We start from the raw sequence: 227,370 nt of genomic DNA on the forward strand, positions 1-227,370 counted from the left end.
ATAAGAAGAAACTCACCAACATTTAAAAAGTGGATTGGCGTAATTCTCAACGACATTAACAAAAAGAGTATATGGATCCCAAAAGGGTTTGCCCATGGTTTTTTAACAATGTCAGATTTAGCAAAAGTTTGTTATAAAGTTACTGATTTTTACAATCCAAATTCCGAAAGAATTATTATTTGGAATGATACTGATATCAATGTTGCTTGGCCAGAAATGGAACATAAGATAATCTCAGAGAAAGATTTATTAGGCGTTTCTCTGAAATTATCGGAGTTGTATGATGAACAGTAGTGTTGCTATTTTAGTTTGCACATATAATGGTGAAAAATATTTAAAATCACAAATTGATTCTATCCGTGCTCAAACTCACAATGATTGGGTTATATATATTTCTGACGATGGCTCAACGGATAATACTAGAAAAATAATAGAAGATTGCATAAGTGAGATTGGTACTGAAAGATGTAAATTAATTGAAGGACCACGTAAGGGATTTGCTAGGAATTTTATTAATGGGATAAAGTTGATCCCAAAAAAATACCGATATTATGCTTTTTGTGATCAAGATGATATATGGCTAAATAATAAAATAGAGAAAAGTATTGCAAATCTCTCTTGTATCATAGCAAACATACCGGCCGTATATTGCTCTAGCACATTATTAGTGGATGAGAATGAAAACTATATCGGTCCATCCTCAAAAATAACGAAACCTTTATCTTTTAAAAATTCCTTAATTCAATGTGTAGCTGGTGGAAACACTATGCTGTTCAATTTATCGGCTAAGTTAATCATTGATAAAACACCTGAAGATAAAATTATTCCATCCCATGATTGGTGGGTATATATCTTAATTACAGCATGTGATGGAAAAGTTATATATGATCCCGATCCCACATTAAAATACAGGCAGCATTACAATAACTTAGTTGGTGAAAACAAAACATTATCAGCTAAATTTAAGCGAGTTAAAATTTTATTTAATGGCGAATTTAAGAAAAGCGTTGATGCTAACCTTATTTTACTTAATCATATGCATGAAATACTTAGCCAAGAGAATAAAATTACAGCGCAGCGATTTTTTTGCCTTAGGAAGGTAAGTTTTCTTAGCAGAATAAAACAAATTATACAACTTCGATTATACAGGCAAAGTAATATTGAGTCTCTCTTGTTTGCGGTTGCTTTATTTTTGAAGCGTATCTAAATGATTTGATCAGTTATTTATGTTAAGAAAGAAGATTATATTGAATGTGTCCATCGAGGGGAAAATGAGTTTAGCAACAAAGAAATCTAAGAATCCTATAGTGTTTCTGAAGACAGTTAAAAACAATAGAGAACTGATCTATGAATTAATTAAGCGAGATATTGCAAGTAGATATCAAGGTTCAGTTATCGGTTTTATGTGGTCATTTATAAATCCAATAATTATGTTGTCTGTATACACTTTTGTATTTAGTGTTGTGTTTAAGGCTCGTTGGTCTGCAGATAGTACAGGAAGTAAAACTGAATTTGCATTGATATTATTCTCAGGGTTGTTAGTTTATAATTTGTTTTCAGAGTGTCTGAATAAATCTCCTGGGCTTATTCTTTCAAATGTGAATTATGTGAAGAAAGTAATATTTCCATTGGAGATATTACCTTTTGTTGTATTAGGTACTGCTTTTTTTCATATGCTAATTAGCTTTGTCGTTTGGGTTGTTTTTTATTTAATATTCTTTGGTATACCTCACATTACGATATTTTTATTTCCGCTAACTTTGATCCCGCTTATTTTTTTGATAATTGGTCTTTCATTATTCCTGTCAGCGCTTGGTGTATACTTGCGAGATATCGGACAAATAATATTATTATTAACAACAGTACTTATGTTCATGTCACCAATATTTTATCCTATACAAGCCTTGCCTGATAACTTTAAGATTATCATGGAATTTAATCCACTAACATTCATTATAGAACAGGTTCGGGCAGTGATAATATTCGGCAATAGTATTCAATGGCAAAAATGGGGTGTATGGACAATTGTTTCAATGATTGTTACATGCCTTGGATTCGCGTGGTTCCAAAAAACAAGAGGAGGATTCTCTGATGTCCTCTGAAATTTCTATTTCAATTGAAAATGTCTCAAAAGTTTATGAGATGTATGATAATCCTCGCGAAAGATTACTTCAGCTATTTTCTTCTTCAAAGAAATATTACAAAGAATTTTGGGCTCTAAAAAATATAAATTTCCACTTACGCAAGGGAGAAACAGTCGGTATTCTGGGACGAAATGGTAGTGGTAAAAGTACACTACTACAGATAATCGCCGGAACTTTAGAGGCTACTCAGGGTTGCGTCACTACCAGTGGGGTTGTTGCTGCATTATTGGAGTTGGGGTCGGGTTTTAATCCAGATTTTACCGGTCGTGAAAATATTTATCTAAATGGATCTATTTTAGGTTTTTCTCGTGAGCAAATGGATAACCGAATAGATGAGATAATAGCCTTTGCTGATATTGGTCAACACTTAGATCAACCGGTAAAAACTTATTCTAGTGGTATGGCCGTTAGGTTAGCATTTGCAGTACAGGCTTGTATTGAACCTCAAATTTTTATTGTAGATGAAGCACTGGCTGTAGGTGATGAGAAATTTCAGCGTAAATGCTATGACTATATTGAAAAATTAAGGAAAAAAGGTTGTAGTATTTTATTAGTTACGCATTCAACAGGTACAATTGAAAAGTTTTGCCAAAGAGCTGTTCTGTTGCATAAAGGAGAAATGCATGCAATAGGGTCGGCAAAAGATGTGATCGATCAGTACCATGCATTACTATATTCAGATGAACAAGCTTATATTCGTTTTGTCAACTCGCAAAAAGAGAGAGAATCTCAAAGTTCTTTAGAAGATCAAACAGCAGAAACATTTAAAACAGAAACCACTGACATAGTTTATGGTGATAGTGATAGTGATGGTTCGAGTAAAAAGCAGAGTATTACTCGAGGATTGAGTGCGCAAATTGTTAAATGGGGAATATTTGATTCAAATGGGAAACAGTGCGAGCTTTTTAATACAGGTGAATGCATCACTGTCACTATGCAAATTGAATCTTTATCAAACATTAACGAGATTCAGGCTGGACTTTTACTAAGGACGGTTGAGGGGGTAAGCGTTTATGGAACTAGTACCCGCTATCACGACAGTAATTTAATTAGCGTCAAATGTGGTGATGTTTGGAATTGCTCATTTAATATAAAATTAGATTTATGTCCTGGCTCATATTTTATCACTCTTGCAATAGCGGAGGTATTGGAACAATCTGGCATGGCATACTTGGATCGTAAAACTGACGTTATGGTCATAAAAGTTAATCAACGAACTCTTAAAGCTAGCGGCATTGCTTCATTAGAAACTCAAGTTGAGGTATTAAAACAGAAAGGATAAGTATGAATATACTAGTTGTTACTGAAGTCTTTCTTATTGGTGGACTTGAAACTAATATTGCTGGAGAAATTCGCTCCCTTATTAAACAAGGTCATTCAGTTTACTTGGCTGTTGGTAAAGAGTTCGATACAAGTTTAATTCCTTCAGAAGTTACTGGCATTATCTCAAACTTAGACTTGAACCATAATATAGGGTCGGAAGAGTTTTCAAACACTATAAATAGCTTACGCAAGTATATTAGACATAACAATATTGAACTGCTGCATGCTCAACCTTTCTATTCTATAATAATCTCTGCTATTGTTGCCGAGTTAGAGAATAAGGCATTAGTATTGACTTTACATGGTCCTGTGTCGTTTGCTAATTATTTGAGTCCAATTTTTAAATTTTTACTAACAGATATTATTCTTCCAAATGTCAACATTGCATATGTAGTTTCTGCTGAGATGAAAGAATTAAGTTTGGCCTTTTCATCAGAAAGTAACGTGCAGATATTACCGAATGGTATTGAATTAACGCAGCATGATGAACGTTCAATCAAGGATGAACGCTGGGTTTGCGTTAGTCGTTTGGATGAACAAAAGATTGTCGGCGTTCTTGAATTTATAAAGTATGCAAAAGCTATTGGGTTACCTGGTGTTGTCATCATGGGAGATGGACACGCTAAAGGAACATTAGAGCAAGAGATATCTGCGAATAATCTATCAAATTATGTTGAGTTTGCCGGATACGAATCAGATGTCAGAACAGCTATTACTTCATATTCTGGAGTGGCTGGAATGGGGAGAGTTGTTCTTGAAGGTATTGCAGCGAAACGACGTGTTATTTTAGTTGGGTATGATGGTGTTAAAGCCGTATTGAATCCGGAAACTTTTGAAAAAGCTGCATGGTGTAATTTCTCAGGGAGAAATTTCGATACTATTACTACTGAACAGTTAAAATGTGAATTATCATCTATTTCTGATAAAGATTTAGACTCTTGTTATGACATTATCAATGATGGTTATAATGTAGATAATATTTGGTTGCATTTCTCATCTTCTGTAGCCTGTATTTTAAACAATCCTTTTTCAAGTACCGATTCATTTTTGAGAAAAATTTACAGTCTTATTACAACAGGAGATGTTTATTTTCCCAGATATGAGAATTTATATTTTTCAGATGCAATTTATGCACTGATATCTCAAATCATATTTAATATTAATAATGAAAGTGTTCGGCAACATTTTTGTCTCTTAGAACAGAAGAGAAATTGTGAACAATTAAAACAAAATAATATTAGTATAGCTGAAATTCAAAGTATTATTGAGTTAAGCCAAAAAAATATCTCTATTAATGCTGATAGGTTATATGGTGATTTTGATAAGCGGATCAATAAACTTATTACGTATAATGATGAGTTAATTGGAGTTATTGATAAAGCAAATGCTCAGATATCTAATACTAAAACTCTTGTTTTAGGATTAGAGGAAAAAATACTACTCCTTGAGCGTAAGATATCAGAAATGGATCGGAAGAATGATGAACATATGGAAAATTCCAAGGGGTTTTTATATCGACTAACTCATCGTGAAAAATAAATTATTGGTATATCTCAAAAGATAGATAATTTTAAATGCTAATTTTTAGTTAACAGAGGTAAAAATGAATTTGCAGAGTATTTCTTTCTATGCGAAGAAATCTATTAAGTTGATAAGAGATAAAGGGTTTAAGGTATTTATTAAGGTTGCAGTCGCTAAAGTCGATCGAAGGCTGAACGGCTATAATTTGATACAGCAATTTCCTACCATTCACTCCTCTGATAATTATCTGAATGACAGTAATTTCATGGAAGGTGAGCTAATCATTATCTCTGGCGTTCCTTATGATGATATCGGAGGTGGCCAACGTGCTGCTCAGCTTGCTAGGTGTGCTCTGAAAACCGGTAAGAAAGTAGTTTATTTATACATTTATAAAAAATATGATTTTGAAAAAAATATACACGTTGAATCAGATGTTTCTATTCATGGTTTGCAGCATATATATATAGGAAATACTACCCCTAATATTATTTCTAAGATAGTATCCGCCAATGCTACATTAGTCATTGAACATCCCCATCCAGATGCGCTTCCTTATCTGGAGTTTTTTAATAATCGTGGTTTAAAGACTGTGTTTGAGCTTATTGATGATTGGGAAACTAGTCTTGGTGGGGACTGGTTTAATTTGGAAAATTACCAACGTTTTGTTAGAGAATCAACCGTAGTTGTGGGAACTGCGAAATTGCTAGTAAAACGATTAGAAGATTTAGGCAGAGAGGATGCCATCTATCTACCAAATGCTGCAAATGAGTATATTTTCGACAAGTACAGGAAATACTCCAAGCCATTTGATATGCCTTCTGGATATAATCGAATAGCTCTTTATTTTGGTTCATTATACGGTGAGTGGTTTGGATGGGATTATATTACCGCAGCTGCAAAGGCAAATCCAAAAATTGCCTTTGTACTGATAGGTGATAAACCAACTGATAGAAATATTTCAGATAATGTCTTCTTTTTAGGTGCCAAGGATATAACTGAATTACCAGCATACCTGGCTCATTCTGATATAACCTTGTTGCCTTTTGTTCCAGGTAAAATTTCAGACGCAGTATCTCCTATCAAAATATTTGAATATCTTTTCTTGGGTAAACCGGTAATTGCTACCCAAATGCCAGAGATTGTGGATTACCCCGGGGTTTTCATTGCAAATGATCCTGTTGAATTTGCAACATTATGTAAAAAGGTTGAAGTTACAGCTGAATTAATCAGTAAAAATGATATCTTTATATCGGAAAACTCATGGTTTAGTCGTCTGGATAATATTTTGACCAGTAAAACTTATGAGAGATTCCACAAGAAAACTAGTGCTGTTATCTTAATACACAATAATGCAAATATTATTATCCGTAACTTGCAATCATTGATCCATCATTGTGATTATTTCCTCAAGGAAATAATTGTTGTGGATAATATGAGTATTGATGGTGGTGCTGAGTTAGTTGCCTCTCAATTCCCAAACGTTAAGATTATAAAAAATGATGTTAATGGCTGCTCATCAGGCCGTAACTTAGGTGCTAAGTATGCTACGGGCCAATATTTGGCATTTTTTGATTCTGACCAGTGGTTTACATCATTCTCCAGTTTTACTGAAGCTTTAAATCTCTTAGAAAAAAATGCAAATATTGGCATTATTGGATGGGGTGCTGGTTGGTTTGATGTAAATCGTTCTGATTTAGGTGGTATGATTTCTGATTATTGTCCTAATAGAGGGATGAACGCTGAAGCTATACATAAAGGTTACAGAAGTGATATTGGTTATCTTGGTACGTGCGGGGTATTTATGTCGCGTACTATATTTGAAGCATCTAAGGGATTTGATACTTTTTATGATCCCACTTGTTTTGAAGATACAGATTTATGTTTCCAAATTAAAGCTCTTGGCTTTGATGTTTGTTATCGTGATCTAACTGGTATAAGACACCAACCGCATCAAACAACTAAAGCTGATTCTGGCAGTGATTATTACGAAAAGTTATTTAATCGTAATGCTAATTATTTCAAAGAAAAATGGTCTTCCTATCCAGAATTTTATGTAGATTATAAAGGAAACTAAAATATGAAAAAGATTATCTGTGTTGTGGGCACTAGACCTGAAGCCATAAAAATGGCACCTTTAATTCAAGAATTGAAAAAGTCAGAGTTATTTTCTGTGACTGTTTTGGCCACGGCTCAACATCGTGACCTTTTAGATCAAGCTCTGGAGCTATTTGGAATTGCTGCTGATGATGATCTTAATGTAATGACCCCAGGTCAGACATTACAGGAATTAACAGCAAGGTTAATGATTGGAGTTGATAGGATTCTTGAGGAAAGAAAACCAGATATGGTTATTGCTCAAGGTGATACTACAACGGTCTTCGTTACGGCTTTAGCATGTTTCTATAAAAAAATACCATTTGCTCACTTAGAAGCAGGATTAAGGACAAATGACTTGTATTCACCTTTCCCGGAGGAAGCAAATCGTATTTTAGCAGGTCATTTGGCTGCTTTACATTTTTCTCCTACCAGTGTGTCCCGGGATAATTTGCTAAAAGAAAACATTGGTGAAGAGAAAGTATTTGTTACTGGAAATACCGTTATTGATGCTTTATTGGATACAGCCAAGAAAGACTTTGATTTTGGGATCGATATTCCACCAAATCATCGCTTGGTTCTTGTTACATCGCATCGCCGCGAAAATTTTGGTAAGCCTATAGAGAATATTTGCGCCGCATTACTAGAATTGGTAAATAAATATCCTGATATTTACGTGTTGTTCCCTGTTCACCCTAATCCTAACGTTCGCAATGTGACTAATTCTGTATTAAAGGGGCATAATCGTATCGCTTTGGTGGATCCACTAGATTATGGTCCTTTTGTAAGTGCTATCAAAAAATCATATCTGATTTTAACAGACTCAGGCGGAGTGCAGGAAGAGGCTCCAGCGTTAGGAAAACCAGTTTTAGTCTTACGTCGTGATACTGAAAGACCAGAGGCAGTAACTGAGGGGGTTGTCAAATTAGTTGGTACAGAGACAGTTGATATTATACGCGAAGCTTCTATTCTCCTTTCAGATAGTATTGAATATTTCAAAATGGCTAAAGGCGCATCACCTTATGGTGATGGAAAAGCCAGTTCCCGGATATTAAATATCATTAAAGAATACTTCAAAGTTTAACATCATGAAAATGGTCTATCTATCCCCGGTTCCATGGTCAAGCATTACTCAGCGTCCACATTTTTTTGTGGATGCTGCTTTAAGAAATGATGTGGAATCTGTTCTTTGGATAGACCCATACCCAACTCGATTTCCTAACATCGGAGATTTTCATCCGGGGCGGCATGCTCCGGAACCTGTGGGCATGGGGCTACCTAAAGGTCTTAATATATTAAAACCTGATTTTATTTTGCCATGTGAACCCTTGCCTATAGTATTCAAATTGCTTAACTCTGGTGCTATTAATAAAATTTTCCAGAATGTAGGTGATTTCATTGATTCTGATACTTTATTAGTTGTTGGTAAACCGAGTTTGCTCGCGTTAAAGTTAATAGATAGTTTTAAATGGAAAAAAAAATGGTTTGATGCAATGGATGATTTTCCTCAATTTTATGTAGGACTATCAAAATTTAATATGATAAAGACCGAAAATAAAATCATATGTTCTGTTGATGAAATTATTTGCTCAAGCCATGCGTTATTAGAGAAGTTTTCTCTACCTGATAAAACAAAACTTATATTGAATGCTTGCTCGGATACAATTGAGCGCTCCAGTGATTCTAACACGGATAATAAATTTGTATTTGGCTATATCGGTACAATTGCTCAATGGTTTGATTGGACATGGGTTGTTGAATTATCTAAGCTAAATCCTGATTCTTTGATAAGAATTATTGGACCAATAAAGACAAGTGTTCCTACTAATCTTCCCAAAAATATCAAGCTTGAGATGGCAATTGAACATAGTAAGGTAATGAGTACGATTGCAACATTCGATGTTGCAATTATACCTTTCATGCTCAATGAAATCACAAAATGCGTGGATCCTGTAAAATTTTATGAATATTTATTGGCCCGAAAAGATATTGTTTCAACAGCGTTCGGAGAAATGAATTATCATCATCATTCATATGTGAAAAATGATGTTACTATCAATTATAAATTGCCTTCTGGTTCTTTGTTTTTTCCATTTTCTTCAATGAGTCCAGCACCAAGTGTACCTCGTTGGAACGATCGATTCCAGACTCTATTTATCTAATGAATTCTTTTGGAATGTCATTTTTTTTCGAGGCTTCGAAGTATTCTTGCTTCTATTAATTGTTAATAATATTTAGTTTGTTTTTTTAAATTTTATCTAATTTGTTTTATATAACTATGATATATTCATGATGCAAAATTTCCCTGCGTATTAGGAGCACATAATGTCTAAGCAACAAATCGGCGTCGTTGGTATGGCTGTGATGGGGCGCAATCTGGCGCTCAACATCGAAAGCCGTGGTTATACCGTGTCCGTTTTCAACCGCTCGCGTGAAAAAACGGAAGAGGTTATCGCCGAGAATCCGGGGAAAAAACTGGTTCCTTACTATACGGTAAAAGAGTTTGTTGAATCCCTTGAAACACCTCGTCGTATCCTGTTAATGGTGAAAGCAGGCGTTGGCACTGATGCTGCTATCGACTCCCTGAAGCCATATCTGGATAAAGGTGACATCATTATTGATGGCGGTAATACGTTCTTCCAGGACACTATCCGTCGTAACCGTGAGCTCTCAGCTGAAGGATTTAACTTCATCGGTACCGGCGTCTCCGGTGGCGAAGAAGGTGCGCTGAAGGGACCATCTATTATGCCTGGTGGCCAGAAAGAAGCTTACGAGCTGGTTGCCCCAATCCTGACCAAAATCGCCGCTGTTGCAGAAGATGGTGAACCGTGTGTGACGTATATCGGTGCCGACGGTGCTGGTCACTATGTGAAGATGGTACACAACGGTATTGAGTACGGTGATATGCAACTGATTGCTGAAGCCTACTCATTATTGAAAGGTGGTTTGAACCTAAGCAACGAAGAACTGGCTAGCACCTTCACCGAGTGGAATAACGGCGAGCTGAGTAGCTACCTGATCGATATCACCAAAGATATCTTCACTAAAAAAGATGAAGATGGTAAATATTTGGTGGATTTCATCTTGGATGAAGCGGCGAATAAAGGGACGGGTAAATGGACCAGCCAGAGCTCTCTGGATCTCGGTGAACCACTGTCTCTGATTACTGAGTCTGTGTTTGCACGTTACATCTCTTCACTGAAAGATCAGCGTGTTGCTGCCTCTAAAGTCCTGTCCGGTCCTAAAACTCAGCTTGCGGGTGATAAGGCAGAATTTATTGAGAAAGTACGTCGTGCGCTGTACCTCGGTAAGATCGTGTCTTATGCTCAGGGCTTTTCTCAGCTGCGTGCCGCATCTGACGAGCATAATTGGGATCTGAACTACGGCGAGATTGCAAAAATCTTCCGTGCGGGCTGCATCATCCGCGCGCAGTTCCTGCAGAAAATCACCGATGCCTATGCTAAAAACGCTGGTATCGCAAACCTGCTGCTCGACCCGTACTTCAAGAACATTGCCGATGAATACCAACAGGCGCTACGTGATGTTGTTGCGTATGCTGTGCAGAATGGTATCCCGGTACCGACATTCTCTGCTGCTGTCGCTTATTACGACAGCTATCGTGCAGAGGTGCTCCCTGCAAATCTGATTCAGGCCCAGCGTGACTACTTCGGTGCGCATACTTATAAACGTACTGATAAAGAAGGTGTTTTCCATACTGAATGGATGGAATAAGTCTTCTGACGTTCACTGGCCCGGTTTTTTGACCGGGCTTTTTTTTATCCCAAATCTTATTGATTTAAGTTGATTGCTTAATCTTTACTTAATATTTCTTGCGTACACTGATAAAGAAAATCTGAATTGTTTTAACCTTCGTTGACACAATATTCAACAAAACGTTAAAACATTATTCTCTTATCAGGATGTACGACATCATGATTAATTATTAAGATAATACTGAGAGCATGAAATGAAAATCACCATTTCTGGTACCGGATATGTTGGCCTGTCAAATGGTCTTCTTATCGCCCAACATCATCAGGTCATTGCTCTGGACATAGTTCCTTCCCGTGTCGAGATGCTAAATAATCGGATATCTCCGATAGTTGATCAAGAAATTGAACAGTATCTGCAATCAAAAGATATAACATTCAGCGCTACCCTGGATAAGCACAAAGCTTATCAGAACGCAGAATTTGTCATTATTGCTACCCCAACAGATTACGATCCCAAAACTAATTATTTCGATACTAGCAGCGTCGAGTCAGTTATACAGGATGTTATTAAAATAAATCCAGATGCAGTAATGGTAATAAAATCGACTGTTCCTGTCGGTTTTACTCAATCGATGCGTCAAAAGTATAGCTCAGACAATATCATCTTTTCCCCAGAATTCCTGCGAGAGGGTAAAGCGCTATATGACAATTTGTACCCTTCACGCATTGTAATTGGTGAACGATCTTCCCGTGCAGAAACGTTTGCTGCACTGCTACAGGAAGGGGCTCTGAAGAAAGATATTCCGACCCTATTTACCGACTCAACCGAAGCCGAAGCTATCAAGCTCTTTGCAAATACCTATCTGGCGATGCGTGTTGCCTATTTTAACGAACTTGATAGCTATGCAGAAACTCTGGGGCTTAATGCTCGACAGATCATCGAAGGGGTTTGTCTGGACCCGCGTATTGGTAACCATTACAACAATCCCTCATTCGGTTACGGTGGATACTGTCTGCCAAAAGACACTAAGCAATTACTCGCCAACTATAAATCTGTACCAAATAATATTATTTCAGCAATCGTTGATGCTAATCGGACGCGAAAAGACTTTATTGCTGATGCAATTATTTCACGAAAGCCAAAGGTCGTCGGTATTTATCGATTGATTATGAAAAGTGGCTCAGATAATTTCCGGGCATCGTCTATCCAGGGTATTATGAAGCGTATTAAAGCGAAAGGTATCCCGGTCATAATCTATGAGCCTGTATTGCCAGATGATAGTTTTTTCAATTCGCGGGTTGAGCGTGATCTGGCTAAATTTAAAAGCGAGTCCGATGTTATAATCTCTAACCGGATGGCCGAAGAACTGTTGGATGTAGCCGATAAAGTCTATACCAGAGATTTATTCGGAAATGATTAAACGCTCAGTTAAATAAAGATACCGGCATAGTGCCGGTATCTGTCTATTACTGATGTCTTTTGCGTAAATTCTCAATCACCGTCGTCAGATCCAGGTCCTGATCCTGCAGCAGAACCAGCAGGTGATACATCAGATCAGAGACTTCATTGGTCAGCTCGAAACGATCGTTCACGGTTGCGGCCAGCGCGGTCTCTACGCCTTCTTCGCCTACCTTCTGGGCAATACGTTTAGTGCCGCTGGCATACAGCTTTGCAGTGTAGGAGCTTGCCGGGTCAGCGGTTTTACGTTCGGCCAGTAGTTGCTCCAGTTGATACAGGAACAGCCATTGGTGGCTGGCATCGCCAAAGCAGCTTGAGGTGCCTTTATGGCAGGTCGGGCCAATCGGGTTAACCAGTACCAGCAGGGTGTCGTTGTCGCAGTCGGGCGCGATGCTCACCACGTTCAGGAAGTGACCGGAGGTTTCACCCTTGGTCCACAGGCGCTGTTTGGTCCGCGAGAAAAAGGTCACTTTGCCGCTTTCAAGCGTTTTATCCAGTGCTTCCGGGTTCATATAACCCAGCATTAGTACCTCACCGGAAACCGCATGCTGCACGATGACTGGCATCAGTCCGTCGGTTTTTTCCCAGTCCAGCTCGCGGCATTGTTGCTTCGTTAACATATCCTGATCTCCACGCCCTGTGTTGCCAGGTACGCTTTTAATTCGCCAATATTAATAATTTGCTTGTGAAAGACGGAGGCGGCAAGCGTGCCGTCAACGTCGGCGTCCCGGAAGGCTTCAAGGAAGTGTTCCATGGTGCCCGCGCCGCCGGAGGCAATCAGCGGTACGTGGCAAACGTCGCGCACTTTTTTCAGCTGTTCCAGGTCATAACCGTTACGCACGCCGTCCTGGTTCATCATGTTCAGGACGATTTCGCCTGCGCCGCGTTTTTGTACTTCCTGCACCCAGTCCAGCGTTTCCCACTGTGTGACGCGGGTACGGCTTTCATCCCCGGTATATTGATTAACATGATATTTTCCGGTTTCGGCGTCATACCAGGTATCAATGCCTACCACGATACACTGCACGCCGAAGCGGTCCGCCAGGCGGGTGATAAGCTCCGGTTCGGCCAGCGCCGGGGAGTTGATAGAGATTTTATCCGCCCCGAAGGAGAGGATGCGCGCCGCATCGTCGATGGATTTAATACCACCGGCAACGCAGAACGGAATATCGATCACTTCCGCCACGCGAGATACCCAGCTTTTATCCACTACGCGGCCATCGCTGGAGGCGGTGATATCGTAGAACACCAGTTCATCTGCGCCTTCATCGGCATAGCGTTTTGCCAGCGGGACAATGTCGCCAATAATCTCGTGATTGCGAAACTGGACGCCTTTTACCACCTGTCCATCACGAACGTCCAGACAAGGAATTATGCGTTTTGCCAGCATTGAATGGCCTCCTCAACGGTGAACTTACCTTCCAGCAGGGCGCGTCCGACGATCACGCCGCGTACGCCGGTTCCACGCAGGGCTGCTACGTCCTCGATCCCGCCAATGCCGCCAGATGACTGGAATGCTACCTGCGGATATTTGGCGCACACTTCTTCATAAAGCGCGACGTTTGAGCCAGCCAGCGTACCGTCGCGGGAGATATCGGTGCACAGCACGTGTTTCAGGCCGACGGGGAGATAAGTCTCAACCAGTTCTTCCAGAGAAACCCCGGAATCTTCCTGCCAGCCGCTAACCGCTACCTGTTTATTACCGCGCTCGTCAATACGAACGTCCAGCGCCAGCACCAGCGCGTCGGCGCCAAAACGGGCAAACCAGCCCTTGACTACTTCGGGGGATTTTACTGCCGTCGAACCTACCACCACGCGCGCCACGCCTGCGTCAAGCAGCGCCGCAACGTCCGCTTCAGTACGCACGCCACCGCCAACCTGTACCGGAACATTGACACCAGCGACCAGCGTTTTAATCAGCGGGATCTGCCGCTGCGCCGGGTCTTTCGCGCCAGTTAAATCAACCAGGTGCAGTACTTCGGCACCCTGAGCTGCGTAATCCTGTAAACGGGGGAGAGGATCGTTGCCATAATCACGTTGCGTTGCGTAATCGCCCTGATGAAGACGCACCACCGTGCCGTCGATTAAATCTAATGCCGGAATAATCATTACATCTCCAGAAAGTTTTTCAGCAACTGCGCCCCAGCCGCGCCCGAGCGTTCAGGGTGAAACTGCACGCCAAAGAAATTGTCCTTTTGTACTGCCGCGGTAAATGGTTCGCCGTAATGGCACTGGGCGATGGTCCACGGGTTCACCGGCATAGCATAGCTGTGTACAAAGTAGAAATATGCGCCATCTTCAATGCCCTGGAACAGACGATTTCCCGCCTGCGGATAGACGCGATTCCAGCCCATATGCGGCAGCGGCAGACCGAAATCGGTCATCTTCGGAACGTCCTGCTCAATAATGCCCAGCAGAGAGACACCGTTACTCTCTTCGCTGCGGCGGCCAAGTAGTTGCATGCCTAAGCAGATCCCCAGTACCGGTTGCGTACAGGCTTTAATCAGTTCAATCAGTTCACGCTCGTGCAACTGGTCCATAGCCGCCTGGGCGGTACCGACGCCCGGCAGAAACAGTTTATCGGCACGCAGCACCACGTCCGGGTCACGGCTGACAACCGGGTCGTATCCATGGCGCGCGACGGCGGATTTCACCGAGTGCAGATTGGCGCAGCCGGTATCAAGGATCACCACGTTCATTACAGCACTCCTTTTGAGGAGGGCAGCGTATCGCCTTCTACGCGAATAGCCTGGCGCAGCGTACGACCAAAGGCTTTAAACAGGCTCTCCACACGGTGGTGGTCATTTTTCCCTTTGGTTTTCAGGTGCAAGGTGACACCCATGGTGTAAGAGAGTGAACGGAAGAAGTGTTCAATCATCTCTGTGCTCAGATCGCCAACGCGCTGGTAGGTAAACTCCGCGCGGTATTCCAGGTGCGGACGCCCCGAGATATCCAGCGCGCAACGTGCCAGGCACTCGTCCATCGGCAGCACAAAACCAAAACGGTTGATACCGCGTTTATCGCCTAATGCCAGCTTTAAGGCTTCACCCAGCGCCAGACCGGTATCTTCAACGGTGTGGTGATCGTCAATATACAGATCGCCTTTGACGGCAATCTCCATGCGAAAACCGCCGTGGGTGGCGATTTGATCCAGCATGTGGTCAAAGAAGCCAACGCCGGTATTGATTTTGCTACGGCCTTCGCGGTCCAGCCAGACTTTGACGTCAATCTGCGTCTCTTTGGTATTGCGCTCAACGTGCGCGTAGCGGTCTCTTTTGGTCAACTGTTCGCCGATCATCGCCCAGTTCAGGGTGTCACGGTGGTAGCGTAATCCGCTAATGCCCATGTTTTCTGCGAGCTGAATATCGGTCGCCCGATCACCAATGACGTAGCTGTTTGCCACATCCATGGCCTGTTCAACCAGATACTGCTCAACCAGTTTCATTTTTGGCTTACGGCAATCACACGCGTCCGCTGGCAGGTGCGGGCAGATCAGCACCTCATCAAACGCGACGCCCTGAGAGGTGAAAATTTGCATCATCAGGTTATGCGGACCGTCAAAATCGGCCTGCGGGAAGCTCTGCGTACCGAGTCCATCCTGGTTAGTAATCATCACCAGCTTAAAGCCGGCTTTTTGCAGCTTCAGCAAAACGGGAACGACGTCCGGCTCGAAGGCGAGTTTGTCAAAGCGATCGACCTGAAAGTCACTTGGCGGTTCGGAAATCAGGGTTCCATCACGGTCAATAAAAAGATACTTCTGGCTCATACTTGCTCCGCACGTAAGGCGTCAATGACGCGCTGGCTCTCTTCGCGGGTTCCGACAGTAATTCGCAGGCAGCCGCTTAATGAAGGTTGTTTATTCTGATCTCGTAAGATAATGCCCTGATCCCACAAAGATTTAAATACGCTGCTTGATGCGGTGAAGCGCGCCAGAACATAGTTGGTTTCAGAGTCGAAAACCTGCTCTACACAGCGAATGGTTTTCAGGTTCTCCACCAGATACTGACGCTCTTGCAGGATCTGCTCTACGCGTTGGCGCATGGCGGAAATCCCTTGTGGCGTCAGCGCCTGGGCGGCAATATCCGCTACCGGGGTAGAAAGCGGGTAGGGGGCAATCACCTTTAACAGCAGATTGATAACCTCTTCATTCGCCAGTGTAAATCCGCAGCGTAAACCGGCGAGAGCAAACGCTTTAGACAGCGTACGTAATACTGCCAGATGCGGATACTCAGACAGCCAGCCTGCCAGCGTAGCCTGCGGACAAAACTCAATATAGGCCTCATCAGCGACCACGATGGCTTTACCCTGCGTCATTTCGAGCAGTGAACGTAGGTCCTGCGGATTTATCAGCTGGCCGGTTGGGTTATTGGGGCTGCATACGTAGACCACTTTCACGCCATCAAGCTTGTCCGCGATGCCTTGTAAATCCAGCTGCCAGTTATCCAGGGTCGGGACGGTGCGGCATTCAACGCCAATCGTTTCGGCGCTGACGCTGTACATGCCGTAAGTCGGCGGACAGTAGAGAATTGCATCTTTACCGGGTTCGCAAAAAGCGCGCACCAGCAGTTCGATCCCTTCATCTGCACCGCGGCTGACCAGCACCTGCTCTGGTTTGACGCCAGCATACTGCGCGTAATTCTCAATTACGGCTTTCGGCTGACACTCCGGATAGCGGTTCAGCGTCTGCTGGCGTAGCTGGAACTCAACGGCGGTTGGGTACTCATTCGCGTTGAGCCACACGTCACCGTTACCGCCAAGACGACGGGCAGACTGATAGGGCGTTAACTCGCGAACATTCTTACGGGCTAAATCAGTGACGCTGAGAAAGTTGTCAGTGCTCATGCTTGCTCCTTCAGGGCGTTAACGCGCAGGGTGACGGCATTTTTGTGGGCAGTCAGTCGTTCAGCCGCGGCCAGTGTTTCAATGGTGGAGGCCAGGGCAGAGAAACCTTGGGGAGTTAATTCCTGTACCGTCATCCGTTTCTGGAAATCAGCCAGCCCAAGGCTTGAGCAGGTTGCGGTATAGCCGTAGGTCGGAAGAACGTGGTTGGTGCCGGAAGCATAGTCGCCAGCCGACTCAGGAGACCAGTCACCCAGGAATACCGAACCAGCGCTGGTGATATCGTCAACCAGTTCACGCGCGTTACGGGTCTGAATAATCAGGTGCTCTGGGCCGTAGGCGTTAGAGATGGCCACGCATTGCTCAAGATCTCTGGCGACGATCAGTCGACTGGCGGCGAGCGCCTGACGAGCGGTTTCGGCGCGGGAAAGCTCGGCAAGCTGGCGTTCAACGGCTTTAGCCACGCCTTCGGCCAGCGTAGCGTCTGGTGTCAGCAGGATAACCTGCGAGTCGGGGCCGTGTTCGGCCTGAGAGAGCAGGTCGGAAGCAACAAAGTCAGGCGTCGCGCCGCTGTCGGCAATAACCAGCACTTCAGACGGGCCCGCAGGCATGTCGATAGCCGCGCCGTCAAGACGTTGGCTGACCTGACGTTTGGCTTCGGTCACATACGCATTGCCTGGCCCGAAGATTTTATCGACCTTAGGAATAGATTCGGTACCCAGCGCCAGCGCGGCAATGGCCTGCGCGCCGCCCACGTTGAACACCTCTTTTACGCCACACAGTTGCGCGGCGTAGAGGATTTCATCGGCAATCGGCGGCGGTGAGCAGAGCACCACTTTTTTGCAGCCAGCGATACGCGCCGGGGTCGCCAGCATTAATACGGTCGAGAAGAGCGGTGCCGATCCCCCTGGAATATACAGGCCTACGGAGGCGATAGGGCGAGTAACCTGCTGGCAGCGCACGCCAGGCTGAGTTTCAATATCCACCGGCGGCAGAATTTGCGCGGTGTGGAACGCATCAATATTACGCACCGCCGCCTGCATGGCTTGTTTCAGCTCGTCGCTCAGGCGGCTACTGGCTTGCTGAATTTCTTCTTCGGTGACGCGCAGCGCGCCGACCTCGGTTTTGTCAAACTTTGCACTGTATTCACGCAGCGCCCGGTCGCCGTTATTTTTGACGTTCTCAAGAATCTCGGCCACCGTGCGGCTGATGCTTTCAGAGGCGGATATCGCCGGGCGCATCAGCAGTTCGCGCTGCTGCTCGGGGCTACAGCTATTCCAGTCGATCAGGGTATTGAAGCTCATGGCTATCACTCCATCATCTTCTCAATCGGCAGCACCAGAATTGAGCTGGCGCCGAGCGCTTTCAGTTTTTCCATCGTTTCCCAGAACAGGGTTTCGCTGCTGACCATGTGCATGGCTACGCGCTGCTGGTCACCCGCCAGTGGCAGAATGGTAGGGCGCTCAGCGCCTGGCAGCAGGGCGATGACTTCGTCCAGACGTTCGCTCGGTGCGTGCATCATGATGTATTTTGATTCACGTGCCTGAATAACCCCCTGAATACGGGTCAGCAGTTTGTCGATCAGTTGTTGCTTGGCTTCGGCCATTTCGCCGTCGCGCTGAATCAGGCAGGCTTTAGAGCGGTAAATCACTTCTACTTCACGCAGACCGTTGGCTTCAAGCGTGGCTCCGGTTGACACCAGATCGCAAATCGCATCAGCCAGACCTGCGCGGGGAGCGACTTCTACAGAGCCGTTTAACAGACAGGATTTAAACGACACCCCTTTTTGATCAAGATAACGTTTAAGGAGGTGTGGGTAAGAGGTAGCGATACGCTTACCGTTCAGCGCTGCCGGGCCATCCCAGGCTTCATCAACCGGGGTAGCCAGCGAAAGACGGCAGCCGCCGAAGTCCAGACGACGCAGGGTAAAATAGCGCGGATCTTCACCCTGGGCCCGGCGGTTGAGCAGTTCCTCTTCGAGAACGTTTTCCCCGATGATGCCGAGATCTACGACGCCGTCCATCACCAGACCCGGAATATCGTCATCACGCACGCGCAGAATATCGATCGGCATATTCTCAGCCATCGCGATCAGGCGCTGGGTGTGAAGATTAATTTTAATGCCGCAACGGGCCAGCAATTCGCGTGAATCATCGCTTAAACGACCTGATTTCTGCATAGCTATGCGTAAACGGGTGTTATCTAACATTCTTTATTCCTCGTTATCCTGTCTGAATCAGTTTGGGTCACGCACAAAAAAAAGCCCCCGGAAGAAATCTTCCGGGGGCTTTCTCATACGCTCATGCACCGCTGGAAGATTTAAATGTCTCCCAGCACACATCGCCTGAAAGACTAGTCAGGATGATGGTGATGATGGTGTTTGAATTGAGCGCGTGTCATAAATTTTCTCGATGAATGTTTATTCATTTGATGTCTTTTAACCTAAACCACTTTAGCTACGGAAAGCAAGGGCTTTTTTTGATCATTAATTCATTTCATATTGATACTATGAATTGTCAGCCACTGTGGGCTAGCGTAGCCTTGCGTTATAGGCCAAAAGTCAGGAGAGAAGGCATGAAAAAGGTCGCAATTGTCGGTTTAGGTTGGTTAGGCATGCCGTTAGCTATGTCGCTGGCGGCGAGAGGCTGGCAGGTTACCGGCAGCAAAACCACATTGGATGGGGTGGAAGCGGCCCGCATGAGTGGTATAGAGAGCTACTCGCTGCGCCTGGAGCCTGAACTGGTCTGTGAGACAGACGATCTCGACGCACTGATGGACGCCGACGCGCTGGTTATTACGCTACCTGCGCGCCGTAGCGGTCCGGGGGAGACATTTTACCTGCAGGCTATGCAGGAGCTGGTCGACAGTGCGCTGGCGTACCGTATCCCGCGGATTATTTTTACCAGTTCGACGTCGGTCTATGGCGATGCACAAGGCATCGTGAAAGAAGGGACTCCGCGTAACCCGGTCACGGCAAGTGGTCGCGTTTTGAAAGAACTTGAAGACTGGTTGCACAATTTACCCGGCACTTCGGTGGATATTTTGCGCCTGGCCGGACTTGTCGGCCCGGGAAGACATCCCGGTCGTTTTTTCGCTGGCAAGACGGCGCCAGATGGATACCATGGCGTCAATCTGGTGCATCTGGATGATGTGGTTGCCGCCATCTCTTTGCTGCTGCAAGCGCCAAAAGGCGGACACATCTATAATATATGTGCGCCTATGCATCCGGCGCGCAATGTGTTCTATCCACAGATGGCCCGCCAGTTGGGGATGGAGCCGCCGGAATTTCGTGGCAATGAGGATAACGGTAAAGGTAAAGTCATTGATGGCAACCGTATTTGTAACGAGCTTGGGTTTGAGTACCAGTATCCTGACCCGCTGGTGATGCCGATGGAGTGACAGACCAGCAGAGTGCCGCTGATACCGCCAGGGGGCGAGTATGAAACCACTGCTGGACGTTCTTATCATCCTCGATGCGTTGGAAAAAGAGGGCAGTTTCGCAGCGGCGTCGGCAAAATTGTTTAAGACGCCGTCTGCGCTTAGCTACACCGTCCATAAGCTGGAAAGCGATCTTAATATTCAGCTACTCGATCGCAGCGGACATCGGGCTAAGTTTACCCGTACCGGGCAGATGCTGCTGGAAAAGGGGCGGGAGGTGTTGCACACCGTCCGCGAACTCGAAAAGCAGGCGATTAAACTTCACGAAGGCTGGGAGAATGAACTAGTTATTGGCGTAGATGATACGTTTCCCTTTTCGCTGCTGGCCCCACTCATCGAATCTTTCTATCAACACCACAGTGTGACGCGCCTGAAATTTATCAATGGCGTGCTGGGCGGCTCCTGGGATGCCCTCACTCAGGGGCGGGCGGATATTATTGTCGGCGCCACACATGAGCCGCCTGCCGCGAGCGAATTTGGCTTTGCGCAGCTAGGGGTTCTGGAGCAGGTGTTTGTGGTTGCGTCGCATCATCCGCTGGCGCAGGAACAGGAGCCGTTGAATCGTCGCACTATTCGGCGTTTTCGCGCGATTGTGGTGGGCGACAATGCACAGCATGCCAACGTCTCGGGCTCTCAGGTGCTCGACGATCAGGAAGCCATCACCGTTTTTGACTTCAAAACCAAGCTGGAACTGCAAATCAGTGGTCTGGGATGCGGCTATATTCCGCGCTATCTGGCGCAGCGATTTCTGGAGAGCGGCGCTCTGATTGAGAAAAAGGTGGTCGCACAAATTATCTTTGAACCCGTGTGGATAGGTTGGAATGAACAGACTGCCGGGTTGGCCAGCGCCTGGTGGCGGGATGAGATTTTAGCAAATAGTGCTATTGCGGGGGTGTATGTTAAAACGGCTGCTGATAAATCAATCAGTTAAGAAAAAATATTCTTTTGTAGTAGCTTCAATCTCTTGTTATTTCTCTCCAAATTAGTGCAAAATACGCCGCTTGCAAAAAATGACATTAACCGACGTTTTAATACGCGTCGGTTATTTTTTTGCATCAAACCAATCATTCATAAAAGAGGCCGGGCTTCGTACCGGATAGATACTTACTTAAAAATCGACAGTTGTTGTCGCTGAGGATTAACAAAAAATGGGGCAATTTTTTGCTTACGCGACGGTTTTCGCCGTAATGGGGGATAACCATGTCGCATAACGCTACTCCAAACACCTCTCGCGTGGAATTACGTAAAACGCTTACGCTGGTTCCGGTTGTCATGATGGGCCTTGCCTATATGCAGCCGATGACGCTGTTCGATACATTCGGTATCGTATCAGGAATGACCGATGGTCACGTCCCGACAGCTTACGCCTTTGCACTGATCGCCATCCTCTTTACCGCACTGAGCTACGGTAAACTGGTGCGTCGCTATCCGTCTGCAGGCTCTGCCTACACTTATGCCCAGAAATCCATTAGCCCGACCGTTGGCTTTATGGTGGGTTGGTCATCACTGCTGGACTACCTGTTCGCACCGATGATCAACATTCTGTTGGCGAAAATTTATTTTGAAGCTCTGGTGCCGTCGATACCGTCATGGATATTCGTGGTGGCGCTGGTGGCCTTTATGACCGCCTTTAACCTGCGCAGTCTGAAATCTGTTGCGAATTTCAACACCGTCATCGTGTTGTTGCAGGTGGTGCTGATTGCAGTGATCCTCGGCATGGTCGTTTATGGCGTGTTCGAAGGGGAAGGTGCCGGTACGCTGGCGAGCAGCCGTCCGTTCTGGTCAGGTGATGCGCATGTGATCCCGATGATCACGGGAGCGACTATCCTGTGCTTCTCGTTCACCGGTTTTGACGGTATCAGCAACCTGTCTGAAGAGACCAAAGACGCTGAACGTGTGATCCCACGGGCGATTTTCCTGACCGCGCTGATTGGTGGCCTGATCTTTATCGTCTCCACCTATCTGTTGCAGCTGTACTTCCCGGATATCTCACGCTTCAAGGATCCGGACGCTTCGCAGCCGGAAATCATGCTGTATGTCGCTGGTAAGTTCTTCCAGGTCGGCGCGCTGATTTTCTCTACCATTACCGTACTGGCGTCAGGTATGGCGGCGCATGCAGGCGTAGCGCGTCTGATGTATGTGATGGGGCGTGACGGTGTGTTCCCGAAAAGTTTCTTCGGTTATGTCCACCCGAAATGGCGTACTCCGTCCATGAACATCATTCTGGTTGGTGCGATTGCTCTGCTGGCAATTAACTTCGACCTGGTGATGGCGACGGCGCTGATTAACTTCGGTGCGCTGGTGGCGTTTACCTTCGTTAACCTGTCGGTGATCTCCCAGTTCTGGATCCGTGAGAAGCGTAACAAGACGCTGAAAGACCACTTCCAGTATCTGTTCCTGCCAATGTGCGGTGCGCTGACCGTTGGTGCGCTGTGGGTGAACCTGGAAGAGAGTTCAATGGTTCTGGGTCTGATCTGGGCCGCTATTGGTCTGATTTACCTGGCTTGCGTGACCAAAAGCTTCCGTAACCCGGTGCCACAGTACGACGAAGATATCGCGTAATAACTGTATTTAGATAAAAAAAACCGGAGACATGTTCTCCGGTTTTTTTATACGTGGGAGTTATACAATCTCTTGCGCATACTGCCAGAGTGACTTCAGCAGCATCAGTTTCCCTTTGTTATCTGCATATTGCTGGCTCAGCATCTGCAATTCATTGGCGTAATTTTGCAAAAACTCCGGCGTGAATATTTGACGACGATGGTCCAGCCAGCGCTGCTGTTCGGCTTCATCCAGCGTTCCGGGGAAGTTACGTGCGCGGTAGTTAAACAGCAGCTTTTCAATGCGCTTATCGACAAAGGAGATATCCAGCGCCGGTAAATTGCGCGGCTCAGTTTCCAGAACGATTTTCATCGCGGCACGATCGGCATCGCTGAAAAAACCATTGTACAACTGTGCGTCTACGTTATCTGATGGCGTAAAGGGTTCCGCATCGGCGAAGATGGCCACCACTTTGTCGCGAACCTGCGGGTTTTCGCGCAGTATTTTGAGATTATCCAGACAATGCTGGCGGTTAATGCCAAGGCGATCGGCATCTTCCGGGCGCAAGGTATTCGCCTGTGCCAGTACCGGGCATTTGTTGATGTGCACCAGTTTAACCGGCACGGCTGGGTTATCTCCCAGATCAGCTTTAGCAGTGTAGAGCCGCTCACGCAGCGCGTCGCTGTCCAGTTCCAGCAGCGGTGAAATATCACCGGCTAAGTCGACCATAATCACCGCGTTGCGATTCTCAGGATGCCAGGCTAATGGCGCCACCCAACTGGTGTTGCCGCGCCATGCGCCGAACATCCCCGAAACATGGACCAGCGGCTTCATTTGCGGGACATCAATCAGTGCGGCCAGCTTGTGCTTATTGCGATGGCTGTAGAGATAATCAAACAGGCGCGGCTGGCGCGACTTCACTAATTGCGCCATGGCAATTGTGGCGTATACATCGGCCATCGCATCGTGGGCATTGGCATGTTCAATACCGTTGGCTTTGGTCAAATGCTCCAGGCGAAAGCTGGGTAAGCCGTCGTCGTTTTCCGGCCAGTTAATTCCTTCAGGACGCAGGGCATAACAGGCGCGCATCACATCCAGCAGATCCCAGCGTGAATTATCGTGCTGCCAGCTCCAGGCGTAGGGATCGTAGAAATTGCGATACAGGATGTTGCGCGTCACTTCATCATCGAAGCGCACGTTGTTATAGCCCAGGATACAGGTTTTCGGCACGGTGAACAGGGCGTGGATGCGCGCAGCAAAAGCGGCTTCATTTTCTCCTTTTTCACGCGCTTCCTGCGGTGTGATACCGGTTATCAGCACCGCCTCAGGCTGCGGCAGATAGTCGTCTGCGGGTTTGCAATAAAAGACTTCAGGTTCACCGATGATGTTGAAATCGCTATCTGTGCGGATAGCCGCAAATTGCGCGGGTCTGTCCAGCGCCGGATGGGTACCAAAGGTCTCGTAATCGTGAAAGAGAAAACCAGGTTGCTGCTTGCCGTCATTCATTGTTCAGTTATGTCCGGGATCAATTTAGCGCTCGTCCAAGAATACCAAAAAATAGCGAGGTAATCAGCAAAGCGATTATCAATGCTGAATGATGTACGCAATAAAATTGAGATGAACAGGATTTAATAGAATTGATTAATAAATTTTGCACTGTTAAGGGACATTACTGGAATAAATTTTCTGAAATCTATGAGCTGATAAATAATATAAATGAGAACCATTATTGTTATTTAGTGCTGATTTGTTGTGTTCTGGAAATTTTAAAATTCTTTTATAAACAATGGTTTTTTATTTTGGCGGTTAACTGCTCTATATTCTAATGAAATGTGAGTGAGGTTAAAAATTAATAATTTAAACACCATATAATAATTGGATATATCTAATAACAGGAGGTTATATGAGCATTAGTCGGCGTAATTTTTTGCGAGGAGTGGGTATCGGTTGCTCGGCCTGCGCGATAGGCAGTTTTCCGCCTGGCGCACTGGCGCGAAATTCTCCAGAGAGCATTAAGGGGAAAACATCCCTGACGCCAAGCTTGTGCGAAATGTGTTCTTATCGTTGCCCAATACAGGCACAGGTAATTAATAACAAGACGGTTTTTATTCAGGGGAACCCTAATGCGACTCAACAGGGCACGCGTGTCTGCGCACGCGGAGGCAGTGGTGTTAGCCTGGTCAACGACCCGCACCGTATTGTCAAACCCATGAAACGCACAGGGCCTCGCGGCAGCGGAGAATGGCAGGTTATTAGTTGGCAACAGGCTTACAAAGAAATTGCCGAAAAAATGATGGCAATAAAAGCGCAGCATGGTCCTCAGGGGGTCGTATTCTCTTCCAAATCCGGTTCGCTTTCGGGTCATTTATTTCAGCTGGCAACGGCGTTTGGATCGCCAAACACCTTTACGCATGCCTCGACATGCCCTGCCGGAAAATCGATTGCCGCCAAAGTGATGATGGGCGGCGATTTGGCTATGGATATCGCCAATACCCGTTATATGGTCTCTTTTGGCCACAATCTCTATGAAGGTATTGAGGTTGCCGAAACGCATGAACTGATGACCGCGCAGGAAAAGGGCGCAAAAATGGTCAGCTTCGATCCCCGTTTGTCAGTTTTCTCCAGCAAGGCGGATGAATGGCATGCGCTCAAGCCGGGCGGCGACTTGCCGGTGTTAATGGCCATGTGTCACGTCATGATTAATGAACATCTGTATGACGCGGACTTCGTTGCGCGCTACACCACAGGGTTTGACCAACTGGCAGAAGCGGTACAAGAGACCACGCCGGAATGGGCGCAAAATCAAGCTGATGTGCCTGCTGATGTTATTGTTCGGGTCACCCGCGAAATGGCCGCCTGTGCGCCTCATGCTATCGTCAGCCCTGGCCATCGCGCGACGTTTTCGCAAGAAGAAATTGATATGCGGCGTATGATTTTCACCCTCAATGCGCTGCTGGGAAATATTGAGCGTGAAGGCGGCTTGTACCAGAAAAAAGCCGCGGCGACCTACAATAAGCTGGCCGGAGAGAAGGTCGCTCCGGTGCTGGCAAAACCTGATGCCAAATTGCCCAAGCCAACGGCGCAGCGCATTGATTTGGTTGCCCCACAATTCAAGTACATCGCGGCGGGTGGCGGCGTAGTGCAAAGCATCATCGATGCCGTGTTAAACCAGACGCCGTATCCGGTGAAGGGATGGATTATGTCCCGCCACAATCCTTTCCAGACCGTGACCTGCCGACCTGATCTGGTCAAAACCGTTGAACAACTCGATCTGGTGGTCAGTTGCGATGTCTATTTAAGCGAAAGCGCGGCATATGCCGATTATCTGTTACCCGAATGCACCTACCTTGAACGTGATGAAGAAGTCTCTGACATGTCGGGCCTGAATCCGGCCTATGCCCTGCGCCAGCAGGTTGTAGAGCCGATTGGGGATGCGCGTCCGAGCTGGCAAATCTGGAAAGAGCTGGCCGTGCAGTTAGGCCTTGGGCAGTTCTACCCCTGGCAGGATATGCAGACACGGCAGTTGTACCAGCTTAATGGCGATCATGCGCTTTCCGCTGAACTGCGTCAGAAAGGATATCTGGAGTGGGGGATTCCGCTGCTGCTGCGGGAACCTGAAGCAGTGCGTCAGTTTGTGGCGCGTTATCCGGGCGCGGTGGCGGTTGACGGCGACGGTACCTATGGCGAGCAACTGCGCTTTAAATCCCCGTCTGGAAAAATTGAACTCTACTCTGAAGAGCTGGAAGCACTTTTGCCTGGCTACGGTATTCCGCGCGCCCGCAATTTTGCCCTCAAAGGCGACAATGAACTCTATTTTATTCAGGGAAAAGTGGCGGTGCATACCAACGGCGCGACGCAATATGTACCACTGCTGAGTGAGCTGATGTGGGATAACGCGGTGTGGATCCACCCGCAAACGGCCCGTGAAAAAGGCATCAAAAACGGCGATGAGATTTGGCTGGAAAATGCGACCGGTAAGGAAAAAGGCAAAGCGCTGGTTACTGCCGGAATACGACCCGATACGCTGTTCGTTTATATGGGATTTGGCGCCAAGGCGGGAGCTAAAACCGCGGCGACGACGCACGGTATTCACTGCGGTAATTTGCTGCCGCATGTTACCAGTCCGGTTTCCGGTACGGTGGTGCACACCGCTGGCGTCACGCTTCGTCGGGCATGAGAAAGGAGAACATCATGAATCAATCAACAAACCCTTATGTCATGCTGCATGACGAGAAACGCTGTATTGGCTGTCAGGCGTGTACGGTTGCCTGCAAGGTATTGAATGACGTGCCGGAGGGATTTAGTCGCCTACAAGTGCAGATCCGTTCACCCGAACATGAACCCGAGGTGCTGTCCCACTTCCAGTTTGTTCGCGTTTCCTGTCAGCATTGTGAAGATGCGCCGTGCGTCAGCGTCTGTCCTACCGGTGCTTCATTTCGTGACGAAAATGGCATTGTGCAAGTGGATAAGTCTCGCTGTATTGGCTGTGACTACTGCGTTGCCGCTTGCCCGTTCCATGTCCGCTACCTCAACCCACAAACGGGGATTGCCGACAAATGTAACTTCTGCGCCGATACTCGCCTGGAGGTCGGACAATCGCCAGCCTGCGTTTCCGTTTGTCCGACGGATGCGCTGAAATTTGGTCGTCGCGATGACCCGGAAATTCAGCACTGGATTAATCAAAAAGAGGTTTATCGCCAGCAGGATACGCGTAGCGGCCCGGTAAGTGTCTATCGGCGTAAAGAGATCCATCAGGAGGGTAATGTATGAATTCTATCTGGGGAGCAGAGCTTCACTATGCGCCGGACTACTGGCCGCTGTGGCTCATTTATGCAGGCGTTATTATTGTGCTGATGATTGCGGGTCTGGTCACGCACGCGCTGTTACGTCGGATGCTGGCGCCCAAAACGGCAACCGGGGAAGAGCATCGGGACTACCTTTATTCGCTGGCGGTCCGCCGCTGGCACTGGGGTAATGCGCTGCTCTTTATCCTGCTTCTGCTGAGCGGCCTGTTTGGCCACTTTTCTGTCGGACCGGTGGCCTTAATGGTGCAGGTACATACCTGGTGTGGCTTCGCATTGCTGGCCTTCTGGATTGGCTTTGTGTTAATAAACGCAACCAGCGGCAACGGCTGCCATTATCGCGTGAAATTTAGCGGGTTGATATCACGCTGCCTGCTGCAAACACGCTTTTATCTGTATGGCATTATGAAAGGTGAGCCGCACCCGTTTGCCGCAACGGCAGAGGACAAATTTAACCCGCTGCAACAGCTGGCCTACCTGGCCATCATGTACGCACTGGTTCCACTACTGATCATCACCGGGTTGCTATGTCTCTACCCGCAGGTGGTAGGGGCGGGGCCGGTGATGCTGGTGCTGCATATGGCGTTAGCGATTGTGGGCTTACTGTTCATCTGCGCGCATATTTACCTGTGCACGCTGGGTGACACGCCAGGGCAAATTTTTCGCAGTATGATCGATGGTTATCACCGCCATCGCAGTCATCATGCAGAGACCGCGCCGCGTAAAGGGTAGCTCCGGCGAGATTTGTCTCTGAAACCCTTTCCTGATAGCAAGAAAATGTGCCTTATGTCACATTTTCTTGCAATTTATCCATGTTTGTTCGACAGAACTTCCGTAAAAAGAACGGCTATTTCTCCCTTTCCTGAGGACATGCTGTTGAAACGCCGTTTGTTTATTGCCGCTTCACTATTAACGATGAGTTTTTCGCCCGCCTGGGCGAGCGATGCCGTGAGCTTCGCCCCACAACCTCCTGCGATTACTGCCGGGGCATGGGTGTTAATGGATTACACCACGGGCCAAATCCTGACAGCCGGTAATGAACACCAGCAGCGCAATCCTGCCAGCCTGACGAAACTGATGACTGGCTATGTTGTCGATCGCGCAATTGACAGCAAGCGTATTAGTCCGACAGATATTGTGACCGTCGGGCGCGATGCATGGGCAAAAGATAATCCGGTATTTGTCGGTTCATCCTTGATGTTCCTGAAAGAAGGGGATCGCGTTTCGGTACGCGACCTCAGCCGTGGGTTAATTGTTGATTCCGGTAATGATGCCTGCGTGGCACTGGCGGATTACATCGCCGGAGGGCAGCCGCAGTTTGTCGCGATGATGAACAACTATGCGCAAAAACTGAACCTGCAGGACACCCATTTTGAAACGGTACATGGTCTGGATGCGCCGGGTCAGCATAGCTCGGCGTACGACCTGGCCGTGCTGTCTCGCGCTATCATCCACGGGGAACCGGATTTCTACCATATGTACAGTGAGAAAAGCCTTACCTGGAACGGCATCACACAGCAAAACCGTAACGGTTTGTTGTGGGATAAAACCATGAACGTAGATGGCCTGAAGACAGGGCATACGTCCGGTGCCGGGTTTAATCTGATTGCTTCCGCCGTCGATGGTCAGCGCCGCCTGATTGCGGTGGTGATGGGTGCGGAGAGTGCGAAAGGGCGCGAAGATCAGGCGCGTAAACTGCTGCAATGGGGGCAACACAACTTCGATACAGTGCAGGTTTTGCGTAGCGGTAAGCAGGTTGGCACTGAACGGATCTGGTATGGCGATAAAGAAAAAATCAGCCTCGGAACCGAGCAGGATTTCTGGATGGCCCTGCCTAAAGCAGAAGTCCCTAACATCAAAGCAAAATATGTCCTTGATAAGAAAGAGCTGGTTGCTCCCATCGCTGCGCATCAACGTGTGGGGGAAATTGAACTCTACGATCGGGATAAGCTGGTGGCGCATTGGCCTCTGGTTACGCTGGAATCCGTCAGCGAAGGCGGCGTTTTCTCGCGCCTGAGCGACTATTTCCACCACAAGGCGTAGTTTTTCCTGATGCGTCTGACTGGCAAGAGTGCGAATCTGCTCACATAATAATCACTATTTCCTTGTGGCCGACATAACCAGAAATTACACTGTATATAAATACAGTGTAACAGTGGAGGTTGTATGGAGTACGAGATAAAGCAGGTCGATAAACGCATGATTGCCGGTTTCCATATGGTTGGACCGTGGGAACAAACGGTGAAGCAGGGGTTTGAGCAATTAATGAAGTGGGTCGACGGAAAACAGATTGTACCGTTGGAATGGATAGCCGTTTATTACGACAACCCTGATGTTGTTCCTGCGGAAAAACTGCGCTGTGATACCGTGGTTTCTGTGCCTGAAGGTTTTGAAATCCCGGAAAACAGCGAAGGGGTGATCCTCACCGAACTGGCGGGTGGCGACTATGCTGTCGCTGTTGCGCGCGTTGAGAATCACGATTTTGCGACGCCTTGGTATCAGTTCTTCGAGCGCCTGTTGCAGGATACGACTTATACGATAGCCGCTAAACCCTGCTTTGAAGTTTATATGAACAATGGCATGGAGGACGGTTACTGGGACATTGAAATGTACGTGCCAGTGCAGACGAAGTAACTGTTTGGGGTGTAAATCAGGATGATCTTTTCACGCTAAAAACAGGTACAATTCGCTTCTTTGCTATTCCCTGACGGAGTGCATGAGTGCGTGCAGACAAATCGCTGAGTCCTTTTGAAATTCGTTTGTATCGTCATTATCGTGTGGTGCATGGTATTCGCATTGCGCTGGCGTTTCTCCTTACTTTTCTGTTGGTACGCCTGTTAAACATTCCCGAAGGTACATGGCCTCTGATCACGCTGGTGGTTATTATGGGGCCAATATCTTTTTGGGGTAACGTTGTTCCCAGGGCCTTTGAACGTATAGGTGGCACGATCCTGGGCTCGGTCCTGGGACTGGTTGCCCTGCGTCTGGAACTCTTCTCGCTGCCGTTAATGCTGATATGGTGCGCGGTAGCGATGTTTCTCTGCGGCTGGCTGGCGCTGGGTAAAAGGCCGTACCAGGCGCTGCTGATTGGCATAACGCTTGCCGTGGTCGTGGGTGCGCCTGCCGGAGATATGAATACCGCGTTATGGCGCGGTGGTGATGTTATTCTGGGGTCGTTACTGGCGATGCTGTTTACCGGCATCTGGCCGCAGCGGGCATTTATACACTGGCGTATCCAACTGGCGCATTGCGTAACGGGGTACAATCGGGTGTATCAGGCCGCGCTATCCCCCAATCTGCTCGAGCAACCGCGGCTGGAAAAGCATTTACAACAACTGTTGAGCGACGTTGTCAAAATGCGTGGGCTCATCGCTCCTGCCAGCAAGGAAACCCGCATTCAAAAGTCGATCTTTGAGGCTATTCAGACGGTGAATCGCAATCTGGTCTGCATGCTCGAGCTGCAAATTAATGCGCTGTGGGCCAGCCGTACCAGCCACTTTGTCATGTTGAATGCGCATACGCTGCGTGAAACTCAGCTCAGGACCCAGCAGGCACTACTGACAATAACCCACGCCTTGTATGAAGGTAATCCGCAGCCAGTGCTTGCCAATACGGAAAAGCTCAATGACACCGTAGCAGAGCTGCGTCAGCTTATTGCTGAGCATAAAGGCGATAATGTCGCAGAAACGCCCATTCACGGCTACGTTTGGTTGAACATGGAGATGGCTCGACAGCTGGAGTTACTCTCACATTTAATCTGTCGCGCACTGCGCAAATAAAGAGCAGATGAGGTGATTGGTTCTACTGCTGCTTCGATTCAGCAAAGATTAGAGGTATGATACTGAAAAAGGCTAAAACCATTGGTAACTGCAATGGCTTTACCCTCGATAACTCAGGTTTCAACCATGCATTGTCGATGCAGATGCAACTTGAAGTATGGCGGGCATGAAAGTAATGTTGACCCACTTTAGCCGTTGTTTTAACGAATCCGAATCTCACATTATCAGGGGTGTAAAAATGGAAACTACCAAGCCTTCTTTCCAGGACGTGCTGGAATTTGTTCGTCTGTTCCGTCGTAAAAACAAACTGCAACGTGAAATCCAGGACGTTGAGAAAAAGATCCGTGACAACCAGAAACGCGTTCTGCTGTTGGACAACCTGAGTGACTACATCAAGCCTGGTATGAGCGTGGAAGCGATTCAGGGCATCATTGCCAGCATGAAAAGCGATTATGAAGATCGTGTTGATGACTACATCATCAAAAACGCCGAGATCTCTAAAGAACGCCGCGATATCTCTAAAAAGCTGAAAGCCATGGGCGAAGTGAAAAACGGCGAAGCGAAAGCCGAGTAACGATTTTATGCTTGTTCGGGTCGCTGCCGTGCGGCGACCCTTATTGCAGTTCGACCCCGCCCGTTACCATGCGTAACAAATGCTGTTCTGGCCAGTGAATCGTAAGTTTTTTCTGCGTCAGCATCCATTTAATGTAATCCACATCATGACGATTTCTGTCCAGCATCAGTCCGACTACGCTGCCGCTGTGCGCGACGTTGACGCCGTATAAATCACATTCTTCCACCAGTGCTAATAGTGAATCAAAATCCGGCTTTGGTAACAGCAGTTGGCTGGCGATTGCGCTAAGCGTAGCCGCTTCTCCCAACCGGTAAGGATTTTGGCTAATACAGGCTTCCTGTACTTTTTCCCATGCCCGTTGGAGGGCCGCAGCTCCCGCCTGCAAGCCGGAATGACGTGGAATACGGTGATAATCCGCGGTACGCAATGTTTCAGGGCTTTCGAGAACCAGCAGATCGAGTTGAGGCTGAGCTTCACAACCAATTTGCGTGGAAGCGTTGTTATGATCGAAAAGGGTTAGCTTACGAAAAACGGTGCTGTCGGTTGGCTCCAGAGAAACGCAAAGCTGTGCCAGTGTTGGCTCGTCCAGTTGATGGCCCAGATAATGCGCTGCGGCGATGGCCGTGGCGGCAATATCCGCAGTGCTGCTGGCCATTCCTTTCGCGATGGGAATGGTTGACTGAACATCTATCCGGATATCCTGACTGAGATGCGCCGGGTACTGCCAGTGCTGTAATAACCTGTTAACCATTGCCCGAGAAAGTGGACGTTCATCTGTCAGCGGTGAGCCTGAAGTGACCTCAACGGTGCTATACCATTCGACCGGGCAGGAGACCAGTTTCTCACTCCCCAGAATCCAGCCCTGGATAAGTTCTCCGCACGATGCGGGACATTGCGCAACAGCCACGTCTTCACCTTTGTGTTCAGCAATCCTCGGCGCATAGTGTCATGGCGATCGCGCTATTACCATGATTTGCCGCAATTTGCGGTTCGGCAATATCAGGCGGGAATGCCCAATGTCACAGTTTCTGATATCGCTAAACGCATAACGTCCTGGGCTATCATCAGCTCTTCATTGGTATTAATCACCGCCACTTTAACTACCGCATTTTCCGTCTGAATAAAGGTGGCGTTACGCTGATTTTTTTCTTCATCAACGGCCAGACCTAAGAAATTCAGGTTGTGGCAAATCGCGGCGCGAGCACGCGCTGAATTTTCACCAATTCCCCCGGTAAACACCAGCGCATCCAGACCACCCATCTGCATAATATAACTGCCAATAGTGGCGCGAATCCGCTCGGCAAAAAGCGTCAATGCCAGTGCAGCCTGGTGATTGCCCGTATCTGCGGCATGTTCAACATCCCGGTAGTCGGGTGAAACACCAGAAACTCCGAGTAATCCGGACTCATTGTTGAGCAATTGGTTGAGCTGCTGCGGGGTTTTGCCTTCACGCAGGGCAATCCACGGCAGAATGGAAGGATCAATATCGCCACTTCGCGTGCCCATCATTACGCCAGACTGCGGCGTAAATCCCATGGAGGTATTCACCGAGTGTCCGCCTTTGATAGCGCAGATGCTGCTGCCGTTGCCCAGATGACAACAAACAACCCGCAGGGCGCTGAGCGGCACGCCCAGCTTTTCAGCAAGCTGAGCGCTGACATACTTGTGGCTGGTACCATGAAAACCATAACGACGAATACCCAGCTCTGAATAGTAGCGCCAGGGCAGAGGATAGATGAAAGAAGGCTCATCAAGGGTCTGATGAAAAGCCGTGTCAAAAACCGCAACGGCTGGCGTTTTCGGCAGTAGCTGGCGAAATATCGCAATCCCCAAGGCATTAACCGGGTTATGAAGCGGTGCCAGTTCCGCAAGGCGTTCGATTTCCGCCAGTGTTTCATCAGTTACCCGTGCGGAATCTTTGAAGGATTCTCCACCGTGTGCGACGCGATGGCCTACGCCGTCGATCTCTTCCAGACTGCTGATAATATTGTGGCTGAGCAGTTTTTCCAGTAGCAGCGTTACTGCTTCACGGTGATCGGCTACGGGCAAAGTCTCCTGCCATTTTTGCGCTGGTGCTTTTAGGGTGACCTGCGCATCAGACATACCGATACGCTCGATCAGTCCCTGGCAAATCATTTCACCCTGCGGCATCGCCAGGAGCTGAAACTTAAGCGAGGAACTACCTGCATTAATGGCCATTATTTTGTGAGACATGAAGGTTCCTTTGCATTCAGAAAAATGAACATCTCATCGACCCCGGTATTCTCCAGCGCGCTGGTGACAAATACTTGTTGCGCGCCAGCCTGAACTAACCAACTCTCCACGAGAGAAATACGCTGCGGGCTGGCTAAATCGGCTTTGGTGACGAGGCCGATAACGGGTCGGTTCATCGGGCCAGTAAAACCTGGAGAAAAAGGTGACCACGGCGCGTCAGCATTGAGAACCAGCGCGATGATGTCTGCTTCACAGGCGCTGGCCAGCAGCGCGCTGTACAGGCAGCGGTTTTCGAGATATTCACCCGGTGTGTCTATCGTTGTGGGAGACCAGACAATGGCCTGAGTCTTCTGATAATGAAGCGCCTCTCCCCGCATGCACTGTGTGAGTGACGTTTTACCGCACTGGCTGGGGCCAATTAGCATTATGCGTTTCATGAGATTATGTCCGGGTGATGGGACAGGCGGTAAAACGCATCATTTCGCCCAGCGTCCGGGTTACCTGTTTCAGCGCGTACTCAACGGCGGAAACATCGCCCGTCAGTACCACGGCGCCGGTAAAACGGTCGAGAAAACCAATCTCTACCGCCCCGGATTTCGTGGCGATATCACAGGCGATGATTGAGGCTTCGCTGGGGGTAATCGTCAGAATACCGATTGCGGAAACCGACTCTGGTAATCCCAGTTTCTTGAACAAATCTTTACCCGGATTAGCGATAAGATGCGCCAGCGTAACCTGCTTGCCAGGAACATATTCCTGAATCATACGATCCGTGGTGGGTTGTCTTTCCATTACCCCTCCACCATCTGTCGCCACATGCTTTCATGCGGACGAGGGATGACCGTACGGTAAACCAACAGACCTTTTTCACCCGCACTTTCACTGGCAACTGTCACTGCGTTATTCACATCAGACACATCGCCAGCGACAACCATGTAGCACTTGCCGCCAATACCAAATGCCATATGGACGCGTACCAGCGTGACATTGGAGGCTTTAACCGCACGGTCGGCGGCACAGATGCAGGCCGCAACGCTCCATGTTTCAACAATGCCCACGGCCTGACGCTTATCCACGCTGTTAAGTCCACTGATCGCAGGAAGTACGCTGGCGTGAATGTTGGGTAGTACCAGACTATCAACGAGCATATCGCCAGCAAGAGAAGTTCCGGTGGCGATCGCCTGTTGTACTGCGCCTACGTCACCACCGAGCATGAGCAGAAATTTACCCGGGCAGATGGTCTTGCTGACAAGTAAATTCACATTCGCGCTTTTTAACATGGCATCGCCCGCTTCCATTCCTTTGGCAATGCTGGTGAGTTCTAAAATCCCTATAGCCTGAGACATGATTAACCTCTTATTACCGTGATGGATTGCTCAGTAATTTCGCTGACAATACCGTCAATACTGGCGTGGACAGGTGCGCCTAATGCACCGGACGGCACATCGGCAACGCATTGACCGCGAACAACGTGTTCGCTCTGCAGTACACATGGGATGGCGCTGGCACCAATATGCTGGCGTAGCAACAGCGTCGTTTTATCCGTGGGATAATCAGTCTCAGTCAGTGGCGCATCGTGATACCAGTCGCTAAGGCCCAGTTTGGTAATAAGGCGCTTCACCGGAATAAGCCGATACTTCGCCATTTCATCCTCAGGATTTAACGGCCCTTCATAACGATGGTTGAGCGCCCGTAGGTCGCGTTTAAGCATGCGGTTGATTCGCATCGGTGAAATCCCAACCGGACAGGCTACGCTTTCACATACATTGCATTCTGAACAGGTCAGGGCCGTGAGCAGTAACTGCGGTGTGGCCGCCTGCTGATAATTAACCGCGCGAACCAGCAGGTGCGGCGATAATTCATGGCCGATCAAATGTCTTGGGCACAAATCCGTACACAACCGACACTGCTCGCAAACGGTTTTTGCGACGGAAAGCACGGTGCGTTCATCCTGCATCCGCCGCTGAATCAACGCATGAGACTTTGGTAAAACCAGCAGTCCCCCGGTGGTCTTGCTGACTGGGGTATCCAGTGAGGTAATCAGGCCGCCCATCATCGGGCCACCGTTAATAAAACCGGGATCGTCAACGGTAGCACCACCGGCCAGCGCCAGAACCTCACGTAAAGACATTCCGATAGGGACGGTAAGAGTGATTGGTCTGGCGACCGCGCCGTTAACGGTCAGGGTACGACGCGTAACCGGGTATTGCTGCTCAACGGCTCTGGCGATGTTGAGTACAGTCTGGACGTTATTGACCACCACGCCGACGCTGACCGGCAGCGCGGCAGGCGGAACTCTCCGGCCCGTTGCCATCCAGATGGTCAAAACCTCGTCACCAGCCGGGTAGACATCAGGCAAAATATGTAAGCGGATCCCGGCAGGCAGAAGGGGCGTTAACGCATTGATAGCCTTTTGATATTTCTCTTTGAGCGCAATAATACCGGCCCTGGCCCCGGTAGCCGTCATGGCATATTGAACTCCACGGATAAGTCGCTCAGCCTGAACGGCCATCAATTGCTGGTCAACTTTCAGCATCGGTTCACATTCTGCCGCATTGACCAGAAACGTATCGACCTGCGCCTGTAATTTTACGTGAGCAGGAAAGCCTGCGCCTCCGGCCCCGACAACACCCGCTGCGCGAACGCGTTCGCGAATTGTCTGCGCATCATAAAGCGTGGACTCTGCCGTCATGGCTGTCTTCATAATAATTCCTCAAGCAGTTCCTGCATGGCGCTGGCGTCGGCAACACGAGGATTGGTTTGCAGCGTGACATCAGCCAGCGCGGCCTGAACCATCGACGGTATACGTTGTGACCAGGCTTGCTTTCCGTCTTTAAGCGCGTCAGCAAAAGAAGGTAACGCACACTGTTTTTTGAGTAGCTCTATATGACGAATTAGCGCATTCAGTGCCGCCGTATCGTTCGCGTTATCCGGGCATAGGTGGCAGGCTTTAGCGAAACGGGCATAGCGCTTCGCAGCCCGCGGATCGCGGGCATTAAAATGAATGACATGGGTCAGCAGCAGCGCATTGGCAAGTCCGTGGGGCAGATGAAACTGGCCGCCCAACTGATGGGCAATCGCATGATTGATACCCAGACCAGCCTGACTGAATGCCATTCCCGCGAGCGTTGACGCGTTGTGCATTTTTCCTCTGGTTGCCAGGCAGTCGCCTTTGCTGACGGCGACAGGCAGGTACTGGAAGACAATTTGTGCCGCTTTTTCAGCCAGCGCATCGGTGAAGTCGCTGGCTTTCGTGGACACGTAAGCCTCCAGCGCATGCGTTAATACGTCCATGCCGGTATTCGCGGTTATGGCTGGTGGAACGCTGACGACCAGCGTCGGATCAAGGATGGCCATGTCCGGATAAAGCGCATTATTAAATAATGGATACTTAATGCCTTTATCCGGATCGCTAATCACGCAGGCGCTGGTCACCTCCGATCCCGTGCCGCTGGTGGTGGGAATTGCAACGCAGGTTTCAATCTCAATACCGAACTGTCGGCTGAACCAGACGATGGCTTTTGCGGCGTCCAGTGCAGAGCCACCGCCAAAACCAATTACGACGTCCGGTCGTAGGGACTGCATTTGCGCAATCCCTTGTACTACCGTGCTAATGGTGGGATCGGGGGTGATATCGCTGAAAATGCTGATGCGGTTATCCGCTGGCAGCGCGTCGCGCAGCTTTTCAATCAGGGGAGAACGCGCGAGAAAACCATCGCAGATAATCCAGATATGCTTATTCGTGAAGCGCTTAAGCACATCCAGGCTTCCCTGGCCGCTGTACAATCGAGTTTGCAGTGAAAAGCTTTTCATAACGGCCCCATTAGCGAATAGAAAAACCGTTTGTCAGCACGCAACGACGAGAGCGTGCGAAAGTGCGCGCAGATGTCGTTCCTTCACCGGTCGGCGTTGCAATGGTGAAGGTGGTAAAGCCTTCACCACCAACGCCAATCCCAGCATAAGAGGGGCCATTTTTCACAAAAATGGAGGTCTGAAGCGTGCGCGCGGCAAGGTTCAGACGTGACACATTTTGCGAATGCATAATGGCGGTGTGATGCAATCCCTCTTCAACCTTCAGGGCCAACGTTAACGCGCTGTCAAAATCGCTCACCGTTACGATGGGGAGCATTGGCATCAGTTGCTCGCTGGTAACCCATGGGTCGTCAGCCTTGACGATACCTATCAGTAATCGAGGTGCTTTTGCCGGAACCGGTATTCCCGCGGCTTCCAGTAAGGTTGCCGGGCTTTTCCCTACCAGTTGTTTATTGGCTATTCCTTCTGGCAGACAAACTGCGCGCAGTTTGTCTATCTCTTCGCTATTGAGTCGCATCGCGCCAAAAGACTGCATTTGTTGAACCAGTCGTTCGGCAACGGCATCAACAACAATCAGACTCTTCTCAGCAATGCAGGGGAGGTTGTAATCAAAGGATGCGCCATTGATGATATCTTCTGCCGCCTTAACCAGGTCGGCTGTTTCATCAACAATGCAGGGAGGATTGCCTGCGCCTGCGCCAATGACTTTTTTCCCGCTTTTCATGCCCATAGCAACAATGCCTGGACCACCGGTAATCGCCAGAACTGCGATTTTAGGGTGCGCCATCATCTGCTGGGTAGCCTCAAAAGTGGGTTCTGTGACCGTGACGACAAGATTCCGAATCCCGCAGCAGCGAAAAGCAATATCTTCAATCATGGTAATCAGCTTCAGTGAGACCGCTTTTGCACCTGGATGTGGGCTAAAATAAACGCTATTTCCCGCAGCCAGCATACTGATGCTGTTGTTAATAATGGTTTCCGTCGGGTTGGTGCTGGGGGCGACGGAACCAATCACGCCAAAGGGTGAATACTCGAATAACACCATGCCGCCGTCACCGGTAAGCGCCGTAGTGGTGAGATCTTCGATACCCGGGGTATTGTCCAACGCAGCTTTATTTTTAAGGAACTTATCCTCTTTGTTGCCCATTCCCGTTTCGGCAGCGCTTTCAGCAGCCAATGAAGCAAGGTGAGGCGTCAGCTCTTCTCGCAGGGCGTTAATGATGGCGCTGCGGGTTTTCAATGGACATTGCTGATAACGCAGAAAAGCCTGATGAGCGGCATCGATCGCTTCGCTAACGGACGGAAAAATTCCATTACCCTTAACTTCTGCTTTTGCCGGGGCAAGTTGCTCACTCAAAATGTTACGAATAAGGGTTTCAAGTTCTGAAGTGTTCATTGATGTGTTCTCACGTTAATTGCCGCAATGGCCGTTTCTGCAATGTCCATATCCTGCTCAACGCTTCCCCCGCTGATGCCAAGACCCCCAAGGAGTAACCCCTCACGCCATAATGCGTACCCGCCACCGAAGGTGACGACTTTTCCCTGCATATGGCTTTCCAGACCGTAAAGCGCGGCGCCTGGCTGCACTGCCGATGTCAGCTCATGCGTGGCGGTTTTCATTGCCACGGCGGTCCAGGCTTTTTTCGGTGCCAGTTCGCTACTGACGAGTAATGCGTCAGGCATGCGCCAGGTCACCGTTTGGGTCCCATTCGCATCAACAATGCTGATGACGACCGGAACCTGAAGTTCTTCTGCTCTCGTTACCGCAGCGCGAGTGAGTTGGTGGAGTTCCTGAAAAGACAGAGACATAGCTGGCTCCCTGGTGGCTGATGTACGGATGGCTGCGAGATAACGCTCCGCCACTTTCTGAATAATGTTGTTTTGATGGGCGTCATGATCTTCTGCTCGTGCAAGCGCATATAAGCAGTCGGAGAGGCGATTGATATAACGCATCAGCACGTGTCTGACGGAAATCTCGGTGGAGAGTTCGACCAGTCGCCTCTCTGCGCGGCGGGCCAGCGTGCGGGCAAAGTGCAGACGGCTGGCGGCTTCGCTGCGGCCAGGTAAAATAAAGCTGCGTAGGGGGGGCACTCTCCCCATCGCGGTATCAATGGCGGCTTCCAGCGCGGCAATTTCTTCTGAGCTGATGTAGCGCTGCTCTGGCGCTGGCTGTTCGCTTTCGCTTGCCAGCTCGGCGCTGAACCAAAAAAGCTGCAGTTGAATGTTTTCGAGTAACTGGCGGTGCTGCGGGTTTTTCGCTGCGCAAACACACAGGCTAAGCGCCGCATTAAGTTCGTCCAGCGTACCGTAAGCCTCGACGCGCGGGTGCGTTTTGCTCACGCGTTGCCCGGTAAAGAGGGCCGTTGTGCCAGCATCGCCAGTGCGGGTATAAATCGCCATAGTTCCTCCTAACGAGAAAGCGTGTCGACAATGCCGACGATAGCCAGATCGATGGCCTCATTAGGGCCGGAAAAAACGTGTCTGGCGCTGGAGCCACTGCTGAGTAATACCAGTTCTCCAGTTCCAGCGCCGACAGAATCAACCGCGACTTCATCTCCACTCACAGGGGACGCGGGAAGTTCTCCGTCCACACTCACCCGACGTACCAGCAACAGTTTCTTCCCCACCAGTGATGGGGATTTTTGCGTGGAAACCACAACGCCAGTAACCCGTGCCAGATGCATAGCTCACTCCTGCTTAATTAATTGGACATTTCGCGTACCGACGGCGTCCTGAGCCAGAGCCGTCACGACACATCGACGACGTAGCACCAGAACGCCCCCCTTCAGTTGGGCGACGTCGGCATAGCTGAGAAGTTTGTCAGGATGCAAAACGATGATTCGTCCCAGATCGTCACTGAACTCCAGCGGCAGACGCGCGAGTTTTCTAACGGGGATTGCGGGTAACAATCGGTGTTGTAGTGAAATTTTCACGCGGACTCCGCATGCCAGCGCTTCGTGGATCGTTACCACCGACATGTTGTCCGCGCAGCCCTCGGCAATTTGCTCCAGCAATGGCAGGTCCGCCTGCAGGAGGTGGAGCGACGAGTACTGGCAGCACAATGTCCGTGGTTCGATTTCTCGTAACTGCGCGACGCTAAGCGAGAGCGTGCTTTCCTCGCGTTTTTTTAATCGGGAAACAACCTCCTCGATAATGCGTTGCAGCAGTTCGTTGTTCATCGTGGGCTCACCAGTGTGGCAAATGCCTGCGGATTATCTGCGCCCGCAGCATTGGCTTCGTCGGTATCGATATGCATCTCAAGGCGCATATCCGGCGAAACGCGTACGGCGACGTTATCGAAAATCAGTCGACGTTCATCGCCATTAATGGCAACAGAGACTTTATCGCCATGGGAAACGCGCAGGATTAGGGCATCGAGCGGCGACATATGGATATGGCGTTGGGCGACGATTACCCCGGATGCTAAGTCCAGTTCAGCAAATGGACTGATAAGGCGAACGCCTGGCGTGCCCTCGATACTGCCTGACATCCGTAGTGGAGCAGCAATTCCCAACGTACGAGCGTCGGTACGAGAAATTTCGACCTGACTGGTGCTACGCAGTGGGCCGAGTAAGCGCACATTTTTTAACTGACCTTTTGGTCCCACTAACGTGACGGTCTGGTCTGCTGCATATTGTCCGGGCTGCAGCAGCTCTTTTTTCTCACTAATAGGGTGATTGGGAAACAAGCGGTCGTAATCTTCAGCGCATAGATGAATATGACGATTAGAAATCCCTAGCGGAATAGGGCGCTCACGCATTTCATCCAGAACTTTGGTGACCGTTGTCTCAAGTTGCTGTTTATCCATCACGCTTCACCTCGTTTGCCTGAGTGCAGACAAAGAGAGCGCGGCTCGCCCTTTTGACGGGGGCAGGCAGGGTCAAGACACAGATTGCAGCTAATCAACTCTGCATCTTGCGGCACTTCGGGCGCTGCATGGTCCTCAGGCATCTCTTCATGTGGTACGACCGGTGTCGGGGCGGGCGCTGGCTCAGACTCCGGGGTGACGCTATGTGACAGAATGCCATCCCCTGGTCTGGATATGACTTTATGAGCCACCAGTCCATCTCGCTGATCAGCGAAACTGACACCGGTGGAAATGGCCGCCTGGACGGAGGCCACATCCCCGATTATCTTGATCACCATCCAGCCTGAACCGTTGGTTTTTTCGAGGCCCATCAGCGTGATGGAGGCGGCTTTCGCCATGACGTCCGCGCAACTGATGGCTAATGCCAGACCACTAACTTCAAGTAATCCCAGTGATTGCTTCACGCTGTGCTCCTTGGTTGCAACGACTTATGCGGATTTAGGTAAAATGGCTTCAACGTCGCTGTGCGGACGCGGGATAACGTGGCAGGATTTCACCTCGCCAACGGCGCTTGCTGCAGCGCTTCCTGCATCTACGGCAGCTTTCACTGCGCCGACATCGCCGCGAACCATAACGGTGATAAGGCCTGAGCCGATTTTTTCGTAACCAACCAACTGCACGTTTGCGGATTTCACCATGGCATCAGCGGCTTCAATAGCGCCGACGAGCCCTTTTGTTTCAACCAGTCCCAGTGCGTTATTCATACTGCTTTTCTCCTGTGGGTTATGAGTGGCATTCCCGAAATGGAATGCCTTTAACCAGCCGCGCAGCGTTATTACCAATGCTGCGTCGGGCGTGGTTATCTTGTTGATACGTCAGCGTAAATAGTGGCGCTGATGTGGGTAAGTTTTTATAGTGCACGACCAGTTTTTCGCGATTGCAGCCAATGCCAACCATCAGCGGCGATTGGCAAGCCGCCAGCCATGCGTTGTGGATAACGTCAGTTGACGGGCTCTCCTGAATCACAAAGGGGATCCCTTCTTCTTCAATACCCAGCAGCACATCACTCCAGACGTCAGTGCATCCAGCAGTGGCGAAGATAACGATGGCTGGTGTGGTGAGATTACTTTCCATGAGCGAATGCCTTGTACCAGGAGAGAATCAGCCCTGTCGCGACCGCGTTGCGCGGACCTTCGGTGCCTCGAATGTTGCCGCGCCCGGCAACCAGGCGATAGTGTGCCAGCGCATCGGTGACCAGTTGCGGAACTTCAAAGTCCAGGGATGAGCCGCCAACCAGCACCACAAAGGGAATATCCCGAATGTTCCCGGTCGGACTCACCTGACGTAGCGCTCTGAGTGCATTGGTGACGAAAACGCGTTCCTTAGCGCTGCGGCGAATGGCCCGGACTTTCTCCAGCGCCAGTTCGCCTGGCAGTGGCACCAGTTCATCGGGTTTTACTACGCATACGCGGGCAAAAACCGTTGGTGGGAGAGGTGTAGAGAAGAACTGGACGCTGCCATCTTCGTGGCGAAGATGGAACAAGCTCTCGACTTTCGCCAGCGGGTACTTTTTGATCTCTTCAGCGAGATAACGGTCTTCCAGCCCCAGTTCACGGGCAATAATCATCGTGACCATATCGCCCGCACCCGCCAGGTGCGTGGCAATAATTTCGCCTTTCGGGTTGATGATGGAGGCATCGGTCGATCCTGCACCGAGGTCCAGAATAGCCAGTGGCCGCGTCGTGCCGGGGGTGGTTAAGGCCCCCAGAATGGCAGCTTCGGCTTCGGCGCCGCCAACCTGGACGTCAATGTTGAGCTTTTGCGTGATTTCCTGAGCAATCATCGCCATTTGCAGGCGGTCTGATTTCACCATGGAAGCAATGCCGACAGCCTGTTCCAGCGAGAACTCACCGGCTAGTCCGCCGGTCACGCTGACGGGAACCGAGGTATCGACTGCCAGCAGGTCCTGAATAAAAATTTCGTGGCTGGGTTTGTTGGTTAATTCAGCCATTGTCTGGCGCACATGCTCCAGCATGCCGCCAATATTGGTCCCAGCCTCTCCGGTGACGTTATCCAGTTTCGGGCATTCACCAACCGCTTTCATAATCGCTTCAGCGCCAGCTGCAACGTCGACCCGTACGGTACGACCCTGCGACTGTAGCTCCAGATTTCCGGCAGGAATGGCTCGTGCTTTCACATCACCTGATGGCGTTTTAACGACCACGGCAGAACGGTTGCCGATCAGCGCCCGCGCCATCGGGACAATGTTTTTAGTCTCGTCGGCGTTGAGGCCAAAAACGGTCGCAATCCCGTAAGGGTTAGAAAGCGTTTCAATGACTTTTCCTGGAATTGCGACCTCAATGGCAGCCAGCATACCTAACGGGATGCGGTCGATATGAAGGACTTCATCGACGATAGGCAGGGGGTGGGTCAGACGATTACTGACCAACACGCCATCGTCCTGCTGCAAAATAACGCCAGTTAACTGGTATCCGGCGCGGACGGAGGCATTAATCATCGTGGCGACATCGGCGAAATCAAATGCCGATGACACCACCAGAATATAGGGCGTATCCGCCGGACGGCTGAGCAGGTCTTCCGGCGTAATAGTGACGCCAACGCCTAATCCGACGCCGCCCGGCGTTTTAGGGTTATGGCCGATCATGGTGGATTCAGTGATGATGGTTTCGGTTATCGTTTCCATCGCGACGTCACCAATGACCGGGGTGGCTTCGTTAATGCGGATGAGCGAAATATCGCTGACATTGATACCGGCATTTTTTGCTGCCAGCGAAAGTGCCTCCTGAATACCAAACACATTACGTAATGTGCCTTTAATTCCGGTGGTTTCTGCCAGCGCACTGCCGGTGATGCTCAGTGCGCCAGACTCATCGAGGGTAGCCAGAGCGACTTCCGTTGATGAGTTGCCTATGTCAATGCCAGCTATATATCGCATGATCCTGTCCCTGAGTTAGTCGTCGCCTTTGAGTTTTTTACGCTCAACGTACAGCGCTGCCGCTTCACGAACGAAAGCTGCACAGATCTTTGCCTGATAACGATTTTCGAGATCGTCAGCGATAGCCATCAGCTCGTCTTTCGTTGAGCGGTATGGGCGCAGCGCGTTGTAGATCTCAAGAATGCGATCGTCAGGTACAGCGGTTAGCTCAGCGGCACGCTCGAAGTTCATCGCCAGTCTGTCACGTCCGGCATCTTTGGCGATTTCCGCCTGAAGGCGCAGCGTTTCAGGGGTGATGCGCATGTCCTGCGCCGTCACTTTGTTGCTCAGAACATTTTCGAGCGTGAAGTCATCCAGAGTTTTGTTGGTTGCGGTTTTTACCCACTCAGGATGTTTATTCGCGAGAGGGTAATCCGTGACTTTCGCGGTATGTGCTGGTGAACTCGCCGCGGCCGGCGTCACGGGCTCGTCTTGCAGGCTGTTCATCCGGCTCAGCACATCCCGAACCATCGATTCAATTGCGTCGGTATTCATGGAGTTATCCTTTATCAAAGCGCCACGCGCAGTTCCTGCGGGTTTTTGCCCGTCACGACGTATTTGGTCTCTTTAATGTGCAGAATGGCCGATTTCGCCTGGTACTTAGGACGAGCCATCTGGTCATTCAGAGTAGGGACCGGTTGCGGAGATTCACGCTTGGCATAACGCGCGGCGTTTTTACCGATCTGACGATAGGTTTCCAGCGTCAGAAGCGGTGCCTGAGGGAACAGCTCCAGGTTAGAAAGCGGCGGTAACCCCTGCTGGTGGATAACCGTGGTGCCTTTTGACTGGATGCCGATAGAGATCCCGGAACCGCTCAGACGGTTACCTTCCACGGCGACAAATGCCACATCGGAGGATTTAAAGCAGCGGATAACGCGCGCTTTAATGCCTTCTTCTTCAATACCCGCAATCACTTCGCGCAAGATGTTCTTATGCGGGATCCCTACGATATTGACGGTTTGCGACAGTCCAAACGCGGGACCTACGGCAATAATCACTTCGTCCTGCAGCTGGCCTTGTTTGGCTTCGCCAATCTCGGTCAGAAAGCTGTCGCCCTGCGCCGCTGCAGCCTGTGGCGCGCTAGCCGCTGTCGATGCGCGGAATGAGACGGGTTTGTCGCTGGTTTGCATTTCAGCCAGTACGTCTTCAATTATCTGGCGCAGCAGCTTTTCATTGATTTCCATTTTTCACCCCTTAGCCAAGTTCGTTGGGATCAAGTGCGCCAGGGATGTTTTTGATCTCTTCCCAGCGTTCGCCTTGTAGGCGATAACCTGTTGCCGGACCGGCATAGTCATTGACGTCATTTACTGCGGATAGCACCTGTCCGTCGCCAACGATAATGGCGGAGGTATGCAGATAATCCCCGGTTAACTTGGCTTTCTGGATGTTGAGCATGTCCTGAGCGACATCGGTAAACCCGCCCTGAGCAAGGGCTTTCACCACTTCCAGACCGTTACGGTTTTTATTGATGATCTCTTGCGCAAACTTGATATCTTCAACGATGTTTCGCTCCGGCATATCTTTCGAACCGTGGGCGTAAGTCGCCGCTTCCACTTCTTCATCAGTGATTGGCGGTAATCCCATCCCGGCAAAGACGGCCTGCAGTGCACGTGCCGCTTTATTACGAATGGCGATAACGTCTTCTTCACGAACCGGACGCAGACCCCCATCTACCTTGAGGTCTCGCTGGAGAACGTTGTAGTCGTCAAAATCTTCAGCATCCTCGTTCGAACCCGCAAACATGTTGTCGTAGTTCGGTACAGCGGAATAACCGGAAGAGATGAAGTCAGTACCCGGCAGGAACTGCATCAGCAGGCGGGCAGTACGACGCATATCCGAGTGGGTAAAGGTTTGGTCGTTGCTGGAGGCACACTCCAGATCCAGGGAGGAACAGATCAGGTTTTCAGCTAACACCGCACGAATGCCTGACGGCACAGCGGAAGGCACGCCGATGCAGCTTACTGAGCCATTTTGTAAACCCTGTACGCCAGCGGCTTTGGTGATGTAAATACAGCGGGCTTCGAGGTAAAGCATCGATTTACCTTCGGCGTAACCCATCTGAACTTCTGAGCCAGAACCGGAGGTAAAGCGCATTTTCAGACCGCGTGAGGCGTAGGAAGAGGCGAGGAAACCTTTCGACCATGGCGTGTCATCGCCATCGGTAAAGACGGGTTCAGTACCATAAACAGAGATGGTTTCCGCGTAACAGGTGTGGCCTAACATACCGAGTTTAAGTTCGGTCGCCTCTTCCAGCGAGCACTGGGTTAATACGCCAGGGCGCCCAACCTGTGAGCCGACTAACAGCGCAATGGCGTTAAAGGGGGCATAACGCGCAACGGCAACCGTCGTTTCCTGTTCGTCAAATCCGCGCCAGGCGCCTTCAGCCGCATCAGCGGCAATCTGCACCGGATTATCTTTAACGTTAGTGACGTGCGCCTGCTGAGACGGTGTACGACGAGCACGCATTTTCTGCATGGCCATCATCATCTCAACGACGTTCATATGGGACACCACTTCGACAATTTTTGCCGGGGTCATTGCGGTGGTCAGCGGCACAATGTCTTTGCGCTTCACGTTAGGATCGCAAAGCATATTGGCAAGTTTTACTGAGTCCATCGCCATGACTTCTTCAGCGCGCGCCAGGTTAATGCCATAGCGGGCAATGAAATGATCAATTAAGTCAAATTCACTGGCGGATTTTCCGTCCAGTTCTGTGACTGTACCGTTGACGATTTTAATCGACGGTTTAGGGTCGTTCGGGCTTTCCATCGCAATGAAGCCTTCTTCGATCCACTCCTTAACGAAGCCATCCTGATTCACAGGGCGCTTCGCCAGTGCTTCAAATCTTTTCGATCTCATGAATCAGCCTCACTGATATCAGATGTAGGACGGACGATCGTTTTTCGGTTCTGAGCCGAGGGTCCCGAGTACGGTTTTACCGATTTCGCGGGCGGAGATAACGGCCTGACGTACAGCGCCGGAATCGCCTGAAATGACCAGAATCGCTTCGTTACTGAAGCTGGTGCCATGAGCAGGGGAGCTGTAGGCCACAACTTCCACGTTGGCGGATTTCAGCGCAGTATCAGCCATCAGGACACCAACGGATGCCGGGGCGCCGACGATTACGCCACAGGCACGGCCAATCGGTGCACCAAAGGCTTTTTCCAGCGCGTAGCTGGCGCGTGCGGTGTATTGCATTTCGATGTGACCGGCTTCGTTGGCATACACATCGCCAAAGGTGCGATCCAGTTCTTTCAGCGCAACCTCAATTCCGCGTTTCACGTCGGAAACATCGTTGCCGCCGAGAATAATCAGCGAACCGTGACCCGCGCCGCCTTTGGTATCACGTGGCAACTCAATACTGACGACTTCAGTATTGGTGGCTTTTACCGCTTCATCTGCGGCCATGATGTGCGGGCCTGCACCAGTACGCGCGCCAAGGATGCCAATGGAGCGATACCGTTTTTCAAGTTTCATTGCGTCCAGTAGGGCGCTGTCCACGTTGGCGATTACCAGACCGACGGTGTCGCCAATCGCAGTACCGACAAACTCCGTTAAACTGCAGCTTTTCTCTGCCATAGCCGTTTCTCGTGTTGGAGGATTATTTTCAGGGATAGCCTGCTGTTCCGGCGTTGCCACGCGAGCAATCACCTGCGCCATGATCTGATCAACCAGCTCATTGCTGCTCATTAGCTAATTCCCTTCGGTAAGATTTTTTCTACATCGGTGTGAGGGCGTGGGATGACGTGTACGGCTTTCACTTCTCCCACATTACGTGCTGCGGCGGCACCTGCATCTGTTGCTGCTTTGACTGCGCCAACATCGCCGCGGACAATGACTGTTACCAGCCCCGAACCAATTTTTTCGTAGCCGACCAGCATTACATTGGCTGACTTCACCATTGCATCTGCGGCCTCTATGGCTGCAGTCAAGCCTTTGGTTTCTACCATTCCTAACGCTTCTTGTTGCATAAAGACCTCGCCTGGGTTGTCCCGATGTTCATGACTATAAAAAGATGCGAGGAAAAAGAATGGCTGACTTGAAATTGAGAGTGAAAAAATAATAGAGGTAAGGTGATATAAAATTGCTATTAATTATTTTAACTTGTTGTTTTTAATGGCTATATTAAATATCGTTGATATGATTATTTAGTTATGTCAGTTCCACATTTACACTTTTTCTGGTGACATTATAAATATCATTTGCTATGCGAAAAAAATGAAATTGTGATGGTGGTTTGAAAACAGATTTCTGCTAATAGCAATATTTTATTGTTTTGAAAATGTCCGTGTAATACGCGAAATCCCGATTGACTCTAATGTTTTAATAAAGTGTGTAGCAAGAATTTGCTATTGCGCCACGATTTTAAAGGGCAAGCTATCCGCAGAATGCCAACAATTTGCTGATATGGCCTTTTATAGTAAGCCTCGAAGTATTCTACTTGCCAGTAAGGAGTCCGCTGGTAAAGACACGAACTCTGCTTAGAAGGTGTCACAATGAACGATTCACTAAAAGCGCAATGCATTGCTGAGTTTTTGGGTACCGGGCTGTTTTTGTTTTTTGGTATTGGCTGCCTGAGCGCTCTGAAAGTCGCAGGTGCCAGCCTGGGATTGTGGGAGATCTGCATCATTTGGGGGCTGGGGATCTCGCTTGCAGTCTACCTGACGGCCGGGATTTCTGGCGCGCATCTCAACCCTGCTATCACCATCGCACTGTGGCTGTTTGCCTGTTTTCCGGGGCGCAAAGTATTACCTTACACTGTGGCGCAGGTCGCGGGGGCCTTTGGTGGCGCTTTGCTGGCTTATTTGCTCTACGGCAGTCTGTTTACCGAGTATGAGTCGGCCCACCAGATGGTGCGCGGCAGTCTGGAAAGCCTGCACCTTGCCAGTATTTTTAGTACTTATCCTGCGGCGGCGCTCAGCGTCTGGCAGGCAGCGTTGGTCGAAGTGGTGATTACCTCCATTCTTATGGGGATGATCATGGCGCTGACTGACGACGGTAACGGCGTTCCTAAAGGTCCGTTGGCGCCATTGCTGATTGGTATTCTGGTTGCTGTTATCGGCGCATCCACCGGTCCGCTCACCGGATTTGCGATGAATCCGGCGCGTGATTTTGGTCCTAAATTGTTTGCCTGGATGGCCGGGTGGGGAGATGTTGCGATGACCGGTGGGCGTGATATCCCTTATTTCATTGTACCGATTGTGGCCCCTATCATCGGCGCGTGCGCGGGTGCAGCAATTTATCGTTATTTGATTGGCAAAAATTTACCGTGTAATACGTGTAAGCTGGACGAAAATGAGAGCTAGCTTCACAGAAGAAGTTTATTTTTGAAAAGTAAAAACTGTTTTCGTGATCCGGTATCCTGAACTGCCCAAAAAGTCTCCCAAGAATGGGAGACTTTTGTTATGTTCAATTACGACTTTCATCAATGCTCAGGATGGCAGGGTGAAAACGAATGTGAATAATATGTTTTATTTATAACAATAAATTAACTGAGAGGTTTTATCATGATTTCTGCGAGTGCCCTGAACTCAGAACTCATTAATAAAATCGCACAGGATTTTGCGCAGGCCACCAGTCTGGCCGTTGTGGTTGTCAATATTCACGGTGATGAAATTTCTGAGCTTTTTAATTTCACCCCTTTTTGCCAGTTGATGCGCCAGCATCCTCAGCACAGTACCCGTTGTCGTATGAGCGATCGCTGTGGAGGGCTGGAAGCCTCTAAATCCGATCAACCCTGCATCTATCGCTGTCACGCCGGACTTACCGATTTCTCAATTCCGCTGGTCATTGCGGGGCACCTGGTAGGGTTTGTGCTTTGTGGCCAGGTACGCTTAAGTAACGATGTTGGTTTGGTCGATATTCTGAATGTAGATGACCGCTGGCAAGCCGATCCCGAACTGGTCAACGAGTTTCGTAATGTACCGGAAATGGACTATTCGCGAGTCATCGCCTCAGCGGATCTGCTGAAGCTCATCGTAGAAAATTGCCTTAAGAAACAACTTAATTTTGTGGTTATCAAAGATAACCCGCAGCAGTCAGAGCCAGTACGCGCTAACCGCAGCACCAATCCTCATGACAGCAAAATGAAAAAAGCACTGCGCTATATTGATGCGCATTTATCAGACGAATTGCGTCTGGAAGATGTCGCCTCTCATGTTTACCTTAGCCCTTACTATTTCAGCAAATTGTTCAAAAAATATCATGGTATCGGTTTTAACGCATGGGTAAACCAGCAGCGAATGGCCAGTGCAAAAGAGCTGCTTTGCCACAGTGACTGGAGCATAGCCAGCATTGCGCGTAATTTAGGATTTTCGCAAACCAGTTATTTTTGCAAAGTTTTTCGTCAAACGTATCAGGTCACGCCGCAGGCATTTCGCCAGCAAATAAATGTCATTTCACGTGGCGAATCCGCTTAAATGGCAATATTTTGCTATTGCCGATTTTTGATATAGGGCGCTATGCCAGTCATTATAAAATGAAAAGTAGCGACAGCAGTCAATAAATTGTCATAGCGCAACAAAATATTAGTATTAGAGGGATAAACTGCACCAGTTTTTATTTTTGTGATGAGATACAGTGTCTCTGTGAATGACTTTCTTTATTCTTTGTTGGCACTTTCATTCAGAATGCGAGCATATGAATAAGTGGGTTTATGCCAGGTAATTGGTTGAATGAACCCGGCAAGATATTAAATTGAATTATTGTCATGAGGTCGTGAATTTACCTCATAACAGAGAGCTTAATTAATCAGGCTCTTGAACTGACAGGTTTGCCACATTTGTGGTAGGGAAGGGGGTGAGAATCCCCCGCAGCCCCCGCTGCTGTGATGCTGACGACCCCGTATTGACCACTGATCGCAAGATTGGGAAGGACGGGTGAGGATGACGCTAAGCCAGAAGACCTGCCTGTCAGTGACTACCAACAACTTCGGTGGGAAGTGGGTGGTTCAGATGCATACAGTCGAGAGACTGGGTATCTTTACACCCCTACCACCCTGAACAGGATCAGGGTATGGCGGCCAATTTTCACGCTTTTGTTCTTGCAGGTACCGGAAGCGGCTGTGGTAAAACCACGGTGACGCTGGGCTTGTTGAGCTTGTTGAAAAAACGCGGTTTACGCGTCCAGCCTTGCAAAGTAGGCCCCGATTACCTTGATACCGGCTGGCATACCGCGGTATGCGGCACTGCTTCCCGCAATCTTGATAGCTTCATGCTTCCCGTCCCCACCCTGAATGCTTTATTTCGCGAGCACATGCAACATGCGGATATCGCCGTTATTGAAGGCGTTATGGGGTTGTATGACGGATACGGCACCGACCCAAACTACTGCAGCACCGCCGCGATGGCCAAACAGTTAGGCTGTCCGGTTATCCTACTGGTTGATGGCAAAGCCGTTTCCACCTCGATCGCCGCGACGGTAATGGGGTTTCAGCATTTTGATCCAACCCTGAATATTGCCGGCGTTATTGTTAACCGGGTTAACAGCGAAACGCATTACCAGCTCCTGAAAGTGGCGATTGAGCGTTACTGCGCTGTACCCGTCTTAGGCTACGTTCCCCGTATGGAAGGCGTTGCGCTTCCCGAGCGTCATCTGGGTTTGGTTACCGCGCGTGAGTCGGTTATCAACCAGCAGCCGTGGCAGGCGTTTGCCGCGACGCTGGAGCAAACTCTTGATATCGACGCGCTGCTGAGATTAAGCCAGTTAGACACGCTTCCTGCTGGTGAATGGCCAGCGTTGCCCGCCGCAGACGCCGGGGCAGGGCTAACGCTTGCCATCGCCGATGACGAAGCGTTCAACTTCTACTACCCAGACAACATTGTGCTACTGGAGCGCACGGGGCTTAAAATTGTCCGTTTTAGTCCGTTGCACGACACCTGTTTACCCGACTGTCAGATGATCTGGCTGGGGGGTGGCTATCCTGAGTTACATGCTGCGGCGTTGGCCCGTAATATTGCAATGCTTAACCAACTGCGGGCGGCGCACCAGCAGGGTGTCGCGATTTATGCCGAGTGCGGGGGGCTGATGTATCTCGGCAGTTCGCTGGAAGACAGCCAGGGTGATACCTGGCTGATGGCGGATATCATTCCCGGTCACAGCAAAATGGGAAAACGTCTGACCCGATTTGGCTACTGCGAAGCGCAGGCCGCGCAGCAAACGTTGTTAGCTGCAGAAGGCGAAGTGCTGCGCGGACATGAATTCCACTACTCCGATTTTACCCCTGAAACCTCCGCGGTGATGAACTGTCGCAAAGTGCGCGATGGCAAAACGCTGCAAGCCTGGTCCGGCGGCTGGCAGGTGGGAAATACCTTTGCCAGCTATCTACACGTTCATTTTGCTCAACGTCCGCAGATGCTTAACCACTGGCTGGCAGCCGCGAGGAGCGCACTATGACCATCCTCGCGTGGTGTGTTGCCTGGCTGCTTGATTTTATCATCGGCGATCCGCAGAACTGGCCGCATCCGGTGCGCTGGATTGGCAATCTGATTTCTGCGGTGCAACGGGTTGTTCGGCGTTACTGCCATAGCGACCGTGCGCTACGCATCGGTGGCGCGGTGATGTGGATTGTGGTGGTTGGGCTGACCTGGGCTGTGTCCTGGGGAGTACTGGCGCTGGCGCACTCTATTCATCCCTGGCTTGGTTGGGTGGTTGAGGTCTGGATGATCTTTACCGTGCTGGCCGGGCGCTGCCTGGCAAACGCCGCGCAGGACGTCGAGCGTCCGCTACGTGCCGGTAACCTTGCTGCAAGTCGGGAAAAGCTGTCATGGATTGTAGGACGTGATACCTCGCAATTACAGCCACAGCAGATCAATCGCGGCGTAGTGGAAACCGTGGCAGAGAACACCGTTGATGGCATCATCGCGCCGCTGTTCTTCTTGCTCCTCGGCGGTGCGCCTCTGGCGATGGCCTACAAAGCGGTAAACACCCTTGACTCCATGGTGGGCTACAAACATGAAAAATACCGCGCTATCGGTATGGTCAGCGCTCGTCTGGACGATGTCGCAAATTATATTCCCGCGAGACTAAGTTGGCTGCTGCTGGGCGCAGCGGCATTTTTATGTCGCCATGACGGCGCGCGTGCTTTGCAGATTGGCTGGCGCGATCGCTACAACCACAGCAGCCCAAACTGCGCGTGGTCAGAAGCGTCCGTTGCCGGGGCATTAGGAATTCGTCTGGGTGGTCCTAATGACTACTTTGGCGAGCGCGTTGAGAAACCGTGGATCGGTGATGCACAACGCGACATTTCGGTAGACGACATTTCCCATACGATTCGATTGATGTGGGTGGCATCGATGCTGGCACTGGCGCTGTTTATTGCGCTGCGGTGGCTGCTGGTCGGTGTAGCCTGAGGACAACACAATGCAATATATCCAGCAACCCCAGGCGATTGAGGCCAAAAGTTTCGACATTATTGGCGAGATCATCCGTGAAACCCGCCCGGACTATCAGTTTGCCAGCCCGTTACATGAAGCCATTATCAAGCGGGTTATTCACACGACAGCGGATTTCGACTGGCTGGACATTCTGTGGTTTTCCAGTGATGTGCTGGAGCAGTTCTGTGCGGCGCTTAGCCGTTCGAGCGTGATTTATACCGATACCACTATGGCCCTTTCCGGGATTAATAAAACGCTGCTGGCAAAATTCGGTGGCGAATGCCGCTGCTACATCAGCGACCCGCGGGTCGTGCGGACGGCAAAAGTGCAGGGCATTACCCGGTCAATGGCGGCCGTTGACATTGCGGTGAAGGAAGAGGGTGAAAAGCTGTTTGTGTTTGGCAACGCGCCGACAGCGCTGTTCCGCCTGCTTGAGCATGATGTGGCCGTCAGTGGCGTAGTTGGTGTACCGGTTGGGTTCGTCGGTGCAGAAGAGTCGAAAGATGCACTGACCCAAAGCAATCTGCCCGCCATTGCTGCGTTAGGTCGTAAAGGAGGAAGTAACGTCGCCGCCGCGATCGTCAACGCCATGCTTTATCACATGCAGGGGGCGCGATGAGCGAGTCCTTCGATACGCCTGTGTGGCACAACGGTAAAGCGCTGCGTAAAGGATATACCACGGGATCGTGCGCGACGGCGGCGGCAAAAGTGGCGGCGCTGATGGTATTGCGCCAACACCTGATCCATCAGGTTTCTATCGTGACGCCATCAGGTGTGACGCTGTGTCTGAACGTAGAGTCACCGCATATCGAAGGACAGCAGGCGATAGCCGCCATCCGCAAAGACGGTGGCGATGATGTGGATGCCACTCACGGCATGCTGATTTTTGCCCGCGTGACGTTAAACGATAGCAAAGAGATAACCCTTCAGGGCGGGGAAGGCGTTGGCACGGTAACCCGCAAAGGGATCGGCCTGCCAGTGGGCAGTTCGGCGATTAATCGCACACCTCGCCAGACCATTGAGTCTGCGGTTCGTGAGGCGATTGGTCCGAATCGTGGGGCGCAAATTGAAATTTTCGCGCCGGAAGGCGAAGAGCGGGCGCAAAAAACCTACAACTCCCGCCTTGGCATTCTGGGCGGCATTTCGATCATTGGTACGACTGGGATCGTCACGCCGATGTCTGAAGAAAGCTGGAAACGTTCACTGTCGCTGGAGCTGGAAATTAAGCGAGCGGCGGGGCTGGAGCGTGTCGTACTGGTGCCAGGAAACCACGGCGAACGTTTTGTGCGTGAGCAGATGGGGATCGACACCCAGGTTGTGGTCACTATGAGCAATTTTGTCGGCTACATGATTGAAGAAGCCGTACGTCTGGGGTTCCGACAAATTGTGCTGGTGGGACACCCTGGTAAGCTCGTCAAAATTGCGGCGGGGATCTTTCATACCCACAGCCATATTGCCGATGCTCGCATGGAAACGCTGGTGGCCCACCTCGCGTTACTGGGGGCGCCGCTGGAACTGCTCACGCTGGTCAGCGACTGCGATACCACCGAGGCGGCGATGGAACACATAGAAGCATACGGTTTTCAGCACATTTACAACCATCTGGCTAAGCGCATCTGTATGCGCGTCCTGCAAACGTTGCGCTTTACCAAAAATCCCCCGACCTGTGACGCCATCATGTTCTCTTTTGATAATCAGGTGCTTGGAAGTAATCGCCCGGTCGCAGAGATTGCTGAGGAGATGCAATGTTAACCGTTGTAGGGATGGGGCCAGCCGGTTTGCATTTGATGACGCCTGCGGCGCGTGAAGCGGTCGCAACGGCTGATGTTCTGGTCGGTGGAAAGCGACATTTGCAGCAATTCCCGGATTTTACCGGTGAACAGTTTGTTCTCGGCGCCAATATTCTCGAACTTTTGAACTGGATTTGCGCGCACCAGGAGCAACGCGTTGTGGTGCTGGCATCTGGCGATCCGCTGTTTTACGGCATCGGGACGCGCATGGTGGCGCATTTTGGTATTGAAAATGTGCGCATTATTCCCGGTATTAGCGCGGTGCAGTACCTGTGTGCGCAGTCCGGTATTGATATGAACGATATGTGGCTGACCAGTAGCCATGGTCGCAGCGTCTGTTTCGATGAACTGGCGCGACATAACAAGGTGGCGATGGTGACAGATGCGCAGTGCGGCCCGCGTGAAATTGCGCAGCAGCTCATTGCACGAGGCAAGGGACATCGCTGGATGGTGATTGGCGAAAACCTGGCAATGGAAAACGAACGGATCCATTTCCTGCCTGTGAGCGAAGTTAACGCCGACTATGACATGAATGCAGTGGTGATCCTTGATGAAAGATGAGCTGTTTTTACGTGGAGAGAAAGTGCCGATGACCAAAGAAGCGGTACGTGCACTTGCCCTCTCAAAACTTGAATTACACCGCGCCAGTCACCTGATTGATATTGGCGCGGGAACTGGCAGCGTGTCGATAGAAGCCGCGCTGCAATACCCTGGATTGCGCGTGACGGCAATCGAGCGTAATCCGGCGGCGCTCAGGTTGCTGGATGAAAACCGCCAGCATTTTGCCTGTGCAAACATCGACATTTTTCCCGGTGTTGCGCCGATGACCATCGCTGAAAAAGCCGATGCCATTTTCATGGGCGGCAGCGGCGGCCATTTGACTGAACTGATTGACTGGTCAATGCGTCAATTGCATCCCGCAGGGCGGCTGGTGATGACATTCATCCTCCAGGAAAACCTCAACACCGCGCTGGCACATCTGGACCATCTTGGCGTACCGGGAGTGGATTGCCTGCATCTACAGGTTTCCTCGCTTACCACGCTTGGCAGTGGTCACTATTTCAAACCGAATAACCCCGTATTTGTTATCGCCTGTCAGAAGGAAGGAAACCATGTCTGAGATTTTTGATCCCCGTAGCGTGTGGTTTGTTGGCGCAGGTCCTGGCGATCGCGAGCTGATTACCCTCAAAGGTTACCGGTTGCTACAGCAGGCGCAGGTTGTTATCTACGCCGGCTCGCTGATTAACACGGAATTGCTGGAATATTGCCCTGCTGGTGCTGAATGCCACGACAGCGCTGAGCTGCATCTGGAGCAGATCCTTGATCTGATGGAAGCCGGAGTGAAAGCGGGTAAGACCGTGGTGCGTCTGCAAACCGGCGATGTTTCGCTGTACGGTTCCGTGCGCGAGCAGGGCGAGGAACTGACCAAACGCGGGATTGACTGGCAGGTGGTGCCCGGCGTCAGCGCATTCCTTGGCGCGGCGGCGGAGTTGGGCGTTGAATATACCGTGCCTGAGGTCTCACAGAGCCTGATTATTACCCGCCTGGAAGGACGCACGCCGGTGCCGGAGCGCGAACAGCTGGAGTCATTTGCCAGTCACCAGACATCTATGGCGATTTATCTGTCCGTTCAGCGTATTCATCGTGTGGCCGAGCGTTTGATTGAAGGCGGTTATCCGGCGACCACGCCCGTGGCGGTGATCTACAAGGCAACCTGGCCGGAAAGCCAGACCGTGCGCGGTACCCTGGCGGATATTGGCGACAAGGTTCGTGATGCGGGCATCCGTAAAACGGCCCTTATTCTGGTCGGTAATTTCCTGGGCTCGGAGTATCACTACTCCAAACTCTATGCGGCGGACTTTAGCCATGAATACCGTAAAGCCTGAGTCAATTGCGCTTTTTTGCCTGACCCCGGGAGGCGTTACGCTGGCAAAACGTCTGGCGGCCATGCTGCCGGTCACCTGTTTTACCAGTGAAAAGCTGCTGGAGGAGGGATTCATTCCTTTCGAAAACGGCTTTGCGAATACCGCCCGCGAAGCGTTTGCGAATTACTCGGCGCTGATTTTTATCGGTGCGACCGGCATTGCGGTGCGCGTGCTGGCCCCGCTGGTCAACGACAAATTTTGCGATCCGGCGGTGGTGGTCATTGATGAACGCGCCCAGCATGTCATCAGCCTGCTCTCCGGTCACGCGGGTGGTGCCAATGCGCTGGCGCGGTATCTGGCGGGCATGTTGGGCGCCGATCCGGTGATCACCACGGCGACGGATGTCAACGATATGGCGGCACTGGATACGCTGGCATTTCAACTGAATGCCCGGATGAGTGATTTCCGTTCGGCGGTGAAGATCGTTAATCAGATGCTGGTCAGTAATAAGCGGGTTGGGCTGTGGTGGGATGATGAACTGACGCAGGATGTCAGTCATTGCGACCGGCGCGGATTTATCACGGTAACCGATCTCAATCAGCTTCCTGAACTGGATGCGCTGGTGTGTATCACCTTACGCACCAACTTACCCGATCTGCCTGTTCCGCACTGGAAGCTGGTGCCGCAGCGTGTTGTGGCCGGAATTGGTTGTCGTCGTGACACGCCGTTCCCGTTGCTGGCCGCGCTGCTTGCCAGGCAACTCGAAGCCCAGCAGCTCGATCCGCTGGCGCTTAAAGCGATTGGCAGTATCACGCTGAAAAAAGATGAACAGGGACTTATCCAACTGGCTTCGTGCTGTCGCGTTCCTTTCGAAACCTTTACTGCTGACGCGCTGCGTGAGCATGAACACCGTTTTCCGGCCTCATCGTTTGTTCGCAAAACGGTGGGTACAGGAAGCGTTTCCGGTCCTGCAGCCTGGCTGCTGAGCCACGGAAAACTGTTAGGCGAGACCCTGCGAGAACAGGGCGTCACTATCACTTTGGGAGTTTCACACTGATGTTAAGCGTAATTGGAATTGGCCCTGGCTCGCAGGCAATGATGACCATGGAAGCCGTTGAAGCATTGCAGGCAGCGGAAATCATCGTTGGCTATAAAACCTACACCCACCTGGTAAAAGCGTTCACTGGCGACAAGCAGGTGATCAAAACCGGGATGTGCAAAGAGATTGAACGCTGCCAGGCGGCGATCGAACTGGCGCAGGCAGGTCACAATGTGGCGCTGATCAGCAGCGGTGATGCAGGGATTTACGGTATGGCCGGGCTGGTGCTTGAGCTGGTCAGCAAGCAAAAGCTGGACGTTGAGGTCAGGCTGATCCCAGGAATGACGGCCAGCATTGCCGCCGCCTCTTTGCTGGGCGCGCCGTTGATGCACGACTTCTGCCACATCAGCTTAAGCGATCTGTTAACACCGTGGCCAGTTATCGAAAAACGTATAGTGGCTGCCGGCGAAGCAGACTTTGTAATCTGTTTCTACAACCCGCGCAGTCGGGGTCGCGAAGGACATCTGGCGCGCGCATTTGAGCTGCTTTCTGCCAGCAAGAGCGCGCAAACGCCGGTGGGTATTGTGAAGTCAGCCGGACGTAAAAAACAGGAAAAATGGTTGACCACCCTGGGTGAAATGGACTTTGAACCGGTTGATATGACCAGCCTTGTGATCGTTGGCAACAAAACAACCTATGTTCAGGACGGCCTGATGATCACGCCACGAGGTTATGTGCTGTGAATTACGGTGATGTGTTGGTCATGGGCGGTACCAGCGATGCGCGCATGCTGTGCCAGCAACTGGACGCAGCCAATGTGGCCTACACCCTGTCAGTTGCGACTCCAACGGGGAAGCAGCTGGCGGGAGATATCAAAGGTCAGGTGCGCTGCGGGCGTCTGGAGCGCGAACAAATGATTGCCTGGCTACAGGAAAATCGGACGCGCTGGGTGATAGACGCCTCGCATCCGTATGCCGAGGTGGTGAGCCGCAACATCATGAACGCCTGCGAAGCGGCGGGGGTACTGCTGAGCCGCTATCAACGTCCTGAGCAGTTAAGCGGTTTAACCCACCCGCAGCTTTATACCGTACAGAGTATTCAGCAAGCCTGCGAGGTTGCGCGCCGTTTCGGTGACCGCGTGCTGCTGACGACCGGCAGTAAAGATCTGGCTATCTGGCGCGAAGGGTTGCCTGAAAAAACGCTGTTGGCGCGCGTCCTGCCTGTACCCGAGGTTATTCAGCAATGCGCGGACCTGGGATTTGGCGTCGGTGAGATTTTTGCATTGTGCGGGCCGTTTAGCGCCGAGTTCAACGCTGCGTTTTACCGCCAGTGTCAGGCTGATGTGGTGATCACTAAGGCATCCGGTGCGGAAGGTGGTTATCAGGAGAAAGTTCAACCCTGTCTGGATGCTGGTATCCCCTGCATCGTGATTACACGTCCGGCACCGTTGGTGACGGGAGAAGAGTTACTGGAAAGTCAGGCCGCCTTTGGGGCGCGTTTAACGCGCTGGCTGGCCGCTGCTTAAGGAGTTAGAGATGAAAAAGGCGCTTCTGGTGGTCAGCTTTGGCACCAGCTATCACGACACCTGTGAGAAAAATATTGTGGCTTGCGAGAGCGATCTCGCAGCCAGTTGCCCTGACCGCGACCTGTTCCGGGCGTTTACCTCCGGGATGATTATCCGCAAGCTCAAGCAGCGCGACGGCATTGAGATCGACACGCCGCTGCAGGCGCTGCAAAAGCTGGCGGAGCAGGGGTATCAGGACGTGGCTATTCAGTCGTTGCACATTATCAACGGTGATGAATACGAAAAAATTGTCCGCGAAGTGCAAAGCATGCGCCCGCTTTTTTCTCGCCTGACGCTGGGTGTTCCGCTGCTGAGCAGCCATGACGATTACGCCCAGCTGATGCTGGCGCTGCAACAGCAAATGCCGGTGCTTGGCGAAAATGAAAAAGTGGTGTTTATGGGACACGGTGCCAGCCATCATGCCTTTGCCGCCTATGCCTGCCTCGACCATATGATGACGGCACAGCGCTACCCGGCGCGGGTTGGGGCGGTGGAAAGCTACCCGGAAGTCGATGTGCTGATTGAAAGTTTGTCTCAGGAAGGGGTGACGGCGGTGCATCTGATGCCGCTGATGTTAGTTGCTGGCGATCATGCCATCAATGATATGGCCTCTGACGAAGAGGATTCGTGGAAAACATTGTTCAATGCGGCCGGGATACCGGCTACGCCGTGGCTCAGTGGTCTGGGTGAGAATCCGGCGGTTCGCGCTATGTTCGTGGCGCATTTACAACAGGCGCTTAATGTGGCGCTGGAGGAAGCAGCATGAGCGGAAAACTGTACGCATTAAGCACCGGGCCTGGCGCTTCCGATCTTATCACCGTGCGGGCCGCACGCACGCTGGGTACGCTGGATATTCTCTATGCGCCTGCCGGGCGTAAAGGTGGCGACAGTCTGGCGCTGTCGATCGTACGTGAATATATCGGCGAGCAGACCGAAGTTCGCTGCTGCCATTTTCCTATGAGTGCTGACAGCGCCGAAAAAGAGGCGGTATGGGATGACGTTGCGGCCGCGCTAGTTCAGGAAGTCGAAGCGGGTAAGCAGGTGGGCTTTATTACACTCGGCGACGCCATGCTGTTCAGCACCTGGGTTTTTTTACTCCAGCGTATTGGCTGTCCTGACTGGTTAGAAATCGTCCCGGGCGTGACCTCTTTCGCTGCGATTGCCGCGCGGTCAAAAACGCCGCTCGCCATGGAGCAACAGTCACTGGCCGTGGTCTCCTGTACCGCGCCGGAAGCGGAAATCCAGCAGGCGTTAAAGCAGCATGACAGTCTGGTGCTGATGAAGGTATACGGTCGTTTTGCGCGCATCAAAGCGCTGCTGCAACAAGAGGGTTTGTTGGGCTGTGCATTGATGATGTCTGAAGCCACGCTGCCGGGTGAACAGTGCTGGCGTCATCTCGATGAGGTGAGCGACGATCAGCCGCTGCCTTATTTCTCGACCATTCTGGTCAATAAACAGTGGGAGTATGCACAATGAAGCTTGAACAACAGCTAAAACAGCTGTCTTTCAGCGGGTTGGCTGCGGCGCTATTACTGATGGTTGTTCCTGAACAAGCGTTCGCCATGCACATAATGGAAGGTTTCTTGCCGCCGATGTGGGCGCTGGCCTGGTGGCTGCTGTTTTTGCCGTGCCTGTGGTACGGGCTGGTGCGGCTGCGCCAAATCGTGCAGGAAGATAGTCACCAAAAAGTGTTACTGGCTTTGTGCGGCGCGTTTATTTTTGTGCTGTCGGCGCTGAAAATTCCTTCTGTTACCGGAAGTTGTTCGCACCCTACCGGGGTAGGCCTGGCGGTTATCCTGTTTGGACCGGGCGTGGTGGCAATCCTTGGGGCAATCGTCCTGCTGTTCCAGGCGCTGTTACTGGCGCACGGTGGTTTGACAACGCTTGGCGCTAACGGCATGTCGATGGCGGTGATTGGCCCGGTGGTGGGTTACATGGTGTGGAAAATGGCCTGCCGTGCGGGGTTGCGTCGTGATGTTTGCGTCTTCCTGTGCGCGATGCTGGCGGATCTCGTCACCTATTTCGTGACCTCGGTGCAACTGGGCGTGGCGTTCCCGGACCCATCCGCTGGTGCTACGGGTTCAATCATCAAGTTCATGGGGATTTTCTGCCTGACGCAGATCCCAATTGCGATAGCGGAAGGTCTGCTCACCGTAATGATTTATGACCAGTTAACCAAACGGCAGTTGATTACCGCTCAAGGACATTAACGATGAAAAAGACGCTGATTTTGTTAGGGATGGTAGTGGCGCTGGTGATCCTGCCGTTCTTTATCAACCATGGTGGAGAGTACGGCGGCTCAGACGGTGAGGCGGAGAGTCAGATTCAGGCAATTGCCCCACATTATGAGCCGTGGTTCCAGCCGTTGTATGAACCGGCAAGCGGTGAGATTGAAAGCCTGCTGTTTACGCTCCAGGGATCGCTGGGCGCAGCCGTGATTTTCTACATTCTGGGTTACACCAAGGGCAGGCAACGCCGTGATGACCGGGCTTGACAGGCTTAGCTATCAAAGCCGCTGGTTTCATGTCTCACCCGTGCGGAAATTTCTGCTCTGGCTGATGATGATGATTCTGGCGTTTACTCTGCCCCCGTTGGGGCAGGGTATTGAGCTGTTACTGATTGCCGCGCTGAGCTGCTGGCTGCTGCGCATTTCCTTCTGGCGCTGGTGTCGCTGGATGGCATTACCGTTTGGTTTTCTGACGGTCGGCGTCGTGACCATTCTGTTTAGTTTTAGCCGCGATCCGCAGACGCTGCTGGCCAGCATCCCCGTTGGAAGCTATTGGTTAGGCGTTAGCGCGCCAGGGCTTGTCACCGCCAATGAAACCTTCTGGCGCAGCCTGGCTGCGCTGGCTGCGACGTTCTGGCTGGTCCTGAATCTGCCGTTTCCGCAATTAATTATCTTACTCAAACGCGCGCACGTTCCTCGCCTGCTCACTGAGCAGATCCTGCTAACCTGGCGCTTTATTTTTATCCTGTTAGACGAGGCGCTGGCTATTCATCGCGCACAAACGCTACGTTTTGGTTATCGTAGCTTGCCGTTGAGCTATCGCTCGCTGGCGATGCTGGTGGGATTGCTGTTTACCCGCGTGTTGATCCGCTACCAGCAAATGACCACCACACTGGATATCAAACTGTATCAGGGTGATTTTCACCTGTAAGGAAAAGTATGCTTGCCACTTCAGCGCTTTGGTTTCGCTATCAGGATGACCCGATCCTCAAAGGGCTAACGCTGGACTTTTCAACGCATGCCGTCACCGGGCTGGTCGGTGCTAATGGCTGCGGGAAATCCACGCTGTTTATGAACCTGAGTGGTTTACTGCGCCCGCAGGAAGGCGCGGTGATGTGGCAAGGCAAACCGCTGGATTACAGCAAGCGCGGCCTGCTGGCGCTGCGTCAGCAGGTGGCAACCGTATTTCAGGATCCCGATCAGCAAATTTTTTATACCGATATCGACAGTGATATTGCCTTCAGCCTGCGCAACCTTGGGGTGGATGAAGCTGAAATCTCCCGCCGGGTGGATGATGCGCTCACGCTGGTAGATGCCCAGCATTTTCGCCATCAGCCAATTCAGTGTTTAAGTCACGGGCAGAAAAAACGTGTGGCGATTGCCGGGGCGTTGGTGTTGCAGGCGCAGTATTTGCTACTGGATGAACCTACTGCGGGCCTTGACCCATCAGGTCGCACGCAGATGATTGAGATAATCAAACGCATCGTAGCGCAAGGAAACCACGTGGTTATCTCCAGCCATGATATCGATCTTATCTATGAAGTCAGCGATGCAGTGTACGTTTTACGCCGGGGTGAAGTGCTAACGCACGGCTCGCCGGGTGATGTGTTTGCCCGGACGGATCTTATTGAACAAGCGGGATTAACTCAGCCCTGGCTGGTGAAGCTGCATACCGAGCTGGGCTTCCCGCTGTGTAAAACAGAGGCTGAATTTTTTAGCTGTATGCGAGAGAACGCACTGAAGGAGGCGTCATGACGCAGGCAATAATGTTGCAGGGAACGGCATCTGATGTAGGTAAAAGCGTGTTGGTCGCCGGTCTGTGTCGAATTTTTTATCAGGATGGACTGCGTACCGCACCGTTCAAATCGCAGAACATGGCGCTGAACTCTGGCATTACGCCAGAGGGCAAAGAGATGGGCCGCGCGCAAATTTTTCAGGCTGAGGCCGCCGGTATTACGCCAGATGTGCGTATGAATCCGGTGCTGCTTAAGCCGACCAGCGATCGTAAAGCGCAGGTTGTGCTGATGGGCAAAGTGGCAACCGATATGGATGCGGTGAGCTACCACGAGTACAAACCGAAACTACGGGATCAAATCCTGTCTGTTTATAACAGTCTGGCGCAGGAGTTCGATGTGCTGGTACTGGAAGGGGCGGGAAGCCCGGCTGAGATTAACCTGCGCGATCGCGATATCGTCAATATGGGGATGGCAGAAATGGCACAGTGCCCTGTCGTTCTGGTAGCGGATATCGACCGCGGCGGGGTGTTTGCCTCCATTTACGGCACGCTGGCGCTACTGCACGACCATGAACGCGCCAGGGTAAAAGGGGTGATCATCAATAAATTTCGCGGTGATGTGGCGTTGCTGTATTCCGGGATTGAGCAAATTGAAGCGCTGACCGGCGTTCCGGTCCTGGGCGTCATGCCATGGCTGGACGTTGATCTGGAAGATGAAGATGGCGTTGCGCTGCAAAAGGGCAAATATTTGCGCACAGACAAACGCGACATCGATATCGCCGTTGTTCAGATACCACACATTTCTAACTTTACTGATTTCAATGCGCTTGCCGCACAGCCGGATGTGCGCGTGCGCTATGTTCGCCAGCCTGAAGAGTTGGCGGGGGCCGATCTGGTGATTCTGCCCGGCAGCAAAAACACCCTGGGCGATCTGGTGTGGCTGCGTGAAAGCGGGATGGCGCATGGCGTGGTGCAATTACATCGTAATCACGTACCCGTGGTGGGGATTTGCGGTGGCTATCAAATGCTCGGCGAAACCATCATTGATGAAGTTGAGTCAGGACTCGGTACGTTGCCGGGGCTGGGCTTGCTCAATACCGTAACGCATTTTGCCCAGCACAAAACCACGACCCTGGTTGAGGGGCAAATGTCCTCCTCGCTGCCGGACTGGCTGGCGGGTACCGCGGGATTATCCGTTCGCGGTTATGAAATTCATATGGGTGAAACGGCATTAACCGAGGAATGCCGGTCGGTGATGACGCTGCGTAAAGACGGCGGTAACGTGGCTGATGGCGCGGTCACTGCCGATGGCCTGACGTTCGGCACCTATCTTCACGGTCTGTTCGACAGCGATGAATTTACCCGTGCGCTGGTTAATGGCCTGCGAGAACGTAAAGGGTTAGCGCCGCTGGATTCCACCTTCCATTACGCGCAATATAAATCGCAGCAGTTTGATCTGCTGGCGGATGCGATGCGGCAACACATCGATATTGAGAAAATTTATACCATCATGCAGCAACACCGGGAGCCAGTATGATGATTCTGGTGACTGGCGGCGCGCGAAGCGGCAAGAGTCGGCATGCGGAAGCGCTGATCGCAGATTCTCCAAACGTTTTGTATATCGCGACTTCGCAGATTTTTGATGAGGAGATGGCTGCGCGAATTCAGCATCATCGTGACGGACGTCCTGCGCACTGGCGGACAGCCGAACGCTGGCAACATCTCGATGAACTGATTACGGCAGCAAACGATCCACAAGAAGCCATTCTGCTGGAGTGCATCACCACGATGGTGACTAACCTGCTGTTTGCGCTGGGCGGTGACAGCGACCCGGATAGCTGGGATTACGCGGCGATGGAGCAATCTATTGAGGATGAAATTCGTTCGCTGATTGCGGCCTGTCAGCGCTGTCCGGCCAGGGTTGTGCTGGTCACTAACGAAGTCGGAATGGGGATTGTTCCGGAGAACCGTCTGGCACGGCATTTTCGCGATATTGCAGGACGTGTGAACCAGCGACTGGCGGCGGCGGCTGATGAGGTCTGGCTGGTGGTATCAGGAATTGGAGTCAAAATTAAATGAGTAAGTTGTTCTGGGCAATGCTCTCTTTTATTAGTCGCTTGCCCGTTCCTGCTCGCTGGTCGCAAGGACTGGATTTCGAGCACTATTCTCGTGGCATTGTGATGTTCCCGCTAATTGGCGTGGTGCTGGGAGGGCTGACGGGGCTGGTCTTTATGGCGCTGCAGCCCTGGTGTGGTGTGCCGTTGGCGGCCCTGTTTGCAGTCCTCACGCTGGCGTTATTAACCGGGGGATTTCATCTCGACGGTCTGGCGGATACCTGTGACGGTATTTTTTCGGCCCGTCGACGTGAGCGGATGCTGGAAATCATGCGTGACAGCCGCCTGGGGACTCACGGTGGACTGGCGTTAATTTTCGTGTTGCTGGCGAAAGTGCTGGTGGTGAGCGAACTGGCTTTGCGGGGCACGCCGATGCTGGCGGCGCTTGCAGCCGCTTGTGTCGCCGGGCGGGGTACCGCTGTTTTGCTGATGTATCGACATCGCTACGCCCGCGAAGAAGGGCTGGGCAACGTCTTTATCGGTAAAGTCACCGGGCGTCAAACCTGCGTCACGTTGGGATTTGCGGCGATCCTGGCTGCCGTGCTTCTTCCTGGCATGCGCGGCGTGGCGGCGCTGGTTGTTACGATAGTGGCGATTTTTATTCTTGGGCAGTTATTAAAACGCACGTTGGGTGGGCAGACCGGCGATACGCTGGGCGCAGCCATTGAACTTGGCGAGTTGATTTTCCTGCTGGCTCTGCTCTGAGTCAGCCAACATACTGGAACCCTTATGCAGACTTTAACCTCTTTACTCCACGCAATCCCTTCACCTGATAGTGCTGCGATGCTGCGTGCACAGCAGCATGTCGATGGCTTGCTTAAACCGCCAGGAAGTCTTGGTCGACTCGAGTCGCTCGCCGTGCAACTGGCCGGAATGCCGGGTCTGAAGGGCGTACCGCATGTGAATGGCAAAGCGATGCTGGTGATGTGCGCCGATCACGGTGTATGGGATGAAGGGGTTGCTGTTTCGCCTAAAATCGTCACGGCTATTCAGGCTGCTAATATGACGCGTGGGACGACAGGCGTTTGTGTGCTGGCCGCTCAGGCGGGGGCAAAGGTACATGTGATTGATGTCGGCATCGATGCTGAGCTTATCCCTGGCGTGGTGAATATGCGCGTGGCGCGCGGCTGCGGCAATATTGCACAAGGCCCGGCAATGAGTCGTTCGCAGGCCGAGGAGCTGCTGCTGGAGGTTATCCGCTATACCCATGAGCTGGCCAAAGATGGCGTAACGCTGTTTGGCGTCGGTGAACTTGGTATGGCAAATACGACACCAGCGGCGGCAATCGTCAGCGTGCTGACCGGCAGCGATGCCGAGGATGTGGTGGGTATCGGCGCTAACCTGCCGCTTTCAAGAGTAGGCAATAAAGTCGATGTTGTGCGGCGAGCAATCGCCGTCAATCAACCGGATCGCAATGACGGTATTGATGTGCTGGCTAAGGTAGGCGGGTTTGATCTGGTCGGCATGGCGGGTGTGATGTTGGGGGCGGCCTCCTGCGGTCTGCCGGTCGTGCTGGACGGTTTTCTCTCTTATTCCGCTGCGCTGGCGGCCTGCCAGATTGCGCCGCAGATTAAACCTTACCTGATCCCGTCACATTTCTCCGCCGAGAAGGGGGCTCGCACCGCGCTGGCGCATCTTGAACTGGAGCCGTATCTCAATATGGGGATGCGTTTGGGCGAAGGCAGCGGGGCCGCGCTGGCGATGCCGATTGTTGAAGCCGCCTGTGCAATGTACAACAACATGGGGCAGCTTGCCGCCAGTAACATTGTGCTTCCGGATGGTAAGGAAGCATAGTTTTCGGCCACGCTGAACCTCGCCCCATGGTGCAATACCGTTCAGTTAAGCCTGTATGGAAATGTTTTGCTCTGAATCAGTTTCCGTTCACCTTATGTGCGTTGCTTCTCTGATAACGTTATACCTGTGAACGCGCAAGGAAGGCTCACCGCCGCCTCCCTTGCATCCCTGGCTCCCGGCGGGAAAATCGTCGCTGCGCGATTCATTCGTCTTATGCCGTCCGCCTGTCGGGTCGGGGCCGGGCCTGCGTCCCTGCTGGCCGTCCCCTCTGCCCGCATCCCTGCGGGCAGACCCGGTCAGCCGTCAACGCCTCATCGATTTTCAGCCGGACCGGGGTCATCGCTGCAACGCGCTGACTTCCAGTTAACTCTGTTTTGCTATTCAGATAAAAAACGCAGGTGGTCAGGTGTGGGCTGGTCCGGCTGAAAATTGCCGACGTGTTTCCGTAAGGCCGGGAGAACCCGCAGGGATGCGGGTTCAGGGCGCGTTTTGCAGGGACGCTGCCTCGCGTCCGGCCCGGTAGCCTGGAGGAATAAACGGAGGGGACCACGAAGTGGCAATTTTCCCGCCGGGAGCCGGGATTGTAAAGGGCGTGGCGGAGAACGCCCTTTACACGTTCACAGGAATCGGTGTTTCAGAGAAACGATGCACATGAGGTGAACGGAACCCTTACCGTGAGATAGCATATTCATAACTTCTGCCAACACAGGTGATGCTTTCTGATACAGAGGCGTTAACTGAACTGCATTAGCCTCAGGCGGCTTTTTTATGCGGATTTTAGGCGTAACCCACTAAAACTGATAATAAAAGCTATAATTAACGGATATCTGCTGCGGCGAAGGAAAGGAAAAAGATGCGTCGTGTAAAACTGCTTTGTTCACTCATTATGCTGCTCGTGAGTCAGAGCGCGCAGGCGGTGAGTTATCCGCTCCCGCCTGAAGGCAGTCGCCTGGTGGGGAGCCCTTTGACCATTACGGTACCTTCAGGAAACACTCAGCCGTTGGAAGCTTTTGCCGCGCAGTACGGACAGGGGTTGAGCAATATGCTGGAGGCCAATCCCGGCGTGGATGTTTTTCTGCCTAAGTCTGGCTCTACGCTGGTTGTGCCACAGCAACTGATATTACCGGATACTGTACGCGAGGGGATCGTAATCAACGTCGCAGAAATGCGCCTTTACTATTATCCCGCTGGCAGCAATACGGTTGAGGTTTTACCCATTGGCATTGGCCAGGCGGGCAGAGAAACGCCGCGTAACTGGGTGACGGCGGTAGAACGTAAGCAGGAAGCACCAAGCTGGACGCCTACGCCGAATACCCGGCGCGAATACGCAGCACGTGGGGAAAGCCTGCCGGCGTTTGTTCCTGCCGGGCCGGATAACCCGATGGGACTGTATGCGATTTATATCGGCAGGCTTTATGCCATTCATGGCACAAATGCGAATTTCGGTATTGGTCTGCGGGTAAGTCAGGGGTGTATCCGTTTACGTAATGACGACATTAAATATCTGTTTGATACCGTACCGGTAGGGACGCGTGTGCAACTGATAGACCGACCGGTGAAATACAGCGTAGAGCCGGACGGTAGTCGCTGGGTGGAAGTGCATGAACCACTGTCACGAAACCGGTCGGAATACGAGTCTGACAGAAAAGTTCCCTTGCCAGTCACCCCCGCGCTGCGCACCTTCATCAGCGGGAATGACGTGGATGTGAGTCGCGGAAATCAGGCACTGGAAAGACGCTCCGGCATGCCGGTGAATATCAGTCTGATTCAGACCCATTACTAATTTTCAAGGCGCCCCTGTGACCCTTAGCCTGAGTGGGTCGCTTTTTTAATTTGATACTGTCCCATTTTTACCACGCCAATATGGTCTGCCATTAGCTGCGCCTCGTGTTCGCTGTGTGTAACCAGCAGTGCCGTTTGCCCGGCGGCACGCAAAATATCCCGCACCTCGTTGCCAAGACGCTCACGCGTGCGCTTATCAAGGCTGGAGAAAGGCTCATCGAGCAGCAGGATTTCCGGATGCGGCGCCAGCGCGCGCGCAAGAGCGATACGCTGCTGTTGACCGCCGGACAGTTCATGCGGATAACGGCTGGCATGACTGTGCAACTCCACCATTTTTAACAGCTCCGCCACCCGGACCTGCTGCTGCTCACGCGGCATACGTCGTAACCCAAAGGCCACGTTTTGTTGCGCGGTCAGGTGAGGGAATAACGCATATTCCTGAAAGACCATGCCGACATGCCGTTTTTCCGGCGGCAGATGAACACCGGAACCGGCAACGCGGCGCTGCGACACATAGATCTCTCCGCTTCGCAGCCGTTCAAATCCGGCAACTGCGCGTAACACGGTGGTTTTTCCGCAACCTGAAGCGCCCAGTAGACAGGCGATCTCTCCTTTACGTACCGACATTGAAAACCCGCTCAGCACCGATTGCTGGCTGTTGCCGTAGGCAACATGCACATCCTGGAGTCGTAATGCAATTTCTGACATTGTTACTCTCTTAACCACGGCGAGTCATCTGGTGACGCACCAACAAAATAACCGGTAGCGTGCCAGCTAAAACAATCATTAGCGCGGCGATAGCACCTTCTTCATAGGTTCCACGGGCGGCTTCTGCATACAGCAACGTAGCCAGCGTTTCGAAGTTTACCGGGCGCAACAGCAACGTTGTTGGCAGTTCTTTCATGGCATCGGCAAAAACCAGCAGGGCGCTACTCACTAACGCCGGGCGCAGCAATGGGAAATGAACCCGTGCAAATGTGCCGGCACCATTCTCACCCAACAGACGAGAAGCCTGCTCCAGCGAAGGCGGAATGCGGCCCAGGCCGGAATCCAGTGCGCCGATAGCAATCGCCTGGAAACGCATGGCACAACAAATTACCAGCAGGATCCCGGCAGACATCAGCGGCAGGCCGCGAACATCCAGTAAATCTGCCAGCCAGCGGTCGACTGCCATCGCGGGGGTTAAAAAACCAATCGCCAGAATTGTACCGGGAACCGCGTAGCCTAAAGAAGCCAGACGCATCACACCACGGCGAAATCCTGGCATCGCGTTATCTGCGGCGCTATGCCGCGCGCTCCAGGCCACCAACATACTGACGCAAACCACCACCAACGTGGTTCCCGCGGCCAGTGATAACGTATTTTGTAATGCAGCCAGTAACGAGGAGGATATAGGGCTCTCGTCACCTATATGTTTGGCGCTTTCCCAGATTAAAAACAGCACCGGGGCCAGAAAGCCCAGCACAACTGGCAGCGAAATAACGACACCGAGTAGCCAGCCACGCCAGCCTTGCACGCGGGTGGGTTGAATCTCCCGCAGGCTACGGCTGCTGAATCCCTGTTTTCTGCGGCCATAAAATTCCAGCGTCAGAATAAAGAATATAAACATCAGCATCATGCAGGCGATTTGCGCTGCGGCAGATAAATCAGAGCGAGAGATCCACGTGGTGTATACGGTAACTGTTAACGTTTGTACCCCGAGAAATTCCGACGCGCCGATATCGTTAAGCGTCTCCAGCAGCGCCAGACTGATCCCGACGGCCAGTGCCGGGCGAGCCATGGGGAGAGCAACACGAAAAAAGGTCCCGGTTGCGCTGCAACCCAGCGTACGTGCAGCTTCCAACAGATGGGCCGGCTGGCTGATAAACATGGCGCGGGTTGTCAGGTACACGTAAGGATAAAGTACTAATCCGAGCAGGATTATTGCGCCGGAAAGGGAACGTAAATCGGGCAGGCGGAACTGTCGCGGGTTGTCAAAGCCCAGTATAAAACGGATAAAGGTTTGCAACGGGCCAATCGGATGCAGCAGATCGAGCCATGCAAAGGCAACGATGTAGGTCGGCATTGCCAGCGGCAACAGCAGCGCCCAACTGAGAATTTTTCGCCCAGGGAAATCCCATGCCGTTACCGCCCATGCGCTGCCTACGCCAATGACGCCAACCATTATCGCGACACCCGCTAGCAACAGCACGGTGTTTTTGAGCGCTGAAGGCAGTACATATGTCATAAGATTATCCCAGTGGGATAAATCAGCCTGAGTGGCCTGCCAGATCAGCGCAACGATGGGGGTCAGGACGCCAAGCGCGACGCACAACGCGCCAAGATGCAACGGCGTTAATAATGACTGCGGCCCGGAAACCAGGCCGCGTAACGTCGGAAACTGCAGCGATTTATTGATCGAATCCAACTTTATCTACCAGCAGGCTAGCTTGTTTACGATACTTCACGATCTCTGTGAGCGGTGTTTTATCGACGTCGATTTCACCGATTGTGGCGCTAATGACCGGGTCAAGCGTTACGCCTTTCAGTACCGGATATTCGAAGTTCGCTTTCGCATACTGCTGCTGGGCAGGCGCGGAAACCAGATATTCCATCAGCTTAACGGCATCGGCTTTATTTGGCGCATAGCGGGCAACGGCAGCGCCGCTGATGTTGACGTGCGTACCGCCATTTTCAAAGGTTGGTTTAACGACTTTAATGGCATCGCCCCACTGACGAGCATCGCTGCCTTCTTTGGCGTTTTTCATATGGCCGACATAATAGGAGTTTGCCAGGCCGATATCACAAATTCCACCGAGGATATCGCGGGCAACATCGCGATCGCCGCCGGTGGCTTTACGCGCCAGGTTAGCCTTCACGCCGCGCAGCCATTCTTCGGTTTTGGCTTCACCATGATGGGCAATCATCGCGGCGATCAGCGCCGTGTTGTAGGGGTGCTGACCGGAACGAATACAAACTTTACCTTTGTATTCTGGGCTGGCGAGCTGTTCGTAATGCCAGTTATCGATTGGCAGCGACTTCTCGGCATACAGTACGCGGGCGCGCATAGAAAGCGCAAACCACTGATTATCCGCGCCGCGCAGATTCGCCGGAATGGCGGCTTTCAGCGCTTCTGACTCTACCGGCTGGGTGACGCCGGCTTCAACTAAATCGATGAGATTTCCGGCATCGACGGTCATCAGCAGGTCGGCAGGGGAGTTTTTGCCTTCAGCCTTAACACGCTCCAGCATACCGTCTTTGATATAGACCGTACTTACTTTGATACCGCTGGTTTTAGTCCAGCTATCAAGTAAAGGCTGGATCAGGCCCGGTTCACGGGTGGTGTAAAGCGTTAACGTTTCCTGAGCGAAAGCTGGCAGGCTGACAGAGAAGAGGAGGGCAGAGGCAAGCGTGATACGGCGCAATCCGGTGCGAGTCAGAGCATTCATCGTTTTTATCCCAGAGTAATTGGAACATGCAGTGAACCGAGTCGGGGCTCGTTCTTTTGGCTCGCGTACAATAAATGATAATCACTAGCACTTACAATAATTGCAAAGTTTAAACGATTTACATTTACACAACTTTAATCAACGATGTGATGCGGCATGGAATGGGGAGTTATGGCAGACTGAGCGCTTATAGAGGCAGCTTTTACACAGACATGAAAAGCAAAAAGCCCGCTTAAGTTTCCTTAAGCGGGCTTCTTAAATTTGGCTCCTCTGACTGGACTCGAACCAGTGACATACGGATTAACAGTCCGCCGTTCTACCGACTGAACTACAGAGGAATCGTGTGAACGAGGCGCATATTACTGACCTCATCATGAGGTGTCAACAGTAAAATTAGCGCGTCATTTCAATTGGTTAATTAATCTTCAAATTCAGTGTTAATGCGTGTTTGGTGAGCGATAATCGTCGTCTCCCCGGGTATCGCCTAACCGCTCCATGGGGTTCTGGCGATAAAACTGGATGAAACGCTGCCATAAGGCAGGAAAACGCGGAGCAAATAATTCAGGAGCACTGAAAAAATACTCGGATAGCACGGCAAAGCATTCAGCAGGATCGGTCGCTGCGTAGGCATCTATACTGCACGCAGTTTCACCAACCAGATCGATCTCATCCTGAATATTGTTCATTGCAGCATGCAGGTCGTGTTCCCAACCGGCGATATCGCGCAGGGGAATCGCCGGAATACCGCTGGCACGATCGCCATTACGCATATCAAGCTTGTGCGCCACTTCATGGATGATCAGATTAAAGCCGGAGGCATCAAAGGAATCCTGAATATCAAGCCAGTTGAGGATTATCGGGCCTTGTTGCCAACTCTGCCCGGACTGTACCACGCGTTGATTATGCACCAGCCCAATGTCGTCTTCCCATTCATCGTCTACGACAAATGGGGCAGGGTAGATGAGAACTTCATGAAACCCGTCGAGCCACTCAATCCCCATTTCCAGAACAGGTAAACAGAATAGCAGAGCAATGCGCGCACTTTTTAGCGGGTCCAGCTCAAACCCCTGAAGAGCGACTAACCTTTTTTGTTGTAAAAAGCGCTCGGCCAGGGCAATAAGTCTGGCTTGTTCTTGCTCGGTGAGATTCACCAAAAGGGGAATAGCCAGGGCGTCGTCCCATGGCCAATCGTCACTCCGGGTTGCTTCTTGTTCTTTCCAGGGCCACTTAATCATCGTTTTGCTCGCAAACTCGTCACTTGAACGAAATTGACGGAACTGGGTCTGTTAAAATGCCAAATTACCTGGCATCATGGCAACCGCCAAAACGGAGAGATGCCAGAGCGGCTGAATGGACCGGTCTCGAAAACCGGAGTAGGGGCAACTCTACCGGGGGTTCAAATCCCCCTCTCTCCGCCACTATTCAAGCACTTGCACGCCTTGCTTTCAACGACAGTTCTCATGGATGTCTTTTTCTTTGAGTATCCTCACAAGTTTATCGTTGTAATGCCCGTGTGGTAAAAAATACGCTTCGTTGAACAAAAAAGCCCGCAGCGCGGGCTTTTGAGTTTGTGGAGATTAGAACTGGTACACAATACCCATGGCAAACTGATCATCAACTGCGTTGCCAGTAATTGCGCCGTCTTCTTTATCCAGCAGGTTAAATTTATACGCTGTGTAGACGTTCATATTTTTATTGAAGTAGTACCAGGTGCCGAGCTCGACGTAATTCACGCGGTCAGCGTTAACACCGCCGGCCAGGTCTTTACCCTGCGAGTAAACGTAACCCAGAGATGGACGCAGACCAAAGTCGAACTGATATTGAACGACTGCTTCAACGTTTTGCGTTTTGTTTGCAAAAACCGGATCGGTTCCGGTTCCGGTTCCGGTTCTGGTCATATTACGCGTTTCGCCATACATCGCTGCCGCATAAACGCTGTTGGCGTCATATTTTGCTGCCAAAGACCAGACTTCAGCGTTGCTGCCATAGCCATCAATGGATTGTTTGTCCGCACGGTCGGATTTACCATACACCGCGACGACACCAAAGCCATCCACGTTATAGTCCACCGACATGCTGTAGCCGTCGCCATTTGCTTTAGTGCGATCGCGATCGTCATTTTTGCCCTGGTACTGCAGCGCGAAATTAAGACCCTCAACCATGCCGAAGAAGTCTGTGTTGCGGTAGGTCGCCACGCCGTTGGTACGACCGGTCATGAAATTATCCGTCGCAGCCCATGAATCGCCACCCCATTCAACCAGCATATCGGTGTAGGCTGCCGCATCGTAGGCTACGCCATAGTTACGACCATAATCAAATGAGCCGTAATCCGCATATTTCAGGCCCGCGAAGGCCAGACGGGTTTTTTGCTCCTGAACTCCTTCTGCATTGCTGGCGTCGAGGTTGTGTTCAAACTGACCAAAACCTGTCAACTCGTTGCTGATCTGGGTTTCACCTTTCACCCCAAAACGGGCGTAAGAGGTGTCAGCATTTTCACTGTTACTGCTATCCGTATTCGACCAGATGCGTTCGCCTACCATCTTGCCGTAAAAATCAATTTTATTGCCGTTCTTATTATAAATTTCAGCCGCATTTGCTGCGCTTGCAGCGAATAAGGCAGGGAGAAGCAGTGCCAGTACTTTTCTTTTCATTATGTATTCCCTTTATATAATAATTAAAATGAATATGTAGCGCTATCTGAAAGACTACATTTTAATACTATCCATGAAGTTCATTTAATTTTAAATATAACATGTAACAAATGTATTTAAGATATTTCAAAATATTTCATTGCTGCTTTTATATAATTAAAATCGCATGTCGTTTGAATTAATATTATCTATATAAATGTATTTTTATCATATGGTTATGATTTTTGTTGTTCTATCTTGTTAAATGTATATTATTGATATTTGTTATTTATTTTTGTGTGCGTAATTATAATTGATCTGTTTGTTATTGAATAATGGATTTATATATCCGTGATAGTGATAATTATTAAGGGGATAATATGTAGTGATGATAAAAAAGCGTCGACGGTAGTCTGACATGAGAATTGTTGCTAAGGTGGTTTTCTTTCTGCGAAGAGCGAGAGTATGGAACTACAGTACTGGCAGTCGAAATTTGAAGCCTGGTTACGTGACAATCATTCCGGGCACGACGCTGCCCATGACATCTTTCATTTTCGTCGCGTCTGGATGACGTCACAAAAGTTGAGCATGGATGTGACCGTAGACTGGCTGGTGGTGCTGACGGCGTGCTACTTCCACGATCTCGTCAGTTTGCCGAAGAACCATCCCGATCGTCATCGTTCGTCGGTACTGGCAGCCCAGGAAACGCGTCGCGTTTTGAAGCGTGATTTCCCTGATTTCCCACAACAACGATTACCTGCCGTGTGCCATGCTATTGAGGCGCATAGTTTCAGCGCCAAAATCGTACCAGAAACCCTTGAAGCCAAAATCGTGCAGGATGCTGACCGGCTTGAGGCGTTGGGGGCAATTGGTTTAGCACGGGTATTTGCCGTGTCCGGCGCGTTAGGCGTGGCGCTGTTTGATGCGGAAGATCCGTTTGCCCGACAGCGTAGCCTTGATGATAAACAGTACGCACTCGATCACTTCCAGACCAAATTGTTGACGCTGCCGCTGACGATGCAAACTGAACACGGTCGGCATTTGGCGCAACATAATGCTGACTTCTTACTGACGTACATGGCGAAGCTGAGTGCGGAGTTAAAAGGAGAATATGAAATGCTGGATCTTGACGCGATTCAACCCTTTAAGCTGCGTTAGTCGCCAGTACAGCCGCAACGTCAACCGCGCTAATTTATGTTAACCTGTCAGCTATCCATTTCGGCCGGTTAAATGTATGCAGGATAATTTTTCAGTAGCAGGTTCCATGAACCCGATGACAGATGATAACGAGGCCGCCGCACAGGTGATTTTGGCTAAGTTGCTTGAAATATATGACGTGAAAACGCTGGTTGCTCATCTGAATGGTGTTGGCGAGAACCGCTGGAGTCCGGCCATCTTCAAGCGAGTGGTTGCCAATGAAACGTGGCATCGCCTCAGCGACGGTGAGTTGGCTCATCTGAACGACTTGCTGCCGAGGCCGCCTGCGCATCATCCACATTATGCTTTTCGCTTTATCGATCTTTTTGCCGGTATTGGCGGCATTCGTCGCGGCTTTGAGGCGATTGGCGGGCAGTGCGTGTTTACCAGTGAGTGGAACAAGCATGCGGTGCGCACCTACAAAGCGAATCACTACTGTGATCCTCACCAGCACCATTTTAATGAAGATATTCGCGATATCACCCTCAGTCATCATGATGGGGTGAGCGACCTGCAGGCGGCGGAACATATCCGCCAGCATGTTCCGCAGCATGACGTGCTGCTGGCGGGATTTCCTTGTCAGCCATTCTCTCTGGCCGGTGTATCAAAGAAAAACGCGTTAGGGCGGGCTCATGGCTTCGCCTGCGATACGCAAGGCACACTTTTTTTTGACGTGGTGCGCATCATCGATGCGCGTCGGCCGGCAATATTTGTGCTCGAAAACGTCAAAAACCTGAAGAGTCACGATCAGGGGAAAACGTTCCGCATCATTATGCAAACGCTGGATGAGCTGGGTTATGACGTGGCTGATGCACACGATAACGGGCCGGACGATCCGAAAATTATCGATGGGCAACATTTTTTGCCCCAGCATCGCGAACGTATTGTGCTCGTCGGCTTTCGCCGCGATCTGAATCTGAAATCAGACTTCACGCTGCGCGATATTGTCTCCCGCTATCCTCAGCGGCGTACGACGCTGGCGGAGCTACTTGAGCCGACCGTCGACGCAAAATATGTGCTCACGCCGGTGCTGTGGAAATATCTGTATCGTTATGCGAAAAAGCATCAGGCACGGGGCAATGGATTTGGCTATGGCATGGTGTATCCCAGCAATCCCGATTGCGTAACGCGCACATTATCGGCGCGTTACTATAAAGATGGGGCGGAGATCTTGATCGACCGCGGTTGGGATATGGCGCTGGGTGAAAAGGATTTTGATGATCCGCACAATCAGCGATACCGTCCGCGCAGGCTGACGCCCAGAGAGTGCGCGCGCCTGATGGGATTTGAATCACCTCAGGGCTATCAGTTCAGGATCCCGGTGTCGGACACACAGGCTTATCGTCAGTTTGGTAATTCGGTGGTCGTCCCGGCATTTGCGGCAGTAGCCAGACTGCTGGAGCCAAAAATCAAACAGGCGGTTGCTATTCGCGAGAAAGAGAAACTGCATGGCAGACGTTCACGATAAAGCGACGCGCAGTAAAAATATGCGGGCGATAGCAACCCGCGATACCGCAATTGAAAAACGCCTTGCCAGCGTACTGGCAGAGCAGGGGGTAACGTTTCGTGTGCAGGATGCGACGTTACCTGGTCGTCCCGATTTCGTGGTGGATGATTATCGTTGTGTGATTTTTACCCACGGCTGTTTCTGGCATCATCACAACTGCTATCTATTCAAAGTCCCCGCAACACGAACAGCGTTCTGGCTGGAAAAAATAGGCAAAAATGTTCAGCGTGACGCGCGGGATTGCGAAAAATTGCAGGCTCTGGGCTGGCGCGTACTGATTGTCTGGGAGTGCGCCCTGCGTGGGCGCGAAAAGCTGGGGGATGACGCGTTGTCCGAACGCGTCATCGAGTGGATCTGCGGCGGTGGCGCAAGTGCGCAGATCGACACCCTCGGTATCCATTTACTGTAACGTCTTTTCCGACGGGGTTGCAACGGCGTCCGCTTTAATGGGAAATAAGTATTTACCGAGTGTGACCAGTACCACCGCAAATACAATCACGCCAAGCGCCAGCCATTCGATGGGCGCCAGACTTTCACCTCCCAGGCCGGTACCTAACAGTACGGCGACAACCGGATTAACGTAGGCATAGCTGGTGGCTAATGCCGGGCTGACGTTGCGGATCAAGTACATGTACGCGTTGATGGCAATAATAGAACCAAACACGGCCAGATAGGCGACCGCCATAAAGCCTGAAAACGTCGGCATAGTGGTCAACTTTTCCCCGGAAATCAGCGAGGCGCACATCAGCACAATACCGGCGGCTAACATTTCAATGGCTCCGGCCATCATGCCAACGGGTAACGTTATGCGCGAGCCGTACACTGAGCCAAACGCCCAGCTTATCGAACCTATCAGGATTAAAATTGCTCCCCATGGATTACCACTCAAATTACCACCGCTGTTCAGCATGATGATCCCCGCGAGTCCAATTGCGATCCCCATCCATTCAAGTTTGCGCGTTTTGATGCCAAAAAAGTGGCTAAAACACAGCGTAAACAGCGGGACGGTGGCGACCACCACGGCGGCAATACCGGAAGGCACGTTTTGATGTTCTGCGACGGTGACGAGTCCGTTACCGACAGCCAGCAGCAGGATACCAATTAACGCGGCGTTCAGGAGCACGCGCAGAGGCGGCAGCTTATGTCCGCGGATAAGTAAGAATGCTGTTAATAAAATCCCCGCAGAGAGAAAACGAACGCCAGCCATCATCAACGGCGGCCAGCTTTCAACGCCAATGCGAATAACGAAGTACGTGGAACCCCAAATGATGTACAGCGCGAAAAGCGCACTGAAAAGCGGTAGCAATTGCCTGAAACGCATAATCCCTCACGGTGGAAATAAAAAGGTGCAACATAGTAAACGTCAAAACTATCTTGCTGGCGAGATTTATAATTACGTGCTGATGTTAAAAATTTGTTGACCAGAAAGGTCAGTTTCAGCATTGCGTGTTTTACTTCATACTTATGACTGCAAAAAAATAATATTGAGGGTAAAAATTTTGGCAGGAAGTAGCTTATTGACCTTACTCGATGATATCGCCACTTTGCTGGATGATATCTCTGTCATGGGAAAACTGGCCGCGAAAAAAACCGCGGGTGTGCTGGGAGATGATCTGTCGCTTAACGCGCAGCAGGTGTCGGGTGTGCGGGCGAACCGCGAACTCCCGGTGGTCTGGAGCGTCGCGAAAGGATCGTTTGTTAACAAAGTTATCCTTGTGCCGTTGGCGCTATTGATAAGCGCCTTCATTCCCTGGGCGATCACCCCCTTATTAATGGTAGGCGGGGCGTTCCTCTGTTTTGAAGGTGTAGAAAAAGTTCTCCATACCCTGGAAGCGCGTAAGCACAAAGAAACCCCGGAAGAGCGTCAGCAGCGTCTGACATCATTGGCAGCACAGGATCCGCTCACCTTTGAGAAAGATAAAATCAAAGGGGCGATACGTACCGACTTTATTTTATCTGCTGAGATTGTCGCGATTACGCTGGGGATCGTAGCGGATGCGCCATTGTTGAATCAGGTGTTGGTGTTATCTGGCATCGCGTTAGTGGTGACAGTGGGGGTCTACGGCCTGGTCGGGATTATCGTTAAGCTCGATGATATCGGATACTGGTTGGCAGAAAAGCGCAGTACGCTGGCCCAGTCGCTGGGTAAAGGGTTGCTGGTCGTTGCTCCCTGGCTTATGAAAACACTTTCCGTGGTCGGCACGCTGGCGATGTTTTTGGTTGGCGGCGGAATTGTGGTGCACGGAATAACACCGCTGCATCATGCGATTGAACATTTTGCCCAACAGCAAAGTGCATTGATTGCGCTGATGCTTCCGACCCTGCTGAATCTGGTGCTCGGATTTATCATTGGCGCAATAGTGGTGCTGCTGGTGAAAACCGTCGCCAGAGTGCGCGGAGTTTCGCACTAATTGTCGCAGGGTTGATTACGCAAAACCCTTCTTTGTCGTCTAAGGTGTAAAGGTTTCTCTTGATACAGGAGGCAGGTATGGTCTTTTCTGTCAGTGAGGAAGTCACCTCCAAAGAGGGTGGCCCACGCATGATCGTTACCGGGTATGCCAGCGGAATGGTGGAGTGTCGCTGGTACGACGGCTTTGGCGTCAAACGGGAAGCATTCCGTGAAGATGAACTGGTGCCGGGCGAGCGAAGAACGCTCTGCCAGGATGCCTGAACACCTGGGGTGTGCGTAACCGGGTGATCTTTCAATCATTAGTTATATTTATCATTTTAGTGAGAATTATTTACTTGTCAGGCAAAAAAATTGCAGATAAGGTTTGTTTCACATCAGATTTCCTGGTGTAACGAATTTTCAAGTGCTTCTTGCATAAGCAAGCTTGATCCCGACCCGATAAGGGCCGGGATTTTTTTCGCCCTCAGTCAGCGATTGATCTCCGACACGCTAAAATCATGGATATCAAGCTCGAACGCGTCGGCCAGTTCATGCCACGTGTGGTAATCACGTCCGTCGACGCTGACGCGTTCCGGGTCATCCTGACTGCGATGAATTTCACTCTCGCAGATTTCGTTGATTGCCTTCAGTAGCGCGTCCACATCGACGCTGACTTCACGTTTGGCCGTATCGCTGTACTCTTTCGCGGTTTTCATCCTCATACCTCTCAACCGTTAAGGATACCGGGGGAGCGCATCCAAACATCAGATACGCACAACTTAAGTATAGACCGTCGATAAAACCCGCAATCGCGCGAGGCGGGCGCTGCCAGAAAAAGGAAATTGTTCTACACTGGCACAAAGCCACAGGAGGAAAACTATGAAGGTGAATGATCGGGTCACAGTCAAAACGGACGGCGGTCCTCGTCGACCGGGCGTGGTACTGGCTATCGAAGAGTTTAGTGAAGGCACCATGTACCTGGTTTCGCTGGAAGACTACCCGCTCGGTATCTGGTTCTTTAATGAAACAGGTCATCAGGATGGTATCTTCGTGGAAAAAGTAGAATAAGGTGAGTTTTGCTGCATGATCCTGACTGGTGGATTCGCCACCAGTCAGAACGTGTTAGCGCGTATTCACAAAGATACCATTGGTAACGTTATCGGTGAGTCTCACAACGTGATAGATAACTTGCTTATTATGCGTCTTTATCTTTCGTTTTATATTCCCCTTATGGGATGACACGGTCTTGGCCTTGATATTCATTTGGTCGGATATCTGTATTGTTCCCTGACCCTCCATCCACATGCGTAGCATGCTGGACTCGGTACGGCTCAATGATAATGTCGGTAGATTCACATCAATGACAAAATCTACTTCTTTTTTCAGAATATCGCCAAGGAGTTCATCCAGTGAATCTGGTTTAATCGACTTAGAACTAATCAATAAATTTTTTCTGACTAATAGATACTCATCAAAATGCACGTTGGCAATTGCCATAAACACAATAAATAATGTGCCGGGATGCTGATTAATGATTTGCTTTATTTGCTGGCTATTAGCAGGATCGTGGATAAAGCAGTCCTCATTAATAAACACCACAGCGGGCTGTTGAGAGACACAGGCGAGACTGAGCTCCTCAACGTTAGAAATGTTGTTGATTTCCCTTTTCTTCACCCCCCGACTTACCAGATATCCGGTCAACCCTAGCCGGGTGTAACTGCACAAATCCATAATAATCGTTGACATGGCATACCCTCACTCAATGCGTAACGATAATTCCCCTTACCTGATTATTTTCATCACAACTAAACGGAATAATAACGACCCAAGATGACGCTTTCGCTGTTTTTCAGGCGAAATTACTATCCCGTAAAGTTGCGTATAATTTGCCAGGAAACATCTTAAAGTAAAGTAAATGTTGCGTTATGTGAGTGAGTCAATAATAAATAAACCGCGACAGAGATATCCTGGTGGATGTTGTCGCTTTTTAAAATTAGGACAATCCTTAGTAAAACAGGATAAAAATTAAGGGTTATTATTTTCCGGGCATTTCGCTGACAATATCAGCCAACAGATTAAAAATTTCGCTGAATAATCGCTCGCAGAATGGCGCAATTAATGGCATCAGGGCCGCCATTAATGAAATACCCACGGCGAGGGTGAGTGGAAAACCGATGACGAAAATCGACAGCTGCGGCGCCATGCGATTCAACAGACCGAGTGCGAGGTTTAGGGTGAGTAGCAGCGTCATTATCGGCAGGGCCAACATTAGCCCGTTGAGGAAAATCAGGCTACCCGCCCGCGCCAGCGCGAGAAACGCATTGCTGTTCACCGGATTGCCGCCGATTGGCAAGGTATGAAATGTATCCACCAACAGCGAAATAAGCCACAAATGGCCGTTAAAAGTCAGGAATAACAGCATGGCGAGCATGTCGATCAGTCTCGCCAGTACCGGCATATTCAGACGGCTGCCGGGATCAAAGAAGGTTGCGAAGGAGAGACCCATTTGCAGACCAATCAATTCCCCGGCGGTACGTACTGCCGCGAACGCAAACTGCATAGTGAAGCCCAGAGCGATGCCGATCAGGATTTGTTGCATTGCATGCCATAGCGCCACGATAGAAAAGATAGGGACGTCTACCGGGGGAATCGACGGAGCGATAACGACGGTTATCATTAACCCCAGCCCCAGTTTTACCCGTTTGGGGATCGCGCGCTCGCTGAGAATCGGGGCCGTTGAGATGAGCGCCAGGATGCGCAGCAAAGGCCAGAAGTAAAGATTCAGCCAGTGGAGCCACTCAACGCTGGTCACCTGCAGCATAATGTTATCTACCCGATGATATAGGGGATATTGCTGAACAGCGTACGCACGTAGTCGAGCAGCAGGTTAAGCATCCACGGGCCGGCAACAATGATGGCAATAAAAACCGCGACAATTTTGGGAATGAAGGACAGCGTCATTTCGTTTATCTGGGTCGCCGCCTGCAAAATACTGATGATAAGTCCTGTAACGAGGGCGACCAACAGCAAAGGCGCGGCAAGGGCCAGGGCGACTTTCATCGCCTCTGTGCCCATCATCATGACCGATTCAGGTGTCATTTCGCGCCTCTAACTGTAAAAGCTTTGAGCTAGCGAGCCGACAAGCAACTGCCAACCGTCTACCAACACAAACAGCATCAGCTTGAACGGTAGCGCGATCGTGGCCGGGGGGACCATCATCATCCCGAGCGCCATCAGCACGCTGGCGATGACCAGGTCGATAATCAGAAACGGAATAAAAATGGTAAAGCCTATCTGGAATGCCGTTTTCAGCTCGCTGGTGACATAGGCTGGAAGCAAAATCCGCATCGGTACGGCTTCTGGTCCCTGTAGGGGACCGCTGTTTGCTAAGCGCGCGAAGAGTGCCAGATCGGCTTCACGGGTCTGGCGCAACATAAACTCGCGCAGCGGCTGTGCGCCTTTCTCCATGGCTTCCTGCATAGAGATTTTCTCTTCGCTGAACGGCTGATATGCGTCGACGTAGATTTTGTCGATTACCGGCGACATGATGAAAAAGGTCAAAAATAGCGCCAGGCCCAGTAGCACCTGGTTCGGGGGGGCCGAAGGGGTTCCCAGCGCATTTCGTAACAGACCGAAAACGATGATGATGCGGGTGAAGCTGGTCATCATCAATAAAATGGCGGGCAGGAACGTCAGCGAGGTGATAAACACCAGCGTTTGCACGGGCAAAGACCAGCTTTGTCCGCCGCCAGGCAGCGGCTGGCTAACCAGACCCGGGAGCTGGGCGAGGGCTACTGGGCTGAAAAGCCATAAGCCTGCCAGCGTGATGGATAACAAACGGCGCATCAGGATCTCCCGGAACGCTTAAGCAAACTCTTCATCATGGCCTGGAAATCCGCGGGGGAGGCCGGTTTTTCTTCTGTATCAGCAGGCGCCGGGGGCAGGGTGTGCAGCACGTTAATTTGCGAGGCCGTGACGCCCAGTACCAGGCGCGCATCTTCAACCTCAACAATCACCACGCGCTCACGTGGACCCAGTGAGGTACTTGCCGCAACTTTCAGTCCGCGCGTACCGGCGCTTTTGGGGGCAAACCCCATACGCTTAATCACCCAGGCTGCAGCCAGGATCAATACGATGATCCCAAGCAGCGCGCCGCTTACCTGAACCAGCGGTGAGCCGGGTACGGCGGCTGGCTGAGAAACTGTAGCCTGGGTATTCATGATTAACGGCTCAGACGGCGCATGCGTTCAGATGGGGTAATAATGTCGGTGATACGTACTCCGTATTTGTCTGCGACAACCACCACTTCACCCTGGGCAATCAGGTAACCGTTGATCAGGATATCCAGCGGCTCGCCCGCCAGACCATCCAATGCGACGACCGAACCCTGCGTCAGACGCAGCAGCTCTTTGATGGTCATGCGGGTTCGGCCCAATTCGACGGTCAGTTTGACCGGAATGTCCATGATCAGGTCGATGTCCTGCAAGGCACCGCTGACGTCGCCGCCACCTAACTGCTGGAATACCGCATCGGCCGCACTTTTGGTGGGCGTGGTTTTTTGCTCGTTTAACGCGTCAGCCCACAGATCGTCCAATGCACCAGTGTTCTCATCGGACGGATTATTCATATCACTCATTTGGGCTGTTCCTCATTCAGCGAATTCAAAATCGGGTTTATCAGATGTTCTACGCGTAACGCATACTGACCGTTCACCGTGCCATACTGGCTGGTCAGTACAGGCACGCCGTCCACATGAGCAATAATGCGGTCGGGTTTTTCAATCGGCAGTACATCGCCGGGTTTCAGTTTTAAAATCTGGGATAGCCGCAGCGGAATGTCAGCAAAGTTTGCCACCAACTCCAGCTCAGAATGCTGAACCTGACGCACCAGATTATTGCGCCAGTTCTGATCTTCATTACGTGAGTTTTCCAGAGGCGGGTTCACCAGCAGCTCACGCAACGGTTCAATCATGCTGAATGGCAGACAGATGTTAAATTCACCGGTCAGGTTGCCAATTTCAACGTGGAATGGGGTATTGACCACGATGTCGTTAGGAGACGTGGTGATATTGGTAAATTTCACCTGCATCTCGGAACGAACGTATTCCACTTCCAGCGGATTGATGGCCTTCCACGCGTCGCTGTAGCTTTCCAGCGCCAGCTTCAGCATGCGGTTGATAACGCGCTGTTCGGTATGGGTAAATTCACGGCCTTCCACTTTCGTCGGGAAGCGGCCATCACCGCCGAAGAGGTTATCGACGGCGATAAATACCAGACTCGGTGAGAACACCACCAGACCCGTACCGCGCAGCGGCTTCAGGTGGATTAAGTTCAGGTTGGTCGGAACCGGTAAGTTGCGCGCAAACTCGTGGTATGGCTGGATACGGATCGCACCCACGGTAATATCCGGGCTACGGCGCAACAGGTTAAATAACCCCATACGGAACTGGCGCGCGAAGCGTTCGTTAATGATCTCCAGCGCCTGTAAACGCTCACGTACCACGCGGCGCTGGGTGTTGGGATCGTAAGGACGAATATCGCTTTCTTTTGCGATACCGGAAATGGGTTCGTCTTTAGTTTCGCTATCGCCATTAAGCAATGCGTCGATTTCAGCCTGAGAAAGAATACTGTCGCCCATGTCTTTACCGCAGAATAAAAGCTGTATAAAGAACGTCGGTGACAACCTGTTTGGGTTGTCCAACAACGAGCGGAGTCGCAAGCGTCTCTTTGATGGCGGCAATGAGCTGCTGCTTACCTTCTTCGGTGGCGAGCGTAGCCGCGTTCTGACGAGAGAACAGCAGCAGCAAGCGGCTGCGCACTTCCGGCAGATATTCGTTAAGACGTGAACGCGTTGCCTCGTCTTTCATGCGCAGCGTGATACCGATATACAGTACACGGTCCGCATCACCCAGATTGACGGTAAAGGTATCCAGCGCAAAGAATACCGGGGCTGGCGGTGGAGCCGGTTCCGCTTTGACGCTGGCGGACGGCTGCTGCTGCATGCGCCAGTAGCTATAACCCGCAGTTGCGCAGGCGGCGAGGGTAATCAATACCAGCAGAGGGATCCAAATAGCGCGTTTACTTTTTTTGTTAATCGCGGAGTCAGTCATCAGATACGGGCTTCCTGTTTCGGTACAGCTTATGGGCTGATTATCCCGTGTCCTGTCCACGACAAAGCGTGGAAAAGACGCGGATAATCATGCTACCTCTGGCGTTAGGCGAAGATGTCTACTGCTCCATCACCGCGTGCTGCGGCTTGCAGTGAGGCTGGCGCTGCCAGTACGGCGTCATCTTCAGCGGCAAAAATGTCTTGTCCCTGGGCGCGACCCGCCTGCTGTTGCTGCCCGGAAGACTGCTGATTACCGGCAAAGCTTTCACTGCTGATACTGCTTTGCCCAAGCTGGATCCCGCTTTCAGCCAACTGCGTACGCAGCATCGGCAACGCAGCTTCCAGCGCAGCGCGCACGTGACTGTGTGGCGATACCATTTGCAACTGCGCGAGGTTGTCATCCAGCTTGAGGGAAATGTGCACCTGGCCCAGATCCTGTGGATGCAGACGCAGTTCCGCGCTTTGCTGGCCCTGGCGAGTAAACAGAGTGACGTGCTGGCTCAGTGATTGCTGCCATTCCTGGCTACCCAATGGTGCGCTTAGCACTGGTGCGGCGGTCGGTAACGGTTGAGCGTGGGACTGCGGGCCACTTAACGGCGCCGTCGTCATGCCAATGCTGGTCGGCGAAGGGGAGCTTTCAATTTCCGCTCTGGTCGTCGCCGCTGCCGTCAACGGGGTTAATGTCGGATTGTTTGTCTGATCTACGCTGCTGGCAGGCGTTGCAATATCCGCTTTGCCTTTTTTTGCATCACCTGGCAGCAATTCGCCAGCATTATCGGCGATAGCGCTGTGTACCGAACCTCGTGACAACGCCGAAAGTGTCGCATCAACGGGGGCTGGCGCGCTGTCGACGGCAGGCGTGGTCTGCGGTTGTCCTGGCAGCATGGCGAACAACGCGCTCAGGTTGGCGAGATCCTCATCGCTCAGTGCGGTGTTTTTTTCATCCTGCTGAGCGACTTTGCCCAGAGTCGTCAGGGCATTAACTTTCAGTGAGGGCGTGAGGGCAGACAACAGTTGCTGAGCGTCTGTCATGTCGACAAGAGAAGCATCAGTTTGCATCTCTTTTTGCGCTAGTAGTTCGGTCAACTTGAGCGACGGTGCTGAATCGCCATTTTTTTGCAATAACCCTTTTTGCAGTTTGCTACCGGCCGCCTGTAAGTCGGCAAACGACAGCGGGGCGTCTTTACCCTGCGCGTTGTCCGCACCTAATGCACCAGCCAGCAGCGCTAAAAAATCCTCGGGTGAATCAACCGCTTTGCCTGACTGAAGACCTGCGGCTACGTCGGTATCGGTGGTAATCAGTTGGGGTAAAGTAATCATTCGGGTTTCCTCATAGCTGCGCGCTGAGCAAATTCATCCATTTTTTTCTGATCCAGGCGGTTTTCGGCCAGTAACGCCGCCGAGGTTTGTCTGTCCTGCAGAGTCTGCCACGCCTGTAAACGTTGTTTTTTGTCGCGCCAACTGTTCAATGCCTGGTCTACTTTCTGCGTCCACTGATTGAGCTGTTGGCGGTGTTGCTCAATCGCTTTTTCCAGCGTCTGAATAAATTGTTGGTAATTGATCCAGCGATTACTGGTAATACCCTGACCCATGTCACTGTTCAGATTGTTGCGGTACTCATGCTGATAATCGATCAGCATTTTCAACTGCTCTTCCGCCTGCTGACAGCCACGACGCATCTCTCCCAATAAGACAGCGGCGTCATCTACCTCTTTTTCAGCCAGGTCTTTCAGTGTGGCTAATGCACCATGTTGTGCCATGACCTATGCTCTCCTGCTTACTCACACACCAGGGAAAATCAGTTCTAACGCGTGCAGAGAATCTTCCCAGTCCGCTCGTTCAAAAATGCCTTGCTGTAAGAATGCTTCCAGCTGTGGCCATAGGGCGATGGCTTTATCCAGCATGGGATCGCTGCCTTTGGCATACGCCCCCACGCTGACCAGATCGCGGTTGCGCTGGAAGCTGGATAGCAGCTGTTTAAAGTTACGTACCCGCGCATAGTGTTGTTCACTAATAAGCGCGGTCATGGCGCGGCTGATCGAGGCTTCAATATCGATGGCCGGATAGTGACCCGCTTCGGCCAGATGACGGGACAGCACAATGTGACCGTCCAGAATCGCGCGCGCGGAATCCGCAATGGGGTCCTGCTGGTCGTCACCTTCGGTCAGTACCGTGTAAAACGCGGTAACGGAACCGCCGCCGTGAATACCGTTCCCGGCACGTTCGACCAGCGCCGGTAATTTGGCGAATACTGAGGGGGGATAACCTTTCGTTGCCGGCGGCTCTCCGATCGCCAGGGCGATTTCACGTTGCGCCATCGCATAGCGGGTGAGGGAATCCATAATCAGCAATACGTGCTGTCCACGATCGCGAAAATCTTCGGCGATACGCGTGGCATAGGCTGCGCCTTGCATACGTAACAGCGGCGAGACATCTGCGGGAGCGGCAATCACCACCGAGCGTGCACGACCGTCGGTACCGAGAATATTTTCAATAAAATCTTTAACTTCGCGACCACGTTCGCCAATCAGACCTACGACGATAACATCGGCCTGGGTATAGCGCGCCATCATGCCGAGCAGAACGCTTTTACCGACACCGGAGCCCGCGAAAAGTCCCATACGCTGACCGCGACCGACGGTTAACAACGCGTTGATGGGGCGTACGCCGGTATCCAGGACGTGTTCAATCGCGGTGCGTTGTAGCGGGTTAAACGGCGGCGTAATCAGCGCCCCGGTTTCGGTGGTATCCGGGGCGGGCAGACCGTCGAGCGGTTTGCCGCTCCCGTCCAGCACCCGACCCAGCAATGCAGGGCCAAGCGGTAATTGCTTCCCGCTTTGCAGACCTTCTCCGGCAATGTTCTTCGCGTACACGCGCGCGCCGGGCAGAACGCCTTCAACCTCTTCGAGGGGCATCAGAAACAGACGCTGACCGTTAAAGCCCACGACTTCACTTTCGACCTCCTGGGTTTCGTTGCCGTCCTGGCGTTCAATAACGCAGGTGGCGCCCAGCGGCAACTGTAATCCCGTGGCCTCCAGCACCAGCCCAGTGGCGCGGGTCAGGCGACCGTAACGGCGCACCGCAGGCAGCAGCGACATTTTCTCTTCGAAGCTGTCCAGCGTGTTGAGCCAGCGAGTCAGGCGAGTGGTCATTACACGACTCCCGGCGCTGCCAGACGGCAGAGTTCTTGCCAGCGCGTGGCAACGCTGGCATCCAGATCGCCTTCATCGGCAGAGACTTTACAGCCGCCGTGATGCAGCGTCGGATCGCCGCGCAGCCGCCAGCCGTGCAGGCTGAGGGTCGCACCGAGCATTTCTTCTACACGCTGGAGATCGTCCGGATGTACGCGTAGCTGCGGTTTACCGCTAAACAGCGGTTCTTGCTGCAACAGCTGTTGGATTTGTTTAATCAGCGCAGCGTTATCCACAATAGGCGTCTGACCTATAACCTGACGCGCAGCTTCCAGCGCCATTTGCATCAGACGCGAGGCAATGACGCTGTCCAGCGCGTCCAGCGTATTCTGAAACTCGCTCACCAGTTGCTGCATGCGGGCGTGGATCGGCGCATGCTGAGCGCGCGCCTGGTTCTGGCCTTGCTCCAGCCCCTGACTCAGGCCTTCCTGATAACCTTGTTCGTGGCCTTTTTGTCGACCTTCCGCCAGACCCGCGTTATAACCTTGCTCATGGGCCTGCAGTTGCAGCTGTGCGAGCTGCTGTTCAAGCTGTTGCTCTGCGGAAAGCTCTGGTTCTTCTGTTTCTTCTGACAGCGGGGTTTCGCTGTGGTCAGCCAGGACGAACTCCGCCATCGGTGGGGCGAGGTCGTCCGGGGTCCAGACTTTCCACGGCAGTTCGTTAGACATAGGTATCCTCGCCGCTGCCTATCACCATCTCGCCGGTTTCCGCCAGACGACGCACAATAAGCAGAATGGCTTTCTGTTCGTTTTCCACCTGCGACAAACGCACCGGACCGCGGTTGGCGAGGTCGTCGCGCAGAATATCGGCAGCACGTTGCGACATGTTGCGCAGGAACTTCTCGCGCAGCGGCTGTTCGGCACCTTTCAGGGCAATCAGCAACGATTCGGAATCCACTTCCTGCAGCAGGCGCTGGATACTGCGATCGTCGACATCCACCAGGTTCTCGAACAGGAACATCTCGTCGATAATTTTCTGCGCCAGCTCGCCGTCGAATTCGCGTACGGCGGTAATAACCGCTTCTTCCTGCTGGGTTTTCATCAGGTTGATAATTTCTGCCGCCGTTCTCACGCCGCCCATTTTGCTGCGCTTGAGGTTCTGGCCATCGAGTAGGCCGTTGAGTACCTCGGTCAGTTCTGCCAGCGCGGCAGGCTGTACGCCGCCAAAGGTGGCGATACGCAGCATCACGTCGTGACGTAAACGCTCGTCGAACAGCGCCAGTATATCGGCAGCCTGGCCCCGCTTGAGGTGCACCAGAATGGTGGCGATAATCTGCGGATGCTCGTCGCGGATAAGGTCGGCGGCGCTTTGCGGCTCCATAAAGTTAAGCGTTTCAATGCCGCTGGTGGTATCGCGGGTTTCCAGAATATCTTCCAGCAGACTGGAGGCACGTTCCTCGCCCAGCGCTTTCACCAGCACGGAGCGCAGATATTCGTTGGCGTTGATATTCAGCGCGGCAAACTGTTCGGCTTCTTGTTCAAATTCGGCCAGCACTTCCGTCAACTGCTTGTTGGAAATCTGGCGAACGTTGGCCATCGCCGTACTGAGCGCCTGAACTTCGCGCGTGGAAAGGTGCTTAAACACCTCCGCCGCGCGATCTTCGCCAATGGTCATCAGCAGGATGACGCTTTTATCGGTACCGGTAAGATTACTCATGATCGTTACTCATCCACTGGCGAATGACCAGCGCCACGACGCGCGGATCGTTATCTGACATTTCACGAATACGCTGACTCATGACTTCTGCTCCCAGACGCTGATTAGTACGACGCTGCTGGGTTTGTTCGTCTTTGCTGAGGCGAACTTCTACCGCTTCTTCGGTTTCCTGACGGACACGCGTTTGTTCTTGTACGGCTTTCGCTTCTTCACTGCGACGGACCAACTGCGGACGAACGGCTTTCCGCCACAGGATCCACGCCACCAACAGAACCAGCAACCAACGACCTGCGGACATTAACTGATCAATAAAGAACGGCTGTTTCCAGAACGGTAGCTCGCCAATGGAATCGTCGGTCGCCGTGAAGGGAGAGTTCACCACGTTCAGGGTATCGCCACGCTTGTCGGAGAATCCCATCGCTTCGCGGGTTAGATCCTCAATCTGTTTCATCTGCTCGGCGGTTAACGGCAACGGTTTGCCGTCTGGTAACGTTTTGTAGTTGACCACAACAGCCACCGAGAGACGCTGCACATCGCCAACGTTCATTTTGGTATGGCGAATAGTGCGGTCAACTTCATAGTTGCTGGTTTCATTGCGCTGAGTATTGCGCGGGCCGGCATTATTACTGTTATTCGCCGTCTGTGCGTTTTGCGTATTTTGCGCGTTTTGCTGATTAGCGGGTGGGTTGGCGATTGGCGCAGTATTTGCCGGAGCGGGCTGATTTGACAACGCGCCCGGTACGCCGCCTGGTGCTCCGCTACCGACCTGCTCACTGACGTTCAACTGACGAGAACGCAGCACGGCCTGGGACTCATCACCGTTTGGACGGTACTGTTCTTCGGTTTGCTCTTTGTTGGCAAAATCCAGCTGCGCGGTAACCTGCGCATGTACGTTACCGTTGCCGACAATCGGCGACAGAATCGATTCGATACGACGCTGAACGCGGCCTTCGACGTCGCTGGCGTATTTCAGCTGCGCATCGTTAAGATCGCGGCTACTGGTATTTGACTGGGTTAACAGATGTCCCGCCTGGTCGACCAGCGTAACGTTGCCCGGCGGCAAGCCTGCAACAGCGCTGGAAACCAAATGCGTGACCGCACTGATCTGACCTTCATCCAGCGCGCGACCCGGCTCCAGATTGACGGTGACGGAGGCTGAAGGCGCTTTTTGCTCACGCACAAACAGCGACGGCTTCGGCATAGCCAGATGCACGCGGGCGCGTTTTACCGGTCCCAACGTTTCAATCGTACGGGCTAATTCACCTTCCAGCGCGCGCTGGTAGTTGACCTGCTCGCTAAACTGGCTGATACCAAACTTTTCCTGATCCAGCAGTTCAAAACCCACCGCGCCGCCTTTGGGCAGACCTTGCTGCGCCAGACGTAAACGCAGTTCGTGGACTTTATCGGCAGGAACTTCAATGGCGCCGCTTCCCTCAGTAAAACGGTAGGGAACGTTCATCTGCGTCAGTTGGGTGACGATCGCGCCACCATCCTGATCGGAAAGATTGCTGAACAGCGTGCGGTAGTCAGGTGCTTTGGCCCACAGGACCATCGCCACGATGATCGCGACGGCAGCGGCTCCCGCCACAATCAGAGGAATTCTGGGATTCGCGCGCAGGCGGTTTAACCACTCGAGAGGTTTAAGCTGGGTTGCAGTCGATGCTGTCGCACTCATCTCGCACCTCGTGGCTTATCGTGGACGGCGTTTTTTGCAAAGTGGAACAAGACTCACTCCCGGGTCAGCAAACTCGAAAAATTGACGGTCTCATTATTTGCGGTTTCGAATTTTTCTATGCGTTAAAAACCGTGGTTTTTTATCGTTATTTAACGCCTTTATCTTATTGACTAACTGGTAATCTCAACTACGTAAAAAATTATCCAGGGGATCAGAATGTCGGCAATACAGGGGATTGAAGGGGTCATCAGCCAGCTACAGACCACGGCGATGTCAGCAAAAATGCAGGATATGCAGCCACAACCGACCGTGAGCTTTGCTGGTCAACTGCATGCGGCGTTAGACAGGATCAGCGATGTACAAACCGCGTCCCGTGTGCAGGCTGAGAAATTTACCCTCGGTGAACCGGGTATTGCGCTGAACGATGTGATGACCGATATGCAAAAAGCGTCGGTATCGATGCAGATGGGGATCCAGGTGCGCAACAAACTGGTGTCGGCGTATCAGGAAGTGATGTCGATGCAGGTGTAGCAAGCGGAACATTCTCCCGCTGCGTCGGGCAACGGGAGAATCGCATTACTTCTGAATTAAATAACGAATCGTTGGACCATCCTGCTGAATATCCAGCACCGTGTAGCCGTGATTACGCGCATCCAGTGGAATATTGTTGATTGACTGCGGGCAATCGCTCACCACTTCCAGAATCTCACCTTTCTTCAATTGCGGCATCGCTTCCAGTGTGGCGACAGCCGGGTACGGACACGGCTCGCCGACCATATCGAGGCGATAATCAGGCACGATATTTTTCATACAGACTCCTTGGCAGGCGTCAGCCCAGCGCGACGGAAGAAGCGTTTTTCCCAGCCGATGATGAGCATCAGCGCGGTAAATAACAGCAGATAGGTTACCAGCAGGCCACCGAGCGGGCCGAAGGTGTTGAGCAGATTCACTTTGTCCCAACTGGTGGCAAGCGCGGGAGCAAAATCATCCCAGTAGTAGGCCAGAATGGTCGAGCCAATAACGTTGCCCAGTCCCACCCACCAGTAATGCACCTGGCCTTCAACGGCGCGGTACATCCAGCCCGTTTCACACCCGCCCGCCAGAACAATGCCGAAGCCGAACAGCAAGCCGCCGATCACCGCATTCGGACCTGCCCACATGATTTTAGGCTCGACGCCCAGTTGTACGTAGCTAAAGATACCGATGGCGCTGACCGCCATCCCGAAGATGATCGCTTTCGCCATATGGGTGCGACCGGAAATCCACAGATCGCGGAAGGCGGAGGTGAAGCAGATTTGCGCCCGTTCAATCAGCAGCCCGAACCCGACGCCAAACAGCATGGCCAAACCAAGTTTGGGCTTATCCATCGCAGTGAGGAGCGCCCAGCCGATCATGGCGATAAACACCAGCATGCCGAGGCGGAAACGGCGACGGGCCTGATCTGGCTTTTGCGTTAACGGAGAAGCGGCGGAGACTTTCTGCATTTTGACCGGAATACGAAACATCGGCAGCAGGGTAAAGCGTGCGCCAAACCATGAGCCAATAGCCGTTGCCAGGGCGAAAAACCAGGCGTGTAGCGAGAACTGTGGAATACCGGTGAAGAATGCGGCCAGGTTACAGCCCATTGCCAGCCGGGCGCCGAATCCGGCAATCATCCCGCCGACGATCGCCTGCATAATGCGCACCCGACTGCGCGGCATGCGTAATTTGACGTTGTTTGCCCACAATGCGGCAGCAAAACAGCCCCCGAACATACCGAGGATCATCATGCCGTCAATGCGGGTCAGGGGTGAGCCTTCGAGATGGATCAGCTTGTAGTATCCCCATTCTTCGGCGTGAACGCCGAACAGTTGCAGGATTTGACCACCCCAGCGAGTGAATTCGCCGGTAACGGCCCAGAAGGTTCCCGTAATGCCGAAATAGTAGGTAGAGAGAATACCCGCTGCGATGACCGCAGGGGCGGGGGCCCAAAATTTAATTAACCAGGCCTGTTTGAAGTGTTGCCATGACATGCGTTGTGCCTCTGAACTCAGAAGGTATGTAACAAGAAGTGTGGATACTACACCGATCAGAATTTTTGACTATGAGTAATAAGAGGTAACAACGTCTGGATCAATCTTTCTCGACACTGCCGAAAGGCTGGCGACATCAGGCCTTTAATGCCACAATCCCATTTTCTTCGCATGCAGGATGAATGATGAAAAAATTAGCAATCGTTGCTGTATTTCTGGCGCTTACCGGATGCGCCGAAGTAGAAAATTATAACGACGTGGTGAAAACGCCAGCGCCAGCCGGTCTGGAAGGATACTGGCAGTCAAAAGGTCCGCAACGCAGTCTGGTGAGCCCGGAAGCGATTGCCAGCCTGGTGGTAACAAAAGAGGGCGACACGCTGGATTGTCGCCAGTGGCAGCGAGTGATCGCGCTGCCGGGGAAACTGACGATGATCTCTGGCGATCTCACCAACGTGACGGTGAAACGCGAGCTGTATGAGATTGAGCGTGAAGGCAATACGCTGGAATATGACGGTATGACGCTGCAGCGGGTCGACCGCCCGACGCAGGAATGTGCTGACGCGTTAAAGAAAACGCCGCTGGCCACGCCACTGCCATAAGCTATACGCCCCGGTAGCCCACGGCCACCGGGGTTGAGCTTTACAACACGTCCTCAATCACCCACACGCTGACGCTACCGCCGTTACAATAAAACGTCGCTTCACCGTTCTCATCGGTGACCACGCTTTCTTCGCGATTTCCCAGATAGTCACGCCAGGTTTTATTCCCGTAATTCGCACCGAGATTGATGGTCTTTTCCCCGTCATCGCCGTTAGAAAGAACAACCACACAGCCGGGATCCTCGTCCGTTCCGCTGCGGCTAAAAGCGATACAGTTAGGGTGATCGAAAAAGAGCGTCTGTACGCCGTGCGCGAAGCGCTGGCGCGCGAGGATCAGTTCATCAAGCTGTTCAATGATCGGCATGTCGATAGGATAGGTTTCGCCATCGCCGCCGGTGTCTTCGTAATGCGCCCCGTAGAGGTCAGGATAAAACACTGACGGTACGCCGTTTTCGCGCAGCAGGATCAACGCATAGGCCAGCGGCTTAAACCACGGTTCGACAGGGGCTTCCAGCGCCTGCAAGGGCTGAGTGTCGTGATTGGCGACCAGCGTGACGGCATGAAAGGGATCGGCTTCCACCAGGGTGTCGGTGAAAATCTGACTCATGTCGTAATCGCGACCCTGACGAGAGGCTTCGTGGAATTTCATCTGCAAAGGAGCGTCGAATAGCATAGTTTTCCCCTCCACCTGATTAATGTAGGTTTGCAGCTTGTCGACTTCATGCGACCAGTATTCCGCGACGATAAACAGCGGCTTGGGGGCGACTTCCTGCACGTGCTCAATCCACTCTTTATAAAACCATGCCGGAATATGTTTCACGGCATCTAAACGAAAGCCGTCACACTGGGTTTGCTCCATCACCCAGCGCGCCCAGTATTTGATCTCCTCAGTTACGGCGTGATTGCGAAAATCGATGTTTTCGCCCATCAGATAATCAAAATTACCCAACTCATCATCAACCTGAACGTTCCAGCCTTCGCCGGTGTAGTCGTTCACGATTTTAAAAATGCCGTCTTCGGTTGGGTTTTCGATATGGTCAATACCGCTGAAGCATTTAAAGTCCCAAATGAATTGCGAGTACTGGCCCGCGCGGGCAGGGAAGGTGTAGCGCGTCCAGCCTTCGCATTCGACAATCTCATCGTCTATTTGCGTGCGATCCTCGGCGTTAACCCGCTGTACACGAATATTCTCTTTCTCATCTGCACCCATTTTGTGGTTAACCACCACGTCGAGCAGTACGGCAATATCATTGTGTTTTAGCGCGTCTATCGCCGCCAGCAGTTGGTTTTTATCGCCATATTTGGTAGCGATGGTTCCCTTTTGGTCGAATTCGCCCAGATCAAACAGATCGTAGGAGTCGTAACCAACGGAATAGCCGCCGGATGCGCCTTTATAAGCGGGAGGTAACCACACCATATTGATGCCGATGTCATTGAGTCCACCTGCGCGTTCGGCAAGTTCGGGCCAGAGTTGACCGCCCTCGGGGTAATACCAGTGAAAATACTGCAATAACGTGGGATTTTTCATCTTCCGTGCTCCAGAAGTCGTTTGGCCGACCTCTGGAGTATGGAAGATTATTCAGACGAGACGGGAAATTATTGTGGGGCAGTGGGGGCGTCGGGAACTAACAGCATGCCGGAAAGACGGCCATAAGCGTTATTTAGCGTCTTTTGGCGCGTCGACTGACCGATGAGATTGCTGAGTTCATCCAGACGCTGCTGCAACAATGTTTTGAGCAGTTGTTCGTTATCCAGCGTCTGTTTAATGTACCCGGCCACTAAATCCTGAATACTTCGCGTAATGCCTGGTGGAGTTTGCTCTTCCATGACCACTTCAATACTTTGCAGATAGGTAACTTCCTGTTCCAGTAAAAGGTCCCATTCACCGCGCTGCGCCAGTTCCAGCAGTGAGTGACTGAGCAGCGCGATGCGCTGCCAACGGTTGATAAACTCCACGGCTGAGGTCATTAACGAGACTCCTGGGAAGATGCTTTCGGTGAGATCTGTTTCCAGGCATCTGCAATGTTGCCGAGTAACCCTTCGACTTCTTCAATGGCCTGACAATCATTACGCAAGTTAGCTTGCAGTAAACGGCGAATCATATAGTCATACAGAGAAGACAGATTGGTGGCGATTTCGCCGCCAGTCTCTTGATCAAGTCCTGCCTTCAGGCCATTGTCGATAATATTAATGGCTTTACTTAACGCTTCACCTTTGGCGACGATATCACCCTGTTGCATAAACAGGCGAGCGCGCACCAGGGCGCTGTTCGCGCCATCAAACAACATTTCAATCAGCTGATGTGGGCTGGCGCTCATCACGGCGCTTTCCACGCTGACCTGTGCATAGGCTTTGGTACCGCTCGCGGTATACATGCTTACCTCGTGTTATCAGGATTTATTCATCGCTGTAAATTGTTGGCCCAGATAGGTACTGGTGTTATTCAGTTTGCTCATCATGCTATCAAGCTGGGTAAACTGCGCCGTATAACGCGCAACCATGTCGTCAATGCTAGCGCTGACTGACAGATATTGTTTGGTCAGTTTTTTCAGCGTGGCGTTAATGCTGTCTTGCGCATTGTCAATAATGCCGTCATCGGCGAGATAGCTTTTTACTTCAGCAGCAATTTTGGTGGTGATGCCGGTTTCTTTACCGTCGCCAGCCAGCAGTTCGCGCACAGAGGCGGTGTTTTCATCCAGCGCTTTTTTCAGCTTGGTATCATCGATGGACATCTTGCCGGTTTTGCCATCTTGTTTGATGCCGATTTCATTCAGTGTCTTAAAAGCGCCTTCAGCACCGGAGTTAGCAAACTGTGCACGAATGCCTGTCTGAATCGTACGTACTACGCTGTCACCGACCAGCGCGCCGTTGTCTTTGTCCTGACCTTCCGCACCTGCATCTACGGCTTTATATTTGGTCAGCGTATTAAAGGTATCGATCAGTGAGTTATAGGCATCCACCCAACCTTTAATCGCTTCAGTGGCTTTCTCGTTGCTTTTCGTCACCGTTACGCGCGCGTCGGTAACTTTTTTGGTCAGTTCCAGCGTAACACCCTGCGGGGCATCGGTGACTTTGTTGCTTTGACGTTCAATATCGATACCGTTCATCGTGAGCTTGGCGTTCTGGGCCTGAACCAGCTCAGTCATTTTTCCTGTACCGGTAGTGCTGTCGTAAGCCAGCATATCGTTAAGCTTGCTGTCGCCCTCAACAGAGATGGTCATCTTGCTGTCCAGACCTTCTGCTGCGGTCAGCACCAGTTTGAACTCGCCGTCTTTCACCTTCACGATACTGGCGGAGATACCGCTATCGGTATCGTTAATTGCCTTGCTGATATCATCCAGCGTGGTCTTATCTTGGGAGAGTTTAATCTCCAGCGGCTCTTTACGGCCCGGCTGCTCAATTTTAATGGTACGCGTGGCGGAGCCATCACCCAGAGCCTCTTTGTTTGAGGCCACCGATGTGGTGCTCAACGATTGTGCCTGTGCCAGTTGCGTGACGCTGATGGTATAAATACCCGGTGCCGCGCCTGCTTCGGTGGTGACTTTCAGGTCTTCAGTACTGCTCGTCACATTACTGCTTCTGAACAACTCCGGTTTATTTAACGCGGTATTGGCCGTCTGGAACTTTTCCAGCGCACTCTTCAGCGTACCGTAAGCCGTCAGACGGGCAGTATTGTCGGTCTGTTGCTGAGTAATTGGATTTAGACGTTTTTTCTCAGCAATAGTCAGGTTGTTTAGCAACGTGTCCAGTGGTAAGCCTGAGCCTACGCCTAATGATGTAAATGAAGCCATGCCCGATTCCTTGTGATTGCAAACAATTGTTATGCGGGTTATCGGCAATCTGCGCGCAAAGTTTAATGATAGTTTTGTCAAAATAATGCGCGGAATAGTGGTGCATATAGAGGGTATTTCGCGGGCTAAGAAAAAAAACGACAGAAAGTAAAAATTTTCTAAAGTTCGAAATTAAGGTGCCGATACATGGGTTACGGTGAGAAACCGTGGGCAACAGCCCAATAACATCAAGTTGTAATTGATAAGGAAAAGATCATGGCACAAGTCATCAATACAAACAGCCTGTCGCTGTTGACCCAAAACAACCTGAACAAATCTCAGTCCGCTCTGGGCTCCGCTATCGAGCGTCTGTCCTCTGGTCTGCGTATCAACAGCGCGAAAGACGATGCTGCTGGTCAGGCGATTGCAAACCGTTTCACCGCTAACATCAAAGGTCTGACTCAGGCGTCCCGTAACGCCAACGACGGTATCTCCGTTGCACAGACCACTGAAGGCGCGCTGTCTGAAATCAACAACAACCTGCAGCGTGTTCGTGAACTGTCTGTACAGGCAGCGAACGGCTCCAACTCCGAGTCTGACCTGACTTCTATCCAGGACGAAATTAATCAGCGTCTGGCAGAAATCAACCGTGTTTCCGAGCAGACCGACTTCAACGGTAAAAAAGTTCTGAATCAGGACGGTCAGTTGACTATTCAGGTTGGTGCAAAAGACGGTGAAACCATCACTATTGACTTGAAAAAAATCAACAGTGAAACGTTGAAACTGAACGATCTGGATGTTACTAAGATCGCCACCACTGTTTCTAAAGGTACAACTGTCAGTGCTGCGATCACTGCAGATAAAAATGTCATGGAATCATCTGGTGCAGCTATTACTTTCGTTGCTGGCGCAGAACTGCAAAGCGATGGTGCAACCTTCAAAGTTAAAAATGGTACAGATTACTATGATGCTACTGTTGATAATAAAACTGGGAAAATCACGGTTGATCCAGCGAGCGTAACAACCACTGCACCTGGTGGTGGTTTCACCAAAGTTAACACTATTAACAAAGACGTTGCTTATAGTGGAACGGGCTTAGCTGCTGGTGAAAGCCTGATTTCTTATAAAGATACAACTACAAAAGAAACTAAATTTGCTGTTAAACAAGCTGATGGTGTCTTCAAAGATGTTACCTTTAACGGTACTACTGGTGCCGCGACCAAAGGTACTACAACTGTTACTCCTGATATCAGCCTTGACCCGCTGAAGAAAATCGATGATGCGCTGTCTGATGTTGATAAATTCCGTAGCTCCTTAGGTGCGGTACAGAACCGTTTTGAATCTGCAGTGACCAACTTGGGTAACACCGTTAACAACCTGTCTTCTGCCCGTAGCCGTATCGAAGACTCCGACTACGCGACCGAAGTGTCTAACATGTCTCGTGCGCAGATCCTGCAGCAGGCGGGTACTTCTGTCCTGGCGCAGGCTAACCAGACCACGCAAAACGTACTCTCTTTACTGCGTTAATCCACCGATTGGGTTACTCAGTCATTAGAGACAATAAAGGCAGCGATAGCTGCCTTTTTTCTATACTGGAGTCTGAATAATGCAAGAAATTACCGTTACCGAACCGACTTTTGTTACAACATTCCAGTGTATCGGTTCTGAGTGCCGCGATCATTGCTGCAAAAACTGGAATATCAATCTGGATAAGGCAACGGTTAAAAAATATCTTTCCAGTAAAGATTATGGAATAAGAAATATCGCAAGAGAAAAAATTATCGTACTCAAGAAAAGTATTGATAATTGGGGTGTAATAAAACTCAATGAAAATACTAAAAACTGCCCATACCTGACTGAGAATAGTTTATGCCAGGTGCAAAAAAAACTTGGTCACCAAGCATTAAGCGCCACGTGTAAGATTTTTCCGCGAGTGGAACAAGTTTTTAAGCATGATATTAGGAAAGCACTTAACCTGTCATGCCCCGAAGTTGCAAGGATCGTTTTGACGAATCCAGACGCAATGGTGTTGAATGAGTCCACAATGTTAAAGCCGACATCTAATACTGCTCCGTCGCTTTCTCAACGGTACAAACTTCTCAATCTTTATTGCTTGAGTCTTGTCGAGCAAGCGGGACATGGGGTTGATGTTGGGCTTTATGCCTTGATTAAATTGACTTTGTACATTCAAAAACACGATCAGGTTGATAATGTTGAATTAATCGAAATTGAGCGAATTTATCATGCGATAATGGCCCAACTACAGTCGGGTGAGTTAAGTAAAGAGTTATCAAGTTTTTCTTCTGATCTGACGATAAAACGTACGCTAATCCTATTACTTCAGGATTATTTTCGTAGTTTATCCTCTAGCCGCGCAAGCGGAGTATTGGGATATTATATTCAGTGTCTCTTGCAGACATTATCACTGGACGGAAAAGATTCCATTGATGAAGCTATTGCAAAACTAGAGGCAACCTGGCAACAAATGTACAAAGAAAAAACAAAAGTTACCTTTGATTTTAAAAATCTGATTTTGTACAAAATATGGAAAAGTAATTTCCCGAATCAAAAAAATGTAGATCCACTACGTTCCCTGTACATGATCAGTGTTGAGTATTATTTTATCAAAATATTGATCGCCGCGAGCGCTTACGAAAGAACGTACCTGGAGAAGGAAGATGCGATCAATATCGTCTATAGCTTCCATTCACTAAGTCAGCATAATCCTACCGTGCATGAAAACTTCCACAAGCACATCGAGACCGTCAGAACAGGTGATGACCTGTCGATGATTCATCTCTTGACATAATTTTAACGGGGATGCGTGAAAACGCATCCCTCGCAGACTAACTATTTGATTTATTATTGATTATTTCTTATTCGAAATAACGCCATCAGCTACATAAGTGAAATAACCCTTCTTTTATAGCCTTATTCCTCCGATAGAACCCCCTGCAGAAACGGATAATCATGCCGATAACTCATTTAACGCAGGGCTGTTTATCGTGAATTCACTGTATACCGCTGAAGGTGTAATGGATAAACACTCGCTGTGGCAGCGTTATGTACCGTTGGTGCGTCACGAAGCATTGCGCCTTCAGGTGCGTTTGCCGGCGAGCGTAGAACTGGATGACCTGCTACAAGCGGGCGGCATCGGGTTATTGAATGCAGTCGACCGATATGACGCTTTGCAAGGAACGGCATTTACCACTTACGCAGTGCAGCGTATTCGTGGAGCGATGCTGGACGAACTACGTAGCCGGGATTGGGTGCCGCGTAGCGTTCGGCGCAATGCTCGCGAAGTGGCACAGGCGATGGGGCAACTGGAGCAGGAATTAGGGCGTAACGCGACGGAAACCGAAGTGGCGGAGCGTCTGGCTATTCCTGTGCAAGAGTATCGTCAGATGTTGCTTGATACCAATAATAGCCAACTCTTCTCCTACGACGAGTGGCGGGAAGAGCATGGCGATAGTATTGAGCTGGTGACGGAAGAACATCAGCAGGAAAACCCGTTACAGCAGCTACTTGAGGGTAACCTCCGCCAGCGCGTGATGGACGCGATCGAAGCGTTGCCGGAACGCGAAAAGCTGGTGTTAACGCTGTACTACCAGGAAGAGCTGAATCTGAAAGAGATTGGCGCGGTACTGGAAGTGGGGGAGTCACGGGTTAGCCAGTTGCACAGTCAGGCCATCAAACGTCTACGCACCAAGCTGGGTAAGCTATAGGGGTACATTATTACCCCTGAACAATGCCGCATTACGAATTGACTACCAGGAGTTCTCATGACGGTGCAGCAATCAAAAAGACGGCCTCTAAGCCGCTACCTCAAAGATTTCAAACACAGCCAGACGCATTGCGCCCATTGCTTTAAGTTGCTCGACAGGATCACACTGGTTCGCCGCGGGCAAATTGTGAATAAAATCGCCATCGCCCGACTGGACACGTTGCTGAATGAAGCAGAGTGGGAACAGGAGAAAAAAGAGTGGGTGGCGCTGTGTCGCTTTTGTGGTGATTTGCACTGCAAAGAGCAGAGCGACTTTTTTGACATTATCGGCTTCAAGCAATTTTTATTCGAGCAGACCGAAATGAGTCACGGCACGGTACGCGAATACGTTGTGCGCCTGCGTCGCCTCGGGAATCATCTGACCGAACAAAATATCTCTCACGATCTGCTGCAGGAAGGGTTTCTCGACGAAAACCTTGCCCCGTGGCTACCGGAAACCAGCACCAACAATTACCGCATCGCCTTGCGTAAGTATGAGCAGTTTAAAGCCCATACGCATATGGGACATATGCAGAAATCCTCCTGGACAGCCAGTTCTGATATATATTAAAAACGAATAAGGTGTAACAGAGTCGTGTTTGTGGATCACGGCAAACGCTTTACACTGTAGTCATAAATGATAGTCACTAATGACAATATTCGGGGTAACTATGAAATTAGCACTTCTGGGACGTCAGGCTCTGATGGGTGTAATGGCTGTTGCACTTGTCGCCGGAATGAGCGTGAAGACTTATGCAGATGAAGGTCTGTTAAATAAAGTTAAAGAGCGCGGCACGCTGCTGGTGGGCCTGGAAGGGACCTATCCCCCGTTTAGTTTTCAGGGCGATGACGGCAAGCTGACCGGTTTCGAAGTGGAGTTTGCCGAGGAACTGGCCAAGCATCTTGGAGTGAAAGCCACGCTGAAGCCGACCAAATGGGACGGTATGCTGGCTTCTCTTGATTCCAAACGCATTGACGTGGTCATCAACCAGGTGACTATCTCTGATGAACGTAAGAAAAAATACGATTTCTCTACCCCGTATACGGTCTCTGGTATCCAGGCGCTGGTGAAGAAAGGCAATGAAGGCGTTATTAAGACTGCTGCCGATCTGAAAGGTAAAAAAGTCGGCGTGGGTCTGGGAACCAACTATGAAGAGTGGCTGCGCCAGAACGTGCAGGGCGTGGATATTCGTACCTATGATGATGACCCGACCAAATATCAGGATCTGCGCGTAGGTCGTATCGACGCCATCCTGGTTGACCGTCTGGCCGCGCTGGATCTGGTGAAAAAAACCAAGGATACGCTGGCCGTTACCGGTGAAGCATTCTCCCGCCAGGAGTCCGGCGTGGCGCTGCGTAAAGGCAATGAAGATCTGCTGAAAGCGGTGGATGCAGCTATTGCTGAAATGCAGAAAGACGGTTCGCTGAAAGCCCTGTCTGAAAAATGGTTTGGAGCAGATGTGACGAAATAATCGTCATCTGATGAAAAAAGGCGCCTTTAACAGCGCCTTTTTTTATTTCATTGCGCCTGAACGTGCATAATAAAAGAACATCACAACAACGAATACCGGAGGCTGTATGCCGCTGCATAATTTAACGCGCTTTCCACGTCTGGAATTTATTGGCGCGCCAACGCCACTCGAATATCTTCCGCGCCTCTCAGATTATCTCGGGCGCGATATTTTCATTAAACGCGATGACGTCACGCCGATGGCTATGGGCGGCAATAAGCTGCGTAAGCTGGAGTTTCTGGCCGCAGACGCGCTGCGAGAAGGCGCGGATACGCTGATAACCGCTGGTGCGATTCAGTCTAACCATGTTCGCCAGACGGCGGCGGTCGCCGCTAAGCTAGGCCTGCACTGCGTGGCGCTGTTGGAAAATCCGATAGGCACCACTGCCGAAAACTATCTCACCAATGGCAACCGTCTGCTGTTGGACCTGTTTAATACGCAAATTGAAATGTGCGATGCGCTGACCGATCCGAATGCACAGCTGCAGGATCTGGCGACGCGGATTGAAGCGCAAGGGTTCCGCCCGTATGTGATCCCGGTTGGGGGCTCCAATGCACTGGGTGCGCTGGGCTATGTGGAAAGCGCGCTGGAAATTGCCCAACAGTGTGAAGGGGCCGTTTCGCTCTCTTCCGTAGTGGTGGCCTCGGGCAGTGCGGGAACCCATGCCGGACTGGCCGTGGGCCTGGAGCAATTGATGCCTGACGTCGAACTTATCGGCGTGACCGTCTCACGCAGCGTGGCGGATCAAAAGCCCAAAGTTGTTGCACTGCAGCAGGATATTGCTCGGGAGCTGGAACTGACGGCCTCAGCGGAAATCCTGTTATGGGACGATTATTATGCGCCGGGCTACGGTACGCCAAACGAAGAGGGAATGGAGGCGGTAAAACTGCTGGCGCGTCTGGAAGGCATTTTGTTAGATCCGGTGTATACCGGCAAGGCGATGGCGGGTCTGATTGATGGCATTAGCCAGAAGCGCTTCAAAGATGAAGGGCCAATTCTCTTTATTCATACTGGTGGGGCGCCTGCGCTGTTTGCCTACCATCCTCACGTGTAACGACCAGGTAGAAAAACGCTAATGCATGAAAGTATCCAACTGGTGATTGATTCTCTGCCGTATCTGCTCAAGGGCGCAGTTTTTACGCTGCAACTGAGTATCGGTGGGATGTTCTTTGGTCTCGTGCTGGGTTTTATCCTGGCGCTGATGCGTCTGTCGCCGCTGCTGCCTGTGCGCTGGCTGGCGCGCTTTTATATCTCTATCTTTCGCGGAACGCCGTTGATTGCCCAGCTGTTCATGATCTATTACGGTCTGCCGCAGTTTGGTATTGAGCTTGATCCTATTCCGGCGGCGATGATTGGCTTATCGCTTAATACGGCGGCCTACGCTGCGGAAACGCTGCGTGCGGCAATCTCCTCCATCGACAAAGGGCAGTGGGAAGCGGGTGCCAGTATTGGTATGACGCGGTGGCAAACCATGCGCCGGGCAATCCTGCCGCAGGCTGCGCGGGTTGCGCTCCCGCCGCTGAGTAACAGCTTTATCAGCCTGGTGAAGGACACCTCTCTGGCCGCGACTATTCAGGTACCGGAACTGTTCCGTCAGGCGCAGTTGATTACCTCGCGTACGCTGGAGGTATTCACGATGTATCTGGCAGCCTCGTTGATTTATTGGGTGATGGCGACGGTGCTTTCTGCACTGCAAAACTATTTTGAAGAGCAACTGAATCGCCAGGAGAGAGAGCCGAAATGAGTGCTATCGAAGTCAGAAACCTGGTCAAAAAATTCCATGGGCAAACGGTGCTGCATGGGATCGATCTTGACGTCAAACCCGGTGAAGTTGTGGCGATTATCGGGCCGAGCGGTTCGGGCAAAACGACGCTGCTGCGCAGCATTAATTTGCTGGAGCAACCGGAGGCGGGCACCATTAAGGTGGGTGAGATAACCATTGATACCGCGCGTTCATTAACTCAGCAGAAAGGTCTGATTCGTCAGTTGCGCCAGCACGTGGGCTTTGTGTTCCAGAACTTTAATTTGTTCCCGCATCGCACGGTGCTGGAAAACATTATTGAAGGTCCGGTGATTGTTAAAGGCGAACCGAAAGCCGAAGCGACAGCCCGTGCGCGCGAACTGCTGGCGAAAGTTGGGTTAGCTGGTAAAGAAACCAGCTATCCGCGGCGTTTGTCCGGCGGGCAGCAGCAGCGCGTGGCTATTGCCCGGGCATTAGCGATGCGCCCCGAGGTGATTCTGTTTGATGAGCCTACCTCCGCGCTTGATCCTGAACTGGTTGGTGAGGTACTTAATACCATCCGCCAACTGGCGCAGGAAAAACGCACCATGGTGATTGTGACGCATGAAATGAGCTTTGCGCGCGACGTTGCCGATCGGGCGATATTTATGGATCAAGGACGGATAGTGGAGCAGGGGCCAGCTAAATCCTTATTCACGCATCCGCAGCAACCGCGAACCCGTCAGTTTCTTGAAAAGTTTCTGATGCAATAAATAGTGCATGCAGCACTCGTCGAAATTGTTTTTTGGCGAGTGCTGTTCGCATAACTATTTATAATTATTGCTTTATTATTAACTCCCAATACTGTTACTTCCTGCCGTCGTTGAGTAATGCTCAAGTAATTGTTCATTTGTCCGATAATTTGCATATATAAAATACATTTATGTGTTAGCTTGTTTCATATGTTTGGATGATTATCAATCTCAGGGGTATTACCACTTAGTATGCAGGGTCATGATTTCTTCACCTGGCGACGGAGTATGCTGTTACGCTTTCAGGAAATGGCGACGGCAGAGGATGTCTATAATGAATTACAACAACAGACGCAGCATTTAGAGTTCGATTTTTACGCGCTCTGTGTTCGTCATCCCGTACCTTTTACCCGACCTAAAACGTCGCTTCACACGACCTATCCCAAAGCATGGGTGGCGCATTATCAGTCCGAGAATTATTTCGCTATTGATCCGGTGCTGAAGCCTGAAAACTTCAGTCAGGGGCATTTACCCTGGAACGATACCTTATTTCGCGATGCACAGCCCCTGTGGGATGCCGCGCGCAATCACGGTTTACGTAAAGGGATGACGCAATGCTTAATGTTGCCTAATCGGGCGTTGGGTTTTTTATCGGTATCGCGTGCGAGTGTCCGTAATAGTCGCTTTGCAAACGATGAGGTAGAGCTCAGGATGCAACTGCTGGTGCGGGAAAGCTTGTCGGTACTGACGCGGCTGCAAGATGACATGGTCATGGCGCCAGAGATGCGCTTTAGCAAGCGGGAAAAAGAGATATTGAAATGGACGGCAGAGGGGAAAACCTCTTCAGAGATAGCGATAATTCTGTCGATTTCTGAAAATACCGTTAACTTTCACCAGAAAAATATGCAAAAGAAATTTAATGCACCAAACAAAACGCAGATCGCCTGTTATGCCGCGGCAACCGGGCTGATCTGAGTAAATCACCGTTCTGAGTGTCAGACGCAAACCCGGCTGAGAGCATCGCTGTCAGCCGGGTTCTTATTACTGGCGGTAGGCCTGTTTAATTTGCTTAACAGTGCTGGAAAATACCGCAGCCTGTGATTGATCTTCAATCAGCGCGATCTGTTTTTCCATTTTAAGAATCACGCGCCCTGCATCGGCTTGGCCCATTGCCTGCAGCATCAGCGTTAACATGGCTTTCAGGCAGGTGACTTCGTTGGCCAGTTCCTGGTTATTCTCAGCAGTGGAAAAGTCAGGCGTACTCATTTATTTTCCTCGTTATGTTTCAATGAAAAAGTGCGATGTCAAATCTTAAGGCGCCGGAGTATACCATAAGCGAGGCTAAAAATATCAGCGGTTGTTTTCTGCGCAAACATAAGCCGCGGACATTAAAATAAACAACATGTTGCACTGCATATATTTTCTCCATCTGTTGTTTATTTCGAGTATTTTACTCGTTAATTATTGTTACAACTTTAGCTGCCTATTTTGCATTCAACGGACGAATATGAATTTTTTGTCACTATTCTGAAACAGCTATGCAGATATAACCGTGGTAAAAGGTTGCCATAACAGAAAGTTTCCACTCGTCGTACCTTCTAATTTCCAAAAACGAGAGCAAAATCGAAAGACGGCGATTTTTACATTTCAAAGTTGAGATAAAACCCGTTAACATAGGACCGATTAACTATCGGTAGCGTTATCCCTATTCTGGAGATATTCCTTTGATCAACGTTTTTCTTGTTGATGACCACGAACTGGTGCGCGCAGGGATACGACGCATTCTTGAAGATATAAAAGGCATTAAAGTTGTCGGTGAGGCGTGCTGCGGTGAAGATGCGGTAAAATGGTGCCGCTCAAATTCCGTAGACGTTGTGCTGATGGACATGAATATGCCCGGTATTGGTGGCCTTGAGGCAACGCGTAAAATTGCGCGTTCAACGGCTGACATTAAAGTGATCATGCTGACTGTCCATACCGAAAACCCGTTACCTGCAAAAGTCATGCAGGCGGGAGCCGCGGGCTATCTCAGTAAGGGGGCTGCGCCCCAGGAGGTCGTGAGTGCGATTCGTTCGGTTTATTCTGGCCAACGTTATATTGCCTCCGATATCGCTCAGCAGATGGCGCTTAGCCAGATTGAGCCTGAGAAAATGGAAACCCCATTTGCCAGTTTGTCTGAACGTGAGTTGCAGATTATGCTGATGATCACCAAAGGTCAGAAGGTCAATGAGATCTCAGAGCAACTGAATCTTAGTCCTAAAACGGTGAACAGCTATCGCTATCGAATGTTCAGTAAATTAAACATTCACGGCGATGTTGAGCTGACTCACCTGGCAATTCGCCATGGCCTGTGTAATGCGGAGACATTAACAAGCCAGTGACCGATCAGTTTGATGCCAAAGCGTTCCTGAAAACCGTGACCAGTCAGCCCGGCGTTTATCGTATGTATGATGACGCCGGGACGGTCATCTACGTCGGGAAAGCGAAAGACCTGAAAAAAAGGCTTTCCAGTTACTTCCGTAGCAACCTCGCATCGCGTAAGACCGAAGCACTGGTCGCGCAAATACAGCAGATTGATGTCACGGTTACGCACACCGAAACCGAGGCGTTATTGCTTGAGCACAATTACATCAAGCTGTATCAGCCGCGTTATAACGTTTTGCTGCGCGACGATAAATCCTATCCTTTTATTTTCCTCAGCGGCGATACCCATCCTCGCCTGGCAATGCATCGCGGGGCCAAGCATGCCAAAGGCGAGTACTTTGGACCGTTTCCTAACGGCTACGCCGTACGCGAAACGCTGGCGTTGCTGCAGAAAATCTTCCCTATTCGTCAGTGCGAAAATAGTGTTTATCGCAATCGCTCGCGGCCCTGTCTGCAATATCAGATTGGCCGCTGCCTCGGTCCGTGTGTGGCGGGCCTGGTGAGTGAGGAAGAGTATGCGCAGCAGGTTGATTACGTTCGTCTGTTCCTGTCCGGGAAAGACGATCAGGTATTAACGCAGCTGATCGCCCGGATGGAAAAGGCCAGCCAAAATCTCGAGTTTGAAGAGGCTGCCCGCATTCGTGACCAAATTCAGGCCGTACGCCGCGTGACCGAAAAACAGTTTGTCTCTAATACCGGAGACGATCTGGACGTCATCGGCGTGGCGTTTGACGCCGGCATGGCCTGTGTGCACGTGCTGTTTATTCGCCAGGGTAAAGTGTTAGGCAGTCGTAGCTATTTCCCGAAAGTCCCAGGTGGAACAGAACTCGGCGAGGTCGTTGAAACCTTTGTCGGACAGTTTTATCTGCAGGGAAGTCAGATGCGCACCTTACCCGGTGAGATCCTGCTCGATTTTAATCTTAGCGATAAAACCCTGCTGGCAGACTCTTTGTCTGAGCTGGCCGGGCGGAAGATCAATGTTCAGACGAAACCGCGAGGCGATCGCGCGCGGTATCTGAAGTTGGCGCGTACCAACGCGGCGGTGGCGTTAACCACAAAACTTTCCCAGCAGTCGACCATTACCCAACGCCTGACGGCGCTGGCATCAGTACTCAAGTTACCCGCAGTGAAACGCATGGAGTGCTTTGATATCAGCCACACGATGGGCGAGCAGACGGTAGCCTCCTGCGTGGTATTCGATGCCAATGGACCACTGCGCGCCGAGTATCGCCGCTATAACATCACGGGTATTACGCCGGGTGATGATTATGCGGCAATGAATCAGGTTCTCCGCCGGCGCTACGGTAAGGCAATTGAAGAAAGTAAGATTCCGGACGTCATATTGATCGATGGCGGGAAAGGTCAACTGGGGCAGGCGAAAGCCGTGTTTGCTGAGCTGGACGTTCCCTGGGACAAACAGCACCCGCTGTTGTTGGGCGTGGCAAAAGGGGCCGATCGTAAAGCTGGTCTGGAAACGCTGTTCTTTGAGCCGGAAGGTGAGGGCTTTAGCCTACCGCCGGATTCGCCTGCATTGCACGTTATCCAGCATATCCGCGATGAATCTCACGATCATGCGATTAGCGGGCACCGTAAAAAACGGGCGAAGGTGAAAAGTACCAGCACGCTGGAGACTATTGAAGGTGTCGGGCCGAAGCGTCGGCAGATGTTGTTGAAATATATGGGCGGTTTGCAAGGTCTTCGTAACGCGAGTATTGAAGAAATTGCAAAAGTGCCGGGTATTTCGCAAGCTCTGGCAGAAAAGATCTTCTACTCGTTGAAACATTAGGCCCTCTGTAGCAACATAGGGGTAATTTTACTGACAACAGATAGTTATCCGTCATATGCAATTTAATATCCCTACGTTGCTCACGCTGTTTCGCGTCATCCTGATCCCATTCTTTGTATTGGCTTTTTATCTGCCATTCACCTGGGCTCCCTTCGTTTGTGCGCTGATCTTCTGTATTGCGGCGGTCACCGACTGGTTTGACGGCTATCTGGCGCGTCGCTGGAACCAAAGCACGCGTTTTGGCGCCTTCCTCGATCCGGTCGCTGATAAGGTACTGGTGGCTATCGCGATGGTGCTGGTGACCGAGCACTATCACAGCTGGTGGGTAACGCTTCCTGCCGCCACGATGATTGCGCGTGAAATTATTATCTCTGCGCTGCGTGAGTGGATGGCTGAACTGGGTAAACGTAGCAGTGTGGCGGTGTCCTGGATCGGCAAAGTGAAAACCACTTCGCAAATGGCCGCGCTCGCATGGCTGCTGTGGCGTCCAAATATTTGGGTAGAGTACGCCGGGATCGCACTTTTCTTCGTCGCCGCGATACTGACGTTGTGGTCAATGTTCCAGTATTTGAGCGCTGCGTGGGGAGATTTGCTTGAACAGTGATCGTTTCGGCGCAAATTTCAGCAAACGATCGTCAGTGGTGAAAAATATCGTTGACTCATTGCGTCAGGTAAGTAGAATGCAACGCATCGAACGGCAGCACTGATTGCCAGACGATAACAAAATCAAGTGATTAACAAAGTTACTTGGTGATGCGGGAATAGCTCAGTTGGTAGAGCACGACCTTGCCAAGGTCGGGGTCGCGAGTTCGAGTCTCGTTTCCCGCTCCAAATTAAAGACATCGGCAATAGCGGATGTCGGCTGAAAAGCCAGAAGATTTCGGCGCGTTAGCAAAGCGGTTATGTAGCGGATTGCAAATCCGTCTAGTCCGGTTCGACTCCGGAACGCGCCTCCAATTTCTTCCCGAGCCCGGATGGTGGAATCGGTAGACACAAGGGATTTAAAATCCCTCGGCGTTCGCGCTGTGTGGGTTCAAGTCCCACTCCGGGTACCATGGGAAAGAAAAGAATAATCAAAGCAATAAGCAGTGTCGTGAAACCACCTACGGGTGGTTTTTTTGTGCCTGAAATTTCCCGCTTCTCGCTCAGCGAACCTTCAAGATCGGAAATCCCCTGGCTTTCATCCTTTGTGCATCACAGGCATTTGGGGTGTGACGCAAGCATATCACCTTGACGGGCGCAACACAGATACGCCAACGCTATTGCAACTCTTACCGGTCTTGAACTAACAGGTTAGATGAAAACAAGCAGAGTCACTATCAGCGTGCAGCATGAGCTCTTAAGGCCTGTCAGCCAGTCGTTGAGATAGATTTTCTGATACATATGAAACTCTCCCTGTTTTGAAATTCTCTTTTATGATTCCAAGTCAGGAGGGGCGGCTACAGGTCATGAGAGATAAACGTTCGCAGCCGAGGGGCCTCGAAGACCATTTATTCGACAAAACTCAACGCGTAATCCGGGGATGAGTACTTCTGAGTCACGGAGACTTAGGGCTGAAATGTGAAGCTGTACATCTTTGCGACCATCGGAGGGGGAGATAAGGCCTTTACCGCTCTTGCAGTCAAAGGCTTTGACAATTCCTGTCATTTTACGAGACAAAAAAATTCCTTAAAGCTAATAACGTGTTGCACTATACACATACCCATGGATAATGCCAGAAATATTTTTCAGCAATCGTGAGATCTGGATAGCTAAAATAAACATTGATTATTATATACGCCCGTGCGTTAATGGTCGCGTCGGTTTGAAGAACAGACAAAATACAAAGTAGTTTACTAAAGCAGTTCTCATTTCAGGTGTTTTATATTTATCCCTTCTTTGAGTCTCCCCACTAAGCACTAAGTAGTTTCTGTAATAAAACCATGTTCGCCGGAAGGCCAAATTAAGGAATACAAAATGTCAAAAAAGATGAATGGTTTAGTAAAATGGTTTAATGCCGATAAGGGATTCGGTTTTATTTCTCCTGTTGACGGTAGTAAAGATTTATTTGTACATTTTTCTGCTATCCAGAGCGATAATTTCCGCACCTTGTTTGAAGGGCAAAAAGTCTCTTACTCCATTGAGAATGGTACTAAAGGTCCGGTTGCTGGCAATGTAGTTATTACAGAGTAAATCCTTTTTTTGTCTGTATGCGATAACGAAGAAGGCTAAAGCCTGAGTAGACATACTGACAGAAGCAATGGATGTATTGTTGGGTCAGTAGAGATGAAATGTTACTGATCCGGCATTCAGGGCAACGGTCAGCATATTTCATCTCTCTTTTGCATGAGAAAGTATGCTGACCATTGTGAGTACGTGTAGGTTCGCTGCACGAAAAGTCTAACCACTTGCTTTGCACGACAACATACGCAAGAAGATAGCTTTTCCCAGATATCACCATATTTTTTATTTTTAAATATGAAAATACTAAACCCGCAGCCAGCGGGTTTTCTATTATCTGTAGCTTGATAAATCTTAAAATACAGATGTGGTGATTCTGTTCCAGAAATAGGGTCTAAAACGGATTCAGGCTGCTTCTTTTTGGTTTGTCTGGAATACTTTATTGCAATGAGGACAGATTAAAAGAGAACCTTTTTGAACTCTTGAAAAACTGTGTTCAGATTGTTGGGTACAGTTTGGGCAGGTGCATTTGACAAGATAGTTGCGGCGTGATTTAGAGTCTTTACGTTCTGACATAGGCTTTTCCTTGAGTGGATGAACTTCAACCATACCCTAATTTGTCCAAAAAATCTTAACTTTATGATGTTTTGGATATGTAAATATAAAGAAAAGGTATCGCAAAGAGCTTGATGATAAGGGCGGCTTCCCAAATTTATTTCTGTAATCCTCAATCTCCCTGGCTGCGTGGTTCATATGAAAATATGAACAGATTGCTCAGACAGTATTTTCCAAAAGGAGCTGGCTTATCGGTTCGCAGCCAGCAAAGAATTAACATTGTTGCATCCAGCGTTGAACGCACAGCAAAAAGCGGACGTTTTTGAGCTCAGTAAAAAAGGACGCTATATTTTTGCCTGATTGACGCGGGATGAAAGCTCCTGATGGCTCTCTTTTCGTTCGCTGTAGCGATCGGCAAGGTAATCGGTTTGCCCCTTGAGCAGCAGCGTGATTTTAAACAACTCCTCGGCGACATCGACGATACGATCATACCAGGACGAAGGTTTCATTCGCCCGTTCTCATCGAATTCTTGCCAGGCTTTGGCTACTGAGGACTGGTTAGGGATCGTGAACATCCTCATCCAGCGCCCAAGGATACGCATCTGGTTCACGGCGTTAAAAGACTGCGACCCGCCGCAGACCTGCATCACCGCCAGTGTTTTTCCCTGTGAAGGGCGAACGGCCCCTTCGCTTAAGGGGATCCAGTCGATCTGTGCCTTCATCACCGCACTCATTGCCCCATGCCGCTCTGGGGAACTCCACACCATCCCATCACACCATCTGACCAGCTCGCGCAGCTCGGTGACTTTTGGGTGCGTATCTGGGGCATCATCCGGCAGGGGTAAACCTGAGGGATTAAACAGTCTTACTTCCGCCCCCATCGCCGTCAGCAGGCGTCCCGCTTCTTCTGCGGCAAAGCGACTGTAAGAACGCTCTCTTACCGAGCCATACAGGATCAGTATGCGTGGCGGCTCCTGGAGCTGCAGGCGTTCAGCAATCTGCTGATCGAAGCAATCAGCATTCAGTGCAGGAAAGTGTTCCATTTTTTACTCCTCCAGGAGGTTCTGTGATTTCAAATTCAACACATATGATTTATCATATGTGTATTCTAAAGGGAACGGAGTAAAAAATGCTACAGCCTGTTCAGCTTTTTAAAATCCTGTCGGATGAAACCCGTCTCGCCATTGTTATGCTTCTCCGGGAATCCGGCGAACTGTGCGTGTGCGATATATGCGCGGCGACCTCTGAATCACAGCCTAAAATTTCTCGCCACATGGCTATTCTGCGAGAAGCGGAACTGGTGCTTGACCGTCGGGAAGGCAAATGGATTCACTATCGTCTGTCTCCCCACATGCCTGCGTGGGCCGCTGAGACGATCACGACGTCCTGGCAGTGTCTGAGGAAAGATGTGGGTGAATGGCTGAAAAAATCAGCCTGCACATCCTGTTGAGAGAATTTTTCACATACACATAATCATATATAAAGGAATCTAAAATGCTTTTGGCAGGGAGTATTTTTATACTGACGCTGGTCCTGGTCATCTGGCAGCCCAGAGGTCTCAGCATTGGCTGGAGCGCAAGTATCGGAGCCTTACTGGCACTGGGGACGGGGGTCATCCACATTGATGATATTCCCGTAGTCTGGAATATCGTCTGGAACGCAACAGCGGCATTCATCGCGGTGATTATCATCAGCCTGCTGCTCGATGAGTCCGGTTTCTTTGAATGGGCCGCGCTGCATGTCTCCCGCTGGGGTAACGGGCGTGGTCGCCTGCTGTTTACCTGGATAATACTGCTTGGCGCTGCTGTCGCTGCGCTGTTTGCTAACGACGGTGCAGCACTGATACTGACGCCGATTGTGATTGCGATGTTGCTCGCCCTGGGGTTCAGCCAGGCGACGACGCTGGCCTTTGTCATGGCTGCAGGATTTATCGCAGATACTGCCAGCCTGCCGCTGATTGTCTCTAACCTGGTCAATATTGTCTCGGCGGATTTCTTCGGCCTGGGCTTTACACAGTATGCCTCCGTAATGGTCCCTGTGAACCTGGCGGCCATTGCTGCCACGCTGGTCATGCTCCATCTCTTCTTCCGCCGCGACATCCCGGCCAGATATGACGTTTCACTGCTCAAGATGCCCGCCAGTGCGATTAAAGATCCGGCGACGTTCAGTGCGGGCTGGATTGTTCTGCTGTTCCTGCTGGTCGGTTTCTTTGTTCTGGAGCCGCTGGGGATCCCTGTAAGCGCGATAGCAGCAGTTGGGGCTGCGGTGCTGTTCGTGGTAGCCAAGCGTGGCCACGCCATTAATACCGGGAAAGTGCTGCGCGGGGCGCCCTGGCAGATCGTGATATTCTCGCTGGGTATGTATATGGTCGTCTACGGCCTGCGTAATGCAGGACTCACCGAGTATCTTTCTGCTGTACTCAATATGCTGGCAGACAAAGGTTTATGGGCTGCCACGTTCGGTACCGGCTTCCTGACTGCCTTCCTGTCGTCTGTGATGAACAATATGCCGACGGTGCTGATTGGTGCATTGTCCATTGACGGGAGTGCTGCGACCGGCGTCGTCAAAGAGGCGATGATTTATGCCAATGTGATTGGCTGCGATTTAGGGCCTAAAATCACCCCGATAGGCAGTCTGGCAACTCTGCTGTGGCTTCATGTGTTGGCACAGAAAAATATGACCATCACCTGGGGATATTACTTCCGCACCGGCATTATCATGACTCTGCCCGTGCTATTCGTCACTCTGGCCGCGCTGGCGTGGCGGCTCTCTGTCACTTTGTAATGAGATATTGATATGAGCAACATTACCATCTATCACAACCCGGCCTGTGGCACCTCACGTAACACGCTGGAGATGATCCGTAACAGCGGTAACGAACCAACTATTATTTATTATCTCGATACGCCCCCGACTCGTGATGAACTGACCAAACTGATTTCAGATATGGGCATTTCAGTACGCGCATTGCTGCGGAAGAACGTTGAACCTTATGAGCAGCTTGGTCTTGATGAAGATAAGTTTTCTGATGAGCAGTTGATCGATTTTATGATTCAGCATCCGATCCTGATTAATCGGCCGATTGTAGTGACGCCGCTTGGCACGCGTCTTTGTCGTCCCTCAGAAATTGTGCTGGATATTTTACCTGAAGCTCAGAAAGGCTCTTTTACCAAAGAGGATGGCGAAAAGGTCATTGACGAAACGGGGAAACGGGTTAAGTAATCTTTCCGCTTAATATTATCGGGTGCCTGTTGACTTCATACCGGTGCCTGCTCTTTGCTGATAACCCTCGTTCACGACTGGAGAAGCGTATTTGCGGGGGATCAAAACAGGTTCATTAGCCTGCCCACTTGCCTGAAGAGACATTTGTCTCACTCCGAATGCATTTCGTTTATCAATTATTGAAATAAATATATACATAATAGTTTTTGATTAGCAGAACTTACCGATGCAGGTCAGTTGAGGCAATTTCATTTCCCTTAGGGTAAGAGTCAAAAACTATCATGAAACAAGAGCTTGTATTGACAGATGAAGACTTACTTGCACGAGGTAACGATCGTTACGTCTTTCAGCATCCACAGGATAGTAACCTGCTGATCAAAATCGTTATTTCAGATATTGCGAACTATAAAAGCAAGTTACGGGAAGTCTTCCGGGACCTCAAAGAATGCAAGCCTGGTCATCAAACAGACTCTCTTTATATGCAAAAGATCGAAGGCCTTGTTGAAACAAATAAAGGTCTAGGGCAGATCACTGTGAAGGAGTGCGATGAGCATGGCAACCTTGCTCAAACTCTTTATCAGCTTGCTCTCAAAAAAGAACTCGATGACAGCAAATTGCAGAAGCTGAATGCTTTTTTAGCATGGTTTGTCAGCACCAAAGTCATTATTAACTCCTTGCATTGTAAAAACATTGTTTATGCCTGGGATAGCGAGCGTCAGGATTATCGCTTCAAAGTCATTGACGGGTTTGGTGACAAAACGTTTTTTCAACTCAGTAAGCTTTCGCAATCAGTTCGCGATAAGAATAAAATCAAATGTCTCAAGCGGATGCTTAACGATTTGAACGGTCTGCAACAAGCTTAACCACGCAGGTTAAAAATAATCGAATCACCAGTTTTCTGTTGCCGGACTTCCGATCCCGCATACCTGATTAACAAAGGTGTTTACGCAGAAGTAAGTTACATATTAACTTCTTGAAAAATATCCTGAACTGCTCGGCGTTCGTGCTGTGTGGGGGCAAATCCCACACCGGTACCATGGGAAAGAATAGAACAATCAAAGCAATAAGCAGTGTCGCGAAACCACCTACGGGTGGTTTTTTTGTGCCGGCTTTTGACGAACCATAGGTATTTTGCGTCAAGTAAGCCTGCCAGATACGTTAAGCCGCCCGCTACACACTCCCCATTGCCAATCAATCTATCGACGAATCGGTGCATTAAACATAAACCTTCCCCGGGCTGGGTTGTTGATAAAGCCATCCCGGGCGGGGTTATAGTTGTGGTCCTGAAAACCATTCATCATGATGGGATCGCCTATGCCATCCTGAATCGCCAAATGTCTGTGGATTCGGTTACGTGTCCTGAATGTGAAAGCGAAATCATCCGTCCCGCCAATGATGATGACGCCATTTCCTGCAAGAAGTGCCGCGCTTAACTCTTGCTCTCTTGCGGCCTGGTTTTGTAACGCGCTGGCTGCGGCAGACGATGACGCCAGCAGCAATACGAGGACGGCGCATGAAAATACCGGTGGCAGTTTCATGATTAATACCCATTAAAAGTATGGCTATTAAAGTATAGTCTTATGTCGTCATCTCATCTGAATAGAAAATGAACAGTTTAAGCCTGTTGCCTGTACGGAGTCTGAGGGGGGGGAGAGGAGTGCCGCGCAATTAAGAACTATAATAAAAACAGTCGACAGATGATGACTCCAGTTTACAGATAGTACCGATACAGGGGGCGGTTATGCGCGTCTCATTTTCTCCGCGAGTTGCGTTCACCGCATTGCTCATTTTTAGCTTTGCAGTATCCCCGGCGGAAAACGGAGGGCCATTTTCGCCGTACGCCAGGAGCGCGGATCCTGTTGCATTGTCGCAGCAGTCATTCAATCACATGACCTCTTACCAGGTTATGATGCGATCCTCATCTGCGCGGGATGAAAATAAAATCATTCGCTACAGTTATCAAAAACCCGGCTACGTGCGAATGGATTTTACCCAGCCGCATTCTGGCGCGGTGCTTATTTTTAATCCTGTCAGCGGGAAAGTGACGTTATGGCCATTTGGTGTGGGTACGTTGCCCGTTTTGCACCTGTCGCCCACCAATTCATTGATCCAGGATGAGCGAGGTCATCGGGTGGATCGCTCTGATATCGGCGTGTTGTTGGGCAATGTTCGCCATCTGCAACGCGGGGGAACAACTACCGTTGTTGCTAAGGAGCGCCTTGCGGGACGGGAGACGACACACATATCCGTAATGGGGCCAGGAAAACAGACCGTAGATGGCGTTCACCGCTACGACATCTGGCTGGATAATTATCACGGACTCCCTGCCAAAGTGATCAGCTATGCGCCAGATGGGCAGCGATTAGAAACTGTTCTTCTGGATGCTATGGTTATTAACACCCGTTTCCCCGTCAATTTTTTCACGCCTTGAGGGAGCCTGCACTATGGCTGACTATCAGTTTTCCACAGTCTGGCGGGTTGAGGCTTCAATTCAGGAGGTATGGGATGTTTTTTCCCATCCGGACAGGTGGCCTGAATGGTGGGGAAGTCTGGAACGCATCGTTGAGATAAGGAAAGGGGATTTACGGGGTATTGGGGCGTTGCATCGTTATACCTGGAAAGGGGCGCTTCCTTATCGCTTAACCTTTGATATCAATGTGTTGAAAATACGGCCTTGCACACTGCTTGAAGGACAAGCCAGCGGCGCGGTGGAAGGGCGAGGGGTATGGTCTTTTACTGCCAATGGTACAGCGACTATTGTCAGATATGACTGGAATGTGCGTACCACGATCCGCTGGATGAATTATCTTGCCCCGCTGGCAGCACCTGTATTTCGCTGGAATCACAATACGGTCATGCGCGAGGGGGCAAGAGGGTTAGCCCGCAAACTGGCAACGACTGTGTATATAGTCTGAACGTATCTCCGCTACTGTACTTTTTTGGCTGTAAATGGCTTAATAGCGACCTTGCAGTTTCTCACTTCATTCACAGTTAACAGGTCTGTTATTGATGAATAATCTCCATCGACTCGCCTTTTTATGCCAGCCTCTGTCTGCTGTGATGATCGCGTACGGTTTCCCCTTTAGCCGTAGCTCAACTCTTACAACCTGGACAGACAGCAATGCAACGTCGTCAGTTTCTCAAAAATAGCGTTCTCCTTTCCGCCGCCGGATTAGTCGGCCCTGCAGTCATTAGCCAGACGGTACGTGCCGCTGAGCCATCCGTTGCGCCAATAGCTCGTCGACGCTTTGTCTTATCTCAAACGTATAAACTTAATCCTCCTAAGGGATCGAGCGGCGTGGTGAAACTGTGGATCCCGCTACCGGTGGATACCGCGTTTCAACAAATGACGGCGCTTGCCTTTAGCGGAAACTATAAGCAGGCGTACGTCACCACCAATAATACCTATGGCGCGAAAACGCTGTTTGCCACCTGGGCTGACTCGCAGGGTGAATTGTTGGTTAACGTTGATATCGACATTGAAACCGCCGACTGGGAACCGCTGAAGCAGGACGCGCTGAAAAACTGGCAGGCACCTGAGCAGATTATTTATCCGCTGGATGTAAAACCGTATCTGTTGCCGACGGCACATACTCCAGTTGATGGATTGGTCCTGGAAACCGCGCGTAAAATCACCGGTAATGAGCAGGATCCGCTGAAAAAAGCGCGCCTGATTTACGAATGGGTCAGCAGCCATATGGAGCGTGACAACGACGTTATTGGCTGCGGCACGGGGGATGTGGCGGAGATATTAAAAAGCGGTAAGCTCAAAGGAAAATGCACCGACATGAGTTCCGTTTTTGTTGCTCTGGCGCGAGCCAGCGGTATTCCGGCGCGCGAACTGTTTGGCATCCGTCTGGGCAAGGCCAATAAGCTCGAACGTTACTCGAAAAGTGCTTTTGGCACAGCCGACAGTGCAGGCGTTGCCAATGTGAGCGGCGGTCAACACTGCCGTGCTGAGTTCTATCTGGCAGGTTACGGTTGGTTACCGTGCGATCCTGCTGACGTGACCAAAATGCGTCTGGCAGAGAAAAAAACGCATCAGGATGCCGATGTCCAGGCGGTTAACGCTTACCTGTTTGGTAACTGGGAAATGAACTGGGTTGGATTCAACTACGGACGTGATTTCGAGTTGTATCCGGCAACGGAGCAGGGGGCCATGAATAACTTTGGTTATCCTTACGCTGAAGTCGATGGTGACCCGATCAATTTTTATGATCCTAAAGCGTTCTCCTACAGCTATGTCGCCACAGAACAACGCTAAAGGTGCGGGGATTACCCTGTTGACGGCTGCTGCGGCCGCCGTCACCGCTGGCTTATGCTGTGTTGGACCGCTACTTTACCTGCTGTTTGGTATTTCGGCGGCGAGCTTCGCCGTTTTCACCCGGTTTGAGTTTTTGCGAACTCCTCTGGTACTGCTGTCCCTGGGATTATTACTGCGTGTCTTCTGGCGGCTCTATTTTTCCAAACGGTTGTGGTGCTCCGGGTGGTTAACTCTGAAGCAAGCGCGCGTTCTCTACTGGTGCGCGCTGGCATTGATTTTGCCGGTGCTATTTTACCCAACGCTTGTTGCCTGGTTTTATGAGGTATTTGAATGAAGATCTTCGCGTTAGTTGCATGCTTGCTGTTGCCGCTGTGGGCTCAGGCGGCCAATCAAAAAGTGGTGCTGGATATACAAAATATGACCTGCTCGTTATGCGTTATTTCGGTCAATCAGGCGCTACGTGAAACTGACGGCGTGATTAAAGCAAAATCCTCTCTCAAAACCCGGCAGGCAGAAGCCATCGTGCCAGAAGGTTTCCCAACCGATACTCTACTTAACGCAGTAGCGAAAACGGGCTATACCGCAACGCTCAACCGTATTGAACAACAGTAAACCACCTGCGGGTGGTTTTATTGTGTTTTCCCGGTATGATGCCCGGCGGCTTAGTGTTCTCTTTTGTGCGTTAACTACCGGAATTCCCCTCTTTTCCTGTTAACCTGAACAGGCGGCTGCTGTAAGCCGCATATGCCCATTTATATCTGTTATCCCTCCAGCCATGTAGGATGATCACAGGCAAGATTTTTTGACTAAGGAAAAGCGTTATGAAAACGGGACCATTAAACGAGAGCGAACTGGAATGGCTGGATGATGTACTGACTAAGTACAATACGGATAAGGCTATTCTGGATGTGTCAGAACTGGATGGTTTACTGACGGCGGTACTGAGTTCACCGTATGAAATTGAACCGGAGCAGTGGCTGGTCGCTATTTGGGGCGGCGCGCAGTATGTTCCTCGCTGGTCCTCCGAAAAAGAAATGACGCGTTTCATGAACCTGGCGTTTCAACATATGGCGGATACGGCCGATCGCCTGGATGAATATCCTGAGCAGTTTGAGCCGCTGTTTGGTTTGCGTGAAATTGACGAGCATGAACTGACCATCGTTGAAGAGTGGTGTTTTGGTTATATGCGCGGCGTCGCGCTGTCGGACTGGTCCGCGTTACCAGACTCGTTAAAACCAGCGCTCGAGGCTATTGCGCTGCACGGTACGGAAGAAAACTTTGCGGTCGTTGAGAAAATGACGCCAGAAGCGTTCGAAGAGAGCGTGGATGCCATCCGCCTGGCGGCGCTGGATCTGCATGCTTACTGGATGGCGCATCCTCAGGAAACGCCGGTTAAAGTACCGGTCAAAGTGGATGCCAAGGTAGGGCGCAATGACCCTTGTCCGTGCGGTAGCGGTAAAAAATATAAGCAGTGCTGTTTGCATTAAGAAAAAGGGGCGTTAAGCCCCTTTTGTTTTAACCCACTTCCGGTAGTAATCCTGCTGCAATAGAAAACTGTACGGCTATCACCACAATGCCGCACAAAAATACCAGCGCCAGCGCCGGAGCACCCCCTGCCACGCGATATTTAGCCTGTGGATTCTGTTTTCTGCTCTGCCATGCCAGCATCGAGGGAATGAGCAGCGCCAGCACCGCCAGGGCAACGCCCGCATACCCCAGGGCCATGACGAAACCACGCGGATAGAACAGCGCGAATGCCAGCGGCGGCAGGAAGGTCACCACGCCGGTTTGCATTCTTCCTGCTACGGTATTGCGGCGCTGGAAGAGGTCGGCCAGGTAGTCAAATAATCCCAATGCGACGCCGAGGAAAGAGGTTGCCAGCGCAAGGTCGGCAAACAGATGCACCGCCAGTTCGACGTGCGGCGAAGCCACGACTTCACGTAATGCTTGTAATAAACCGTTTAAACCAGCGTGGTTGGCTAACAGCCCCATGAACGTTGAGGAGTTAATACTGCCAAGCGTGGCCAGTTGCCAGAAGATATAGGCGACTAGCGGAATGGCACTACCGGTGATAAACACCCAACGCAGTTTACGGATGTTACCGTTCATATAGCTGACGATACTGGGGACGCTGCCGTGAAAACCGAACGAAGTGAAGATAACCGGGATTGCAGACAGTGCCAGCCCCTGCTGAAGCGGCAACGTAAGCAGGTTTACTTTATGGATATGCGGCATTAACAGGGCCAGCATCACCACCAGGAAGATTATCTTGGCACTGAACAACAGACGGTTGAACAGATCGACCAAAGATGTGCCAACGCAAACCACGCCACCGGCAACAAAGGTGAACAGCAGTACGCCTGTTGTCGGGGAGAGCGTTGTCCCGGTCCAGTCGCTGATGCTGGAAGCCAGCAACTCACCAGCGCCACTGATATACGCTGCCGTCAACGCGTACATTAAAAACATCATGCTAAAGCCCGTTACCCATTGTCCGTAGCGACCAAGATAACGTTTTGCCAGCGTACCCAACCCGGTGTCTGCCGGTACGTGTTGATACACTTCAAGCAGCAACAGCGCGGTGTAGCACATTAGCGCCCAAAGACTCACTAACAATACCAGCGTGACGCTAAACCCCACGCCTGCCGCGGCCAGCGGCATTGCCAACATACCGGCACCAATCGTGGTTCCCGCCACGATAAAAATACTACCCAGGGTTCTGTTTTTCACGCTTTCCTCTGTCCCAGAGATAATCAACGGTTATATCTGCGGCGCAGGTTAAGGCAAAACGCTATTTTCGTCAAATCACCGTTACAATGAATGTACATTAATCTTTACGATTTTTGGAGCGTTAAGATGTATCACAAATGATATTTATCTGCGGGTAAACCTGCGTTAGCGCAAAGCAAGGCCGTGCCGTTCACATTAGGCTACGGACTTTATTGAGGAGGTAGTATGGAATCTATTCACGGTCACGAAGTGCTCAACATGATGATTGAATCTGGCGAGCAGTATTCAAATGCCAGCCTTGAAGCGGCGATTACGGCACGGTTTGGCGAGCAGGCTCGTTTTCACACCTGTTCTGCGGCGGATATGTCGGCAGCCGAGCTGGTGGCGTTTTTAGCGGCGAAGGGAAAATTTATTGCAAAAGAAGACGGCTTCTCTACGCACGAAAGCAAGATCTGCCGTCACTGATTTTAGCGGGTAATGATGGCGGGTTGCCTTCATTACCCCACAACATTAATTCTGTGTATCAAGCGTAGCCAGTTCTTTATCGATGAAATAAAGACCTTCGCCACTTTTCCCTGCCAGCGATAACTTATCAATGACAGATTTAAATAATTTCTCTTCTTCATGCTGCTCGGCAACATACCATTGCAGGAAATTAAACGTCGGATAATCCTGGTGGGTCATTGCCGCGTGTGCCAGCTCATTAATTTTCTGGGTGATCAACTGCTCGTGTTCGTAAGTAACACGGAACAGTTCGTCCAGAGACGCATATTCAGCAAAGGGGGAAGGAACGGTGTTAATACACGGCAAGCTGCCGGTATCGGTCAGGTAGTCAAACAGACGCTGCATATGCGTCATCTCTTCCTGGGCGTGACGGCGCAGGAACGCGGCGGCACCTTCAAAGCTGTGATAGCTGCACCACGCGCTCATCTGTTGGTAGAGCAGAGATGAATATAATTCAAGGTTCATTTGCTCATTCAGTTGGTCGATCATTTCTGTTTTCAGCATGGTTGTGCTCCACAAACGTTATTATATATTAGCGTGGCGTCACTATAATTTGTTATTTAATTATTTGCAAAAGGTAAAATAATAAATTTATTTATTAAAAATGCGAATGGGAATAAAACGCATTAACGCTATTAAGCGGAGAATATAAATAATGAAAAGGCAGAAGACCAGCAATAATGTGCTGGTCGAAAATATTAATAATTGAAGGCAGGCGATTGGGATACCGCAACGCCGTGACACTGCCAGGCGAGCGTGATTTTGGTATTTAAACACAGAGAACCGGCATATACGCTACAGGTTGATACCGGCTGACCAAACGCCATTGCGTTGGCATAACCCAGGCGCTGACACTCTTTGGTGGCTGTGCCTTGGGTCACGTAATCATCGGTACGCGCCGTTTGTAGCATGGCCTGGTTGTAGGTCAGGCGAACGACGCCGGTGATGGCACTGGCTTCGCTGACCTGCGCCTGTTTAGTAATAGTGCATCCTGTCAGCACGAGCGGCAAAAGGGCAAGGATAAAGGTCTTCATGTGATCGCTCTGAAAGTTCGGAGATAGGCTATCATGGCATATGTGGGGCGCATCAATGGCTTGAATAGCCCGAAGATCACCTGCGATTAATCGCAACGACGTCATTTTATTGAGGCTATTCTGAGCTGTCTCAGAAAAAATGTGAGCACCTCATTATTTTATAAAACAAAATTTCATTAAATTTGAAAGTGAGTTTGCAAAATAGTAATGTGGCCTGAATGTTATGACTTTCAGCGGGCCTCCGCAGCGCATTCAGGAGATTACAGAATGAAAATTGCATTGATGATGGAAAACAGCCAGGCAAGCAAAAATGCCATCATTCATAACGAGCTTAAAGCCGTTGCGGATGAGAAAGGTTTTCCAGTGTATAACGTCGGGATGAGCGACGAAAATGACCATCATCTGACCTACATCCATTTAGGGATTATGGCCAGCATCCTGCTCAATTCCAAAGCCGTGGATTTTGTGGTTACGGGGTGCGGTACGGGTCAGGGGGCAATGATGTCACTGAATATTCATCCGGGCGTGGTGTGTGGTTACTGTCTCGATCCGGCAGACGCATTCTTGTTCTCTCAGATCAACAACGGGAATGCGCTTTCTCTGGCATTCGCCAAAGGTTTTGGCTGGGGTGCTGAGCTGAATGTGCGCTATATGTTTGAAAAAGCATTCACTGGTCGTAACGGCGAAGGGTATCCACCAGAGCGTAAAGAGCCGCAGGTGCGTAACGCGGGTATTCTGAACCAGGTGAAAGCGGCGGTGGTAAAAGAAAACTATCTGGACACTCTGCGCGCTATCGATCCTGAACTGGTAAAAACCGCCGTATCTGGTCCGCGCTTCCAGCAGTGCTTCTTTGAAAACTGCCAGGACAAAGCGATCGAAGCGTTTGTACGCGAGATAGTTGGCTAAATCCTGTTGGCCCGGCGGTGTTCGCCTGCCGGGCTATTTGCTCTTGTTAGAAACCGCGCTTCCAGCATCATGGGCAAGCCGCAGCGTATCAACCATACCTACCAGACAAATAATCGCAATAGCGACAAAGGCCAGCCGGAAACTGATCCCCGGAATATTGCCTAATGCCAGCCATTCACTCACCTCATCACCGATACGGATCCCGATAGCGGCCAACGAAATGCCCAAGCCTACCGCTAATTGTGTTGCCGTACTGAACAGCGTATTGGCGTAGCTCATTTGTGGTCCGGGGACGTCCGCAAAGGCAAGCGTGCTGATACCGGTAAACTGAATTGAGCGGAACACGCCGCCCAGATACAACACCAACAAAATAACCCACACCGGGGTCTGCGGCGTAATTAATGCACAGGCCAACAGCGCCAGGACGTTTAGCGCACCGTTGATTAACAGCAGTTTCTTAAAGCCCAGCCAGCGTATCAACGGCGTGGTGGCAGGTTTTATCGTCAGATTGCCCACAAACACCGCCAGAACCAGCGAACCCGCGTGAAAAGCGTTCATGCCAAAACCGACCTGGAACATTAACGGCAGCAGAAATGGTACAGCGCTAATAGAGGCGCGAAATAGCGACCCGCCGTACAGGGTGACGCGAAAAGTAGGGACGCTCATGGCATCAAGACGAATCATCGGCCAGGTAGTGCGACGAAAATGATGCAGGGCAAACAGAAAGGTCACGGTTCCTAGCGCCAGCAGCCCGGCGGTTAGCCAGCCCTGCGGCTGCTGGGTTCCCAGTAACTCCATGGCATACACCAGGCTAACCATCGCAACTGAGGTCGCGATAAAACCCGCTATATCAAATGGACGGCGCTCGTCGTCATGAATATCCGGGATGAAACGTAGCGCCAGCGCGATCGCCAAAACTCCCAGCGGTACGTTAATAAAGAAGATCCAACGCCAGTTAGCATAGCTGGTAATGAATCCTCCAAGCGGTGGCCCGATGATAGGCGCGACTAATGCGGGCCAGGTCAGGGTCGCAATGGCGGTGATCAACTGATGTTTAGGCGTGGTGCGCAGTACCGCGAGACGGCCAACAGGAACCATTAGCGCGCCACCCACACCCTGTAAAATTCGCATTGCTACAAAGCTCTCAAGGCTTTCGGACAAACCGCATAAAACCGAAGCGAGAGTAAAAATCGCCAGCGCCAGGGTAAACACTTTTCGGGCGCCGAAGCGATCCGCAATCCAGCCGCTGGCGGGGATAAGCACCGCGAGGGTGATCAAGTAGGCGCTGATACCAATGTTCAGGTCTACCGCCTGTACGCCAAAGCTTTTGGCCATGTCGGGTAGGGCTGTGGCAATCACCGTGCCGTCAATAAATTCCATAAAGAAAGCCCCGGCAACAAGTAATGCTGCCGGGGAAAGACCGCGTTGGTTCTCAACCGCTAACTGTTCACTCATGTTGTGCTTGCCATCTCAAAAGAAACTGACTGGACCTTTTTTATTTTCAGCGCATTTGTAATGTGTGCGCGGCTATCGTTTCGATCGCTGAATAGGTACTATGACGACCTTTCTATAAGGAGCTCACTATGTCCCAAACATTGAATGCCGATCAGGAACTGCTCTCGGATGTTGTTGCCTGTCAGCTGGTTATCAAGCAAATTCTGGATGTTCTTGATGTTATTGCCCCGGTAGAAGTTCGGGAAAAAATGTCCAGCCAACTGAAAAACATCGATTTTTCCAGCCATCCTGCAGGGGCTGATCCGGTCACTATGCGCGCAATACAAAAAGCGGTTGCCTTGATCGAGTTGAAATTCACGCCGCAGAATGAATCCCACTAAAATAAACCGTTGTTTCAGGTTTTAGAAAGGTTTTTTTGCGCCTCGCAGAATGGGAGGCGCGTGCCAGGGAAAATCAGAGGTTGACCGGATAAGGTGCGCAGCATCGCTATCCGGCATTAACGCGATGAAAACTGAAGATTAGTGATGCTGGTAGTTAACGACGTTGAGCAAGTGCTTATCGGTTTGCGCCATGCACAACCCCGCGCGTTTGGCGCTGCGGACTTCATCAAGAATCGTCTGTAACAGCACGCCATCCTGCTGCTGCTCTTTTTCCAGATCGTGAAGAAAATCAATGGTTGGCGCATCGTTTAATGCTTCAGCTTCATTGGTTAAACGCGAGAGCTTACTCGAACGCTGCTGATATTCATCCAACGTTTTCTGAAACAATTCTTCCAGGGAACTCAGTTCATCACCCGGCACATCCATGGCCTTGACGATGGGATTAGCCCCGGCACTTTTCATAAAATTGAACATACGCATCATTTGAGTCACGTTACCCTGCGCCTGCGTGCGTAGAAACGTGGCTGTACCTGTCAGGCTATGCTCGTAGCACCATTCGCTGAGATGCAGGTAAAGATTTGAGGCGTAAAACTCGAGATTCATTTGTGTATTGAGTTTATGAACAATTCCAACTGCAGCCATATCAATATCCTTATTTCCAGAAAGGGGGATGTACGTTACTCACGCCAGTACAGCGGGCTGCCGCTGCACTTCACCTCTACGTACAATTAAAACTGTTAGCAGAATAAATCCGTTCCGCCGGTCCTTTAGTGATCACGAATTATATTCGCTCCGATCGAGATTCAGCATAACGCTTGCCCTGGTATAAGAAAATCCTTAAATCTGCGTATTTATGTTTTTTTACATATTGTCATAACAGTATTCATGCTTCTGCTGTTTTGGCATATAGATGACATGAATGTAAGGGGTTGAAATTTATGTCATTAAATGATTTTCATGATAATGAAATGGTGTTTCATATCACAAAATTAAATTCCACAATAAGGTATTGTCTGGCATCTGATGATTATCTGCCCAAGTTGAAAGGCAATTTCACGATCGGGATGGATTAGTACAAATTATCTGATGGCTAATTTTTTGCGCCAGATCAGTTTTAATCAAATTGAGAAATTTAACAGTCTGCACTGGTCGTCATTAATTTTTTCGTTTATGTGGATTAAGCAAGGAGTTACATATGAAGAAGGTTGCGGTGCTGCTGGCACCCGGTTTTGAAGAGGCGGAGGCGATTGTTACCCTGGATATTCTGCGTCGCCTGAATATCGAAGTCGAAACCCTGGCCTGCGCAGAGTCACGTGCGGTGGTGAGTTATCATGACGTACCGATGGTGATGGATAGCACGCTGGCCGCGCGCCAGACATATCTCTACGATGCCGTCGTATTGCCAGGCGGGCCGCAGGGCAGCGTTAATCTTGCCGCCAGTGAGGCGGTCATCCAGTTTGTATCCCGTCATGATCAGGCAGGAAAGCTCATTTGCCCGGTATGTTCTGCGGCCGCGCGCGTGTTGGGCGGCAACGGTCTGCTGAAGGGGCGTCGCTATGTTTGCTCAGGAGATCTGTGGCAAAACGTCACGGACGGGGAATATATCGATGCGCCGGTTGTTGAAGATGGCAATCTGATTAGCGGCAAAGGGTTAGGGCATATTTTCGATTTTGCATTGACGCTTGCGGCGCGCCTGCTGGGAGATGACATTCCGGTTCGCGATCACGCTGACCACATTTATTACCGATGGTAATCATGTTCCCGAATGCTTCGGTATTCGGGAACAAGGATTCGTTGGCTGATGTTATGGATTAATCTGCTATCCCTCTTTTTTCCCGTCGACAAAACCGCGTTTTTTTATGTCATTTCCCGCTGAATTTATGTACGCAATTACTGTAATTCTGTGGTGTGATGCCGCTCTCTTATGGAGAATCAATTTCCCGCTAAAACTACTCTCAGCACTGGCATTGATCTTATCACTAAAAGGTAATGCCTTGTTTTACGTCCGAATTACAAAAAATCGTCTGATTTTACCCTACATAAAAGAACGTTAAAGCTGGAGTTAACCATGCACAAATTCACTAAAGCGCTGGCTGCCATCGGTCTGGCTGCCATTATGTCACAATCCGCTATCGCTGAATCCATGAAGCTCGGTTTCCTGGTCAAACAACCGGAAGAACCGTGGTTCCAGACTGAATGGAAATTTGCCGATAAAGCCGGTAAAGACCTCGGCTTTGAGGTGATTAAAATTGCCGTCCCGGATGGTGAGAAGACCCTTAACGCCATCGACAGCCTGGCTGCAAGTGGCGCAAAAGGTTTTGTGATTTGTACGCCGGACCCCAAACTCGGGCCTGCCATTATGGCCAAGGCGCGTGGCTACGATATGAAAGTCATTGCCGTCGACGACCAGTTTGCTAACGCCAAAGGTAAGCCGATGGATACCGTGCCGCTGGTGATGATGGCTGCAACCAAAATTGGTGAGCGCCAGGGCCAGGAGCTGTATAAGGAGATGCAAAAGCGCGGTTGGGATGTGAAATCCACAGCCGTAATGGCCATTACCGCGAATGAACTCGATACCGCGCGTCGCCGTACATCGGGTTCAATGGAAGCGCTTAAAGCCGCAGGCTTCCCGGAAAAACAGATCTACCAGGTCCCCACTAAATCGAATGACATCCCCGGGGCATTCGATGCCGCTAACTCCATGCTGGTTCAGCACCCTGAAGTCAAACACTGGCTGATTGTTGGCATGAACGACAACACCGTGCTGGGCGGCGTACGTGCGACCGAAGGGCAGGGCTTCAAAGCGCCGAATGTGATTGGTATCGGCATCAACGGCGTTGATGCCGTGAGCGAACTTTCCAAAGGCGAAGCGACCGGGTTCTACGGTTCACTCCTGCCAAGCCCGGACGTTCACGGCTACAAATCAAGTGAGATGCTCTACAACTGGGTAACGAAAGGTGCAGAGCCACCAGCGTTTACTGAAGTGACGGATGTGGTGCTGATTACCCGCGATAACTTTAAAGAAGAACTGGCGAAGAAAGGCTTAGGCGGTAAATAACACAAATGCCGGATGCGACGCCAACGCGTCTTATCCGGCCTACGAATTGCGTACTCAGTAGGCCGGATAAGGCAAAGCCGCTATCCGGCATAAAGATCTGACTCACGGAGACGTTATGCAACAGTCTACCCCGTATCTCTCATTTCGCGGCATTGGCAAAACGTTCCCCGGCGTTAAAGCGCTCACGGATATCAGTTTCGACTGCTATGCCGGTCAGGTGCATGCGCTGATGGGCGAAAATGGCGCCGGGAAATCAACACTATTAAAAATTCTCAGCGGCAACTATGCGCCAACGACGGGATCTTTGGCGATCCGTGGACAAGAGGTTTCGTTTGCGGACACCAATGCCGCGCTGAACGCCGGTGTTGCCATTATTTACCAGGAGCTGCATCTCGTCCCGGAAATGACCGTTGCCGAGAATATTTATTTAGGGCAGATGCCGCACAAAGGCGGGATTGTGAACCGCTCGCTGCTGAACTATGAAGCGGGGCTTCAGCTCAAGCATCTGGGCATGGATATCGATCCCGATACGCCGTTGAAATACCTCTCCATTGGTCAATGGCAGATGGTGGAGATTGCGAAAGCGCTGGCGCGCAACGCCAAAATTATCGCGTTTGATGAACCCACCAGCTCCCTTTCAGCGCGCGAGATTGAGAATCTGTTTCGCGTCATCCGTGAGCTACGCAACGAAGGGCGCATCATCCTGTACGTTTCGCACCGTATGGAGGAGATCTTTGCCCTTAGCGATGCCATCACCGTGTTTAAAGATGGTCATTACGTCAAAACGTTCACGGATATGCAGCAGGTCGATCACGACGCGCTGGTGCAGGCGATGGTCGGGCGCGACCTCGGTGATATTTATGGCTGGAAATCCAGACCTTATGGTGCAGAGCGCCTGCGTTTGCATGAAGTCAAAGCCCCAGGCGTGCGTACCCCGATCAGTTTATCAGTGCGCAGTGGTGAAATTGTCGGATTGTTTGGACTGGTGGGCGCCGGACGTAGCGAATTAATGAAAGGTCTGTTTGGCGGCACGCGTATCACGGCAGGCCAGGTGTTTATTGATGAACAGCCTATTGATATCCGTAAACCGAGCCACGCCATTGAAGCGGGGATGATGCTGTGCCCGGAAGATCGCAAGGCTGAAGGGATCATTCCGGTCCATTCGGTGCGTAACAACATCAACATCAGTGCCCGTCGTAAACATGTTCTGGGCGGATGCGTGATCAACAACGGCTGGGAAGAGACCAATGCCGATCACCATATTCGCTCACTCAATATTAAAACGCCGGGCGCGGAGCAACTGATTATGAACCTCTCCGGCGGTAATCAACAGAAGGCTATTCTCGGCCGTTGGTTATCGGAAGAGATGAAAGTGATTTTGCTGGACGAACCTACACGCGGTATTGATGTGGGCGCCAAGCATGAAATTTATAACGTGATTTATGCCCTCGCGGCGCGCGGCGTGGCCGTGCTGTTTGCTTCCAGCGATCTGCCAGAAGTGCTCGGTGTCGCCGACCGTATTGTGGTGATGAGAGAAGGCGAAATTGCCGGTGAGTTACTTCATGAACAGGCGGATGAGCGCCAGGCGTTAAGCCTTGCTATGCCAAAAGTTAGCCAGGCTGTAGCCTGAATAAGGAGAGAATGATGTCTTCCGTTTCAACATCGGGTTCAGGTGCTGCAAAGTCGGCGCTAAATCTTGGTCGCATTTGGGATCAATACGGGATGCTGGTCGTGTTCGCCGCGCTGTTCCTGGTTTGTTCCCTCTTTGTGCCTAACTTTGCCACTTTCATCAACATGAAGGGGCTGGGGCTGGCGGTATCGATGTCGGGTATGGTCGCGTGTGGGATGCTGTTTTGCCTGGCATCCGGTGACTTCGACCTGTCCGTTGCCTCCGTGATTGCCTGCGCCGGGGTTACTACAGCCGTGGTCATTAATATGACCGAAAGCCTGTGGATTGGCGTGGCTGCCGGGCTACTGCTCGGTATTCTATGTGGTCTGGTGAATGGGTTCGTGATTGCGCGGCTGAAAATTAACGCCCTGATCACGACCCTTGCGACGATGCAGATTGTGCGTGGTCTGGCCTACATTATTTCCGACGGTAAGGCGGTAGGGATTGAAGACGAGCGCTTCTTCACTCTCGGCTACGCCAACTGGTTTGGTCTGCCGGCACCTATCTGGATCACGGTCGTCTGTTTCATCGTTTTTGGCTTACTGCTCAATAAAACCACGTTTGGTCGTAACACGCTGGCCATTGGGGGGAATGAAGAGGCGGCACGTCTGGCTGGGGTTCCGGTCGTTCGTACCAAAATTATTATCTTTATTCTGTCCGGGCTGGTATCCGCCATCGCCGGGATTATCCTCGCATCACGTATGACCAGCGGCCAGCCAATGACCTCAATCGGCTATGAGCTGATCGTGATTTCCGCGTGCGTGTTAGGGGGCGTTTCGCTTAAAGGCGGCATCGGAAAAATCTCATATGTGGTAGCCGGGGTGTTGATTCTGGGAACGGTTGAGAATGCAATGAACCTGCTGAACATCTCTCCGTTCGCACAGTATGTCGTACGTGGTCTGATCCTGCTGGCGGCGGTGATCTTCGACCGTTACAAGCAAAAAGCGAAGCGTACTGTTTGATGATTTTAACCCCAACTTTTTAGTCTAGCTTTAGCTCATCGCCAGCCGCTACCCGGCTGGCGATTGTTTTTCCAAATGGCGAGCATGGTCACACTGTCTATACTTATATCCGTCATACATCATATATACGGCGCGATCCGCGCGGCGTACAGACCATGATGAGGAGGATAACCGGGTGACAGCATCACTGATCTTACCCCCTGAACAATCTGCAAGCTGTGCTTATTTTTTTGATCTCGATGGGACACTGGCTGAGATCAAACCTTATCCTGACCAGGTCGTTGTCCCTCAGACAATCCTGCAGTTATTACATCAGTTGGCGACGCATAATGCGGGTGCGCTGGCATTGATTTCAGGGCGCTCGATGGCTGAGCTTGACGCGCTTACCACTCCCTTTCGTTTTCCGCTCGCCGGAGTGCATGGGGCAGAGCGCCGTGACATCAATGGTCAAACTCATATAGTGCGCCTGGCTGCGGCAATAGAGCGCGAAGCAGGAGAGCTATTAAGTACCGCCTTGGCGACGATGCCGGGTACAACGCTTGAAGCAAAAGGGATGGCGTTCGCACTGCACTATCGCCAGGCCCCAGAACATGAAGCGGCGCTAATTAATCTGGCTGAGCGCATCACGCACAGATGGCCGCAGTTGGCTTTACAGCACGGAAAATGCGTTGTGGAGATAAAACCAAAGGGTACGAACAAAGGCGACGCAATTGCCGCATTTATGCAGGAAGCACCTTTTGCCGGACGGATCCCCGTTTTTTTTGGTGACGATCTGACGGACGAAACAGGATTTGGCGTGGTTAATCGCGCAGGGGGCATTTCCGTGAAGGTGGGGAATGGAGCGACGCAGGCGACATGGCGTCTGGATGGCGTGAGTGATGTCTGGCACTGGCTGGAACAAATTAACTCTTCGCAGCAAGAATCGAAAGCAACGAATAACAGAAGAGGTGACTATGAGTCGTTTAGTCGTAGTATCTAATCGTATCGCCTCACCCGATGACAAAGGGAGCGCAGGTGGGCTTGCCGTCGGTGTGCTTGGCGCGTTGAAGGCTGCTGGTGGCCTGTGGTTTGGCTGGAGTGGCGACACGGGTAATGAGGACAAACCATTAAAAAAAGTCACGCGTGGCAACATTACCTGGGCTTCGTTTAATTTGAGTGAACAGGATTACGAAGAGTATTACTGCCAGTTTTCTAATGCGGTTTTATGGCCTGCATTTCATTATCGCCTCGATTTGGTGCAGTTTCAGCGTCCTGCATGGGAGGGCTATCAGCGGGTGAATGCCTTGCTGGTAGATAAACTGCTGCCGCTGCTCAACGATGACGACATAATCTGGGTTCATGATTACCATCTGTTGCCGTTTGCCAGCGAGCTGCGTAAACGCGGCGTGAATAACCGTATCGGTTTTTTCCTGCATATCCCTTTTCCGACGCCGGAAATCTTTAATGCCTTACCCCCACATCAGACGCTACTTGAGCAGATGTGTGACTTTGATTTACTCGGTTTCCAGACCGAAAACGATCGTCAGGCTTTTCTGGATTGTCTGGCAGCCCAGACTCAGGTAACCACTCAGAGCGAGCAACACCACCGTGCATGGGGAAAAGCGTTTCGTACCCAGGTCTATCCCATCGGTATTGAGCCGGATGAGATCGCCCGTCAGGCTTCCGGCCCTTTGCCGCCGAAGCTGGCGCAACTGAAAGCAGAACTTAAAAATGTGCAGAATATCTTCTCCGTTGAGCGTCTGGATTATTCTAAAGGTTTGCCGGAGCGCTTTCAGGCCTATGAGGCTCTGCTGGAACACTATCCGCAGCACCATGGTAAAATTCGCTACACCCAGATAGCGCCAACTTCGCGTGAAGAGGTGCAGGCCTACCAGGATATTCGGCACCAACTGGAGACTGAAGCGGGGAGGATTAACGGTAAATATGGGCAGTTGGGCTGGACGCCGCTCTATTATCTGAACCAGTACTTTGATCGTAAATTGCTGATGAAAATCTTCCGCTACTCTGATGTAGGGCTGGTGACGCCTCTGCGAGATGGTATGAACCTGGTCGCGAAAGAATTCGTGGCCGCGCAGGATCCTGCCAACCCCGGCGTGCTGGTGTTATCGCAATTTGCCGGGGCCGCGAATGAGCTAACTGCCGCGCTTATTGTTAATCCTTATGACCGCGACGAAGTGGCTGGCGCATTAAACCAGGCTCTGACGATGCCGCTTGCTGAGCGTATCTCCCGCCACGCTGAGATGCTCGAAACTATCATTAAAAACGATATCGATAACTGGCAGGCGAGGTTCATTTGCGATCTGGAAAAAGTTATCCAACGTCAGAGTAAACAGCCATTGCCAGACAACGTTTCTCCCTGCACTAAACTGGCGTAACGCTCAGAAAACGCAGGTCAATCTCCAGCCAGTGGAACCAGCAGAACATCCACGTGGCTGGCACCGATCACGCTTTTTGCTGAGCAGGATGCGCGCGAAAAGAAGCTGTGGTTATGGTTGCCATAAATGACCAGATCGACCGCGTGTTTACGGCATACATCCAGAATATGTTCATTCAGTGCCCCATAGGTAATAAAGGTATGCTCAATGGGGTACTGTGCTTCTTTGCTGAGCTTGTCGATAAAATCCTGAGTCTCCTCTTGCATCACTTCACGCAGGTCCTCCAGCATAGGTGCTGCAAACTGATTATACAGTTCAGGGTCTGAGACCAGGGTTATCAGGCTAATACGAGCGTTGACAGGGCGAGCGATTGAAACCGCCTTGGCTAACAACTGCTGGCTTTCAGGGGTGGCGGCAACGGCCACAAGAATGTGTGTATAGCTCATAACTCGCTCCTTTTTTCAAGAATTATGAGAGGGTTTCTCAGCATTGCTCGGCTTACTCCATACTGCAACGTTTCCTTCCCGGATAGTGTGAATGTCATCATGGTTATTCATTAATTATTCTTATAAATAGAATAATTGCGCCATATAACTTGTAAATACGTTCAGCTTACTTAAGTAAAACTCACCGCTAATGAAAACAATGTGTTAATTAAAAATTAACAAAAGTTAACATTTAATGGGTTATCACTACCCGGTATTAATTAATCACCCTTAATATTTAAGTCATTGTTTATAAAGGATTTAATTGAAATGGTGTTTTACATTAAATATGTGATCAAGCTCGCTATTTCACAAGGTGATATTAACGTTTGTGAACAAAATACTATTCGCTTTTATTGCAAGAATATTCGTATGTCAGGAATTGAAATGGCGAACTTGAGATTAAAAAATAAGCAAAGTAAAAGCTGTGCTGATGGATTTATGTTAAGTGTTTAGCTGGTTTATGTGATCTATGTCACATATTCTTCAAATTCGCAGCATAGCTACGTTGTATGTGTAACGGGCGGCGGGTAGAGTTGCGTCGAATTAGGAAAAATCTTAGACATTTGTAAGAATTGATGTGAGCTTGTAAGGGGCGCGGCTTTCTGAAAAGGGAATGTTTAGACAACGCGTAAGTGCCGTCACGCTGCTATGTATTTGACCTTTTGCTTTTTTTTACCGGGCCTTCCCGGCGACATCACGGGGTGCGGTTTCACCGCATGAAAACAATGTTGGTTATTATGGATGCAAATAATGCATACATCCGAGTTGCTGAAACACATCTATGACATCAATTTGTCATATTTATTGCTTGCACAGCGTTTGATCGTTCAGGACAAAGCATCTGCGATGTTTCGCCTTGGTATCAGCGAAGAAATGGCGGACACGTTGGCAACATTAACACTTCCACAAATGGTCAAACTGGCTGAAACAAACCAACTGGTCTGTCATTTCCGTTTCGACGATCACCAGACCGTTACTCGCCTGACGCAAGACTCCCGCGTTGACGATCTTCAGCAAATTCATACCGGTATCATGCTTTCAACGCGACTGTTAAGCGACATCGATGAAGCAGCGCGCAAGAAAAGGGCTTGATGATGAGCGAAAAAAGCATTGTTCAGGAAGCGCGCGATATCCAGCTAGCAATGGAATTAATCACATTGGGCGCCCGTTTGCAAATGCTGGAAAGCGAAACGCAATTAAGCCGTGGCCGACTTATCAAGCTGTATAAAGAATTACGCGGCAGCCCTCCGCCAAAAGGGATGCTGCCTTTCTCCACCGACTGGTTTATGACGTGGGAACAAAACATTCATGCTTCGATGTTTTGCAACGCATGGCAATTCCTGCTCAAAACTGGTTTGTGCAGCGGCGTGGATGCCGTGATCAAAGCGTATCGTTTATATCTTGAGCAGTGCCCGCAGCCAGAAGAAGGGCCACTGCTGGCGTTAACTCGCGCATGGACGTTGGTGCGTTTTGTCGACAGCGGATTGCTGGAGTTGTCCCGATGCAATTGCTGCGGTGGGAATTTTATTACCCACGCTCACCAACCCGCAGGCAGCTTTGCCTGCAGTTTATGCCAACCGCCATCACGCGCCGTAAAAAGACGTAAACTTTCCCAGAATGCTGCCGATATTATTCCACAACTGCTGGATGAACAGATCGAACAGGCTGTTTAACTGATACGGTGTGGACAAACACTCCAGCAGCGGTAAGCGATTACCGCTGCTTTTTTTTGTCCTGACCTCGAGTTAACAGCCCGACTGCGCATCCTGTCATAGTCAATTGCGAAAGGATGATGTCGTGCTTATCTTATTAGGTTACCTGGTTGTTATTGGTACAGTTTTCGGCGGTTACATGATGACCGGCGGACACCTTGGGGCACTCTATCAACCGGCTGAGCTGGTGATTATCGGTGGCGCGGGTATTGGGGCATTCATCGTCGGCAATAACGGGAAAGCCATTAAGGGGACGATGAAAGCCATCCCGATGCTTTTTCGTCGTTCAAAATACACCAAAGCGATGTATATGGATCTGCTGGCGCTGTTGTATCGCCTGATGGCCAAGTCACGTCAGCAGGGCATGTTCTCGCTTGAACGCGATATCGAAAACCCCAAAGAGAGTGAAATTTTCGCCAGCTATCCGCGCATTCTTGCTGATGCCGTGATGCTTGATTTCATTGTCGATTATCTGCGTCTGATCATCAGCGGCAACATGAACACGTTTGAAATTGAAGCGCTGATGGATGAAGAGATTGAGACTCACGAAAGTGAGGCCGAAGTCCCGGCCAACAGTCTGGCGATGGTGGGGGATTCATTACCGGCGTTCGGGATCGTGGCGGCGGTCATGGGGGTTGTCCATGCGCTGGCTTCTGCCGATCGTCCGGCGGCTGAACTGGGTTCGCTGATTGCACATGCCATGGTAGGGACATTCCTCGGTATTTTACTGGCCTATGGATTTATTTCTCCGCTTGCCAGCGTTCTGCGCCAGAAAAGCGCTGAAACCACCAAAATGATGCAGTGTGTGAAGATAACTCTGCTCTCCAATCTGAATGGTTACGCGCCGCCAATTGCCGTCGAATTTGGTCGTAAGACTCTGTATTCCAGCGAACGTCCATCGTTTATCGAACTGGAAGAGCATGTTCGTGCGGTGAGAAATCCAACTGCGCAGCAGACGACCGAGGACGCATGAAAAATCAGGCCCATCCCATTATCGTTGTAAAGCGACGCAAGCATAAAGGTCACGGTGGTGGGGCGCATGGTTCGTGGAAAATCGCCTACGCCGATTTTATGACCGCGATGATGGCCTTCTTTCTGGTGATGTGGCTCATTTCCATCTCTAGCCCTAAAGAATTGATCCAGATTGCCGAATATTTCCGTACGCCGCTGGCTACTGCGGTAACCGGGGGAAATCGTATTTCGAATAGCCAAAGTCCAATTCCAGGCGGCGGGGATGATTACACCCAGCAGCAGGGAGAGGTGAACAAGCAGCCGAATATCGATGATCTGAGAAAACGCATGGAACAAAGCCGCTTGAGCAAACTTCGCGGCGATCTCGATCAGTTGATTGAATCTGACCCCAAACTGCGTGCGCTGCGCCCGCATTTGAAAATTGATTTAGTTCAGGAAGGGCTGCGGATACAGATTATCGACAGTCAGAATCGCCCGATGTTTAAAACCGGTAGCGCTGAGGTGGAACCGTATATGCGCGATATCCTGCGAGCCATAGCGCCAGTGCTTAACGGCATTCCTAATCGAATCAGCCTTTCCGGCCATACGGATGATTACCCTTACGCCAATGGTGAAAAAGGGTATAGCAACTGGGAGTTGTCCGCCGATCGCGCTAACGCGTCGCGTCGCGAACTGGTTAGCGGCGGTCTGGATGATGGAAAAGTATTACGTGTGGTAGGTATGGCCGCCACGATGCGTCTGAGCGATCGCGGTCCTGAAGACGCTATCAACCGCCGTATTAGCCTGCTGGTTCTCAATAAGCAGGCGGAAGAGGCCATTTTGCATGAAAACGCTGAAAGCCAGAATGAGCCGGTAAGTGTCTTACAACAGCCAGCGGAACTCCCGCCGGCAAGCGTTCCCACATCGCCACCAGCCAATCCGAGGTGATAGCGTGAGCATGGATATAAGCGATTTTTATCAAACATTTTTTGATGAAGCTGACGAACTGTTGGCTGACATGGAGCAACACCTGCTTGATTTGGTTCCTGAAGCCCCGGATTCCGAACAGCTGAATGCAATTTTTCGTGCTGCGCACTCGATAAAAGGCGGGGCGGGCACCTTCGGCTTTACCATTTTGCAGGAAACGACCCATCTGATGGAAAACCTGCTGGATGAAGCGCGGCGTGGCGAGATGCAGCTCAATGCCGACATTATCAACCTGTTTTTGGAAACGAAAGATATTATGCAGGAACAGCTCGACGCCTATAAAAACTCAGAGGAGCCGGATGCCGCCAGCTTTGAGTACATTTGTAATGCGTTACGACAGTTAGCGCTCGAAGCGAAAGGTGAAACCGCACCGGCAGTCGTCAACACCGCAAAACTGAGCGTTGTTGACAGCGCTACAATGCAGGAAGAGGCGGTTGCACAGCCTGAGTCCGCAAGCGAAGAGAGCAAGAAACGCATTATTCTCACGCGCCTGAAAGCCAATGAAGTGGATTTACTGGAGGAGGAGCTGGGGAACCTGGCGACCTTAACCGATGTGGTGAAAGGGAGCGACACGTTGTCAGCAACGCTTGATGGCAACCTCGCAGAAGATGACATCATCGCGGTGCTGTGCTTTGTGATTGAAGCTGATCAGATTGAATTCGAAACCGTCAGCGCAGCGCCCGCAGCCGTTGAAGCTGAAGCTGAAGCTGAAGCTGAAGCAGAAACGGTAGCCGTTGTCGCGAAGCCGCAGCCGGTTGCCGTTGCGCCAGCGGCAAAAGCCGCCGCCAGTGAAGCGCCAAACGGACGCGCGGAACGCGACAAACCCGCCCGCGCCAGCGAGTCGACCAGCATCCGCGTAGCGGTTGAGAAGGTCGATCAGCTCATTAACCTGGTCGGTGAGTTGGTCATCACCCAGTCTATGTTGGCACAACGTTCTAACGAACTGGATCCCGTCAATCATGGCGATCTCATCACCAGTATGGGTCAGTTACAACGTAACGCCCGCGACTTGCAAGAGTCGGTGATGTCGATTCGTATGATGCCCATGGAGTACGTGTTCAGCCGTTTTCCGCGTCTGGTGCGCGACCTGGCCGGTAAGCTGGGTAAACAGGTCGAACTGACACAGGTGGGAAGCTCAACCGAACTCGACAAGAGCCTGATTGAACGCATCATCGATCCGTTGACGCACCTGGTGCGTAACAGCCTCGATCACGGTATTGAACTGCCGGAAAAACGCCTTGAAGCCGGGAAAAGCCCAATCGGTAATCTGACGCTTTCCGCGGAGCACCAGGGCGGGAATATCTGTATTGAAGTCACCGATGATGGCGCCGGTCTGAACCGTGAACGAATCCTCGCCAAAGCTATCTCCCAGGGGATGCCGATCCACGAAAACATGAGCGATGACGAAGTCGGTATGCTGATCTTCGCCCCGGGCTTCTCGACCGCTGAACAGGTGACGGATGTCTCTGGCCGCGGCGTGGGTATGGATGTGGTGAAGCGAAATATCCAGGAGATGGGGGGCCATGTTGAGATTCAGTCCAAACAGGGGCAGGGGACGACTATCCGAATTCTGCTGCCGCTGACGCTGGCGATCCTCGACGGCATGTCCGTGCGCGTGGCCGACGAAGTCTTTATTCTGCCGCTGAATGCCGTTATGGAATCACTGCAACCGCGCGAAGAAGATCTCCATCCGCTGGCCGGAGGAGAGCGCGTGCTGGAAGTGCGTGGCGAATATTTACCGCTGGTTGAGCTGTGGAAAGTCTTTGAGGTTGAAGGCGCAAAAACCGAAGCGACTCAAGGCATTGTGGTGATTTTGCAAAGTGCAGGGCGTCGCTACGCGCTGCTGGTCGATCAGTTAATTGGTCAACACCAGGTGGTCGTCAAAAACCTGGAAAGCAACTACCGCAAAGTGCCAGGTATTTCTGCAGCAACGATCCTCGGCGACGGCAGCGTCGCGCTGATTGTCGATGTCTCTGCATTGCAGGGATTAAACCGCGAACAACGTGTGGCGATCACAGCCGCCTGATTGAGTGAGAAGGGAATAATATGACCGGTATGAGTAATGTAACTAAACTGGCCGGCGAACCGTCAGGTCAGGAATTCCTCGTGTTTACGCTGGGGGATGAAGAGTACGGTATCGATATCCTGAAAGTGCAGGAAATCCGTGGGTACGATCAGGTGACGCGTATTGCTAACACGCCTGCGTTTATCAAAGGTGTCACCAATCTGCGCGGTGTGATTGTGCCGATTGTTGACCTGCGCGTGAAGTTTAGCCAGAGCGATGTGGATTACAACGAAAACACCGTGGTGATTGTGCTGAATCTGGGCCAGCGGGTGGTCGGGATTGTGGTCGATGGCGTCTCGGATGTGCTGTCGCTGACAACGGATCAAATCCGTCCGGCACCGGAATTTGCCGTAACGCTGTCGACGGAATACCTGACGGGACTGGGGGCGCTGGGTGACCGGATGCTGATTCTGGTTAACATTGAGAAGCTGCTCAATAGCGAAGAAATGGCGCTGCTGGATATTGCCGCCAGCCACGTCGCGTAACCGCTATACCATATCCGGCCTACAATCATTGCTGTTGTAGGCCGGATACGCGTAGCGCATCCGGCAGATTTCCCTTTACGCTTCCCGCTCAACCAGCTCCGGTTCTTCTTCCAGTAAACCCTCATCTTGTGCCAGCATCGCCGTTGCAATCCCGTTACCTAATACGTTGATTGCTGAACGTCCCATATCCAGGAAGTGGTCAATACCCATTAGTAACAGAATCCCGGCAACCGGAATATTAAAGCTCGGAATGGTTGCTGCCAGCACCACCAGCGCAGAACGCGGCACGCCGGCAATCCCTTTTGACGCCAGCATCAGCGTCAGCATCAGGACGGTGATTTCTGCAAAGGAGAGGTGAATGTTATAGGCCTGCGCGATAAACATTGAGGCAAATGAACAGTAAACCATCGAGCCGACCAGGTTAAATGAATAACCGATAGGTAATACAAATGACACGATGTTGGGCGAGCAACCAAATTTGGTTAATTGCTCCAGCGTTTTCGGATAGGCGGCTTCCGAGCTGCTGGTAGTAAATGCGACCAGAACCGGATCTTTCAGCATGCTTACCAGACGAAAAACCTCTTTTTTCAGCATGACATAACCGACCGCCAGCAGAACCAGGCAGGTCAGCAAAATAGCCACATAGTAGCCGCCGATGAACGACGCATAGTTAAGCAGGATCCCCAAACCCTGGGTGGAGATAACGGAGGAAATGGCGGCGAAAATGGCCAGCGGCGCAACGTACATCACGTAGCCAGTCACCTTAAGCATAATGTGGGAGACCACATCCAGCGCGGCAACCAGCGGGGCATTGAATTTCTCACCAAGGGATGCGCCACCAATACCGAAGAACATCGAGAACACCACAATTTGCAGGATCTCATTGTTGGCCATCGCCTCGGCTATGCTGGTTGGGATGGTGTGAGTCAGAAAACCTTTCAGGCTCATGCCGCTCACGGCCAGGCCGGTATCAGTGGCTTCCAGCGGGATCGCCAGGTTCAGGCCGCTTCCGGGTTGCTCAAGAGAAACCACAAACAGACCGACCAGAATAGACAGTATGGAAGAGCTAATAAACCAGATCATCGCTTTGCCGCCTACGCGCCCGATGGTGGACGTTTCCCCCAGGCGCATAATACCGACGGTCAGGGTGCTGAATACTAAAGGTGCGATCACCATTTTAATCAGGCGCAAAAAGATGTCGGTGAGAAGCGTAATATTATCGGCCCAGGCGGTCACTACGCCGGGGGCGGCATAAGAGTGGATCACCGCCCCTGACAGGATCCCCGCCAACATGAAGATCACGATAAACAACGTGAGTTTGTTTGCATTTGCCACTAAAAAGCCCTCAGTAAGGATTTAACATTTATTGTTCGGTTACTCATTTTTTATATTTATTAATTGGTAACTAAGTATTCATCATATAAATTGAATTAAAGCGCCAGCTGATACAACTTTTTTTAATTTTTTATCCATTTTGTTGTGGTGCAGAGGATATGTATTTGTGATCCTGGTCACGAAATAATGACTATTTCATCCAATATGACCGCGCCCACAGATAAATTTGAATGTTATTCACATGATAATTGTGACGTTTTTATGTGAATGATTTGTGGTTGCCGTACACCCGTCTTCCCCTCCTTCCGCGAGGCTTCACGTCCCTTCAGGATTTCCTTTTCGCAAACGTAAAGTTATCTCAGCGACTGCCGATAACGTTGATAACTCGTTTTCAGGAAGGTGCCTTATGTTTAACCGTATCCGCGTTGTCACAATGCTGATGATGGTGCTGGGGGTTTTCGCACTGCTACAGCTTGTTTCCGGTGGTCTGTTGTTTTCTTCATTGCAGCAGAATCAGCAAAGTTTTGTTATTTCTAACGATCTTCGACAGCAGCAAAGTGAACTCACCTCAACATGGGATCTGATGCTGCAAACACGTATCAATTTAAGCCGTTCTTCTGCACGCATGATGATGGACGCGTCCAACCAGCAAAGCAGCGCGAAAAACGATCTGCTGAAGAATGCGAAAGCATCGTTGGCGCAGGCCGAAACACATTACGCAAAATTTAAAAACATCACACCGTTACCCGAGATGGCAGAAGCCAGCGGCAACGTTGAGGAGAAATATCAGCAGTACCATGCGGCCTTAACCGAACTGGTTCAGTTTCTGGAGAACGGCAATATGGACGCCTATTTCGCGCAACCGACTCAGGGAATGCAAAACGCGCTCGGTGAGGCGCTGGGCAAGTACGCCAGCGTTAGCGAAAAACTTTACGCTCAGGCATTCGATAAAAGTGCGCGGGATTACCACTTCGCCCAATGGCAGCTTGGCGTGCTGGCCGTAGTGCTGGTGCTGATTCTGGTGGTGGTGTGGTACGGCATCCGCCATACCCTGCTTAATCCTCTGTCTCGCGTCATTGCCCATATTCGGGAAATCGCCAGCGGTAACCTGACCGCGACCCTGGCCGTCAGCGGTCGTAATGAAATCGGCGAGCTGGCCAGTACGGTTGATCATATGCAGCGCTCGCTGACGGAAACCGTCACCCTGGTGCGTGAAGGTTCTGATGCGATTTATTCCGGGACCAGCGAAATTGCCAGCGGGAACACCGACCTTTCATCTCGTACTGAACAGCAGGCCTCTGCGCTGGAAGAGACCGCAGCCAGCATGGAACAGTTGACCGCAACCGTGAAGCAAAATGCGGACAACGCGCGTCAGGCCTCGCAACTGGCGAAAAGCGCCTCCGATACCGCACAGCATGGCGGCAAAGTGGTTGATAGCGTGGTGAACACCATGCACGAAATCGCCGATAGCTCGAAGAAAATCGCCGACATCATCAGCGTTATTGATGGTATTGCTTTTCAGACCAACATTCTCGCACTGAACGCGGCGGTTGAAGCGGCGCGTGCCGGTGAACAAGGCCGTGGCTTTGCTGTGGTTGCGGGCGAAGTGCGTAATCTGGCAAGTCGCAGTGCGCAGGCAGCGAAAGAGATCAAAGCGTTGATTGAGGATTCGGTTTCCCGAGTGGATACCGGGTCCGTATTGGTAGAAAGCGCAGGCGAAACGATGAACGACATCGTAAATGCCGTAACGCGGGTGACCGACATTATGGGCGAGATTGCCTCGGCCTCCGACGAGCAAAGCCGGGGGATTGATCAGGTGGCGCTCGCGGTATCCGAGATGGATCGCGTTACGCAGCAGAACGCCTCGTTGGTACAGGAATCGGCTGCCGCTGCCGCTGCTCTTGAAGAACAGGCCAGCCGCCTGACGCAGTCGGTGTCGACTTTCCGCCTTGCGTCACGTCCGGCGTCGGCTAAGCCACGCGATACACGATTACCTGCAACGGCGGCCGCATCCTATCCGCGCCAGAACAATGAACAAGATACGAATTGGGAAACATTTTGACTGATAGTTAAACCGCGGCCAGTGCCGCCCAATGGGAGCGTTGATGTTTAATCGTATTCGAATTTCGACCACGCTGTTTTTGATTTTAATCCTCTGCGGTGTTTTGCAGATTGGCAGTAATGGCTTGTCCTTCTGGGCATTTCGGGACGGTTTTCAGAACCTGAATCAGGTCGAACGAAGTAATCAGCAACGCGCTGCGCTGGCCCAAACCCGCGCTGTGTTATTACAGGCCAGTACGGCCCTTAATAAGGCAGGGACGCTGACCGCCCTGAGCTATCCGCCAGAGGATATCAACACGCTGATGACCCTCGCACGTGATAGCCTGGCGCAGTCTGAATTGATGTTTAAACGCTTTATGGCGACATCGGATACGACGGCACAAGGAAAGGCGCTGTTTGGCGCAACGGAGAAAAGTTTCAGCCAGTGGCACAGCGCTCTTGCGCATCAGGCCACCTGGCTTGAAAACAATCAGTTGTCAGATTTTCTGACCGCGCCGGTGCAGGCTGCTCAGGATGCTTTTGATGCAAATGTGAATGCGTGGCAGAGCAACATCGATCGCGTGTTGCAAACGGCAGGAGAGCAGAGCCAGCGAAATTACCATATGTCGGGGGTGATTTTCGCCACCATGGTGGTACTGGCGGCACTGCTCACCAGCGGTGCGCTGTACTGGTCGCGCAAGATGATTGTCCAGCCGCTGGCTATCGTGGGCAGTCATTTCGACAGCATTGCCGCGGGTAATCTGGCCCGGCCGGTAGCGGTTTATGGGCGCAATGAGATCTCAGCCATTTTTGCCAGTCTGAAGAAGATGCAGCAGGCACTGCGTGAAACGGTAAGCGAAGTACGCCAGGGCAGCTCAGCCATGCATAGCGGTATTTCAGAAATCGCGATGGGCAATAACGATTTGTCTTCGCGCACTGAACAGCAGGCGGCCGCGCTGGCGCAAACGGCAGCCAGCATGGAACAACTGACCGCAACCGTAGGACAGAATGCGGATAACGCGCGCCAGGCGTCAGGAATTGCCAAAAGTGCGGCAGATACAGCGCATAAAGGCGGCGAACAGACGTCCCGGGTCGCCAGCACCATGCATGAGATTTCCGCGAGCTCGCAGAAAATTGGCGACATCATCGGCGTGATTGACAGCATTGCCTTTCAGACCAACATCCTCGCGCTGAATGCTGCGGTTGAGGCCGCTCGCGCGGGTGAGCAGGGGCGTGGTTTTGCCGTGGTTGCTGGCGAAGTACGCAATCTGGCAAGCCGTAGCGCACAGGCGGCGAAAGAAATTAAGGGGCTCATTGAGGAGTCTGTCACCCGGGTGCATCAGGGCTCGCAGTTGGTTGATATGGCAGCGCGCACCATGACGGAAATTGTCAGCTCGGTTACCCGGGTTAACGACATCATGGGCGAGATTGCCTCTGCGTCTGATGAACAGCGCAAAGGCATCGAGCAGGTGGCGCAGGCCGTCAGCCAGATGGACTCCGTGACGCAGCAAAACGCCGGGCTGGTGGAAGAAGCCGCATCCGCCACCGGACAACTTGCCATGCAGGCCGATAATCTTTCTGCCTGTGTCGCATTTTTTAAGCTTGAAGAGCAAACCGTAGCAAAACAAGAATTGGCGCAGCCGCAGGTTGTGCCCGTTGTATCCTGAATGTGATTGAGAAGGCGCTATGACATCATCTCTGCCCCCTGGGCAAACGTCATTATTGTTACAGATGACACAGCGCCTCGCGCTGTCTGACGCGCATTTTCGTCGGATATGTCAATTAATCTACCAGCGTGCGGGGATCGTACTGGCCGACCATAAGCGGGACATGGTTTATAACCGCCTGGTCCGCCGTCTGCGAACCCTGGGACTGGATGACTTTGGTCGCTATCTCAGCATGCTGGAAGCTAACCAGAACAGTGCTGAGTGGCAGGCTTTTATTAACTCCCTGACTACCAATCTGACCGCGTTTTTTCGCGAAGGGCATCATTTTCCAGTGCTGTCAGATCATGCTCGTCGGCGCAGCGGTGAATACCGTGTCTGGAGCGCGGCGGCGTCAACCGGAGAAGAGCCGTACAGCATTGCGATTACGCTCGCCGATACCTTAGGTATGGCTCCGGGCCGCTGGCGTGTTTTTGCCAGCGACATTGATACCGAAGTGCTGGAAAAAGCCAGAAGCGGCATCTACCGCCTTGATGAGCTAAAGACGCTGTCACCGCAGCAGCTACAGCGTTATTTCATGCGTGGCACCGGACCGCATGAAGGACTGGTACGCGTTCGGCAGGAACTGGCGGGGCATGTTGAATTTTCCAGCGTGAATTTACTGGATAAGCAGTACAACGTGCCAGGCCCCTTCGATGCCATATTTTGCCGTAACGTGATGATCTATTTTGATAAAACGACGCAGCAGGACATTTTGCACCGTTTTGTTCCACTTCTTAAACCAGATGGGCTGCTGTTTGCAGGTCATTCAGAAAACTTTAGCAACCTCGTGCGCGAGTTTAGCTTGCGTGGACAGACGGTGTATGCGCATGCGCCAGGTAAGGATAAAGCATGAGTAAAATCAGGGTTTTATCGGTTGATGATTCTGCACTGATGCGTCAAATCATGACCGAAATTATTAACAGCCACAGTGATATGGAAATGGTGGCGACGGCGCCGGATCCGTTGGTTGCACGGGATTTAATCAAAAAATTCAATCCCGACGTCCTGACGCTGGATGTGGAAATGCCGCGCATGGACGGCCTCGACTTTCTTGAGAAACTGATGCGTCTGCGTCCGATGCCAGTGGTTATGGTCTCTTCGCTGACCGGTAAAGGTTCTGAGGTCACGCTGCGGGCGCTGGAGTTGGGAGCGATTGATTTTGTCACCAAACCACAGTTGGGGATCCGTGAAGGGATGTTGGCCTACAGCGAAATGATCGCTGAGAAGATCCGCACCGCGTCGCGTGCAAAACTGGCGGCCCACAAACCCATGACGGCACAGGTGACCTTGAAAGCGGGGCCGTTACTCAGTTCTGAAAAACTGCTGGCGATTGGCGCCTCAACCGGAGGAACAGAGGCAATTCGCCATGTACTCCAGCCATTGCCGCTTTCAAGTCCCGGTATTCTTATTACCCAGCATATGCCACCAGGATTTACCCGCTCATTCGCCGAGCGTCTGAACAAACTGTGTCAGATCACCGTGAAAGAGGCTGAGGACGGGGAGCGCGTGCTTCCAGGGCATGCGTATATCGCCCCTGGTGACAAGCATATGGAACTGGCGCGCAGCGGGGCGAACTACCAGATCAAAATTCATGATGGTCCACCGGTTAACCGGCATCGGCCTTCAGTGGATGTGCTGTTCCATTCGGTGGCAAAACATGCGGGGCGTAATGCCGTGGGAGTGATCCTGACGGGTATGGGCAACGATGGCGCCGCCGGAATGTTAGCGATGAACCAGGCGGGTGCCTGGACCATTGCGCAAAACGAAGCAAGTTGTGTGGTGTTCGGCATGCCGCGCGAGGCCATCAATATGGGTGGCGTAAGCGAAGTGGTCGATCTTAGCCAGGTAAGCCAGCAAATGCTGGCGAAAATCAGTGCCGGACAGGCAATACGTATTTGAATCAGGAGTTTATTTTTTATGGCGGATAAAGAGCTTAAGTTTTTGGTTGTGGATGACTTTTCCACCATGCGTCGCATCGTGCGTAACCTGCTCAAAGAACTGGGTTTCAACAATGTTGAAGAGGCCGAAGACGGCGTGGACGCGCTGAATAAGCTGCAGGCTGGGGGATTTGGTTTTGTCATTTCCGACTGGAATATGCCGAACATGGATGGCCTGGAACTGCTGAAAACCATTCGTGCTGATGGCGGAATGTCCGCCCTGCCGGTGCTGATGGTTACGGCAGAAGCGAAGAAAGAGAATATCATTGCGGCGGCACAGGCTGGCGCCAGTGGCTATGTCGTGAAACCGTTCACGGCGGCGACGCTAGAAGAGAAACTCAATAAAATCTTTGAGAAACTGGGCATGTGAGGGTGTGATAATGATGATGCAACCACAAATTAAACCTGCTGACGAACATTCAGCCGGGGACATCATCGCGCGCATCGGCAGTTTGACCCGAATGCTGCGCGACAGCCTGCGTGAACTGGGGCTGGATCAGGCTATTGCCGAAGCGGCAGAAGCGATTCCCGATGCCCGCGATCGTCTCGATTACGTTGTGCAGATGACCGCACAGGCGGCAGAGCGCGCGCTGAACAGTGTGGAAGCTTCGCAGCCGCACCAGGACGCGATGGAAAAAGGGGCCAAAGACCTGACCAAACGCTGGGATGAATGGTTCGAAAATCCGATCGAGCTGTCTGACGCCCGTGAACTGGTCACCGATACCCGCCAGTTCCTGGGTGATGTGCCAGGGCATACCAGCTTTACTAACGCTCAACTGCTGGACATCATGATGGCGCAGGATTTCCAGGACCTCACCGGTCAGGTCATCAAGCGCATGATGGATGTTATCCAGGAGATTGAACGTCAGCTGCTGATGGTTCTGCTGGAAAACATTCCAGAGCAGGGCGCTCGTCCAAAACGTGAAAACGAAAGCTTGCTTAACGGCCCGCAGGTTGACACCTCAAAAGCCGGCGTGGTGGCAAGTCAGGATCAGGTTGACGACCTGCTGGATAGCCTCGGGTTCTGATCCGTAGCGTTTTTATTTGCTGGCCCGGCAGGCGCTCGCCGCCGGGCATTCTAACCGATAACGGCTTGCGCGTTATCCGGCCTACAGATACCTATCGTTCTCTTTATTTACTATCCATTTTTTCGGTGACGTTGCCAGAACGGGTTCGCTCGCTGCATACCGAGCGCGGCGCTTTTGTGGATCCCGCAGGGTTATTGGGCCGCCAGTCGGGACAATGTGCCCTGCACTATGATTCGTACCCGGTTGAATGCCAGGATGAAGTGGGTTCATCTGCACGGCGTATATCCTCTTTTTTATGCCATAACTTGGCGGTTATTTACCGAAATGATGCTGAGGTCACAGCAGGTTACGCCTGAGTGACAGTGCGATATATAGACTTGTCATAATAATTGCAGTTAAATGGTTATCAGTGCAAGGCAATATATTATGTCAGTAGGTTATTTATCGATATTCCGAGTGTTTTTACTCGAATAGCGGCGGGGGAGATATGCGAATTTTACGTGAGAATGATTTTTTTCATTCAGAGCAACATGCGTTTTGTCTTTTTTCGATGAATAACCAATTAATGGAAGGTGTGCACGGGCATGATTTTGATGAACTGGTGATTGTCCGTAGCGGTAGCGGGTTTCATATTATTAATGACTTGGTTCGTTTTATCTGCCAGGGTGACTTTTTTTTAGTGACCGCTAACGATACCCATAGTTATGTTTCAACTAATAATCTGTCGGTTATTAATATATTAATTCGTCGCCCGCGCAGTTTTCATTTTTTACAGCACATTGATAATTTGCTCGATTGTATAAAAGAAAAACTTCTACAGCCTACCGCGCTGGCGCTAACTCAGGGAGCGCTGGCGCGTATTGAGGTATTGAGCCAGGAGATAATCTCACGTAACGAGAGTAACTATGACGTGCTCTATTTTTCATTGTGTGAAGTCGCTTTGCTGAACATCATCAACACGCTTTGCCAGTGCGACCGCCAGACCGAGGCGCTTAGCCCTGATGAGCGAGGGCGAGCCAACCTGATCCGTATGCTCAAGACCAGTAGCTTGCGTCATTTGGACTGGAATGTGTTGAGTGATGATAACGGTGTCGCCAGGCGCACGATGTATCGCTTAATTAAGCGAGTGACCGGTTATACTCCGGTTAAATTCCAGATGTTGTATCGTGTATTAAAAGCTCAAGAATTACTGCGCACTACGGATAAAACCATCAGTGAAATTGCGGCACGTTGTGGTTTTATGAATGCGATCAGGTTGACTGAATCGTATCGACGGTATTTTCATTATCCTCCAAGCCATGAACGTGAACTTCATTCACGAGTTTTAATAGCGATTTAATTGTTAGGTTAATAACAATAAAAAATTATTACTACCATCCATCGTGACGGGGGTAGGCCATACGCTTATTTCTCGCCTTACTATCTGTAAATTTAAGGGAATCGTTATGTCAAAAAATAAAACACCTAACCCCTGGTATATTGGGGTGGTGTCTGGAATGGCATCATATATTGATTCGGCGGCTATTGTTTCCAGTGGTACAGCCTTAGTCATTTATCAAAAAACAATGGGTATTACTGCACTACAAATTGGCATTTTATCTGGATTATTAACGCTGAGTATTGCCGCTGGGGCTTTTGGTGGCGGTCGTCTTGGAGACCGTATTGGTCGTCGTAATGTTTTTATTATTACGATGGCGATGATTTTTATCGGCACGCTGGCGCTGGCCTTTGGTTTGAACTTCCCGTTCCTGGTGCTGGGCACACTCTTAGTGGGGCTGGCGACAGGGGCTGATTTACCCGTCTCTCTGGCGACTATCTCCGAAGCGGCGAACGATGAAAACCGCGGCAAGATTATCGGCTTGTCCAATTTACTCTGGCTGGTGGGAATTGGTGCCACGATGGGGATCTCCGCTATCGTCGGCGACTGGGGGCTGATTGGCGCGCAAATCATGTATATGCACGTTGGGCTGGTGGCGGTTGTGCTGATGATCCTGCGTTGGTCTATCCCTGAGTCGCCGCTGTGGTTGGCGGCAAAGGATGAACTGCGTCGTGGCATCGCCACCGTGCGGGCGCAGAAAACCGGCTGGCGCGATCTGCTTGAAGGCAAATACCTGTGGCCGTTTATCTCGCTGTGTATCTTTTATACCTTCACCAATCTGGCGGCCAATACCGGCGGGCAGTTTGGGGCTTATGTAGCGGTAAATGTGGTGGGCATTTCGGTCAGCACGCACTCTCTGTGGGGGCTGTTGATTCTGCCAGTGAGCGTGGCGTCTGGGTTGATGTTTATGCGCGTCGTTGATACCTCAAAACGGGTTCCATTCTTTATTTTTGGCGCGGTGATGATGTCCGGTGGTTATTTCGTGCCGGTATTGTTTAATTTCTCGCCACTCTCCTGGTTCTGCTGCCTGCTGTTTACCAATATCGGCACAGGATTTGCCTTCGAAGGCATCATGAAAGTGTGGGCGCAAGAGTCATTCCCCACCATGCTCCGCGCCACCGCGCAAGGGGTGATTGTCGGTGTCGCCCGTCTGACCTGCGGCTTGTTGGCGTTCGTCACTCCTGTGCTGTTGAGCGCGGGGCCGGTGGTTCTTTATTGCCTGCTGACGGCGATTGTGGCGATAGGCATGGTTATCGGCTGGCTGTGCTTCCACGGCAAGCAACGTAATGAATTTAATGCAGAAACAGAAATGGTGGCGACGCCTGATAACGGACAGGCGTCGCACGATACTTTGCGGGCCAAAGCCTGAATATGAGCCACTGAGGGAAAAATTATGTTGGTAGTAGAAAAGATTACGCTCAACTATGAAACCACGCTGACGGGCTGCGAAACGTTGCCGGTTTTCGGCTGGATAATCACCAGCACCTTGCGCGATGTACAGCAGCGTAGCTGGCGTTTGCAGCTGTCGGCGCAAGAAGATTTTGCCCAATGCCTGTTTGACAGCGGCGAAATGCACGATGACCGCTCCAGTAATATCGAATTGCCCGACGTCGCCTGCCAGCACTCGACGCGCTATTTTGTGCGGGTGCATATTACCGACAACCACGGTGAAGAGAGCGGCTGGAGCCCGGCGGCAACGTTTATTACCGGCCTGCCAGCGCGAGCGTGGCAAGGGGTGTTTATCTCGGCTGAAACGCCGCAGGATAAAGACAACTCAAAAGGCACATTGTTGCGCCATGCGTTCAGTTTGCCCGACGGTGATGACATTGTTTCGGCGGTGGTACATGCCAGCGCGCTGGGGCTGTATCAACTGTGGATCAACGGCGAAAAAGTCGGGCGTGATGAGTTATCGCCCGGCTGGACGAGCTACCACCACCATCTGTTGTATCAAACCAGGGATGTGACCGAGCACCTGCGAGAAGGCGAAAACGTGATTGGCGCGATGGTGGGGGCGGGTTGGTATAAAGGGGATATGAGCTTCAACCGCTATCGCAACTATTACGGCCAGCAGACGGGGTTTATTTGCCATATGGTGGTGACGCTCCGCGATGGTAGCCAGCGGATAATCGCCACGGATGCACACTGGCAGGGCAGCGATGACGCCATTTTGTTTGCTGAAATTTATGATGGCGAAGTGTATGACGCACGTCGGGAGCAGCGTGGCTGGAGCGAGCCTGCGTTTAGCGCCGGGCATTGGCGCGCGGTGACGACGCTTGCGGCAGAGACTTCGGTGCTGCAACCGCAAACGGCCTGCCCGGTACAAGAAATAGAACGGCTTGCGCCGTGCTCAATCATCACGACGCCAAAAGGTGAGACGGTGCTTGATTTTGGCCAGAACCTCAGCGGCTGGGTGGAGTTTCGGGTGCGCGGTGCGGCAGGTGAGCGCGTGGTGCTGCGCCATTTTGAAGTGCTGGATGCCGAAGGCAATGTTTATCTGGCGAACCTGCGCACCGCCAAACAGTGCATTGATTACACCTTACGCGGCGAGGGTGAAGAATGTTTTCACCCGCATTTTACCTTTCAGGGTTTCCGTTATGTGCTGATTGAACGTTGGCCTGGCACGCCGACGCGGGATGACTTTGTCGCGGTCGTGCTGCATTCCGCGATGACGCCGACGGGTCACATTGAAACCTCAAACGCGGATCTCAACCAACTGCATCACAACATCATGTGGGGGCTTAAGGGCAATTTCGTCGATATCCCAACTGACTGCCCGCAGCGCGATGAACGTCTGGGATGGACGGGCGATGCGCAAATTTTCTGCCGCACCGCGAGTTATCTGATGCAGACGCGCACTTTTTTTGCCAAATGGCTGACCGATCTTCAGCACGACCAAACGCCGGAGGGCGGTGTGCCGCACGTCATTCCCGATATCCTCACCGGCAAATGCGACAACGACCGCTTTTTATCCCACGGGCGCACCCATTCCGCCGCCGCCTGGGCCGATGCGGCGGTGATTAACCCGTGGACGCTGTACCTGATGTACGGCGATAAACAGACGCTGGCCCGCCAGTACGACAGCATGAAAGCCTGGGTGGAGTTTATGCATGACAACGCTGTTGAGAACCAGTGGTCGTGGAAACTGCAGTTTGGCGATTGGGTTGCGCTGGATGCCAAAGAGGGCAGCTATTTTGGCGCAACGCCGAATGAACTGACCTGCATGGCCTACTATGCGTTGTCCACGCTGCTGCTGGCGAAATCAGCCAAAGCACTGGGAAATGACGTAGATCACACCCATTATCAGGCGCTGCATACCGCGATTGTCGAAAGCTTCCGCAATGAGTTTTTTACCGCCACCGGGCGGCTGGCGGCACGCACGCAAACGGCGCATATTCTGGCGCTTTACTTCCAGTTAGTGCCGGACGCGCACCGCGAGCGCACCGTGCAAACGCTGCTGGAACTGCTGGCGGAAAATGACGGTCATCTGGTGACGGGGTTTGTCGGCACACCCTATTTCTGTCACGCATTGAGCGAAAACGGGCAGGCCGACGCGGCGTGGCAATTACTGATGAAAGAGGACTTCCCAAGCTGGTTGTATCAGGTAAAGGCCGGGGCGACGACGATTTGGGAACACTGGGATGGCGTGAAACCGGACGGCACAATGTGGAGCCCGGACATGAACTCTTTCAACCATTATGCCTACGGGGCGATCGGTGAATGGCTGTATCGCGTGGCGGCGGGAATAAATACCGAAGAACACGCGCCGGGATTTAAATCTTCGGTACTGCGGCCTATTCCGGGCGGTGGCCTGACATGGCTGAAAGCGCGATACGGCTCGGTATATGGTGATATTGCCGTCCACTGGACGCAGGAACCGGCGCGCGATGGCTTACAGTCCATCACCCTTGAGGTAGATATTCCGCCGAATACTCACTCAATGGTGATCCTTGATGGCGCACAAACGCTGCTCGATACCGATGGCCTCGACTTCGCGCCAGTAGACGGCGGCTATAGCGCGCAGGTGGGATCGGGCCATTATCGCGTTATCTGGCAGCGCTAACCGCGTGGTTGTCACGGCAGCGTTCGCGCTGTCGTGGCAAACGAACGCTCGAATTCCTCTGTTTTCGTTTCGCTATTCGACGCATTGGCAATGGTTGCGGTCGCGATAATACTCGTGACCGTGACGACGAGAGTAATGCCGTGGCAGAAGAAAGCGACGACGACAAAACAGAAGCCCCCACACCCCACCGACTTGAAAAAGCACGGGAAGAAGGGCAAGTCCCCCGATCCAAAGAGCTGACCTCACTGCTTATTTTGCTGGTGGGCGTGTGCATTATCTGGATTGGCGGGGAGTCGCTTGCCCGCAGACTGGCCGGTATGCTGTCGGCCGGATTACGTTTTGACCACAGTATGGTCAATGACCCTAACCTGATCCTCAGCCAAATCATCCTGCTGATTAAAGACGCGATGATTGCGCTGTTACCGTTGATTACCGGCGTCGTTCTGGTGGCATTAATCTCCCCGGTGATGCTTGGCGGCTTGATTTTCAGCGGTAAATCTCTGCAGCCCAAGTTCTCTAAGCTGAATCCGTTGCCGGGCATTAAACGCATGTTTTCAGCGCAAACCGGAGCGGAACTGCTCAAAGCGATACTGAAATCCACGCTGGTGGGGAGCGTGGCCGGATTTTATCTCTGGCATAACTGGCCGGCGATGATGCGTTTGATGGCGGAGTCGCCGATTACGGCGATGGGCAACGCTCTGGATTTAGTTGGCATGTGCGCGCTGTTGGTGGTGCTTGGCGTTATTCCGATGGTGGGGTTCGACGTTTTTTTCCAGATTTACAGCCATCTGAAAAAGCTGCGCATGTCGCGTCAGGATATTCGTGACGAATTTAAGCAAAGCGAAGGCGACCCGCACGTTAAGGGCAAAATACGCCAAATGCAGCGCGCGGCCGCGCAGCGTCGCATGATGGCGGATGTGCCGAAAGCGGACGTGATTGTTACCAACCCCACGCACTATTCGGTGGCGTTGAAGTATGACGAGAACAAAATGAGCGCGCCGAAAGTTGTTGCCAAAGGCGCGGGGCTGGTGGCGTTGCGCATTCGTGAGATTGGCGCTGAACATCGAGTCCCTACGTTAGAAGCGCCGCCGCTGGCGCGTGCGCTATACCGTCATGCTGAGATTGGTCAACAAATACCGGGTCAATTATATGCCGCCGTTGCCGAAGTGCTGGCATGGGTATGGCAGCTAAAACGCTGGCGTCTCGCCGGCGGCAAGCGTCCACCACAACCTGAAAACCTTCCGGTGCCTGAAGCACTGGATTTCATGAACGAGAAGAATACTGATGGCTAATCTGGTCGCGATGTTGCGTTTGCCCAGCAACCTGAAATCCACGCAACTGCAAATCCTTGCCGGACCGATCCTTATCCTGCTGATCCTGTCGATGATGGTGTTGCCGTTGCCGGCTTTCGTCCTCGATTTGCTGTTCACGTTTAACATTGCGCTGTCGATCATGGTGCTGCTGGTGGCGATGTTCACCCAGCGTACGCTGGAGTTTGCCGCATTCCCGACGATTTTGCTGTTTACCACATTATTACGCCTCGCCCTGAACGTTGCGTCGACGCGTATCATTTTAATGGAAGGGCATACCGGCGCGGCGGCGGCGGGAAAGGTGGTTGAAGCTTTTGGTCACTTCCTGGTGGGCGGTAACTTTGCGATCGGTATCGTGGTCTTCGTTATTCTCGTCATTATCAACTTTATGGTTATCACCAAAGGTGCCGGACGTATCGCCGAGGTTGGCGCGCGCTTCGTGCTGGATGGTATGCCCGGCAAGCAGATGGCGATTGATGCGGATTTGAATGCGGGTCTGATTGGCGAAGATGAAGCCAAAAAACGACGCTCGGAGGTGACGCAGGAAGCGGATTTCTACGGCTCTATGGACGGTGCGAGTAAATTCGTACGTGGAGATGCCATCGCCGGTATTTTGATCATGGTGATCAACGTGGTCGGCGGTCTGTTAGTCGGGGTGTTGCAGCATGGTATGAGCATGGGTAGCGCAGCGGAAAGTTATACCCTGCTGACCATCGGTGACGGGCTGGTGGCGCAAATTCCTGCGCTGGTAATCTCCACCGCGGCGGGGGTTATCGTGACCCGCGTGAGTACCGACCAGGATGTAGGCGAACAGATGGTGACCCAACTGTTCAGTAATCCTAGTGTCATGCTGCTTAGTGCGGCGGTGCTTGGTCTTTTGGGTCTGGTTCCGGGCATGCCGAACCTGGTGTTTTTGATGTTTACCGCCGCGTTACTGGGTCTGGCCTGGTGGATGCGTGGTCGTGAGCAAAAAGCTCCCGATGAGCCGCAGCCGGTGAAAATGCCGGAAAACAACTCCGTGGTGGAAGCAACATGGAATGACGTACAGCTGGAGGATTCCCTGGGGATGGAGGTAGGCTACCGCCTGATCCCAATGGTGGACTTTCAGCAAGATGGCGAGTTGCTGGGGCGAATTCGCAGTATTCGTAAGAAATTTGCCCAGGATATGGGTTTTCTGCCGCCGGTGGTACATATCCGCGACAATATGGATCTGCAGCCGGCCCGCTATCGTATTTTGATGAAAGGGGTGGAAATTGGCAGCGGTGACGCCTATCCGGGACGCTGGCTGGCCATTAACCCTGGTACTGCCGCCGGGTCACTGCCGGGCGAGAAAACGGTCGATCCGGCTTTCGGTCTGGACGCTATCTGGATTGAAAGCGCATTGAAGGAACAGGCGCAGATTCAGGGCTTTACGGTTGTTGAAGCCAGTACCGTTGTCGCCACGCACCTTAATCACCTGATTGGGCAGTTCGCTGCTGAGCTGTTTGGCCGTCAGGAGGCGCAACAGCTACTGGACCGCGTCTCGCAGGAGATGCCAAAACTGACAGAAGACCTGGTCCCGGGCGTCGTGACGCTCACTACGCTGCATAAAGTGCTGCAGAACTTACTGGATGAGAAAGTACCGATTCGCGATATGCGCACCATTCTCGAAACGCTGGCTGAACATGCACCGCTGCAAAACGATCCGCATGAGCTTACCGCGGTGGTACGTGTTGCGTTGGGACGCGCCATCACTCAGCAGTGGTTCCCAGGTAATGAAGAGGTTCAGGTTATCGGCCTTGATACTCCGCTCGAACGTTTGCTTCTGCAGGCGCTGCAGGGCGGCGGCGGTCTGGAGCCGGGTCTTGCAGACCGACTGCTGGCCCAGACTCAGGAAGCGCTGTCCCGTCAGGAAATGTTGGGTGCGCCGCCGGTCTTACTGGTCAACCACGCGTTGCGTCCGTTACTGGCACGCTTTTTACGTCGCAGCATTCCGCAACTGGTGGTGTTATCGAACATGGAGCTGTCTGACAACCGCCATATCCGTATGACGGCGACTATTGGAGGTAAGTAATGCGTAAATTACTGTGGTTGTTGTTTTTTCCTCTGGTAGCGCAGGCTGCCGGAGAAGGCGCCTGGCAGGCCAGCGGCATGGGGATTACTTTAAATCACCGCGGCCAGTCAGCCTCGTCTGCACCTCTGACGCCCAGCCAGCCGGTCTCGGGGTTGATGACGCTGGTGGCCTGGCGCTATGAGCTCAATGGCCCAACGCCTGCGGGGTTACGGGTACGTTTATGTTCCCAGTCCCGCTGTGTTGAGCTGGACGGGCAAAGCGGGACCACCAACGGATTCAATAATGTTCCCGCCATCGAACCGATGCATTTTGTCTGGGAAGTACCCGGTGGCGGTCGCCTGATCCCCGCCTTGCAAGTTCAGAGCAATCAGGTGATTGTGAACTATCGTTAACGCCTCCCTTCATACCGGCCAGCAGCAGAAACTGCTGGCTGCTTCGCAATTCTAGTCCGCCTCTTTGATTAAATAGAAACACTGTTTTATAAAATAGGTGACATACGTTGCCGGACTCTTTGTGCTGTTGCCATTTCACGAATACCCCTGGCAAAAATAGAAAGGTTTCACTTGCTGTTAGCTTTTACTGTGGCCCTGTAAGGAGGCCCAATGTCAAAGCGAGGATTGCGGGGCCTCCCAATAATGTGCAGGGGTAACGGCAATGAATACACGTAAAATTGGGTTGGTTAACTATTTTGCCTACGGTTCGGGGGATTTTTTAGGCGCAGGCACCACGGCGTTAACCGCGGCCTGGCTACTCTATTTTTACACGACGTTCTGTGGCCTGACGCCAATCGAAGCAACCTTTATCTTCGCTACCGCCAGGGTGTTGGATGCCGTTGTTAGCCCATTAATGGGTTTTTTAACCGATAACTTTGGCTCCACCTGGCTCGGCAAACGCTTTGGGCGACGCAAGTTTTTTATTCTGTTGGGGATACCCTGTGTCTTTAGCTACTCACTAATGTGGGTGGGTGATATGGGGTTCTGGTACTACCTGCTCACCTATCTGATTTTTGACGTGGTCTACACCATGATTCTGGTGCCATACGAAACGCTGGTACCCGAAATGACCGATGACTTTAAACAGAAAACCAAATTCTCCGGCGCGCGCATTTCGATGGCGCAAATGTCTGCCATTCTGGCCTCATTCTTACCTGGCGTTCTGCTGACGCTGTTTGGCAAGGACAACCCCGTCTCTTTTTTCTACGCCAGCCTGGTGTTTTCTGTGCTGTGTGCACTGATGCTGACCTTCGTCTGGTTCTTTACCTGGGAACGCCCACGGGAAGAGTGGACTGAGGCGGCGCTGCGAGCCGAAGAAGAGAAGAAAAGCCTGACCTTGAGTCAGAGTATGAACCGTTTATTTGTGGAACTGAGTTCAACACTGCGCATCCGTATCTTTCGCCAGCATTTAGGAATGTATCTTGGCGGTTATATTGCCCAGGACGTCTTTAACGCCGTCTTTACTTACTATGTGGTGTTTGTGCTGATGCAGGAAGCATCAATGGCGTCAAACCTGCTGGGTACGATGGCTATCTTCCAGTTTATTGCCGTTATCGCCATGATCCCATTGTGCATCCGTTTCGGACCTGCGCCGTCTTATCGCATGGTGGTCGTCCTGTTTGGCCTCAGTTCACTCTCCTATGCGGGGCTGTATTACGCCGGATTAAGCGATGTTTATTCTCTGTTGCTATTGGTTTCCGCCGTTGCGGGTTTGGGACGCGGTGGTATCAACTACGTTCCCTGGAATATCTACACCTATATTGCCGACGTTGACGAAGTGATCACCGGTCAGCGTCGGGAAGGGATCTTCGCCGGCATTATGACGTTAACGCGTAAAGCGTCGCAGGCGGGAGCGGTGATGCTGGTGGGGATTGTGATGCAGTTGTCTGGTTTTGTCTCCGGTCAGAGCGCACAGCCCGTGGCGGTCAGCCATACCATCCTGTTAATTCTGAGCTGCGGAACGCTGATTGTTCTGGCGCTGGGTTTCCTGGTTTCCTTGCGCTTCAAACTGAACCTGCAAACGCACAGCACCCTGCGTGAAGAGACAGCAAAAATGCGTGAGTCCGGGCAACCCGTGCTGGAAGGACTTTCCGCTAAAGGACGCGCGACCGTAGAGATGCTATCGGGCATGCCTTATGAATCACTTTGGGGTAACAACAATATTGGTTACCTGAATCGTAATAAACCAGCGGCACCGAAACTGGAAAAGGGTGCTGTATTGAATTCGACATTGACAGAGGTTAAGTAAATGATTGTTTATCCGGTTAAACACAGTCCATTGTTGCGCCAGCCAGAACATTTTATTGTCAGGGATGAATTAAAAGCGTTGATCAAAAAGGTGACGCATAACCTGGTCAATATTCATGATGAGACCGGCGAGTTCTTGCTACGTCTGGATGACGGACGCGTTATTGATACCAAAGGCTGGGCGGGATGGGAGTGGACGCACGGCATCGGCTTGTACGGGATGTATCAGTATTATCAGCAAACCGGCGATGCCGCGATGCGCGATATTATCGACAGCTGGTTTGCCGATCGCTTTGCGGAAGGTGCAACGACCAAAAACGTCAACACCATGGCACCGTTTTTAACGCTGGCATATCGCTATGAAGAGACGCGTAATCCCGCGTATCTGCCGTGGCTCGACAGCTGGGCTGAGTGGGCAATGCATGACATGCCGCGTACCCAATTCGGCGGTATGCAGCACATTACGCTGGCGGAAGAAAATCACCAGCAGATGTGGGATGACACGTTGATGATGACGGTCTTACCGCTGGCGAAGATTGGCAAGTTGCTCAACCGTCCCGAGTATATTGAAGAGGCAACCTATCAGTTCCTGCTGCACGTGCAAAACCTGATGGATAAAGAAACGGGGCTGTGGTTCCACGGCTGGAGCTATGAAGGACAGCATAACTTCGCCAACGCTCGCTGGGCGCGTGGCAACAGCTGGTTAACTATAGTCATCCCGGATTTCCTCGAATTACTTGATTTGCCGGAAAACAATGCAGTGCACCGCTATCTGGTGCAGGTTTTGAACGCGCAAATCGCGGCGCTGGCGAAGTGCCAGGATGAAAGCGGACTGTGGCACACCTTGCTGGACGACCCGCAGTCCTATCTGGAAGCCTCGGCAACCGCCGGATTTGCCTATGGGATCCTCAAAGCGGTACGTAAACGCTATGTCGGACAAGACTATGCGGCTGTAGCCGAAAAAGCCATCAGAGGCATTGTGCAACATATTTCGCCGGAAGGTGAATTGCTGCATACCTCGTTTGGTACCGGGATGGGCCACAATCTCGATTTTTACCGCAACATCCCTCGGACCTCCATGCCTTACGGTCAGGCGATGGCGATGCTGTGCCTTACCGAATACTTGCGTAAGTATTTTTGATATCGGTGTCCGATGGCGTTGCGGCTATCGGACCCGCTTGTGCGTCGTCGCCCTGCGCAGCAAACAGATGATCCATGATTTGACGCATGACTGGTGCGGCGGTGACGCCATCGCTGCCGCCGTTTTCCAGAATTAACGCTATGGCGACTTTTGGGTTCTTATATGGCGCAAATGCGGTATAGAACACGTGGTCGCGCAGACGCACGGGGATCATTTTCGCATCGTAGGTCTGATTTTCTTTCAGGCTAAAGACCTGTGATGTGCCACTTTTCGCTGCAATGCCGTAAGGCGCGGTGTGAAAGAACTTATAACCGGTACCGTTTGGCTCATTCGCCATGCCGAACATCGCTTGACGCACCAGCCCCCAGTAGGGGGACGAAGCAGAGGCAATTTGTGACGGTGCTTCGGGAGCCTGATACGGCGTGATGACTTTTCCGCTCTCTTCATCACGTAGCAGGTGAGGGGCGATAACCTTGCCGTTGTTAATCAGCGCGACCATGGCTTTTACCATCTGGATCGGCGTGGCAATCCAGTAGCCCTGGCCGATGCCAACCGAAATGGTATCTCCCTGATACCAGGCTTTTTTATGCACTTTCTGCTTCCATTCGCGGCTCGGGAGCAGGCCGTTATACTCCTCACCAAGATCGATGCCGGTCGGCTTGCCATAGCCAAACTGGCTGAGCATGCTGTTAATACGGTCAATCCCCATCATATACGCCACCTGATAAAAGAATGTGTCGGCAGATTCTTCAATTGCTTTGGTGACATCCAGCATACCGTGGCCCGTTTTTTTCCAGTCACGGTAATGTCGCTCGGTGCCGGGGAGCGTCCAGGTGGGGGCGCCGAAGAAACGGGTCTGCGGCGTGATCACGCCGTCCAGTAATGCTGACATCGCCATATACGGTTTGACCGTAGAGGCGGGAGGATACAACCCTTGAGTGACGCGGTTGATTAACGGCAGGTCCTTATCCTGAAGCAGCTTGTTATAGTCCTGATAGCTGATACCTTTGACAAACGGGTTGGGGTCATAGCTGGGGTTCGAAACCATTGCCAGCACGGAACCGTCATGCGGATCCTCAACCAAAACGGCGGCCCGCTGGCCCACCAACAGACTCTCAATATATTGCTGTAAATGGAGGTCCAGCGTCAGGTGGATATCTTTTCCGGCAACGGGCGGCACATCTTTGATCAGACGTACGATGCGTCCGTGGTTATCAACTTCGACCTCCTGATAACCGGTTTTCCCATGCAGTTCATTTTCATAGTAGTGCTCAATACCCTGCTTACCGATGTTGTGATCGGCGGCGTAGTTCTCTGTCAGGCCTTTTTGATCCAGCGCTTTCAGGTCGTTGTCATTGATTTTTGACACATAGCCAAGGACATGCGCCAGCGCTGTGCCATAAGGGTACTGGCGGTCTTCATAGCTATTGATATTGACGCCGCTGAAATGAAACTGGTTAACCGAGAAGCGGGCGATTTCCACATCGGTCAGCGCATTTTTTAGCACAACCGGGCGATAGCGGCTGCTGGCTTTCAGCGCATGGCGAAACTGGTCAATGTCATCAGGAGTGAGGTCAATGATAGGCGTGAGCTGCCTGATCAGGGCATTCATATCACTGATTTTATAAGGCGTAACGGAAATGTCGTACCAGGTTACGTTGCGCACCAGCGGGATGCCGTTGCGATCGTAAATCATGCCACGCGTCGGGGCCACGGGAAGCATTTTGATGTCGTTTGCATTCGAGCGGGTGGTGTAATACTGGTGCTGACAGATTTGTAAGTTGTAGAGATTGTAAATCAGGATGCCAAAGCAGATGACCACCAGGCCAAAGGCCACCAATACACGCCGCTGGAAGAGTTTTTCCTCCGCCTCAAAATCTCTGAATGTCATTGACCCGTACCCGATTAATTCGCCGCCTCATGATACGGAGGCTTAAACGGGATGACAGGCAAAAAATGTTCCATATCTCTACGGAAATGTGTCATTCCTTGTGAGTTGTTACAGATGGCCTGTTACAGAAATAAAAAAGGCCTGAGTCCGAATTTCGGAGTCAGGCCTGATAGGTGAGCTGATTTACATACGTTCTACGGTTTCGATACCCAGCGTATCCAGACCCAGCTTCAGGGTTTTCGCCGTCAACTGTGCCAGTTTCAGGCGGCTGTTACGAATCTCTTCGTTTTCAGCGCTAAGGATTGGGCAGTGCTCGTAGAAGCCGGAGAACAGACCGGCAACGTCGTACAGGTAAGCACACATCACATGCGGCGTACCTTCACGTGCAACAACGGTCAGCGTTTCTTCAAACTGCAGCAGACGCGCAGCCAGCTGAGCCTCGCGATCTTCACTGATAATCACCTGCGCATTTGCCAGCGCGCTTTCGTCGATATCGGCTTTACGGAACACGGACAGTACGCGGGTGTAGGCGTACTGCATATACGGCGCAGTATTCCCTTCGAACGCCAGCATATTGTCCCAGTCGAAGATGTAGTCGGTGGTACGGTTTTTGGACAGATCGGCATATTTCACCGCGCCGATACCGACCGCATTCGCCAGTTTTTCCAGCTCGTCGGCAGGCATGTCCGGGTTCTTCTCCGCTACCAGACGGCGTGCGCGTTCCAGCGCTTCATCCAGCAGATCGGCCAGTTTAACCGTGCCGCCCGCGCGGGTTTTGAACGGCTTGCCGTCTTTACCCAGCATCATACCGAACATGTGGTGTTCCAGCGGCACAGAGTCCGGCACATAACCGGCTTTACGCACGATGGTCCAGGCCTGCATTAAGTGCTGATGCTGACGGGAGTCGATGTAATAAAGTACGCGGTCGGCATGCAGCGTTTCATAACGGTACTTGGCGCAGGCGATATCGGTCGTGGTGTAGAGATAGCCGCCATCTTTCTTCTGAATGATTACGCCCATCGGTTCACCTTCCTTGTTCTTATACTCATCAAGGAATACGACGGTAGCGCCTTCGCTTTCAACAGCCAGGCCTTTAGCTTTGAGATCGGCCACGATGCCAGGCAGCATCGGGTTGTACAGGCTTTCACCCATGACGTCGTCACGGGTCAGGGTGACGTTCAGGCGATCGTAGGTTAACTGGTTTTGCGACATGGTGATGTCGACCAGTTTGCGCCACATCTCACGGAAGTACTCGTCGCCGCCTTGCAGCTTCACGACATAACTCCGGGCACGTTCCGCGAAGGCTTCATCTTCGTCGTAATGTTTTTTCGCATCACGGTAGAAACCTTCAAGGTCAGCCAGCGCCATCTCGCCAGCATTTTCCTGCTGCTGTTTTTCCAGCCATGCGATGAGCATACCGAACTGAGTACCCCAGTCGCCGACGTGGTTGGCGCGGATAACATTGTGACCGAGGAACTCCAGCGTACGCACCGCAGCGTCACCGATGATGGTGGAACGCAGGTGACCAACGTGCATCTCTTTCGCTACGTTAGGTGCGGAGTAATCAACCACAACGGTTTGTTTAGCCGGTTGGGTGACGCCCAGACGATCGGAAGCCAGCGCCTGCTGAACGTGCTGCGCCAGAAATGCCGGATCGAGAAAAATATTGATAAAGCCCGGGCCTGCAATTTCAACTTTGCTGGCGATCCCGTTGAGATCCAAATGAGTCAGCACCTGCTCAGCCAGTTGTCGCGGCGCCATACCCAGTTTTTTAGCGACAGCCATCATACCGTTAGCCTGATAGTCGCCGAACTGTACTTTTGCTGACTGACGAACCTGCGGTTCGCAATCTGCAGGCGCGCCTGCAGCAATCATGGCCTGACTGACTTTTTCTGAGAGAAGAGCCTGAATATTCACCGGAATACCTTACATTTATGAAGCGGCTTAAAATGCACCGCACCAGTTTAAGAATTAAGGGCGGGAGTATACTGCAAATGCCCGTTGCCGTCAGCATTGCGAGTATCGCCAGCAGCCTGAAATATAAACATTGTCATTACGTATAATTATTCATATTGCGCTTAAGAAAATCAGCAGTTGGTTGGGGCTGCGCAACAGGGTAAATTAGCGGCTTTGAATATGGATATGAGCTTTCATTATGGCGAACTGGCAAACAGTTGCAGAACTGCATGATATTTCCGCAGATTTACCGCATTTCATTCAGGCGTTAACGGATCTTTCCACTCGCCTTGGGCTGGATGTCTCATCGCTTGAAGCCGATCACATTTCTCTGCGTTGTCATCAAAATACCACCGCAGAGCGCTGGCGTCGTGGGTTTGAACAGTGCGGCGAATTGTTGTCAGAAAATATCATCAATGGCCGACCGATTTGCTTGTTCAAGCTCGATGAGCCAGTTTGTGTGCAACACTGGCAATTTTCTATCGTAGAACTGCCGTGGCCGGGCGAAAAGCGTTATCCGCATGAAGGCTGGGAGCATGTTGAAATTGTTCTGCCGGGTGAGGTGGAGACGCTGAATGCACGAGCGCTGGCGCTGCTTTCAGATCACGGGCTGAGCCAGCCGGGCATATTTGTAAAAACCAGTTCGCCAAAAGGCGAGCGCGAACGTTTACCGAATCCAACGCTGGCGGTCAGCGATGGCAGCGTGACGATAAAATTCCATCCGTGGTCGATTGAAGCCATTGTGGCAAGCGAACGTCAGGAGTGAGTATGGCATTACTGGAAATCTGCTGTTACAGCATGGAGTGCGCGCGCATGGCGCAGCAAAACGGCGCGGATCGCATTGAGCTTTGTTCGGCACCCAAAGAGGGGGGCTTAACGCCGTCCCTGGGCGTCTTGCGTTCGGTTCGCCAGCATATCTCGATTCCGGTCAATCCCATTATTCGCCCGCGCGGGGGCGACTTTTGTTACACCGACGGTGAATTCGCTGCAATGCTGGATGATATTGCGATGGTAAGAGATCTGGGGTTCTCAGGGTTGGTAACCGGCATTTTAGATGCAGAGGGTGATGTCGATATGCCGCGCATGGAGAAAATAATGATCGCGGCGGGACCGCTGCACGTCACTTTTCATCGGGCCTTTGACATGTGCGCTAACCCACTCAATGCGCTAAAAAAATTAGCTGATTTGGGCATCGCCAGAGTGCTGACTTCCGGGCAAAAATCAGATGCGGCGCAAGGTTTAACAAAAATTATGGAACTTATTGCGCAGGGGGATGCTCCAATCATTATGGCCGGAGCGGGGGTTCGCGCCTCGAATTTGTCCCTGTTCCTTGATGCTGGAGTGCAGGAAGTCCACAGTTCTGCCGGAGTATGGTTGGCTTCCCCCATGCGTTATCGCAATTCGGGGTTGTCGATGTCTTCGGATCCACAGGCGGATGAGTATTCACGCTATGCGGTAGACGGGGCGGCGGTTGCGGAAATGAAAGCAATCATTGTACACCACCAGGCCAGCTGATTTTTACCGTTGCATCATGTCGCCCAATATGATGCTTGCTCGTACCAGGCCCCTGCAATTTCAACAGGGGCCTTTTTTTATCCTGCATATTTCAAGCCGCAACGGAGCTGTCTGCCTTGCTGCAAGTTGAACTATTTTGCAGAAAGAGTGCTATCAGGCAAAAATGATTACGGCTTACGTGCAATCAATACCGCGCGTAATGGGGCCGGGTAGCCTTCCACCGTTTTGCTGTGATCGTTCGGGTCGAGGAAGTCGGCCAGTGATTCGGTTATCATCCACTCGGTGCGGCGCTGCTCTTCGGTGGTGGTGACGCAGACATCAGCGATGCGCACATCAACAAACCCACATTTTTCCAGCCAGTTTTTTAACGCCAGCGCAGAAGGAATAAAGTAAACGTTACGCATCTGCGCGTAGCGATCGCCCGGTACCAGTACGGTATTTTCATCACCTTCGACGACCAGCGTTTCCAGTACCAGTTCGCCATCTTTCACCAACTGATCCTTCAACTGCCACAGGTGTTCCAGCGGTGAACGGCGGTGATAAAGCACTCCCATGGAGAATACGGTATCAAAGGCGTTGAGCGCCGGAAGCTGCTCAATACCCAGCGGCAGCAGGTGAGCGCGCTGGTCATTGCCCAGCAGTTTACGTACTGCCTCAAACTGGCACAGAAACAGTTGGGTAGGATCGATACCAACTGCCAGATGCGCCCCCGCGCCAATCATGCGCCACATGTGATATCCACTCCCGCAGCCGACATCAAGAATGGTGCGCCCGGTGAGGTCAGACAAGTGCGGCAGAACGCGATCCCATTTCCAGTCCGAGCGCCACTCGGTATCTATATTGACGCCGTACAACGAGTACGGCCCTTTACGCCATGGCATCAGGTTACGCATCAGGGTGTCGATACGTTTGAGCTGACCGTCGCTGAGCGGCTCATCGCTTTCGGCGGTAACGCTATGCAGTAAGTCCAGGCGATGCGGCGTCAGCTCGGGCAGAAACTCGACCGCATTTGACCACTGCTTAAACAAGCCGTGCTGATCGCGCTGCCAGGTCGCGATTTGCGCCGGGAGCGTTTCCAGCCAATGGGAAAGGTGATTTTTGGCAATCAGTTGATAAAAGTTACCAAAGTCGATCATGCGCTAACCTCAGCTTTCAGTGCCACCAGAGAACCAAAGTTAAAGCACTGGAACCACAATTCGCTGTGTTCAAAGCCCGCCTGATGCAGTCTCGCTTTGTGCGTTTCGACCGAGTCGGTCAGCATCACGTTCTCCAGCATGCTGCGCTTTTGGCTGATTTCCAGCTCGCTATAGCCATTTGCCCGTTTGAAATCGTGGTGCATGTTGAACAGCAGCTCGCCAACGTTAGCGTCTTCGAAACTGAATTTTTCAGACAGTACCAGCGCGCCGCCGGGGTTAAGCCCCTGATAAATCTTATCCAACAATGCCTGGCGCTCAGGTGGCTCAAGGAATTGCAGGGTAAAATTCAGCACCACCATCGAGGCGTTTTCGATAGTAATGTTGCGAATATCGCCTTCGACAACGTCAACCGGTGTCGGCGCTTTATAGGCGTCAATATGACGGCGGCAGCGCTCAACCATAGCCGGGGAGTTATCAACGGCAATAATTTTGCAATTCTCGTGATGAATATTGCGACGCACCGAGAGCGTCGCCGCGCCCAGAGAACAGCCCAGATCGTAGACCTGTGTGTTGGGTTGTACGAAACGTTCGGCCAACATCCCAATCATAGAAATGATATTGGAATAGCCAGGAACGGATCGCTGGATCATATCCGGGAAGACTTCAGCTACCCGTTCATCAAAGGTCCAGTCACCCAGACTGGCGATAGGCGCAGAAAAAAGCGTGTCGCGGTGAGACATAACGTAAAAATCCGGGAAAAATAAAGTGGCGTATTGTGCGCTAATGCAGGGAGAAAACCAACTCCCAGGGCATATACCAAAGATTCGCCAGCACCATTAGCAACAGCGAACACCAGGTCGCGCTCATGCCTGAACGGCGCCAGCGGAAAAGCCGGTGATGGAATCCGTAATAATGCATCAGTCGTCCGGCAATCAAAATCAGCCCGCAAATATGCACCATCCACGTTTCAGCGCCGTTCATTTCCATAAATAACAGCAGCACCAATGCGACGGGAATATATTCCACCGCATTACCGTGAATGCGGATAGCGCTTTGTAGTTCGCTAAAACCTCCGTCACCATATGCAACGCGGTATTGCATGCGCAGGCGAACGACGTCAAAGGAGAACTTAATTAACAATAACGCACCCAATACGGCATAAAGCGCGCTTACCATACAAACTCCCTTTTAAAATGGCTGATGGCATTGACTATGATAGGTGGCATTTTCAGAAAAGAGAAGATTGCTGTGGAATAGACGGCGCTGATCCGATCTCTGGCAGGGCGCTGCGTAAATTTGCCCATAGCGTATCGACAAGCTCAGGGGCCTGCGCGATATCCGGGGTATGTAAAAACAGATACGGCGTTGTGGTTTGTTGCCATTGCGACAGCTTGGTCAGCCAGACGGCAAAAAGCGCGCTGTTTTGTGCCATATTATCGCTGCCGATAAAGCGTACCATCGGATGGTTTGCCGTCACCACTGCATGCACCGGAACCTTTGGCTTCTTGCGCTGGGCGTCACGTATCGCTTCAGTATGTGGTATTGCGGCATGTACCGGTCGACTGTCCAGAATCACCCGATTTACCCTGCGCTCATGTAGGCCTCGATTGAATAGCTGCTCTGTTTCGCCTTTGGCAAAGAAGTCCGGATGGCGAACTTCCACACCGTAGGTAAAGGATTTGGGGAGCGCATCGAGAAACTGCCACAAGGCTGGCAGGTCGTGCGGGCCAAAAGTTGCGGGTAATTGCAGCCAGTATTGCCCAATGCGTGATTCAAGTGGCGACATGCGCGTGAAAAACTCGTGTACCAGGTCATCGCAATTACGCAGCGCGGCCTGATGCGAAATGGTGGCCGGAAACTTAAAACAAAATCGAAACGCATCGGTAGTCTGCGCATGCCAGCGGGCCACAATGTCGGCTTTTGGCAGCGCGTACAGCGTGGTATTGCCCTCCACACAGTTAAAGTGGCGGGCATACTCTTCAAGGCTGGTGATCCCCAGACGCACCCATTTGGGATGCGCCCACTGGGGTAAACCGATATAAATCATAGCGCTTGCAGGATCTCGTCCACGCTGCGTACGCGTGCGATACGCGGGAAAATATGCGTCATGCTGCCCTGATGTTGCTCAGCGCTGGCGGCACTACAGGCGTTTTCTGCAACGATCAGATTAAAACCCAGCTCCCACGCATTTCGCGCCGTTGACTCCACGCCAATATTTGTGGAGATGCCGCACAGGACGATGGTCTCGATGCCCCGACGACGCAGTTGTAATTCCAGATCGGTGCCGTAGAAAGCTCCCCACTGGCGTTTGGTCACTTCGAGGTCGCTGGCGCATTTACCCAGAGCGCTCGGGTAATTCCACCAGTTTTCGGGTAACGCTTTGGCCGGAGCGTGAGCATCAACTGGCTGTTTCAGCGCTTCGGCATAATCGGCAGACCAGCCGACGCGCACCATTACCACCGGGGAACCGTGGGCACGGAATTTTTCCGCCAACTGCGCGGCGCGGGCAACCACGTCGTTTGCCGAGTATGGGCCGCCAGCGAAAGGCAGGATACCTTCCTGTAGATCAATAACAACAAGAGCGGTTGTTTTTGCGTTCAGTTCCAGCATGATCACTCCAGTAAAAAAAGAATTCCGTTACACCTTAATCGCGAATCAGTGTGAAAGGGACGACAATTTTTGTTATTTTTTGTGAGATTACGCAATGCCCGTCCAGGAAACAGGCGTACAGTCAGTACCGGACTTATCGTGCGGCAGAATTTCCAGTATAATAGCCGCCTTTTTTCATTCAGTTGTGACATTCAGCTAAAGCTGCGACTTCGTCACCTGCGAGACAGGTGACAATCCGCCTGCGGCAAAGTTAAGGGATATCTCATGCGTACAGAATATTGCGGACAGCTACGTCTGTCCCACGAGGGGCAGCAGGTGACTCTGTGTGGTTGGGTCAACCGTCGTCGTGATCTTGGTAGCCTGATCTTTATCGATATGCGCGACCGCGAAGGTATCGTGCAGGTATTTTTCGATCCGGACCGTGCGGATGCGTTAAAGCTGGCCTCCGAACTGCGTAATGAGTTCTGTATCCAGGTTACGGGCACCGTGCGTGCGCGTGACGCGAAAAACGTCAACGCCGATATGGCGACTGGCGAAATTGAAGTGCTGGCCTCCGATCTGACCATCATCAACCGTTCAGACTCGCTGCCGCTGGACTCTAACCATGTAAACACCGAAGAAGCGCGACTGAAGTATCGCTACCTGGATCTGCGTCGCCCTGAAATGGCGCAGCGCCTGAAAACGCGTGCCAAAATTACCAGCCTGGTGCGTCGTTTTATGGACGATCACGGCTTCCTTGACATCGAAACTCCGATGCTGACCAAAGCTACGCCGGAAGGCGCGCGCGATTACCTGGTTCCTTCTCGTGTTCATAAAGGTAAGTTCTACGCGCTGCCGCAGTCTCCTCAGCTGTTTAAACAGCTGCTGATGATGTCCGGTTTTGACCGCTACTATCAGATCGTAAAATGCTTCCGTGATGAAGACTTACGTGCTGACCGTCAGCCTGAATTTACCCAGATCGACGTTGAGACTTCCTTCATGACCGCGCCGCAGGTGCGTGAAGTGATGGAAGCGCTGGTGCGTAACCTGTGGCTGGAAGTTAAAGGTGTGGATCTGGGTGATTTCCCGATCATGACCTTTGCCGAAGCCGAGCGTCGTTACGGTTCTGATAAACCAGACCTGCGTAACCCGATGGAACTGGTTGACGTTGCCGATCTGGTGAAAGGCGTTGAGTTCGCCGTGTTCTCTGGTCCGGCGAACGATGCGAAAGGCCGCGTAGCTGCCCTGCGTGTACCGGGCGGTGCGAGCTTAAGCCGTAAGCAGATCGACGATTACGGTAACTTTATTAAGATTTACGGCGCGAAAGGTCTGGCTTACATCAAAGTCACCGAGCGTGCGAAAGGCCTGGAAGGCATCACCAGCCCGGTTGCTAAGTTCCTGAACGCAGAAATCGTAGATGCGATTCTGGAGCGTACCGGTGCGCAAGACGGCGACATGATTTTCTTCGGTGCCGACAACAAGAAAGTGGTGGCCGACGCGATGGGCGCGCTGCGTCTGAAACTGGGCAAAGACCTGAACATTACCGACGAAGCCAAATGGGCGCCGCTGTGGGTTATCGACTTCCCGATGTTTGAAGACGATGGTGAAGGCGGTCTGACCGCGATGCACCACCCGTTCACCGCGCCAAAAGACATGACGGCCGCAGAGCTGAAAGCTGCGCCGGAAGACGCGGTTGCCAACGCTTACGATATGGTCATCAACGGCTATGAAGTGGGCGGTGGTTCCGTGCGTATTCACAACGGTGATATGCAGCAGACTGTATTCGGCATTCTGGGCATTAACGAGCAAGAACAGCGCGAGAAGTTCGGCTTCCTGCTGGATGCGCTAAAATACGGTACACCGCCGCATGCGGGCCTGGCGTTTGGTCTGGATCGTCTGACTATGCTGCTGACCGGTACTGACAACATTCGTGACGTTATTGCCTTCCCGAAAACCACGGCTGCAGCATGTCTGATGACTGAAGCACCAAGCTTTGCCAATGAAGCCGCGCTGGCGGAACTGAGCATTCAGGTTGTTAAGAAGGCCGAGAATAACTGATATGAGATACAAACAGCCTGTCTCGGTGTTAGTCGTGATTTATGCAAAGGACACCGGGAGAGTGCTGATGTTACAGCGACGCGACGATCCTGATTTCTGGCAGTCGGTCACCGGCAGCCTTGAAGAGGGTGAAACCGCGTCGCAAGCCGCGATGCGCGAAGTAAAGGAAGAGGTCGCCATTGATGTTGCGACTGAGCAACTGACCTTAATTGACTGTCAGCGCACGGTGGAATTTGAGATTTTTAGCCATTTACGTCATCGCTATGCGCCGGGAATTGAGCGTAATACTGAATCCTGGTTTTGCCTGGCACTTCCCTCTGAACGAGAGATCGTGTTCACCGAACATCTGACCTACCGTTGGGTTAATGCGCACGAAGCCGCGCAGTTAACCAAGTCGTGGAGTAACCGGCAGGCGATTGAAGAGTTTGTAATTAACGTCGCCTGAGAAGGCGCGCTTTTTGGAGAGATTATTTATGGCAGGTCATAGTAAATGGGCCAACACCAGACATCGTAAAGCAGCGCAGGATGCTAAACGCGGTAAAATTTTCACCAAAATCATTCGTGAGCTGGTGACGGCAGCCAAACTGGGCGGCGGCGATCCGGATGCTAACCCACGTCTGCGCGCCGCGGTTGATAAAGCGCTGGCAAATAACATGACCCGTGACACCCTGAACCGTGCAATCGCGCGTGGTGTTGGTGGCGACGATGATGCGAACATGGAAACCATCATCTATGAAGGTTACGGCCCTGGCGGAACAGCCGTTATGATTGAGTGTCTGTCTGACAACCGTAACCGTACCGTTGCGGAAGTGCGTCACGCATTCACTAAAACGGGCGGCAACCTAGGTACCGACGGTTCCGTAGCTTACCTGTTCAGCAAAAAAGGCGTGATCTCTTTTGAACAAGGCGACGAAGACGCCATTATGGAAGCGGCACTGGAAGCGGGCGCTGAAGACGTTGTGACCTTCGACGATGGCGCGATTGACGTTTACACCGCGTGGGAAGAGATGGGCAAAGTGCGTGATGCGCTGGAAGCGGCTGGTCTGAAAGCGGACGCGGCTGAAGTGTCTATGATCCCCTCCACCAAAGCGGATATGGATGCAGAAACGGCGCCGAAGCTGATGCGTCTGATCGATATGCTGGAAGACTGCGACGACGTGCAGGAAGTTTACCACAACGGCGAAATCTCCGATGAGGTTGCTGCAACGCTCGAATGATGTGGTTAAGCCATAAACTAACAGGAGATGCGTGATGTCTATCATTCTCGGCATTGACCCGGGGTCGCGCATCACCGGTTATGGCGTAATTCGTCAGGTCGGCAGACAGCTGACCTACCTCGGTAGCGGCTGCATTCGCACCAAAGTCGACGATCTTCCTTCACGTCTGAAGTTGATTTATGCAGGCGTGACGGAAATCATCACCCAGTTCCAGCCCGACTATTTTGCCATTGAGCAGGTCTTTATGGCGAAGAATGCCGACTCGGCGCTAAAGCTGGGGCAGGCGCGCGGCGTGGCAATCGTTGCGGCTACTAATCAGGATCTTCCGGTCTTTGAATACGCGGCCCGCCAGGTAAAACAGACCGTGGTGGGTATCGGCAGCGCGGAAAAAAGCCAGGTTCAGCATATGGTACGCACGCTGCTAAAACTCCCGGCAAATCCGCAGGCGGATGCCGCGGATGCGCTGGCGATTGCTATTACCCATTGCCACGTCAGCCAGAACGCCATGCAAATGAGCGAGTCGCGGCTGAATCTGGCGCGAGGTCGGTTACGTTAGTGACAAATGAGGCTGGATATCTATCCAGCCTTTTTTTATGATAGCGCATTACCTTTTAGCCCTTAACGCAGGAGCGTCACGTGATAGGCAGACTCAGAGGCATCATTCTTGAAAAACAACCCCCGTTGGTCCTTCTGGAAACCGGCGGAGTAGGCTATGAAGTCCATATGCCGATGACCTGTTTCTACGAGTTGCCGGAAGCCGGGCAGGAAGCGATTATCTTCACCCATTTTGTGGTGCGTGAAGACGCTCAACTGCTATATGGTTTTAACAACAAACAAGAACGCACGCTGTTTAAAGAGTTAATCAAAACCAATGGCGTCGGGCCGAAGCTGGCGCTGGCGATCCTCTCCGGTATGTCTGCACAGCAGTTCGTTAATGCCGTTGAGCGCGAAGAGCTTGGCGCGCTGGTGAAATTACCGGGCATAGGTAAGAAAACCGCAGAGCGTTTGATTGTGGAAATGAAAGACCGCTTTAAAGGCCTGCATGGCGATCTCTTCACGCCGGCGGCGGATCTGGTCCTGACCTCTCCGGCCAGTCCTGCAACGGATGACGCCGAGCAGGAAGCGGTTGCTGCGCTGGTGGCGTTAGGCTATAAACCACAGGAAGCCAGCCGCATGGTGAGCAAAATCGCTCGCCCTGATGCCAGCAGTGAAACCCTGATTCGTGAAGCGCTTCGCGCGGCATTGTGAGGTAAAGGATGATTGAAGCAGATCGCCTGATTTCGGCTGTCAGCACGACCCCTGAAGATCTGGTGGATCGCGCGATCCGCCCCAAGTTGCTGGAAGAGTATATTGGCCAGCCTCAGGTGCGTTCGCAAATGGAGATTTTTATCCAGGCGGCGAAGCTGCGCGGTGAAGCCCTCGATCACCTGCTGATTTTCGGTCCTCCAGGTCTCGGTAAAACCACGCTTGCCAATATTGTTGCCAATGAAATGGGCGTTAATCTGCGCACCACTTCCGGTCCGGTACTGGAAAAAGCGGGCGATCTGGCGGCAATGCTCACCAACCTTGAACCGCACGATGTGCTGTTTATCGATGAAATCCATCGCCTGTCACCGGTGGTGGAAGAGGTGCTGTATCCGGCGATGGAAGATTATCAGCTGGATATCATGATTGGCGAAGGACCAGCCGCACGTTCGATTAAGATCGATCTGCCGCCGTTTACCCTGATCGGGGCGACGACGCGCGCCGGTTCGTTAACGTCTCCGCTGCGTGACCGCTTCGGTATTGTACAGCGCCTGGAATTCTATCAGGTGGCAGACCTGCAGCACATTGTTGGACGCAGCGCCCGCTTTATGGGGCTGGAAATGAGCGATGAAGGCGCATTGGAAGTGGCACGCCGCGCCCGTGGTACGCCGCGTATCGCCAACCGTTTATTACGCCGGGTACGCGACTTCTCCGAAGTGAAGCATGACGGCACAATTTCAGCAGATATCGCCGCTCAGGCACTGGATATGCTCAATGTGGATGCGGAAGGATTCGATTATATGGACCGTAAGCTGCTGCTGGCGGTTATCGATAAGTTCTTCGGTGGACCGGTCGGACTGGATAACCTGGCGGCGGCGATTGGGGAAGAGCGTGAAACCATTGAGGACGTGCTGGAACCGTATCTGATTCAGCAAGGTTTTCTGCAGCGAACTCCGCGCGGACGTATGGCAACGGTGCGGGCGTGGAACCACTTTGGTATTACACCGCCGGAAATGCCATAAGACTCAATAATCCCTGATGGCGCTACGCCTGTCAGGCCTACGATATGATGCAGGCCTGACAGGCGTAAAACAGATTACTTCAGTTCATCAACCATGGTGACGGCGCGACCAATGTAATTGGCCGGCGTCATTGCTTTCAGGCGTGTTTTCTCGTCTTCAGGCAGCGCCAGACCGTCGATAAACTGCTTCATACCTTCGGCGTCAACGCGTTTGCCGCGGGTCAGTTCCTTCAGCTTCTCGTATGGTTTTTCAATGCCATAGCGACGCATCACGGTCTGGATCGGCTCTGCCAGCACTTCCCAGTTATGATCCAGTTCATCCAGCAGATGATCGCGGTTCACTTCCAGTTTGCTCACACCTTTCAGCGTGGACTGATAAGCGATCAGCGCATAGCCAATCCCCACGCCCAGGTTACGCAGAACGGTAGAGTCCGTCAGATCGCGCTGCCAGCGGGAGACCGGCAGTTTGCTCGCCAGATGCTGCAGAACCGCGTTAGACAGGCCCAGGTTACCCTCGGAGTTCTCGAAATCGATTGGGTTCACCTTGTGCGGCATGGTGGAGGAACCAATTTCACCCGCGATGGTTTTCTGTTTGAAATGGTTCAGCGCCACGTAACCCCAGACATCGCGGTCGAAGTCGATCAGGATAGTGTTGAAACGGGCGATGCAATCAAACAGCTCGGCAATATAGTCGTGCGGCTCAATCTGCGTGGTGTACGGATTCCACTGGATGCCCAGCGAGGTGACAAATTCTTCGCTGAACTGATGCCAATCCACTTCCGGATAAGCGGCGATGTGGGCGTTATAGTTACCGACTGCACCGTTGATTTTGCCGAGGATTTCGACCTGATTGAGCTGGCGGTACTGACGCTCCATACGGTAAGCCACGTTAGCCATTTCTTTGCCCAGCGTAGACGGGGTGGCTGGCTGACCGTGGGTACGGGAGAGCAGAGGAATATCGCGATACTGTACGGACAAATCTTTAACCGCGTCGATAAGTTTGCGCCAGTACGGCAGAACCACTTCGTCACGGGCGGTTTTCAGCATCAGCGCGTGAGACAGGTTGTTGATGTCTTCTGAGGTACACGCGAAGTGGATGAACTCGGAAACAGCGTGCAGTTCCGGGATATCCGCCACTTTCTCTTTCAGGAAATACTCAACTGCCTTCACGTCATGGTTGGTCGTACGCTCAATGGTTTTGATACGCGCGGCATCTTCTTCATTGAAGTTAGCGACAATCGCATCAAGGAAACCGATTGCGTCGGCAGCAAAAGCAGGAACTTCCTTGATCGCTGCGTGCGCGGCCAGTTTTTGCAGCCAGCGTACTTCAACTTGTACACGGAATTTCAGCAAACCGTATTCGCTGAAAATCCCGCGCAGCGCGCTGACTTTATCGCCGTAGCGTCCATCGACAGGGGAAACGGCGGTCAGTGAGGATAATTCCATAGATCACAACTCCGGGGTTAAATGAGCAAGAATTTGTTTAGCCTGAGTCGTCAGGCGATTACGAGAAAACATGAGTTGCAGACGGCCTCCACCAACCTGATGCCAGAGCACGGCAGCGCGAATGCCAGCCAGCAGGGAAGCGCGTACTTTAGCCTGAACCTGTGGGCTCTGAAGGATGGCCGGGGAGCCCGTAACCTGAATACGTGGGCCGAGTGGGCTGATGACGTCAACATAAATGCCTGCCATCGCACTCATCAACGTTTCTGACTGCAAATCAAAATGGTCCAGTTGGCGCTGCAAGCCGTTGATGCGGTCTCCCAGCGTGTCCATAGCGCCTTTAGCGGCTGACAGCTTACGCTCCAGCACCATCAGGCTTAACGTGTAGCGGGTGAGTTCCGCGTTCAGCCCCTGACGACTGCTGGCGTTGAGTACGCCGAGCATCGTTTCCAGACCTAAACGCAGGTTGGCCTCGCTACCGCCAAACACGCCCAGCGTAGAGCTGGGATTCATGTCGATGACACTGTTCAGTGAAACGTGTAATGCATCGGCATCACAATGCCCCTGGTGCGCCAGTTCCTGCACCAGGCGTGCCGACTGACAAATGCCTGCCAGAGCGAGGGTGATGTCATAATAATTCTTTGCCACGTTCACTGCTTCCTTGTATTAGATGTGTAAGTAATTATACCGGCAGAGGCAATCGTTGTTCGATAATGCCGCCGCCGAGGCACACTTCGCCATTGTAAAAGACAGCCGACTGACCCGGCGTTACCGCCGCGACTGGCTCGTCGAAAATGACTTCAATACGTTCAGCATCCAGCGCCTTAACGGTGCACGGAATGTCGGTCTGACGATAGCGGGTTTTCACCGTGCAACGCATTGTGCCGGTGAACGGTTCGCGATCGACCCAGTGCAGCTGTTGCGCCACCAGGCCAACGGACATCAGACGCGGGTGTTCATGACCCTGAGCAACAACCAGAATGTTGTTCTCGACGTCTTTATCCACCACGTACCACGGATCTTCCGTGCCTTCTTTCGTCCCGCCAATGCCCAGACCTTTACGCTGACCCAGCGTGTGGTACATCAGCCCCTGATGCTGGCCAATCTCTTCGCCATCAACGGTGATGATTTTGCCAGGCTGAGCGGGCAGGTAACGACCGAGAAACTCGCGGAACTTACGTTCGCCGATGAAGCAGATACCGGTTGAATCTTTTTTCTTGGCCGTAATCAGACCGAGATCTTCGGCAATTTTACGCACCTGCGGTTTTTCCAGTTCGCCGACCGGGAACAGGCTTTGCGCGATTTGTTCGTGACCGAGCGTGTAGAGGAAATAGCTCTGGTCTTTATTGCCATCAAGTCCACGCAGCAGGCGGCTTTTGCCGTCGACGTCGGCGCGGCGCACGTAGTGACCGGTGGCGATATAATCGGCACCTAAATCTTCGGCGGCAAACTCGAGGAAGGCTTTAAACTTGATTTCTTTATTGCACAGAATATCGGGGTTTGGCGTACGGCCCGCTTTGTACTCTTCAAGGAACAGTTCAAAGACGTTGTCCCAGTATTCTGCAGCAAAGTTGACGGTATGCAGTTCAATGCCGAGTTTGTCACAGACAGCCTGCGCATCTGCAAGATCGGCGGCCGCTGTGCAATATTCCTCGCCATCGTCCTCTTCCCAGTTCTTCATGAACAGGCCTTCTACCTGATAACCCTGTTGTTGCAACAGCCAGGCAGAAACGGAGGAATCGACACCGCCGGACATGCCGACGATCACTTTTTTTGGGCTTTCAGACATAGGAATACTCACGACATTGAACTTCAAGGCGGCATATTCTAGCACGCAGCCCCTTACTTGACACCCTCTGTAAACGGCCAGTTAAATTCGCCGATCATCGCCAGCGGGTAGCGATGTCCGCTCTGATAGCAACGAATACTCTCCGCAACCAACGGTGAACGCAGATTTGGCGCTGAGAGAACCTCTTCTGCGCTGACCCAGCGACAGCAATCTATATCGCTGTCATGAGGTTCAGTAGCGCACATATTGGCAAGCTCGATAGAAAACAGAAAACGTAAAAAGGGCGTTTTGTCCGGCGCAATCCATTGATGCATCCGGATGAAGTGCTGCGGCTGCGCTTTGATGCCCGTCTCTTCCCACAGTTCGCGAGCAGCGGCTTGCACCAGGGTTTCATCCGCTTCCAGATGTCCTGCAGGTTGATTCCACAGGGCTTTGCCATTGATTGTTTCCTCAACGACTAAGAACTTATCTTCTGCATGCACAATGCAGGCGACCGTGACGTGCGGTTTGAACATACCTGTTCCTTATTCAGTTAGTTGCATCCCGCCATTGACCGTTGGCGAGATTTTCCAGCGTGTAATCTCCCATGGCATAGCGGATGAGGCGCAGCGTCGGGAATCCAACATGCGCTGTCATACGACGAACCTGGCGGTTACGGCCTTCATATAAAGTAACTTTCAGCCAACTGGTGGGGATATTTTTCCGTTCCCGAATAGGCGGATTTCTCGGCCACAGCCAGGTGGGTTCCTCTACTATTTCAATACCTGCGGGTAGCGTGGGACCATCATTGAGCGTCACCCCGGTACGCAGCGCATCCAGCGCTTCTGCTGTCGGCTCGCCTTCGACCTGGACGTAATAGATTTTCCCCGTGCGCTTGCCGGGTTGGGTTAACCGCGCCTGCAGCGCGCCGTCATTGGTCAGCACCAAAAGTCCTTCGCTGTCCCGGTCGAGTCGGCCCGCAGCATAGATTCCCGGCACGGGAATAAAATCTTTTAACGTGCTTCTGCCCGCCTCGTCAGTAAATTGTGGCAAAACATCGTAGGGTTTATTGAACAAAACCACGCGTTTTGGCTGGTTTTCTTTACGCTGTTTGGTGACTTGTCGTGAGCTGAATCGCTCAACCCGGTGATTTCTAAAAGAAGTTTTTTGCATGGTATTTTCAGATTATATCAATTGCCGCATTATAGCCTAAGAACGAGTGTCTTTCATGGCGACGAACATTAGGGTAGTATTGACATGCTCATTACAAAACATTAACAAAAAATTGCTCTAACGCATTCGTGCAGCAGGACGCAAACGCACATGCAGCGCGATGACAGACGAGCAGAACCAGAAGCGCTCGAAGGAGAGGTGAATGGAAAGCAAAGTAGTTGTTCCGGCGGAAGGTAAGAAGATCACCCTGCAAAACGGCAAACTCAACGTTCCTGAAAATCCGATTATCCCGTTCATTGAAGGCGACGGTATCGGCGTTGATGTAACCCCACCGATGATCAAAGTTGTCGATGCTGCTGTCGAGAAAGCCTATAAAGGCGAGCGTAAAATCTCCTGGATGGAAATCTACACCGGCGAGAAATCCACTCAGGTTTATGGCCAGGACGTCTGGCTGCCTGCTGAAACCCTTGATCTGATTCGTGAATATCGTGTTGCCATCAAAGGCCCACTGACCACCCCAGTTGGCGGCGGTATTCGCTCTCTGAACGTTGCCCTGCGTCAGGAACTTGACCTGTATGTCTGCCTGCGCCCGGTGCGTTATTACCAGGGCACGCCTAGCCCGGTTAAGCACCCTGAACTGACCGACATGGTCATCTTCCGTGAAAACTCCGAAGATATCTACGCAGGTATCGAATGGAAAGCGGACTCTGCAGATGCCGAGAAAGTGATTAAATTCCTGCGCGAAGAGATGGGCGTGAAGAAAATCCGCTTCCCGGAGCATTGCGGTATTGGTATCAAACCGTGTTCTGAAGAAGGGACTAAACGTCTGGTTCGTGCGGCGATCGAATACGCCATCGCTAACGATCGTGATTCTGTTACCCTGGTACACAAAGGTAACATCATGAAATTCACCGAAGGCGCGTTCAAAGACTGGGGTTACCAGTTAGCGCGTGAAGAATTCGGTGGTGAACTGATCGACGGCGGTCCGTGGGTGAAAATCAAGAACCCGAAAACCGGCAAAGAGATCGTGGTTAAGGATGTTATCGCCGATGCGTTCCTGCAACAGATCCTGCTGCGTCCGGCTGAATATGATGTGATTGCCTGTATGAACCTGAACGGCGACTACATCTCCGATGCGCTGGCCGCACAGGTTGGTGGTATTGGTATCGCGCCGGGCGCGAACATCGGCGACGAATGTGCGCTGTTCGAAGCAACCCACGGTACTGCACCGAAGTATGCAGGTCAGGATAAAGTGAACCCAGGTTCCATTATTCTGTCCGCTGAAATGATGCTGCGCCACATGGGTTGGGTTGAAGCGGCTGACCTGATTGTTAAAGGTATGGAAGGCGCGATTAACGCGAAAACCGTAACCTATGACTTCGAACGTCTGATGGACGGCGCTAAGCTGCTGAAATGTAGCGAGTTTGGTGACGCGATCATCGAAAACATGTAATCCAGATTCTGGGTTGTGTGAGAACGGGAGCCGAGAGGTTCCCGTTTTTTTATGCCTGAACTCGCGGTTGCGTAATACGTAAACCACTCACAATTGCTGCCAGCGAGGCCAGAATGCCTGCGGCTATCAGCGAGACGTGCGTTCCACTGTCGCCAAACTGGTTTAGCATCAGCGCGACCAGCGCGGCCCCGGTACTCTGACCCAGCAAGCGCGCCGTCCCCAGCATACCGCTTGCCCCACCGCTGCGTTCACGCGGCGCGGAGGTGATGATGGTGTGATTATTTGGGGACTGGAACAAGCCAAAGCCCGCGCCGCACAGAATCATCGGCCAGATGATATTAAAATCGGAGGGGGAAACGGGCAGCAGCACCAGCGAAAACAACCCACTTGCCATCAACGCCATGCCCAGTGCGCCTAGCAGCCCGGCGTGAACGCGTTCAATCAGATATCCCGCCAGCGGCGCCATCACCATGGTTGCCAGCGGCCATGGCGTCAACAGCAGGCCTGTTTCGACCTCGCTGCGTCCGAGCACCGTTTGCATAAAGAAGGGCAGGGAAACCAATGCCAGCATTTGTGCGCAGAATGAACATATCGAGGTACAAATCGAGAGTGAAAACAGTGGAATGCGTAACAGGTCAACCGGCAGTAACGGCACCTCCAGCGCGAGCTGGCGTCGGATAAAGAAAAAACCTACCACCATAAGCGCCACAAGCTCGGCACCAATCAGTTTTAGCGACTGTCCTTGTGCAAAGCCGCTGAGCGCCGTAATTAACAAGCCAAACGTTAAAGCATTCATTACCGCACTGGGCAGGTCAAAGCGTGGTTTAGTGCCGCGGGACGCATTGGGCGGCAAAAAGCGCATCGCCAGCAACAGGGCGACTATTCCCAGCGGGACGTTAATCAGAAACAGCCATTTCCAGGAGGCAATAGAAAGAATAGCTGCGGCAATGGTCGGACCCGCAGCCGAGGAGACCGCGACGATAAAGGAGTTAATCCCCATCCCTCGCCCGAGCTGACGCTGGGGATAAATAAGTCGGATCAATGCCGTATTCACGCTCATTAGCGCCGCGCCGCCAAAACCCTGGGCGACGCGAGCCAGCGTCAGCATGTGCAACGAATCTGACAAGGCACAGAATAGCGATGCAAGCAGGAACACGACCAGGCCACACTTATAAATGCGGCGGTAACCGAACATATCGCCTAAAAAAGAGAGGGACAGGAGCGAAACGACGATCGCGATTTGATAGGCGTTCACAATCCAGATTGAGCTGGCAGGTGAGGCTTGAAGATCGGCGGCGATAGTTGGCAGGGCCACGTTCGCTATTGCACCGTCGAGTACTGCCATAGAAATGCCAATAACAATGGTTAAAATTGCGCCATATCGCTGGGGCAATGGCAGACCATCGGCCTGAATTTTTTCCATAGAAAGTCGATATTTGTGGAATTTATGATGAGAGTAATAATTTTAGCATTGATATTCAGGTGTTAGGTCGCAGATTTGTAACTAAGTGAGCAAAGAGCGATTGCGAGGGTTGGTACGTGAAATTATAATAAAAACCGGTTCTGATTTTTATAAAACACTCGAAAGGGGTGATAAATGGCAATCGCAGATCTGGATAAGCAACCCGATTCTGTATCTTCCGTGCTGAAAGTTTTTGGCATTCTGCAGGCGCTGGGTGAAGAGCGCGAAATTGGTATTACCGAGTTGTCGCAACGCGTCATGATGTCGAAAAGCACCGTTTATCGTTTTTTGCAGACCATGAAAACGCTGGGTTATGTGGCACAGGAAGGGGAGTCTGAGAAATACTCACTGACCCTGAAATTATTCGAGCTGGGCGCGCGCGCGTTGCAAAACGTCGATCTTATCCGTAGCGCTGACATTCAGATGCGCGAACTTTCGCGCCTGACCAAAGAGACTGTACACCTCGGTGCGCTGGATGAAGACAGCATCGTCTACATTCACAAAATCGACTCTATGTACAATCTGCGCATGTATTCCCGCGTTGGTCGTCGTAATCCGCTGTACAGTACGGCTATCGGTAAAGTTCTGCTGGCATGGCGTGACCGCGATGAAGTGAAGCAGATTCTGGATGGCATTGAGTACAAACGCAGCACCGATCGTACCATTACGAATACTGATGAATTACTGCTACTGCTGGATAAAGTACGTGAGCAGGGTTACGGCGAAGATAACGAAGAACAGGAAGAAGGCCTGCGCTGCATCGGCGTACCGGTGTTTGACCGTTTCGGCGTGGTTATTGCGGGGTTGAGTATTTCATTCCCAACGCTGCGTTTCTCAGAAGAGCGTTTACACGAGTATGTGGCAATGCTGCATACGGCAGCGCGCAAGATTTCAGAACAAATGGGCTATAACGACTATCCGTTCTAATCTGACGTAATCGCGAATGTAAAAAACCCCCAGGTATTTTGTACCTGGGGTTTTTTATGAACAGTCATAACGTTACCTGGCGTATATAACGTATCGAATGTAATGTTGCATTATTAGCCGTTATCGATAATGACCGTGCTTTTCCTTAACAGGGGACAATCCGACAGGCCAATGATACCGCTACTGGTGTGGACGTACTGTGCCGTGCTGGTTCCACGGGCAGTCAGATATTGGCATTGCAGACCCAGACCGGCAGCATTCTCCTTACTTCCAATCAAAATTCCATAGCCGCTCAATAATAAACCGATCCAAACCAGAGCTAACAACACAATAGCGCGGATAATCAGACGCATTACAACCTCTTATCTTTTCTCATTGTTATTAGATTAGCCTGTACACGGTATGAAACAAGTCAATCATTCCTAAAAAGATTGAATGCCTATACAGTTAACGCTGGGTTTAGGTAACGCATGATAATTTATAGACATAAGATGTGGAGTTGAAGAGTGGAGCTGGAGTGAAAAAAATTCGCTGGGTAGTGCTGATTGTTGTTGTACTGGTATGCATACTGATGTGGGCGCAGGTGTTCAACATCATGTGCGATCAGGACGTACAATTTTTCAGCGGTATTTGTGCCTTCAATAAATTTATTCCCTGGTAAGCGCATTTTCGCAACAGTTGATTACCTTCTTGTGCGGCAGTGGTAAACTACACTGTCTACATTGAGGTGGTAAAATGAACGAAGTTTTGAATTCTGGCGCGTTGAGTTTTGCGTCTTTAGCGGTATCGGTGGTGGTTCTGATTGTTGGGCTTGTTCTTTGGTTTTTTATCAATCGGGCAAGTTCGCGTACTAACGAGCAGATTGAGCTGCTTGAGGCATTGTTAGATCAGCAAAAAAGACAGAACGCTTTGTTACGTCGCCTTTGCGAAGCTAACGAACCCGAGAAAGCAGCAGAGCCTACTGCACTGCCCATTAAGGATGAAGACGATGACATCATCCGCCTGGTAGCTGAGCGGTAAAAAAGGTATGGCAGGATGAGGAACGGCTGTTGTTGTTCTCAGTTGCTTCATCCTGTCGTCAGCGCGTCAGATTATTTTCTTCTGTCCCCGTCGTGTAATTGGCGGCCGGGCAGTCATCTATTCTCAGTATTTTCAGATGCTCCGACTAATTAATATCTTATCCCCAGTCTGATATAAATATAATCTTCCATACGTAAAAAATATGATTATGTCATTTTTGTGATAACGATCGTTTTATTAACAGCGAAACGTTTCTCTTACTTTTTTTGTGCCTTGTCATCATTCTTTCATTATTTTGGTGCAAAACCAGAAGGCGGATCTCATTTTTACGCTTGTGACATTTTATGCATTACTAAGCATAAAAAATGATATCTGGCAGAACCCGTAACAGATAACCTGGAACAACTGAAGCTATTGAGCTATGGTAGAAATATCCCGGCTATGGCGCAAGTCAGGCGGGGATAGGGGAGAGAGGCGAGAATATAATTCTACTCGATCTGGCGCATAACTGTGCAGTTGCTGTTTGATGGACGACGGGATTTGTGCGACCGATCGAGACACGTTTAAAAATGGCTTGCCATTATTAACGTTGTATGTGATAACACGTTTTGGGTTAAACGAGGTACAGTTCTGTTTATGTGTGGCATTTTCAGTAAAGAAGTCCTGAGTAAACACGTTGACGTTGAATACCGCTTCTCTGCCGAACCTTATATTAGTGCCTCAAGCAGTAATGTCTCAGTTTTATCTATGTTATGCCCGCGGGCGAAGAAAATACTCTAAGGAATTTTGCAAATGGCAAAGATTAAAGGTCAAGTTAAGTGGTTCAACGAGTCTAAAGGTTTTGGTTTCATTACTCCGGCTGATGGCAGCAAAGACGTGTTCGTACACTTCTCCGCTATCCAGGGTAACGGCTTCAAAACTCTGGCTGAAGGCCAGAACGTTGAGTTCGAAATTCAGGACGGCCAGAAAGGTCCGGCTGCTGTTAACGTAACAGCTATCTGATCGACACCACTGATTTGAAGCGCTTTTGCGCATCCATCTCAGATATAAAGCCTCGCTTATGCGGGGCTTTTTAATTCAAATTACGTCAAAATATTACTGAATGCCCATCCATTAGCGCTTTGTTGCAAAGGCGTGATGTTCGTAGCATAGTTTTCCCCGCTTTCTTACGGCATTTCCCGTTAAATCAGACACCTGAATAACTATCTTGTTGGAGTTCGGGTGAAAAAGAAAAACGACGGCGATGCGCGCAATTTTACTCCCGTACGTTTTGCCCTGCTTTGCGTGGCAATATTATTGAGCCTTGGATTGCTGCTGGGGCGGGTTGCGTGGTTGCAAATTGTCACGCCGACGAATCTGGTAAAACAGGAAGACATGCGTTCTTTACGCGAGGTGTCCATCGCTTCGCCACGCGGAATGATAACCGACAGAGAAGGGCGACCGCTGGCGGTAAGCGTTCCGGTTAACGCCGTCTGGGCCGATCCGAAGACGATTATCAGCAAGGGTGGCGTTGGCTATAACGAACGTTGGCAGGCGTTAGCGAAGACGCTGCATATTTCTCTCAGCACGCTGGCTGAACGCGTTAACAGCAATCCAGCCGGGCGGTTTATCTATCTGGCGCGCCAGATCTCTCCTCAGCAGGCAGAATGGGTCGATAAACTGGATCTGCCGGGAATCAACCTGCGTGAAGAGTCCCGCCGCTTTTATCCCGCCGGACATGTTGCGGCCAATCTGATTGGTTTCACCAACATTGACGGTCAGGGGATTGAAGGGCTGGAGAAAAGCTTCAATAGCCAGTTGATGGGCAAACCTGGCTCCCGCCTGGTACGGAAAGACAAATTTGGCCATGTCATCGAAAATATCACGGAAGTGATGCCGGTGCCGGCGCATGAATTACAGCTCAGCATTGATGAGCGTTTGCAGACGGTTACTGAAGACTCGCTGGACAATGCCGTGACATGGAATAAAGCGGAATCAGGGGCCGCAGTGCTGGTCAACATTGCCACCGGCGAAATACTCTCCATGGCAAGCTTTCCCGATTTCAATCCCAATAACCGTGATGGCGCGGTACTGGATGATTTTCGTAATCGTGCAATTAGCGATACCTTTGAACCCGGTTCAACCGTAAAACCACTGGTGATTATGACCGCTCTGCAGCAGGGGATAGTACAGCCTGACAGCGTGATTGATACTCATCCTTTTATTGTTGATGGGCATCGCATCCGCGACGTCGGATTTTACCCGGAGCTATCGCTGACCGGGATTTTGCAGAAATCGAGCGATACCGGCGTGTCACACCTTTCGCTGGCGATGCCGGTACAGAAATTACTGAATACCTATAAAAGCTTTGGCTTTGGCGATCCAACCGGACTGGGTTTAACCGGGGAAAGTCGCGGATTAATGCCTCAACGCCGCTACTGGAGCGATCTGGACCGGGCAACCTTCGCATTTGGCTATGGATTAATGGTGACGCCGCTCCAACTGGCGCATGTATATGCCACCATCGGCAGTTTTGGTATCTATCGACCCCTTTCTATTACGCGTATCGATCCGCCGGTAATAGGTACGCGGGTGATGCCGGAGGCGTTGGTTCACCAGGTTGAACATATGATGGAAAGCGTCGCGCTACCCGGCGGCGGGGGAACCAAGGCTGCGGTCAGAGATTATCGCGTCGCGGTTAAGACCGGAACGGCAAAGAAAATTGGCGATGACGGCAAATATGTCGATAAATATGTGGCCTATACGGCGGGCGTTGCGCCAGCAAGCGACCCAAAGTTCGCGCTGGTTGTGGTTATAAATAACCCGCAAAACGGTGCTTATTATGGGGGGGCAGTCTCCGCACCGGTATTCAGCCAGATAATGGGTGATGTCCTGCGTCTGGAAAACGTAAAGCCTGACGGTATGCCTGCCGACTCCGAGCATCTGCTGGTAATGCACGGCAGCAACGTATCCTCGCCGTCGCTGTAAGTTATTTTCCCAGGGCGTAATTCGCGTTACACTTGCGCCCTTAAGTCACCTGCCGGAGTTGTCATGTCGTTTTCCTGTCCTCTTTGCCACCAGCCTCTTACTCAAGCGAATAACAGTTTTGTCTGCCCTGGGCGGCACCAGTTTGACGTGGCGAAAGAAGGGTATGTCAACTTACTGCCGGTTCAGCACAAACGGTCGCGCGATCCGGGTGATAGCGCGGAGATGATGCAGGCGCGCCGGGCATTTCTCGATGCCGGACATTATCAGCCGCTGCGCGATGCAATTGTGGATGCGCTCACCCAGAGGTTGAGTTCAGAAGATGCGGCGATCCTGGATATTGGCTGTGGGGAAGGGTATTACACCCATGCGATTGCCGATGCGCTGACGGGCTGTACAACCTTTGGTCTTGACGTTTCTAAAGTGGCGATTAAGGCCGCAGCCCGACGTTATCCGCAGGTGACCTTTTGCGTTGCCTCCAGCCATCGCCTGCCGTTTGCCGACGAGTCAATGGATGCCATCATCCGGATCTATGCTCCCTGTAAAGCGCCGGAGCTGGCTCGCGTGGTCAAACCGGGTGGCTGGGTTATTACCGCCACGCCGGGTCCGCGTCATTTAATGGAGCTGAAAGGGCTGATTTATGATGAGGTGCGTTTGCATGCGCCACACACTGAGCAACTGGACGGTTTTGTTCTGCAAGAGAGTCTTGCGCTGGGGTATCAGATGCAGCTCAAAGGTAGCGAGGCCGTTGCGTTACTGCAAATGACGCCGTTCGCCTGGCGGGCAAAGCCGGAAGTGTGGGAAACGTTAGCCGGTAAAACGACGTTTGACTGCCAGACAGACTTTAGTATTCATATCTGGCAGCGCCTGAATTAACCGTGGAAGTGTGCCCAGAGGATCTGGGCGCCAATACCTATCAGTACCACCCCGCCCAAAATTTCAGCTCGCTTGCCCAGCATCGGGCCAATGAAACGACCGATCATCATGCCGAGCGTAGACATAATCAACGTGGCGCAGCCGATGGCCAGCGCTGTGGCAATAATGTTGACCTGCAGGAAAGCCAGACCCACCCCGACGGCCATTGCGTCGAGACTGGTTGCAATGGCGGTGGTGACCAGCAGCCAGAAGCCATGGCGGCGCTGTGGCTCTTCATCTTCATCCCCGTCGTCGCGAAAGCCTTCTATTATCATTCGTCCGCCTAAAAAGATCAGCAGAATGAAGGCGATCCAATGGTTCCACTCCAGTACAAATTTGCTGGCGAGCATACCCATGCCCCAGCCAATGAGCGGCGTAAGCGTTTCAACGGCGCCGAAAATAAGGCCGGTGCGCAGTGCTTCAGAAAATTTGGGTTTATGCAGGGTGGCGCCTTTGCCAATTGATGCAGCGAAAGCATCCATCGACATGCCGAAAGCAAGAAGAACAGTAGCGGTGAGATTCATAACAGCGTCCTGACCGGGGTATCCATAACACACATCACTGCCCCCAGTAACCATGCATACAGGCTGGAACCACTGTAAATACAGCGCCATTCAGGTATGCATTGCAGTTGATGTGCCTATGGTCTCGCCTGACTGAACCTGTAAGATCAGTCCGTACGCGCCACGTTTTTCAACGAGTATGTTGACACGTACATTTCCGGAGTCTGGAAATCGGCTACTCCCCAACGACGGGCGCAACCTTAACATATTTTGAGAATATAAAACAAGAAACGCAGAAATAATATTTGGCCTCTAATTGAAAACGATTTTCATTTAGATTTATTTATAAATAAAACGTTAAAATAAATAACATTATGAGCAGTGGGATATAGCCTTAGCTATGTTTATTTTGGAATGGATATATATAAAACATAGTTCAGGCTATATTTTTAACTCATTGATTTGAAATTAAAAGTTTATATATGTTTTCGAGATCGTCTATATTCCGTACGCGAATCAGTAATCTTCGATGTTCTAATTGCATCACCAGGACACCGTCTTCAGATAAATTCATCTCTTTAATCCGGTTATATTCAATCCAAACATTGGCGAAAAAAAAGCCTTTCTGTTTGAAGATGATTTTTGGCGTACGGATCCAAAACAGATACAGTCCCATCAATACCAGTGCACATAATAACCATGTGGTAAATTGCGCGCCGTGGCTGGTGATGTTGTTGTAGATAAGAATAGCAATCAAGCCAAGGAAGATAACGCTGTCGACTCTGCTACGAGGAAGCAGGGCGACAGACAGCAGAGTAGGGCCATTACGGCGGGGCATGATGAACTGATCGTAAATGGCATACGCCAGCAGCGAAAAGATAAAAAGAACCAGCACCAGGTCCGTGATAGTCATGAATCCTCAACCCTCTAAATAGAAAAACCGGGGGCAAGCCCCCGGCGGTGTACAACAGTCTTACAGGCCGAGCAGTCCGACAGCGTAGCCCGCGATACCGATGACGAAGAAGCCAACGATGATCCACAGCGGGTTCACTTTTTTACGCAGCAGCCACATACAGGCGAAAGTTAACAGCAGAGGAACCAGACCCGGCATCAGCTGGTCAAGGATAGTCTGCACAGTGGTGACGCGAGTCTGACCATCCTGACCGGTGATGGTGGAAACCACCAGCGGGATGTTTACGTGCGTCCACTTGTTAACCAATGCCCCCATGACAAACAGGCCTAGGATTGACGCCCCCTCAGTCAGTTTCTGCAGGAAGCCGCCGCCCATATCTTTAACGATATCGATACCTTTACGGTAGCCGTATGCTACACCGTAGTAACGGGTTGCCAGACGAACCAGGTTAAACAGGATGAAGAACAGCAGTGGTCCAAGCAGACTGCCGCTCATCGCGATACCTGCGCCAAGTGCGGCGAATACCGGACGTACGGTACCCCAGAAGATCGGGTCGCCCACGCCTGCAAGCGGTCCCATCAGACCAACTTTGATACCGTTGATGGCACCATCGTCAATCTCTGCGCCGTTTGCACGCTGCTCTTCCATTGCCAGCGTAACGCCCAATACGGGGGCTGCTACGTACGGATGGGTATTAAAGAATTCCAGGTGACGCTTAATAGCCTGCTTACGAGCGTCGTTGTTTTCCGGGTACAAGCGGCGGATAGCCGGCACCATAGAGAAACAGAAACCCAGCGCCTGCATACGTTCGAAGTTCCAGGAACCCTGAAACAGGTTAGAACGAAGGAACACGCCACGTATGTCACTCGGAGTGAGTTTTTTCTCGGTGGTAGTTTTAGTCATATCAACCATTTCGCTCACCTGCTAGTCCAGTTCGTTATCGAGATCGTTATTGCCAGCCGCAGCAGCAGGTGCACCGGCTACGCGGTTATATTTCGGGCTCAGCTGAATGTAGAGGATAGCCATTACTGCGCCAATCACACCCAGAGCAACCAGGTTGAAGTTAGTAAATGCCGCGGTGACGAAGCCGAGGTAGAAGAACGGCATCAGGTAGCCTGCGCGCATCATGTTGATGACCATCGCATAACCAACCACTACGATCATACCCCCTGCGATGTTCAGACCGCCGGTCACAACTTCCGGAATGGCATTAAGCATGCTCTGAACTTCACTGGTACCAACAGAAATCGCCACGATTACCGCCGGGATAGCGATACGCATAGCCTGTAGGAACAGGGAGGATACGTGCAGCCAGGAGATCGCCGTCAGGTTACCGTTTTCTGCCGCCTTATCCGCTGCGTGCTGGAATGCTACGGTGATAGTACGAACGATGATGGTCAGTACCTGGCCTGCTGCTGCCAGTGGGATAGCCAGCGCGATACCTGCACCAATGCTTTGGTGACCCGCGATAACCAGAACGGTAGAGATAATTGAGGCCAGTGCGGCATCAGGTGCAACCGCAGCACCGATGTTCATCCAGCCCAGGGCGATCATTTCCAGGGTACCACCGATGATGATACCAGTTTTCATATCACCGAGAACGGCACCAATCAGCGTACAGGCCACCAACGGACGGTGGAACTGAAATTCATCGAGTACCGACTCCATACCCGCGATACATGCGACGATGAACACCAGCACAATCTGAAGAGTGGTAATCTCCATTGTACTTCTCCTATTGCTATACAGACTTAAGTGTGAAAACTAAGTAAATGCCAGGGCGTTATTTCACCTTGGCGATCAAATCCATCATTTTCAGTTTCTGATCGGTAGAAACCTTACGAGCCTCGAGCTCAATACCGCGTTCGTTGAGTTTCTTGAAGGCTTCGATGTCTTTTTCATCGACAGAAATTGCGTTGTTTACCTGCGTTTTACCCTGACGGAAAGCCATACCGCCAATGTTTACAGAGGTAATTTTCACACCACCTTCAACGATACGTTCTACGTCGGTCGGGTTGGTAAACAACAGCATCACACGCTCACCTGCATATTTCGGGTTGTTGTAGACGCGGATCATTTTCGCGACATCAACCACATGCGCCGTCACACCCGGAGGTGCAACCTGGGTCAGCAGCGTTTTACGTACGGTATCGGCGGCAACTTCATCACTGACGACGATAATGCGTGTTACGTTGGTTTCTTTGGTCCAGCGAGTTGCCACCTGACCATGGATTAAGCGGTCATCAATACGCGCCAGGCCGATCTGCATATAATCGTTCGGACCCATCGGTTTGGCGGGAGCTGCTTTTGGTGCCGCGACTGGGGCTGGAGCGGCTTTCTCCACCGGTTTTGCTTTCAGCGCTTTCACGCCTTCACTACCGGTTTCAACGGCCAGTGCCACTAATTCATCGAAGCTGGGGTTGTCATCACGCGCCATGAAGGTTTCAACCAGCATGGGAATGTTCACACCGGCGATGACTTCGTAATGCTCTTTATCGACGACAATGCGGCTCGCAGCGTTAAACGGGCTGCCTCCCCATGTGTCAACGAGAAACAGCACGCCTTTACTGGTATCGAGTTTTGCCAACTGAGCGTTGTACTTTTCAATCAGCGTTTCGGCATTTTCGCCTGGAACGAAATCGATCCAGCCGACGTTTTCCTGCTCGCCTAACAGCATTTCTGCTGTCTTAAGTAACTGCTCTGCAGCCCAACCATGTGTGCCTATTACAATAGCAATGGTCACTTGCTACCTCCTTTATTATCGTTAACACATCAACGTGAAGATGTATTTGAATCGTCGTCCGCAATCGAATCGATTCAGATAAGGGTTACAAAGAAAAACCTATGATTTTCGTGAATTATTTTAGATATCGAAAAAAATATTTTATGTGATGAAGATCCGTAATTTAACTTCCGATAAAAAGAAATTTCGAAGGGTAAAATATCTCCGAAACAACTTATTGCAAAGGAAGGTAAATCTTTGCTAAAAAACGGTTGTCTCTGTTATGTTTAGCATCGGTTTAATTACTCAGGAGTATAGGGCAGTAGCTCACCATATGGATCGTCACCGACGTCATTTCACTATCAGGCCGTATCAAGCCTGTCAGATTGGCACTTTTTGCCACAAATTTTCTCTGCATATCGCTTCAACGCCTGAGATCCTCAGCGCGCAGTTTGGTCATTCCTTAAGCAGGAGCTTGTCATGGAATTATTAATGGACCCGCAGATTTGGGTGGGTTTGCTCACGCTTGTCGTTCTCGAAATTGTTCTGGGTATTGATAACCTGGTCTTCATTGCGATCCTGGCTGATAAGCTGCCGCCAAAACAGCGAGATAAAGCGCGTTTAATCGGTTTGTCACTGGCACTGGTTATGCGCCTGGGCTTGTTGTCCGTGATTTCGTGGATGGTGACGCTAACTAAGCCGCTATTTACGGTAATGGACTACTCGTTCTCGGGGCGCGATCTGATCATGCTGCTGGGGGGGATTTTCCTCTTGTTCAAGGCCACGACAGAGCTGCATGAGCGGCTGGAAAACCGTGAACATGATACCGGCCAGGCAAAAGGGTATGCGAGTTTTTGGGTTGTTGTGACGCAGATTGTCATCCTCGATGCGGTGTTCTCGCTGGATGCCGTTATTACGGCGGTCGGTATGGTCAACCATCTGCCGGTGATGATGGCGGCGGTCGTGATTGCTATGGCCGTGATGCTGCTGGCTTCTAAGCCGCTGACACGATTTGTGAACCAACATCCGACGGTGGTGGTGCTGTGTCTGAGCTTCCTGTTAATGATCGGTCTGAGCCTGGTTGCCGAAGGGTTTGGCTTCCATATTCCGAAAGGCTATCTGTATGCGGCGATTGGCTTCTCAATCATCATTGAGTTGTTTAACCAGATTGCCCGTCGGAACTTTATTCGCCACCAGTCGACGCTGCCGCTGCGTGCGCGCACTGCCGATGCAATCCTGCGTCTGATGGGGGGTAAAAGTCAGGCCAGCGCGCAGATGGAATCCGACAACCCGGTGCCGGTTCCCGTCCCGGAAGGCGCATTTGTGGAAGAAGAACGCTATATGATCAACGGCGTCCTTTCTCTGGCATCGCGTTCATTACGCGGCATTATGACGCCTCGTGGCGAAATTAGTTGGGTTGATGCAGACCTGAGCGTGGAGGAAATTCGTGAGCAATTGCTCTCGTCACCACACAGCCTGTTCCCGGTGTGTCGTGGCGAACTGGATGAAATCATCGGTATTGTGCGTGCTAAAGAGCTGCTGGTCGCGCTGGAAGACGGCGTGGATGTGGCGGCCATTGCCTCTGCGTCTCCGGCTATTATTGTCCCGGAAACGCTGGATCCTATCAATCTGTTAGGTGTTCTGCGACGCGCCCGCGGCAGCTTTGTTATCGTCACTAACGAGTTTGGTGTAGTCCAGGGTCTGGTCACGCCGTTGGACGTATTAGAAGCTATTGCCGGTGAATTCCCGGATGCCGATGAAACGCCTGAAATTATTGCTGATGCAGGCGGTTGGTTGGTGAAAGGTGGTACCGATCTGCATGCGTTGCAACAGGCGCTGGACGTGGATACGTTAGTGAATGAAGATGAAGACATCGCCACGGTGGCAGGTTTAGTCATTGCCGCTAACGGCCATATTCCACGCGTAGGTGATGTTATCGATGTTGCACCGTTGAGCATTACGATTGTCGAAGCCAATGACTATCGTGTGGATTTAGTTCGCATTGTTAAAGAACAACCCGCTCACGACGAAGACGAGTAAGCGGGGTTAGCGAAACGGCATAACGTGCATACTGTGTCGCCCGTTATGCCGGGCGGGCGGCGGCGTGCTGCCCGCCAGCCATTTGGGAAAATCGCGCAGCGGCATCGGCTTTGCGTACAAAAAGCCTTGCAATAAATGTACGCCGTGTCGGCGCAAATGCTGTGCCTGCGCCTGTGTTTCAACGCCTTCCGCCACCAGTTCGATATTCAGTTTTTTCCCCAAAGCGATAATGATGTCTGTGACGGTTGAGTTCACGGCGTCTGTCCCGATTGCCGAGGTAAATGATTTATCAATCTTCAGCACATCCGGGCGAAGCTTTTCCAGCCAGGAGAGCGAGCTGTTGCCGGTGCCGAAATCGTCAATTGCCAGCTTTACGCCAAGCCGATTTAACTCGCGCACGACCCGATAATCCACATCCAGCAACGCATCGCGCTCGGTGAGTTCGATAACCAACTGCTGAATAGGGTGCTGGCTGAACCAGTACTGGTTGAGATCTTTTAGCAGCGTACCGTTACGAAAATGGCTGGCGGCAACATTTATCCCAATATGAAACTGGCTGCTCATCGGGAATACGTGCCGTTGCTGAATGGTTTCTGCGATGACATGACGGGTAAGCGGCACAATCAGGTTGTGCTCCTCTGCGATGGGAATAAACACTTCGGGAGAGATCCAACCCTGGCGCGGGTTATTCCAGCGTAAAAGGATTTCCACTCCCATACATTGCTGGGTTTGCGCATTAAGTAGCGGCTGGCAAAACAGCTCGAATTCCCGTGCAGCAAGGGCCAGATTTATCTCCCAGGAGAAGCTCATTCTGCTGGCGGTCGCCAGCCATGCCAGGTAGCCCACTAAAAAACTTAGGATCACCGCCAGCGGCAGTTGTGTTGGTAGATGTTTTATAGCCAGTTCGCTGGCACCCGGACCGGTGACGCTGATAGTAAAGGGGAAATGTTGCGATGAGAGCTGGTAGCGTTTTTCATTATCCAGTTCAGGTAGCGTATCGACAACACCCTGTCCATATAGCAAATGGCGATTACCGACGGTTAAGCTGGCATGGGTAATTTGCGGTGGCTGGGGTTCAAGCAACATGGACGATAATAAATCAATGTTAACGATTTCCAGCACGCCATCTGAGCCATCGGCAGATGCTGGATACCATTGCGTCAGAATCGGACTGCCCTTAATCAACGAATGGTCGGTAGACAGCAGCAATTGCGGCTCCCGACTGGGTAATTCAGGCTCCAGTTGGCGAATAGGCACATTGCGATAGCCAAAAATGCTGGAACAATAAAGGACCCCGCTCTGAATCAGGCTGATAGAACGTACCGTTTGCAGTCTGGCTGCATGCTTACTCAGAGGTAAACGCGCGACTGAGCAGGGAAGCCCAATCAGCGGTAGCAGTACATCGCGTCCGGTCTGTAGGGGCAAAAGCACGTCATCCAACTCTTCAACGGCGTGGTTGGCAAAGGTAACGGTATTGCGATGATTTAAATTACGCTCCGAAATAAATCGGACAGTTAATGTGAGAATGAGCGTCAGTAGTGCACATAGTGTGCAGACGATTAAGCGATTCCGGCGATAGTTCTTGATGATCCTTTGCGCTGTTTGCATGCGGGCCGCCCGATAAGCCGTTGGTCACAGTAGCCAACAGCAACAGAGCAAGTGTAGTGGGGAAAATTACGCCAGACGAGGGAGAGGGGGCAAATTCGCCCATCTGTCGCAGATGGGCGAAAAATAAGTATTAGTCACATTGAACTTTGATTGCCAGGCCACCGCGTGACGTTTCACGGTATTTGGCGTTCATGTCTTTACCTGTTTCGTACATGGTCTCAATGACTTTATCCAGCGAGACGCGCGGAGCGCTGGTACGGCGCATTGCCATACGCGCAGCGTTGATCGCCTTCACTGACGCAATGGCATTACGTTCGATGCACGGAACCTGTACCTGTCCCGCCACCGGATCGCAGGTTAAGCCGAGGTTATGTTCCATGCCGATTTCAGCAGCAACACATACCTGCTCAGGGCTCGCGCCTAACAGTTCAGCCAGACCCGCGGCAGCCATGGAACAGGCTACGCCCACTTCACCCTGACAACCCACTTCTGCACCAGAGATAGACGCGTTCATTTTATACAACGCGCCAATCGCGCCGGCCGCCAGGAAATAACGGGTATAGATATCCGGGCTGACGGACTCGATGAAATGATCGTAATAGGCCAGTACCGCAGGCACGATACCGCAAGCACCGTTGGTTGGCGCAGTAACTACGCGACCACCCGCGGCGTTTTCTTCGTTAACGGCCAGCGCGAACATGTTCACCCAGTCGATCACGTTCATCGGATCGTTGGACAGCTTGTCGCTGGAAACCAGCATACGACGCAGGGCTGAAGCACGACGAGGAACGCGCAGCGGACCCGGCAGCACGCCTTCGGTGTTCATACCACGATCGATACAAGCCTGCATGGTTTGCCAGACGTTACCAAAGTACTCTTCAATCTCTTTTTTACTGTGCAGAGCAAGTTCGTTCTGCATCGCCATGCCAGAGAGAGACAGGCCGGTGCTGTTGCAGTATTCCAGCATTTCAGTGGCGGATTTGAACGGATAAGGCACACTGACCTCGCCCGCGGCATCCTGACCAAAATGTTCTTCATCAACGATGAATCCACCGCCGATGGAGTAGTAGGTTTTGCTGTAAATGACGGTTTCGCCACTGTACGCGTGGATCTGCATTCCGTTTTCATGCAGCGGCAGGTTGCCGTTGTGAAAACGCATTCCGTCATTCTGCGGGAAATCCACTTCGTGCTGACCCTGCGCAAGCAGCAGGCGTCCACGCGTTTCTACGTCGCGGATAAATCCGGGGATGCTGTCAATATCCACGGTAGCAGGCTCATTGCCCGCCAGACCCATAATAATGGCGATATCGGTATGGTGACCTTTACCCGTGAGCGACAGTGAACCATACACGTCGACGGCGACACGAGTAACGCTGTCCAGTAATCCTTTTTCGACCAGGTCATCGACGAACTGTTTACCCGCCTTCATAGGCCCTACGGTATGGGAAGATGAGGGACCAATCCCCACCTTAAACATGTCGAATAGACTAATCACGATAATACTCCTACAGGGCGACTGGGGTTTCCAGTAACGATGTTATAACTGCGCATAGTGTAAGAGGGAACGCGGCGATCGGCTTAACTATTCACATGAATTAAACTAATAGATAACCGCGGTTTTACTAATGTTGTGACCTGAGTTTCAAGTTGTCTATGGTGTGCGTAAAGATAAGTATAGTCAGGGCTTGACGCCAATTTGCAGCGCCAGCTCACGAATTATTCCGGCGGTCATTCCCCAGACGAAATATTGCTCATACCAGGAAAGCCATACACGATGTGAATCGCCGCGACGGTAGATATCCAGTGGATGATAACGACCTAAATGCAGGGCTTGTGCCAGCGGCATTTCGAACACGGCGGAAACTTCATCAACACTTGCGCGATACGGCAAATTTGGCGGGATAATGCCTACCACCGGCGTGACCTGGAAACCGGTCACGCTGTCCACCGGCGGCAGAACGCCAATCACCTCCACGCAGGATGGTGGGATCGCCACTTCTTCCTGCGCTTCGCGAAGGGCGGCGGCAATTAACGAGGCATCGCTGCTATCCACCGCGCCGCCGGGAAAGGCGACCTGTCCTGCATGCTTGCGCAGATGAACGGAACGCTGAGTTAATAGTAACCCCGGCTGTGCACGACGCACGACGGGGATCAGTACGGCGGCCTGACGCTGGTTTAACGCAGTATGATTAACCTGCGGGCGCAGGAGTTGAAAGCGCGATAAAAAATCATCAAGCGTCAGGCTGCTGTATTCCACGTGTCAGTTCTCCAGTTGGTGCAAAATACGATTCACTTTATCAAACGTTTCCTGATACTCCGCATCTTCCTGGCTGTCCGCCACAATGCCACCGCCAGCGGAACAATAAATGCGTCCGTTGGTGGCTGTCAGCGTGCGAATGGTGATGCTGGTATCCATATTGCCGCAAAAGCTCAGATAGCCAATGGAACCGCACCAGGCGTTGCGTCTTTGCGGTTCCAGTTCGTCAATAATTTCCATTGCCCGCACTTTTGGCGCACCGGTAATAGAGCCGCCAGGGAAGGCGGCGCGCAGCAGGTCAGTGGCGTGCAATGACTCTGGCAGACGCGCGGTAATGGTGCTGACCAAATGATGAACGGCAGGGAACGGTTCGACAACGAACAGTTCCGGAACCTGTACCGAACCGGGTTCGGCAACGCGGCCGATATCATTACGCATTAAATCGACGATCATCAGGTTTTCCGCCTGATCCTTTGGGGAGTTCGCCAGTGATTGAGCCTGTAGACGATCGGCATCGGCATCTTCAAGTCTGGGCAGCGTGCCTTTAATCGGGCGCGTCTGGATGTGCTGGTTTTCCAGCAGAATAAAACGCTCAGGTGAAAGGCTGAGAATCGCCCCTTCCTCAAGACGTAAAAATGCACTGAACGGGGCGCGGTTCTCATGGTTGAGACGTACAAACGCCAACCACTCATCGCCTTGATAATGCGCCTGAAAACGCTGGGCAAGATTGACCTGATAGCAATCGCCGCTGTGCAGATAACGCTGCACCTGACGGAACCTTTCACCATACTGCTCGCGGGTCATGTTTGACTGCCACGAGGATGTTAACGAAAACGGTTCGCGCACGGGTATCTGTTGATTTTCCAGCCAACGGCGTCGTGCCTGTACATCGGAGTGGCTAAGTAGCGACACCCTTTGCAACTGATGATCGACAATCAGCGCCCAATCGTAAATGCCAACCGCCATGTCCGGTAGCGTGATATCCTGTTCGGCTTCCGTTGGCAGAGATTCAAAACGACGGCCTAAGTCATAACCGAACAGACCCAATGCGCCTCCCTGGAAGGGAAAATCGGGATTATAATCGGGCTGAATAGTCAGCGATGTCAGCGCCGAACGTAAAACCGTCATCGGATCATCAACCGTTTGCATAGTGCCGTGATGGTCATGCACAACGGTCTCTTCTGCATGTGTGACCAGCGTGGTAATGGGGTCGGCGACCAGAATATCAAAGCGATTATGCGGATGGTCGGCATGGCCTGAATGCAAAAGCATTGCCCAGGGCTGGTGGCTTAATGTGGCAAAATAGTGCTCAGCGGCGTCCAGACGCCAGGGGAGTGTGATTACAGCGGGAGATAACGTCTTCATCAGTCCTGACTCGTTGCTACTTCACTGGCTATGTGCCGGGTAGCATGAAATAATTAGCGCTAATAATTTAGCAGGAGTTCACCATGATTGCAGGTTTACCTTCACTCACGCACGATCAGCAGCAACAGGCGGTTGAACGCATTCATGAACTGATATCCCAGGGGATGAGCAGTGGCGAGGCGATTACGAAAGTGGCTGCTGAATTACGCGCCAGCCATACCGGCGAGCGGATCGTGGCGCGTTTTGAAGATGAAGACGAATAACGCCGCTTATACCGCAGCGATAATCTTAATTTCAACTTTGTATTTCGGGTTCATTAACCCGGCCTGAACGGTGCAACGTACCGGCGCGTGACCAGCAACAACCCATGCGTCCCAGGCTTTGTTCATGGCGGCAAAATCATTTTTGTCCGCCAGGAACAGGGTTGCATCAAGAATACGTGACTTGCTGCTGCCCTGTTTTTCCAGCACCGCATCAATTTGCGCCAGCGTATTTGCCGTTTGCTCAAAGGCGTCGGCATCCAGATTTTCCGGTACGCCGGTGTAATACAACGTGTTGTTGTGGATAACCACGTCGGACCAACGCGCTTCGGCATCAATGCGCACAATCGTCATAAATCATTCCTCATTTACGTTTTTTCATAATGGCTTCGGGTTGCGCCAAGACTGCCATAATGTTGTGTCCACGTCACCTCTTCAACTGGCGAAAGAGCCGCTGGCCTGACATAATCCCTGTTCAAATGAACAGGGGGCAGTGTGACGGACGATTTTGCAGCAGACGGTCAGTTGGCTAAAGCGATACCCGGTTTTAAACCGCGTGAACCACAGCGGCAGATGGCCTTCGCCGTCAGTCATGCTATTGAAAAATCACAGCCGCTTGTTGTCGAAGCCGGAACAGGAACGGGTAAAACCTACGCTTATCTTGCCCCTGCGCTGCGTGCCGGAAAGAAAGTAATTGTCTCCACGGGCTCGAAGGCGTTGCAGGATCAGCTATACAGCCGCGATTTACCCACAGTAGCGAAGGCTCTGGAATTCACGGGTAAACTGGCGCTACTGAAAGGGCGTTCAAACTATCTGTGTCTTGAGCGTCTCGAACAACAGGCGCTGGCGGGCGGTGACCTGCCGGTACAAACTTTAAGTGACGTCATTCTGCTACGCTCATGGTCAAATCAAACCCTTGATGGTGACATCAGCACCTGCGTCAGCGTGGCGGAAGACTCTCAGGCCTGGCCGCTGGTGACGAGCACAAACGATAATTGCCTTGGGAGCGACTGCCCGCTGTACAAAGAGTGCTTTGTCGTGAAAGCGCGCAAGAAGGCGATGGATGCGGATGTCGTCGTGGTAAACCACCATCTGTTTCTCGCTGATATGGTGGTGAAAGAGAGTGGGTTTGGCGAGCTGATCCCGGAAGCTGAAGTGATGATCTTCGATGAAGCGCATCAGTTACCGGATATCGCCAGCCAGTACTTTGGTCAATCGCTCTCCAGTCGCCAACTGCTGGATCTGGCGAAAGACATCACCATTGCCTATCGCACCGAGCTGAAAGACACTCAACAGCTTCAAAAATGCGCCGACCGACTGGCGCAAAGCGCGCAGGACTTCCGCCTGCAACTGGGCGAGCCGGGCTATCGAGGAAACTTGCGGGAACTGCTGGCCGATCCGCGCGTACAGCGCGCGTTTTTGTTGCTCGATGACACGCTGGAGCTGTGTTACGACGTGGCGAAACTGTCTCTCGGACGTTCCGCCTTGCTGGATGCCGCGTTTGAACGTGCCACGCTTTACCGTGCTCGTCTGAAGCGCCTGAAAGAGATCAACCAGCCAGGTTTCAGCTACTGGTATGAATGCACTTCGCGCCATTTCACCCTTGCGCTGACGCCGCTCACGGTGGCGGATAAATTCAAAGAAGTGATGGAACAGAAGCCGGGCTGCTGGATTTTTACCTCCGCGACGCTGTCGGTAAACGATGACCTTCATCATTTCACCGCGCGGCTGGGTATTGAAGATGCCGAGTCGATGCTGCTGCCAAGTCCATTTGATTACACCCGCCAGGCGCTGCTGTGCGTGCCGCGTAATCTCCCGCAAACCAACCAACCGGGAGCGGCGCGTCAGCTGGCATCCATGCTGCGTCCCATTATCGAAGCGAACAACGGTCGCTGCTTTATGCTGTGTACCTCGCACGCGATGATGCGCGATCTGGCGGAACAATTCCGCGCCACCATGACCCTTCCCGTGCTGCTGCAGGGCGAAACCAGTAAAGGGCAACTGTTACAGCAGTTTGTCAGCGCAGGTAATGCGTTACTGGTTGCCACCAGCAGCTTCTGGGAAGGGGTGGACGTGCGTGGCGATACGTTGTCGCTGGTGATTATTGATAAACTGCCGTTCACCTCGCCGGACGATCCGCTGTTAAAAGCGCGGATGGAGGACTGCCGTTTGCGCGGCGGTGATCCGTTTGAAGACGTTCAGTTGCCGGATGCGGTAATCACCCTGAAACAGGGCGTGGGGCGTCTGATTCGTGACGCTGACGACCGCGGGGTGCTGGTGATTTGCGACAACCGTCTGGTGATGCGACCTTACGGTGCCACTTTCCTGGCAAGTCTTCCGCCTGCGCCGCGGACGCGTGATATTGCTCGCGCTGTTCGTTTTCTTGCCATACCAACGACTGAGTAATTTGTTACGGAGTGTGGTAAGATGCGCGCCAAATTTATTGACCTGATCACAAACACCCATGCGAATTCTGGCTATCGATACCGCCACAGAGGCGTGCTCTGTTGCCCTGTGGAATGACGGTACTACCAAGGCTCATTTCGAGCTTTGCCCACGAGAACACACCCAACGAATTTTACCAATGGTCGAGGAAATCCTGGCCGCTGGCGATCTCACGTTAACCGATATCGACGCTCTGGCGTTTGGTCGCGGTCCTGGCAGTTTCACCGGTGTACGTATTGGTATTGGCATTGCTCAGGGGCTGGCGTTAGGCGCGAATTTACCGATGATCGGCGTCTCCACCCTGGCAACAATGGCGCAGGGAGCCTGGCGTAAGTCGGGCGCGACCCGCGTACTGGCCGCGATCGACGCGCGAATGGGCGAAGTCTATTGGGCCGAATACCTGCGTGATGAGAACGGCAACTGGCACGGTGAACAAACCGAAGCGGTGCTAACCCCCGAGCAGGTGCATGCGCGTTTACTGCAACTGTCTGGCGAGTGGGTAACGGTCGGAACGGGCTGGCCTGCCTGGCCTGAGCTCGGTAAAGACAGCGGTCTGACGCTGAGCGATGGCGACGTTTTGCTTCCGGCGGCTGAAGATATGCTGCCTGTTGCCACGCAAATGCTGGCTGCCGGTAAGACCGTGGCGGTTGAACATGCGGAACCGGTTTATTTACGTAACACCGTGGCATGGAAGAAACTTCCCGGTAAAGAATGAATCTTAGTAGTACATCCCTGGTCAATTCGCACAGCCGTCAGTGCGCAGCATGGTGAATTGGTCGGGGCAGAAGCTAAGAAAAGGGAGTCGCAATATGGCGGTGCAAAAGCAGTTATTGAAAGGTCTGTTGGCGGGCGCATTCGCGTTAATGCTTAGCGGTTGTGTCACCATCCCGGACGCGATTAAAGGTTCGAGCCCTACGCCGCAGCAGGATCTGGTGCGGGTTATGAATGCCCCGCAGCTGTATGTCGGACAGGAAGCGCGTTTCGGCGGTAAAGTGGTGGATATTCAGAACCAGCAGGGGAAATCCCGTCTGGAAATTGCCACTGTTCCTCTTGATAGTGGGGCGCGACCGGTGCTGGGCGAAGCCTCCCGCGGGCGAATTTATGCTGATGTAAATGGCTTCCTCGACCCGGTGGACTTCCGCGGTCAACTGGTTACCGTCGTCGGTCCGATTAGCGGTACTGTGGATGGAAAAATCGGTAATACGCCGTATAAATTCATGCTGATGCAGGTAACTGGCTATAAACGCTGGCATATTACTCAGCAAATTGTTATGCCGCCGCAGCCGATCGACCCCTGGTTCTACGGTGCGCGTGGTTGGCCTTACGGTGGCTACGGTGGATGGGGATGGTACAATCCCGGCCCGGCACAGGTTCAGACCATAGTAACTGAGTAACTCTTTGTTTTATGAGTAAAAGAAACAGCGGCTCGTCCGCTGTTTCTGCATTAACGTGGATATAAGAAAAATAAATAGTGACGTGCTTCGCAACCTTGTCGTTGTGTAATAAACAAACTGGTACGCTGAGTTAATATTATGTTAACAGTTTGTTTATTGCCTGGGGTTGTGATGACGACGAATACGCATTTTAGAGGTGATGTATTGAAAAAGGTTTGGCTTAACCGTTATCCCGCTGGTGTTCCTGCGGAGATCAATCCTGACCGTTATCAATCCCTGGTGGAACTCTTTGAACACTCAGTAAGACGGTATGCCGATCAGCCCGCGTTTGTAAACATGGGGGAGGTGATGACCTTCCGCAAGCTTGAAGAGCGTAGCCGGGCATTTGCGGCCTATTTGCAACAGGGACTCGGGCTGAAGAAGGGCGATCGCGTCGCATTGATGATGCCGAACCTGCTGCAATATCCGGTCGCACTGTTTGGGATTTTACGTGCTGGCATGATCGTCGTGAACGTGAACCCGCTGTACACGCCTCGCGAGCTGGAACATCAGCTCAACGACAGCGGCGCGTCGGCGATTGTCATCGTGTCTAACTTTGCCCACACGCTGGAAAAAGTCGTCGACAAAACGTCGGTGCAACACGTGATCCTGACGCGTATGGGGGATCAGCTGTCGACCGCCAAAGGGACGTTGGTTAACTTTGTCGTCAAGTATATCAAGCGTCTGGTGCCGAAATATCACCTGCCGGATGCCATCTCTTTTCGTAGTGCGCTGCAAAACGGTTATCGCATGCAGTATGTGAAACCCGAAGTGGTGTCGGAAGATCTGGCGTTCCTGCAATATACCGGGGGGACTACCGGTGTCGCGAAGGGCGCGATGCTTACGCACCGTAACATGCTGGCTAACCTTGAGCAGGTTAACGCCACTTATGGCCCGTTGCTGCATCCGGGTAAAGAACTGGTGGTGACGGCCCTACCGCTGTATCACATTTTTGCGCTGACGATGAACTGCCTGCTGTTTATTGAGCTGGGCGGTCAAAACCTGCTGATTACCAACCCGCGTGATATTCCGGGACTGGTAAAAGAGCTGGCGAAGTATCCGTTCACCGCCATGACCGGCGTCAACACGCTGTTTAACGCGCTGCTGAATAACAAAGAGTTCCAACAACTGGACTTCTCGTCACTGCACCTTTCGGCTGGCGGCGGGATGCCGGTTCAACAGGCGGTAGCTGAACGTTGGGTGAAGCTGACCGGTCAGTATCTGCTGGAAGGCTATGGCCTGACGGAGTGTGCCCCTCTGGTGAGCGTCAATCCTCATGATATCGACTACCACAGCGGCAGTATCGGGTTACCGGTTCCTTCCACCGAGGTCAAACTGGTGGATGACGACGATAACGAAGTGCCGCCGGGAGAACCGGGCGAACTGTGCGTGAAAGGTCCGCAAGTGATGCTGGGCTACTGGCAGCGACCAGACGCCACCGACGAAATCGTTAAAGACGGCTGGCTACACACCGGCGATATTGCGGTGATGGATGATGAAGGCTTCCTGCGTATTGTCGATCGTAAGAAAGATATGATCCTTGTGTCCGGCTTTAACGTCTATCCAAATGAAATTGAAGACGTGGTTATGCAACATCCTGGCGTACAGGAAGTGGCTGCGGTCGGCGTTCCGTCGGGCAGCAGCGGTGAAGCGGTGAAAATTTTCGTGGTGAAGAAAGATGACTCGTTAACTGATGAGGCGCTTATCACTTTCTGCCGTCGTCACCTGACGGGCTATAAAGTACCGAAGCTGGTGGAGTTTCGCGACGAGTTGCCGAAATCTAACGTCGGTAAAATTTTGCGACGAGAATTACGTGACGAAGCGCGCGCCAAAGTGGACAATAAAGGCTGAGCGTTAAGTCAGCCAGCAGAAAACGCCGGGTAATCCGGCGTTTTTTTTGGCGCAAACCTAAGAGAGCACGATTTGAATTATCAAATGATCACCACGGACGACGCGTTAGCCACGCTGTGCGAAGCCGTCCGTGAATTTCCGGCGATAGCCCTGGATACCGAATTTGTTCGCACACGTACCTATTATCCGCAGTTGGGGCTGATCCAGCTGTTTGATGGCAAACACGTTGCTCTGATTGATCCGCTAGGGATCACCGACTGGTCGCCCCTGCGCGATATTCTGCGTGATACCGCCATCACCAAATTCCTGCATGCGGGAAGTGAAGACCTGGAAGTGTTTCTCAACGCTTTTGGCGAACTTCCGCAGCCGTTAATTGACACACAAATCCTGGCTGCGTTTTGCGGTCGTCCGCTGTCGTGGGGCTTCGCCTCGATGGTGGAAGAGTTTACGGGGGTGGCGCTCGACAAAAGTGAATCGCGTACCGACTGGCTGGCCAGACCGCTGACCGAGCGTCAGTGCGAATACGCGGCGGCTGACGTCTGGTATCTGTTACCGATCACCACAAAACTGATGGCTGAAACCGAAGCCAGCGGCTGGCTGCCAGCTGCGCTGGACGAATGCCGCTTAATGCAACAGCGTCGCCAGGAGATTCTGGCGCCAGAAGACGCCTGGCGTGACATCACCAACGCATGGCAACTGCGCACCCGTCAGCTAGCCTGCCTGCAACTGCTTGCCGACTGGCGACTGCGTAAAGCACGCGAGCGCGATCTGGCGGTAAACTTCGTGGTGCGTGAAGAACACCTGTGGGCGGTGGCGCGTTATATGCCGGGCAGCCTGGGTGAACTGGATAGCCTGGGTCTTTCCGGGAGTGAAATTCGTTTCCACGGTAAAACGCTGATCGCCCTGGTGGAAAAGGCCCAGGCTTTACCGGAAGAGTCGCTACCGCAGCCGCTGCTGAATTTGATGGATATGCCAGGGTATCGCAAGGCGTTCAAAGCCATCAAAGCGCTGGTTGCCGAGGTGAGTGCGGAACATAATCTCAGCGTCGAACTTCTTGCTTCGCGTCGCCAGATCAACCAGTTGCTCAACTGGCACTGGAAATTAAAGCCGCAGCAATCCCTGCCAGAGCTGGTTTCCGGCTGGCGTGGCGAATTGATGTCCGATCGCCTCAACGCGCTGCTGCAGGAATACCCGCAGTAAGTCACCAGGCTCGCCGGGTCGCGCGTTTGCTGACCCGGCCTGCGCAACGCTACAGATCGAGCACCAGGCGCTTACCTTTGGCGCGCGAGCAGCAGATGAGCATGCTTTGCTGGCTGGCTTTTTCGTCGTCGCTGAAATACTGATCGCGGTGATCCGCTTCCCCTTCGAGAATCGTCGTTTCGCAGGTGCCGCAAACACCTTCCCGGCACAGGCACTCAACCCGGGCGGCTTTGTTATTTTCGATAACCTGCAAAATGGTCATCTCTTCCGGGACCACAAACTCGCGCCCGGAGCGCGCCAGCACCAGGGTGAAGGCGTCGCCGCCTTTCTCTTCCACGGCAAATTGTTCGAAATGTAGCGTATTGCTGTCCAGCCCAAGGCGGGAAGCCGCTTCTCTGACAGCATCGTTGAGCACCGCAGGGCCACAGGTGTAGATATGCGTGCCGGGTTCAACATCTGCCAGCAGACGGGCTAAATCGAGGCGGGTGCCTGCGTTCGACAGGTGCAGATGAATGCGATTGGCGCTGGGGTGTTGCATGAGTTCGTCATGAAACGCGCAGGTCTCCTTGCTGGGAGAGCAATAGTGCAGTTGCCATTGCGTCTGAGATTGTTCCAGCTCCGGGAGTTGCGATAAAAACGGTGTGATGCCGATACCTCCGGCAATCAACAGATGTTTTTGTGCCTGAGGGGCGAGGGCGAAGAGATTATTTGGTGTGGAGATCGTGAGCGTGTCGCCGGGCTTCACGTTTTGATGCAGGTATCGTGAGCCGCCTTTGGACGCTTCCTCCAGGCGTACGGCGATTTTATAGGCGCGCGTATCGCGTGGTGAACTCATCAGCGAGTACGCATTGCTGTACAGGTTCTCGCCATCGCGCATCTGCACGATAATATGGCTGCCACCCTGAAACGCAGGCAGCGACTCGCCTGAGGTTGCCGTTAAGGTGAAGCATTTTACCTGCGCGGTAATCGTCTCAATCCGGCTGACCCGGACTTCTTGCATTTGATAATCAGACATTGCGGCCTCCCTAAAAAATCTGTCCGACGCGCCTCAGCGACGCGTCGGAACCTGTCGTAACAGCCCCGGGTTATTCCTGAAAAACCTGGGCGACCAGATTATGGAAATGGGCAATGCCATGCTCGGAGATGCCACTGCCGCTGGTGTCCGCCATAATGCGTCCCTGGCCGCGATACCCGCGCGATTTCAGCCCTTTTTGTACGCTTTCAACCAGACGTAAATCTTCAGGACGAAAGACGTTGCGATACCATTCGATCAGTTGTTTCTGCTCTTCGGTCAGCTCTTCGTTGGTGAAGTAGATGTCATAGTTTTGCAGCGTGGTTTCCGCATCTACCGGGAATTCGTAGATAACGGTCATCATGCCTTTGATTGGCGTCACGTTGAGCATGGTGCACGGCCACAGCCAGAAACCGTGGAAGGCGGCATCAACCCCTTCTTCGAACTTAAATGACTGTTCTGAAGGTTTGGCGAAACCGTATTGCAGCGTCCAGTTGCCGTGCATGGTATGCCAGTAACGGTCAACCTGGACCGAGTCGGAAAAACCTGGATGGGCCGGACCGCAGTGGTAGCACTCCAGATAGTTATCGACGATATTCTTCCAGTTGGCTGGGGTACGGGTAGTAAAACGTGCAGCAAGTTTCAGGTCATGCACGTCTGGGCAGGCTTCGATAACTTTGTCCGCAAGTCCAGGGAGTTGTTCTTCCACGCTGCCCGCGTTCGGATCCATGTTAATAAACACGAATCCGGCATATTCTTCCAGGCGTACCGGTGTAAGGTGCGCTTTTTCGCTGTCGAAGTTGGCGACGTTTTCGCAGTTACGCGCATGCGCCAGATTGCCGTCAAGTTTGAACGCCCATGCGTGGTAAGGGCAGGTAATCACATTTTTCGCTTTCCCCTCGCCGCTCAACAACTGATGACCGCGATGCGGGCAGACGTTGTAGAAGGCCCGCAGCACGTTATCGCGCCCACGTACCAGCACGATATTCTCGCCAATCACTTCTCGGGTAACATAATCATTGGGTTTCGCCAGTTCGCTACTGTGGGCGACGCAAATCCAGCTTTTAGCGAACACCTTTTCTTGTTCGTGTTCGAAAGCCTGATGGTCGGTATAAAACCGGGCCGGGATAGTCCAGGCATCCTGCGGGTTGGCACAGAAATTTTGCGGCAGAATAAACTCAGGGCTCAGATTGCTCATTGGAATACCTTTAATTTGTGAGTAAGAGGATTTTTGTACTGGCGCTTAATTGTCGCCTTTGAGTAGTGTCCCGGCCGGTGGCGCGACCGGGACGTCAACGGGCGCTTCGGGAATATGACTTTCAATTTGATGCGCAGGAACGTGGGCATAGTCCTGCCGTACCCAGCGCAGAAAACCGCCAACCTTCACCAACAGGATGGCGAGGAATGGAAGAGCGGTCAGAACCACTGTGGTCTTCATGGTTTCCAGTGACGCGCCGGTGAACAAAATCGATAATGGGATCAGGGTGATAACCACGCACCAGAACAGACGAAGACTGCGCTGCGGATCTTCCCCTTCCTGCAGGTTGCGCGTGCTGGTGGCCGCCATGGTGTAGGCCACAGCATCCATGTGTGAGGCGAGGAATATAATCATGATCGCCAGATACGCCACCAGAAACAGTTTCCCGGCAGGCAACGACATCAACACTTGCTGTACGGCCGTCTCACCGCCCAGCGTCGCCATAACCTGCGGTACGTCGATCACGCCGTTCACAAACTGGTGAATGGAGTAGCTTTCCATCACGCCAAAGAAGAACCAGCAGCCAACAGTGCTACCGAGGATTAATGCCCAGATAACCTCTTTGATTTTGCGACCACGAGATACGCGAGTGACAAACATTGCCACGCCCGGCGTGTAGGAGATCCACCACAGCCAGTAGAACACCGTCCAGTTACGGGTGAACTCACCGTTGCCAAGCGGGTCGGTGAAGAGGCTCATTTGCAAAAAGTTTTGTGTCGTCAGGCCGATGGCGTTGATGATGTTGTTGGTGATGAACTCGGTCGGGCCGACGATCAGCACCAGCAGCGGCAGTAAAAATGCCCCCCAGCCGACCATTTTGCTCAGACGTTGCAAACCGTTATTGATGCCAATCCAGGAGCTCAGGCAGAAAATGCCGCCAGAGAACAGGATCACAAACGCCTGCACCGTGAAGTTATCCGGTAACCCCGTCAGGGCAGACAAAACGCGGGTAAAGGTGGCGGCGGTGACGACCAGAGAGATGGTTAACGCGCCAACTGTCGCGATCAGGAACATCAGGTCAACCAGGCGACCCCAGACGCCCTGCGGATGCACGCCGGTAATAGCGGCGATAATCCCGGACAGGCTCAGTCCTTTGTTTTTACGCACATGGAAGTGGTAGGCCATGGTTAATGAGGCCAACGTGTAGGTCGCCCATGCGCTGATCCCCCAATGGAAAAAGGAATAGGGCAGGCTGTATTCCAGCGCTTTTTGCGAGTGCGGCGCGATATTCAGACCCGGGGTCTGGTAATAATAGGCCCACTCAGCAACGCCCCAGTAGAGCGTGGAGGAGCCTAATCCGGCGCATATAAACATAAACAGCCAGGAGAGCGTGCTGTATTCCGCTTTACCTTCTCCCAGACGGATGTTGCCGTATTTGCTGGTAGCCAGCCAGACGACCAGACCCATAGCCATCAGAACGAGGATCTGCACGGCGGAACCCAGCATCCGGGTAACGCCGTTGAAAAGAGTATTTGCGACTTGTGCAGACTGCTGAGGGAAGAGACTAAGTGTGGCGGCGATGAAAAGAATAGCCACCAGGCTGATGGCTATCAGCGGCATGTCTTTTTTCTTGACGTTGCTCAACATGGGATCTCCTGGGCACAGTTGCCCGCGTATGGCATTAGCCTGTCGTTGTTATCATGCTGTAGGGGTAGAATGAGTTACTTTGTATTTAACAATTTTATTATTTGTTCTTTACATGAATTAAACAATTGCCCGATGCGTGAAGCAATAAAACACGGAACGGAAATAATAAAAGGTGAATTAGCGCAGGTTATTGGCTCCACAAAACGCATAAAAAAGCCGCGTCAGTGACGCGGCTCATATTTCGTGGTTTGACCTCTAACGTAGTGCCTGACAGATGGCTTCTCCCACCTGTTGCGTGGTGGCGCTGCCTTTCATATCCGGCGTTTTCGGGCCACTGGCAATAACGTGCTCAATTGCCGCCAGAATTCCGTCGTGGGCAGCCTTATAGTTGGCATCACCCTTGCCAAGGAAGTCCAGCATCATGGCGCCAGCCCAGATAGTGGCAATCGGGTTGGCGATGTTTTTTCCGTAAATATCGGGGGCCGAACCATGCACCGGCTCGAACAGGGACGGGAAGGTGCGTTCCGGGTTTAAGTTGGCAGAAGGTGCGATGCCAATCGTCCCGGTACAGGCCGGACCCAGATCGGAGAGGATGTCGCCGAACAGGTTGGAGGCAACCACAACGTCAAAGCGCTCCGGCTGCATCACAAAGCGAGCGCACAGTATATCGATATGCTGTTTATCCCAACGGATCTCAGGATAGTTAGCCGCCATTGCTTCAACACGCTCGTCCCAGTAAGGCATGCTGATGGCCAGACCATTGGATTTGGTCGCCGAGGTCAGGGTTTTGCGCGGGCGGTTTTGCGCCAGCTCGAAGGCGTAACGCAATATACGATCTACGCCGCGACGGGTGAAGACCGACTCCTGGATAACCACCTCGTGTTCCGTCCCTTCACTCACGCGTCCGCCGAGAGAAGAGTATTCTCCCTCGGTGTTCTCGCGTACGACGTAGAAATCAATGTCGCCTGGCTGCTTGCCCGCCAGTGGGCAAGGGACTCCCGGGAACAGGCGTACCGGACGCAGGTTGACGTACTGGTCGAATTCGCGGCGAAACTTAAGCAGCGAGCCCCATAAAGAGATGTGGTCCGGTACGGTGTCCGGCCAGCCAACGGCGCCAAAATAGATAGCATCAAAGGATTGCAACTGCTCATGCCAGTCATCCGGCATCATTTTACCGTGATGGGCGTAGTACTCGCAGCTCGCCCATTCCATTTGCTCAAAGCTGAGCGACAACCCCCAACGCTCGGCGGCTGCCTGTAACACATGAATGCCTTCAGGCAGCACTTCTTTACCAATGCCATCTCCGGGGATAGCGGCAATACGACAGGTTTTCTTCATAGCAGCTCTCACTTGTACGCCATCAAAATTGACTTTCCCCTTATCCTATAATTGACTGATTAATAGTTAATCCCCCTAACTGGTGAAACATAAAACACAGATCATGAATAATCTGCCGCTGCTAAATGATTTACGCGTCTTTATGCTGGTTGCCCGTCGGGCAGGATTTGCCGCCGTTGCCGAGGAACTGGGTGTATCACCGGCTTTTATCAGTAAGCGAGTAGCCCTGCTGGAGCAGACACTGAACGTGGTGCTGCTGCACCGGACAACGCGGCGTGTAACCATCACGGAAGAGGGGGAGCGGATCTACGAATGGGCGCAGCGGATCCTGCAGGATGTCGATCAGATGATGGACGAGTTGTCGGATGCCAGGCAGATCCCGCAGGGGATGCTACGTATTATTAGTAGCTTTGGTTTTGGCCGTCGGGTGGTGGCTCCGGCGCTGTCTGCGCTGGCAAAAGCGTACCCGCAGTTAGAACTGAGGTTCGATGTTGAAGACCGCCTGGTGGATATGGTGAATGAGGGCGTCGATCTTGATATTCGTATCGGGGATGACATCGCGCCGAACCTGATTGCCCGCAAGCTGGCGACTAACTACCGTATTCTGTGCGCTTCGCCGGAATTTGTGGCGCAGCACGGGACGCCGAAGCAACTCAACGATCTCTCCACTTTTCCTTGTCTGGTTATCAAAGAGCGCGACCATCCGTTTGGCATCTGGCAAATGCGTAATAAAGAGGGCGCTCACTCAATTAAAGTTACGGGGCCTCTGTCGTCTAATCATGGCGAAGTGGTACATCAGTGGTGTCTTGATGGGCAGGGAATTGCCCTGCGTTCGTGGTGGGACGTTTGCGACAACATTGCCGGTGGACATCTGGTACACGTATTACCCGAGTATTATCAACCAGCAAATATATGGGCGGTTTATGTTTCTCGGCTGGCGACGTCGGCAAAAATCCGTATTACGGTTGAGTATTTGCGCCGCTATTTTGCCGAAAACTATCCAAAGTTTACTTTGGAATAAATCCGCAACAGCCTGGCAAGAAACTGAAAATAAAAAAGGCAGAATAATCTGCCTTTTTTTGCAACTATAACTCACTGAGCAAAGCCGTTATTTAGACTCTTCAGCTTCAGGTAATGTCACGTTAAGTTCGAGGATAGAAATATCGCCGTCTTTTTGTTCAAGCTGTACGGTGACCATTTCGGGATCAATTTGTACATACTTGCAGATAACCTCGAGAATATCTTTCCTCAGTTGCGGTAAATAATGTGGCTCGGCGTCACTACGACGACGTTCCGCAACAATAATCTGCAGTCGCTCTTTAGCGATGTTCGCTGTGCTCTTTTTCCGCGAGAGAAAAAAATCCAGTAATGCCATAACTTATCCTCCGAACAGGCGTTTGAGGAAACCTTTCTTCTCTTCTTCAATGAAGCGGAAAGGACGTTCTTCTCCCAACAGACGGTCTACGGTATCAGCATAGGCTTTACCGGCATCAGCATTGATGTCGAGAATAACCGGCTCACCCTGGTTAGACGCGCGCAGGACTGACTGATCTTCAGGAATCACGCCAACCAGCTTGATTCGCAGAATTTCCAGTACGTCTTCCATGCTCAGCATGTCACCTTTATTTACGCGGCCAGGGTTGTAGCGCGTCAGCAACAAATGCTCTTTAATCGGATCTTCACCGTTTTCCGCACGACGAGATTTCGACGCCAGAATACCCAGAATACGGTCAGAGTCACGTACAGAGGAGACTTCCGGGTTAGTGGTGATAATCGCTTCATCGGCAAAATACAGGGCCATCAGCGCGCCGGTTTCAATACCCGCTGGGGAGTCGCAGACGATGAAATCGAATTCCATCGTTTTCAGGTCGTCCAGAACTTTCGCGACGCCTTCACGCGTCAGCGCGTCTTTATCGCGAGTCTGTGAGGCCGGAAGAATAAAGAGATTTTCGGTACGCTTATCTTTGATTAACGCCTGATTTAACGACGCATCGCCCTGAATAACGTTGACGAAGTCGTAAACGACGCGGCGTTCACAACCCATAATCAGATCGAGGTTACGCAGGCCGATATCAAAATCAATAACGACAGTTTTCTTTCCCTTCTGGGCCAAACCTGTAGCGATGGCCGCGCTGGAGGTGGTTTTGCCAACGCCCCCTTTACCCGAAGTAACAACAATAATGCGTGCCATAGAAATTCCTTGTTAAAAAGGGATCAATTCAACGGTTGAACTGTCAAAGCGTTCTCTGCTAATTGCAGACGGGCCGCTTTGCCATAAAATTCTGCTGGGATTTTATCACTCAGCCAATAAACACCTGCGATAGACACCAGTTCTGCCGTCAGATGGGTACAAAAAATTTGCGCTTCACGATCGCCGCTTGCACCTGCCAGCGCACGGCCTCTCATCATTCCATAAACATGAATATTGCCATCAGCGATAAGCTCTGCGCCCGCACTGACGTGGCTTGTAACAATCAGATCACATTGTGGAGCATAAATGCGCTGACCGGAACGAACCGGCACATTTATTAATCGTGTTTTTGTGATGGGAGTAACGTTTTGCGGTGGAGCGACGGGAGCCGGGACCTCAACAGGCGCAGGACGAATAGCTTTTTCTTTACCTTCAGTCAGTAAAGGAAGACCCATTTCGTCGATTTCTGCCTTTAGTCTGGCGTCTTTGCATCCGCTAACGCCAATAATGCGCAATCCGGTAGACGCGACAACTTTCTGCAGCGCTGACCAGTTTACTGGGCTTTCAAGACCACTCACGTTAACCACCACGGGAGCATGTTTTAAAAAAGCCGGTGCCTGCGCGATTTTGTCTTCCAACGCCTGACGAATAACCTCGGGTTCTGCTTCATGTAAATGAACCACTGATAAGGTGAAGCTACTGCCTTTAAGCTCGATTGGCGTGTTTGACATCCTGGCCTTACTCAATTTGCTATTTATCATCCCCAGCGCGGGGTGATATTCCGAAGACTATAAGGCATGTTATAGTCAGTATTATATTGAGGCAAGCCACCATTCCGTGAATTCAGAGTAAAAGATATGTTTTGTGTGATCTACCGAAGCAGCAAACGTGACCAGACCTATTTATATGTCGAAAAAAAAGACGATTTCTCGCGCGTTCCTGAAGAACTGATGAGAGGATTTGGTCAGCCGACGCTGGCAATGATGTTACCGCTTGATGGGCGTAAAAAATTAGTTAATGCCGATCTTGAAAAAGTAAAACAGGCCCTGACCGAGCAGGGCTATTATTTACAAATACCCCCGCCGCCAGAAGATTTACTTAAACAGCATCTGGCAGCGGCAAAACAAAATACACCAGACGCTAAACGTTAAACTGCATCCGGCAGCAGCACGTTCCATCGATGCAGTACCTGAAATCTATGACTACGTTAGGGGAAAGTAATGTATCAACATCACAACTGGCATGGTGCTCTGCTGGATTATCCGGTGAGTAAGGTGGTTTGCGTAGGGAGTAACTATGCTAACCATATTAAAGAGATGGGCGGAACCACCCCGGAAGAACCGGTTCTGTTTATTAAACCGGAAACCGCGCTGTGCGATTTGCGCCAGCCGCTGGTGATCCCATCTGATATGGGGTCTGTCCACCATGAAGTTGAGCTGGCTGTGCTGATTGGCGCGACCCTGCGGCAAGCGACAGAAGATCATGTGCGTAAAGCCATCGCCGGTTATGGTGTCGCGCTGGATCTGACCCTGCGCGATATTCAGGGCAAAATGAAGAAGGCGGGGCAGCCATGGGAAAAAGCGAAGGGTTTTGATAACTCTTGCCCGCTGTCTGGATTTATTCCGGTGGCGGAATTTAATGGCGATCCGCAGGATACGATGCTTGGATTAACGGTCAACGGTGAAACTCGCCAGCACGGCTCCACGGCGGACATGATCCATCACATCGTTCCCTTGATTGCTTATATGAGCCGTTTCTTTACCCTCAAAGCGGGCGATGTGGTGCTAACGGGAACGCCAGCAGGCGTGGGACCTTTAAGCAGCGGCGACGAACTGGCCATCAGTTTTCACGGTCAAACGCTAACAACCCGCGTGCTGTAATCTCTGCTTGCCGCCTTTTCGGGCGGCAAAACTTGCATCAGCGTGCCAGACTGGTTATAAGGTGCAGCTTTATTGCAATAGCGGAAACCCTGATGAGCGACATACCTTTCTGGCAAAGTAAAACCCTTGATGAAATGACCGATGCCGAGTGGGAGTCATTATGTGACGGGTGCGGTCAATGCTGCCTGCATAAGCTGATGGATGAAGACACTGACGAAATCTACTTTACCAACGTCGCCTGTCGTCAGCTCAACATTAAAACCTGCCAGTGTCGTAATTACGAACGTCGATTCGAGTACGAGCCTGACTGCATCAAACTGACGCGTGATAATCTGCCGACTTTTGAATGGTTGCCGATGACCTGCGCCTATCGTCTGCTCGCAGAAGGAAAAGGGCTACCGGAGTGGCACCCGTTGTTGACAGGATCAAAAGCGGCGATGCACGGTGAACGTATCTCAGTTCGTCATATTGCGGTGAAAGAGTCGGAAGTGCGTGACTGGCAGGATCATATCCTGAACAAACCTTCATGGGCGGACTGAGCCGCCCATCGATTAGCAGGCGTTAAGGGTTAAGACTTTTTCGCCTGATACATCTCATCGGAGTGGTTGTCATCTTCCACCCAGAAGTTAATGTTGAATTGCGCATCGTCGCTTAATTCAACGCGATGCCAGTACTGCGGTGGGCTGGTCGCGAACTGACCGGCATTAATCACCACTTTCACTTCAGGTTCTTTTGCGTCTTCATTGGCAAAGCCATAATACGTTACCGTACCTTCCATCACGCAGAGCTGTCCGAACACGCCTGCTGCGGTGTTATGGTGAGAAAGAAGTGCTGCCGGGACGTTGTCTTTGGTAAAGAAGGGAGTAGAGCGTTTTACTTTCCAGTTTGCCGGGATGCGTAAATGGGACATCAGACATCTCCTTGGTGTGGCATCTATAAGATGTATTTAATATACATTTTATAGATGCCAGCAGGCAATGAATTTAAGGTAAAAAAAAACGCTCCCGAAGGAGCGTCTCTGTTAGCGACCGAAGAGGTCACGTTTTTTCGGTTTAAACGGCTGTGCTATGACTACCAGCACGGCGACCACCAGGTAAGCGGCGAAGATCCCCAACAGCCACTGTGGCATTTCCAGGGTTAAAAAAGACCACTGGCGTTCAGCACAGTCACCGGATGCTAAAAACACCTGCGGCAGCCATTTGTCCAGCGGCAGCCAGCTCGGGAAGCGTGCGGCAAAATCACAGGTCATAAACGGTGATGGGTGCAACTGAATCATGGTGTGCTCATACGCTAACTGAAGTCCGCGCCAGGCACTGTAAATCCAGATAATCATCGCCACATAGCGCAGCGGCGTTTTTGGTGCGATAGCCCCCACCAGCCCCGCGCCCATCACGCCAAATAATGCGCTACGTTCGTAAATACACAACACGCAAGGTTTTAGCAGCATGACGTGCTGGAACCACAGCGCGACAAGCTCCAGCGCAAAGGCGGTTAACGCCAACAATAACCATGCACCACGACCTCGGGAGCACTGGTTTAAAAATCGCAACATAATAATTTCCCTGCAACATGCGTAGAGAGCGCAGTTTAAACCAATTCAATTTATGCGCCACTAGCAGGAATTGAAAATTTGAGTAATCGGATAATTATCATGCAAAAAGTCAAACCGGGCAGTGATTTGCCCGGTAAATTGTTATGAAAGTGTAGCTAACCAGCCCGCCTGGGTCATCCACTCAGTCACCGGAACAAGCGTGAACTCGACGCAAAGCAGACCAACCAGCGTCAGGACGAGAGTATAAGGCAGAGCCATCCACACCATGCGGCCATAAGAGAGTCGAATCAATGGTGCCAGCGCGGAGGTCAGCAGGAACAGGAATGCCGCCTGGCCGTTTGGCGTAGCAACGGAAGGCAGGTTAGTCCCGGTATTGATCGCCACCGCTAACAGCTCAAATTGGTTAAGGCTGATGGTCCCATGTTCCAACGCGGCTTTGGCTTCGTTAATGTAGATGGTGCCGACAAACACGTTATCAGAGATAGAAGACAGCAGGCCGTTAAAGAGATAGAACAGCGTCAGTTGAGCATGTTCAGAGGACTGCAAAACAAACTGAATAATCGGTGAAAAGAGCTGTTGATCGATAATCACCGCAACGATAGAGAAGAACACGGTCAGCAGGGCGGTGAAAGGCAGCGACTCGGTAAACGCTTTACCAATCGCGTGTTCGTCAGTAACGCCGGTCAACGACGTGGCCAGGATAATGACGGACAGACCGATTAATCCGACTTCCGCCAGATGCAGGGCCAGGGCAACCACCAGCCAGATACCGATAATCGCCTGGACAATCAGTTTGATTTTTTCCTGACGAGTACGCTGCTGACGGCTTTGATCGTCAAACTGTTGCAGGACATCGCGGACGGTCGCCGGCAGCGTTTCGCCATAGCCAAACCAGCGCAATTTCTCAACCAGCATGCAGGTTAACAGGCCGCAAATCAGCACCGGGACGGTAACTGGCGACATGCGCAGGAAAAAGTCACCAAAATGCCAGCCAGCCGCTTTGGCGATAATCAGGTTTTGCGGTTCGCCGACCATAGTCATTACGCCGCCTAACGCTGTACCGACACCCGCATGCATCATCAGGCTGCGTAGAAAACCACGGAACTGCTCCAGTACGACCTTATTGTGCTGATCGATATGGCTATCATCGAGCATATTGTTGTCTTCCGTGCGGGAAGAGGCGAAGCGATGGTAAATACCATAAAAACCAACCGCTACGCTGATTACCACGGCAACGACGGTCAGCGCATCCAGGAATGCAGAAAGGAAGGCGGCGGCAACGCAAAATGCCAGCGACAGCAGCATCTTGGAGCGAATCGTAAGCAGTAGGCGGGTGAAAATAAACAGCAGCAACTGCTTCATAAAGTAGATGCCAGCCACCATAAACATCAGCAGCAACAGCACCTCAAGGTTAGCGGCAACCTCTTCACGCACATGTGTGGCGCTGGTCATGCCGATGATGACCGCCTCGATGGCTAGCAGCCCGCCTGGTAGCAGTGGGTAACATTTTAACGCCATCGCCAGCGTAAAAATGAACTCGGCCACCAACAGCCAGCCCGCAATAAAGGGATTGATGAAAAATATTACCGGGTTAACGACTAAGAATACGAGTAGTGCAAGTTTGTACCAGTCAGGTGATTGACCTAAAAAATTGCGCCACATAGCGCGGCCCCATGATAGCTCCATGGTGATTTCCCTACCTTTAAAAATGAAATCATGTTTTTATGTTTGACCGCAAAGCTTAGCGGGAGGAGGGAGTACAGGCAAGCTATTCACGCGACGGACAAGGCTGGCTGTGCTTCAGCGTAATCTGGAAAATGAAGCCTTGATCCACTTTTTCTTCATTGCGTCAGCTATCAGCCATGTAGCCCGTCTGGTATGATAACTGTAACTATGTTTTGCTGTGTAATGGAATTATCACTATGGTCATTAAGGCGCAAAGCCCGGCTGGGTTCGCGGAAGAGTACATCATTGAAAGTATCTGGAATAACCGCTTCCCACCTGGCACTATTTTGCCTGCTGAACGTGAACTCTCTGAACTGATTGGAGTGACACGTACCACGTTACGCGAGGTATTACAGCGTCTGGCGCGGGACGGCTGGTTGACCATTCAACACGGCAAGCCGACGAAGGTGAATAACTTCTGGGAAACCTCCGGGCTAAATATCCTTGAAACGCTGGCGCGTCTCGATCACGAGAGCGTGCCGCAGCTTATTGATAATCTGCTGTCCGTGCGTACCAACATCTCGACGATCTTTGTTCGTACCGCGTTTCGCCAGCATCCTGATAAAGCGCAGGAGGTTCTGGCAACGGCAAATCAGGTGGCCGACCATGCTGATGCGTTCGCCGATCTGGACTATAACATTTTCCGCGGTCTGGCATTTGCCTCTGGCAATCCGATTTACGGTTTGATCCTCAATGGAATGAAGGGATTATATACCCGCATTGGCCGCCATTATTTCGCCAATCCGGAAGCCCGCGCGCTGGCGCTGAGCTTTTACCGTAAGCTGTCAGAACTTTGTGATCAGGGTGCTCATGAGCAGGTATATGAAACGGTGCGTCGCTATGGTCACGACAGCGGCGAGATTTGGCATCGTATGCAGAAAAACCTGCCGGGCGATTTAGCTATTCAGGGGCGCTAATCGCAGCTTATCCGGCCTACGAAATGCATTGTAGGCCGGATAAGACGTTTTCGCGTCGCCATCCGGCAATAAGATTTACAGACCGTTCATCCTCGGCGGGCAACGCTCCAGCAGTTCCACACTGCCGTCTTCATTCTGCTGCTCCAGCATCACGTCAAAACCCCAGAGCCGGTGCACATGCTTGAGCACCTCTTTGCGTCCTTTATCCAGCGGAGCGCGATTATGCGGAATATAGCGCAAGGTGAGCGAGCGGTCGCCGCGCAGATCGACATTCCAGATTTGAATATTCGGCTCAAGGTTGCTCAGGTTATATTGCGACGACAGCCTGTTGCGGATCTCACGATATCCTTCCTCGTTGTGAATCGCGGAAATCTCCAGATAATTATGACGATCGTCATCCAGCACGGTGAACAGGCGGAAATCACGCATAACCTTCGGTGACAGAAACTGGCTGATAAAGCTCTCATCTTTGAAATCGCGCATCGCGAAATGCAGGGTTTCCAGCCAGTCAGAACCCGCTATATCCGGGAACCAGTATTTGTCCTCTTCGGTAGGCGACTGACAAATTCGTTTAATATCCTGGAACATGGCAAAACCCAGGGCATAGGGGTTTATGCCGCTATACCACGGGCTGTTGTACGGCGGCTGGAATACCACGTTGGTATGGCTATGTAAAAACTCCAGCATAAACCGTTCGGTGACTTTACCTTCGTCATAAAGGTGATTAAGGATGGTGTAATGCCAGAAAGTGGCCCACCCTTCGTTCATCACCTGGGTCTGTTTCTGCGGATAAAAATACTGGCTGACCTTGCGCACAATGCGCAGCACTTCGCGTTGCCAGGATTCCAGCAGCGGGGCGTTCTTCTCCATGAAGTACAGCAGGTTCTCCTGCGGTTCAGAAGGATAACGTCGGGCTTCTGCAACGGTTTTCTCTTCTTCTTTCTTCGGCAGCGTACGCCACAACATATTTACCTGGCTTTGCAGATACTCTTCACGGCTTTTCTGTCGGGCTTTCTCTTCCTGTAGGGAGATTTTTTGCGGGCGTTTGTAACGATCCACGCCGTAGTTCATCAGCGCGTGACAGGAGTCGAGGAGCTTTTCGACTTCATCCACGCCGTAACGCTCTTCACACTGGGTAATATAGTTTCGCGCGAAGATCAGGTAATCAACGATGGAGCTGGCATCCGTCCAGCTACGGAACAAATAGTTGTTTTTAAAGAAGGAGTTATGTCCGTAGCAGGCATGCGCCATCACCAACGCCTGCATGGTGATGGTGTTCTCCTCCATCAAATACGCGATACACGGATTGGAGTTGATAACAATCTCATAGGCCAGCCCCTGCTGACCATGCTTATACAAACGCTCGGTTTCAATAAATTTTTTACCAAACGACCAGTGAGGATAGTTGATTGGCATCCCGACGCTGGAGTAAGCGTCCATCATTTGTTCGGAGGTGATCACCTCGATTTGGTGCGGGTAGGTATCCAGTCTGTAGAGTTTCGCCACGCGGTCTATTTCCGCCAGATAGACATCCAGCAGATCAAACGTCCAGTCGGGTCCATCGCTTAACCGTGTGCTGTCCTTGTTCATGGAATCAATCGTAGCCATTCGCGCACCCTCATTGTTGGCGGCACTCTCTGTCTGGAGTACCTCATTTCAAGCATAGATCATGGTGTTAAAAAACGTGCTGCGGCTGAATTTTTTTCTTTGCGATTTCTTGTTAGCGAGGCGTCGAAAAACGGTATGGCCGCAAAATTTTATGCTGGATAAAAATAACGCACAGCAGGAGATACCAAAGCAGGGAGTTCCCCGCCATCACCGCCATATGTGAGATAAGTCACCATAAAAAAGCCATATGTTGAATAATATTTTCAACTGAGTTATCAAGATGTAATTAGATGATTGTTCTTTTACTGTTAACGGAGTGGCTATGCGAGTTGTCATACTGGGAAGTGGTGTCGTTGGCGTGACCAGCGCCTGGTACTTAAGTCAGGCTGGACACGATGTCACCGTCATTGATCGTGAGCCCGGTCCGGCACTGGAAACCAGTGCGGCGAACGCGGGGCAAATCTCTCCAGGTTATGCAGCACCCTGGGCGGCGCCAGGTGTTCCGCTTAAAGCAATTAAATGGATGTTTCAGCGCCACGCGCCGCTGGCCGTTCGCCTCGACGGGACGCAGTTCCAGTTGAAATGGATGTGGCAGATGCTACGCAACTGCGACACCAGCCATTACATGGAAAACAAGGGCCGGATGGTGCGACTGGCGGAATACAGCCGTGATTGCCTGAAAGCGCTACGCGCCTCTACCGGTATCGAGTACGAAGGACGCCAGGGCGGAACGTTACAACTGTTCCGTACCGCTCAACAGTATGAGAACGCGACCCGCGACATCGCCGTCCTCGAAGACGCCGGCGTGCCGTATCAGCTCCTGGAAGCAAGCCGTCTGGCGGAAGTTGAACCGGCGCTGGCGGAAGTGGCACACAAGCTGACCGGCGGTCTGCGTTTACCGAATGACGAAACCGGTGACTGCCAGCTGTTTACCCAGCGTCTGGCGCTGATGGCGGAGCAGGCGGGTGTGAAATTTCGCTTTAATACTCCGGTCGATAAGCTGTTGAGCGATGGTGAGCAGATTTATGGCGTTCAGTGTGGCGAGGAGATAGTCAAAGCCGATGCCTATGTAATGGCGTTCGGCTCGTACTCTACGGCGATGCTGAAGGGGATCGTTGATATTCCGGTCTATCCGCTCAAAGGCTATTCATTGACCATTCCGGTGGCGCAAGATGACGGCGCGCCGGTTTCAACGATCCTTGATGAAACCTACAAAATCGCCATTACCCGCTTTGATAATCGTATTCGCGTTGGCGGCATGGCGGAGATTGTCGGCTTCAATACGGAATTGCTGCAACCCCGTCGT

Annotated in this window: 236 protein-coding genes, 5 tRNA genes, 2 pseudogenes, 1 riboswitch and 1 other annotated feature (2 of these 245 running past the window's edge); of the genes and pseudogenes, 137 read left to right on the forward strand and 106 right to left on the reverse strand. The window is 51.4% G+C overall.

Annotation, left to right across the window (positions count from 1 at the left end; translation table 11 throughout):
- The 10 genes from rfbC to ugd form a co-directional block, all read left to right on the forward strand.
- On the forward strand, positions 1-294 hold the 3' portion of the coding sequence (gene rfbC / locus HV352_RS08775) for a dTDP-4-dehydrorhamnose 3,5-epimerase (protein WP_019077125.1). Its footprint begins 261 nt before the window's first position; the window shows 294 of its 555 coding nt (coding positions 262-555); the start codon falls outside the window, past its left edge; it ends in the stop codon at positions 292-294.
- Positions 281-1,207: a glycosyltransferase family 2 protein gene (locus tag HV352_RS08780; RefSeq protein ID WP_104651476.1), complete on the forward strand. Its 927-nt coding sequence runs from the start codon at positions 281-283 to the stop codon at positions 1,205-1,207. Before rfbC ends, HV352_RS08780 begins: the two co-directional genes overlap by 14 nt.
- Before the next feature lie 64 nt (positions 1,208-1,271).
- The gene (locus HV352_RS08785; RefSeq protein ID WP_029139589.1) at positions 1,272-2,102 is read left to right on the forward strand and encodes an ABC transporter permease; all 831 of its coding nucleotides are present in this window, start codon (positions 1,272-1,274) and stop codon (positions 2,100-2,102) included.
- Positions 2,092-3,426 carry an ABC transporter ATP-binding protein gene (locus HV352_RS08790; protein WP_104651477.1) on the forward strand — a complete coding sequence of 445 codons (1,335 nt, stop codon included), beginning with the start codon at positions 2,092-2,094 and terminating at the stop codon, positions 3,424-3,426. Before HV352_RS08785 ends, HV352_RS08790 begins: the two co-directional genes overlap by 11 nt.
- 2 nt (positions 3,427-3,428) lie before the next feature.
- Entirely contained in the window at positions 3,429-5,006 is a 1,578-nt protein-coding gene (locus HV352_RS08795) for a glycosyltransferase (protein WP_181635356.1), read from the forward strand.
- Between the two features lie 64 nt (positions 5,007-5,070).
- Positions 5,071-7,062 (forward strand): glycosyltransferase, encoded by a 1,992-nt coding sequence (locus HV352_RS08800; protein WP_019077120.1) that lies wholly within the window; start codon positions 5,071-5,073, stop codon positions 7,060-7,062.
- Between the two features lie 3 nt (positions 7,063-7,065).
- On the forward strand, positions 7,066-8,166 hold the full coding sequence (wecB, locus tag HV352_RS08805; RefSeq protein ID WP_019077119.1) for a UDP-N-acetylglucosamine 2-epimerase (non-hydrolyzing): 1,101 nt from the start codon (positions 7,066-7,068) through the stop codon (positions 8,164-8,166).
- A 4-nt stretch (positions 8,167-8,170) separates the two neighbouring features.
- Entirely contained in the window at positions 8,171-9,244 is a 1,074-nt protein-coding gene (locus tag HV352_RS08810; RefSeq protein WP_029139588.1) for a glycosyl transferase, read from the forward strand.
- A gap of 163 nt (positions 9,245-9,407) precedes the next feature.
- On the forward strand, positions 9,408-10,814 hold the full coding sequence (gene gndA / locus HV352_RS08815) for an NADP-dependent phosphogluconate dehydrogenase (RefSeq protein ID WP_104651479.1): 1,407 nt from the start codon (positions 9,408-9,410) through the stop codon (positions 10,812-10,814).
- 235 nt (positions 10,815-11,049) lie between these two features.
- Positions 11,050-12,216, forward strand: a complete 1,167-nt coding sequence (gene ugd, locus HV352_RS08820) for a UDP-glucose 6-dehydrogenase (RefSeq protein ID WP_104651480.1) — start codon at positions 11,050-11,052, stop codon at positions 12,214-12,216.
- 46 nt (positions 12,217-12,262) lie between these two features.
- Here ugd and hisIE read toward each other — a convergent pair whose 3' ends face one another.
- The 9 genes from hisIE to hisL form a co-directional block, all read right to left on the reverse strand.
- Complete coding sequence (hisIE, locus tag HV352_RS08825) at positions 12,263-12,874, reverse strand: bifunctional phosphoribosyl-AMP cyclohydrolase/phosphoribosyl-ATP diphosphatase HisIE (RefSeq protein ID WP_181635357.1); 612 nt, start codon at positions 12,872-12,874, stop codon at positions 12,263-12,265.
- Positions 12,868-13,644: an imidazole glycerol phosphate synthase subunit HisF gene (gene hisF / locus HV352_RS08830; protein ID WP_181635358.1), complete on the reverse strand. Its 777-nt coding sequence runs from the start codon at positions 13,642-13,644 to the stop codon at positions 12,868-12,870. The genes hisIE and hisF overlap by 7 nt, the downstream gene beginning before the upstream one ends.
- Positions 13,626-14,363, reverse strand: a complete 738-nt coding sequence (hisA, locus tag HV352_RS08835; RefSeq protein WP_046275331.1) for a 1-(5-phosphoribosyl)-5-[(5-phosphoribosylamino)methylideneamino]imidazole-4-carboxamide isomerase — start codon at positions 14,361-14,363, stop codon at positions 13,626-13,628. The genes hisF and hisA overlap by 19 nt, the downstream gene beginning before the upstream one ends.
- On the reverse strand, positions 14,363-14,953 hold the full coding sequence (gene hisH, locus HV352_RS08840; protein ID WP_003030129.1) for an imidazole glycerol phosphate synthase subunit HisH: 591 nt from the start codon (positions 14,951-14,953) through the stop codon (positions 14,363-14,365). Before hisH ends, hisA begins: the two co-directional genes overlap by 1 nt.
- On the reverse strand, positions 14,953-16,020 hold the full coding sequence (gene hisB / locus HV352_RS08845; RefSeq protein WP_016156894.1) for a bifunctional histidinol-phosphatase/imidazoleglycerol-phosphate dehydratase HisB: 1,068 nt from the start codon (positions 16,018-16,020) through the stop codon (positions 14,953-14,955). Before hisB ends, hisH begins: the two co-directional genes overlap by 1 nt.
- Positions 16,017-17,096, reverse strand: a complete 1,080-nt coding sequence (gene hisC / locus HV352_RS08850) for a histidinol-phosphate transaminase (protein WP_016156893.1) — start codon at positions 17,094-17,096, stop codon at positions 16,017-16,019. Before hisC ends, hisB begins: the two co-directional genes overlap by 4 nt.
- On the reverse strand, positions 17,093-18,397 hold the full coding sequence (gene hisD / locus HV352_RS08855) for a histidinol dehydrogenase (protein ID WP_181635359.1): 1,305 nt from the start codon (positions 18,395-18,397) through the stop codon (positions 17,093-17,095). Before hisD ends, hisC begins: the two co-directional genes overlap by 4 nt.
- Before the next feature lie 5 nt (positions 18,398-18,402).
- Positions 18,403-19,302, reverse strand: a complete 900-nt coding sequence (gene hisG, locus HV352_RS08860; RefSeq protein ID WP_003834191.1) for an ATP phosphoribosyltransferase — start codon at positions 19,300-19,302, stop codon at positions 18,403-18,405.
- Between the two features lie 45 nt (positions 19,303-19,347).
- Positions 19,348-19,470: a sequence feature (His leader region), on the reverse strand.
- Positions 19,446-19,493 (reverse strand): his operon leader peptide, encoded by a 48-nt coding sequence (gene hisL / locus HV352_RS08865; RefSeq protein ID WP_100250077.1) that lies wholly within the window; start codon positions 19,491-19,493, stop codon positions 19,446-19,448. It overlaps the preceding feature by 25 nt.
- A gap of 174 nt (positions 19,494-19,667) precedes the next feature.
- On the opposite strand from hisL, the gene HV352_RS08870 reads away from it, so the two are divergent.
- The 3 genes and pseudogenes from HV352_RS08870 (at position 19,668) to plaP (ending at position 23,093) form a co-directional block, all read left to right on the forward strand.
- Complete coding sequence (locus HV352_RS08870) at positions 19,668-20,492, forward strand: SDR family oxidoreductase (protein WP_181635360.1); 825 nt, start codon at positions 19,668-19,670, stop codon at positions 20,490-20,492.
- 40 nt (positions 20,493-20,532) lie between these two features.
- A pseudogene (locus HV352_RS08875) lies at positions 20,533-21,517 on the forward strand (LysR substrate-binding domain-containing protein).
- Positions 21,518-21,731: 214 nt separating this feature from the next.
- Positions 21,732-23,093: a putrescine/proton symporter PlaP gene (gene plaP / locus HV352_RS08885; protein ID WP_016153551.1), complete on the forward strand. Its 1,362-nt coding sequence runs from the start codon at positions 21,732-21,734 to the stop codon at positions 23,091-23,093.
- Between the two features lie 60 nt (positions 23,094-23,153).
- On the opposite strand, the gene sbcB is transcribed toward plaP, so the two are convergent.
- Positions 23,154-24,578 (reverse strand): exodeoxyribonuclease I, encoded by a 1,425-nt coding sequence (sbcB, locus tag HV352_RS08890; protein ID WP_181500255.1) that lies wholly within the window; start codon positions 24,576-24,578, stop codon positions 23,154-23,156.
- Positions 24,579-24,975: 397 nt separating this feature from the next.
- Between sbcB and phsA the strand changes: the two genes are divergently transcribed.
- The 7 genes from phsA to HV352_RS08925 all read left to right on the forward strand — a co-directional run bounded on the left by phsA (position 24,976) and on the right by HV352_RS08925 (position 32,227).
- Positions 24,976-27,249: a thiosulfate reductase PhsA gene (phsA, locus tag HV352_RS08895; RefSeq protein WP_181635361.1), complete on the forward strand. Its 2,274-nt coding sequence runs from the start codon at positions 24,976-24,978 to the stop codon at positions 27,247-27,249.
- A 14-nt stretch (positions 27,250-27,263) separates the two neighbouring features.
- Positions 27,264-27,842 (forward strand): thiosulfate reductase electron transport protein PhsB, encoded by a 579-nt coding sequence (gene phsB, locus HV352_RS08900; protein WP_016153548.1) that lies wholly within the window; start codon positions 27,264-27,266, stop codon positions 27,840-27,842.
- Positions 27,839-28,606, forward strand: coding sequence for a thiosulfate reductase cytochrome B subunit (gene phsC, locus HV352_RS08905; RefSeq protein ID WP_019077107.1), 768 nt, complete (start codon positions 27,839-27,841; stop codon positions 28,604-28,606). Before phsB ends, phsC begins: the two co-directional genes overlap by 4 nt.
- 138 nt (positions 28,607-28,744) lie before the next feature.
- Positions 28,745-29,917 (forward strand): serine-type D-Ala-D-Ala carboxypeptidase DacD, encoded by a 1,173-nt coding sequence (gene dacD / locus HV352_RS08910; protein ID WP_094761558.1) that lies wholly within the window; start codon positions 28,745-28,747, stop codon positions 29,915-29,917.
- A gap of 123 nt (positions 29,918-30,040) precedes the next feature.
- Positions 30,041-30,508 carry a DNA gyrase inhibitor SbmC gene (gene sbmC / locus HV352_RS08915; protein WP_137379527.1) on the forward strand — a complete coding sequence of 156 codons (468 nt, stop codon included), beginning with the start codon at positions 30,041-30,043 and terminating at the stop codon, positions 30,506-30,508.
- An 86-nt stretch (positions 30,509-30,594) separates the two neighbouring features.
- On the forward strand, positions 30,595-31,653 hold the full coding sequence (locus tag HV352_RS08920) for an FUSC family protein (RefSeq protein WP_016156885.1): 1,059 nt from the start codon (positions 30,595-30,597) through the stop codon (positions 31,651-31,653).
- Between the two features lie 238 nt (positions 31,654-31,891).
- Positions 31,892-32,227 (forward strand): DUF496 family protein, encoded by a 336-nt coding sequence (locus HV352_RS08925; RefSeq protein WP_003834176.1) that lies wholly within the window; start codon positions 31,892-31,894, stop codon positions 32,225-32,227.
- A gap of 40 nt (positions 32,228-32,267) precedes the next feature.
- Here the strand turns inward: HV352_RS08925 and HV352_RS08930 are convergent, their stop codons facing one another.
- From HV352_RS08930 to pduA, 21 genes are all read right to left on the reverse strand, one after another.
- The gene (locus HV352_RS08930) at positions 32,268-33,134 is read right to left on the reverse strand and encodes an L-threonine kinase (protein ID WP_104651488.1); all 867 of its coding nucleotides are present in this window, start codon (positions 33,132-33,134) and stop codon (positions 32,268-32,270) included.
- 92 nt (positions 33,135-33,226) lie between these two features.
- Entirely contained in the window at positions 33,227-34,441 is a 1,215-nt protein-coding gene (locus HV352_RS08935; protein WP_047499004.1) for an acetate/propionate family kinase, read from the reverse strand.
- Complete coding sequence (gene pduV, locus HV352_RS08940; protein ID WP_046275682.1) at positions 34,426-34,878, reverse strand: propanediol utilization protein PduV; 453 nt, start codon at positions 34,876-34,878, stop codon at positions 34,426-34,428. The genes HV352_RS08935 and pduV overlap by 16 nt, the downstream gene beginning before the upstream one ends.
- 4 nt (positions 34,879-34,882) lie before the next feature.
- Positions 34,883-35,233 carry a propanediol utilization microcompartment protein PduU gene (pduU, locus tag HV352_RS08945; RefSeq protein ID WP_016156881.1) on the reverse strand — a complete coding sequence of 117 codons (351 nt, stop codon included), beginning with the start codon at positions 35,231-35,233 and terminating at the stop codon, positions 34,883-34,885.
- The gene (pduT, locus tag HV352_RS08950; RefSeq protein WP_181635362.1) at positions 35,233-35,787 is read right to left on the reverse strand and encodes a propanediol utilization microcompartment protein PduT; all 555 of its coding nucleotides are present in this window, start codon (positions 35,785-35,787) and stop codon (positions 35,233-35,235) included. Before pduT ends, pduU begins: the two co-directional genes overlap by 1 nt.
- 2 nt (positions 35,788-35,789) lie before the next feature.
- The gene (gene pduS / locus HV352_RS08955) at positions 35,790-37,145 is read right to left on the reverse strand and encodes a cobalamin reductase PduS (RefSeq protein WP_181635363.1); all 1,356 of its coding nucleotides are present in this window, start codon (positions 37,143-37,145) and stop codon (positions 35,790-35,792) included.
- Positions 37,142-38,254, reverse strand: a complete 1,113-nt coding sequence (locus HV352_RS08960) for a 1-propanol dehydrogenase PduQ (protein WP_016156879.1) — start codon at positions 38,252-38,254, stop codon at positions 37,142-37,144. Before HV352_RS08960 ends, pduS begins: the two co-directional genes overlap by 4 nt.
- Before the next feature lie 10 nt (positions 38,255-38,264).
- A complete protein-coding gene (pduP, locus tag HV352_RS08965) occupies positions 38,265-39,650 on the reverse strand; it encodes a CoA-acylating propionaldehyde dehydrogenase PduP (protein WP_047415486.1) in 1,386 nt (461 codons plus the stop codon).
- The gene (pduO, locus tag HV352_RS08970; protein WP_016153535.1) at positions 39,647-40,654 is read right to left on the reverse strand and encodes a two-domain cob(I)yrinic acid a,c-diamide adenosyltransferase PduO; all 1,008 of its coding nucleotides are present in this window, start codon (positions 40,652-40,654) and stop codon (positions 39,647-39,649) included. Before pduO ends, pduP begins: the two co-directional genes overlap by 4 nt.
- Positions 40,655-40,662: 8 nt before the next feature.
- Positions 40,663-40,938 carry a EutN/CcmL family microcompartment protein gene (locus HV352_RS08975; RefSeq protein ID WP_046275687.1) on the reverse strand — a complete coding sequence of 92 codons (276 nt, stop codon included), beginning with the start codon at positions 40,936-40,938 and terminating at the stop codon, positions 40,663-40,665.
- Between the two features lie 3 nt (positions 40,939-40,941).
- Entirely contained in the window at positions 40,942-41,433 is a 492-nt protein-coding gene (gene pduM, locus HV352_RS08980) for a microcompartment protein PduM (RefSeq protein WP_181635364.1), read from the reverse strand.
- Complete coding sequence (locus HV352_RS08985; RefSeq protein WP_016153533.1) at positions 41,430-42,062, reverse strand: phosphate propanoyltransferase; 633 nt, start codon at positions 42,060-42,062, stop codon at positions 41,430-41,432. Before HV352_RS08985 ends, pduM begins: the two co-directional genes overlap by 4 nt.
- On the reverse strand, positions 42,062-42,526 hold the full coding sequence (locus HV352_RS08990; protein WP_181635365.1) for a BMC domain-containing protein: 465 nt from the start codon (positions 42,524-42,526) through the stop codon (positions 42,062-42,064). The genes HV352_RS08985 and HV352_RS08990 overlap by 1 nt, the downstream gene beginning before the upstream one ends.
- Positions 42,527-42,550: 24 nt before the next feature.
- A complete protein-coding gene (gene pduJ / locus HV352_RS08995; protein WP_001057752.1) occupies positions 42,551-42,826 on the reverse strand; it encodes a propanediol utilization microcompartment protein PduJ in 276 nt (91 codons plus the stop codon).
- 19 nt (positions 42,827-42,845) lie between these two features.
- The gene (locus tag HV352_RS09000) at positions 42,846-43,196 is read right to left on the reverse strand and encodes a glycerol dehydratase reactivase beta/small subunit family protein (RefSeq protein WP_181635366.1); all 351 of its coding nucleotides are present in this window, start codon (positions 43,194-43,196) and stop codon (positions 42,846-42,848) included.
- A complete protein-coding gene (locus HV352_RS09005; protein ID WP_181635367.1) occupies positions 43,186-45,018 on the reverse strand; it encodes a diol dehydratase reactivase subunit alpha in 1,833 nt (610 codons plus the stop codon). Before HV352_RS09005 ends, HV352_RS09000 begins: the two co-directional genes overlap by 11 nt.
- A gap of 15 nt (positions 45,019-45,033) precedes the next feature.
- Positions 45,034-45,552, reverse strand: a complete 519-nt coding sequence (gene pduE, locus HV352_RS09010) for a propanediol dehydratase small subunit PduE (RefSeq protein WP_153690249.1) — start codon at positions 45,550-45,552, stop codon at positions 45,034-45,036.
- 14 nt (positions 45,553-45,566) lie between these two features.
- Positions 45,567-46,241, reverse strand: a complete 675-nt coding sequence (gene pduD, locus HV352_RS09015; protein ID WP_181635368.1) for a propanediol dehydratase medium subunit PduD — start codon at positions 46,239-46,241, stop codon at positions 45,567-45,569.
- Between the two features lie 10 nt (positions 46,242-46,251).
- Positions 46,252-47,916, reverse strand: coding sequence for a propanediol dehydratase large subunit PduC (gene pduC, locus HV352_RS09020; RefSeq protein ID WP_003030249.1), 1,665 nt, complete (start codon positions 47,914-47,916; stop codon positions 46,252-46,254).
- Between the two features lie 18 nt (positions 47,917-47,934).
- Positions 47,935-48,747: a propanediol utilization microcompartment protein PduB gene (gene pduB, locus HV352_RS09025; protein ID WP_016153528.1), complete on the reverse strand. Its 813-nt coding sequence runs from the start codon at positions 48,745-48,747 to the stop codon at positions 47,935-47,937.
- Complete coding sequence (gene pduA, locus HV352_RS09030; RefSeq protein ID WP_003030255.1) at positions 48,747-49,028, reverse strand: propanediol utilization microcompartment protein PduA; 282 nt, start codon at positions 49,026-49,028, stop codon at positions 48,747-48,749. Before pduA ends, pduB begins: the two co-directional genes overlap by 1 nt.
- A 525-nt stretch (positions 49,029-49,553) precedes the next feature.
- Here pduA and pduF point away from each other — a divergent pair.
- From pduF to ldtA, 23 genes are all read left to right on the forward strand, one after another.
- Positions 49,554-50,363, forward strand: coding sequence for a propanediol diffusion facilitator PduF (gene pduF, locus HV352_RS09035; RefSeq protein ID WP_016153527.1), 810 nt, complete (start codon positions 49,554-49,556; stop codon positions 50,361-50,363).
- Positions 50,364-50,564: 201 nt separating this feature from the next.
- A complete protein-coding gene (gene pocR, locus HV352_RS09040; protein ID WP_016153526.1) occupies positions 50,565-51,476 on the forward strand; it encodes a regulatory protein PocR in 912 nt (303 codons plus the stop codon).
- 332 nt (positions 51,477-51,808) lie between these two features.
- Positions 51,809-51,984, forward strand: a riboswitch (cobalamin riboswitch).
- 87 nt (positions 51,985-52,071) lie between these two features.
- The gene (locus HV352_RS09045) at positions 52,072-53,451 is read left to right on the forward strand and encodes a cobyrinate a,c-diamide synthase (protein ID WP_149381623.1); all 1,380 of its coding nucleotides are present in this window, start codon (positions 52,072-52,074) and stop codon (positions 53,449-53,451) included.
- Positions 53,448-54,407, forward strand: a complete 960-nt coding sequence (gene cbiB, locus HV352_RS09050) for an adenosylcobinamide-phosphate synthase CbiB (RefSeq protein WP_142417491.1) — start codon at positions 53,448-53,450, stop codon at positions 54,405-54,407. Before HV352_RS09045 ends, cbiB begins: the two co-directional genes overlap by 4 nt.
- Positions 54,408-54,417: 10 nt before the next feature.
- A complete protein-coding gene (locus HV352_RS09055) occupies positions 54,418-55,050 on the forward strand; it encodes a cobalt-precorrin-8 methylmutase (protein WP_181635369.1) in 633 nt (210 codons plus the stop codon).
- On the forward strand, positions 55,047-56,183 hold the full coding sequence (gene cbiD, locus HV352_RS09060; RefSeq protein WP_016153523.1) for a cobalt-precorrin-5B (C(1))-methyltransferase CbiD: 1,137 nt from the start codon (positions 55,047-55,049) through the stop codon (positions 56,181-56,183). The genes HV352_RS09055 and cbiD overlap by 4 nt, the downstream gene beginning before the upstream one ends.
- Positions 56,177-56,782 (forward strand): cobalt-precorrin-7 (C(5))-methyltransferase, encoded by a 606-nt coding sequence (locus HV352_RS09065; protein WP_047357940.1) that lies wholly within the window; start codon positions 56,177-56,179, stop codon positions 56,780-56,782. Before cbiD ends, HV352_RS09065 begins: the two co-directional genes overlap by 7 nt.
- Positions 56,772-57,341: a decarboxylating cobalt-precorrin-6B (C(15))-methyltransferase gene (locus HV352_RS09070; protein ID WP_181635370.1), complete on the forward strand. Its 570-nt coding sequence runs from the start codon at positions 56,772-56,774 to the stop codon at positions 57,339-57,341. The genes HV352_RS09065 and HV352_RS09070 overlap by 11 nt, the downstream gene beginning before the upstream one ends.
- A complete protein-coding gene (locus HV352_RS09075; protein WP_003030275.1) occupies positions 57,334-58,107 on the forward strand; it encodes a cobalt-precorrin-4 methyltransferase in 774 nt (257 codons plus the stop codon). Before HV352_RS09070 ends, HV352_RS09075 begins: the two co-directional genes overlap by 8 nt.
- On the forward strand, positions 58,088-59,143 hold the full coding sequence (gene cbiG, locus HV352_RS09080) for a cobalt-precorrin 5A hydrolase (protein WP_016153520.1): 1,056 nt from the start codon (positions 58,088-58,090) through the stop codon (positions 59,141-59,143). The genes HV352_RS09075 and cbiG overlap by 20 nt, the downstream gene beginning before the upstream one ends.
- On the forward strand, positions 59,143-59,868 hold the full coding sequence (locus HV352_RS09085) for a precorrin-3B C(17)-methyltransferase (RefSeq protein ID WP_003030278.1): 726 nt from the start codon (positions 59,143-59,145) through the stop codon (positions 59,866-59,868). Before cbiG ends, HV352_RS09085 begins: the two co-directional genes overlap by 1 nt.
- Positions 59,865-60,650, forward strand: a complete 786-nt coding sequence (locus HV352_RS09090) for a cobalt-precorrin-6A reductase (protein ID WP_016156865.1) — start codon at positions 59,865-59,867, stop codon at positions 60,648-60,650. Before HV352_RS09085 ends, HV352_RS09090 begins: the two co-directional genes overlap by 4 nt.
- Positions 60,651-60,660: 10 nt before the next feature.
- Positions 60,661-61,455 (forward strand): sirohydrochlorin cobaltochelatase, encoded by a 795-nt coding sequence (locus HV352_RS09095; RefSeq protein WP_019077091.1) that lies wholly within the window; start codon positions 60,661-60,663, stop codon positions 61,453-61,455.
- Entirely contained in the window at positions 61,452-62,165 is a 714-nt protein-coding gene (locus HV352_RS09100) for a cobalt-factor II C(20)-methyltransferase (protein WP_016156863.1), read from the forward strand. Before HV352_RS09095 ends, HV352_RS09100 begins: the two co-directional genes overlap by 4 nt.
- Positions 62,162-62,899, forward strand: coding sequence for a cobalt ECF transporter S component CbiM (gene cbiM, locus HV352_RS09105; protein ID WP_016153516.1), 738 nt, complete (start codon positions 62,162-62,164; stop codon positions 62,897-62,899). The genes HV352_RS09100 and cbiM overlap by 4 nt, the downstream gene beginning before the upstream one ends.
- A 2-nt stretch (positions 62,900-62,901) precedes the next feature.
- Positions 62,902-63,183 (forward strand): energy-coupling factor ABC transporter substrate-binding protein, encoded by a 282-nt coding sequence (locus HV352_RS09110; RefSeq protein ID WP_006683999.1) that lies wholly within the window; start codon positions 62,902-62,904, stop codon positions 63,181-63,183.
- Positions 63,170-63,847: an energy-coupling factor ABC transporter transmembrane protein gene (locus HV352_RS09115; protein WP_181635471.1), complete on the forward strand. Its 678-nt coding sequence runs from the start codon at positions 63,170-63,172 to the stop codon at positions 63,845-63,847. The genes HV352_RS09110 and HV352_RS09115 overlap by 14 nt, the downstream gene beginning before the upstream one ends.
- 8 nt (positions 63,848-63,855) lie before the next feature.
- Positions 63,856-64,671 carry an energy-coupling factor ABC transporter ATP-binding protein gene (locus HV352_RS09120; RefSeq protein WP_046275697.1) on the forward strand — a complete coding sequence of 272 codons (816 nt, stop codon included), beginning with the start codon at positions 63,856-63,858 and terminating at the stop codon, positions 64,669-64,671.
- Positions 64,668-66,188, forward strand: a complete 1,521-nt coding sequence (locus HV352_RS09125; RefSeq protein WP_016156860.1) for a cobyric acid synthase — start codon at positions 64,668-64,670, stop codon at positions 66,186-66,188. Before HV352_RS09120 ends, HV352_RS09125 begins: the two co-directional genes overlap by 4 nt.
- Complete coding sequence (gene cobU, locus HV352_RS09130; protein ID WP_016153512.1) at positions 66,185-66,730, forward strand: bifunctional adenosylcobinamide kinase/adenosylcobinamide-phosphate guanylyltransferase; 546 nt, start codon at positions 66,185-66,187, stop codon at positions 66,728-66,730. Before HV352_RS09125 ends, cobU begins: the two co-directional genes overlap by 4 nt.
- Entirely contained in the window at positions 66,727-67,470 is a 744-nt protein-coding gene (gene cobS, locus HV352_RS09135) for an adenosylcobinamide-GDP ribazoletransferase (protein ID WP_019077089.1), read from the forward strand. Before cobU ends, cobS begins: the two co-directional genes overlap by 4 nt.
- A gap of 24 nt (positions 67,471-67,494) precedes the next feature.
- Positions 67,495-68,559 carry a nicotinate-nucleotide--dimethylbenzimidazole phosphoribosyltransferase gene (gene cobT, locus HV352_RS09140; RefSeq protein ID WP_016156857.1) on the forward strand — a complete coding sequence of 355 codons (1,065 nt, stop codon included), beginning with the start codon at positions 67,495-67,497 and terminating at the stop codon, positions 68,557-68,559.
- Positions 68,560-69,412: 853 nt separating this feature from the next.
- Positions 69,413-70,342: a L,D-transpeptidase gene (gene ldtA / locus HV352_RS09145; RefSeq protein ID WP_053390209.1), complete on the forward strand. Its 930-nt coding sequence runs from the start codon at positions 69,413-69,415 to the stop codon at positions 70,340-70,342.
- A gap of 23 nt (positions 70,343-70,365) precedes the next feature.
- Here the strand turns inward: ldtA and HV352_RS09150 are convergent, their stop codons facing one another.
- The 5 genes from HV352_RS09150 to mtfA form a co-directional block, all read right to left on the reverse strand.
- Positions 70,366-71,049 (reverse strand): ABC transporter ATP-binding protein, encoded by a 684-nt coding sequence (locus HV352_RS09150; protein ID WP_065554950.1) that lies wholly within the window; start codon positions 71,047-71,049, stop codon positions 70,366-70,368.
- A gap of 10 nt (positions 71,050-71,059) precedes the next feature.
- On the reverse strand, positions 71,060-72,748 hold the full coding sequence (locus HV352_RS09155) for an iron ABC transporter permease (protein ID WP_181500260.1): 1,689 nt from the start codon (positions 72,746-72,748) through the stop codon (positions 71,060-71,062).
- Positions 72,732-73,769 carry an extracellular solute-binding protein gene (locus HV352_RS09160; RefSeq protein WP_047499042.1) on the reverse strand — a complete coding sequence of 346 codons (1,038 nt, stop codon included), beginning with the start codon at positions 73,767-73,769 and terminating at the stop codon, positions 72,732-72,734. The genes HV352_RS09155 and HV352_RS09160 overlap by 17 nt, the downstream gene beginning before the upstream one ends.
- 262 nt (positions 73,770-74,031) lie before the next feature.
- Positions 74,032-74,107 (reverse strand) — tRNA-Asn (locus HV352_RS09165).
- 99 nt (positions 74,108-74,206) lie between these two features.
- The gene (gene mtfA, locus HV352_RS09170; RefSeq protein ID WP_019077083.1) at positions 74,207-75,004 is read right to left on the reverse strand and encodes a DgsA anti-repressor MtfA; all 798 of its coding nucleotides are present in this window, start codon (positions 75,002-75,004) and stop codon (positions 74,207-74,209) included.
- Between the two features lie 93 nt (positions 75,005-75,097).
- Here mtfA and HV352_RS09175 point away from each other — a divergent pair.
- Positions 75,098-75,187: transfer RNA gene (locus HV352_RS09175), tRNA-Ser, on the forward strand.
- Positions 75,188-75,346: 159 nt separating this feature from the next.
- Here the strand turns inward: HV352_RS09175 and HV352_RS09180 are convergent.
- A complete protein-coding gene (locus HV352_RS09180; protein ID WP_181635371.1) occupies positions 75,347-76,420 on the reverse strand; it encodes a porin in 1,074 nt (357 codons plus the stop codon).
- 444 nt (positions 76,421-76,864) lie between these two features.
- Here HV352_RS09180 and HV352_RS09185 point away from each other — a divergent pair, with 444 nt between their 5' ends.
- The 3 genes from HV352_RS09185 (at position 76,865) to HV352_RS09195 (ending at position 79,512) form a co-directional block, all read left to right on the forward strand.
- The gene (locus HV352_RS09185) at positions 76,865-77,557 is read left to right on the forward strand and encodes a phosphohydrolase (protein WP_053389322.1); all 693 of its coding nucleotides are present in this window, start codon (positions 76,865-76,867) and stop codon (positions 77,555-77,557) included.
- A 76-nt stretch (positions 77,558-77,633) separates the two neighbouring features.
- Positions 77,634-79,064, forward strand: coding sequence for a DNA cytosine methyltransferase (locus HV352_RS09190; protein WP_137367478.1), 1,431 nt, complete (start codon positions 77,634-77,636; stop codon positions 79,062-79,064).
- Positions 79,045-79,512: a very short patch repair endonuclease gene (locus tag HV352_RS09195; protein ID WP_047357991.1), complete on the forward strand. Its 468-nt coding sequence runs from the start codon at positions 79,045-79,047 to the stop codon at positions 79,510-79,512. Before HV352_RS09190 ends, HV352_RS09195 begins: the two co-directional genes overlap by 20 nt.
- Here HV352_RS09195 and yedA read toward each other — a convergent pair.
- Entirely contained in the window at positions 79,504-80,424 is a 921-nt protein-coding gene (gene yedA, locus HV352_RS09200; protein WP_016156848.1) for a drug/metabolite exporter YedA, read from the reverse strand. The genes HV352_RS09195 and yedA overlap by 9 nt on opposite strands.
- A gap of 178 nt (positions 80,425-80,602) precedes the next feature.
- Here yedA and HV352_RS09205 point away from each other — a divergent pair, with 178 nt between their 5' ends.
- Together HV352_RS09205 and HV352_RS09210 are read left to right on the forward strand one after the other, a co-directional pair.
- Positions 80,603-81,514, forward strand: a complete 912-nt coding sequence (locus HV352_RS09205) for a DUF808 domain-containing protein (protein WP_029139582.1) — start codon at positions 80,603-80,605, stop codon at positions 81,512-81,514.
- A gap of 77 nt (positions 81,515-81,591) precedes the next feature.
- Entirely contained in the window at positions 81,592-81,774 is a 183-nt protein-coding gene (locus HV352_RS09210) for a DUF2158 domain-containing protein (protein ID WP_047357993.1), read from the forward strand.
- Positions 81,775-81,980: 206 nt separating this feature from the next.
- On the opposite strand, the gene yodD is transcribed toward HV352_RS09210, so the two are convergent.
- Positions 81,981-82,208, reverse strand: coding sequence for a YodD family peroxide/acid resistance protein (gene yodD / locus HV352_RS09215; RefSeq protein ID WP_003030417.1), 228 nt, complete (start codon positions 82,206-82,208; stop codon positions 81,981-81,983).
- A 163-nt stretch (positions 82,209-82,371) separates the two neighbouring features.
- Between yodD and dsrB the strand changes: the two genes are divergently transcribed.
- Entirely contained in the window at positions 82,372-82,560 is a 189-nt protein-coding gene (gene dsrB / locus HV352_RS09220; protein ID WP_016156846.1) for a protein DsrB, read from the forward strand.
- Positions 82,561-82,614: 54 nt separating this feature from the next.
- Here dsrB and rcsA read toward each other — a convergent pair whose 3' ends face one another.
- The 14 genes from rcsA to fliF form a co-directional block, all read right to left on the reverse strand.
- Positions 82,615-83,238, reverse strand: a complete 624-nt coding sequence (rcsA, locus tag HV352_RS09225; protein WP_016153497.1) for a transcriptional regulator RcsA — start codon at positions 83,236-83,238, stop codon at positions 82,615-82,617.
- 289 nt (positions 83,239-83,527) lie between these two features.
- Complete coding sequence (gene fliR, locus HV352_RS09230) at positions 83,528-84,313, reverse strand: flagellar biosynthetic protein FliR (RefSeq protein WP_181635372.1); 786 nt, start codon at positions 84,311-84,313, stop codon at positions 83,528-83,530.
- An 8-nt stretch (positions 84,314-84,321) separates the two neighbouring features.
- A complete protein-coding gene (gene fliQ, locus HV352_RS09235; RefSeq protein WP_003030425.1) occupies positions 84,322-84,591 on the reverse strand; it encodes a flagellar biosynthesis protein FliQ in 270 nt (89 codons plus the stop codon).
- Positions 84,592-84,600: 9 nt separating this feature from the next.
- Positions 84,601-85,338: a flagellar type III secretion system pore protein FliP gene (gene fliP, locus HV352_RS09240; protein WP_006684053.1), complete on the reverse strand. Its 738-nt coding sequence runs from the start codon at positions 85,336-85,338 to the stop codon at positions 84,601-84,603.
- Positions 85,338-85,715 carry a flagellar biosynthetic protein FliO gene (fliO, locus tag HV352_RS09245; protein ID WP_104651503.1) on the reverse strand — a complete coding sequence of 126 codons (378 nt, stop codon included), beginning with the start codon at positions 85,713-85,715 and terminating at the stop codon, positions 85,338-85,340. Before fliO ends, fliP begins: the two co-directional genes overlap by 1 nt.
- Positions 85,715-86,128, reverse strand: a complete 414-nt coding sequence (fliN, locus tag HV352_RS09250) for a flagellar motor switch protein FliN (protein WP_003030433.1) — start codon at positions 86,126-86,128, stop codon at positions 85,715-85,717. The genes fliO and fliN overlap by 1 nt, the downstream gene beginning before the upstream one ends.
- Complete coding sequence (fliM, locus tag HV352_RS09255) at positions 86,125-87,129, reverse strand: flagellar motor switch protein FliM (protein WP_003030434.1); 1,005 nt, start codon at positions 87,127-87,129, stop codon at positions 86,125-86,127. The genes fliN and fliM overlap by 4 nt, the downstream gene beginning before the upstream one ends.
- 4 nt (positions 87,130-87,133) lie before the next feature.
- Positions 87,134-87,601 (reverse strand): flagellar basal body-associated protein FliL, encoded by a 468-nt coding sequence (gene fliL / locus HV352_RS09260; protein ID WP_016153493.1) that lies wholly within the window; start codon positions 87,599-87,601, stop codon positions 87,134-87,136.
- Between the two features lie 104 nt (positions 87,602-87,705).
- Complete coding sequence (gene fliK, locus HV352_RS09265) at positions 87,706-88,920, reverse strand: flagellar hook length control protein FliK (RefSeq protein WP_153646349.1); 1,215 nt, start codon at positions 88,918-88,920, stop codon at positions 87,706-87,708.
- On the reverse strand, positions 88,917-89,360 hold the full coding sequence (gene fliJ, locus HV352_RS09270) for a flagellar export protein FliJ (RefSeq protein WP_016153491.1): 444 nt from the start codon (positions 89,358-89,360) through the stop codon (positions 88,917-88,919). The genes fliK and fliJ overlap by 4 nt, the downstream gene beginning before the upstream one ends.
- Before the next feature lie 21 nt (positions 89,361-89,381).
- Positions 89,382-90,752 carry a flagellar protein export ATPase FliI gene (gene fliI / locus HV352_RS09275; RefSeq protein WP_016153490.1) on the reverse strand — a complete coding sequence of 457 codons (1,371 nt, stop codon included), beginning with the start codon at positions 90,750-90,752 and terminating at the stop codon, positions 89,382-89,384.
- A complete protein-coding gene (gene fliH, locus HV352_RS09280; RefSeq protein WP_046274966.1) occupies positions 90,752-91,459 on the reverse strand; it encodes a flagellar assembly protein FliH in 708 nt (235 codons plus the stop codon). Before fliH ends, fliI begins: the two co-directional genes overlap by 1 nt.
- Complete coding sequence (gene fliG, locus HV352_RS09285; RefSeq protein WP_016153488.1) at positions 91,452-92,447, reverse strand: flagellar motor switch protein FliG; 996 nt, start codon at positions 92,445-92,447, stop codon at positions 91,452-91,454. The genes fliH and fliG overlap by 8 nt, the downstream gene beginning before the upstream one ends.
- A complete protein-coding gene (gene fliF / locus HV352_RS09290) occupies positions 92,440-94,122 on the reverse strand; it encodes a flagellar basal-body MS-ring/collar protein FliF (protein WP_016156841.1) in 1,683 nt (560 codons plus the stop codon). The genes fliG and fliF overlap by 8 nt, the downstream gene beginning before the upstream one ends.
- A gap of 216 nt (positions 94,123-94,338) precedes the next feature.
- Between fliF and fliE the strand changes: the two genes are divergently transcribed.
- Entirely contained in the window at positions 94,339-94,653 is a 315-nt protein-coding gene (gene fliE, locus HV352_RS09295; protein WP_016153486.1) for a flagellar hook-basal body complex protein FliE, read from the forward strand.
- A gap of 45 nt (positions 94,654-94,698) precedes the next feature.
- Here the strand turns inward: fliE and yedF are convergent, their stop codons facing one another.
- Together yedF and yedE are read right to left on the reverse strand one after the other, a co-directional pair.
- Positions 94,699-94,932: a sulfurtransferase-like selenium metabolism protein YedF gene (gene yedF / locus HV352_RS09300; RefSeq protein WP_000790504.1), complete on the reverse strand. Its 234-nt coding sequence runs from the start codon at positions 94,930-94,932 to the stop codon at positions 94,699-94,701.
- The gene (gene yedE / locus HV352_RS09305) at positions 94,929-96,134 is read right to left on the reverse strand and encodes a selenium metabolism membrane protein YedE/FdhT (protein WP_047416083.1); all 1,206 of its coding nucleotides are present in this window, start codon (positions 96,132-96,134) and stop codon (positions 94,929-94,931) included. The genes yedF and yedE overlap by 4 nt, the downstream gene beginning before the upstream one ends.
- Before the next feature lie 185 nt (positions 96,135-96,319).
- On the opposite strand from yedE, the gene yedD reads away from it, so the two are divergent.
- A complete protein-coding gene (gene yedD, locus HV352_RS09310) occupies positions 96,320-96,733 on the forward strand; it encodes a lipoprotein YedD (protein ID WP_016153484.1) in 414 nt (137 codons plus the stop codon).
- 40 nt (positions 96,734-96,773) lie between these two features.
- Here yedD and amyA read toward each other — a convergent pair whose 3' ends face one another.
- The 4 genes from amyA to fliD all read right to left on the reverse strand — a co-directional run bounded on the left by amyA (position 96,774) and on the right by fliD (position 100,524).
- Positions 96,774-98,261, reverse strand: a complete 1,488-nt coding sequence (gene amyA, locus HV352_RS09315) for an alpha-amylase (protein ID WP_181635373.1) — start codon at positions 98,259-98,261, stop codon at positions 96,774-96,776.
- A 68-nt stretch (positions 98,262-98,329) separates the two neighbouring features.
- Positions 98,330-98,701 (reverse strand): flagella biosynthesis regulatory protein FliT, encoded by a 372-nt coding sequence (fliT, locus tag HV352_RS09320; RefSeq protein ID WP_003030458.1) that lies wholly within the window; start codon positions 98,699-98,701, stop codon positions 98,330-98,332.
- On the reverse strand, positions 98,701-99,108 hold the full coding sequence (gene fliS / locus HV352_RS09325) for a flagellar export chaperone FliS (protein WP_019077068.1): 408 nt from the start codon (positions 99,106-99,108) through the stop codon (positions 98,701-98,703). Before fliS ends, fliT begins: the two co-directional genes overlap by 1 nt.
- A 15-nt stretch (positions 99,109-99,123) precedes the next feature.
- Positions 99,124-100,524, reverse strand: a complete 1,401-nt coding sequence (gene fliD, locus HV352_RS09330; protein WP_155574712.1) for a flagellar filament capping protein FliD — start codon at positions 100,522-100,524, stop codon at positions 99,124-99,126.
- Positions 100,525-100,779: 255 nt separating this feature from the next.
- Here fliD and HV352_RS09335 point away from each other — a divergent pair, with 255 nt between their 5' ends.
- The 9 genes from HV352_RS09335 to sdiA all read left to right on the forward strand — a co-directional run bounded on the left by HV352_RS09335 (position 100,780) and on the right by sdiA (position 109,224).
- Entirely contained in the window at positions 100,780-102,030 is a 1,251-nt protein-coding gene (locus HV352_RS09335) for a FliC/FljB family flagellin (protein ID WP_181635374.1), read from the forward strand.
- Between the two features lie 79 nt (positions 102,031-102,109).
- On the forward strand, positions 102,110-103,312 hold the full coding sequence (fliB, locus tag HV352_RS09340; protein WP_181635375.1) for a flagellin lysine-N-methylase: 1,203 nt from the start codon (positions 102,110-102,112) through the stop codon (positions 103,310-103,312).
- 196 nt (positions 103,313-103,508) lie between these two features.
- Positions 103,509-104,228, forward strand: coding sequence for an RNA polymerase sigma factor FliA (gene fliA, locus HV352_RS09345; protein ID WP_016153479.1), 720 nt, complete (start codon positions 103,509-103,511; stop codon positions 104,226-104,228).
- Between the two features lie 57 nt (positions 104,229-104,285).
- Complete coding sequence (gene fliZ, locus HV352_RS09350; RefSeq protein ID WP_016153478.1) at positions 104,286-104,837, forward strand: flagella biosynthesis regulatory protein FliZ; 552 nt, start codon at positions 104,286-104,288, stop codon at positions 104,835-104,837.
- Between the two features lie 100 nt (positions 104,838-104,937).
- Entirely contained in the window at positions 104,938-105,738 is an 801-nt protein-coding gene (tcyJ, locus tag HV352_RS09355) for a cystine ABC transporter substrate-binding protein (protein WP_109018200.1), read from the forward strand.
- Between the two features lie 106 nt (positions 105,739-105,844).
- Complete coding sequence (dcyD, locus tag HV352_RS09360; protein ID WP_047358000.1) at positions 105,845-106,831, forward strand: D-cysteine desulfhydrase; 987 nt, start codon at positions 105,845-105,847, stop codon at positions 106,829-106,831.
- A 21-nt stretch (positions 106,832-106,852) separates the two neighbouring features.
- Complete coding sequence (tcyL, locus tag HV352_RS09365; protein ID WP_003030474.1) at positions 106,853-107,521, forward strand: cystine ABC transporter permease; 669 nt, start codon at positions 106,853-106,855, stop codon at positions 107,519-107,521.
- Positions 107,518-108,270, forward strand: coding sequence for an L-cystine ABC transporter ATP-binding protein TcyN (tcyN, locus tag HV352_RS09370; RefSeq protein WP_003030477.1), 753 nt, complete (start codon positions 107,518-107,520; stop codon positions 108,268-108,270). The genes tcyL and tcyN overlap by 4 nt, the downstream gene beginning before the upstream one ends.
- 231 nt (positions 108,271-108,501) lie before the next feature.
- Positions 108,502-109,224, forward strand: coding sequence for a transcriptional regulator SdiA (gene sdiA, locus HV352_RS09375; RefSeq protein ID WP_016156833.1), 723 nt, complete (start codon positions 108,502-108,504; stop codon positions 109,222-109,224).
- Between the two features lie 66 nt (positions 109,225-109,290).
- On the opposite strand, the gene HV352_RS09380 is transcribed toward sdiA, so the two are convergent.
- The gene (locus tag HV352_RS09380) at positions 109,291-109,515 is read right to left on the reverse strand and encodes a DUF2594 family protein (RefSeq protein ID WP_016153474.1); all 225 of its coding nucleotides are present in this window, start codon (positions 109,513-109,515) and stop codon (positions 109,291-109,293) included.
- Positions 109,516-109,973: 458 nt separating this feature from the next.
- Between HV352_RS09380 and uvrY the strand changes: the two genes are divergently transcribed.
- The 6 genes from uvrY to HV352_RS09410 all read left to right on the forward strand — a co-directional run bounded on the left by uvrY (position 109,974) and on the right by HV352_RS09410 (position 113,514).
- Positions 109,974-110,630, forward strand: coding sequence for a UvrY/SirA/GacA family response regulator transcription factor (gene uvrY, locus HV352_RS09385; protein ID WP_049043095.1), 657 nt, complete (start codon positions 109,974-109,976; stop codon positions 110,628-110,630).
- Positions 110,627-112,459 (forward strand): excinuclease ABC subunit UvrC, encoded by a 1,833-nt coding sequence (uvrC, locus tag HV352_RS09390; RefSeq protein WP_016153473.1) that lies wholly within the window; start codon positions 110,627-110,629, stop codon positions 112,457-112,459. Before uvrY ends, uvrC begins: the two co-directional genes overlap by 4 nt.
- A 55-nt stretch (positions 112,460-112,514) precedes the next feature.
- Complete coding sequence (gene pgsA, locus HV352_RS09395; protein ID WP_016153472.1) at positions 112,515-113,063, forward strand: CDP-diacylglycerol--glycerol-3-phosphate 3-phosphatidyltransferase; 549 nt, start codon at positions 112,515-112,517, stop codon at positions 113,061-113,063.
- 151 nt (positions 113,064-113,214) lie between these two features.
- Positions 113,215-113,290 (forward strand) — tRNA-Gly (locus HV352_RS09400).
- 51 nt (positions 113,291-113,341) lie between these two features.
- Positions 113,342-113,415, forward strand: a tRNA-Cys gene (locus tag HV352_RS09405).
- A 12-nt stretch (positions 113,416-113,427) separates the two neighbouring features.
- Positions 113,428-113,514, forward strand: a tRNA-Leu gene (locus HV352_RS09410).
- A 391-nt stretch (positions 113,515-113,905) separates the two neighbouring features.
- Here HV352_RS09410 and cspH read toward each other — a convergent pair.
- Entirely contained in the window at positions 113,906-114,118 is a 213-nt protein-coding gene (cspH, locus tag HV352_RS09415) for a cold shock-like protein CspH (protein WP_049040548.1), read from the reverse strand.
- 297 nt (positions 114,119-114,415) lie between these two features.
- Here cspH and cspA point away from each other — a divergent pair, with 297 nt between their 5' ends.
- Positions 114,416-114,631, forward strand: a complete 216-nt coding sequence (cspA, locus tag HV352_RS09420; protein WP_016153470.1) for an RNA chaperone/antiterminator CspA — start codon at positions 114,416-114,418, stop codon at positions 114,629-114,631.
- A 393-nt stretch (positions 114,632-115,024) separates the two neighbouring features.
- Here the strand turns inward: cspA and HV352_RS09425 are convergent, their stop codons facing one another.
- On the reverse strand, positions 115,025-115,195 hold the full coding sequence (locus HV352_RS09425) for a YnfU family zinc-binding protein (protein WP_162835200.1): 171 nt from the start codon (positions 115,193-115,195) through the stop codon (positions 115,025-115,027).
- A gap of 134 nt (positions 115,196-115,329) precedes the next feature.
- Here HV352_RS09425 and HV352_RS23670 point away from each other — a divergent pair.
- A pseudogene (locus HV352_RS23670) lies at positions 115,330-115,500 on the forward strand (IS30 family transposase); the annotation flags it as partial.
- Positions 115,501-115,518: 18 nt separating this feature from the next.
- Here HV352_RS23670 and arsH read toward each other — a convergent pair.
- Entirely contained in the window at positions 115,519-116,217 is a 699-nt protein-coding gene (gene arsH, locus HV352_RS09430; RefSeq protein ID WP_016153469.1) for an arsenical resistance protein ArsH, read from the reverse strand.
- Positions 116,218-116,303: 86 nt separating this feature from the next.
- Between arsH and HV352_RS09435 the strand changes: the two genes are divergently transcribed.
- The 4 genes from HV352_RS09435 to HV352_RS09450 all read left to right on the forward strand — a co-directional run bounded on the left by HV352_RS09435 (position 116,304) and on the right by HV352_RS09450 (position 119,259).
- Positions 116,304-116,624 (forward strand): transcriptional regulator, encoded by a 321-nt coding sequence (locus HV352_RS09435; RefSeq protein ID WP_016153468.1) that lies wholly within the window; start codon positions 116,304-116,306, stop codon positions 116,622-116,624.
- 44 nt (positions 116,625-116,668) lie between these two features.
- The gene (locus tag HV352_RS09440) at positions 116,669-117,958 is read left to right on the forward strand and encodes an arsenic transporter (protein WP_049269066.1); all 1,290 of its coding nucleotides are present in this window, start codon (positions 116,669-116,671) and stop codon (positions 117,956-117,958) included.
- A gap of 12 nt (positions 117,959-117,970) precedes the next feature.
- On the forward strand, positions 117,971-118,396 hold the full coding sequence (arsC, locus tag HV352_RS09445; RefSeq protein WP_016153466.1) for a glutaredoxin-dependent arsenate reductase: 426 nt from the start codon (positions 117,971-117,973) through the stop codon (positions 118,394-118,396).
- Between the two features lie 281 nt (positions 118,397-118,677).
- Entirely contained in the window at positions 118,678-119,259 is a 582-nt protein-coding gene (locus HV352_RS09450; protein WP_016156828.1) for a YrbL family protein, read from the forward strand.
- A gap of 333 nt (positions 119,260-119,592) precedes the next feature.
- On the opposite strand, the gene HV352_RS09455 is transcribed toward HV352_RS09450, so the two are convergent.
- Complete coding sequence (locus HV352_RS09455) at positions 119,593-119,934, reverse strand: hypothetical protein (RefSeq protein WP_016156827.1); 342 nt, start codon at positions 119,932-119,934, stop codon at positions 119,593-119,595.
- A gap of 203 nt (positions 119,935-120,137) precedes the next feature.
- On the opposite strand from HV352_RS09455, the gene HV352_RS09460 reads away from it, so the two are divergent.
- The 6 genes from HV352_RS09460 to HV352_RS09485 all read left to right on the forward strand — a co-directional run bounded on the left by HV352_RS09460 (position 120,138) and on the right by HV352_RS09485 (position 124,147).
- On the forward strand, positions 120,138-120,827 hold the full coding sequence (locus tag HV352_RS09460) for a DUF1571 domain-containing protein (protein WP_181635376.1): 690 nt from the start codon (positions 120,138-120,140) through the stop codon (positions 120,825-120,827).
- Positions 120,828-120,840: 13 nt separating this feature from the next.
- Positions 120,841-121,311, forward strand: coding sequence for an SRPBCC family protein (locus HV352_RS09465; RefSeq protein WP_080858831.1), 471 nt, complete (start codon positions 120,841-120,843; stop codon positions 121,309-121,311).
- Between the two features lie 206 nt (positions 121,312-121,517).
- On the forward strand, positions 121,518-122,660 hold the full coding sequence (locus HV352_RS09470; protein ID WP_029139580.1) for a transglutaminase domain-containing protein: 1,143 nt from the start codon (positions 121,518-121,520) through the stop codon (positions 122,658-122,660).
- Entirely contained in the window at positions 122,638-122,994 is a 357-nt protein-coding gene (locus HV352_RS09475) for a mercuric transporter MerT family protein (protein ID WP_047416569.1), read from the forward strand. Before HV352_RS09470 ends, HV352_RS09475 begins: the two co-directional genes overlap by 23 nt.
- A complete protein-coding gene (locus HV352_RS09480) occupies positions 122,991-123,272 on the forward strand; it encodes a heavy metal-associated domain-containing protein (protein WP_016153460.1) in 282 nt (93 codons plus the stop codon). Before HV352_RS09475 ends, HV352_RS09480 begins: the two co-directional genes overlap by 4 nt.
- Before the next feature lie 209 nt (positions 123,273-123,481).
- Positions 123,482-124,147, forward strand: coding sequence for a YecA family protein (locus HV352_RS09485; RefSeq protein WP_019077057.1), 666 nt, complete (start codon positions 123,482-123,484; stop codon positions 124,145-124,147).
- Between the two features lie 28 nt (positions 124,148-124,175).
- On the opposite strand, the gene tyrP is transcribed toward HV352_RS09485, so the two are convergent.
- On the reverse strand, positions 124,176-125,387 hold the full coding sequence (gene tyrP / locus HV352_RS09490) for a tyrosine transporter TyrP (protein WP_019077056.1): 1,212 nt from the start codon (positions 125,385-125,387) through the stop codon (positions 124,176-124,178).
- Between the two features lie 225 nt (positions 125,388-125,612).
- On the opposite strand from tyrP, the gene HV352_RS09495 reads away from it, so the two are divergent.
- Positions 125,613-125,852 carry a YecH family metal-binding protein gene (locus HV352_RS09495; protein WP_016153457.1) on the forward strand — a complete coding sequence of 80 codons (240 nt, stop codon included), beginning with the start codon at positions 125,613-125,615 and terminating at the stop codon, positions 125,850-125,852.
- A 45-nt stretch (positions 125,853-125,897) separates the two neighbouring features.
- Here the strand turns inward: HV352_RS09495 and ftnA are convergent, their stop codons facing one another.
- On the reverse strand, positions 125,898-126,395 hold the full coding sequence (gene ftnA, locus HV352_RS09500; RefSeq protein WP_016153456.1) for a non-heme ferritin: 498 nt from the start codon (positions 126,393-126,395) through the stop codon (positions 125,898-125,900).
- 194 nt (positions 126,396-126,589) lie between these two features.
- Positions 126,590-126,925 carry a YecR-like lipofamily protein gene (locus tag HV352_RS09505; RefSeq protein ID WP_016153455.1) on the reverse strand — a complete coding sequence of 112 codons (336 nt, stop codon included), beginning with the start codon at positions 126,923-126,925 and terminating at the stop codon, positions 126,590-126,592.
- A gap of 267 nt (positions 126,926-127,192) precedes the next feature.
- Here HV352_RS09505 and HV352_RS09510 point away from each other — a divergent pair, with 267 nt between their 5' ends.
- Complete coding sequence (locus HV352_RS09510; protein ID WP_016153454.1) at positions 127,193-127,831, forward strand: RpiB/LacA/LacB family sugar-phosphate isomerase; 639 nt, start codon at positions 127,193-127,195, stop codon at positions 127,829-127,831.
- Between the two features lie 33 nt (positions 127,832-127,864).
- Here HV352_RS09510 and HV352_RS09515 read toward each other — a convergent pair whose 3' ends face one another.
- Positions 127,865-129,286, reverse strand: a complete 1,422-nt coding sequence (locus HV352_RS09515; RefSeq protein ID WP_047358314.1) for an MFS transporter — start codon at positions 129,284-129,286, stop codon at positions 127,865-127,867.
- Between the two features lie 128 nt (positions 129,287-129,414).
- Here HV352_RS09515 and HV352_RS09520 point away from each other — a divergent pair, with 128 nt between their 5' ends.
- Entirely contained in the window at positions 129,415-129,666 is a 252-nt protein-coding gene (locus HV352_RS09520; protein WP_016153452.1) for a DUF2766 family protein, read from the forward strand.
- 138 nt (positions 129,667-129,804) lie between these two features.
- On the opposite strand, the gene HV352_RS09525 is transcribed toward HV352_RS09520, so the two are convergent.
- Complete coding sequence (locus tag HV352_RS09525) at positions 129,805-130,308, reverse strand: non-heme ferritin-like protein (RefSeq protein WP_016153451.1); 504 nt, start codon at positions 130,306-130,308, stop codon at positions 129,805-129,807.
- Between the two features lie 553 nt (positions 130,309-130,861).
- Here HV352_RS09525 and HV352_RS09530 point away from each other — a divergent pair.
- The 6 genes from HV352_RS09530 to otsA all read left to right on the forward strand — a co-directional run bounded on the left by HV352_RS09530 (position 130,862) and on the right by otsA (position 137,730).
- Entirely contained in the window at positions 130,862-131,419 is a 558-nt protein-coding gene (locus HV352_RS09530; protein ID WP_019077051.1) for a DJ-1/PfpI family protein, read from the forward strand.
- Between the two features lie 315 nt (positions 131,420-131,734).
- Entirely contained in the window at positions 131,735-132,724 is a 990-nt protein-coding gene (locus HV352_RS09535; RefSeq protein ID WP_003034602.1) for an arabinose ABC transporter substrate-binding protein, read from the forward strand.
- Positions 132,725-132,839: 115 nt separating this feature from the next.
- Complete coding sequence (araG, locus tag HV352_RS09540) at positions 132,840-134,354, forward strand: arabinose ABC transporter ATP-binding protein AraG (protein ID WP_019077050.1); 1,515 nt, start codon at positions 132,840-132,842, stop codon at positions 134,352-134,354.
- 14 nt (positions 134,355-134,368) lie between these two features.
- The gene (gene araH, locus HV352_RS09545; protein WP_016153448.1) at positions 134,369-135,355 is read left to right on the forward strand and encodes an L-arabinose ABC transporter permease AraH; all 987 of its coding nucleotides are present in this window, start codon (positions 134,369-134,371) and stop codon (positions 135,353-135,355) included.
- A 175-nt stretch (positions 135,356-135,530) separates the two neighbouring features.
- On the forward strand, positions 135,531-136,334 hold the full coding sequence (gene otsB, locus HV352_RS09550; RefSeq protein ID WP_181635377.1) for a trehalose-phosphatase: 804 nt from the start codon (positions 135,531-135,533) through the stop codon (positions 136,332-136,334).
- Positions 136,309-137,730, forward strand: a complete 1,422-nt coding sequence (gene otsA / locus HV352_RS09555; protein WP_016156814.1) for an alpha,alpha-trehalose-phosphate synthase — start codon at positions 136,309-136,311, stop codon at positions 137,728-137,730. Before otsB ends, otsA begins: the two co-directional genes overlap by 26 nt.
- Positions 137,731-137,747: 17 nt before the next feature.
- Here otsA and uspC read toward each other — a convergent pair whose 3' ends face one another.
- A complete protein-coding gene (gene uspC, locus HV352_RS09560; protein WP_016153445.1) occupies positions 137,748-138,176 on the reverse strand; it encodes a universal stress protein UspC in 429 nt (142 codons plus the stop codon).
- 792 nt (positions 138,177-138,968) lie between these two features.
- On the opposite strand from uspC, the gene flhD reads away from it, so the two are divergent.
- The 6 genes from flhD to cheW all read left to right on the forward strand — a co-directional run bounded on the left by flhD (position 138,969) and on the right by cheW (position 144,418).
- Entirely contained in the window at positions 138,969-139,310 is a 342-nt protein-coding gene (gene flhD / locus HV352_RS09565; RefSeq protein ID WP_016153444.1) for a flagellar transcriptional regulator FlhD, read from the forward strand.
- Positions 139,307-139,891, forward strand: coding sequence for a flagellar transcriptional regulator FlhC (flhC, locus tag HV352_RS09570; protein ID WP_085951062.1), 585 nt, complete (start codon positions 139,307-139,309; stop codon positions 139,889-139,891). Before flhD ends, flhC begins: the two co-directional genes overlap by 4 nt.
- A gap of 124 nt (positions 139,892-140,015) precedes the next feature.
- The gene (gene motA / locus HV352_RS09575; protein WP_016153442.1) at positions 140,016-140,903 is read left to right on the forward strand and encodes a flagellar motor stator protein MotA; all 888 of its coding nucleotides are present in this window, start codon (positions 140,016-140,018) and stop codon (positions 140,901-140,903) included.
- The gene (gene motB, locus HV352_RS09580) at positions 140,900-141,829 is read left to right on the forward strand and encodes a flagellar motor protein MotB (RefSeq protein ID WP_016153441.1); all 930 of its coding nucleotides are present in this window, start codon (positions 140,900-140,902) and stop codon (positions 141,827-141,829) included. Before motA ends, motB begins: the two co-directional genes overlap by 4 nt.
- A gap of 4 nt (positions 141,830-141,833) precedes the next feature.
- On the forward strand, positions 141,834-143,894 hold the full coding sequence (cheA, locus tag HV352_RS09585) for a chemotaxis protein CheA (protein ID WP_181635378.1): 2,061 nt from the start codon (positions 141,834-141,836) through the stop codon (positions 143,892-143,894).
- 20 nt (positions 143,895-143,914) lie between these two features.
- Complete coding sequence (gene cheW, locus HV352_RS09590) at positions 143,915-144,418, forward strand: chemotaxis protein CheW (protein WP_003034638.1); 504 nt, start codon at positions 143,915-143,917, stop codon at positions 144,416-144,418.
- Between the two features lie 75 nt (positions 144,419-144,493).
- On the opposite strand, the gene HV352_RS09595 is transcribed toward cheW, so the two are convergent.
- A complete protein-coding gene (locus HV352_RS09595; RefSeq protein ID WP_016153439.1) occupies positions 144,494-145,753 on the reverse strand; it encodes a dicarboxylate/amino acid:cation symporter in 1,260 nt (419 codons plus the stop codon).
- Between the two features lie 406 nt (positions 145,754-146,159).
- Here HV352_RS09595 and tar point away from each other — a divergent pair, with 406 nt between their 5' ends.
- From tar to HV352_RS09665, 14 genes are all read left to right on the forward strand, one after another.
- On the forward strand, positions 146,160-147,815 hold the full coding sequence (gene tar, locus HV352_RS09600; protein ID WP_046275660.1) for a methyl-accepting chemotaxis protein II: 1,656 nt from the start codon (positions 146,160-146,162) through the stop codon (positions 147,813-147,815).
- A 43-nt stretch (positions 147,816-147,858) separates the two neighbouring features.
- A complete protein-coding gene (gene tap, locus HV352_RS09605; RefSeq protein ID WP_095715403.1) occupies positions 147,859-149,460 on the forward strand; it encodes a methyl-accepting chemotaxis protein IV in 1,602 nt (533 codons plus the stop codon).
- Positions 149,461-149,479: 19 nt separating this feature from the next.
- Positions 149,480-150,352 (forward strand): protein-glutamate O-methyltransferase CheR, encoded by an 873-nt coding sequence (gene cheR / locus HV352_RS09610; protein ID WP_016153436.1) that lies wholly within the window; start codon positions 149,480-149,482, stop codon positions 150,350-150,352.
- Entirely contained in the window at positions 150,349-151,398 is a 1,050-nt protein-coding gene (locus HV352_RS09615) for a chemotaxis response regulator protein-glutamate methylesterase (protein ID WP_016153435.1), read from the forward strand. The genes cheR and HV352_RS09615 overlap by 4 nt, the downstream gene beginning before the upstream one ends.
- A gap of 18 nt (positions 151,399-151,416) precedes the next feature.
- Entirely contained in the window at positions 151,417-151,806 is a 390-nt protein-coding gene (cheY, locus tag HV352_RS09620) for a chemotaxis response regulator CheY (RefSeq protein WP_016153434.1), read from the forward strand.
- Between the two features lie 13 nt (positions 151,807-151,819).
- Positions 151,820-152,464, forward strand: a complete 645-nt coding sequence (gene cheZ / locus HV352_RS09625; protein WP_029139578.1) for a protein phosphatase CheZ — start codon at positions 151,820-151,822, stop codon at positions 152,462-152,464.
- Positions 152,465-152,951: 487 nt separating this feature from the next.
- On the forward strand, positions 152,952-153,803 hold the full coding sequence (locus tag HV352_RS09630; RefSeq protein WP_016153432.1) for a helix-turn-helix domain-containing protein: 852 nt from the start codon (positions 152,952-152,954) through the stop codon (positions 153,801-153,803).
- A gap of 106 nt (positions 153,804-153,909) precedes the next feature.
- Positions 153,910-155,211, forward strand: a complete 1,302-nt coding sequence (locus tag HV352_RS09635) for an MFS transporter (RefSeq protein ID WP_016156809.1) — start codon at positions 153,910-153,912, stop codon at positions 155,209-155,211.
- Positions 155,212-155,235: 24 nt separating this feature from the next.
- Positions 155,236-157,902, forward strand: a complete 2,667-nt coding sequence (locus HV352_RS09640; protein WP_181635379.1) for an alpha-L-rhamnosidase — start codon at positions 155,236-155,238, stop codon at positions 157,900-157,902.
- 140 nt (positions 157,903-158,042) lie between these two features.
- On the forward strand, positions 158,043-159,194 hold the full coding sequence (gene flhB / locus HV352_RS09645; protein WP_016153429.1) for a flagellar biosynthesis protein FlhB: 1,152 nt from the start codon (positions 158,043-158,045) through the stop codon (positions 159,192-159,194).
- The gene (gene flhA / locus HV352_RS09650) at positions 159,187-161,265 is read left to right on the forward strand and encodes a flagellar biosynthesis protein FlhA (protein ID WP_016153428.1); all 2,079 of its coding nucleotides are present in this window, start codon (positions 159,187-159,189) and stop codon (positions 161,263-161,265) included. The genes flhB and flhA overlap by 8 nt, the downstream gene beginning before the upstream one ends.
- Positions 161,265-161,657: a flagellar protein FlhE gene (gene flhe / locus HV352_RS09655; protein ID WP_019077041.1), complete on the forward strand. Its 393-nt coding sequence runs from the start codon at positions 161,265-161,267 to the stop codon at positions 161,655-161,657. Before flhA ends, flhe begins: the two co-directional genes overlap by 1 nt.
- Before the next feature lie 262 nt (positions 161,658-161,919).
- A complete protein-coding gene (locus HV352_RS09660) occupies positions 161,920-163,506 on the forward strand; it encodes an MFS transporter (RefSeq protein ID WP_103283733.1) in 1,587 nt (528 codons plus the stop codon).
- Entirely contained in the window at positions 163,507-164,646 is a 1,140-nt protein-coding gene (locus tag HV352_RS09665; protein ID WP_181635380.1) for a glycoside hydrolase family 105 protein, read from the forward strand.
- On the opposite strand, the gene mrdA is transcribed toward HV352_RS09665, so the two are convergent.
- Together mrdA and argS are read right to left on the reverse strand one after the other, a co-directional pair.
- Positions 164,618-166,537, reverse strand: a complete 1,920-nt coding sequence (gene mrdA / locus HV352_RS09670; RefSeq protein WP_181635381.1) for a penicillin-binding protein 2 — start codon at positions 166,535-166,537, stop codon at positions 164,618-164,620. The genes HV352_RS09665 and mrdA overlap by 29 nt on opposite strands.
- A gap of 183 nt (positions 166,538-166,720) precedes the next feature.
- The gene (gene argS, locus HV352_RS09675; RefSeq protein ID WP_016153423.1) at positions 166,721-168,454 is read right to left on the reverse strand and encodes an arginine--tRNA ligase; all 1,734 of its coding nucleotides are present in this window, start codon (positions 168,452-168,454) and stop codon (positions 166,721-166,723) included.
- A gap of 238 nt (positions 168,455-168,692) precedes the next feature.
- On the opposite strand from argS, the gene HV352_RS09680 reads away from it, so the two are divergent.
- Both HV352_RS09680 and cutC read left to right on the forward strand, forming a co-directional pair.
- The gene (locus HV352_RS09680) at positions 168,693-169,259 is read left to right on the forward strand and encodes a VOC family protein (protein WP_049040531.1); all 567 of its coding nucleotides are present in this window, start codon (positions 168,693-168,695) and stop codon (positions 169,257-169,259) included.
- Between the two features lie 2 nt (positions 169,260-169,261).
- Positions 169,262-170,008, forward strand: coding sequence for a copper homeostasis protein CutC (gene cutC, locus HV352_RS09685; protein WP_181635382.1), 747 nt, complete (start codon positions 169,262-169,264; stop codon positions 170,006-170,008).
- A gap of 167 nt (positions 170,009-170,175) precedes the next feature.
- On the opposite strand, the gene cmoB is transcribed toward cutC, so the two are convergent.
- Genes cmoB through HV352_RS09710 form a run of 5 tightly spaced genes read right to left on the reverse strand, consistent with a single transcriptional unit; the run spans position 170,176 to position 173,754 of the window.
- Positions 170,176-171,144, reverse strand: coding sequence for a tRNA 5-methoxyuridine(34)/uridine 5-oxyacetic acid(34) synthase CmoB (gene cmoB, locus HV352_RS09690; RefSeq protein ID WP_016153420.1), 969 nt, complete (start codon positions 171,142-171,144; stop codon positions 170,176-170,178).
- The gene (gene cmoA, locus HV352_RS09695; RefSeq protein ID WP_016153419.1) at positions 171,141-171,884 is read right to left on the reverse strand and encodes a carboxy-S-adenosyl-L-methionine synthase CmoA; all 744 of its coding nucleotides are present in this window, start codon (positions 171,882-171,884) and stop codon (positions 171,141-171,143) included. Before cmoA ends, cmoB begins: the two co-directional genes overlap by 4 nt.
- A 40-nt stretch (positions 171,885-171,924) precedes the next feature.
- A complete protein-coding gene (locus HV352_RS09700; protein ID WP_016153418.1) occupies positions 171,925-172,320 on the reverse strand; it encodes an MAPEG family protein in 396 nt (131 codons plus the stop codon).
- Between the two features lie 52 nt (positions 172,321-172,372).
- Positions 172,373-173,191, reverse strand: a complete 819-nt coding sequence (locus HV352_RS09705) for a DUF72 domain-containing protein (RefSeq protein WP_181500320.1) — start codon at positions 173,189-173,191, stop codon at positions 172,373-172,375.
- Positions 173,188-173,754: a hydrolase gene (locus tag HV352_RS09710; RefSeq protein WP_181500321.1), complete on the reverse strand. Its 567-nt coding sequence runs from the start codon at positions 173,752-173,754 to the stop codon at positions 173,188-173,190. Before HV352_RS09710 ends, HV352_RS09705 begins: the two co-directional genes overlap by 4 nt.
- A gap of 264 nt (positions 173,755-174,018) precedes the next feature.
- On the opposite strand from HV352_RS09710, the gene aspS reads away from it, so the two are divergent.
- The 6 genes from aspS (at position 174,019) to ruvB (ending at position 179,275) form a co-directional block, all read left to right on the forward strand.
- A complete protein-coding gene (aspS, locus tag HV352_RS09715; RefSeq protein ID WP_016153415.1) occupies positions 174,019-175,791 on the forward strand; it encodes an aspartate--tRNA ligase in 1,773 nt (590 codons plus the stop codon).
- A 1-nt stretch (position 175,792) separates the two neighbouring features.
- Complete coding sequence (nudB, locus tag HV352_RS09720; protein ID WP_016153414.1) at positions 175,793-176,236, forward strand: dihydroneopterin triphosphate diphosphatase; 444 nt, start codon at positions 175,793-175,795, stop codon at positions 176,234-176,236.
- Between the two features lie 28 nt (positions 176,237-176,264).
- Positions 176,265-177,008, forward strand: a complete 744-nt coding sequence (locus HV352_RS09725) for a YebC/PmpR family DNA-binding transcriptional regulator (protein WP_016153413.1) — start codon at positions 176,265-176,267, stop codon at positions 177,006-177,008.
- Positions 177,009-177,042: 34 nt separating this feature from the next.
- Positions 177,043-177,564, forward strand: coding sequence for a crossover junction endodeoxyribonuclease RuvC (ruvC, locus tag HV352_RS09730; RefSeq protein ID WP_003034867.1), 522 nt, complete (start codon positions 177,043-177,045; stop codon positions 177,562-177,564).
- A gap of 80 nt (positions 177,565-177,644) precedes the next feature.
- Positions 177,645-178,256, forward strand: a complete 612-nt coding sequence (gene ruvA, locus HV352_RS09735; RefSeq protein WP_016153412.1) for a Holliday junction branch migration protein RuvA — start codon at positions 177,645-177,647, stop codon at positions 178,254-178,256.
- A gap of 8 nt (positions 178,257-178,264) precedes the next feature.
- Positions 178,265-179,275: a Holliday junction branch migration DNA helicase RuvB gene (ruvB, locus tag HV352_RS09740; protein ID WP_016153411.1), complete on the forward strand. Its 1,011-nt coding sequence runs from the start codon at positions 178,265-178,267 to the stop codon at positions 179,273-179,275.
- Positions 179,276-179,349: 74 nt separating this feature from the next.
- On the opposite strand, the gene purB is transcribed toward ruvB, so the two are convergent.
- From purB to rluE, 5 genes are read right to left on the reverse strand one after another with little or no spacing between them, the layout of a single operon-like run.
- Complete coding sequence (gene purB, locus HV352_RS09745; RefSeq protein ID WP_016153410.1) at positions 179,350-180,720, reverse strand: adenylosuccinate lyase; 1,371 nt, start codon at positions 180,718-180,720, stop codon at positions 179,350-179,352.
- Between the two features lie 3 nt (positions 180,721-180,723).
- Positions 180,724-181,365: a high frequency lysogenization protein HflD gene (gene hflD / locus HV352_RS09750; protein WP_016153409.1), complete on the reverse strand. Its 642-nt coding sequence runs from the start codon at positions 181,363-181,365 to the stop codon at positions 180,724-180,726.
- Between the two features lie 34 nt (positions 181,366-181,399).
- Positions 181,400-182,506, reverse strand: a complete 1,107-nt coding sequence (gene mnmA, locus HV352_RS09755) for a tRNA 2-thiouridine(34) synthase MnmA (RefSeq protein ID WP_003832402.1) — start codon at positions 182,504-182,506, stop codon at positions 181,400-181,402.
- A gap of 53 nt (positions 182,507-182,559) precedes the next feature.
- Positions 182,560-183,021: an NUDIX hydrolase gene (locus tag HV352_RS09760; protein ID WP_080858816.1), complete on the reverse strand. Its 462-nt coding sequence runs from the start codon at positions 183,019-183,021 to the stop codon at positions 182,560-182,562.
- Positions 183,022-183,034: 13 nt separating this feature from the next.
- Complete coding sequence (gene rluE, locus HV352_RS09765) at positions 183,035-183,658, reverse strand: 23S rRNA pseudouridine(2457) synthase RluE (protein ID WP_016153406.1); 624 nt, start codon at positions 183,656-183,658, stop codon at positions 183,035-183,037.
- 202 nt (positions 183,659-183,860) lie between these two features.
- On the opposite strand from rluE, the gene icd reads away from it, so the two are divergent.
- A complete protein-coding gene (icd, locus tag HV352_RS09770; protein WP_003030769.1) occupies positions 183,861-185,111 on the forward strand; it encodes an NADP-dependent isocitrate dehydrogenase in 1,251 nt (416 codons plus the stop codon).
- Between the two features lie 49 nt (positions 185,112-185,160).
- Here icd and HV352_RS09775 read toward each other — a convergent pair whose 3' ends face one another.
- The gene (locus HV352_RS09775; protein WP_047500603.1) at positions 185,161-186,534 is read right to left on the reverse strand and encodes an MFS transporter; all 1,374 of its coding nucleotides are present in this window, start codon (positions 186,532-186,534) and stop codon (positions 185,161-185,163) included.
- Positions 186,535-186,708: 174 nt separating this feature from the next.
- Here HV352_RS09775 and kdgR point away from each other — a divergent pair, with 174 nt between their 5' ends.
- Complete coding sequence (kdgR, locus tag HV352_RS09780) at positions 186,709-187,500, forward strand: DNA-binding transcriptional regulator KdgR (RefSeq protein WP_016156798.1); 792 nt, start codon at positions 186,709-186,711, stop codon at positions 187,498-187,500.
- Positions 187,501-187,613: 113 nt separating this feature from the next.
- Here the strand turns inward: kdgR and HV352_RS09785 are convergent, their stop codons facing one another.
- Positions 187,614-187,853 (reverse strand): YobH family protein, encoded by a 240-nt coding sequence (locus HV352_RS09785; RefSeq protein ID WP_016153403.1) that lies wholly within the window; start codon positions 187,851-187,853, stop codon positions 187,614-187,616.
- 164 nt (positions 187,854-188,017) lie between these two features.
- Here HV352_RS09785 and mgrB point away from each other — a divergent pair, with 164 nt between their 5' ends.
- The 6 genes from mgrB to rlmA all read left to right on the forward strand — a co-directional run bounded on the left by mgrB (position 188,018) and on the right by rlmA (position 192,360).
- Positions 188,018-188,161, forward strand: coding sequence for a PhoP/PhoQ regulator MgrB (gene mgrB / locus HV352_RS09790; RefSeq protein WP_016153402.1), 144 nt, complete (start codon positions 188,018-188,020; stop codon positions 188,159-188,161).
- A 74-nt stretch (positions 188,162-188,235) separates the two neighbouring features.
- On the forward strand, positions 188,236-188,520 hold the full coding sequence (locus HV352_RS09795; RefSeq protein WP_016156797.1) for a YebO family protein: 285 nt from the start codon (positions 188,236-188,238) through the stop codon (positions 188,518-188,520).
- A 636-nt stretch (positions 188,521-189,156) separates the two neighbouring features.
- Positions 189,157-189,300, forward strand: coding sequence for a DUF2627 domain-containing protein (locus HV352_RS09800; RefSeq protein ID WP_006684179.1), 144 nt, complete (start codon positions 189,157-189,159; stop codon positions 189,298-189,300).
- 12 nt (positions 189,301-189,312) lie between these two features.
- Positions 189,313-189,522, forward strand: a complete 210-nt coding sequence (gene cspE, locus HV352_RS09805; protein ID WP_001062678.1) for a transcription antiterminator/RNA stability regulator CspE — start codon at positions 189,313-189,315, stop codon at positions 189,520-189,522.
- Between the two features lie 219 nt (positions 189,523-189,741).
- Positions 189,742-191,487: a peptidoglycan glycosyltransferase FtsI gene (ftsI, locus tag HV352_RS09810; protein WP_016156796.1), complete on the forward strand. Its 1,746-nt coding sequence runs from the start codon at positions 189,742-189,744 to the stop codon at positions 191,485-191,487.
- 63 nt (positions 191,488-191,550) lie between these two features.
- Positions 191,551-192,360, forward strand: coding sequence for a 23S rRNA (guanine(745)-N(1))-methyltransferase (gene rlmA, locus HV352_RS09815; RefSeq protein ID WP_181635383.1), 810 nt, complete (start codon positions 191,551-191,553; stop codon positions 192,358-192,360).
- Here the strand turns inward: rlmA and mntP are convergent.
- From mntP to manX, 5 genes are all read right to left on the reverse strand, one after another.
- On the reverse strand, positions 192,357-192,923 hold the full coding sequence (mntP, locus tag HV352_RS09820) for a manganese efflux pump MntP (RefSeq protein WP_016153398.1): 567 nt from the start codon (positions 192,921-192,923) through the stop codon (positions 192,357-192,359). The two genes, rlmA and mntP, sit on opposite strands and share 4 nt — an antisense overlap.
- A gap of 433 nt (positions 192,924-193,356) precedes the next feature.
- A complete protein-coding gene (locus tag HV352_RS09825; RefSeq protein ID WP_016153397.1) occupies positions 193,357-193,815 on the reverse strand; it encodes a DUF986 family protein in 459 nt (152 codons plus the stop codon).
- Positions 193,816-193,875: 60 nt separating this feature from the next.
- Positions 193,876-194,727 carry a PTS mannose transporter subunit IID gene (locus tag HV352_RS09830; protein WP_016153396.1) on the reverse strand — a complete coding sequence of 284 codons (852 nt, stop codon included), beginning with the start codon at positions 194,725-194,727 and terminating at the stop codon, positions 193,876-193,878.
- Between the two features lie 12 nt (positions 194,728-194,739).
- Positions 194,740-195,540: a PTS mannose transporter subunit IIC gene (gene manY / locus HV352_RS09835; RefSeq protein ID WP_016153395.1), complete on the reverse strand. Its 801-nt coding sequence runs from the start codon at positions 195,538-195,540 to the stop codon at positions 194,740-194,742.
- A gap of 58 nt (positions 195,541-195,598) precedes the next feature.
- A complete protein-coding gene (gene manX / locus HV352_RS09840; protein WP_181635384.1) occupies positions 195,599-196,558 on the reverse strand; it encodes a PTS mannose transporter subunit IIAB in 960 nt (319 codons plus the stop codon).
- Between the two features lie 459 nt (positions 196,559-197,017).
- On the opposite strand from manX, the gene yoaE reads away from it, so the two are divergent.
- On the forward strand, positions 197,018-198,577 hold the full coding sequence (gene yoaE / locus HV352_RS09845) for a CNNM family cation transport protein YoaE (protein ID WP_016153393.1): 1,560 nt from the start codon (positions 197,018-197,020) through the stop codon (positions 198,575-198,577).
- 6 nt (positions 198,578-198,583) lie between these two features.
- Here the strand turns inward: yoaE and HV352_RS09850 are convergent, their stop codons facing one another.
- The 4 genes from HV352_RS09850 to pabB all read right to left on the reverse strand — a co-directional run bounded on the left by HV352_RS09850 (position 198,584) and on the right by pabB (position 203,807).
- Positions 198,584-200,185 carry an EAL domain-containing protein gene (locus HV352_RS09850; RefSeq protein ID WP_019076975.1) on the reverse strand — a complete coding sequence of 534 codons (1,602 nt, stop codon included), beginning with the start codon at positions 200,183-200,185 and terminating at the stop codon, positions 198,584-198,586.
- 130 nt (positions 200,186-200,315) lie between these two features.
- Positions 200,316-201,680 carry an L-serine ammonia-lyase gene (gene sdaA / locus HV352_RS09855; protein ID WP_016153391.1) on the reverse strand — a complete coding sequence of 455 codons (1,365 nt, stop codon included), beginning with the start codon at positions 201,678-201,680 and terminating at the stop codon, positions 200,316-200,318.
- A 183-nt stretch (positions 201,681-201,863) separates the two neighbouring features.
- Positions 201,864-202,442, reverse strand: coding sequence for a CoA pyrophosphatase (locus tag HV352_RS09860; protein ID WP_016153390.1), 579 nt, complete (start codon positions 202,440-202,442; stop codon positions 201,864-201,866).
- A gap of 3 nt (positions 202,443-202,445) precedes the next feature.
- Entirely contained in the window at positions 202,446-203,807 is a 1,362-nt protein-coding gene (pabB, locus tag HV352_RS09865; protein ID WP_181635385.1) for an aminodeoxychorismate synthase component 1, read from the reverse strand.
- 83 nt (positions 203,808-203,890) lie between these two features.
- Between pabB and HV352_RS09870 the strand changes: the two genes are divergently transcribed.
- The gene (locus HV352_RS09870; protein WP_016153388.1) at positions 203,891-204,070 is read left to right on the forward strand and encodes a YoaH family protein; all 180 of its coding nucleotides are present in this window, start codon (positions 203,891-203,893) and stop codon (positions 204,068-204,070) included.
- Between the two features lie 6 nt (positions 204,071-204,076).
- Here HV352_RS09870 and HV352_RS09875 read toward each other — a convergent pair whose 3' ends face one another.
- Positions 204,077-204,421 (reverse strand): RidA family protein, encoded by a 345-nt coding sequence (locus HV352_RS09875; RefSeq protein ID WP_016153387.1) that lies wholly within the window; start codon positions 204,419-204,421, stop codon positions 204,077-204,079.
- A gap of 141 nt (positions 204,422-204,562) precedes the next feature.
- Here HV352_RS09875 and HV352_RS09880 point away from each other — a divergent pair, with 141 nt between their 5' ends.
- The 5 genes from HV352_RS09880 (at position 204,563) to rnd (ending at position 210,996) form a co-directional block, all read left to right on the forward strand.
- Positions 204,563-206,473, forward strand: coding sequence for an ATP-dependent DNA helicase (locus tag HV352_RS09880; RefSeq protein WP_016153386.1), 1,911 nt, complete (start codon positions 204,563-204,565; stop codon positions 206,471-206,473).
- 58 nt (positions 206,474-206,531) lie between these two features.
- Positions 206,532-207,227: a tRNA (adenosine(37)-N6)-threonylcarbamoyltransferase complex dimerization subunit type 1 TsaB gene (gene tsaB, locus HV352_RS09885; RefSeq protein ID WP_181635386.1), complete on the forward strand. Its 696-nt coding sequence runs from the start codon at positions 206,532-206,534 to the stop codon at positions 207,225-207,227.
- Between the two features lie 94 nt (positions 207,228-207,321).
- Complete coding sequence (locus tag HV352_RS09890) at positions 207,322-207,906, forward strand: Slp family lipoprotein (RefSeq protein ID WP_053389065.1); 585 nt, start codon at positions 207,322-207,324, stop codon at positions 207,904-207,906.
- A 204-nt stretch (positions 207,907-208,110) separates the two neighbouring features.
- Complete coding sequence (gene fadD / locus HV352_RS09895) at positions 208,111-209,796, forward strand: long-chain-fatty-acid--CoA ligase FadD (RefSeq protein ID WP_181635387.1); 1,686 nt, start codon at positions 208,111-208,113, stop codon at positions 209,794-209,796.
- 84 nt (positions 209,797-209,880) lie between these two features.
- Entirely contained in the window at positions 209,881-210,996 is a 1,116-nt protein-coding gene (gene rnd, locus HV352_RS09900) for a ribonuclease D (protein ID WP_016156789.1), read from the forward strand.
- Positions 210,997-211,045: 49 nt separating this feature from the next.
- Here the strand turns inward: rnd and HV352_RS09905 are convergent, their stop codons facing one another.
- The 4 genes from HV352_RS09905 to HV352_RS09920 form a co-directional block, all read right to left on the reverse strand.
- On the reverse strand, positions 211,046-212,011 hold the full coding sequence (locus HV352_RS09905; RefSeq protein ID WP_181635388.1) for a PDR/VanB family oxidoreductase: 966 nt from the start codon (positions 212,009-212,011) through the stop codon (positions 211,046-211,048).
- A gap of 70 nt (positions 212,012-212,081) precedes the next feature.
- Positions 212,082-213,206 carry a carnitine monooxygenase, oxygenase subunit YeaW gene (gene yeaW / locus HV352_RS09910; RefSeq protein ID WP_003833746.1) on the reverse strand — a complete coding sequence of 375 codons (1,125 nt, stop codon included), beginning with the start codon at positions 213,204-213,206 and terminating at the stop codon, positions 212,082-212,084.
- 45 nt (positions 213,207-213,251) lie between these two features.
- Positions 213,252-214,853 carry a BCCT family transporter gene (locus HV352_RS09915; protein WP_181635389.1) on the reverse strand — a complete coding sequence of 534 codons (1,602 nt, stop codon included), beginning with the start codon at positions 214,851-214,853 and terminating at the stop codon, positions 213,252-213,254.
- A gap of 255 nt (positions 214,854-215,108) precedes the next feature.
- On the reverse strand, positions 215,109-216,191 hold the full coding sequence (locus HV352_RS09920) for a tartrate dehydrogenase (RefSeq protein ID WP_153646320.1): 1,083 nt from the start codon (positions 216,189-216,191) through the stop codon (positions 215,109-215,111).
- 103 nt (positions 216,192-216,294) lie between these two features.
- Here HV352_RS09920 and HV352_RS09925 point away from each other — a divergent pair, with 103 nt between their 5' ends.
- On the forward strand, positions 216,295-217,212 hold the full coding sequence (locus tag HV352_RS09925) for a LysR family transcriptional regulator (protein ID WP_016153377.1): 918 nt from the start codon (positions 216,295-216,297) through the stop codon (positions 217,210-217,212).
- Between the two features lie 87 nt (positions 217,213-217,299).
- Here the strand turns inward: HV352_RS09925 and minE are convergent, their stop codons facing one another.
- Genes minE through minC form a run of 3 tightly spaced genes read right to left on the reverse strand, consistent with a single transcriptional unit; the run spans position 217,300 to position 219,113 of the window.
- Entirely contained in the window at positions 217,300-217,566 is a 267-nt protein-coding gene (gene minE, locus HV352_RS09930) for a cell division topological specificity factor MinE (RefSeq protein ID WP_001185666.1), read from the reverse strand.
- Between the two features lie 3 nt (positions 217,567-217,569).
- Positions 217,570-218,382, reverse strand: coding sequence for a septum site-determining protein MinD (gene minD, locus HV352_RS09935; protein ID WP_003020956.1), 813 nt, complete (start codon positions 218,380-218,382; stop codon positions 217,570-217,572).
- Between the two features lie 23 nt (positions 218,383-218,405).
- Positions 218,406-219,113: a septum site-determining protein MinC gene (gene minC / locus HV352_RS09940; protein WP_016153376.1), complete on the reverse strand. Its 708-nt coding sequence runs from the start codon at positions 219,111-219,113 to the stop codon at positions 218,406-218,408.
- 126 nt (positions 219,114-219,239) lie between these two features.
- Here minC and HV352_RS09945 point away from each other — a divergent pair, with 126 nt between their 5' ends.
- From HV352_RS09945 to HV352_RS09955, 3 genes are all read left to right on the forward strand, one after another.
- On the forward strand, positions 219,240-219,533 hold the full coding sequence (locus tag HV352_RS09945) for a YcgL domain-containing protein (RefSeq protein ID WP_016153375.1): 294 nt from the start codon (positions 219,240-219,242) through the stop codon (positions 219,531-219,533).
- Between the two features lie 69 nt (positions 219,534-219,602).
- Positions 219,603-220,262, forward strand: a complete 660-nt coding sequence (locus HV352_RS09950; RefSeq protein WP_016156786.1) for a fumarylacetoacetate hydrolase family protein — start codon at positions 219,603-219,605, stop codon at positions 220,260-220,262.
- A gap of 92 nt (positions 220,263-220,354) precedes the next feature.
- A complete protein-coding gene (locus HV352_RS09955) occupies positions 220,355-220,801 on the forward strand; it encodes a YcgN family cysteine cluster protein (protein WP_016153373.1) in 447 nt (148 codons plus the stop codon).
- Between the two features lie 29 nt (positions 220,802-220,830).
- Here the strand turns inward: HV352_RS09955 and HV352_RS09960 are convergent, their stop codons facing one another.
- The 3 genes from HV352_RS09960 to nhaB all read right to left on the reverse strand — a co-directional run bounded on the left by HV352_RS09960 (position 220,831) and on the right by nhaB (position 223,500).
- Positions 220,831-221,172 carry a DUF1971 domain-containing protein gene (locus HV352_RS09960; protein ID WP_016153372.1) on the reverse strand — a complete coding sequence of 114 codons (342 nt, stop codon included), beginning with the start codon at positions 221,170-221,172 and terminating at the stop codon, positions 220,831-220,833.
- Positions 221,173-221,283: 111 nt separating this feature from the next.
- Positions 221,284-221,814, reverse strand: coding sequence for a disulfide bond formation protein DsbB (dsbB, locus tag HV352_RS09965; protein ID WP_003844060.1), 531 nt, complete (start codon positions 221,812-221,814; stop codon positions 221,284-221,286).
- 141 nt (positions 221,815-221,955) lie between these two features.
- Positions 221,956-223,500 carry a Na(+)/H(+) antiporter NhaB gene (gene nhaB / locus HV352_RS09970; RefSeq protein ID WP_181635390.1) on the reverse strand — a complete coding sequence of 515 codons (1,545 nt, stop codon included), beginning with the start codon at positions 223,498-223,500 and terminating at the stop codon, positions 221,956-221,958.
- A gap of 236 nt (positions 223,501-223,736) precedes the next feature.
- Here nhaB and fadR point away from each other — a divergent pair, with 236 nt between their 5' ends.
- Positions 223,737-224,456, forward strand: coding sequence for a fatty acid metabolism transcriptional regulator FadR (gene fadR / locus HV352_RS09975; RefSeq protein WP_016153370.1), 720 nt, complete (start codon positions 223,737-223,739; stop codon positions 224,454-224,456).
- A gap of 75 nt (positions 224,457-224,531) precedes the next feature.
- Here the strand turns inward: fadR and HV352_RS09980 are convergent, their stop codons facing one another.
- Positions 224,532-226,064 (reverse strand): SpoVR family protein, encoded by a 1,533-nt coding sequence (locus tag HV352_RS09980; RefSeq protein WP_003833557.1) that lies wholly within the window; start codon positions 226,062-226,064, stop codon positions 224,532-224,534.
- Between the two features lie 322 nt (positions 226,065-226,386).
- Here HV352_RS09980 and HV352_RS09985 point away from each other — a divergent pair, with 322 nt between their 5' ends.
- Positions 226,387-227,370: the 5' portion of a D-amino acid dehydrogenase gene (locus HV352_RS09985; RefSeq protein WP_046275019.1), read on the forward strand. 315 nt of this gene lie beyond the right edge of the window; the window shows 984 of its 1,299 coding nt (coding positions 1-984); the start codon lies at positions 226,387-226,389; its stop codon lies beyond the right edge, outside the window.

It is taken from the genome of Citrobacter sp. RHBSTW-01044, assembly GCF_013781945.1.
GTDB classification, from domain to species: domain Bacteria; phylum Pseudomonadota; class Gammaproteobacteria; order Enterobacterales; family Enterobacteriaceae; genus Citrobacter; species Citrobacter braakii.

What these genes read in the sequence shown, in the direction of transcription:
- HV352_RS08780 (WP_104651476.1), top strand. Translation starts at nt 281, where the DNA reads ATGATGAACAGTAGTGTTGCTATTTTAGTTTGCACATATAATGGTGAA.
- HV352_RS08785 (WP_029139589.1), top strand. Translation starts at nt 1,272, where the DNA reads ATGAGTTTAGCAACAAAGAAATCTAAGAATCCTATAGTGTTTCTGAAG.
- HV352_RS08790 (WP_104651477.1), top strand. Translation starts at nt 2,092, where the DNA reads ATGTCCTCTGAAATTTCTATTTCAATTGAAAATGTCTCAAAAGTTTAT.
- HV352_RS08795 (WP_181635356.1), top strand. Translation starts at nt 3,429, where the DNA reads ATGAATATACTAGTTGTTACTGAAGTCTTTCTTATTGGTGGACTTGAA.
- HV352_RS08800 (WP_019077120.1), top strand. Translation starts at nt 5,071, where the DNA reads ATGAATTTGCAGAGTATTTCTTTCTATGCGAAGAAATCTATTAAGTTG.
- wecB (WP_019077119.1), top strand. Translation starts at nt 7,066, where the DNA reads ATGAAAAAGATTATCTGTGTTGTGGGCACTAGACCTGAAGCCATAAAA.
- HV352_RS08810 (WP_029139588.1), top strand. Translation starts at nt 8,171, where the DNA reads ATGAAAATGGTCTATCTATCCCCGGTTCCATGGTCAAGCATTACTCAG.
- gndA (WP_104651479.1), top strand. Translation starts at nt 9,408, where the DNA reads ATGTCTAAGCAACAAATCGGCGTCGTTGGTATGGCTGTGATGGGGCGC.
- ugd (WP_104651480.1), top strand. Translation starts at nt 11,050, where the DNA reads ATGAAAATCACCATTTCTGGTACCGGATATGTTGGCCTGTCAAATGGT.
- hisIE (WP_181635357.1), bottom strand. Translation starts at nt 12,874, where the DNA reads ATGTTAACGAAGCAACAATGCCGCGAGCTGGACTGGGAAAAAACCGAC.
- hisF (WP_181635358.1), bottom strand. Translation starts at nt 13,644, where the DNA reads ATGCTGGCAAAACGCATAATTCCTTGTCTGGACGTTCGTGATGGACAG.
- hisA (WP_046275331.1), bottom strand. Translation starts at nt 14,363, where the DNA reads ATGATTATTCCGGCATTAGATTTAATCGACGGCACGGTGGTGCGTCTT.
- hisH (WP_003030129.1), bottom strand. Translation starts at nt 14,953, where the DNA reads ATGAACGTGGTGATCCTTGATACCGGCTGCGCCAATCTGCACTCGGTG.
- hisB (WP_016156894.1), bottom strand. Translation starts at nt 16,020, where the DNA reads ATGAGCCAGAAGTATCTTTTTATTGACCGTGATGGAACCCTGATTTCC.
- hisC (WP_016156893.1), bottom strand. Translation starts at nt 17,096, where the DNA reads ATGAGCACTGACAACTTTCTCAGCGTCACTGATTTAGCCCGTAAGAAT.
- hisD (WP_181635359.1), bottom strand. Translation starts at nt 18,397, where the DNA reads ATGAGCTTCAATACCCTGATCGACTGGAATAGCTGTAGCCCCGAGCAG.
- hisG (WP_003834191.1), bottom strand. Translation starts at nt 19,302, where the DNA reads ATGTTAGATAACACCCGTTTACGCATAGCTATGCAGAAATCAGGTCGT.
- HV352_RS08870 (WP_181635360.1), top strand. Translation starts at nt 19,668, where the DNA reads ATGAAAAAGGTCGCAATTGTCGGTTTAGGTTGGTTAGGCATGCCGTTA.
- plaP (WP_016153551.1), top strand. Translation starts at nt 21,732, where the DNA reads ATGTCGCATAACGCTACTCCAAACACCTCTCGCGTGGAATTACGTAAA.
- sbcB (WP_181500255.1), bottom strand. Translation starts at nt 24,578, where the DNA reads ATGAATGACGGCAAGCAGCAACCTGGTTTTCTCTTTCACGATTACGAG.
- phsA (WP_181635361.1), top strand. Translation starts at nt 24,976, where the DNA reads ATGAGCATTAGTCGGCGTAATTTTTTGCGAGGAGTGGGTATCGGTTGC.
- phsB (WP_016153548.1), top strand. Translation starts at nt 27,264, where the DNA reads ATGAATCAATCAACAAACCCTTATGTCATGCTGCATGACGAGAAACGC.
- phsC (WP_019077107.1), top strand. Translation starts at nt 27,839, where the DNA reads ATGAATTCTATCTGGGGAGCAGAGCTTCACTATGCGCCGGACTACTGG.
- dacD (WP_094761558.1), top strand. Translation starts at nt 28,745, where the DNA reads ATGCTGTTGAAACGCCGTTTGTTTATTGCCGCTTCACTATTAACGATG.
- sbmC (WP_137379527.1), top strand. Translation starts at nt 30,041, where the DNA reads ATGGAGTACGAGATAAAGCAGGTCGATAAACGCATGATTGCCGGTTTC.
- HV352_RS08925 (WP_003834176.1), top strand. Translation starts at nt 31,892, where the DNA reads ATGGAAACTACCAAGCCTTCTTTCCAGGACGTGCTGGAATTTGTTCGT.
- HV352_RS08935 (WP_047499004.1), bottom strand. Translation starts at nt 34,441, where the DNA reads ATGTCTCACAAAATAATGGCCATTAATGCAGGTAGTTCCTCGCTTAAG.
- pduV (WP_046275682.1), bottom strand. Translation starts at nt 34,878, where the DNA reads ATGAAACGCATAATGCTAATTGGCCCCAGCCAGTGCGGTAAAACGTCA.
- pduU (WP_016156881.1), bottom strand. Translation starts at nt 35,233, where the DNA reads ATGGAAAGACAACCCACCACGGATCGTATGATTCAGGAATATGTTCCT.
- pduT (WP_181635362.1), bottom strand. Translation starts at nt 35,787, where the DNA reads ATGTCTCAGGCTATAGGGATTTTAGAACTCACCAGCATTGCCAAAGGA.
- pduS (WP_181635363.1), bottom strand. Translation starts at nt 37,145, where the DNA reads ATGAAGACAGCCATGACGGCAGAGTCCACGCTTTATGATGCGCAGACA.
- HV352_RS08960 (WP_016156879.1), bottom strand. Translation starts at nt 38,254, where the DNA reads ATGAAAAGCTTTTCACTGCAAACTCGATTGTACAGCGGCCAGGGAAGC.
- pduP (WP_047415486.1), bottom strand. Translation starts at nt 39,650, where the DNA reads ATGAACACTTCAGAACTTGAAACCCTTATTCGTAACATTTTGAGTGAG.
- pduO (WP_016153535.1), bottom strand. Translation starts at nt 40,654, where the DNA reads ATGGCGATTTATACCCGCACTGGCGATGCTGGCACAACGGCCCTCTTT.
- HV352_RS08975 (WP_046275687.1), bottom strand. Translation starts at nt 40,938, where the DNA reads ATGCATCTGGCACGGGTTACTGGCGTTGTGGTTTCCACGCAAAAATCC.
- pduM (WP_181635364.1), bottom strand. Translation starts at nt 41,433, where the DNA reads ATGAACAACGAACTGCTGCAACGCATTATCGAGGAGGTTGTTTCCCGA.
- HV352_RS08985 (WP_016153533.1), bottom strand. Translation starts at nt 42,062, where the DNA reads ATGGATAAACAGCAACTTGAGACAACGGTCACCAAAGTTCTGGATGAA.
- pduJ (WP_001057752.1), bottom strand. Translation starts at nt 42,826, where the DNA reads ATGAATAACGCACTGGGACTGGTTGAAACAAAAGGGCTCGTCGGCGCT.
- HV352_RS09000 (WP_181635366.1), bottom strand. Translation starts at nt 43,196, where the DNA reads ATGGAAAGTAATCTCACCACACCAGCCATCGTTATCTTCGCCACTGCT.
- HV352_RS09005 (WP_181635367.1), bottom strand. Translation starts at nt 45,018, where the DNA reads ATGCGATATATAGCTGGCATTGACATAGGCAACTCATCAACGGAAGTC.
- pduE (WP_153690249.1), bottom strand. Translation starts at nt 45,552, where the DNA reads ATGAATACCGACGCAATTGAATCGATGGTTCGGGATGTGCTGAGCCGG.
- pduD (WP_181635368.1), bottom strand. Translation starts at nt 46,241, where the DNA reads ATGGAAATCAATGAAAAGCTGCTGCGCCAGATAATTGAAGACGTACTG.
- pduC (WP_003030249.1), bottom strand. Translation starts at nt 47,916, where the DNA reads ATGAGATCGAAAAGATTTGAAGCACTGGCGAAGCGCCCTGTGAATCAG.
- pduB (WP_016153528.1), bottom strand. Translation starts at nt 48,747, where the DNA reads ATGAGCAGCAATGAGCTGGTTGATCAGATCATGGCGCAGGTGATTGCT.
- pduA (WP_003030255.1), bottom strand. Translation starts at nt 49,028, where the DNA reads ATGCAACAAGAAGCGTTAGGAATGGTAGAAACCAAAGGCTTGACTGCA.
- pduF (WP_016153527.1), top strand. Translation starts at nt 49,554, where the DNA reads ATGAACGATTCACTAAAAGCGCAATGCATTGCTGAGTTTTTGGGTACC.
- pocR (WP_016153526.1), top strand. Translation starts at nt 50,565, where the DNA reads ATGATTTCTGCGAGTGCCCTGAACTCAGAACTCATTAATAAAATCGCA.
- HV352_RS09045 (WP_149381623.1), top strand. Translation starts at nt 52,072, where the DNA reads ATGGCGGCCAATTTTCACGCTTTTGTTCTTGCAGGTACCGGAAGCGGC.
- cbiB (WP_142417491.1), top strand. Translation starts at nt 53,448, where the DNA reads ATGACCATCCTCGCGTGGTGTGTTGCCTGGCTGCTTGATTTTATCATC.
- HV352_RS09055 (WP_181635369.1), top strand. Translation starts at nt 54,418, where the DNA reads ATGCAATATATCCAGCAACCCCAGGCGATTGAGGCCAAAAGTTTCGAC.
- cbiD (WP_016153523.1), top strand. Translation starts at nt 55,047, where the DNA reads ATGAGCGAGTCCTTCGATACGCCTGTGTGGCACAACGGTAAAGCGCTG.
- HV352_RS09065 (WP_047357940.1), top strand. Translation starts at nt 56,177, where the DNA reads ATGTTAACCGTTGTAGGGATGGGGCCAGCCGGTTTGCATTTGATGACG.
- HV352_RS09070 (WP_181635370.1), top strand. Translation starts at nt 56,772, where the DNA reads ATGAAAGATGAGCTGTTTTTACGTGGAGAGAAAGTGCCGATGACCAAA.
- HV352_RS09075 (WP_003030275.1), top strand. Translation starts at nt 57,334, where the DNA reads ATGTCTGAGATTTTTGATCCCCGTAGCGTGTGGTTTGTTGGCGCAGGT.
- cbiG (WP_016153520.1), top strand. Translation starts at nt 58,088, where the DNA reads ATGAATACCGTAAAGCCTGAGTCAATTGCGCTTTTTTGCCTGACCCCG.
- HV352_RS09085 (WP_003030278.1), top strand. Translation starts at nt 59,143, where the DNA reads ATGTTAAGCGTAATTGGAATTGGCCCTGGCTCGCAGGCAATGATGACC.
- HV352_RS09095 (WP_019077091.1), top strand. Translation starts at nt 60,661, where the DNA reads ATGAAAAAGGCGCTTCTGGTGGTCAGCTTTGGCACCAGCTATCACGAC.
- HV352_RS09100 (WP_016156863.1), top strand. Translation starts at nt 61,452, where the DNA reads ATGAGCGGAAAACTGTACGCATTAAGCACCGGGCCTGGCGCTTCCGAT.
- cbiM (WP_016153516.1), top strand. Translation starts at nt 62,162, where the DNA reads ATGAAGCTTGAACAACAGCTAAAACAGCTGTCTTTCAGCGGGTTGGCT.
- HV352_RS09110 (WP_006683999.1), top strand. Translation starts at nt 62,902, where the DNA reads ATGAAAAAGACGCTGATTTTGTTAGGGATGGTAGTGGCGCTGGTGATC.
- HV352_RS09115 (WP_181635471.1), top strand. Translation starts at nt 63,170, where the DNA reads ATGACCGGGCTTGACAGGCTTAGCTATCAAAGCCGCTGGTTTCATGTC.
- HV352_RS09120 (WP_046275697.1), top strand. Translation starts at nt 63,856, where the DNA reads ATGCTTGCCACTTCAGCGCTTTGGTTTCGCTATCAGGATGACCCGATC.
- HV352_RS09125 (WP_016156860.1), top strand. Translation starts at nt 64,668, where the DNA reads ATGACGCAGGCAATAATGTTGCAGGGAACGGCATCTGATGTAGGTAAA.
- cobU (WP_016153512.1), top strand. Translation starts at nt 66,185, where the DNA reads ATGATGATTCTGGTGACTGGCGGCGCGCGAAGCGGCAAGAGTCGGCAT.
- cobS (WP_019077089.1), top strand. Translation starts at nt 66,727, where the DNA reads ATGAGTAAGTTGTTCTGGGCAATGCTCTCTTTTATTAGTCGCTTGCCC.
- cobT (WP_016156857.1), top strand. Translation starts at nt 67,495, where the DNA reads ATGCAGACTTTAACCTCTTTACTCCACGCAATCCCTTCACCTGATAGT.
- ldtA (WP_053390209.1), top strand. Translation starts at nt 69,413, where the DNA reads ATGCGTCGTGTAAAACTGCTTTGTTCACTCATTATGCTGCTCGTGAGT.
- HV352_RS09150 (WP_065554950.1), bottom strand. Translation starts at nt 71,049, where the DNA reads ATGTCAGAAATTGCATTACGACTCCAGGATGTGCATGTTGCCTACGGC.
- HV352_RS09160 (WP_047499042.1), bottom strand. Translation starts at nt 73,769, where the DNA reads ATGAATGCTCTGACTCGCACCGGATTGCGCCGTATCACGCTTGCCTCT.
- mtfA (WP_019077083.1), bottom strand. Translation starts at nt 75,004, where the DNA reads ATGATTAAGTGGCCCTGGAAAGAACAAGAAGCAACCCGGAGTGACGAT.
- HV352_RS09180 (WP_181635371.1), bottom strand. Translation starts at nt 76,420, where the DNA reads ATGAAAAGAAAAGTACTGGCACTGCTTCTCCCTGCCTTATTCGCTGCA.
- HV352_RS09185 (WP_053389322.1), top strand. Translation starts at nt 76,865, where the DNA reads ATGGAACTACAGTACTGGCAGTCGAAATTTGAAGCCTGGTTACGTGAC.
- HV352_RS09190 (WP_137367478.1), top strand. Translation starts at nt 77,634, where the DNA reads ATGCAGGATAATTTTTCAGTAGCAGGTTCCATGAACCCGATGACAGAT.
- HV352_RS09195 (WP_047357991.1), top strand. Translation starts at nt 79,045, where the DNA reads ATGGCAGACGTTCACGATAAAGCGACGCGCAGTAAAAATATGCGGGCG.
- yedA (WP_016156848.1), bottom strand. Translation starts at nt 80,424, where the DNA reads ATGCGTTTCAGGCAATTGCTACCGCTTTTCAGTGCGCTTTTCGCGCTG.
- HV352_RS09210 (WP_047357993.1), top strand. Translation starts at nt 81,592, where the DNA reads ATGGTCTTTTCTGTCAGTGAGGAAGTCACCTCCAAAGAGGGTGGCCCA.
- yodD (WP_003030417.1), bottom strand. Translation starts at nt 82,208, where the DNA reads ATGAAAACCGCGAAAGAGTACAGCGATACGGCCAAACGTGAAGTCAGC.
- dsrB (WP_016156846.1), top strand. Translation starts at nt 82,372, where the DNA reads ATGAAGGTGAATGATCGGGTCACAGTCAAAACGGACGGCGGTCCTCGT.
- rcsA (WP_016153497.1), bottom strand. Translation starts at nt 83,238, where the DNA reads ATGTCAACGATTATTATGGATTTGTGCAGTTACACCCGGCTAGGGTTG.
- fliR (WP_181635372.1), bottom strand. Translation starts at nt 84,313, where the DNA reads ATGCTGCAGGTGACCAGCGTTGAGTGGCTCCACTGGCTGAATCTTTAC.
- fliQ (WP_003030425.1), bottom strand. Translation starts at nt 84,591, where the DNA reads ATGACACCTGAATCGGTCATGATGATGGGCACAGAGGCGATGAAAGTC.
- fliP (WP_006684053.1), bottom strand. Translation starts at nt 85,338, where the DNA reads ATGCGCCGTTTGTTATCCATCACGCTGGCAGGCTTATGGCTTTTCAGC.
- fliN (WP_003030433.1), bottom strand. Translation starts at nt 86,128, where the DNA reads ATGAGTGATATGAATAATCCGTCCGATGAGAACACTGGTGCATTGGAC.
- fliM (WP_003030434.1), bottom strand. Translation starts at nt 87,129, where the DNA reads ATGGGCGACAGTATTCTTTCTCAGGCTGAAATCGACGCATTGCTTAAT.
- fliL (WP_016153493.1), bottom strand. Translation starts at nt 87,601, where the DNA reads ATGACTGACTCCGCGATTAACAAAAAAAGTAAACGCGCTATTTGGATC.
- fliK (WP_153646349.1), bottom strand. Translation starts at nt 88,920, where the DNA reads ATGATTACTTTACCCCAACTGATTACCACCGATACCGACGTAGCCGCA.
- fliJ (WP_016153491.1), bottom strand. Translation starts at nt 89,360, where the DNA reads ATGGCACAACATGGTGCATTAGCCACACTGAAAGACCTGGCTGAAAAA.
- fliI (WP_016153490.1), bottom strand. Translation starts at nt 90,752, where the DNA reads ATGACCACTCGCCTGACTCGCTGGCTCAACACGCTGGACAGCTTCGAA.
- fliH (WP_046274966.1), bottom strand. Translation starts at nt 91,459, where the DNA reads ATGTCTAACGAACTGCCGTGGAAAGTCTGGACCCCGGACGACCTCGCC.
- fliG (WP_016153488.1), bottom strand. Translation starts at nt 92,447, where the DNA reads ATGAGTAATCTTACCGGTACCGATAAAAGCGTCATCCTGCTGATGACC.
- fliF (WP_016156841.1), bottom strand. Translation starts at nt 94,122, where the DNA reads ATGAGTGCGACAGCATCGACTGCAACCCAGCTTAAACCTCTCGAGTGG.
- fliE (WP_016153486.1), top strand. Translation starts at nt 94,339, where the DNA reads ATGTCGGCAATACAGGGGATTGAAGGGGTCATCAGCCAGCTACAGACC.
- yedF (WP_000790504.1), bottom strand. Translation starts at nt 94,932, where the DNA reads ATGAAAAATATCGTGCCTGATTATCGCCTCGATATGGTCGGCGAGCCG.
- yedE (WP_047416083.1), bottom strand. Translation starts at nt 96,134, where the DNA reads ATGTCATGGCAACACTTCAAACAGGCCTGGTTAATTAAATTTTGGGCC.
- yedD (WP_016153484.1), top strand. Translation starts at nt 96,320, where the DNA reads ATGAAAAAATTAGCAATCGTTGCTGTATTTCTGGCGCTTACCGGATGC.
- amyA (WP_181635373.1), bottom strand. Translation starts at nt 98,261, where the DNA reads ATGAAAAATCCCACGTTATTGCAGTATTTTCACTGGTATTACCCCGAG.
- fliT (WP_003030458.1), bottom strand. Translation starts at nt 98,701, where the DNA reads ATGACCTCAGCCGTGGAGTTTATCAACCGTTGGCAGCGCATCGCGCTG.
- fliS (WP_019077068.1), bottom strand. Translation starts at nt 99,108, where the DNA reads ATGTATACCGCGAGCGGTACCAAAGCCTATGCACAGGTCAGCGTGGAA.
- fliD (WP_155574712.1), bottom strand. Translation starts at nt 100,524, where the DNA reads ATGGCTTCATTTACATCATTAGGCGTAGGCTCAGGCTTACCACTGGAC.
- HV352_RS09335 (WP_181635374.1), top strand. Translation starts at nt 100,780, where the DNA reads ATGGCACAAGTCATCAATACAAACAGCCTGTCGCTGTTGACCCAAAAC.
- fliB (WP_181635375.1), top strand. Translation starts at nt 102,110, where the DNA reads ATGCAAGAAATTACCGTTACCGAACCGACTTTTGTTACAACATTCCAG.
- fliZ (WP_016153478.1), top strand. Translation starts at nt 104,286, where the DNA reads ATGACGGTGCAGCAATCAAAAAGACGGCCTCTAAGCCGCTACCTCAAA.
- tcyJ (WP_109018200.1), top strand. Translation starts at nt 104,938, where the DNA reads ATGAAATTAGCACTTCTGGGACGTCAGGCTCTGATGGGTGTAATGGCT.
- dcyD (WP_047358000.1), top strand. Translation starts at nt 105,845, where the DNA reads ATGCCGCTGCATAATTTAACGCGCTTTCCACGTCTGGAATTTATTGGC.
- tcyL (WP_003030474.1), top strand. Translation starts at nt 106,853, where the DNA reads ATGCATGAAAGTATCCAACTGGTGATTGATTCTCTGCCGTATCTGCTC.
- tcyN (WP_003030477.1), top strand. Translation starts at nt 107,518, where the DNA reads ATGAGTGCTATCGAAGTCAGAAACCTGGTCAAAAAATTCCATGGGCAA.
- sdiA (WP_016156833.1), top strand. Translation starts at nt 108,502, where the DNA reads ATGCAGGGTCATGATTTCTTCACCTGGCGACGGAGTATGCTGTTACGC.
- HV352_RS09380 (WP_016153474.1), bottom strand. Translation starts at nt 109,515, where the DNA reads ATGAGTACGCCTGACTTTTCCACTGCTGAGAATAACCAGGAACTGGCC.
- pgsA (WP_016153472.1), top strand. Translation starts at nt 112,515, where the DNA reads ATGCAATTTAATATCCCTACGTTGCTCACGCTGTTTCGCGTCATCCTG.
- cspA (WP_016153470.1), top strand. Translation starts at nt 114,416, where the DNA reads ATGTCAAAAAAGATGAATGGTTTAGTAAAATGGTTTAATGCCGATAAG.
- HV352_RS09425 (WP_162835200.1), bottom strand. Translation starts at nt 115,195, where the DNA reads ATGTCAGAACGTAAAGACTCTAAATCACGCCGCAACTATCTTGTCAAA.
- arsH (WP_016153469.1), bottom strand. Translation starts at nt 116,217, where the DNA reads ATGGAACACTTTCCTGCACTGAATGCTGATTGCTTCGATCAGCAGATT.
- HV352_RS09435 (WP_016153468.1), top strand. Translation starts at nt 116,304, where the DNA reads ATGCTACAGCCTGTTCAGCTTTTTAAAATCCTGTCGGATGAAACCCGT.
- HV352_RS09440 (WP_049269066.1), top strand. Translation starts at nt 116,669, where the DNA reads ATGCTTTTGGCAGGGAGTATTTTTATACTGACGCTGGTCCTGGTCATC.
- arsC (WP_016153466.1), top strand. Translation starts at nt 117,971, where the DNA reads ATGAGCAACATTACCATCTATCACAACCCGGCCTGTGGCACCTCACGT.
- HV352_RS09450 (WP_016156828.1), top strand. Translation starts at nt 118,678, where the DNA reads ATGAAACAAGAGCTTGTATTGACAGATGAAGACTTACTTGCACGAGGT.
- HV352_RS09455 (WP_016156827.1), bottom strand. Translation starts at nt 119,934, where the DNA reads ATGAAACTGCCACCGGTATTTTCATGCGCCGTCCTCGTATTGCTGCTG.
- HV352_RS09460 (WP_181635376.1), top strand. Translation starts at nt 120,138, where the DNA reads ATGCGCGTCTCATTTTCTCCGCGAGTTGCGTTCACCGCATTGCTCATT.
- HV352_RS09465 (WP_080858831.1), top strand. Translation starts at nt 120,841, where the DNA reads ATGGCTGACTATCAGTTTTCCACAGTCTGGCGGGTTGAGGCTTCAATT.
- HV352_RS09470 (WP_029139580.1), top strand. Translation starts at nt 121,518, where the DNA reads ATGCAACGTCGTCAGTTTCTCAAAAATAGCGTTCTCCTTTCCGCCGCC.
- HV352_RS09475 (WP_047416569.1), top strand. Translation starts at nt 122,638, where the DNA reads ATGTCGCCACAGAACAACGCTAAAGGTGCGGGGATTACCCTGTTGACG.
- HV352_RS09480 (WP_016153460.1), top strand. Translation starts at nt 122,991, where the DNA reads ATGAAGATCTTCGCGTTAGTTGCATGCTTGCTGTTGCCGCTGTGGGCT.
- HV352_RS09485 (WP_019077057.1), top strand. Translation starts at nt 123,482, where the DNA reads ATGAAAACGGGACCATTAAACGAGAGCGAACTGGAATGGCTGGATGAT.
- HV352_RS09495 (WP_016153457.1), top strand. Translation starts at nt 125,613, where the DNA reads ATGGAATCTATTCACGGTCACGAAGTGCTCAACATGATGATTGAATCT.
- ftnA (WP_016153456.1), bottom strand. Translation starts at nt 126,395, where the DNA reads ATGCTGAAAACAGAAATGATCGACCAACTGAATGAGCAAATGAACCTT.
- HV352_RS09505 (WP_016153455.1), bottom strand. Translation starts at nt 126,925, where the DNA reads ATGAAGACCTTTATCCTTGCCCTTTTGCCGCTCGTGCTGACAGGATGC.
- HV352_RS09510 (WP_016153454.1), top strand. Translation starts at nt 127,193, where the DNA reads ATGAAAATTGCATTGATGATGGAAAACAGCCAGGCAAGCAAAAATGCC.
- HV352_RS09515 (WP_047358314.1), bottom strand. Translation starts at nt 129,286, where the DNA reads ATGAGTGAACAGTTAGCGGTTGAGAACCAACGCGGTCTTTCCCCGGCA.
- HV352_RS09520 (WP_016153452.1), top strand. Translation starts at nt 129,415, where the DNA reads ATGTCCCAAACATTGAATGCCGATCAGGAACTGCTCTCGGATGTTGTT.
- HV352_RS09525 (WP_016153451.1), bottom strand. Translation starts at nt 130,308, where the DNA reads ATGGCTGCAGTTGGAATTGTTCATAAACTCAATACACAAATGAATCTC.
- HV352_RS09530 (WP_019077051.1), top strand. Translation starts at nt 130,862, where the DNA reads ATGAAGAAGGTTGCGGTGCTGCTGGCACCCGGTTTTGAAGAGGCGGAG.
- HV352_RS09535 (WP_003034602.1), top strand. Translation starts at nt 131,735, where the DNA reads ATGCACAAATTCACTAAAGCGCTGGCTGCCATCGGTCTGGCTGCCATT.
- araG (WP_019077050.1), top strand. Translation starts at nt 132,840, where the DNA reads ATGCAACAGTCTACCCCGTATCTCTCATTTCGCGGCATTGGCAAAACG.
- araH (WP_016153448.1), top strand. Translation starts at nt 134,369, where the DNA reads ATGTCTTCCGTTTCAACATCGGGTTCAGGTGCTGCAAAGTCGGCGCTA.
- otsA (WP_016156814.1), top strand. Translation starts at nt 136,309, where the DNA reads ATGAGTCGTTTAGTCGTAGTATCTAATCGTATCGCCTCACCCGATGAC.
- uspC (WP_016153445.1), bottom strand. Translation starts at nt 138,176, where the DNA reads ATGAGCTATACACACATTCTTGTGGCCGTTGCCGCCACCCCTGAAAGC.
- flhD (WP_016153444.1), top strand. Translation starts at nt 138,969, where the DNA reads ATGCATACATCCGAGTTGCTGAAACACATCTATGACATCAATTTGTCA.
- motB (WP_016153441.1), top strand. Translation starts at nt 140,900, where the DNA reads ATGAAAAATCAGGCCCATCCCATTATCGTTGTAAAGCGACGCAAGCAT.
- cheW (WP_003034638.1), top strand. Translation starts at nt 143,915, where the DNA reads ATGACCGGTATGAGTAATGTAACTAAACTGGCCGGCGAACCGTCAGGT.
- tar (WP_046275660.1), top strand. Translation starts at nt 146,160, where the DNA reads ATGTTTAACCGTATCCGCGTTGTCACAATGCTGATGATGGTGCTGGGG.
- tap (WP_095715403.1), top strand. Translation starts at nt 147,859, where the DNA reads ATGTTTAATCGTATTCGAATTTCGACCACGCTGTTTTTGATTTTAATC.
- cheR (WP_016153436.1), top strand. Translation starts at nt 149,480, where the DNA reads ATGACATCATCTCTGCCCCCTGGGCAAACGTCATTATTGTTACAGATG.
- HV352_RS09615 (WP_016153435.1), top strand. Translation starts at nt 150,349, where the DNA reads ATGAGTAAAATCAGGGTTTTATCGGTTGATGATTCTGCACTGATGCGT.
- cheY (WP_016153434.1), top strand. Translation starts at nt 151,417, where the DNA reads ATGGCGGATAAAGAGCTTAAGTTTTTGGTTGTGGATGACTTTTCCACC.
- cheZ (WP_029139578.1), top strand. Translation starts at nt 151,820, where the DNA reads ATGATGCAACCACAAATTAAACCTGCTGACGAACATTCAGCCGGGGAC.
- HV352_RS09630 (WP_016153432.1), top strand. Translation starts at nt 152,952, where the DNA reads ATGCGAATTTTACGTGAGAATGATTTTTTTCATTCAGAGCAACATGCG.
- HV352_RS09635 (WP_016156809.1), top strand. Translation starts at nt 153,910, where the DNA reads ATGTCAAAAAATAAAACACCTAACCCCTGGTATATTGGGGTGGTGTCT.
- HV352_RS09640 (WP_181635379.1), top strand. Translation starts at nt 155,236, where the DNA reads ATGTTGGTAGTAGAAAAGATTACGCTCAACTATGAAACCACGCTGACG.
- flhA (WP_016153428.1), top strand. Translation starts at nt 159,187, where the DNA reads ATGGCTAATCTGGTCGCGATGTTGCGTTTGCCCAGCAACCTGAAATCC.
- flhe (WP_019077041.1), top strand. Translation starts at nt 161,265, where the DNA reads ATGCGTAAATTACTGTGGTTGTTGTTTTTTCCTCTGGTAGCGCAGGCT.
- HV352_RS09660 (WP_103283733.1), top strand. Translation starts at nt 161,920, where the DNA reads ATGAATACACGTAAAATTGGGTTGGTTAACTATTTTGCCTACGGTTCG.
- HV352_RS09665 (WP_181635380.1), top strand. Translation starts at nt 163,507, where the DNA reads ATGATTGTTTATCCGGTTAAACACAGTCCATTGTTGCGCCAGCCAGAA.
- mrdA (WP_181635381.1), bottom strand. Translation starts at nt 166,537, where the DNA reads ATGACATTCAGAGATTTTGAGGCGGAGGAAAAACTCTTCCAGCGGCGT.
- HV352_RS09680 (WP_049040531.1), top strand. Translation starts at nt 168,693, where the DNA reads ATGGCGAACTGGCAAACAGTTGCAGAACTGCATGATATTTCCGCAGAT.
- cutC (WP_181635382.1), top strand. Translation starts at nt 169,262, where the DNA reads ATGGCATTACTGGAAATCTGCTGTTACAGCATGGAGTGCGCGCGCATG.
- cmoB (WP_016153420.1), bottom strand. Translation starts at nt 171,144, where the DNA reads ATGATCGACTTTGGTAACTTTTATCAACTGATTGCCAAAAATCACCTT.
- cmoA (WP_016153419.1), bottom strand. Translation starts at nt 171,884, where the DNA reads ATGTCTCACCGCGACACGCTTTTTTCTGCGCCTATCGCCAGTCTGGGT.
- HV352_RS09700 (WP_016153418.1), bottom strand. Translation starts at nt 172,320, where the DNA reads ATGGTAAGCGCGCTTTATGCCGTATTGGGTGCGTTATTGTTAATTAAG.
- HV352_RS09705 (WP_181500320.1), bottom strand. Translation starts at nt 173,191, where the DNA reads ATGATTTATATCGGTTTACCCCAGTGGGCGCATCCCAAATGGGTGCGT.
- HV352_RS09710 (WP_181500321.1), bottom strand. Translation starts at nt 173,754, where the DNA reads ATGCTGGAACTGAACGCAAAAACAACCGCTCTTGTTGTTATTGATCTA.
- aspS (WP_016153415.1), top strand. Translation starts at nt 174,019, where the DNA reads ATGCGTACAGAATATTGCGGACAGCTACGTCTGTCCCACGAGGGGCAG.
- nudB (WP_016153414.1), top strand. Translation starts at nt 175,793, where the DNA reads ATGAGATACAAACAGCCTGTCTCGGTGTTAGTCGTGATTTATGCAAAG.
- HV352_RS09725 (WP_016153413.1), top strand. Translation starts at nt 176,265, where the DNA reads ATGGCAGGTCATAGTAAATGGGCCAACACCAGACATCGTAAAGCAGCG.
- ruvC (WP_003034867.1), top strand. Translation starts at nt 177,043, where the DNA reads ATGTCTATCATTCTCGGCATTGACCCGGGGTCGCGCATCACCGGTTAT.
- ruvB (WP_016153411.1), top strand. Translation starts at nt 178,265, where the DNA reads ATGATTGAAGCAGATCGCCTGATTTCGGCTGTCAGCACGACCCCTGAA.
- purB (WP_016153410.1), bottom strand. Translation starts at nt 180,720, where the DNA reads ATGGAATTATCCTCACTGACCGCCGTTTCCCCTGTCGATGGACGCTAC.
- mnmA (WP_003832402.1), bottom strand. Translation starts at nt 182,506, where the DNA reads ATGTCTGAAAGCCCAAAAAAAGTGATCGTCGGCATGTCCGGCGGTGTC.
- HV352_RS09760 (WP_080858816.1), bottom strand. Translation starts at nt 183,021, where the DNA reads ATGTTCAAACCGCACGTCACGGTCGCCTGCATTGTGCATGCAGAAGAT.
- rluE (WP_016153406.1), bottom strand. Translation starts at nt 183,658, where the DNA reads ATGCAAAAAACTTCTTTTAGAAATCACCGGGTTGAGCGATTCAGCTCA.
- icd (WP_003030769.1), top strand. Translation starts at nt 183,861, where the DNA reads ATGGAAAGCAAAGTAGTTGTTCCGGCGGAAGGTAAGAAGATCACCCTG.
- HV352_RS09775 (WP_047500603.1), bottom strand. Translation starts at nt 186,534, where the DNA reads ATGGAAAAAATTCAGGCCGATGGTCTGCCATTGCCCCAGCGATATGGC.
- kdgR (WP_016156798.1), top strand. Translation starts at nt 186,709, where the DNA reads ATGGCAATCGCAGATCTGGATAAGCAACCCGATTCTGTATCTTCCGTG.
- HV352_RS09785 (WP_016153403.1), bottom strand. Translation starts at nt 187,853, where the DNA reads ATGCGTCTGATTATCCGCGCTATTGTGTTGTTAGCTCTGGTTTGGATC.
- HV352_RS09795 (WP_016156797.1), top strand. Translation starts at nt 188,236, where the DNA reads ATGAACGAAGTTTTGAATTCTGGCGCGTTGAGTTTTGCGTCTTTAGCG.
- HV352_RS09800 (WP_006684179.1), top strand. Translation starts at nt 189,157, where the DNA reads ATGTGTGGCATTTTCAGTAAAGAAGTCCTGAGTAAACACGTTGACGTT.
- cspE (WP_001062678.1), top strand. Translation starts at nt 189,313, where the DNA reads ATGGCAAAGATTAAAGGTCAAGTTAAGTGGTTCAACGAGTCTAAAGGT.
- rlmA (WP_181635383.1), top strand. Translation starts at nt 191,551, where the DNA reads ATGTCGTTTTCCTGTCCTCTTTGCCACCAGCCTCTTACTCAAGCGAAT.
- mntP (WP_016153398.1), bottom strand. Translation starts at nt 192,923, where the DNA reads ATGAATCTCACCGCTACTGTTCTTCTTGCTTTCGGCATGTCGATGGAT.
- HV352_RS09825 (WP_016153397.1), bottom strand. Translation starts at nt 193,815, where the DNA reads ATGACTATCACGGACCTGGTGCTGGTTCTTTTTATCTTTTCGCTGCTG.
- HV352_RS09830 (WP_016153396.1), bottom strand. Translation starts at nt 194,727, where the DNA reads ATGGTTGATATGACTAAAACTACCACCGAGAAAAAACTCACTCCGAGT.
- manY (WP_016153395.1), bottom strand. Translation starts at nt 195,540, where the DNA reads ATGGAGATTACCACTCTTCAGATTGTGCTGGTGTTCATCGTCGCATGT.
- yoaE (WP_016153393.1), top strand. Translation starts at nt 197,018, where the DNA reads ATGGAATTATTAATGGACCCGCAGATTTGGGTGGGTTTGCTCACGCTT.
- HV352_RS09850 (WP_019076975.1), bottom strand. Translation starts at nt 200,185, where the DNA reads ATGCAAACAGCGCAAAGGATCATCAAGAACTATCGCCGGAATCGCTTA.
- pabB (WP_181635385.1), bottom strand. Translation starts at nt 203,807, where the DNA reads ATGAAGACGTTATCTCCCGCTGTAATCACACTCCCCTGGCGTCTGGAC.
- HV352_RS09870 (WP_016153388.1), top strand. Translation starts at nt 203,891, where the DNA reads ATGATTGCAGGTTTACCTTCACTCACGCACGATCAGCAGCAACAGGCG.
- HV352_RS09875 (WP_016153387.1), bottom strand. Translation starts at nt 204,421, where the DNA reads ATGACGATTGTGCGCATTGATGCCGAAGCGCGTTGGTCCGACGTGGTT.
- tsaB (WP_181635386.1), top strand. Translation starts at nt 206,532, where the DNA reads ATGCGAATTCTGGCTATCGATACCGCCACAGAGGCGTGCTCTGTTGCC.
- HV352_RS09890 (WP_053389065.1), top strand. Translation starts at nt 207,322, where the DNA reads ATGGCGGTGCAAAAGCAGTTATTGAAAGGTCTGTTGGCGGGCGCATTC.
- rnd (WP_016156789.1), top strand. Translation starts at nt 209,881, where the DNA reads ATGATCACCACGGACGACGCGTTAGCCACGCTGTGCGAAGCCGTCCGT.
- HV352_RS09905 (WP_181635388.1), bottom strand. Translation starts at nt 212,011, where the DNA reads ATGTCTGATTATCAAATGCAAGAAGTCCGGGTCAGCCGGATTGAGACG.
- yeaW (WP_003833746.1), bottom strand. Translation starts at nt 213,206, where the DNA reads ATGAGCAATCTGAGCCCTGAGTTTATTCTGCCGCAAAATTTCTGTGCC.
- HV352_RS09915 (WP_181635389.1), bottom strand. Translation starts at nt 214,853, where the DNA reads ATGTTGAGCAACGTCAAGAAAAAAGACATGCCGCTGATAGCCATCAGC.
- HV352_RS09920 (WP_153646320.1), bottom strand. Translation starts at nt 216,191, where the DNA reads ATGAAGAAAACCTGTCGTATTGCCGCTATCCCCGGAGATGGCATTGGT.
- HV352_RS09925 (WP_016153377.1), top strand. Translation starts at nt 216,295, where the DNA reads ATGAATAATCTGCCGCTGCTAAATGATTTACGCGTCTTTATGCTGGTT.
- minE (WP_001185666.1), bottom strand. Translation starts at nt 217,566, where the DNA reads ATGGCATTACTGGATTTTTTTCTCTCGCGGAAAAAGAGCACAGCGAAC.
- minD (WP_003020956.1), bottom strand. Translation starts at nt 218,382, where the DNA reads ATGGCACGCATTATTGTTGTTACTTCGGGTAAAGGGGGCGTTGGCAAA.
- minC (WP_016153376.1), bottom strand. Translation starts at nt 219,113, where the DNA reads ATGTCAAACACGCCAATCGAGCTTAAAGGCAGTAGCTTCACCTTATCA.
- HV352_RS09945 (WP_016153375.1), top strand. Translation starts at nt 219,240, where the DNA reads ATGTTTTGTGTGATCTACCGAAGCAGCAAACGTGACCAGACCTATTTA.
- HV352_RS09950 (WP_016156786.1), top strand. Translation starts at nt 219,603, where the DNA reads ATGTATCAACATCACAACTGGCATGGTGCTCTGCTGGATTATCCGGTG.
- HV352_RS09955 (WP_016153373.1), top strand. Translation starts at nt 220,355, where the DNA reads ATGAGCGACATACCTTTCTGGCAAAGTAAAACCCTTGATGAAATGACC.
- HV352_RS09960 (WP_016153372.1), bottom strand. Translation starts at nt 221,172, where the DNA reads ATGTCCCATTTACGCATCCCGGCAAACTGGAAAGTAAAACGCTCTACT.
- dsbB (WP_003844060.1), bottom strand. Translation starts at nt 221,814, where the DNA reads ATGTTGCGATTTTTAAACCAGTGCTCCCGAGGTCGTGGTGCATGGTTA.
- nhaB (WP_181635390.1), bottom strand. Translation starts at nt 223,500, where the DNA reads ATGGAGCTATCATGGGGCCGCGCTATGTGGCGCAATTTTTTAGGTCAA.
- fadR (WP_016153370.1), top strand. Translation starts at nt 223,737, where the DNA reads ATGGTCATTAAGGCGCAAAGCCCGGCTGGGTTCGCGGAAGAGTACATC.
- HV352_RS09980 (WP_003833557.1), bottom strand. Translation starts at nt 226,064, where the DNA reads ATGGCTACGATTGATTCCATGAACAAGGACAGCACACGGTTAAGCGAT.